This is a genomic window from Noviherbaspirillum malthae (assembly GCF_015352985.1).
GTDB classification, from domain to species: domain Bacteria; phylum Pseudomonadota; class Gammaproteobacteria; order Burkholderiales; family Burkholderiaceae_D; genus Noviherbaspirillum; species Noviherbaspirillum malthae.
In genome coordinates this window covers 168,547-369,467 of the sequence record NZ_JACYXF010000003.1, presented here as the reverse complement: position 1 = coordinate 369,467, position 200,921 = coordinate 168,547, and the positions used below count along the sequence as shown (strand labels likewise).

General features: G+C 61.8%; 167 protein-coding genes, 1 pseudogene and 2 riboswitches (1 of these 170 running past the window's edge). Of the genes and pseudogenes, 91 read left to right on the top strand and 77 right to left on the bottom strand.

All coding sequences use genetic code 11. From position 1 onward, the window contains the following. Positions 1-425: 425 nt before the first annotated feature. On the bottom strand, positions 426-941 hold the full coding sequence (locus IGW03_RS08080; protein ID WP_194722012.1) for a hypothetical protein: 516 nt from the start codon (positions 939-941) through the stop codon (positions 426-428). A 359-nt stretch (positions 942-1,300) separates the two neighbouring features. Between IGW03_RS08080 and IGW03_RS08075 the strand changes: the two genes are divergently transcribed. Further along, positions 1,301-2,233: a formylglycine-generating enzyme family protein gene (locus IGW03_RS08075; RefSeq protein ID WP_228535225.1), complete on the top strand. Its 933-nt coding sequence runs from the start codon at positions 1,301-1,303 to the stop codon at positions 2,231-2,233. Between the two features lie 32 nt (positions 2,234-2,265). Here the strand turns inward: IGW03_RS08075 and IGW03_RS08070 are convergent, their stop codons facing one another. The 6 genes from IGW03_RS08070 to IGW03_RS08045 all read right to left on the bottom strand — a co-directional run bounded on the left by IGW03_RS08070 (position 2,266) and on the right by IGW03_RS08045 (position 10,592). Beyond that, positions 2,266-2,670: a hypothetical protein gene (locus IGW03_RS08070; protein WP_194722011.1), complete on the bottom strand. Its 405-nt coding sequence runs from the start codon at positions 2,668-2,670 to the stop codon at positions 2,266-2,268. A 111-nt stretch (positions 2,671-2,781) separates the two neighbouring features. Next, entirely contained in the window at positions 2,782-4,065 is a 1,284-nt protein-coding gene (locus IGW03_RS08065; protein ID WP_500048340.1) for a DUF6445 family protein, read from the bottom strand. A 121-nt stretch (positions 4,066-4,186) separates the two neighbouring features. Further along, on the bottom strand, positions 4,187-5,311 hold the full coding sequence (locus IGW03_RS08060; RefSeq protein ID WP_194722009.1) for a T3SS effector HopA1 family protein: 1,125 nt from the start codon (positions 5,309-5,311) through the stop codon (positions 4,187-4,189). 365 nt (positions 5,312-5,676) lie between these two features. Then, positions 5,677-6,189 (bottom strand): DUF2062 domain-containing protein, encoded by a 513-nt coding sequence (locus tag IGW03_RS08055; RefSeq protein ID WP_194722008.1) that lies wholly within the window; start codon positions 6,187-6,189, stop codon positions 5,677-5,679. Positions 6,190-6,314: 125 nt separating this feature from the next. Further along, positions 6,315-6,653, bottom strand: coding sequence for an HPF/RaiA family ribosome-associated protein (locus IGW03_RS08050; protein WP_194722007.1), 339 nt, complete (start codon positions 6,651-6,653; stop codon positions 6,315-6,317). A 315-nt stretch (positions 6,654-6,968) separates the two neighbouring features. Then, positions 6,969-10,592, bottom strand: coding sequence for an indolepyruvate ferredoxin oxidoreductase family protein (locus tag IGW03_RS08045; RefSeq protein ID WP_194722006.1), 3,624 nt, complete (start codon positions 10,590-10,592; stop codon positions 6,969-6,971). Between the two features lie 100 nt (positions 10,593-10,692). Between IGW03_RS08045 and IGW03_RS08040 the strand changes: the two genes are divergently transcribed. From IGW03_RS08040 to IGW03_RS08015, 6 genes are all read left to right on the top strand, one after another. Next, on the top strand, positions 10,693-11,598 hold the full coding sequence (locus IGW03_RS08040) for a LysR family transcriptional regulator (RefSeq protein ID WP_194722005.1): 906 nt from the start codon (positions 10,693-10,695) through the stop codon (positions 11,596-11,598). 152 nt (positions 11,599-11,750) lie between these two features. Then, positions 11,751-12,092, top strand: coding sequence for a four-helix bundle copper-binding protein (locus tag IGW03_RS08035; RefSeq protein WP_194722004.1), 342 nt, complete (start codon positions 11,751-11,753; stop codon positions 12,090-12,092). A 172-nt stretch (positions 12,093-12,264) separates the two neighbouring features. After that, positions 12,265-15,060, top strand: a complete 2,796-nt coding sequence (locus IGW03_RS08030; RefSeq protein WP_228535197.1) for a bifunctional diguanylate cyclase/phosphodiesterase — start codon at positions 12,265-12,267, stop codon at positions 15,058-15,060. A 188-nt stretch (positions 15,061-15,248) separates the two neighbouring features. Beyond that, the gene (gor, locus tag IGW03_RS08025; protein WP_194722003.1) at positions 15,249-16,589 is read left to right on the top strand and encodes a glutathione-disulfide reductase; all 1,341 of its coding nucleotides are present in this window, start codon (positions 15,249-15,251) and stop codon (positions 16,587-16,589) included. A gap of 430 nt (positions 16,590-17,019) precedes the next feature. Next, on the top strand, positions 17,020-18,414 hold the full coding sequence (locus tag IGW03_RS08020) for a hypothetical protein (RefSeq protein ID WP_194722002.1): 1,395 nt from the start codon (positions 17,020-17,022) through the stop codon (positions 18,412-18,414). A 203-nt stretch (positions 18,415-18,617) separates the two neighbouring features. Continuing rightward, on the top strand, positions 18,618-19,526 hold the full coding sequence (locus IGW03_RS08015; RefSeq protein ID WP_194722001.1) for a hypothetical protein: 909 nt from the start codon (positions 18,618-18,620) through the stop codon (positions 19,524-19,526). 209 nt (positions 19,527-19,735) lie between these two features. Here IGW03_RS08015 and IGW03_RS08010 read toward each other — a convergent pair whose 3' ends face one another. Beyond that, the gene (locus tag IGW03_RS08010; protein WP_194722000.1) at positions 19,736-20,893 is read right to left on the bottom strand and encodes a D-alanyl-D-alanine carboxypeptidase family protein; all 1,158 of its coding nucleotides are present in this window, start codon (positions 20,891-20,893) and stop codon (positions 19,736-19,738) included. 962 nt (positions 20,894-21,855) lie between these two features. Here IGW03_RS08010 and IGW03_RS08005 point away from each other — a divergent pair. Both IGW03_RS08005 and IGW03_RS08000 read left to right on the top strand, forming a co-directional pair. Further along, the gene (locus IGW03_RS08005; protein ID WP_194721999.1) at positions 21,856-22,833 is read left to right on the top strand and encodes an NAD(P)H-dependent flavin oxidoreductase; all 978 of its coding nucleotides are present in this window, start codon (positions 21,856-21,858) and stop codon (positions 22,831-22,833) included. A gap of 79 nt (positions 22,834-22,912) precedes the next feature. Beyond that, a complete protein-coding gene (locus IGW03_RS08000; RefSeq protein ID WP_194721998.1) occupies positions 22,913-23,800 on the top strand; it encodes a crotonase/enoyl-CoA hydratase family protein in 888 nt (295 codons plus the stop codon). Between the two features lie 347 nt (positions 23,801-24,147). Here IGW03_RS08000 and IGW03_RS07995 read toward each other — a convergent pair whose 3' ends face one another. The 4 genes from IGW03_RS07995 to IGW03_RS07980 are packed head-to-tail and all read right to left on the bottom strand — an operon-like array spanning position 24,148 to position 29,838. Beyond that, entirely contained in the window at positions 24,148-25,236 is a 1,089-nt protein-coding gene (locus IGW03_RS07995) for a hybrid sensor histidine kinase/response regulator (RefSeq protein WP_194722041.1), read from the bottom strand. Beyond that, complete coding sequence (locus tag IGW03_RS07990) at positions 25,233-25,835, bottom strand: chemotaxis protein CheB (protein ID WP_194721997.1); 603 nt, start codon at positions 25,833-25,835, stop codon at positions 25,233-25,235. The genes IGW03_RS07995 and IGW03_RS07990 overlap by 4 nt, the downstream gene beginning before the upstream one ends. 13 nt (positions 25,836-25,848) lie before the next feature. Continuing rightward, positions 25,849-26,673 (bottom strand): CheR family methyltransferase, encoded by an 825-nt coding sequence (locus tag IGW03_RS07985; protein ID WP_194721996.1) that lies wholly within the window; start codon positions 26,671-26,673, stop codon positions 25,849-25,851. 9 nt (positions 26,674-26,682) lie between these two features. After that, complete coding sequence (locus tag IGW03_RS07980) at positions 26,683-29,838, bottom strand: response regulator (protein WP_194721995.1); 3,156 nt, start codon at positions 29,836-29,838, stop codon at positions 26,683-26,685. Between the two features lie 142 nt (positions 29,839-29,980). On the opposite strand from IGW03_RS07980, the gene IGW03_RS07975 reads away from it, so the two are divergent. After that, the gene (locus tag IGW03_RS07975) at positions 29,981-30,256 is read left to right on the top strand and encodes a hypothetical protein (RefSeq protein ID WP_194721994.1); all 276 of its coding nucleotides are present in this window, start codon (positions 29,981-29,983) and stop codon (positions 30,254-30,256) included. Positions 30,257-30,348: 92 nt separating this feature from the next. After that, positions 30,349-31,395 carry an alpha/beta hydrolase family protein gene (locus IGW03_RS07970; RefSeq protein ID WP_194721993.1) on the top strand — a complete coding sequence of 349 codons (1,047 nt, stop codon included), beginning with the start codon at positions 30,349-30,351 and terminating at the stop codon, positions 31,393-31,395. A gap of 156 nt (positions 31,396-31,551) precedes the next feature. On the opposite strand, the gene IGW03_RS07965 is transcribed toward IGW03_RS07970, so the two are convergent. The 4 genes from IGW03_RS07965 to IGW03_RS07950 all read right to left on the bottom strand — a co-directional run bounded on the left by IGW03_RS07965 (position 31,552) and on the right by IGW03_RS07950 (position 34,433). Further along, a complete protein-coding gene (locus IGW03_RS07965) occupies positions 31,552-32,079 on the bottom strand; it encodes a hypothetical protein (RefSeq protein ID WP_194721992.1) in 528 nt (175 codons plus the stop codon). A gap of 149 nt (positions 32,080-32,228) precedes the next feature. After that, complete coding sequence (locus tag IGW03_RS07960) at positions 32,229-32,975, bottom strand: anti-sigma factor (protein WP_194721991.1); 747 nt, start codon at positions 32,973-32,975, stop codon at positions 32,229-32,231. Next, positions 32,972-33,556 carry a sigma-70 family RNA polymerase sigma factor gene (locus IGW03_RS07955; RefSeq protein WP_194721990.1) on the bottom strand — a complete coding sequence of 195 codons (585 nt, stop codon included), beginning with the start codon at positions 33,554-33,556 and terminating at the stop codon, positions 32,972-32,974. The genes IGW03_RS07960 and IGW03_RS07955 overlap by 4 nt, the downstream gene beginning before the upstream one ends. 166 nt (positions 33,557-33,722) lie before the next feature. Beyond that, on the bottom strand, positions 33,723-34,433 hold the full coding sequence (locus tag IGW03_RS07950) for a GntR family transcriptional regulator (protein ID WP_194721989.1): 711 nt from the start codon (positions 34,431-34,433) through the stop codon (positions 33,723-33,725). A 298-nt stretch (positions 34,434-34,731) separates the two neighbouring features. On the opposite strand from IGW03_RS07950, the gene IGW03_RS07945 reads away from it, so the two are divergent. The 7 genes from IGW03_RS07945 to IGW03_RS07915 all read left to right on the top strand — a co-directional run bounded on the left by IGW03_RS07945 (position 34,732) and on the right by IGW03_RS07915 (position 41,062). Beyond that, on the top strand, positions 34,732-35,976 hold the full coding sequence (locus IGW03_RS07945) for an allantoate amidohydrolase (RefSeq protein ID WP_194721988.1): 1,245 nt from the start codon (positions 34,732-34,734) through the stop codon (positions 35,974-35,976). A gap of 60 nt (positions 35,977-36,036) precedes the next feature. Beyond that, the gene (locus IGW03_RS07940) at positions 36,037-37,662 is read left to right on the top strand and encodes an HAL/PAL/TAL family ammonia-lyase (protein ID WP_194721987.1); all 1,626 of its coding nucleotides are present in this window, start codon (positions 36,037-36,039) and stop codon (positions 37,660-37,662) included. A 238-nt stretch (positions 37,663-37,900) separates the two neighbouring features. Continuing rightward, complete coding sequence (locus tag IGW03_RS07935) at positions 37,901-38,623, top strand: Crp/Fnr family transcriptional regulator (RefSeq protein ID WP_194721986.1); 723 nt, start codon at positions 37,901-37,903, stop codon at positions 38,621-38,623. Continuing rightward, complete coding sequence (locus tag IGW03_RS07930; protein WP_228535195.1) at positions 38,556-39,077, top strand: AAA family ATPase; 522 nt, start codon at positions 38,556-38,558, stop codon at positions 39,075-39,077. Before IGW03_RS07935 ends, IGW03_RS07930 begins: the two co-directional genes overlap by 68 nt. Before the next feature lie 108 nt (positions 39,078-39,185). After that, positions 39,186-39,344: a hypothetical protein gene (locus tag IGW03_RS07925; protein WP_194721985.1), complete on the top strand. Its 159-nt coding sequence runs from the start codon at positions 39,186-39,188 to the stop codon at positions 39,342-39,344. 69 nt (positions 39,345-39,413) lie between these two features. Beyond that, complete coding sequence (locus tag IGW03_RS07920; protein ID WP_194721984.1) at positions 39,414-40,301, top strand: alpha/beta fold hydrolase; 888 nt, start codon at positions 39,414-39,416, stop codon at positions 40,299-40,301. Positions 40,302-40,318: 17 nt separating this feature from the next. Beyond that, positions 40,319-41,062 carry a methyltransferase family protein gene (locus tag IGW03_RS07915; RefSeq protein WP_194721983.1) on the top strand — a complete coding sequence of 248 codons (744 nt, stop codon included), beginning with the start codon at positions 40,319-40,321 and terminating at the stop codon, positions 41,060-41,062. Here IGW03_RS07915 and IGW03_RS07910 read toward each other — a convergent pair. The 4 genes from IGW03_RS07910 to IGW03_RS07895 are packed head-to-tail and all read right to left on the bottom strand — an operon-like array spanning position 40,965 to position 45,284. Further along, a complete protein-coding gene (locus IGW03_RS07910; protein ID WP_194721982.1) occupies positions 40,965-41,711 on the bottom strand; it encodes a DUF2894 domain-containing protein in 747 nt (248 codons plus the stop codon). The two genes, IGW03_RS07915 and IGW03_RS07910, sit on opposite strands and share 98 nt — an antisense overlap. Continuing rightward, positions 41,708-42,334 (bottom strand): OmpA family protein, encoded by a 627-nt coding sequence (locus IGW03_RS07905; RefSeq protein WP_194721981.1) that lies wholly within the window; start codon positions 42,332-42,334, stop codon positions 41,708-41,710. Before IGW03_RS07905 ends, IGW03_RS07910 begins: the two co-directional genes overlap by 4 nt. Further along, on the bottom strand, positions 42,334-44,502 hold the full coding sequence (locus tag IGW03_RS07900) for a DUF802 domain-containing protein (protein ID WP_194721980.1): 2,169 nt from the start codon (positions 44,500-44,502) through the stop codon (positions 42,334-42,336). The genes IGW03_RS07905 and IGW03_RS07900 overlap by 1 nt, the downstream gene beginning before the upstream one ends. Next, on the bottom strand, positions 44,499-45,284 hold the full coding sequence (locus IGW03_RS07895) for a DUF3348 domain-containing protein (RefSeq protein ID WP_194721979.1): 786 nt from the start codon (positions 45,282-45,284) through the stop codon (positions 44,499-44,501). The genes IGW03_RS07900 and IGW03_RS07895 overlap by 4 nt, the downstream gene beginning before the upstream one ends. 633 nt (positions 45,285-45,917) lie before the next feature. On the opposite strand from IGW03_RS07895, the gene IGW03_RS07890 reads away from it, so the two are divergent. Next, complete coding sequence (locus IGW03_RS07890; protein WP_194721978.1) at positions 45,918-46,757, top strand: alpha/beta fold hydrolase; 840 nt, start codon at positions 45,918-45,920, stop codon at positions 46,755-46,757. A gap of 31 nt (positions 46,758-46,788) precedes the next feature. On the opposite strand, the gene IGW03_RS07885 is transcribed toward IGW03_RS07890, so the two are convergent. Continuing rightward, positions 46,789-48,354, bottom strand: coding sequence for a methyl-accepting chemotaxis protein (locus IGW03_RS07885; RefSeq protein ID WP_194721977.1), 1,566 nt, complete (start codon positions 48,352-48,354; stop codon positions 46,789-46,791). A gap of 170 nt (positions 48,355-48,524) precedes the next feature. Between IGW03_RS07885 and IGW03_RS07880 the strand changes: the two genes are divergently transcribed. After that, the gene (locus IGW03_RS07880; RefSeq protein ID WP_194721976.1) at positions 48,525-50,006 is read left to right on the top strand and encodes a sensor histidine kinase; all 1,482 of its coding nucleotides are present in this window, start codon (positions 48,525-48,527) and stop codon (positions 50,004-50,006) included. Further along, the gene (locus IGW03_RS07875) at positions 50,003-50,617 is read left to right on the top strand and encodes a response regulator transcription factor (protein ID WP_194721975.1); all 615 of its coding nucleotides are present in this window, start codon (positions 50,003-50,005) and stop codon (positions 50,615-50,617) included. Before IGW03_RS07880 ends, IGW03_RS07875 begins: the two co-directional genes overlap by 4 nt. 16 nt (positions 50,618-50,633) lie before the next feature. Here IGW03_RS07875 and IGW03_RS07870 read toward each other — a convergent pair whose 3' ends face one another. Together IGW03_RS07870 and IGW03_RS38850 are read right to left on the bottom strand one after the other, a co-directional pair. Then, a complete protein-coding gene (locus tag IGW03_RS07870; RefSeq protein ID WP_194721974.1) occupies positions 50,634-51,356 on the bottom strand; it encodes a hypothetical protein in 723 nt (240 codons plus the stop codon). Positions 51,357-51,681: 325 nt separating this feature from the next. After that, complete coding sequence (locus tag IGW03_RS38850; protein ID WP_194721973.1) at positions 51,682-53,409, bottom strand: methyl-accepting chemotaxis protein; 1,728 nt, start codon at positions 53,407-53,409, stop codon at positions 51,682-51,684. Between the two features lie 496 nt (positions 53,410-53,905). Between IGW03_RS38850 and IGW03_RS07860 the strand changes: the two genes are divergently transcribed. Continuing rightward, positions 53,906-54,406 carry a GlcG/HbpS family heme-binding protein gene (locus IGW03_RS07860; protein ID WP_194721972.1) on the top strand — a complete coding sequence of 167 codons (501 nt, stop codon included), beginning with the start codon at positions 53,906-53,908 and terminating at the stop codon, positions 54,404-54,406. A 53-nt stretch (positions 54,407-54,459) separates the two neighbouring features. Here IGW03_RS07860 and IGW03_RS07855 read toward each other — a convergent pair whose 3' ends face one another. The 5 genes from IGW03_RS07855 to IGW03_RS07835 form a co-directional block, all read right to left on the bottom strand. Beyond that, positions 54,460-55,551 (bottom strand): porin, encoded by a 1,092-nt coding sequence (locus IGW03_RS07855; RefSeq protein ID WP_194721971.1) that lies wholly within the window; start codon positions 55,549-55,551, stop codon positions 54,460-54,462. A gap of 127 nt (positions 55,552-55,678) precedes the next feature. Continuing rightward, positions 55,679-56,200 carry a 2-oxo-4-hydroxy-4-carboxy-5-ureidoimidazoline decarboxylase gene (uraD, locus tag IGW03_RS07850; RefSeq protein ID WP_194721970.1) on the bottom strand — a complete coding sequence of 174 codons (522 nt, stop codon included), beginning with the start codon at positions 56,198-56,200 and terminating at the stop codon, positions 55,679-55,681. After that, positions 56,197-57,150 carry an allantoinase PuuE gene (puuE, locus tag IGW03_RS07845; protein WP_194721969.1) on the bottom strand — a complete coding sequence of 318 codons (954 nt, stop codon included), beginning with the start codon at positions 57,148-57,150 and terminating at the stop codon, positions 56,197-56,199. Before puuE ends, uraD begins: the two co-directional genes overlap by 4 nt. Positions 57,151-57,171: 21 nt before the next feature. Beyond that, positions 57,172-58,686: a nucleobase:cation symporter-2 family protein gene (locus IGW03_RS07840; RefSeq protein ID WP_194721968.1), complete on the bottom strand. Its 1,515-nt coding sequence runs from the start codon at positions 58,684-58,686 to the stop codon at positions 57,172-57,174. A gap of 100 nt (positions 58,687-58,786) precedes the next feature. After that, the gene (locus IGW03_RS07835; protein WP_194721967.1) at positions 58,787-59,530 is read right to left on the bottom strand and encodes a GntR family transcriptional regulator; all 744 of its coding nucleotides are present in this window, start codon (positions 59,528-59,530) and stop codon (positions 58,787-58,789) included. A 273-nt stretch (positions 59,531-59,803) separates the two neighbouring features. On the opposite strand from IGW03_RS07835, the gene uraH reads away from it, so the two are divergent. From uraH to IGW03_RS07815, 4 genes are read left to right on the top strand one after another with little or no spacing between them, the layout of a single operon-like run. Continuing rightward, a complete protein-coding gene (uraH, locus tag IGW03_RS07830; protein WP_194721966.1) occupies positions 59,804-60,157 on the top strand; it encodes a hydroxyisourate hydrolase in 354 nt (117 codons plus the stop codon). A 41-nt stretch (positions 60,158-60,198) separates the two neighbouring features. Next, the gene (locus tag IGW03_RS07825; RefSeq protein WP_194721965.1) at positions 60,199-61,422 is read left to right on the top strand and encodes a urate hydroxylase PuuD; all 1,224 of its coding nucleotides are present in this window, start codon (positions 60,199-60,201) and stop codon (positions 61,420-61,422) included. Then, positions 61,403-62,566 carry a phytanoyl-CoA dioxygenase family protein gene (locus IGW03_RS07820; RefSeq protein ID WP_228535193.1) on the top strand — a complete coding sequence of 388 codons (1,164 nt, stop codon included), beginning with the start codon at positions 61,403-61,405 and terminating at the stop codon, positions 62,564-62,566. The genes IGW03_RS07825 and IGW03_RS07820 overlap by 20 nt, the downstream gene beginning before the upstream one ends. Before the next feature lie 43 nt (positions 62,567-62,609). After that, the gene (locus tag IGW03_RS07815; RefSeq protein WP_194721964.1) at positions 62,610-63,176 is read left to right on the top strand and encodes a hypothetical protein; all 567 of its coding nucleotides are present in this window, start codon (positions 62,610-62,612) and stop codon (positions 63,174-63,176) included. Positions 63,177-63,797: 621 nt separating this feature from the next. On the opposite strand, the gene IGW03_RS07810 is transcribed toward IGW03_RS07815, so the two are convergent. Then, positions 63,798-64,304, bottom strand: a complete 507-nt coding sequence (locus tag IGW03_RS07810; RefSeq protein ID WP_194721963.1) for a GNAT family N-acetyltransferase — start codon at positions 64,302-64,304, stop codon at positions 63,798-63,800. Positions 64,305-64,346: 42 nt separating this feature from the next. On the opposite strand from IGW03_RS07810, the gene IGW03_RS07805 reads away from it, so the two are divergent. Beyond that, on the top strand, positions 64,347-64,724 hold the full coding sequence (locus IGW03_RS07805; protein ID WP_438943627.1) for a DUF6916 family protein: 378 nt from the start codon (positions 64,347-64,349) through the stop codon (positions 64,722-64,724). A gap of 87 nt (positions 64,725-64,811) precedes the next feature. Continuing rightward, a complete protein-coding gene (locus IGW03_RS07800) occupies positions 64,812-65,858 on the top strand; it encodes an SAM-dependent methyltransferase (RefSeq protein WP_194721961.1) in 1,047 nt (348 codons plus the stop codon). 81 nt (positions 65,859-65,939) lie between these two features. On the opposite strand, the gene IGW03_RS07795 is transcribed toward IGW03_RS07800, so the two are convergent. Beyond that, positions 65,940-66,635, bottom strand: a complete 696-nt coding sequence (locus IGW03_RS07795; RefSeq protein WP_194721960.1) for a phage tail protein — start codon at positions 66,633-66,635, stop codon at positions 65,940-65,942. A gap of 262 nt (positions 66,636-66,897) precedes the next feature. Between IGW03_RS07795 and IGW03_RS39015 the strand changes: the two are divergent. From IGW03_RS39015 to IGW03_RS07770, 6 genes and pseudogenes are all read left to right on the top strand, one after another. Next, positions 66,898-67,419 (top strand): annotated as a pseudogene (locus IGW03_RS39015) (DUF4347 domain-containing protein); the annotation flags it as partial. Between the two features lie 657 nt (positions 67,420-68,076). Further along, positions 68,077-74,568, top strand: coding sequence for a DUF4214 domain-containing protein (locus IGW03_RS07790; RefSeq protein ID WP_228535189.1), 6,492 nt, complete (start codon positions 68,077-68,079; stop codon positions 74,566-74,568). Positions 74,569-74,670: 102 nt separating this feature from the next. Continuing rightward, a riboswitch (FMN riboswitch) is annotated at positions 74,671-74,836 on the top strand. Positions 74,837-74,986: 150 nt separating this feature from the next. After that, positions 74,987-75,487 carry a 6,7-dimethyl-8-ribityllumazine synthase gene (locus tag IGW03_RS07785; protein WP_194721958.1) on the top strand — a complete coding sequence of 167 codons (501 nt, stop codon included), beginning with the start codon at positions 74,987-74,989 and terminating at the stop codon, positions 75,485-75,487. Between the two features lie 153 nt (positions 75,488-75,640). Then, entirely contained in the window at positions 75,641-76,264 is a 624-nt protein-coding gene (locus IGW03_RS07780; RefSeq protein WP_228535187.1) for a (2Fe-2S)-binding protein, read from the top strand. 11 nt (positions 76,265-76,275) lie between these two features. Continuing rightward, positions 76,276-77,262: an FAD binding domain-containing protein gene (locus IGW03_RS07775; protein ID WP_194721956.1), complete on the top strand. Its 987-nt coding sequence runs from the start codon at positions 76,276-76,278 to the stop codon at positions 77,260-77,262. Continuing rightward, a complete protein-coding gene (locus tag IGW03_RS07770) occupies positions 77,259-79,472 on the top strand; it encodes a xanthine dehydrogenase family protein molybdopterin-binding subunit (RefSeq protein ID WP_194721955.1) in 2,214 nt (737 codons plus the stop codon). The genes IGW03_RS07775 and IGW03_RS07770 overlap by 4 nt, the downstream gene beginning before the upstream one ends. 31 nt (positions 79,473-79,503) lie before the next feature. Here IGW03_RS07770 and IGW03_RS07765 read toward each other — a convergent pair whose 3' ends face one another. Next, positions 79,504-79,752 (bottom strand): DUF3565 domain-containing protein, encoded by a 249-nt coding sequence (locus IGW03_RS07765; protein ID WP_438943625.1) that lies wholly within the window; start codon positions 79,750-79,752, stop codon positions 79,504-79,506. Between the two features lie 107 nt (positions 79,753-79,859). On the opposite strand from IGW03_RS07765, the gene IGW03_RS07760 reads away from it, so the two are divergent. The 3 genes from IGW03_RS07760 (at position 79,860) to IGW03_RS07750 (ending at position 82,572) form a co-directional block, all read left to right on the top strand. Next, positions 79,860-80,669 carry a M48 family metallopeptidase gene (locus tag IGW03_RS07760; protein WP_194721954.1) on the top strand — a complete coding sequence of 270 codons (810 nt, stop codon included), beginning with the start codon at positions 79,860-79,862 and terminating at the stop codon, positions 80,667-80,669. Between the two features lie 141 nt (positions 80,670-80,810). Then, a complete protein-coding gene (locus tag IGW03_RS07755) occupies positions 80,811-81,869 on the top strand; it encodes an AI-2E family transporter (RefSeq protein WP_194721953.1) in 1,059 nt (352 codons plus the stop codon). Between the two features lie 250 nt (positions 81,870-82,119). Next, positions 82,120-82,572: an Hsp20 family protein gene (locus IGW03_RS07750; protein ID WP_194721952.1), complete on the top strand. Its 453-nt coding sequence runs from the start codon at positions 82,120-82,122 to the stop codon at positions 82,570-82,572. A 145-nt stretch (positions 82,573-82,717) separates the two neighbouring features. Here the strand turns inward: IGW03_RS07750 and IGW03_RS07745 are convergent, their stop codons facing one another. The 4 genes from IGW03_RS07745 to IGW03_RS07730 form a co-directional block, all read right to left on the bottom strand. After that, positions 82,718-83,143 (bottom strand): OsmC family protein, encoded by a 426-nt coding sequence (locus tag IGW03_RS07745; RefSeq protein WP_194721951.1) that lies wholly within the window; start codon positions 83,141-83,143, stop codon positions 82,718-82,720. A 117-nt stretch (positions 83,144-83,260) separates the two neighbouring features. Further along, positions 83,261-83,476: a hypothetical protein gene (locus IGW03_RS07740; RefSeq protein ID WP_194721950.1), complete on the bottom strand. Its 216-nt coding sequence runs from the start codon at positions 83,474-83,476 to the stop codon at positions 83,261-83,263. 124 nt (positions 83,477-83,600) lie between these two features. Next, a complete protein-coding gene (locus IGW03_RS07735; RefSeq protein WP_194721949.1) occupies positions 83,601-84,410 on the bottom strand; it encodes an alpha/beta hydrolase family protein in 810 nt (269 codons plus the stop codon). After that, the gene (locus IGW03_RS07730) at positions 84,397-85,542 is read right to left on the bottom strand and encodes a DUF3182 family protein (RefSeq protein ID WP_194721948.1); all 1,146 of its coding nucleotides are present in this window, start codon (positions 85,540-85,542) and stop codon (positions 84,397-84,399) included. The genes IGW03_RS07735 and IGW03_RS07730 overlap by 14 nt, the downstream gene beginning before the upstream one ends. Positions 85,543-85,806: 264 nt before the next feature. On the opposite strand from IGW03_RS07730, the gene IGW03_RS07725 reads away from it, so the two are divergent. The 3 genes from IGW03_RS07725 (at position 85,807) to IGW03_RS07715 (ending at position 89,566) form a co-directional block, all read left to right on the top strand. After that, positions 85,807-86,475: a biliverdin-producing heme oxygenase gene (locus IGW03_RS07725; RefSeq protein ID WP_194721947.1), complete on the top strand. Its 669-nt coding sequence runs from the start codon at positions 85,807-85,809 to the stop codon at positions 86,473-86,475. Between the two features lie 153 nt (positions 86,476-86,628). Beyond that, entirely contained in the window at positions 86,629-88,890 is a 2,262-nt protein-coding gene (locus IGW03_RS07720; protein ID WP_194721946.1) for an ATP-binding protein, read from the top strand. Positions 88,891-89,110: 220 nt separating this feature from the next. Beyond that, the gene (locus IGW03_RS07715) at positions 89,111-89,566 is read left to right on the top strand and encodes a response regulator (RefSeq protein WP_194721945.1); all 456 of its coding nucleotides are present in this window, start codon (positions 89,111-89,113) and stop codon (positions 89,564-89,566) included. Positions 89,567-89,665: 99 nt separating this feature from the next. On the opposite strand, the gene IGW03_RS07710 is transcribed toward IGW03_RS07715, so the two are convergent. From IGW03_RS07710 to baeS, 4 genes are all read right to left on the bottom strand, one after another. Further along, complete coding sequence (locus IGW03_RS07710) at positions 89,666-91,321, bottom strand: response regulator (RefSeq protein ID WP_228535185.1); 1,656 nt, start codon at positions 91,319-91,321, stop codon at positions 89,666-89,668. Between the two features lie 69 nt (positions 91,322-91,390). Then, positions 91,391-91,819 carry a response regulator gene (locus IGW03_RS07705; protein ID WP_194721944.1) on the bottom strand — a complete coding sequence of 143 codons (429 nt, stop codon included), beginning with the start codon at positions 91,817-91,819 and terminating at the stop codon, positions 91,391-91,393. Between the two features lie 203 nt (positions 91,820-92,022). Further along, positions 92,023-92,706, bottom strand: coding sequence for a response regulator (locus IGW03_RS07700; RefSeq protein WP_194721943.1), 684 nt, complete (start codon positions 92,704-92,706; stop codon positions 92,023-92,025). Then, the gene (gene baeS, locus IGW03_RS07695) at positions 92,703-94,172 is read right to left on the bottom strand and encodes a sensor histidine kinase efflux regulator BaeS (protein WP_228535183.1); all 1,470 of its coding nucleotides are present in this window, start codon (positions 94,170-94,172) and stop codon (positions 92,703-92,705) included. The genes IGW03_RS07700 and baeS overlap by 4 nt, the downstream gene beginning before the upstream one ends. Before the next feature lie 120 nt (positions 94,173-94,292). Here baeS and IGW03_RS07690 point away from each other — a divergent pair, with 120 nt between their 5' ends. From IGW03_RS07690 to IGW03_RS07680, 3 genes are read left to right on the top strand one after another with little or no spacing between them, the layout of a single operon-like run. Further along, on the top strand, positions 94,293-95,498 hold the full coding sequence (locus IGW03_RS07690; RefSeq protein WP_194721942.1) for an efflux RND transporter periplasmic adaptor subunit: 1,206 nt from the start codon (positions 94,293-94,295) through the stop codon (positions 95,496-95,498). Beyond that, a complete protein-coding gene (locus IGW03_RS07685) occupies positions 95,495-97,447 on the top strand; it encodes a MacB family efflux pump subunit (protein ID WP_194721941.1) in 1,953 nt (650 codons plus the stop codon). Before IGW03_RS07690 ends, IGW03_RS07685 begins: the two co-directional genes overlap by 4 nt. A 10-nt stretch (positions 97,448-97,457) precedes the next feature. Continuing rightward, positions 97,458-98,879 (top strand): efflux transporter outer membrane subunit, encoded by a 1,422-nt coding sequence (locus tag IGW03_RS07680; protein ID WP_194721940.1) that lies wholly within the window; start codon positions 97,458-97,460, stop codon positions 98,877-98,879. 371 nt (positions 98,880-99,250) lie between these two features. Here IGW03_RS07680 and IGW03_RS07675 read toward each other — a convergent pair whose 3' ends face one another. After that, positions 99,251-101,989, bottom strand: coding sequence for a hybrid sensor histidine kinase/response regulator (locus tag IGW03_RS07675; protein ID WP_194721939.1), 2,739 nt, complete (start codon positions 101,987-101,989; stop codon positions 99,251-99,253). A gap of 244 nt (positions 101,990-102,233) precedes the next feature. Between IGW03_RS07675 and pnuC the strand changes: the two genes are divergently transcribed. Further along, positions 102,234-102,860, top strand: coding sequence for a nicotinamide riboside transporter PnuC (gene pnuC, locus IGW03_RS07670; protein ID WP_194721938.1), 627 nt, complete (start codon positions 102,234-102,236; stop codon positions 102,858-102,860). Further along, the gene (locus tag IGW03_RS07665; RefSeq protein ID WP_194721937.1) at positions 102,850-103,380 is read left to right on the top strand and encodes an AAA family ATPase; all 531 of its coding nucleotides are present in this window, start codon (positions 102,850-102,852) and stop codon (positions 103,378-103,380) included. The genes pnuC and IGW03_RS07665 overlap by 11 nt, the downstream gene beginning before the upstream one ends. 4 nt (positions 103,381-103,384) lie before the next feature. Here the strand turns inward: IGW03_RS07665 and IGW03_RS07660 are convergent, their stop codons facing one another. Then, on the bottom strand, positions 103,385-105,559 hold the full coding sequence (locus tag IGW03_RS07660) for a TonB-dependent siderophore receptor (protein WP_194721936.1): 2,175 nt from the start codon (positions 105,557-105,559) through the stop codon (positions 103,385-103,387). Positions 105,560-105,610: 51 nt separating this feature from the next. Beyond that, positions 105,611-105,715, bottom strand: a riboswitch (TPP riboswitch). Positions 105,716-106,103: 388 nt separating this feature from the next. On the opposite strand from IGW03_RS07660, the gene IGW03_RS07655 reads away from it, so the two are divergent. Beyond that, positions 106,104-106,595, top strand: a complete 492-nt coding sequence (locus IGW03_RS07655) for a hypothetical protein (protein ID WP_194721935.1) — start codon at positions 106,104-106,106, stop codon at positions 106,593-106,595. 3 nt (positions 106,596-106,598) lie between these two features. Here IGW03_RS07655 and IGW03_RS07650 read toward each other — a convergent pair whose 3' ends face one another. After that, positions 106,599-108,002 (bottom strand): replication initiation protein, encoded by a 1,404-nt coding sequence (locus IGW03_RS07650; protein ID WP_194721934.1) that lies wholly within the window; start codon positions 108,000-108,002, stop codon positions 106,599-106,601. Between the two features lie 534 nt (positions 108,003-108,536). On the opposite strand from IGW03_RS07650, the gene IGW03_RS07645 reads away from it, so the two are divergent. From IGW03_RS07645 to IGW03_RS07630, 4 genes are all read left to right on the top strand, one after another. Then, a complete protein-coding gene (locus tag IGW03_RS07645; protein ID WP_194721933.1) occupies positions 108,537-109,718 on the top strand; it encodes an AAA family ATPase in 1,182 nt (393 codons plus the stop codon). A gap of 11 nt (positions 109,719-109,729) precedes the next feature. Next, complete coding sequence (locus IGW03_RS07640) at positions 109,730-110,704, top strand: ParB/RepB/Spo0J family partition protein (protein WP_194721932.1); 975 nt, start codon at positions 109,730-109,732, stop codon at positions 110,702-110,704. 2,514 nt (positions 110,705-113,218) lie between these two features. Beyond that, entirely contained in the window at positions 113,219-115,084 is a 1,866-nt protein-coding gene (locus tag IGW03_RS07635) for a site-specific integrase (RefSeq protein ID WP_194721931.1), read from the top strand. 375 nt (positions 115,085-115,459) lie between these two features. Further along, the gene (locus IGW03_RS07630; RefSeq protein ID WP_194721930.1) at positions 115,460-118,315 is read left to right on the top strand and encodes an insulinase family protein; all 2,856 of its coding nucleotides are present in this window, start codon (positions 115,460-115,462) and stop codon (positions 118,313-118,315) included. Positions 118,316-118,527: 212 nt separating this feature from the next. On the opposite strand, the gene gloA is transcribed toward IGW03_RS07630, so the two are convergent. Beyond that, entirely contained in the window at positions 118,528-119,064 is a 537-nt protein-coding gene (gene gloA, locus IGW03_RS07625) for a lactoylglutathione lyase (RefSeq protein ID WP_194721929.1), read from the bottom strand. A 341-nt stretch (positions 119,065-119,405) separates the two neighbouring features. On the opposite strand from gloA, the gene IGW03_RS07620 reads away from it, so the two are divergent. Further along, positions 119,406-121,256, top strand: coding sequence for a helicase-related protein (locus IGW03_RS07620; RefSeq protein WP_228535213.1), 1,851 nt, complete (start codon positions 119,406-119,408; stop codon positions 121,254-121,256). Positions 121,257-121,304: 48 nt separating this feature from the next. On the opposite strand, the gene IGW03_RS07615 is transcribed toward IGW03_RS07620, so the two are convergent. Then, the gene (locus IGW03_RS07615; protein ID WP_194721928.1) at positions 121,305-121,667 is read right to left on the bottom strand and encodes a hypothetical protein; all 363 of its coding nucleotides are present in this window, start codon (positions 121,665-121,667) and stop codon (positions 121,305-121,307) included. Positions 121,668-121,951: 284 nt separating this feature from the next. Between IGW03_RS07615 and IGW03_RS07610 the strand changes: the two genes are divergently transcribed. Beyond that, entirely contained in the window at positions 121,952-122,815 is an 864-nt protein-coding gene (locus IGW03_RS07610; RefSeq protein ID WP_194721927.1) for a transglutaminase-like domain-containing protein, read from the top strand. Positions 122,816-123,040: 225 nt separating this feature from the next. Here the strand turns inward: IGW03_RS07610 and IGW03_RS07605 are convergent, their stop codons facing one another. Beyond that, complete coding sequence (locus IGW03_RS07605; RefSeq protein ID WP_194721926.1) at positions 123,041-124,105, bottom strand: zinc-binding metallopeptidase family protein; 1,065 nt, start codon at positions 124,103-124,105, stop codon at positions 123,041-123,043. 359 nt (positions 124,106-124,464) lie between these two features. On the opposite strand from IGW03_RS07605, the gene IGW03_RS07600 reads away from it, so the two are divergent. The 5 genes from IGW03_RS07600 to IGW03_RS07580 all read left to right on the top strand — a co-directional run bounded on the left by IGW03_RS07600 (position 124,465) and on the right by IGW03_RS07580 (position 132,599). After that, a complete protein-coding gene (locus tag IGW03_RS07600; RefSeq protein WP_194721925.1) occupies positions 124,465-126,246 on the top strand; it encodes an N-acetylglutaminylglutamine amidotransferase in 1,782 nt (593 codons plus the stop codon). Between the two features lie 53 nt (positions 126,247-126,299). After that, positions 126,300-128,057, top strand: a complete 1,758-nt coding sequence (gene ngg / locus IGW03_RS07595) for an N-acetylglutaminylglutamine synthetase (protein WP_194721924.1) — start codon at positions 126,300-126,302, stop codon at positions 128,055-128,057. Positions 128,058-128,062: 5 nt separating this feature from the next. Next, on the top strand, positions 128,063-129,277 hold the full coding sequence (locus IGW03_RS07590) for an osmoprotectant NAGGN system M42 family peptidase (RefSeq protein ID WP_194721923.1): 1,215 nt from the start codon (positions 128,063-128,065) through the stop codon (positions 129,275-129,277). 136 nt (positions 129,278-129,413) lie between these two features. After that, positions 129,414-129,938 carry a hypothetical protein gene (locus tag IGW03_RS07585; protein WP_194721922.1) on the top strand — a complete coding sequence of 175 codons (525 nt, stop codon included), beginning with the start codon at positions 129,414-129,416 and terminating at the stop codon, positions 129,936-129,938. Between the two features lie 360 nt (positions 129,939-130,298). Further along, a complete protein-coding gene (locus tag IGW03_RS07580; RefSeq protein WP_194721921.1) occupies positions 130,299-132,599 on the top strand; it encodes a hypothetical protein in 2,301 nt (766 codons plus the stop codon). Here IGW03_RS07580 and IGW03_RS07575 read toward each other — a convergent pair. After that, the gene (locus IGW03_RS07575) at positions 132,553-132,873 is read right to left on the bottom strand and encodes a hypothetical protein (protein WP_194721920.1); all 321 of its coding nucleotides are present in this window, start codon (positions 132,871-132,873) and stop codon (positions 132,553-132,555) included. The two genes, IGW03_RS07580 and IGW03_RS07575, sit on opposite strands and share 47 nt — an antisense overlap. A gap of 611 nt (positions 132,874-133,484) precedes the next feature. On the opposite strand from IGW03_RS07575, the gene IGW03_RS07570 reads away from it, so the two are divergent. The 6 genes from IGW03_RS07570 to IGW03_RS07545 all read left to right on the top strand — a co-directional run bounded on the left by IGW03_RS07570 (position 133,485) and on the right by IGW03_RS07545 (position 140,756). Further along, a complete protein-coding gene (locus tag IGW03_RS07570) occupies positions 133,485-135,581 on the top strand; it encodes a hypothetical protein (protein ID WP_194721919.1) in 2,097 nt (698 codons plus the stop codon). Between the two features lie 35 nt (positions 135,582-135,616). Beyond that, a complete protein-coding gene (locus IGW03_RS07565) occupies positions 135,617-136,654 on the top strand; it encodes an IS630 family transposase (protein ID WP_194721918.1) in 1,038 nt (345 codons plus the stop codon). A gap of 301 nt (positions 136,655-136,955) precedes the next feature. Continuing rightward, a complete protein-coding gene (locus IGW03_RS07560) occupies positions 136,956-137,849 on the top strand; it encodes a TauD/TfdA dioxygenase family protein (RefSeq protein WP_194721917.1) in 894 nt (297 codons plus the stop codon). Between the two features lie 75 nt (positions 137,850-137,924). Beyond that, a complete protein-coding gene (locus tag IGW03_RS07555) occupies positions 137,925-138,962 on the top strand; it encodes an ABC transporter substrate-binding protein (protein ID WP_194721916.1) in 1,038 nt (345 codons plus the stop codon). A 24-nt stretch (positions 138,963-138,986) separates the two neighbouring features. Then, complete coding sequence (locus IGW03_RS07550; RefSeq protein ID WP_194721915.1) at positions 138,987-139,874, top strand: ABC transporter ATP-binding protein; 888 nt, start codon at positions 138,987-138,989, stop codon at positions 139,872-139,874. A 3-nt stretch (positions 139,875-139,877) separates the two neighbouring features. After that, entirely contained in the window at positions 139,878-140,756 is an 879-nt protein-coding gene (locus IGW03_RS07545) for an ABC transporter permease (RefSeq protein WP_194721914.1), read from the top strand. 198 nt (positions 140,757-140,954) lie between these two features. On the opposite strand, the gene IGW03_RS07540 is transcribed toward IGW03_RS07545, so the two are convergent. The 8 genes from IGW03_RS07540 to budC all read right to left on the bottom strand — a co-directional run bounded on the left by IGW03_RS07540 (position 140,955) and on the right by budC (position 151,416). After that, entirely contained in the window at positions 140,955-142,562 is a 1,608-nt protein-coding gene (locus IGW03_RS07540) for a class I SAM-dependent methyltransferase (RefSeq protein ID WP_194721913.1), read from the bottom strand. Positions 142,563-142,726: 164 nt separating this feature from the next. After that, positions 142,727-144,271, bottom strand: coding sequence for a class I SAM-dependent methyltransferase (locus IGW03_RS07535; protein ID WP_194721912.1), 1,545 nt, complete (start codon positions 144,269-144,271; stop codon positions 142,727-142,729). A gap of 118 nt (positions 144,272-144,389) precedes the next feature. Further along, on the bottom strand, positions 144,390-145,412 hold the full coding sequence (locus tag IGW03_RS07530; protein WP_194721911.1) for an ABC transporter ATP-binding protein: 1,023 nt from the start codon (positions 145,410-145,412) through the stop codon (positions 144,390-144,392). Beyond that, positions 145,409-146,416, bottom strand: a complete 1,008-nt coding sequence (locus IGW03_RS07525) for an ABC transporter ATP-binding protein (RefSeq protein WP_438943624.1) — start codon at positions 146,414-146,416, stop codon at positions 145,409-145,411. Before IGW03_RS07525 ends, IGW03_RS07530 begins: the two co-directional genes overlap by 4 nt. Next, positions 146,416-147,312 (bottom strand): ABC transporter permease, encoded by an 897-nt coding sequence (locus IGW03_RS07520; RefSeq protein WP_194721910.1) that lies wholly within the window; start codon positions 147,310-147,312, stop codon positions 146,416-146,418. The genes IGW03_RS07525 and IGW03_RS07520 overlap by 1 nt, the downstream gene beginning before the upstream one ends. Continuing rightward, on the bottom strand, positions 147,309-148,286 hold the full coding sequence (locus tag IGW03_RS07515) for an ABC transporter permease (protein WP_194721909.1): 978 nt from the start codon (positions 148,284-148,286) through the stop codon (positions 147,309-147,311). The genes IGW03_RS07520 and IGW03_RS07515 overlap by 4 nt, the downstream gene beginning before the upstream one ends. A 35-nt stretch (positions 148,287-148,321) precedes the next feature. After that, on the bottom strand, positions 148,322-149,899 hold the full coding sequence (locus IGW03_RS07510; protein WP_194721908.1) for an ABC transporter substrate-binding protein: 1,578 nt from the start codon (positions 149,897-149,899) through the stop codon (positions 148,322-148,324). Between the two features lie 752 nt (positions 149,900-150,651). After that, a complete protein-coding gene (gene budC / locus IGW03_RS07505; protein ID WP_194721907.1) occupies positions 150,652-151,416 on the bottom strand; it encodes a meso-2,3-butanediol dehydrogenase in 765 nt (254 codons plus the stop codon). 260 nt (positions 151,417-151,676) lie between these two features. On the opposite strand from budC, the gene IGW03_RS07500 reads away from it, so the two are divergent. Continuing rightward, a complete protein-coding gene (locus tag IGW03_RS07500; RefSeq protein ID WP_194721906.1) occupies positions 151,677-152,168 on the top strand; it encodes an EF-hand domain-containing protein in 492 nt (163 codons plus the stop codon). A 91-nt stretch (positions 152,169-152,259) separates the two neighbouring features. On the opposite strand, the gene IGW03_RS07495 is transcribed toward IGW03_RS07500, so the two are convergent. Both IGW03_RS07495 and IGW03_RS07490 read right to left on the bottom strand, forming a co-directional pair. Next, on the bottom strand, positions 152,260-152,595 hold the full coding sequence (locus IGW03_RS07495) for a hypothetical protein (RefSeq protein ID WP_194721905.1): 336 nt from the start codon (positions 152,593-152,595) through the stop codon (positions 152,260-152,262). A gap of 207 nt (positions 152,596-152,802) precedes the next feature. Beyond that, the gene (locus IGW03_RS07490) at positions 152,803-152,994 is read right to left on the bottom strand and encodes a hypothetical protein (RefSeq protein ID WP_194721904.1); all 192 of its coding nucleotides are present in this window, start codon (positions 152,992-152,994) and stop codon (positions 152,803-152,805) included. Between the two features lie 351 nt (positions 152,995-153,345). On the opposite strand from IGW03_RS07490, the gene IGW03_RS07485 reads away from it, so the two are divergent. From IGW03_RS07485 to IGW03_RS07470, 4 genes are all read left to right on the top strand, one after another. After that, complete coding sequence (locus IGW03_RS07485) at positions 153,346-154,377, top strand: DctP family TRAP transporter solute-binding subunit (protein WP_438943623.1); 1,032 nt, start codon at positions 153,346-153,348, stop codon at positions 154,375-154,377. 129 nt (positions 154,378-154,506) lie between these two features. After that, positions 154,507-155,037: a TRAP transporter small permease gene (locus IGW03_RS07480; protein WP_194721903.1), complete on the top strand. Its 531-nt coding sequence runs from the start codon at positions 154,507-154,509 to the stop codon at positions 155,035-155,037. Continuing rightward, positions 155,034-156,323, top strand: a complete 1,290-nt coding sequence (locus tag IGW03_RS07475; protein ID WP_194721902.1) for a TRAP transporter large permease — start codon at positions 155,034-155,036, stop codon at positions 156,321-156,323. The genes IGW03_RS07480 and IGW03_RS07475 overlap by 4 nt, the downstream gene beginning before the upstream one ends. Before the next feature lie 2 nt (positions 156,324-156,325). Further along, complete coding sequence (locus tag IGW03_RS07470) at positions 156,326-157,738, top strand: amidase (protein WP_194721901.1); 1,413 nt, start codon at positions 156,326-156,328, stop codon at positions 157,736-157,738. A gap of 30 nt (positions 157,739-157,768) precedes the next feature. Here the strand turns inward: IGW03_RS07470 and IGW03_RS07465 are convergent, their stop codons facing one another. Together IGW03_RS07465 and IGW03_RS07460 are read right to left on the bottom strand one after the other, a co-directional pair. Beyond that, a complete protein-coding gene (locus IGW03_RS07465) occupies positions 157,769-158,041 on the bottom strand; it encodes a hypothetical protein (RefSeq protein WP_194721900.1) in 273 nt (90 codons plus the stop codon). Between the two features lie 79 nt (positions 158,042-158,120). Then, positions 158,121-158,438, bottom strand: a complete 318-nt coding sequence (locus IGW03_RS07460) for a hypothetical protein (protein WP_194721899.1) — start codon at positions 158,436-158,438, stop codon at positions 158,121-158,123. Between the two features lie 629 nt (positions 158,439-159,067). On the opposite strand from IGW03_RS07460, the gene IGW03_RS07455 reads away from it, so the two are divergent. From IGW03_RS07455 to IGW03_RS07405, 11 genes are all read left to right on the top strand, one after another. Then, positions 159,068-160,009, top strand: a complete 942-nt coding sequence (locus IGW03_RS07455; protein WP_194721898.1) for an MYG1 family protein — start codon at positions 159,068-159,070, stop codon at positions 160,007-160,009. Positions 160,010-160,280: 271 nt separating this feature from the next. Further along, positions 160,281-161,147, top strand: a complete 867-nt coding sequence (locus IGW03_RS07450; RefSeq protein ID WP_194721897.1) for an STAS domain-containing protein — start codon at positions 160,281-160,283, stop codon at positions 161,145-161,147. A gap of 7 nt (positions 161,148-161,154) precedes the next feature. Beyond that, positions 161,155-161,511, top strand: a complete 357-nt coding sequence (locus IGW03_RS07445; protein WP_194721896.1) for an STAS domain-containing protein — start codon at positions 161,155-161,157, stop codon at positions 161,509-161,511. Positions 161,512-161,538: 27 nt separating this feature from the next. Continuing rightward, positions 161,539-161,976 (top strand): anti-sigma regulatory factor, encoded by a 438-nt coding sequence (locus tag IGW03_RS07440; protein ID WP_194721895.1) that lies wholly within the window; start codon positions 161,539-161,541, stop codon positions 161,974-161,976. Continuing rightward, complete coding sequence (locus IGW03_RS07435) at positions 161,961-162,989, top strand: ATP-binding SpoIIE family protein phosphatase (protein ID WP_194721894.1); 1,029 nt, start codon at positions 161,961-161,963, stop codon at positions 162,987-162,989. Before IGW03_RS07440 ends, IGW03_RS07435 begins: the two co-directional genes overlap by 16 nt. A 7-nt stretch (positions 162,990-162,996) precedes the next feature. Next, complete coding sequence (locus IGW03_RS07430; protein ID WP_194721893.1) at positions 162,997-164,802, top strand: ATP-binding protein; 1,806 nt, start codon at positions 162,997-162,999, stop codon at positions 164,800-164,802. Position 164,803: 1 nt separating this feature from the next. Further along, the gene (locus IGW03_RS07425; protein ID WP_194721892.1) at positions 164,804-166,330 is read left to right on the top strand and encodes an ATP-binding response regulator; all 1,527 of its coding nucleotides are present in this window, start codon (positions 164,804-164,806) and stop codon (positions 166,328-166,330) included. Positions 166,331-166,435: 105 nt separating this feature from the next. Next, complete coding sequence (locus tag IGW03_RS07420; RefSeq protein ID WP_194721891.1) at positions 166,436-167,029, top strand: YigZ family protein; 594 nt, start codon at positions 166,436-166,438, stop codon at positions 167,027-167,029. 279 nt (positions 167,030-167,308) lie between these two features. Then, positions 167,309-167,527, top strand: a complete 219-nt coding sequence (locus IGW03_RS07415; RefSeq protein ID WP_194721890.1) for a DUF1059 domain-containing protein — start codon at positions 167,309-167,311, stop codon at positions 167,525-167,527. Between the two features lie 67 nt (positions 167,528-167,594). Next, positions 167,595-168,980 (top strand): FAD-binding oxidoreductase, encoded by a 1,386-nt coding sequence (locus IGW03_RS07410; RefSeq protein WP_194721889.1) that lies wholly within the window; start codon positions 167,595-167,597, stop codon positions 168,978-168,980. Positions 168,981-169,244: 264 nt separating this feature from the next. Beyond that, entirely contained in the window at positions 169,245-169,748 is a 504-nt protein-coding gene (locus tag IGW03_RS07405) for a hypothetical protein (protein ID WP_194721888.1), read from the top strand. Positions 169,749-169,756: 8 nt separating this feature from the next. Here the strand turns inward: IGW03_RS07405 and IGW03_RS07400 are convergent, their stop codons facing one another. From IGW03_RS07400 to IGW03_RS07390, 3 genes are all read right to left on the bottom strand, one after another. Then, positions 169,757-170,047 (bottom strand): hypothetical protein, encoded by a 291-nt coding sequence (locus tag IGW03_RS07400; protein ID WP_194721887.1) that lies wholly within the window; start codon positions 170,045-170,047, stop codon positions 169,757-169,759. 278 nt (positions 170,048-170,325) lie between these two features. Next, positions 170,326-172,698 (bottom strand): hybrid sensor histidine kinase/response regulator, encoded by a 2,373-nt coding sequence (locus IGW03_RS07395; protein WP_228535179.1) that lies wholly within the window; start codon positions 172,696-172,698, stop codon positions 170,326-170,328. A gap of 464 nt (positions 172,699-173,162) precedes the next feature. Beyond that, entirely contained in the window at positions 173,163-173,618 is a 456-nt protein-coding gene (locus IGW03_RS07390) for a fasciclin domain-containing protein (protein WP_194721886.1), read from the bottom strand. A 184-nt stretch (positions 173,619-173,802) separates the two neighbouring features. Between IGW03_RS07390 and IGW03_RS07385 the strand changes: the two genes are divergently transcribed. Both IGW03_RS07385 and IGW03_RS07380 read left to right on the top strand, forming a co-directional pair. After that, on the top strand, positions 173,803-174,777 hold the full coding sequence (locus IGW03_RS07385; protein ID WP_194721885.1) for a MerR family transcriptional regulator: 975 nt from the start codon (positions 173,803-173,805) through the stop codon (positions 174,775-174,777). 218 nt (positions 174,778-174,995) lie between these two features. After that, entirely contained in the window at positions 174,996-175,544 is a 549-nt protein-coding gene (locus IGW03_RS07380) for a Dps family protein (RefSeq protein WP_194722028.1), read from the top strand. A gap of 94 nt (positions 175,545-175,638) precedes the next feature. On the opposite strand, the gene IGW03_RS07375 is transcribed toward IGW03_RS07380, so the two are convergent. From IGW03_RS07375 to IGW03_RS07310, 14 genes are all read right to left on the bottom strand, one after another. Next, positions 175,639-176,001: a DUF3140 domain-containing protein gene (locus IGW03_RS07375; RefSeq protein ID WP_194721884.1), complete on the bottom strand. Its 363-nt coding sequence runs from the start codon at positions 175,999-176,001 to the stop codon at positions 175,639-175,641. Positions 176,002-176,220: 219 nt separating this feature from the next. Beyond that, positions 176,221-176,664 (bottom strand): DUF3305 domain-containing protein, encoded by a 444-nt coding sequence (locus tag IGW03_RS07370; RefSeq protein ID WP_194721883.1) that lies wholly within the window; start codon positions 176,662-176,664, stop codon positions 176,221-176,223. Positions 176,665-176,725: 61 nt separating this feature from the next. Further along, positions 176,726-177,094 (bottom strand): hypothetical protein, encoded by a 369-nt coding sequence (locus IGW03_RS07365; RefSeq protein ID WP_194721882.1) that lies wholly within the window; start codon positions 177,092-177,094, stop codon positions 176,726-176,728. A 24-nt stretch (positions 177,095-177,118) separates the two neighbouring features. Further along, positions 177,119-177,598: a hypothetical protein gene (locus IGW03_RS07360; RefSeq protein ID WP_194721881.1), complete on the bottom strand. Its 480-nt coding sequence runs from the start codon at positions 177,596-177,598 to the stop codon at positions 177,119-177,121. Between the two features lie 11 nt (positions 177,599-177,609). After that, positions 177,610-178,764, bottom strand: a complete 1,155-nt coding sequence (locus IGW03_RS07355) for a formate dehydrogenase subunit gamma (RefSeq protein WP_228535177.1) — start codon at positions 178,762-178,764, stop codon at positions 177,610-177,612. A gap of 30 nt (positions 178,765-178,794) precedes the next feature. Next, positions 178,795-179,034 carry a hypothetical protein gene (locus tag IGW03_RS07350; protein ID WP_194721880.1) on the bottom strand — a complete coding sequence of 80 codons (240 nt, stop codon included), beginning with the start codon at positions 179,032-179,034 and terminating at the stop codon, positions 178,795-178,797. Beyond that, positions 179,031-179,780: a formate dehydrogenase FDH3 subunit beta gene (gene fdh3B / locus IGW03_RS07345; RefSeq protein WP_194722026.1), complete on the bottom strand. Its 750-nt coding sequence runs from the start codon at positions 179,778-179,780 to the stop codon at positions 179,031-179,033. Before fdh3B ends, IGW03_RS07350 begins: the two co-directional genes overlap by 4 nt. Before the next feature lie 217 nt (positions 179,781-179,997). Beyond that, complete coding sequence (locus IGW03_RS07340; protein WP_194721879.1) at positions 179,998-182,877, bottom strand: formate dehydrogenase subunit alpha; 2,880 nt, start codon at positions 182,875-182,877, stop codon at positions 179,998-180,000. A 297-nt stretch (positions 182,878-183,174) separates the two neighbouring features. Beyond that, on the bottom strand, positions 183,175-183,387 hold the full coding sequence (locus IGW03_RS07335) for a formate dehydrogenase (protein WP_194721878.1): 213 nt from the start codon (positions 183,385-183,387) through the stop codon (positions 183,175-183,177). A gap of 23 nt (positions 183,388-183,410) precedes the next feature. After that, positions 183,411-184,106: a TorD/DmsD family molecular chaperone gene (locus tag IGW03_RS07330; RefSeq protein WP_194721877.1), complete on the bottom strand. Its 696-nt coding sequence runs from the start codon at positions 184,104-184,106 to the stop codon at positions 183,411-183,413. 137 nt (positions 184,107-184,243) lie between these two features. Continuing rightward, positions 184,244-186,358: a 4Fe-4S binding protein gene (locus IGW03_RS07325; RefSeq protein ID WP_194721876.1), complete on the bottom strand. Its 2,115-nt coding sequence runs from the start codon at positions 186,356-186,358 to the stop codon at positions 184,244-184,246. Further along, positions 186,355-187,008: a DUF3306 domain-containing protein gene (locus IGW03_RS07320; protein WP_194721875.1), complete on the bottom strand. Its 654-nt coding sequence runs from the start codon at positions 187,006-187,008 to the stop codon at positions 186,355-186,357. The genes IGW03_RS07325 and IGW03_RS07320 overlap by 4 nt, the downstream gene beginning before the upstream one ends. A 109-nt stretch (positions 187,009-187,117) precedes the next feature. Next, positions 187,118-188,131 carry a cytochrome d ubiquinol oxidase subunit II gene (cydB, locus tag IGW03_RS07315; protein ID WP_194721874.1) on the bottom strand — a complete coding sequence of 338 codons (1,014 nt, stop codon included), beginning with the start codon at positions 188,129-188,131 and terminating at the stop codon, positions 187,118-187,120. Beyond that, complete coding sequence (locus tag IGW03_RS07310; protein WP_194721873.1) at positions 188,128-189,525, bottom strand: cytochrome ubiquinol oxidase subunit I; 1,398 nt, start codon at positions 189,523-189,525, stop codon at positions 188,128-188,130. Before IGW03_RS07310 ends, cydB begins: the two co-directional genes overlap by 4 nt. Positions 189,526-189,694: 169 nt before the next feature. On the opposite strand from IGW03_RS07310, the gene IGW03_RS07305 reads away from it, so the two are divergent. The 9 genes from IGW03_RS07305 to IGW03_RS07265 all read left to right on the top strand — a co-directional run bounded on the left by IGW03_RS07305 (position 189,695) and on the right by IGW03_RS07265 (position 199,189). Beyond that, complete coding sequence (locus IGW03_RS07305) at positions 189,695-190,528, top strand: DUF4142 domain-containing protein (RefSeq protein WP_194721872.1); 834 nt, start codon at positions 189,695-189,697, stop codon at positions 190,526-190,528. Between the two features lie 152 nt (positions 190,529-190,680). Then, positions 190,681-191,139 (top strand): MarR family winged helix-turn-helix transcriptional regulator, encoded by a 459-nt coding sequence (locus IGW03_RS07300; protein ID WP_194721871.1) that lies wholly within the window; start codon positions 190,681-190,683, stop codon positions 191,137-191,139. A gap of 37 nt (positions 191,140-191,176) precedes the next feature. Further along, a complete protein-coding gene (locus IGW03_RS07295; protein WP_194721870.1) occupies positions 191,177-193,243 on the top strand; it encodes an FUSC family protein in 2,067 nt (688 codons plus the stop codon). Further along, the gene (locus tag IGW03_RS07290; protein WP_194721869.1) at positions 193,240-193,449 is read left to right on the top strand and encodes a DUF1656 domain-containing protein; all 210 of its coding nucleotides are present in this window, start codon (positions 193,240-193,242) and stop codon (positions 193,447-193,449) included. Before IGW03_RS07295 ends, IGW03_RS07290 begins: the two co-directional genes overlap by 4 nt. Positions 193,450-193,456: 7 nt before the next feature. After that, positions 193,457-194,362, top strand: a complete 906-nt coding sequence (locus tag IGW03_RS07285; RefSeq protein ID WP_194721868.1) for an efflux RND transporter periplasmic adaptor subunit — start codon at positions 193,457-193,459, stop codon at positions 194,360-194,362. Beyond that, positions 194,359-195,801 (top strand): efflux transporter outer membrane subunit, encoded by a 1,443-nt coding sequence (locus tag IGW03_RS07280; protein ID WP_194721867.1) that lies wholly within the window; start codon positions 194,359-194,361, stop codon positions 195,799-195,801. The genes IGW03_RS07285 and IGW03_RS07280 overlap by 4 nt, the downstream gene beginning before the upstream one ends. A gap of 331 nt (positions 195,802-196,132) precedes the next feature. Beyond that, positions 196,133-197,422 carry an MFS transporter gene (locus tag IGW03_RS07275; RefSeq protein ID WP_194721866.1) on the top strand — a complete coding sequence of 430 codons (1,290 nt, stop codon included), beginning with the start codon at positions 196,133-196,135 and terminating at the stop codon, positions 197,420-197,422. Between the two features lie 136 nt (positions 197,423-197,558). Then, complete coding sequence (locus tag IGW03_RS07270) at positions 197,559-198,263, top strand: glutathione binding-like protein (RefSeq protein ID WP_194721865.1); 705 nt, start codon at positions 197,559-197,561, stop codon at positions 198,261-198,263. A gap of 131 nt (positions 198,264-198,394) precedes the next feature. Then, entirely contained in the window at positions 198,395-199,189 is a 795-nt protein-coding gene (locus IGW03_RS07265) for a hypothetical protein (protein ID WP_194721864.1), read from the top strand. A gap of 6 nt (positions 199,190-199,195) precedes the next feature. Here IGW03_RS07265 and IGW03_RS07260 read toward each other — a convergent pair whose 3' ends face one another. Then, a complete protein-coding gene (locus IGW03_RS07260) occupies positions 199,196-199,603 on the bottom strand; it encodes a hypothetical protein (protein WP_194721863.1) in 408 nt (135 codons plus the stop codon). Between the two features lie 409 nt (positions 199,604-200,012). On the opposite strand from IGW03_RS07260, the gene IGW03_RS07255 reads away from it, so the two are divergent. Further along, positions 200,013-200,576, top strand: a complete 564-nt coding sequence (locus IGW03_RS07255) for a flavin reductase family protein (RefSeq protein WP_194721862.1) — start codon at positions 200,013-200,015, stop codon at positions 200,574-200,576. A gap of 33 nt (positions 200,577-200,609) precedes the next feature. On the opposite strand, the gene IGW03_RS07250 is transcribed toward IGW03_RS07255, so the two are convergent. Then, positions 200,610-200,921, bottom strand: partial view of a GntR family transcriptional regulator gene (locus tag IGW03_RS07250; RefSeq protein WP_194721861.1) — the end only. It continues 315 nt past the right edge of the window; 312 of the gene's 627 nt are visible here — the last part of the coding sequence; the start codon falls outside the window, past its right edge; it ends in the stop codon at positions 200,610-200,612.

The window sequence follows — 200,921 nt, the reverse complement described above, 5'->3', positions numbered from 1 at the left end:
AATCAAACTGTACCGCATAGTCCTCAAGTGGGCCCGGTGCAACTGGACAGGGTCGACGAGCAGTCATGGCAGCAGACCTCCTGCTCCCAGCATAGCCGCTCAATAATCCACTTTCAACAAAGTACCGCTAACGGGCGGGGATGTCTATGTAATTTTTATTGTGCGCCGCAACGAAACACATTAAGCCTTTGATCGTAAAGGAACTGAGCCACATGTTTATTAATACCCAGCGAAATGAAAAGGGCCCGCACATAAGCGCAGGCCCTTTGTGCCTCCCACTGATTGCCGTCGGAAAAGAGTCACAAGCAAAGAATAGGTGACAGGCGGAAAAGCGGTTTGCGAATACGCAAGGCTTTGTTATGCGCCAAGATTGCTTCGGCGGCAGTTCAAGTTGCGAGTCGATGAAAGGACAAAGCCGCAGCGCTTCAGGTCTCGACCTTATGGTCTTCCGCCTTGGCTTGCTGCATTGCCGTCGGTTCCAGGTTTTCCGCGGCGACGTTGCGGCTGACGAACCAGCCCCAGGCAGCCAGCATCACGCCGGCCGCCGCCCCGATCGATGCCGCCTGGGGCAGCAGTTCGGGCGCGGTATGAATCAGCTGGAACACCGCCACCAGGCATTCAATCGACAGCGAGACGATAACGACGACGAGAAAGCGCGAGATGAAGCGGCGCACCCGCGTCGGGGCGCTCATGCTGGCAGAGCGCTGCACCTCTTCCTCGAGAATGGTCTGCCCCAGTTCGAAAGCTGCGACGGCGATCGTCAGCAGGCCGATGCATTCGAGCACCTGAACGAAGCGTTCCCGCATCGGCACGTCGGCCGCCGGATCGACAACGGCCCACATCTCGATGGCGGCGAAGGCCAGGAGTACGAGGCCGCAGACGAGAAAGAACAGCACCGTGACGACGTAGCCGATGGAGAAGAGCTTTTGTACAAGCTTCATTACAGGCCCGCTTTTGTCTGGCTGGTTGGGAATGGTCAGTGCCGGCGGACCGCAGCCGGCAGCTGCCGGATCGCTTGACCGATCCGGTTCTGGAAGAGCCGCCCGCAGCGCCGTTCATCGGTCCGATGCCATAGCTTACCCTGCCGGAGCACCGGTGGATTGATCCGATGCAAGAAAGCCTGTACGGCGCAGTGTTGCCCTGCAAATACGCGGCCATTGCGCTCCCTCTTCGCGCATGCCAGCATAGGCTTGTTGCTTCCTTTGGAAAGCCTGCGCCCATGCATCTCAAGATCATGCTGCCATTGCTGTTCATCTCCTCGGCCTGCCTTGCCGAGCCGTTCAATGCTGCGCCTTCATGGATGCCCGTGGCGCCCAAGCTGACCAACTCCCTCGGCATGGAGTTCATGCTGGTGCCCGCCGGGGAATTCACGATGGGCAGCGATGAATCGCCCGAGGCGCTGGCGCGTGACTATCCGCACTATGAACGCCAGCGCCTGCTCGAACTTGCCGATGAGCATCCGGCCCACAAGGTTCGCATCACCCGCGCCTTTTATCTCGGCAGACATGAAGTCACGGTGGGCCAGTTCCGGCGCTTCCTCGAAGCCTCGGGCCATGTTCCCGAATCGGAAGCCGACGGCACGGGCGGCTATGGTTACAACCCGCGCTACGATCCCGAGAGCAGCGCCCGAGGCGATGCCTTTGAAGGCCGGAACCCCAGGTATTCATGGCGCAACCCAGGCTTTCCGCAGGGAGATGATCATCCGGTGGTGAATGTGACCTGGAACGACGCCGTGGCGTTGTGCGCATGGCTGAGCAGGACGGAAGGAGCCGCTTACCGGCTGCCGACCGAAGCGGAATGGGAGTATGCTGCACGCGCCGGCACAAGGACCCGCTACAGCAGCGGCGACGATCCGCGGACGCTGCTGAAGGTCGCCAACGTCTTCGATCTCGATGCTGCGGTGCATTGGCCGAAATGGAAGCCGCATGCGCTCGATGGACACGACGGCTTTGCCTTCACCGCGCCGGTCGGCAGCTTTCCCCCGAACGCCTTCGGCCTGCATGACATGCATGGCAATGCCTGGGAATGGACCGCCGACTGGTACGGCGAGCGTTACTACGCCGAGTCTCCTGCGGAAGATCCGCCGGGGCCGGCCGACGGATCGGTCAGGGTGCGCCGCGGCGGCTCCTGGCATACCTGGTCCTTCTACGCGCGCTCGTCCTATCGCAACTGGAATTCGACGCGAACGCGCTATACGCTGGTCGGCATGCGCCTGCTGCGCGAGGCGCGCTGAGACAACCCGGTTGGAAAGTGCGCAGGCAGTGCTTAGCCCGCGGTGCGCACGATGGCCGTCACCAGTGCAATGACGGCGACGGCGCCGCTCACGCCGGCTGCCACCGCCAGCGTTACCAAGCGCTTGCGATTGGCTTCGATGCGCTGGATGAGCTGCGCGTTCTGTTCGGCGAGCGCCTTGATCAGTTCGGACGAAGTGCGCATCTGGCCGTGCAGATCCGACACGCCGGCTTCGGCTGCGCTCAGGCGCGCATCGAGTTCTGCGATGATTTCCTGAGGCGAGGCGGCAGGCACGTCCTGCTCCGGATGCACCGTGGACGCAGGCGCTTTTGCTACCGCGCCCCAAAGCTTGCGGGCATTTTCCGCCACGCCCGGCGCATTGCCGATGACTTCCGTCCAGGGCACGTGTTTCAAGACCTTCAACCAATCCATTGCCATTATGTGTATTCCTTCACCGATACCGCCGCCGGCATGACTGCATGCCGGTCACGACAGCCGCATCCATGACCGAAGTATAGGCCAATGCGCCTTGTTGCCTGACGGCCGGATTCACTTTGCTGTTTTTTCAATGATTGATTGACCATCGGTATCGCCGAGGGTTTCGAAGAAAAACAGCTGCACCAGGCGGGCGTCTCCGAGGGTCGTGCCGAAGAGGCCCGTAATCGAATGAAAATAGTCGCCGCGGTAAATGATCAGGCGGTTCTGCCGCATCGGCACCTCGAGCACGGCCTTCCATGTGCCGTTCTGCTCCCGCTGCTCCTTCAGCGCGTCGAAGGGCAGGACGCGGTGATTCGGCAGCCAACGTTTCTGGAAACCTTTGAAGTTCGCATAGCCGGCCGCTTGCAGCTCTTCCTGCGACGGGCGCCGCTCCCATCCGGTCGGCAGGTGTTTCCAGAAGCTGGTTCCACCCTGCCATTGTTCAGGCGGATTCAGATACAGCACGCCTGCATAGAAGCGCCTGCTTTCTTCCGTCTCATTGTCCACATGGATATCGGTACGTGCGGTCGAGTTTGCAAAGCTCAGGCGACAGGCGCCGTTATCCGGAGAGATGGCCTTGATCGGCCTGCCCAGTGCGGCGGCAATCCGGTCCATGACGGGCTGGCAATCCATGCCGTCGGTCTGCAGCCCCGGATAGTTTTGTCCGGCGTACTGGGCCTGTTTGAAATCCGAGGCCAGGGCTTGCGTACGGTAGGCGGCTGCGTCGTCCACGCAATCATCGATCACGTACAGGTCGCGCTCGGCGCAGATCAGCCTGGCCTTGCTGGCCTGCGCAGCAGGCAATGCGTAACCGATGCGGGACTGTCTGGCCAACGCGGGATCGAGCTGCACCGCCTGCCGATGGCTATGCAATGCCTCCGGCAGGCGATCGGCTTGGTAGTGAAGCATTGCAAGCAGATGCAGGCTCCTTGCAGACGCCGGCGCAAGAGTGTGCAGACGTTCAAGCACGGACACCGCCTCGTCAAAGCGAGATTGGGCGCGCAAGGCTTCCGCGCATGACAGGGCGACATCGGGATCGTCCGGCATGCGTGCCGCCAGTTCGCACAGATGCTGCAGGGCCGATTGGGCATCCACGGCCTGCAATGCCTTGACGTAGTTCAGATGCATTCCGGCGTCGTCGGGCAGAGCGGACAGGGATTGCCGCATCATGTGCAGTCCCATCGCCTGCTGCCCGAGCTGATACATGGCCAGGCCGAGATAATGCTGTGCATCGGGCGCGTTCGGTTTTACCTTCAGCGCCTGCTGATAACAGTTCACGGCGCCGATCAAGTCATTCTTCCGGTGCCTGGACAAACCGGAATCCAGCCAGTCTTTCGATTGCTGTTTCTGTTTCACTTTCTGCCCCTTACGCTCTTCGATCAAACCTTTCCAAAGCGGTTTGAATTGTAGCGCTGATGTCCGCTTCGTTGGGTAGCCAGCGATATCCGTTAAGGAATACGGGATCGTGCCGCTTTGTTCATAACCTTTGCAAGAGGTCATTCAACCCCTCTCGCTCAACAAACGCCGGATTTCTTAATGAATAGTGATTTTCCGTTAATGCCTCCTCCAGCGCTGCACCAAGTTCCACCTTATCCACAAGATGCTTGATGACGGCACGAGCCACCAGCCTGGCTCGGCTCATACCGAAACTGCTGGAGGCACCGGGTGCCGATTCAGCGTAGGCAATGCCCGGCAGGAACTGATGCATGCCTATTGGCGAGTAGGTTTCCCACGTCTCCGGTGGAGTGGTCGCTTTCAAATGCGCCGCAAACTGTTTTGCCCGTTCGGGCGATGCCTTGGAAAGATAAATCACGATGTTATCTGGGGTACCGCCATGTTCCCTTGCTGACAGTATCTTGTAGCGTGAGAGTATGTCATCAAACTCGCTGCCGAATTCCGTCGCAAGCTTCCTCGCAATGCTCGAGACATGTTCAGGTTGAATGCTCAGGCTGATTCTTGATTGAATTCGGTTGAGGCGATCATAGAGAGGCCGGCGCTCATCCCTCGCCGAAGCAGGATGAACATAAAAAGCACAACGGAAAACTTCTTCCGGCTTTGAATCCAGTAATTGACTTGGTGTGAATCCAGTCGGCTGCTGTGACGTGAAGAATACCTTGTCATTGTCTTTCTCTATGTGCTGCAATTCATTCAAGAACGCTTCCAGCCCACGCGAGTTCCACCTTACGGGCTTACGTGTGATCTCTCTACTGTAGCTAATGTAAGCAACCGTTACGCAACTTTCATAAATTCTGTTTATTTCGTCGTGTGCCTGTTCATTTTCTTGGTGCGTGTCGGTATATCGATTCAGCCACCGTTCCACTTCGGCAGTGCCTCCTTTCTCTCTAAATTTTTCAAGGACCTTATGCGTAAACAAATTCAAGGCCGCAACTTGTGACAATTCCTTCGTGTTTTCTTGCTCGCCTATGGACTGACGCAGCTTAAGCTCTACTGCCGTCCTGCCCTGCGGTACATTCAGCGAGGATGATCGCCTGTCGGACACAGAAGCAGGCGCCGTTTGAGGATGGTTAAGATTTTGAAGAAATATCGCTTCGGAGGGTGCAGGTCCAGATGAATGGCAGCAGAACAGGGATGGAATTTTCATAGTCGGTCGCTCAGTCAGATCTTTCCACCAGAAGCCGCATCAACTTGAAGACATATGGATAGACGACGCTTCGCCTCCAGTTCTGTCCTGTCTCGATGCTGTTTCTGACAGTGGTTGAACACTCAGTTGAAACAGCATCAGTGGCAACTCAATGCCATGAGTTCCATCGCCTTCCGATTTTATCGGCTGGCGGTCTTCGAACGCCGACTCGGAAAGGATATTGAATCAGTTGCCAGTAAATGCGTGCACGGAATGCAGCCTAGCGGGATCGCCCCATTCCTCATCCTCCACCATCTGCCACGGTTTCAGGAGGCCGAGCTGACTGTTCTCCGATAACGCCGTCGATGCCGGAATGTTACCTAGGTTCAGGACGGTTCCATCCGTCGTTTCCGCCATCGATACAGAACAACGCCTCTCCACCCGGCCACCGTAAGCCCGAATGCCAGCAAGCCTGACAGCACCGCCAGCAAAGGCACGCCCAGCAGCAGCGGCATTCCGGCGTCATGCAGCAGGCCTGACCAGTCCATGTCCGCCGAGAGGACGGCAGTATCCGGCCATGCCAGCGGATGGCCAAGGCAGAATGCACCCAGCATCCATGCCGCGCCCAAGATCGGCAGCATGGTGAACGGATTGCCGATGAACGTCAGAACCACGGCGGTAGGCAGATGGGCGTTGAAGCGAATGGCTGCGAATGCAGCCAGCAAAGCCTGCGCCGGTATGGGAAGCACGCTGATCGCCGCACCGATGGCCGCACCGATCGCCACCGAGCGTCTCCGGGGTATCCATAGCAGCGGCTTTCCACTGCCGAAAAGGCGTCCTATTTGCGGATGGTTTTTCAACAGCTCGGATGCATTCATCCAAGCGCTCTTTTTCTGCATGTCGATTCCTTGTACTTGCGGCCGGACGCAGCGGCGCATGCGGCAAATTCTCTACTACCCGTGTGACGATGACTGCGATCACGGCAGAACTGCCTGCTGTAATTTTCGAGTCAGCAGGATCTCCATCAACATGCCGGCGTGCATGGCATGCCTTCAGGCTCGCGCTTCTTGCGCTTCGTCATTCGCTTCGTTCGATAAGCGGCACGGCGCACCGCATAGTCGATGGCGGTGAACATGTTTTCCTGCACTTCGTGAATCACTACCGTCGGGCGATCGGGCAAGGTGACGCTGACTTCACACAGGTTTTCCCGGCCGCCGCGCTCGGCGCTGATTTCACTCAGTTGCACCGACACCTGCCTGACATGGCCATGCGTGGAAGTGAAGGCGGAACGCACGCTGCGTTCCAGATATTCCTGGAGGAAGGGGGTGAAGCAATATTCCTTGGCAAGTATTTGCACGTCCATCGGCACCTCCATGAATAGTCATTGAATGAATTCGATGGCACAGTGTTGCCGATTATTCCCGCATGAAAAACCTAAGAAAAAAGGAGACAGTCTCCCTTAAATCGGAAATGATCCAGAGAAAGTATATGAGGAGGTGATGATTGCAAGGAAGGAAGTAGAACGAAGACACCCGGGCTTTCGCCTGGCGTCAAAGATAGACGAGATACGGAGGCAGCTACGAGCGTCCACACAGCTGTCTTTGCTCGTCACCCGATAATGATGTCGGCAGGAAGCACAAGCTTGCATGAATCAAGCTCATGCCCCTGCCGCACTACATCACGCCGCGTGCGCGGTCGTCGTTCCTTTTGCCGCCGGCGCGTCGAACTCCTTGAGCAGCGCGGCTTCCTTCTCGCGCGCCGCCTTCAGGTGCCGCTCCTTGACATGCCCGTAGCCGCGGATGGCGTCCGGAATGCTGGCGATCGCGGCGGCGGTTGCCACATTGTCCGCTGTCAGCCTGGGCAGCAATGCCGCCACCGTCTGCCTGTACTGGCCGATCAATGCGCGCTCGGTCTTGCGCTCCTCGGTATAGCCGAACACATCGAGAGCGGTGCCGCGCAGGACCTTCAGCTTGGCGAGCATGCCGAAGGCCTTCATCATCCACGGGCCGAATTCCTTCTTGACCAGATGGCCTTCCGCATCGCGCTTGGCCAGCAGCGGCGGCGCGAGGTGGAACTTGATCTTGTAGTCGCCTTCGAACATGCCTTCGATCTTGGCCTTGAACGCGGTGTCCGCGTGCAGGCGCGCGACTTCATACTCATCCTTGTAGGCCATGAGCTTGTAGAGATAATGCGCGACCGCAGTGGTCAGCTTGTGTGATTTCTCGCCGACGGCATTGCGCTCCGCCGAGCGCACCTGTTCGACGAAGTCGCGGTACTGCTGCGCATAGGCGGCGTTCTGGTACTTGGTCAGGTAATCGACGCGGGTGGCGATGACATCATCCAGCGAAGGCGAGCGCTTGAATTCGATCACCTGCGCCGCCGTATCGTTGACCTTGGCCAAGCGTGCCACCGCAGCCCAGTCGTGCGCCGCATTGCGGCCCCAGACGAAGGCCTGCTTGTTGAATTCCACCGACACGCCGTTGAGTTCGATCGCCCGCATCACGGCGGCTTCCGACAGCGGTACCCAGCCCTTCTGCCAGACATAGCCGAGCATGAACATGTTGGTGGCGATGCTGTCGCCCATCAATGCCGTGGCCACCTTGCCCGCATCGACGAAATCGACGTGGTCGCTGCCGCAGGCGTTGCGGATGTCGTTCTCAACCGCCTGTCCCGGGAATTTCCAGTCGGGGTTCTTGACGAAGGCCGCGGTCGGGCTGCCGGTCGCATTCACCGCCGCATGCGTGCGGCCCTCGCCCATGCGCGACAGCGCATCGCGGCTGCCGGTGACGATGACGTCACAGCCGATGACGAGGTCGGCCGCGCCGGTGCCGACGCGGGTGGAGTGAATCTTGTCCGGGCTGTCGGCCAGGCGCACATGCGACATCACCGGTCCGCCCTTCTGCGCGAGGCCGCTCATGTCGAGCACCGAACAGCCCTTGCCTTCGACGTGCGCCGCCATCGCCAGGATCTGGCCGACGGTCACGACGCCGGTACCGCCGATGCCGGTGACGAGAATGCCGAAGGGTTCGGCCGTCGTGGGCAGGGCCGGCTGCGGCAGGTTGCTGCCGTCGAGGATGGGGAGCTTCTTCGCACCCGCATCCTGGGCGACGGCGGCTTTCTTCGGTTTCTTCAACTGGCCGCCTTCGACGGTGACGAAACTCGGGCAGAAACCCTTGACGCAGGAGAAGTCCTTGTTGCACGACGACTGGTTGATCTGGCGCTTGCGGCCGAATTCGGTTTCCAGCGGTTCCACCGACAGGCAGTTCGACTGCACGCTGCAGTCGCCGCAGCCTTCGCACACGGCTTCGTTGATGACGGCGCGCTTGGCCGGATCGGGATAGCCGGGCTTGCCGTCCTTGCCGATTTTTTTCCGGCGACGGCGTTTTTCCGAGGCGCAGGTCTGGTCGTAGATCATGGCGGAAACGCCCTTGACCTCGCGCAGCTCCTTCTGCACCGCATCGAGCTCGTCGCGGTGGCGGATGGTCACGCCCGGCGCCCAGTTGATGCCGGCCGGGTATTTTTCCGGCTCGTCGGTGACGACGATGATTGGGTTCACGCCTTCGGCCGCGATCTGGCGCGAGATGGTGGCCGGATCGAGCGGACCGTCGAAGGTTTGGCCGCCGGTCATCGCCACCGCGTCATTGAACAGGATCTTGTAGGTCATGTTGACCTTGGCCGATACCGCGGCGCGGATGGCCAGCAGGCCCGAATGGAAGTAAGTGCCGTCGCCGAGGTTGGCGAAGACATGCTTCTCGCTGGTGAACGGAGCATGGCCGACCCAGGTCACGCCTTCGGCGCCCATGTGGGTGAAGGTCGAGGTCTGGCGGTCCATCCACAGCACCATGTAATGGCAGCCGATGCCGGCCAGCGCGCGGCTGCCTTCCGGCACCTTGGTGGAGGTGTTGTGCGGGCAGCCGGAGCAGAAATGCGGAATGCGGTCCTTGTTCGGATCGGGCTTGCCGCTGCCGACCTTGAGCACCGCTTCCTTGGCTTCCAGATAGGCGATGCGTTCCTTGACGCGCTGCTCGATCGGATGGCCTGCGAAATACTTCGAGATGCGGGCGGCGATGGCGCGCGCGATCTGCGCCGGATTGAGTTCATAGGTTGCCGGCAGCAGCCAGTTGCCGTGGCCTTCGCGGTGGTTGCCGCTCCACTCGCTGGTGTCGTCGAACTTGCCGACGACGCGCGGGCGCACGTCGTCGCGCCAGTTGTAGAGTTCTTCCTTGAGCTGGTATTCGAGGATCTGCCGCTTTTCCTCGACCACGATGATTTCTTCCAGGCCCTGCGCGAAGTGGCGTACGCCTTCGGCTTCGAGCGGCCAGGTCATGCCGATCTTGTAGAGGCGGATGCCGATCTCGCGGGCGACGTCTTCATCGATGCCGAGGTCGTCCAGCGCCTGGCGAGTGTCGAGATAGGACTTGCCGGCGGTAATGATGCCGATGCGGGCACGCGGGCTGTCCCAGATGATCTGGTTGAGCTTGTTGGCGCGCACATAGGCCAGCGCCGCATACCACTTGTAGTTGTTCATCCGCGCTTCCTGGTCGAGCACGGCATCGGGATAGCGGATGTTGAGGCCGCCGGGCGGCAGCTCGAAATCTTCGGGGATGATGATGTTGACGCGCTCCGGCGACAGATCGACCGAGGCACCCGACTCGACGACGTCGGTCACGCATTTCATCGACACCCACAGGCCGGTATAACGCGACAGCGCCCAGCCGTGCAGGCCGTAATCGAGATATTCCTGGACTGAAGACGGATACAGCACCGGAATGCCGCAGGCCTTGAGTATGTGCTCGCTCTGGTGCGCGGTGGTGGAGGACTTGGCCGCATGGTCGTCGCCGGCCAGTACCAGCACGCCGCCGTGCTTGTCGGTGCCGGCCATGTTCGCATGCTTGAAGACGTCGCCGCAGCGGTCCACGCCCGGACCCTTGCCGTACCACATCGAGAACACGCCGTCGTACTTGGCGTCGGGGAAAAGATTGACCTGCTGCGTGCCCCAGACTGCGGTGGCTGCCAGGTCTTCGTTCATTCCCGGATGAAACTGGACATGATGCTGCTCAAGATATTTCTTCGCCTTCATGGCGGTCATGTCGACATTGCCCAGCGGCGAGCCGCGGTAGCCGGTGATGTAGCCGGCGGTGTTCAGGCCGGCGGCGACGTCGCGCTGGCGCTGCATCATGGGCAGGCGGATCAGGGCCTGCGTGCCGGTGATGAAGGCGCGTCCGCGCTCCAGCGTGAATTTGTCGTCCAGGGAAATATTGTCGAGCAGCGTGCGCTGATCCGATGTCAGGGGTGCGTTCATCGCGAAGGTCTCCATCCTTTTTGGGGCTGTAGATTGAGTATAGACAGCACCCAAGCTATCGTAAAATCACAAATACTCAACTCTGATATCCGAAAATCGCATGGCTGAAAACGTCACACTCAGGCAGCTCCGCTATTTCGTCGCGGCGGCGCGCACCGGCCAATTCTCGATGGCGGCAAGCAACGAGCACGTCTCGCAGTCGGCCATCACGAATGCCGTCCTGGCACTGGAACAGGAACTCGGCGTGCGCCTGTTCGACCGCCTGCCGCAGGGCGTGGCCCTGACGGCGGAAGGCGAGGACTTCTTTCATCATGCGCGCCATATCCTCGACTCGGTGCGTGATGCAATGCACAAACCGCGCTTCCGGGCCAGCAACCTGCGCGGCACGGTCAGCGTGGCGGCATCGTACACGGTGCTCGGCTATTTTTTGCCCGAGCTGCTGGCGCGCTTTCGCGCAAGCTATCCGGATGTGGAGATCGATCTGCGCGACATGGACAGGCCTGGCATCGAGGACGCCGTGAGCCGGGGCGAAGTGGAACTCGGCGTGGCGATCCTGTCCAACGTGCCCAGGCTCAACCGCTTCGGCCATGCGATCCTGGTGCGTTCACGGCGGCAATTGTGGATGGCGCCCGAGCATCCGCTGGCCCAGCTCGCATCGCCCTCGCTGAAGGACATTGCCCAGCATCCCTATATTCTGGTGACGGCCGACGAGGCTGAAGCCTCTACCTTCGCTTACTGGAAAGCCAAGCGCCTGAAGCCGAACATCGTCTTCCGCACCAGTTCGATCGAGGCGGTGCGCGGACTGGTGGCGCACGGCTTCGGCGTGACCGTCCTGTCGGACATGGTGTTTCGCCCGTGGTCGCTGGAAGGAAAGCGCATCGAGGCGCGGCCTATCCTCGATGTGGTTCCGCACATGGAGGCCGGCGTGCTGTGGCGGCAGGGCGTGACGCTGAGCACGCCGGCCGAAGCGCTGCAGCAGTTCCTGCTGCATGCCTACGGTTCATGAGCGGCTCCGCCATGCAGCCGCAAACCGGCTGAACCTTTTGCGGCAAAAAGTACCTATCGATTTGTCAACTCATTCATGCTCCGGCATTGGCGATTGAACAATGTCGGGCATGAATGCAAAACAGAGATGCGATATCGATAAGGAGAATCAACATGCCGCAAGCAATGAGCCCTGAAATGCAGCAATGCCTGGACAACTGTCTGGCATGTCATCGTCTTTGCACGGAAACCGCAGCCCATGTGCTGCACGGCGGACATGTGCACAGCGAAGCGAAGCATCTGGTCGCCCTGCTCGACTGCGCGCAGATCTGCCTGGTGCATGCCGATTTCATGACGCGGCGTTCGCCGCACCATACGCATCTCGCCAAGGAATGCGCCGAAATCTGCACCGCCTGCGCTGTCCTTTGCGAGGAGCACGCCGACCCCGACGGCGAAATGGCCCGCTGCGCCGAAGCCTGCCGCAAGTGTGCCGCCAGCTGTTCCTCGATGTCATGACCTGATCCGCAACATCTTTCACTGGAGCAATGATGGGTTGGAGATGACGCAACACTTGTTGCGCAACCTCCATGTCATGTCGCGTCGGTGCACCGACATGAGGGTGCAGCCGTTATGATGATAAAAATACAAGCACCGCTTCAGGGAGCATTGCAAGGAAAACGCAGCATTCATGTCGCATCGAAACCGCATGCGCTCGCCGGGCCTGGTCGCAGCAGCCACGTTTGTCCTTGGTCTCATGACAACGATCGCGCTGTTCTTTTTCACCTTCGAGCTGGAAAGCGACAAGGCGAATCTGGATTTCAGAAGGCGAGCGGAAAGTTATATTGCCGACGTGCAGCAAGGAGTCGGCGATGCCATTGCCAGTCTGCAGGCAGTCAATCAACTGTTTGCCGCGGTAGGCGAAGTCACGCGCGACGAATTCCAGACCTTCACGCTGCCTCTGCTGCAGCGTCAGCCGTATATCGAAGCCTTCACCTATCACCGTTTCGTCACTGCTGCGGAGCGCAGGCGTTTTGAATCGGCAATGCGGCGCGTTTACCCGGACTTCCGCATCAGCGAGCCGATGGAACGCGGTTTCGGTCCTGCCGGCCCGCGCGAAATGTACCTGCCCACGATTTATATCGCGCCGCAGGCCAGCAATGAAGCGCGCGTCGGCAACGATGCCCTGTTCAATCCGCAGCGCGCAGACGCCACCTGGCGGGCGGTGGAAAGCGGCAGGCCTTCGGCAACGGGCATCCTGCAGCTTCTCGTCGCCAACACACCGGAGCCCACCTTCTTCGTCATCATGCCGCTGTACCGGCAAGGCATGCCGCTGGGCACGCCGCAGGAGCGGCGGGCCGCGATGTTCGGCGTAACGCAGGCGGTCTTCAACTCGAAAAACCTGGTGAGCAAGATCCTCGGCAAGGAAGCGCTTTCCATGCCCGGCATCGACATCAGCATTTCAACCGCCGTCACACCGGAAGACAAGCATCTCGCCTTCCAGCACCATGCGCCCGAGGAGGATGCTGACGAACCGCAGCCCGGCCTGCTGCGCCGGGTGCTGGAGCCGCCGATGCTGGTGACGGAGTCCTTCGACGTCGGCGGCACCGTCTGGCATGTGCAGGTGGCCGGCAATTCGTCGACCTTCATCTACAGCCATCGCGGTTCGCTGCTGATGCTGGCCTTCGGCCTGCTGGCCACCCTGTTCGCGGCCAACAGCCGCCGTGCGGCGGCCAGCCGGGAAAGAAACATCGAGCAGCTGGTCGAGCAGCGCACCGCCGAACTGCGGCTCGCCAGCGAAGACCTGCAGCTGCGCCAGAGCGCGATCGAGGCCAGCGCCAATGCCATCATCATCGTCTCGGCGCGCCGGCCGCATTTTTCCATCGAGTATGTCAATCCGGCGTTCGAGCGGATCTCCGGTTACAGCTCCGAAGACGTCGTCGGCAAGCCGTTCACGCTGCTGGCGCGCGAGGGCAATGACCAGCCCGGCATGGCCGACCTGCGGGCCGCGCTGCATGCGGGCATCGAAACCCATGCCATCGTGTCGCAGTTCCGGCGCGACGGCTCGCAGTTCTGGAGCGACGTGTATGTCGCCCCGGTGGCCATTCACCAGGGCGAGATCAGCCATTTCGTCATCACGCAGTACGACATCACCGAAATGCGGCAGTATCAGGACGAACTGGAATTCCAGGCCAATTACGACCTGCTGACGGGCATCGCCAACCGCAACCTGCTGCGCGACCGCGTGACGCAGGCGCTGACGATGGCGGCGCGCCACGGCGAGCTGGTGTGCGTGGCCTTCATGGACCTGGACCGCTTCAAGTTCGTCAACGACAGCATGGGCCACCGTGCCGGCGACCTGGTGCTGCAGACCATCGCCACCCGGCTCAAGCGCGCAGTGCGCGATACCGATACCGTGGCGCGCTACGGCGGCGACGAATTCGTGCTGGTGCTGCCCGAATCCGAAGACGTGGCCGAATCGGCCAAGGTGGTGCAGCGGGTAATGCAGGCGCTGGCACGCCCGGTGCCGGTGGATGGCAAGGATTTCTTCCCGACCTGCAGCGTCGGCATCGCGGTCTATCCCACCGACGGTCAGGATTTCGAAACCCTGCTCACGCATGCCGACATCGCGATGTACAGCGCCAAGGAAAAGGGACGCAACAACTTCCAGTTCTATGCGCCGCGCATGCATGAACGCGCCGCCAAGCGCCTGCGTCTGGAAGGCGACCTGCGGCGCGCGCTGGAACGGCAGGAGCTGACGCTGTATTACCAGCCGCAGGTGGATGTGACGACCGGGCGTGTGGTCGGCGCGGAGACGCTGATCCGCTGGCAGCATCCGGAACTCGGCCTGATTCCGCCGTCGGAATTCGTGTCGCTGGCGGAAGAGACCGGGCTCATCGGCGCCATCGGCGAATGGGTCCTGCGCACGGCCTGCACCCAGGCAAGGAAGTGGGAACAGGCCGGGCTGGGCCGGCTGCGCATTGCGATCAACCTCTCGGCGCGGCAGTTCAGCCAGCCCAACCTGGTGCGCACGGTGCAGAGCACATTGGCCGAAAGCGGGCTCGACCCGAGCAACCTGGAACTGGAAATCACCGAAAGCACGGTGATGGTGGATGTGCAGCATGCGATACGCACGCTGCATGAATTGAAGAATATCGACGTCCACCTGTCGATCGACGACTTCGGGACCGGCTTCTCCAGCCTGTCCTACCTGAAACAGTTTCCGATCGACGTGCTCAAGGTCGACCAGTCCTTCGTGCGCGACCTCACCACCGACCCGGACAATGCGATGATCGTGATGTCGGTCATCTCGCTTGCGCACAACCTGCGGCTGCAGGTCATCGCCGAAGGGGTGGAAACCGTGGAGCAGCTCAACTACCTGAAGGAAAACAAGTGCGACCAGGTACAGGGCTATTACTTCAGCAAGCCGCTGCCGGCCGACAAGTTCGAACGCTTCCTCCAGCAGGACTTGCCGGCCGAAGCCTGAAGCGGCGCCTGTTGCGCCGCGCCCGGGAAGCCGCTGCCTCTTGCGGTTCATGAGCAGGCAAAACAGCAGCAAGCGCAAGTGCCGCCTTCAGCACCGTGAAGCTGCGTTGCCCCGCTGCACAGTCAGCCGGCGAAATGAAGAGGGCCAGGGATCGTAGTATTCTGCGAATTATTTCCCTCGAATACACCATGGACTACGACTTTGACCTCTTCGTGATCGGCGCCGGTTCCGGCGGCGTACGCGCCGCACGCATTGCGGCCTCCCATGGCGCATCGGTTGCGGTTGCCGAAGAAAGCAGGGTTGGCGGCACATGCGTGATCCGCGGCTGCGTGCCGAAGAAGCTGCTGATGTATGCATCGCGGTTCAGGCAGCAGTTCGAGGACGCAGCCGCCTACGGATGGGAGGTCGCGGCGGAGAAACATGATTGGGGAACGCTGATCAAGGCGGTCGATGCGGAAGTCTTCCGGCTGGAGTCGATCTATCACAGTCTCCTCTCCAATGCGAAAGTCAAAACCATCATCGGACGGGCCCAGGTGGCCGGGCCGCATACGGTCAGCGTCGACGGCAAGCGCTACAGCGCGAAGGTCATCCTGATTGCCACGGGCGCCTATCCCGTCAAGCCGGACACACCCGGCGCCGAGTTCATGATGACGTCGAACGACGTGTTCACCCTTGCTGCCGCACCCAAGCGCATCGTCATCGCCGGAGGCGGCTATATCGCCTGTGAATTTGCCGGCATCTTCAACGGACTCGGCACCAGGGTAACGCAGATACACCGCAGCGAGCAGATATTGAGAGGGTTTGACGACGATGTCAGAAACCATCTCGCATCCGAAATGCGCAAGTCGGGCATCGACCTGCATGTTTCCACGACGATCACCGAAATAGTCCGGCATGGCGCGGAATACGCCGTTCATTTATCGAGCGGTGAAGTGGTGCATGCCGACGCGGTGCTGGCCGCAACCGGCCGGCGCAGCAATACGGCCGGCCTCGGCCTCGAGGCCGCCGGTGTCGCCGTGGATGACGAGGGAGCGATCATCGTCGATGCCGGTTCCAGGACATCGGTCGACCATATCTATGCGGTCGGCGACGTCACCAACCGCCTGAACCTGACGCCGGTGGCGATCAGCGAAGGACATGCCTTCGCGGACACGGTATTCGGAAATCGGAAACGCAATCCCGACCACAGCAACGTTCCCTCAGCGGTCTTCAGCCAGCCGCCGGTGGCCATGGTGGGCGTCACGGAAGCCGAGGCACGTGCGACGTACCCCGAGATCGATGTGTACGAAGCCAGTTTCCGCCCGATGCATGCGGCGCTGCCGCACCGCGATGAAAAGGTGCTGATCAAGCTGATCGTCGAATCGGCAACGGACAAGGTGGTCGGCGCGCACATGGTGGGCGCGGATGCCGGGGAAATCATTCAGGGTATTGCGATCGCGGTGAAGGCGGGATTGACCAAGGCGGATTTCGATGCAACGGTGGGAATTCATCCAACGATTGCGGAAGAGTTCGTGACGCTGCGCAAGTAATCGAGAACGCACACCGATGAAGGCGGCGCATGGCTGCAGCAGTGCTGGCAAATCATGCCGCATCATGCACCGGCGATCAGCCGAGCACTGACGCACAAGCGCTTGCGATGCCGCAAGCAGCGCAGACATTCTGTCTTTCCATGGCCGGCATCCTGACAAGCTGCCTGCCGAATTCTGCGCCTGCGCCGATTGCGCGCCGACGAGGGTATCCGGAAGATTACCTCGCATTCTCAAAATAGTTCCAGACCGATGGAACTATCGTCAGGCGCTTTCCACTCATGCCTGTCGGCGACCCAAGGCCGATGAGAAGGCTTGTTGCCAAATCAGCGGTCAATACCCCAAGACCGATGGAGGCGCCCAGCCTGATTTCATCATTCTGTCTGAAAGCGCATTCATCATGTACAGCCCATCTTCCAGCGCAGCCCTACGCTTGCAAGACAACAACAAGCCTGCCCAGGCGCCGTTCTTCGGAAACGGCTCCCCCGAGCATGTCGATCCCAAACGCAAATCGCAGCCCTTGCACAATCTCTACCCGCGGCTGCAAGACAAGAAGGAGCTGGCGGCCTCCGAATACCATTCCCGGCAGATGAAGGATTGGATGCAGCATGCAAAGGCCACTCTGGAGAAGGGCACGTCGGCAGCGCAGCGCGAGTGTCTTGTCCAGCTGATGGAGAAGTTCTGCCGCCCGCTGGGCGACAAGGAGATGGTGGGCGACTATGTACAGACGGAAGGCCAGGCTGCCTTGCATGCAGCGCAGAAAACCGCACTGGAGATCATTGCGCGCCGAATAAAACATCTCAAGCCGGAAGACCGGCATCTGCTGCTTCGCACGTTCATCAAGGATCACCTCCGATACATGGGGCACTCGGTGGACGCTGCCCACGATCCGCAGCGCAAGGCCATTGCCATGCTGGGAGAATTGCTGCCGAAAGTGGACAAGGGCCCGAGCCGCCGGGCCGATCTCGCCGCGCACCTGCTCGATGCGCTTTCCAGCTGCGATATCTGCACCAATGCCAGGGTTGGCCGGGTGTTCAACGTGAAGGTGCTGTCGACGAGCGACTTCGCGGTACGTCTGGTGGAAAAGGAATTCCGTTCAGCCAGGCGCATGGCGTCCGATATCGATGAAGCGACGCGCGCGCATCTTCAGCAGGCATACGACCGCGCCGTGGCCGCCTACACGCCCGATCGGCAAGGCCGCACGACGAATCTTCATACGCCGTTCTGGAAAAACACCTTCAATGACTACAAGATGAATCCCTCCGAGTGGTTCCGAAACACATCGCAGGATACAAGGAGCCATGACGTACTGGATTCGAACGCCTGGCGGCTGCGGCATTCGGCCGCCCTCGAAAAGCACAACCAGCTGGAGATGAAAATGTCTGCGCTCGCATCGGTCGGCCTGGCGGAACCTGCCGCCGGCAAGCCGCAGGCAAAGACGCTGAAATCTGCGAGGAGAACATCGCCATCCATCCCGGCCGAGGGCCCCGCTGCCCCGTCGCGGCACGCTGCAGTAGCGGCAGAGCCAGGCTTGCCTCTTCGCCGCGAGCCGTATCTCGAGCCAGCGGCCGACGCTATTCCCGTGACTTCCGCAGAGTCTGCTGACAGTGCGGCATCAACAGCCGGCGATGAAAGTCCATCGTTCACTCCACCGCCGCCTGCGGGTTCCGATGAGCCAATCAAGCCATCGCGAGTGCCGCGCAAGAAATCTTCGGCAGACGCGGACCGAGCCGTATCGGGCGGCAGGCGGGCCGCAACGCGCCCGCGCCGCGAATCGGCACAGGAGGAGCAACCGGCAGCAGCCAGCGCCCCGGTGAAAGCTTCCTGAGGCCGAGGACCGTTCAAGGCCGCCTGCCGCTGTCGTCCATGCCCGCGGCATGGACGAGCCCGTACTTATATAGGGCGAATTTTTCTTCATCTCGATGGAACCATACGTTTTCCGATACCACTCATGCAGTCGCGAAACACCATGGGGCCGGCCTCGGCGGCAAGCCTGAAGCCTTCAGAAGTCACATCGAGTAAAGGAAATGCATGTTTCATCAGATTTTCCCGGACGGACCAGAACCATCTTCTTCACATGGGCATCAACCCGCAAAGCCGGCCCATCCTCATGATGCCGTCACGCCGTGCAATGCAGGCGATACATCGCGCCTGCTTGAGCAAGGCATAGCGGCGCGGCATCTCGAACTGCTCGAAGCACGAAGATCTGATGGATCTGATGGGGTTTCCGCGTTACATATCGCCCTGAGCACAGGCAATGCCGACGCCGTGCGCGCATTTGCCGAGCTGCTTCACGCCGTACCGGCAGAGCAGCGGGCCGGGGTGCTGGCAGCGCCCAGACCCGATGGTGTGCCGGGACTGCAGATAGCGCTGCAGAGGGGCCATGCCGATGCGATCAGAGCGTTCGGCGAGTTGCTTGTCCATCTTCCCGGCGAACAGCACGCCGATATTCTCGCCGGCAGAACTCAGGACCGGCCGATGGGATTGCGCCTGGCCTTGCGCAATCTTCATGCTGATGCCCTACGAGAGTTTGACATGCTGCTGGAACGTTATTGCGTACCCATGCAGCGTTGCGTCGGACAGATCATGGATGCAGCAAACGATATTCATTTCGTCCTGCGCCAGATCGGGCAGGACAGCAACTCGGCGGCATCGGCAGCGATGGAAGCTTATGTCGCGCTGGTCATCAGGGCAGCAACCGCGCTGACTGCCGCCCAACGCGCAAGCTTGCTAATGAAATTCCATCTCACTCAGAAAACAGGCTCACAGGAATGTCCAGGTCCATGCCATGGCTGGAACGCTCGCGATGACTATGAGCAATTGAAGAACATCGGCTCGGAGATTTTCCATCTTTTCAAGCTAATGAATGCAATGCTGTCGCTGGCGGCGCGATTTGGAAGTGTGCATGAGCCAGAAGGCGGATGCATGGCGATGACGTAATCGCTGGCCTAGGGTCTCACCAACAGCGCCGAATGTGCTTATATTGGGCAACTGGGTCCTGCCGCAATTTCCTGTCCGGGTACCGGACTGCCGCACGCCTTTGGAGTCGCCGCCCCGTCATGCAACCTCCGTGTTCATGGAAAGCATTATGCGCCCATGAACACGGAAGCCATGGCTGGCGATAGCGGCGTGCCGGCAACTGCCGCAAGTCAGGCAAACAGCATCATCAGCGAATCCCAAAGCCGCGCGAAGAAGCCGGCTTCCTTGACGTCTTCCAGCGCAACCAGCGGCAGGTCGGCCAACGGCTTGCCGTCGAAGCTCACCTTCACCGTGCCCACCTTCGCGCCCTTGGCGATCGGAGCCACCAGTTTCTCCTGCACGACCATCTCGGTCTTGATCTTGCTGCCCGCGCCCTTGCCGAGGGTTTCGAAGCGATCGACGCCGAAGCCGGCCTTGAAGGATTTCTGGGTGCCCTTCCATACCGTCGGCGTCGCCAGCTGCTGGCCGGCGGCGGCAAGCTTGACGCTCTCGAAGTTGGAGTAGGCCCATCCGAGCAGCTTCATGCTTTCGTCGGCGCGGACCCGCGCCGACGCGGTGCCGGTCACCACGGTAATGATGCGCTGGTCGCCGTTGCGCTTGGCCGATGCAATCAGGTTGTAGCCGGAGCCGTTCACATAGCCGGTCTTCATGCCGTCGACGGTCGGATCGCGGTACAGCAGCAGGTTGCGGTTGCCCTGCTTGATATTGTTGTAAGTGAATTCCTTGATCGAATAGATCTTGTACTCTTCGGGGAAGTCGCGGATCAGGCGCGCTGCCAATATCGCCAGGTCTTCCGCTGTCGAGTAGTGCTCCGGATGGGGCAGGCCGGACGCGTTCATGAAGTGGCTGCCCTTCATGCCGAGTTCCAGCGCCTTCTTGTTCATCATCGCCGCGAAGGTTTCCTCGCTGCCGGCAATCTCCTCGGCCAGCTGAACCGCCGCATCGTTGCCGGACTGGATGATCAGGCCATAGGTGAGGTCCTGGATCGACACCGGCACCTTCGGGTCGATGAACATCTTGGAAGACGATTTGTCAACGCGGTAGGCATTGAGCGAAACATTGACCATCTGCTTCCACTGCAGGCGTTCGTCGCGCACCGCCTCGAACACCAGGTAGGCGGTCATCACCTTGGTCAGGGAGGCGGGAATGATGCGCAGGCCTGCCTCCTGCGACGCCAGGGTCTTGCCGGTATTGGCGTCGAGGACAGTCCAGCTTCTTGCGGCGGCAACCGGTGCCGGAACGGTTTGGGACAAGGCAGGCAGGGCTGCCGCCAGGATGGTGCCGGAAACGACGGCACGGGCAATGAGGGAAACAGTGGGTTTTGGCATGTAGAACAGTCAAAAGAGAACAAAGGGCCGTAAGCTGCGGTAACTCCGGTTTCTGGACGCGGCTACGAAGCTGGGCTGCCGGGTTTATACATTCAAAACGAATTCTTCGTTCAATGCATGCAAGGAAAGACAGAAGCATGCACCTGCGAATGCGTACGCAACGTACAGTGACTTATCAATAAATCATCGCCGCATGAACATAATGATCAGAATCCACGGCCTTTAAACAAAGCATTCAAATGGCAGCCATGTAACTAGGCGCGGCAGCAAAAGTTGTTTGACGCGTGGTGTTTTTCACCCTTCTCCCGTAGGCGGGAGAAGGGTCGGGGATGAGGGGGCGTGCAAGACCGCTCTTCGTCACAACCGCCCTCACCCCAGCCCTCTCCCGCCTGCGGGAGAGGGAGCGAAATACACATGCACCCGGCGCTGCAAAAAAAATCTGCGCACTTGCCTTGCTCAGACCATGTGCGCAAGCGCTCCCTTCCCGCGAAGTGAAACGAACGGAAGGACTCTAACGTGCGCGTGGGAATCACTATATCCAAATCACATTAGGCGAGGCTTAACTGCACTGCCGCATTGCACATGTGTCAAGACGCGGCCTCGCATCGATCGGCCAAGTTCATGCCGCGCGGTGTCATGCCAATCTTCATTGCCTTTGATGGTGGCAGTAAAACGCGGACGATGCTCGAACAAGAATTCAAGGCTATAAGCAGGTGACTCCGACGTTTCAGGTTCCTGGCATGCGCATGCACGCGATATCCGGCATTACCCCAGCATGACAAACAACGAGGACCGAGCGCCGCATCCCTGCCGCGGTTCAGCGAAATCCCCGGCCAAAAGCCGGCCGCCTCGAAACTGGCTATCATTTGTACATTGCCGTGTATTGATGGAAGAGACACAAGGTATCGCCAGGATCAACCTACCCATGCAAACGCATGAACGCAGTTATCTGAAGAGGACCTATGAAGACAAGAATTACAGAACTGTTCGGCATACAGCACCCGATCATCCAGGGCGGCATGCACCATGTCGGCTATGCGCAGCTTGCCGCCGCCGTCTCCAACGCCGGCGGCCTCGGCATCATCACCGCCCTGACGCAGCGCACCCCGGCCGCGCTTGCCGAGGAAATACGCCGATGCAGGGAGATGACGGACAAGCCTTTCGGCGTGAACCTGACGTTTCTCCCGGCTGTTACGCCGCCCGACTATCCCGGCTATATCAAGGCCATCATCGACGGCGGGGTGAAGGTCGTCGAGACCGCGGGAAACAATCCGCAGAAATGGCTGCCGTCGTTGAAGGAAGCCGGCGTCAAGGTCATCCACAAATGCACCGCGGTGCGCCATGCGCTGAAGGCCGAATCGATCGGCTGCGACGCGGTGAGCGTCGACGGCTTCGAATGCGGCGGCCATCCGGGCGAAGACGACGTGCCCAACTTCATTCTCCTGCCGCGCGCCGCCGAAGAACTGTCCATTCCCTTCGTTGCCTCCGGTGGCATGGCGGACGGCCGCTCGCTGGTGGCTGCGCTTGCGCTGGGCGCGGAAGGCATGAACATGGGCACGCGCTTCATCGCCACCAGGGAAGCGCCGGTGCATGAGAACGTCAAGCAGGCGATCGTGGCTGCAAGCGAACTGGACACGCGGCTTGTCATGCGCCCGCTCCGCAATACCGAGCGCGTCCTCGCCAATGCGGCAGTCGACAGGCTGCTGGAGAAGGAGCGTGAACTGGGCGCCGCGCTGAAATTCGAAGATATTGCCAACGAAGTGGCCGGTGTTTACCCGCGCATCATGCAGGAGGGCGACATGGATGCGGGCGCCTGGTCCTGCGGCATGGTGGCGGGCCTCATTCGCGACGTGCCCACGGCCAAGGAACTCATCGACCGCATCATGGCCGAGGCCGATGCCCTGATACGCCAGCGGCTGGCAGGCATGCTCGGGCATTGACGGCAGCGTCCACGCATCTCGGGCCTTGACGGGGCGTGGACGGCAAGTCGGAACACATTTCATAAATGGAGACACCATCATGCCTTTACCGACACTCGAAACCACGCTCTACAGCGTTGACCGGGGCATTGCGACGATCACGCTGAATCGCCCCGACAAGCTCAATGCCTACAACGCAAAAATGCGCGAGGAACTCATCGCGCTGTTCGACGAAACCGATGCCGACGATAATGTGCGCGTCGTGGTCATCACCGGCGCGGGACGCGCTTTCTGCGCCGGCGCCGACCTGTCTTCCGGCGGCGCCACCTTCGACCGCAAGGCCAATCCTGGCGATCTGACCCGCGAATCTCTGAAGGTGGGCGATGTGTACCGCGACGGCGGCGGCACGAACACCCTGCGCATCTTTGAAAGCCTGAAGCCCGTCATCGGCGCCATCAACGGACCCGCCGTCGGCATCGGCGCCACCATGCAGCTGCCGATGGACATGCGGCTTGCATCGACCCAGGCGCGCTTCGGCTTCGTCTTTGCAAGGCGCGGCATTACGCTGGAAGCCGCCTCGTCATGGTTCCTGCCGCGGCTGGTCGGCATGCAGACCGCGCTCGAGTGGTGTACGACCGGACGCGTGTTCGGCGCCGAGGAGGCGCTTGCGCACGGGCTGGTCCGTTCGCTGCATGAGCCCGACGATTTGCTGCCGGCGGCTTATGCGCTGGCAAGGGAGATTGCCGACAATACCGCCCCGGTCTCGGTCGCGCTGACCAGGCAGATGCTGTGGCGCATGTCGGCGGCACAGCACCCGATGGATGCGCATCGCATCGACAGCCGTTCCATACAGTCGCGCGGGCAGTCGGCCGATGCACGCGAAGGCGTGACGGCCTTCCTCGAAAAACGCCCGGCGGTCTTTGCCGACAAGGTCTCCGGCGACATGCCGCCGTTCTTCCCGTGGTGGGAGGAACCGGAGTTCAAGTGATATCCATCCCGACTCAGGACATGGAACAGAAGAGCGGCGGATTTTCAGGCTGGCAAGGTTGAGATTGCATATCGGCAGTCCGTAGAGGGGGCTTTGGATGACAACCGCGACACGCCAAGCTGAGCGTTAAAAGTGGTTTGACGCATCGTTTTGCTCCCTACGCCCACAGGCGGGGAGTAGAGCGAGGGCCGGGAATGAGGGGGCTTGTCAGGGCCGCTCTTCGTCATGCGCCCCCTCACCCCGACCCTCTCCCGCCTGCGGGAGAGGGAGTGAAATGCAGATGCACCGGGTCTTTCAGAAATTCGTTGACTGCTCAAGGCCAGGCAGCCGGCGAACAGGCAGCGAACTCACCTCGGCATTGCGATCCGTATCGCCGTTCCCTCTTCCTGGCTCGAATGCAGTTCCACCTTGCCGCCGTGGGCATCGACGAAGTGCTTGACGATGTAGAGGCCGAGTCCGAGCCCTTCGCTCGGGTGACGCTGCATCACGCCGGCGCGAAACGGCTCGAAGAGGTAAGGGCGTACCGATTCCGGCACCACGCCGCCGTTCCTGACTTCCACGACGATGCTGCGCTGCGCGGAACCGTCGATGCCGACCTGAACCGGCGCACCGGGCTCGCCGTGCTGCAATGCATTGCCGATGAGGTTGGAGAAAATCTGCTCGAGACGATCGCCGTCGACCATGCCTTCGCAATTGCCCCTGGATTCGATATCGATGCGCTTGTCCGGCCGGCCGTGGGCGAGCTCGCCCGCGATCTTGCGGCCGATGTCGACATAGCTTTTCGGTTGCAGGTTCAGGCGTATGCCGTCCGAGCGGATGCGCGTGACATCGAGCAGCTGGCCGATCATCTTCATCATGCGGTCGCCGCTGGAACGAATGCGGTCGGCCGAGGCGGTGATCTGGGGATTGTCCGACACCAGCCGTATCGCTTCGGCGCCCATCATGATCGACGACAGCGGATTGCGCAGGTCATGCCCGAGCACGGCGGCGAACATTTCATTCATGTGCAGCGCCTGGCGCAGCTCTTCAAGCTGGCGCGAGAGCTGCTTTTCCTTCGCATGCAGTTCGACGAAGACATTGACCTTGCTCTTGAGCGCGGCGGGGTCGACGGGCTTGTAGAGGAAATCGACGGCGCCTGCCTCGTAGCCGCGGAAGGTGGTCTTCGCCTCGGTCGCCGCCGCGGTCAGGAAGATCAGCGGCACCGCGCGCGTGCGGGCGCTGCCGCGGATCAGTTCCGCAAGTTCGAAGCCATCCATGAGCGGCATCTGCACGTCGACGAGGGCGAGCGCGACTTCATGGACGAGCAGGATTTCGAGCGCTTCCGGTCCGGAAGACGCCGTTATCACCCGTATGCCGTCGCGTGCGAGCAGTGCCTGCATTGCCACCAAATTCTGGGCAACGTCGTCCACGACGAGGATGTTGATGTCTTGACTCAAGATGAAAGCTGCCTCGGCAAGTCCAGCGCTGTCGGCGAAGACAACAGGCTTGCCATCTGATTGAGAGAAAGTATGCGGTCGGCGCCGGCCTCGCTGATCGCCGCAGCCGGCATGACCGGCATGGCTGCATCCTCGGGGTCCTGCACCCATGCGGTGCCGCCGGATTCGCGCAGGGACTTCAGCCCTGCCGCGCCGTCGGCGCTCGCGCCAGTCAGTATGATACCAAGTACCGCCGCACGATAAGCCAGCGCGGCGGATTCGAACAGCAGATCGATGGAAGGCCGCGAGAAATTCACCGGTTCATCCTGCGACAGCGAGAAGCTTCCGTCGGGTTCCACCAGCATGTGATAGTCGGGCGGAGCGAAATACACGATGTTGGGCAAGACCAGTTCCTTGTCCTCGACTTCCTTGAGGGCAAGCCTGCAGCGCGGCCCGAACAGTTCCGGCAGGCGGCTGTGCCGGTCCGGCGGAATGTGCAGCACGACGGCAACCGCGGCGTTGAGGTCCGCGGGCAAGGCGGGAAGCAGGCGGCCGAGCGCTTCCACGCCGCCTGCCGATACGCCGATGACCACCAGTTCGATTCGGTTCGTTTCGCTCATGGCGTTCCTCGTCCTATCGGCGTTGAAAGATCTTCTCGGCCATGGCGATGCTGGCGAAGGCATCGGCATGCGACGTGAAGCGCAGGCTTTCCTTCATGCCCAGGCCGAGAAATCCGCGGTGGACCAGCGCATCGCGGAACAGGCCGATGGCGCGGTCCTGCAGTTCGCGGTCGAAGTAGATCAGCACGTTGCGGCACGACACCAGATGCACTTCCGAGAACACGCTGTCGGTGGCCAGGCTGTGATCGGCAAACACCATCTGTTTGCGCAGGCGCCGGTCGAACAGCGCGCCGTGATAGGCGGCTGTGTAGTAGTCCGACAGCGAGCGCTCGCCGCCGGCCTGCTGGTAGTTGGTGCTGAAGCCGGCGATGCGGTCCAGCGGAAACACGCCGGCCTCGGCGGCCTTGAGCGCGTCCGGATTGATGTCGGTCGCGTAGATCAGGCAACGTTCCAGCAGGCCGGCCTCGTCCAGCAGGACGGCCAGCGACCACACTTCCTCACCCGAGCTGCAGCCGGCCACCCATATCTTGATCGAGGGATAGGTGGCAAGCAGCGGAAACACCTCCGTCTTGAGCGCGAGGAAATATTGCGGGTCGCGGAACATCTCGCTGACCTGGACGGTGAAGTATTGCAGCATCTGCGCGAAGATCGCCGGGTCGTTCAGGATCAGGCCCTGCAGTTCCGACACCGTGCGGCAGTTGAAGCGCCGCATCGCCTGCACGATACGCCGCCGCAGCGACGCCACCGCATAATGGCGGAAGTCGTGCTGGTAACGCAGGAAGATGCCTTCCAGCAGGAGGCGCAGCTCAATGTCGAACGCGGGATCGAGTCGGGTCATGCCGCTATTCTACTTAGGCATCCATACGCGGCATAGCGATACCAGCTTCTCGATATCGATCGGCTTGGCGATATAGTCGCTGGCGCCGGCATCGATGCAGTTCTTGCGGTCGTCGGCCATGGCCTTTGCCGTGAGCGCAATGATGGGCAGGCGCGACCATTCCTGATGCTTGCGTATTTCGCGGATGGCTTGCAGGCCGTCCATTTCCGGCATCATCAGGTCCATCAGCACCAGGTCGATGCCGTCGTCACGCTCCAGCCGCTCGATCGCTTCGCGGCCGTTGCGGGCAATCTCCAGCTTTGCGCCGAGCGGCTCGAACACGCTGGAGAGCGCAAAGATGTTGCGCACGTCATCTTCGGCCAGCAGGATCTGCCGTCCCTCGAACACGGCGTCGCGCTGGCGGGCCTGCAGCAGCAGTTTCTGCACGTCCGGCGGCATCGAGGCTTCCACGCGGTGCAGGAACAGCGTGACTTCATCGAGCAGACGCTCGGGCGACTTCGCACCCTTGACGATGATGGAGCGCGAATAGCGGCGCAGGCGCTGCTCTTCGTCGCGCGACAGCGTGCGGCCGGTATAGACGATGACCGGCGGGAAGGAATACTTGCCGCCGCCCGCCATTTTCTCGAGCAGGTCATAGCCGCTCGCATCCGGCAGGTTGAGGTCCATGACCATGCAGTCATAGGTATTGGAGGACACCTTCTCCAGTGCTTCCTTGACCGTGCCGACGCTGGTGATTTCGACGTCCTGCGCCTTGAGCAGCAGGCCGATATTCTCGCGCAGCGCCGCGTCGTCCTCGACCACCAGCACCTGGCGGGCGCGCGACTGCAGCTTGTCTTCGAGCCGCGCGATCGCCTCGACGATCTGCTCGCGCGCCACCGGCTTGAGCGCATAGCCGACCGCCCCCAGCTCCAGCGCGGTATGCACATGATCGTCGACCGACATCATGTGCACCGGAATGTGCCGCGTGGCGGGATCGCGCTTGAGGCGCTCGAGCACGCTCAGACCCGACTGGTCGGGCAGGCCGACGTCGAGCAGGATGCCGCTCGGCGACTTGTCCTTGGCGAGGCGAATCGCCTCTTCGCCGCTGGAGGCGGCGATGCAGTCGAAGTCGAGCTCCTGCGCGAGGTCCTTCAGGACCGACGCGAACCGCGGATCATCCTCGATCACCAGGATCAGGCGTTCGTGCTCGCCTTGGGTACGGTCATCGTATTGGAAGGCAATGGGCTGGAAATCATCGCTCGCGGCCAGTGCGGCATCCGGCGCGGACAGAAGCGCGGATTGCGGCACCGCTGCAGGCAGTGCGGCGGCGCCGGCCATTTCCCGGTGCACTCCTGGTTGGAGTCCATAGGAAGCACCGGACGCTGTAGAAAGCCGGGAAGCATCGGGAGCAGCGGCATCCAGCGAGGCTGCGACTTCCAGGGTGAAGGTACTGCCCGCGCCCGCCACGCTTTGCACCCGGATATCGCCGCCGAGCCTGTGGGCGAGTTCCCGCGAGATCGACAGGCCCAACCCGGTACCCCCGTACTTGCGGCTGGTGGTGCCGTCGGCCGGGCGGAAGGCTTCGAAGATCACATCCTGCTGGTGTTCGGGAATGCCGATGCCGGTATCCTTCACCGCGAAGGCAATCCTGTTGCCCGGCGCCCGTGATATATGCAGGACGACCTCGCCGCGCTCGGTGAACTTGAATGCGTTCGACAGCAGGTTTTTCAATACCTGCCGCAGACGCTGGCCGTCGGTCACCAGCGTCGCCGGCACGTCCTGGGCAATGCCGATGGTCAGCGCCACGCCCTTGTCCCTGGCCACCGGTTCGAAGGTCTGGCGCAGCGGCTCGATGATGCCGGCCACCGACACCGGTTCCGGCGCGATGTCGACATGGCCGGATTCGACCTTGGCCAGATCGAGAATGTCGTTGATCAGCGCGAGCAGGTCGTTGTTGGAGTCATGGATGGTGCGGGCATAGCGCACCTGCTCCTCGGTCAGGTTGCCCTGGGGGTTGTTGCCGAGCAGCTTGGACAGGATCAGCGAGCTGTTGAGCGGAGTGCGCAATTCATGCGACATGTTGGCAAGGAACTCGGACTTGTAGCGGCTGGCGCGCGCCAGTTCTTCCGCATTGCGCTGCATGGCCCGCTGCGCGGCCAGGAGATCCTGCTTTTGCCGCTCCAGCCGCTGGGTCTGTTCTTCCAGCTGCACATTGGTCTGCTCCAGTTCGGCCTGCTGGTTCTCCAGCCGGGTTTGCGACTCCAGCAGTACACGGCCCTGCTCTTCCAGTTCTTCGTTGGATACCCGCAGCTCTTCCTGCTGCGCCTGCAATTCCTCGGCCTGGCGCTGGGTTTCCTCGAGCAGCTCCTTCAGGTGCTGGCGGTACATGGCCGAACGCAGCGCCATGCCGACAGATTCGCCGACGAGATGGGTCAGCTCCAGCTGATCCGCCGCATCGATGCGGCCATTGATGAATCCGAGTTCCATCACGCCGATGATGCGCGCTTCGGCCGTGATCGGCGCGATCAGCAGCTGGCGCGGAGAGGCGCCTCCCGTCGCGGAAGCCACCTTGATATAGTCCGCCGGGATGTCGGTCACCCAGCGCGCCTTGCCGTCGGCGGCGCATTCGCCGGCCAGGCCGTGACGCAGCGGCAGTTCGCGCGTTGCGCCGGTGTAGGCATAGCTGCCCGCGAGCTTGAGCATCTGGCCGTCGATGCGGTAGAGCACGCCCAGCTGTGCATCGGCATAGCCGGCCAGCGCCCGCAGCACGTTGTTGCCGACCTCGTGCACCTCCTGCTCGCCGAGCAGGCTCCGCGCAACGCGCGCCTGACCTTCCTGCAGCCACAGCAGCCGCTGCGACCGCAGCCTCTCGCTCACCACACGGTAGGACAGGAATGCGACCACGAAGACCACGATGGTGCCGAATCCCCGGTTGATGATGGCGAGCGTGGGATCGATGCCGTCCGGAGACACCACCAGGCCGACGGCGATCATGATGGCCTGAATGCCGGCCACCGCAAACGGCAGGAAGCGCCTGCCCTGCATCGCACTCAATACCACCGGGATCAGGTAGAACACCCATTCGGCCACGCCGACGCGGGTGAAGAAGTCGAATATGAAGACGGCAATGCTCAGGCCGATGATTGCAATCTGGATGGGGAGCTGGTATTTGTGGTTGGCGTGCATGGAGTCGTGGCTGGCGACGTTGCCTCAAGGCACGCCGATCAACTTGGCGAGCCTTCGTTGCCGAAAGCAAAGCTGCCATTTTAACGTTTTGCAGAGGTAAATCGTGATGAACGGGAATCATGGTTGAATGTTGCATTTGAGAATGAAGAGCATGCGCGAGTACCGTATTCGGAAAGTAATGCGCGACGGCTTGATGTCCTGTGCCGCAGCCTCGCTTGCTGCTCGAGTAAAAGCCAGCCGATTTGCTGAGCAGCATCTGGATCATGTCATCAATTGCCGCAATGAACAGCGCCGTTTCGTCATGATGAACGAAATGCTTTCCCGCATCCGCCACATCGCCATGGTGCAGGCGGATCGGCACTTCCATGCCACATTCGTCGAACCGGCAAGACAAGGGCACCAACTCCCATATTCATGAGGCGCCTCACCCGCGAGAACGGATATACCATCAAGCCCGGATGAGCGGCAGCCAGCCGGCGCGTCCCGCCAACATATCATCCCGAACATGCCATGCGTACATGCACCCTGCTGATCAGTTTCGCCATTGCCCTTCTTTCGACGCTTGCCCAAGCCTCCGTGGGTTTGACGGAGATAGAAAGTGAAACTGGCTCCGGCCCGGTCACGGTGTTCTACCCCAGCAGCAGCGACGCCGGGGGAATCGAACGGGACCGGTTTGCGCTTGATGTCGCGTGGCAGGGTACTCCGGTACGGGGCAATGGACGGCTTGTCGTGATTTCGCATGGTTCGACCGGGTCGCCATGGGTGCATGCCGATCTGGCGCGCAGCCTGGTCGACGCCGGATTCGTCGTCGCGTTTCCGGAACACCAGGCCGACAACTACAAGGATGGCAGCGCCCCCGGCCCTGCAAGCTGGAAGCGGCGTCCGGCGGAGGTGTCGCAGGCCATCGATGCCGTCGCGCATGCCCCGCAATTCGCTTCCCTGCTATCGCTCGACAAGGTCGGCATGTTCGGCATGTCGGCAGGCGGCCATACGGCGCTGACGCTTGCCGGAGGACGATGGTCGCCGGCGCAGTTGAAGCGTCATTGCGACACTTCCATCGCTGAAGATTTCCAGGCCTGCGCCGGGCTGACGACACGGCTCGACGGCGGCATGTTCGATGGATTGAAGATACGCATTACGCAATGGGTCATCGGCGTCAAGCTCAACGATCCGGCCTGGTATAACCATACCGACCCGCGCATCTCTGCCGTCGTTGCAGGAGTTCCGTTTGCGGCGGACTTCGATCCGGCCTCGCTGGCTGCTCCCCGCGTTTCACTGGGAATGGTGACGGCACGCAAGGACGAGTGGCTCGTCCCGCGGTTTCACAGCGAAGTCATATTGCAAGCGTGTTCGACATGCGAACGCATCGCCGATCTGGCCGAAGGCGGCCATGGATCGCTGCTGTCGCCCTTGCCTCCCGGCCGATCCGGCCTGCTCGCCGCGCTCATCGACGATCCGCCGGGGTTCGACCGCGCCCGGGAGGTTCCTGAAGTGAACAGAAAAATTGTCTCGTTCTTCCTGAAGCAGCTGGCTCCACAAGTATTGCCGTCCCGGTAGACGAGCATGGAATAAGCACTCGCTGCGGGCTTGAAGGCGATGACAAGGCATGCGCGACGACAGCATACCCCGGCAGCCCGCAGCTTGCCGAGGCTGGCCCGGCTCGCGATCCGGGCCAGCCTGGAACAATGCCTGTATGGATTCAGCGACCCGGCACTATCCTTTCGTGAGCAAGACATCGCGGGACTTGGGCATGATCGTGGCAAGAAGAACGACCTTCTTCGCCTGCCGCGGCGTTTCCGGACCTTCCCTGTATTTCAGCCGGAATGCGAAGACGATGTTTTCGCCGAAACGATTGAACTTCAGGGTGGCCCGCAGCTGGTTCTGTGCCGCGAGCAAGGCCTTGAACGGAAAGTCGACCTGAAAAAGATTCTGGCTTCGTGACTGCAGCCAGGTGATGTCGTCAATGCTGGCACTGCAGGTACGCGGCGCATCCCCGGGCACGAAGCGGTGATTGGGATTGAGGCCGAAGTTGACTTCGAGGGTTTGTCCGTCGATCACCAGCAATTTGGCGACCTCGCTGATGATGTCGGGCACTGCGGCCAGCATCGTCTTGCTGCGGCAGCTGACGTTCAGCTCCGGATCGTCGGCGTCTTGCGCGTTCAAGGTTTCCGCCGAAAGCCAGCCTGCGGATTCCGCGGCGATGTCCGGCGAGACGAGTGTGTCGGGCGATGAGGTGTTCATGACTTTGCTCCTGAAGAATGAAGTGACTGAAACGCATCGCCGGAACGGGCCGGCCATGCATTGACTTATACGGTGCAAAGCCGATTTCGGATTCACTCCTGCGAAAATTTCGCAGATTTCTTCAGAGGTCTGTTGCCTCCGGCATGCAGTCATGTTCCTGCCCAAGCGCCCTTGAACAGGATAGGACCGCTGGGCGCATTGCGGTTCGGCGAACCGCCCTTGGGTTCCAGGCTGACTGCCAGCGAAGCTGCCTGCAGGGGCGTAACGTCGTCCGGCAGCGGCAGCGTGATCGTGCCGTCAGTCGCCAGCAATCCGAGCGAACGCGGCGCGCCCTGTTGCGGCACGGCCCACAATTCCAGGCTCTTGTCCGCGGCGATGCCGAGACGCGCGAGCACCTTGACCGTCAGCAGGCGCCGGTCGGTGTTGGTGTTGATGCCAGTATTGACGCTGACGAGCAGCGCCGGACTATTCTTCGCATCCAGCAGGACGGCAACATGCGAGGCGGCAGGTACCGGCGGCTCTGCCTGCCTTGCCAGCAGAACGGCGGCAAGAAGGCCGACCAATGCCGTTGAAGCGACGCCCACACCTCGCCAGAAATGCAGACTCTCGATGAGTTTGTGCCGGAACATTCGGCGAGGCGTATTGCGCCTGCCTCGCAGATCGAGCGTCTTTTCAATCCGATCCCATACCTGCGGAGAAGGCTGAACCGCCGCACCGAATTCAGCCAGAGGATAGAGGCGCTCGCGCCACTCGGCGGCCGTCTGCCGCAACAACGGTTCATCGCTCATCCATTCCTCGAGGCGATGCCGCGCCCCGCCGCGCAGGGTTCCCAGCACATATTCCGCGGCCAGCTTTTCGCGCAGGGTCGCATTGTCGCGCAGGCATTGACGGTTCACGCGTGCTCCAGTCCGTTCATGCAGAGGCGAAGCTGTTCGAGCCCTCGCCGGATCCACGTCTTGATCGTGCCGATGGGGATGTTCATTTGCCGAGCGACGTCGGAATAGGAAAGCTCATGATAGAACGCAAGTGCAACCGCCTGCCTGTGCGTCGCTTCCAGACGAGCAAGGCAACGGGCCAGCGCTTTTGCGCTGCTGCTCATCTGCAGCGCTTCGATCGGTGTCGGATCGGGACTCTCGACCGCTGACAATATTTCCGGATCCAAGCTGTCGGCGCCGAGCTGCATCGAGTCATCAACGCGCCGCAGTATGTCGAACGCCTTATTGCGTACGATTGCGGCCATCCAAGTCATTGGCGCGGCGAAGTTGAACTGGTAGGTCACGGCACTGTTCCAGATGCTGATGAAGCTTTCCTGCAATGCTTCCTCCGCCCATTCACGTCTCGTCAGGATGCGCAGGGCGAAGCCGAACAGTTTCGAAGAGGTGGCGCCATATAGGGAGCGGAAGGCATCAGCATCATGCCGCGCGACAGCGGCAAGCCACTCTCTCAACTGCCTTTGTTGCGAGTCGGAAATCGACACTTTCGGTATCCGTTTTCAATCGAATCATAGTCAACAACCCTACTTCAATTTATGACGGATTCGGCAGCCGGCAAGGGAAAAGAAGACATCGTCGCGATCGGCTTCGGCTTTGCGAAGGGCGACCTTTCCCAAAGCGATCAGCCAATGCATGCGTGGTGCAAGGCGCTCAGGCCAGCAGCACCGAGACCAGGTCCTTCCTGCTGTCTTCCAGGCTCTTGTCGAACTGCAGCGCGGACTCGACATGGTTGAGGTGGTCGAGAATGAGCTTCACCGCGCGCTCCACCTTGCCGGCCTTGGCCGCCTCCAGAAATTCCAGATGCTCGTCGGACGAGCAGACCGCATCCATCTCGGACTGGTAGAGCATGGTGATGAGCGAGCTGCGCGCCACCAGTTCCTTGAGGATTTCGGTCAGCACCTGGTTGCCGGCCACTTCGGCCAGCAGCACATGGAAGTCGCCCAGGAGCTGCGACCGGGCCTTCGAATCGTTGCCGCTGACGGCGGCGCGCTCGGCCTTGAGATGCTTTTCCAGCATCCGGTAGTCGGCCGGCTTGGCCTTGGCGATGAATTCCTTGGCCATTGCCGCTTCGAGAACGCGCCGTGTCGCGAAGATTTCGCGGGCTTCCGTTTCTGTCGGCTGGCTGACGAAGGCGCCGCGGTCGGGAATGATGTCGATCAGCTTGTCCTTGGACAAGGTCAGCAGGGCGGCGCGGATCTTGGTGCGGCTGACGGAATACAGGCGGGAAAGGGCTTCTTCGCGCAGCTTGGTGCCAGGCGGCAGCTGGCGCGCAGCGATCGCGGCGGCAATGTCTGCAGCGATCTCGTTGGCGCTTTTCGCTGCAGACGGTTCTTCTTCTGTTTCTGTGCGTGGCTTAACCATAAATGGACGAAAACGAATCAATCGGGCGACGCGAGCTTATCATGAAAGCAACACCGGGCATCGCAAAACCGCCTAAGTGGGCGTCTTGCGTCGCACGCTGCCGTACGCTGTACGCCGCCGCAAGGCAGCGTATTAGAACATTCCGCCCGGAGCCGGCAATATCTGGCGCGCTATAGATAATATAGCAGGCGGCAAGGCTCGCACACCGGTTTTGCTCAAAGTTTTTGTATACAATGTTTGAATACGATATTATACTTTTCAACACCTGGAGACCGTGCATGCCGACCAAGGAGAAACCATGAATCATGCAGGCAGTATCGGAGCAACCATCATGCGCTGGGCGGACGAACTGGCCGGACACAGCGAAGCGGACGGCATGCTCACCCGCACCTACCTGACCGCGGCCCACAGAGGAGCCGCCGAGCAGCTGTCGCAATGGATGCGCGAGGCCGGAATGAGCGTGCGGCGCGACGCCGCCGGCAACGTGATCGGCCGCTACGAGGGCGCCACGCCCGGCGCGCCGGCATTGCTGACCGGTTCGCATTTCGACACGGTGCGCGACGCCGGCAAGTACGACGGCAATCTTGGCATACTCCTGCCGATCGCCTGCATCGCGGAATGGAACAAGGCCGGCAGGCGCTTTCCCTTCGCCATCGAGGTGATCGGCTTCGCCGAGGAAGAAGGCGTGCGCTTCAAGGCGACCCTCCTGGGCAGCCGCGCGATTGCCGGCAGCTTCGATGTCGGCGTGCTCGACAAGCGCGACGCCAACGACCAGACCATGCGCCAGGTGATGCACGCGGCCGGCTTCAATCCCGACGAGCTTGCCGGCGCAGCCTACCGGCCCGAAAGCGTGCTCGGCTTCATGGAAGTGCATATCGAACAGGGCCCGGTGCTGCTCGACGAGAACCTGTCAGTCGGCGTGGTGAGCGCGATTTCCGGCGCCAGCCGTTTCCTGGTGCAAGCGACCGGCCTGGCCGGCCATGCCGGCACCGTGCCGATGAGCCTGCGGCGCGATGCGGCGATGACGGCCGCCGAGATCGGCCTCTACATCGAGAAGCGCTGCTCCGGCATTCCCGGCCTGGTCGGCACCGTCGGCCAGCTGGAAGTGCCCAACGGCGCGGCCAACGTGGTACCGGGCAAGGCGGTCTTCACCATCGACATCCGCGCCGAGACCGACGAGGTGCGGGAAGCGGCGGTGAGCGACGTGGTCAATCAGATGCAGGCCATCGGCGCACGACGCAATGTCAGCCTCGACATCAACCGCACGCATGAAGCGAAGAGCGTGCCCTGTGCCGGCTGGCTGCAGGAACAGCTCGGCGCTGCCATCGAGCGGGAAGGCCTGCCGGTGCGCCACCTGCCTTCCGGCGCCGGCCACGATGCGATGGCAATCGCGTCGCTGACCGATGTGGCGATGCTGTTCGTACGCTGCGGCAACGGCGGCATCAGCCATCATCCGGACGAAATCATGACGGCCGAGGATGCGGAGATTGCAGCGAAGGTGTTCTCCGGCTTCGTCGAAAACTTCAAGGGCCGCACGCATTAATCCGATTCCGGCACAGCGCGCCTCACTTACACAAACCCAACGTTACATACGGTGACCATCATGACAACAATACTTATCGACGGCTTCAATCTCACAGCGGAACAGGTGGTCGCCATCGCACGCGATCCCAAGGTCAAGGTCGACCTCGCCGAATCCTCGCGCGCCGCGCTCAAGGAAAGCCGCGACTACATCGAATCCACCTGGATGCACGATGAAGCGCCGATGATGTACAGCTTCAACACCGGCGTGGGCCTGCTCAAGGATACCCGCATCAAGGTCGAGCACATCGAGCTGTTCCAGACCCAGCTGATCAAGGCGCATGCCGCCGGCATGGGCGAGCCCTTCTCCGAGGAAGTCAGCCGCGCCACCATGCTGCTGCGCGCCAATGCCTTCGCCAGCAACTATTCCGCGCCGCGCGCGGAAGTGGTGGACCGCCTGCTGGCTTTCATCAATGCCGGCATCCATCCGATCATGCCGCAGAAGGGTTCGGTCGGCGCTTCCGGCGACCTCGCGCCGCTGGCCTATCTCGGCGCCGCCATCGCCGGTTTCGAGGAAGCCGAGGTGATGTACAAGGGCAAGCGCATGAGCGCGCCGCAGGCGATCCAGGAATCGGGCGTCGGCCCGGTCAAGTTCGACCTCAAGGCCAAGGATGCATCGGCGCTGATCAACGGCTGCACGGTGTCGCTCGCCGTCGCCGTGCTGGCTGCGCACGATTCGCGCAACCTGCTGTCGGATGCCTGCCTGTCGCTCGGCCTGACGCTGGAAGCGATGCGCGCCGAAATGTCGGCCTTCGACGACCGCATCCACAAGGCGCGTCCGCATGTGGGCCAAATCAAGACCGCGGCCATCATGCGCAACCTGCTCAAGGGTTCCACCCGCACCACGCATGAAGCGCGCGCCGTGCAGTTCCCGGAAGAACTGCGCCGCACCGACATTCCCTACACGCCGCGCATCCAGGATGTGTACTCGCTGCGCTGCGCGCCGCAGGTCTACGGCCCGGTGTTCGACGCGCTCGACTATATCGACACCATCGTCTCCCGCGAGATCAACTCGGCCACCGACAATCCGCTGATCTTCTCCAAGGACGGCGGCGGCTTCGAGATCATTTCCGGCGGCAACTTCCACGGCCAGTACCTGGCGCAGGCGATGGACCTGCTGGCGATGGCCGTCACCGATCTCGGCAGCATCGTCGAGCGCCGCATCAACCGCCTGATCGACCCCACCCTGTCCTGGGGCCTGCCGCGCAACCTGATGACCGGCATCCGCGGCGTCAATACCGGCTATCCGGTGGTGCAGTGCTCGATGAGCGCGCTGGTGATGGAAAACCGCACGCTGTGCATGCCGGGCAGCGTCGACAGCATCCCTGCCAAGGGCAACAGCGAAGACCACATCTCCAATTCGACCTGGTGCGCGCGCAAGGCGGCAACCGTGATCGCCAATACGCAGTACATCGTCGGCGTCGAGATGCTGTTCGCCGCGCAAGGCCTGACCATGACCGAATCGCTGCTGCCCGGCTTCGTGCTCGGCCAGGGCACGCAGGCGGCCTACGACGAGATCCGCCGCCAGCTTCCAGCCTGCCTGGACGGCGACCGCTGGTTCCACAACGACATCCAGGCCGCGCACTCCTTCATCACCACCGGCTCGGTGCGCGCCGCGGTGGAGAAGAAGATCGGCAAGTTCGTGTGATCTGAAAACAGAGAGTACCTGCGTTTGACGGGCGGGCCGCAAGGTTCGCCCTTTTTTATTTTGTCCGCCATTTCACCGCGACATGCCGCGTCATGTTTTCCTCCAGGCGACACGGCATGACAATGCATGCCCGCCGGCAAATGTCACATTCCGGCCGCTCCGGCAAACTTAGCCGCGATTCACTTGTCGTACCGGTTGCAAGCCTGTCAAGTTCCCTTACTTTAGCCTGGAGACTTTCATGACATCCGTCCCGCAGTCGAGGCAGGAGTGCCGGAATCTGCTGCTGGGCATGTTGCCCGATGACGAATACCAGCGGCTCCTCCCGGATCTCGAATACATCGCCACTCCGCTGCATTTCAAGCTGTTCGAACGCGACGGCCCGATCCGGCACGCCTATTTTCCGCTCAGCGGCGAGCACTCCATCCTTGCCATCATGGAGAACGGCGCCACCATCGAGGTCGGCACGGTGGGCTATGAAGGGTTTTCCACCATCGATCTTCTGACGGGCAATGAGATCGGCATCACGACGACGGTCTGCCAGATCCCGGGGGAAGCGCTGCGCATGACTTCGGATCGATTTTTTGCCCTGACGGCAGGCGACACGCCCCTGCGCAAACTGTGTCTCCAATACCTGCAGGCCTATCTGGCGCAAGTCTCGCAATCGGTGGCGTGCAATGCGCTGCATTCGGTCGAACAGCGATTTGCGCGCTGGATACTGATGAGCCATGACCGCATGCACCATGCGTCCTTTCAGCTTACGCATGAGTATCTCGCCTCCATGCTGGGCGTCCACCGCCCCAGCGTCACCCTGGTCGCAGGCAAGATGCAGGAGCAGGGATTGATCGAATACAAGCGCGGCTTCATCACCGTGCTCGACCGGCCCGGACTGGAAAATGCCTGCTGCGAGTGCTACGGCATCGTCCGGCGTCAATTCCTGCGCCTGCTCGGCCAGCCCGGGTGACACCGGCACCGCAGCCGTGGAAATGCTCCTGTTCATCGGCATACAGGCCAGCGGCAAGAGCACGTTCTACCGGCAGCATTTTTTCGATACGCATGTACGCATCAGCCTGGACCTGCTGAAGACCCGGCATCGGGAAAATCTGTTCATGCAAGCCTGCCTGTCCACGCAGCAGCGCTTCGTCGTCGACAACACCAATCCGTCGCGGGAAGACAGGATGCGCTATATCGATGCGGCAAGGAAAGCCCGATTTCGCGTGATCGGCTACTTCTTCGAGCCCGATCCCGCCGCCTCCGCAGCACGCAATGCACAGCGGGAGCCCAGACATGCCGTTCCGCTTGCGGGATTGTTCGGCACGCTCAAGCGCCTGCAGCGGCCGGTGCCGGAAGAAGGCTTCGACGAGCTTTATCTGGTCAGCGCGCTGGAGGGCCGCTTCGAGGTGGAGCGGCAGTCCTGATGCGGAACTCGTTTGCCTTCCGGTTGCCTACTCATAGGATTGACGCCCGGCAGCCGAGTCCGCCGTGAAACGCTGCGCGAGTGCAATGACTATCAGGAGGATGCCGACATGAAAATGAGAAAGCGCAAACGCATGATTTACCTGCGGCTGTTCATCGGGCTGCAGGTCGCCGCCCTGATTGCGGAACTGGAGAACATGGCCGAGGAACTGCGCGGCGCATTGAAGGAAAGCGATCCGCAATATGCCAAGGCGGAAGTCGAGGTATGAGGCGGCGCATGCTCCGCGCTTCCGGTCCTGCCGGAGTTTTTGCGCATCGGTTCCTGAAGGGAAAGCCTCGTGACGCCGACCGCAACCCGCCATGAACGCATACAGGCCGACGGCGTCGTCCTGCATGTGGAAGTGAGCGGAGACGGTCCGCCGATCATTCTCCTGCACGGCTTTCCGGAGAACTGCCATGTCTGGCGGTTCCAGATCGAACCGCTGGCCGCGGCCGGCTTTTCGGTCTGGGCGCCGAACCTGCGCGGCTATCCGCCTTCCGACGTTCCCGCCGCCCGCGAAGCGTACCACCTGCGCCATCTGGTCAGGGATGTGGCTTTCATCGTCAAGGCCACCGGCTATCCGCGCGCCGTGGTGGCGGGCCATGACTGGGGCGGCATCATTGCCTGGACCTTCGCCGGCGCCTATCCCGAACTGCTCGACCGGCTGATCATCCTGAATGCGCCGCACATGCAGGTCTATGCGGAAAAGGCCTGGCGCACGTCGCAGGCGGTGCGCAGCCTGTATGCTGCCTTCTTCCAGCTGCCCTTGCTGCCGGAACGCCTGCTGTCGGCGCGGCGCTTTCTCGCCGTACGGCAGATGTTCAAAAGCGTGCCCTACCGCAAGCCGGCGTTCGACGACGACGAGATCGACGACTTCGTGCAGACGCTGTCGCAGCCTGGTGCCTTGAAAGCGGCACTGGATTATTACCGGATCAATGCACGCCCGGGGGCGATGGCGCTTGCCCGATGTGCGCGGACCGAGGCGCCGGCGCTGGTGATCTGGGGTGAAAAGGATCCGTCGCTGGGCTCCTTCCTGCTGGAAGGCCTGGAGCGCTTCGCGCCGCGCATTCGCATCCAGCTCCTGCGCGATGCCGGCCACTGGGCGCCGAACGAAGCGCCTGCCGAAGTCAACCGGCTGCTGCTCAAATTCCTGAGCGAATCCCGGCGCGGCACCATGCCGGCCTGAACGCGACCGGGCCCAGCATGCGCACTGCCGTCAAAATCAGCCTTGCCACAATCACCTTCGCCGCCGTGCACAGCGCGCTTGCCACGCGCGGCGCAAAGCTGCTTGCCGCACGATGGCTTGGCGAAGAAAGACGCGATGCCGTCTATCGGGTGTTTTTTGTCGTTCAGTCGCTGGCCGGCTTCGGTGCGCTGCTGGCCTATGGAGCCCGCCTGCCGACTACGACGCTGTATCGCATCGAGGGCTTCGGTGCGCTCCTGCTGCGAACCGGCCAGGCCGCTGGCATAGCCTATCTGCTGATCGGCCTGAAGGAAGCCGGCGTTGCGCAGTGGTCGGGCTATGCCAGCCTGCAGGCATGGCGGCGCGGCTTGCCGATGCCTCCAGGTCCTGCTGCGCAGGGACCGGAACTGAAGCCGGATGGCAGGCTGGGTATCGGCGGCCCCTACCTGCACAGCCGGCATCCCCTGAATTTCGCAGGCATTCCCATCTTCTGGCTGACGCCGCACATGACCGCGCGGCGGCTGGCATTCAACGTGGTGGGCTCGCTGTACCTCATTCTCGGCTCGAAGCATGAAGAGATGCGCCTTCGGGATGCCTACGGCGAACTGTATCGGCAATATGTCGACCGGCGCGTTCCGTTCTTCTGGCCGCTTCCGATGGGAAGAACTACTTCTTCGCCGACTTTGCTCCCTGCGTCTTCTTCGGAGCGCCCGGCTTCTCCTTCTCGCTCTGCTCCAGGCATAGCAGCGCATCCGCATAGGTAATGAAGCGGTTGAGATAATCGGGCGAGATATCGCGCATCAAGGCCAGCGAGCGCAGCACCAGCATGTGGGAGTTGATCGGCCCGGCATTTTTCGGCGCCTGCTCGAGCGCCTGCGCGACCTGCTTGTGCACGCTCAGCTTCGACAGGGTCTGTTTGAACGTGCGTATGGTTTTCAGCTCGCGACGTGCGCCGGGACTGCGCATGAGCGGCGAGCCGGACGGTTCCGGCACATGCTGCTCAAGCTGTCGAAGCAGCGCACCGAGAGGAGACAATGTTCGTTGCGCTGACGGGCTCAGGCCGGCGGCAAAGCTGCGCAAGGCCTTGAACTCGCCGGCGCCGTAGAGCCGCTGCAGTTCCCTGGCCGCATACGGAAAATGCTGCGCGCTGCGATCAAGGATTTCCTGGGCGTCGGACTGTGCTGCGAAGAAGCGCTCCTGGAGCGCCGCCACAGCCTGCGCCAGTTTGGCATCGAGCAAGCGCTTGATGCTTCCCTGATGCAGCGACGCGCGCTCGGCCAGCGCATCAATATAGCGAAACTGGACAGGATCGAAGCGGTCCGCACCGGCCGCGCGCAATGCAGCGACAGCAGCACTTACATCAGGGAATGCCTCCGGCGCGGCGGCAGCTTGCCTAGGATCTGGCACCATCATTTGCCGGCATTGGCGGTTTTCGGCACCGGCGCCATTTCCACCCGCCGGTTCTGCGCACGCGCGGCGGCATCGGTATTCGGAACTACCGGCTGCTCGGCGCCGAACGCCGCCGCAAACACCATGGATGACGGCATGCCTTCATCGATCAGGGTACGCGTAACGGTCAGTGCGCGCTGCGCCGACAGTTCCCAGTTGTCGGCAAAGCGGCCGCTGCGGATGGACTTGTCGTCGGTGAATCCGCTGACCATCAGCATCTCGTTGCGCGCGCCCAGATACGCCTTCAGCGGCGTAACCAGGCTGGTCAGCAGCTGCCTGCCTTCGGGCTGCAGCTGGTCGGAATTCACTTCGAACAAGACCTGCCCGCTGATGCCGATGCGGCCGTTGTTCAAGGTAATGCGCCCGGAGGCGAGCGGAATCGCCAGGGCCTTTTCCAGGCTCATGCGGCGCTGTTCTTCGACCTGGCGCTTCTTCACCTCGTCCTGCAGATGCGAGGTCAGTTCCATCTGGACCGCCACCACGCCGACCAGCACCAGCACGAAGGCACCAAGGAGGCTGGCCATCAGGTCGCCGAAAGCGGCCCAGACCGGCGCGCCGTGATCCACGCTTGCGTCGCTCTCCTCCATTACCGGACCTCTTCCGCCGGTGCCGCCTGCCTGCCGGGCAGCTGGCGCAGCTCATCGAAGATGTCTTTCTGCGACGTCATGCTGAGGTCGATGATTTCGCGTGCCTGGGCAACGTAGTAGGCAAGCTGCTCATCGCTTCTCGCCATGGACTTGTCCATCGCGCCTTCGATGCGCTGCAGGCTGGCGATCAGTTTTTCGTTGGCGTCGTTGAAGGAGCTCACGGCAAAGCCGAAGGCTTCGCTCAGGCTCGATACGTCGACCGCGCTGCTGGTGACATGGGCGGAGATATCGGCGAGCTTGGCGGTTTCCGCAGCCACGTTTTCCGAGAAAGAGCCGGCCGCCGCAGTCAGCGTGGCAGTGGACGACGCCACGAGCGCATCGATCACGCCGCGCTGCTCCAGAGACGCATGGTTGATTGACTCGAGCAGTGAATTCAGGGTTTCCATGATGCGGCTGCGCTCTTCGAGCAGTTCGTTGTCGCGGACGACGCCGGCGGAAACCTGCTCGCGCAGCTGGGCGATAACATCCGCTGCGGCACGCGGCGCTTCCGAGGCGGTCTCGATGAGACGCGCGATCGGTGCTTCCAGCGCGGTGCCCAGTGTCGTCAGATGCGTGGCGAGCGCGGCCTGCAGCTGCCCCAGGCGCTCCACCGCCGCATCGGCGCGGGCAGCTTCTTCGTTCCTGAGCGTGCCGAGTTCGGTACGCAGCATGGCGGCCAGATCCTCCATGCGTTCACGGTGCTGATCCATCCATTGCGCCTCGGAAGCGATGCGGGAGCGCACCAGTTCCTCGGCGCCGGTGAGCAGGCGCGTCGTTTCGGCCAGCGTGCCGGTTGCGCTCGCCTGCATCCGGCCGGCGATCTCCTGCGCGGTTTGCGACAGGATGTCGCACACCTTCTGCTGCTGGGCAAGGGTGTCCGCGCCGGTCTGGCGCAGCTCGCCGGCAAGCGCCGCCGCCATGGCTTCCAGCGACTGTGTCCATGCCGCCTGCCGCTGCGCGTCGCGCTGGGCATGATCGCTTTGCAGGCCGGCATAAGCATCGCCGATGGTGGTGACGAGAGCATTCGAACGCTGCTCGAAGTTTTCGCTGAAGGCATGCAAGGTACGCCCCACTTCCGCGACCATCGTGGCGCTCGCCTGCTCCTGACTCTTCGCAGCCGCCGTCCAGGCCGATGCCGCCGTCGCAGTGGTATCGCTGAAGCGTGCCGAAAGGCCGTCGAGCTGTGTCTGCACCGTGCCGGCCATGCGTTCATGCATGGCCTTGGCTTCATCCGCGATGCCGTTCATCGCGGCTTCCACCACGGGCCTGATGCTGTCGCCTGCGATCTGCGCGCTCCGGCTCAGGCCTTCGCGCAGGGATTGATCGACGGAGCGGGCCAGTTCGGTATAGATGGTGCCGACATTGCGGTGAAAGTCTTCCTGGTTGCCGAGCAGGCGCTGGTTCAGCTGCCGGCTCATGTCTTCCATCTGCGTCATCATCGCCTGCAGCTTGTCGGCCACCTGGGGCAATGCCTGCGACTGCAGCTGAAGCGCCTTGAAGGTTTCCTGGCGCTGATGCACGAGCGAGAAACGACGCAGTACCGTGGCGATGCGGGTATCGAGCACTTGCGCCGCCTGCATTCTTTCGCGCCGGCTGAGCGCCGACATCAGGCCCAGCATCGCGGAGGCGGCAACGCCGGCCACCGAGGTACCGAAAGCCAGGCCCAGTCCCGACACCGGCACGGACAGCGCGGAGCGGATTGCCTCCAGGTCGGTGGTTTTCTGAAGCGCGAAGACCGCGCCCTTGAGCGTGACGACCATGCCGAGGAAGGTGCCGAGCATCCCGAGCATGACCAGCAGCCCGACCAGGTAAGGTGTGAGAGCCGGCCCGGGCAGGGCGACGCGCTCGCCCTCGACGCGCAGTCGCACGGCGCCCTGCAGCGAGGAAGGCAGCTTCGCCAGCCAGTCATCGAGGCTGGCGAGCTGGTCGGGAATCGCCGCCAGCGCGGCTGACAAGCCCATGGTCGCCTGACGGAAGCGATGCAGTTCGAGCGCCCCGTACACATAGACCGCGCCGATGACAGCCGTCATCAGCAGCGCCAGAAGACTGGAAGGGAAAAAGCCGATACCGACCCAGATGATTCCAAGCGCGCCCAGCACAAAGGCGGCCGTAAAGAAATGTCTATTCATTGCGTATCTTGTCTGAATGCTTCGATGAGTCCCATCGCCGGCTGCAGGCGCAGCTCCATTTCGGCCAGCAGAAGCATCTGCATGTCGCTGCAGAAGCGTGCCAGCCAGGCGTCCGGCTGGATCCAGCCGGCGGGGTCGTCCGCCTGCCCGTTATCGGCAAGCGTTTGCTGATGTTCCTTGAACAACTGCTCGAAACGGGCCTTGAGAAGCAGCGGCACCTTCGACAGCAGCTTCGTTTCGCGCTCGCGCAATATCTTCTCAAACATTGCGTCGAGTTCGGCAAGTTTCCTGAGCCTGGGTGACGCCTTTGCAACGGCGCTGCGCAGATTGACCCGCAGCGGCTGGATGCTCGACTCCATGTCGCGCTGATGGGCTTCATAGAAGCGCCGGTACGGCGCATAGGCCGCCGCAATGCTCTGCGGCGGCTCGGGCTCCGGCAGAGGCAGGCTGATGTGAGTCTTTTTCGCCGGACTGGCCGGATCGGGTGAGCAGCTCTTCGTGATCGAATTGACCAGGAAGCCTTGTATGCGGTCGAATTCGGCAATGGCCGCGGCGCATGCGGCGCCATGGGCTCCGGAGGATGGCCTTGCCTGACCTGGCGATCCCGCAATGGCCTCGCCGTGCACGGCCGACAGCGTGATCGCATCGGCGAAGTGAATCCACTGGCCGAGCTTTTCCGCGAACGCAGTCCCGTGGTCAGCCGCCTCCGCAAGGCTCAGGTCAGAGAGACAACGAATGAGTTCCGAACTGTGAAAATTCGTACGCGGTGACGTGCGCGTCATAGGCAGGTGCAATCAAAATCGTAAAAGCTGAGCCGGGCCGCATCCGCATGAACACGCGTTCCGGTCCTGCTTCAGCGAAGCCAAGCTGCGTTCGGCGGCCATTCCGCGGCATACAAGAGCCGGCGATTATAGCTTGGAGGGAAGGGGAACTCAAACGAGCAGGAAAGACAAGATTCGGCGGCGGCGCGCTTGTAATGTCTTGTAAAAACGATTGTGCTGTGCGTCCAAGGCCTTCCGGCGGCGAGACAGATGGGGGAACGGAGGATTGCGCAGCCGCTGCGGTGCACAGGCGTGTACGAGGAAAGTGAAACTGTTTTGATTTACCCGCCCAAGGCTCCCTCCACCTCTTGCCATACAAGACGCCTGGTTTGCAGGCGCAACGCATTGACGCACCGCTCAGCCGTAACCGGCGAGCACCGCCAGCCCCTGGACACCGGAACGATAGCCAGCCGGGGCTCCACTGCTTGACACCATTTCCTTATCTAGGCAATGCCTGAGAGCGCCTTCATTACCGGTTGTCTTTCCCGATGCCAATAGAAGACATTTCCGCCGTAGAGAACCTTTGTGTTGCAGCTTTATCTATGTATGGCAGCATACAAAATCTGTCCATGTCAAAACAAGAAAGGACGCAGCATGCAAACCATTGAAGTCGGCCGTTCCGCGAACGGGGAACCGGTTCATCTTGCCTACCAGGATGTAGGAACCGGACGCCCTGTCGTATTGATTCACGGATGGCCTGCGAGCCATGCGATGTGGCAATACCAGAGCGCGGAATTGCCGAAGCACGGCATCCGCGCCATTGCCTACGACAGGCGTGGCTTCGGCCACTCCTCCAAGCCTTGGGAAGGCTATGACTACAACACCCTGGCAGACGACCTGAAGGGATTGCTCGACGGCCTCGATCTGCAGGACGTGACGCTGGTCGGCTTCTCCATGGGCGGTGGCGAAGTCGCCCGCTACATGGCGCGGCATGGCGGTGCCCGCGTCGCCAAGGTCGTGTTCGTGGGCTCGGTCACGCCCTATCTCATGAAGGCCGGCGACAACCCCGAGGGCGTGGATGCTGCGGTCTTTCAGCAGATGCTGGAAGGCCTGAACAAGGATTGGCCCGACTTCCTGGCGACATTCGGCAAGCAGTTCTTCAATGTCGGCATGCTCAAGCACCCGGTATCGCAGGCCACGCTGGACTGGATGCAGCACCTGACGCTGCAGGCTTCACTGAAAGCCACGCTGGACTGCGTGCATGCCTTCGCGGAGACCGACTTCCGCAACGACTTCGCCGGCATTTCCGTGCCCGCGCTGGTCATTCACGGCGATGCCGACCAGGTCGTGCCGCCGGAGGCAAGCGCGAACCGCACCGTCGAACTGCTGCGCTCGGTGCAATACAAGGTCTACGAAGGCGGCTCGCATGGCCTGTTCGTGACGCACAAGGACGAGCTGAACCGCGACCTGGTGCACTTCGTCAGCGGAGCTTGACGCGGAATCCGGAAGTGCCTTCGCGGAAAGCCTAGAGCTTCTGCAGGGCATTTGCCGGCAGCCTGAACTGCGCCACCGCTTCGTTGAGCAGGTGCGCCTGCTCCTCGAGCGACTCCGCAGCCGCGGCGGCCTGCTCCACCAGCGCCGCGTTCTGCTGCGTTACCGTATCCATCTGAGACACCGCGATGCTGACCTGGTCGATGCCGCCGCTTTGCTCGACGGAGGCATGGCTGATCTCGCTCATGATGCTTTCAACGCGTCCGACCGCGCCGACGATTTTTTCCATGGTCTTGCCGGCCTGATCCACCATCGCGGCGCCCTGATTCACCTGCAACGCCGAGTGGTCGATCAGTTCCTTGATCTCCTTGGCTGCTGCTGCGGAACGCTGGGCCAGATTGCGTACCTCGCTCGCCACCACGGCGAATCCGCGCCCTTCCTCGCCTGCGCGCGCCGCCTCCACCGCGGCGTTGAGCGCCAGGATGTTGGTCTGGAAGGCGATGCCCTCGATGACGCCGATGATGTCGACAATGCGCGCGGAAGAGGCGCTGATGCCGTTCATCGTGACCACGACATCATTTACCACCTTGCCGCCCTCCTCGGCAATGCGCAGCGCGTCGCCCGACAGGCTGCTGGCCTGTTTGGCATTGTTGGCATTGCGCTTGACGGTATCGGCCAGGTTTTCCATGCTGCTCGCAGTCTCCTGCAGGGATGCCGCCTGCTCCTCGGTGCGCTGCGACAGGTCGGCATTGCCAGTCGCGATTTCCTGGCTGGCCGTGGCGATGAGTTCGGAACCCGTGCGCATCTTGCCGACCATGGCGGAAAGACCGGACTGCATGCGGATCAGGCCCTCCATCAGGCGGCCGATCTCGTTGCGCCCGCAAGGCTCGATGCGCGCGCTCAAATCGCCGCCGGCAATGCGGTCGAGCTGTACCATCATTTCGCCCAGCGGCTGCACGATGGACCGGCGGATCATCCATGCCACGAAGGCGCCGAGCAGCACGCCGATGACGATCACCGACACCGCAATGCGTTCGAACATCCTGAAATCCTGCTGCCCCTGTTCATACTCGGTCTTGGCGCTGTTGAGCTGCATTTGCGCCAGTTCCGTGCCGCGTGCATTGAGTTCGCGGTCGAGGGCGGGAAGAACTTCCATCACGTTGCGGCCGATTGCGTCGCGGTCGAGTGCCTGCAGCGACTTGATCAGCACCGCCGCGCCATTGTTGAAGAAGGCGTCGCGCTTGGCGGCGACATCGGCGGCAAGCGCTTCTTCCTTTTCATTGCGGGGAAGCGCGACATAGGCATTCCACGCCTGCCGGGATTTCTGCATGAAGGCTTCGGCGCCGGCGATGCGCTTGGCCGCGTCGGGGGAGTCCGGCGCGAAGGCCGCCTGGTCGAGCAGCACCCGCACGAGCATCTGGTTGGAACGCGCGTCGGCCAGATGAATGCTGGCCGCCAGCTGGTTCTCGTACAGATGGCGCGTGGCCTCGTTGCTCTTGTAGAGGGATGCCAGCGCCGCCGCGCCGGAAACGATCAGCAGCAGGCTGTTGAATGCGATCAACCACACAAGACGCATTCCGACGCTGGTGTTACGAAACATGCAAGCTCCTTCGGGCAGAGATCGAACCGGAAAAACACAGTGACGCGGCGCCATCTGTACATGCCGCGGAGCTTAGCCTACTATACAAACTTTGTATACAATACTTGCTCGTTCGGAATGGCCTGCGTTGTTTTGAGGCAATTTTCCGCGGCACCGCCGGAAAGGCCGACATGCCCATGCGTCATTTTTTCAAGAACCGGACCCGCAGCCTCGCCTGGCTGGCCGCATGGCTGGCGTGTACGGCAGGCGGCAGCGGCTGGCTCTGTTATTCGGATTTCCAGGCACAGCGCCAGCTCTTCGAAACCGACAGCCGGATTGCCCACCGATTGCTGACGCAGCGGACCGTGCAGCACGACACCATCCTCGCCACGCTCGCGGCCGTCGGCGCCGAGGATGCGAAATGCGCACCGTCGGCGCGTGCGCAGATCATGCGCATCTATCCCCAGATCACTGCCGTGCTGTGCAGCCGCATGGAGCCGTCCTGGGATGCGACGCTGTTCAAGGCGGAGGCCGCCTCCCGCCGCAGCGGACATGCGGAGGTCGCCGGCGGCGACTTCACGCGCGGCCGATACTGGCTGGTGCAGGCCGGGGAGCGCGACAGCTGGGCCCTGCAGATCGACATGCGCCAAATGGTTCCGCGCACCGAATGGCCGACCGCTCCGCTGCAGGTGCAGCTGCATGATGCCGGCAGCAGCATGCTGCTGCAGCAGGGACCGCTGGCGGCGGCCGCATGGCAGATGGATTTCAGCAAGCATCTTTCCTCCGACAGCCAGCCTTTCGGTCTTCTCATCCGGCGCGGCCTTGCCTGGTCAGACCTGCCGCTGGCGGCAATTGCGATCTGGAGCGTGCTGTCCGCGCTGATCGTGGCCGCAGCCTATGCAGCGCGCCGGCAAGCCGTGGAACGACGGCGGGCGGAAAGCCTGCTGCGCCTGCGCCGCGCCGAGCGGCTCAGTACGCTGGGAGAGCTGTCGGCGGGCGTGGCGCACGAACTGAACCAGCCGCTGACCGCGATACTCGCCAATTGCCAGGCGGCGCGTCGCCTGCTGGACATGGAGAAAAGCGAGGTGCAGGCGGCAACGGCGGCGCTTGGTCATGCGATCGCCCAAGCCAAGCGCGCCAGCGCCGTCATCAACCGCCTGCGAAGCCTGGTGGAACAGCGGCAGCAGGAACAGCCGATCAGTCCTGTCGTACTGGGCGACGCGGTGCGGCGGGCGCTGCACCTGCTGGAGCCGGAGCTGCAGCAGCGGCACACGGCGCCGGTGCATATCGAAGAATCGGCGCCCGTCACCGTGCAGGCCGACCCCGTTGCGCTGGACCAGATCCTGCACAACCTGCTGCTCAATGCCCTGCAGGCGATGGATGGCATGCCGGTCGCCGCGCGCCGTCTGCGCATTCATATTGCATCGGGGAGCGTTGTCGGCGCGGCCGTGCTGCGCATTGCCGACAACGGTCCGGGCATTCCGGCGCAGGCATTGCCGCGACTGTTCGAGCCTTTCTATACGACCAGGGAAAACGGGCTGGGGCTGGGACTGACGCTGTGTGAAACCCTCGCCGGCAACATGGGCTGTGCGATCAGCGCCACCAACGGAACGACAGGCGGCGCGGAATTTTCACTGCGCTTTTCACGAATGGAAGAGGAGATGGCGGCATGAGCTCGGTATTGCCGGTGATATATCTGATCGACGATGACGACGCCGTGCGCCAAGGCCTCGCATTGCTCCTGTCCACCGTCGGCATGCAGGTGCAGTCGCATGCGAATGCCGACTCCTTCCTGCTGCGCTTCGATCCGGAGCAGCCCGGCGCCATCCTGCTCGATGTGCGCATGCCCGGCGGCAGCGGCATGAGCCTGCTCGACCGCCTGATGGCGATGAACGTGACGCAGCCGGTCATCATTCTCACCGGGCACGCCACCGTGGACTTGTGCCGGCGCGCATTCAAGTCCGGCGCCACCGAATTCCTCGAAAAACCGGTGGATGACGAAGTGCTGATCGATACGCTGCAAAAGGCGCTCAAGACCCACCTGCTGCAGAAAAGCCGCAAGGAAGCCGAGCGCACGGCGCAGGAACGCTTCGCCCGCCTGTCCGCGCGGGAGCGCGAGGTGCTGGAATTGCTGGTGGCGGGCCTGACCAACCGCGAGATCGGCCGTGCGCTGGATCTGTCGCCGCGCACGGTGGAAGTGCACCGCGCCAATCTCGCCGAGAAGCTGGAAGCCGAGACGCTGGCGCAGCTGGTGCGGCAGTATGCGCCGCTGGTGGAAGGTTGAGTTTGTGTCTACCCGCTTACAGCGACATCAGTTTCTGCAATTCTTCCTGCGACAGCATTCCGACGCTGTTTCCTTCACCGATCTGAACCTCGCCCCAATTATCCAGAAGTACACTTGCGGCGCGGATGACTTGTGGGTCGTCGATCATTAGAAATTGCTTTCCATCTTTCGTAGGGAGGTACATTCCATGCGCGTTGGCTACGTATTTCAGATCTCGCTCGGCCATGTTCCAACTGCCGCCTAGTCTCTTGGAAACATAGTCATCAAAAATCTTTGCCGCCTCGGCAGGCGGCATCTCGCTATTACGATTTCTCCATTCTCCATTTGGAGAATGGTCTGCCGCTCCATGCAACCTGCCATTCTTGATCGCGGCGTCAATATCCCAGATACCCATTACGAGGTCATGCGTACCGTTGTGGCCTCCATCCAGTCTGCGAAATAGCGTTAGACCGTCATGATTGAATTTCCGAAACGCTGCTTTATCCTGTTCCGTTAACGTATAAGTTTTTCCATCAATTGAAATATCACTTGAACCTTCCTTGGGTAAACGGGCTGCACCCTGGACCGTTTGAAAACCTATCATCCCATTTGGCATGTTGTTGTACATCCAACTGCGCACCGTCAGCGCTGCCTGATAGTCGGTGAGATTATAGTTGCCATCGGCTCCTCGCTTGACTTGCGGAGCGTTGTAGTCATCAGGCCTGAAATTATATTTCAGTGAGGAGTTTACGGCGCCCATGGAAGCCTCGCATCAAAAATAAGATTATAGAAATTGCCAATGCCATCCTGATTGATCGGCTTGTCATTTCTTGTTCGATTCGTCTACTGACTCATCATATGTGGCACAAGGCGGCCTTGAGTTCCTTCCTGCGTGCGCGCATGCAAGCAGCTGCCGCGTACATCAAACAACGATGCGTACAGTTCGACGTGCAGCCGCCTGAAAAGAAAAGGACCCACCACGCGGTGAGTCCTTTCATGCTGCCTGGCTTCGGCATGGACCGGTTTTGCGGGAACGGAAACCGTTCCCTGCATCGGTTACTGGGTGTTTGTTTCAGGCTGAATGTTTAAAATTCTTCCCATTCCCCGCCGGCATGCGCCGCAGGCGCGACCTGCGGGCGGGGCGCAACCGCAACCGCGCGCCTGTTCTGGGGTCTCGACGCCACAATGTGACGATGGCCGGAACGCACATCCTGCGCTGGTGGCGCCGCGACGCCCGCTCCCCTTCCCGCACCTGCGTTCAGCTTGAACACGCTCACCAGCTGCGCCAGCCGCATTGCCTGGTCGCGCATCGCATCCGACGCGGCGGCGGCTTCTTCCACCAGCGCCGCGTTCTGCTGGGTCACTTCATCCATCTGCGTGACGGCCTGATTGATCTGCTCGATGCCCGCCGTCTGCTCCTCGCTGGCCGCACTGATTTCTCCGACGATATCGGTGACGCGGCGCACGCTGCCGACGATCTCCTCCATGGTCGTTCCCGCCTCGCTGACGAGCGTGCTGCCCGTCTCGACCCGCTCCACCGAACGGTCGATCAGCGACTTGATCTCCTTGGCTGCCGCCGCGCTGCGCTGGGCCAGCGTACGCACTTCGGAAGCCACCACCGCAAAACCCCTGCCCTGTTCGCCGGCGCGGGCTGCTTCCACTGCGGCGTTCAGCGCCAGGATGTTCGTCTGGAAGGCGATGCCGTCGATGACGCCGATGATGTCGACGATCTTGCGCGAGGAGTCGGTAATTTCGCCCATCGTCGCGACCACTTGCCCGATGACATCGCCGCCCCGCACCGCGATGCCGGAAGCCGTATTGGCGAGCGTGCTGGCCTGGCGCGCATTGTCGGCGTTCTGCTTGACGGTGGAAGTCATTTCTTCCATCGAGGATGCGGTCTCTTCCAGCGTGCTGGCCTGCTCCTCGGTGCGCGACGACAGATCCTGGCTGCCTGCCGCCACCTGCGACGATGCCGTGGCAATCGTTTCCGTGCCGGTACGCACATCGCTGACGATGGCCGCAAGGCTGTCGCGCATCTGGCGCAGGCCGAACATCATGCTGCTGCTGTCGTCCTTGCGGACAGGAATGTCGACGGTGAGATCGCCCGCCGCGATACGCGCGGCCACCTCGTTGGCCTGTTCCGGTTCGCCGCCCAGCTGCCGGGTCAGCCGGCGCGTGATCAAAATGCCGAGGATGAGGCCGGCGAGCGTGCTGCAGACGGTGAGCGCGATCATGAAGTTGCGGCTGCTCCTGTACACGCCGGCGGCATCTTCGGCCGCGACCTTGGCGCGTGCCTCCTTCTGGTCGGCGAGTTCGCTGAGCAGCTTGTCGAGCGCATTGGCATGCTGGCGGGTTTCGGCAAGCGCCGCCGTCAACTCAGGGCTGCGCTGGGCCAGCGCCTCCTGCTGCGCCAGTTTCAGGGAATTGGCGGTGGACTGCGCATACTGCGCCGCGAGGCGGTCGTACTCGGCAAACAGTTCGCGCGCCTTGTCGGTGACGAACAGCGGCCGGGCCTTGTCGATATGCTCGCGCAGCTCGTCGGCATACTTGCGGATGTTGTCGATGTTGGTGCGGCGCTCCTCATCGGTGGTGGAAAGCAGCACGTTGCCGCGCGCCCGCCCGATATAGATGAGGTTGATGTTGGCTTCCTTGATATTGGAAAGCCCCTGCAGCTCGTTTTCATACATGCGCTCGGCAAGCGTATTGATGCGGCTCATGTTGAATATGCCGATGCCGGCGACGATTGCGCCAAGCACGGCGATGGACAGAAAACCCGCCAGCAGGCGGGTACCAAGTTTTACATGATTGAACATAAGTTCTCCCTTCATTTCGCCCCCGCATGCCGGTCGGCTGACCGAGCGGAAATGGGACGTGCAATGGTGCCGGCCAAGGCTTGGGCCGCACAGATGCGATGGATGGTGGTACTGCAGAAGTCGGGTTGTTAACCGCGGGGTCGGGGCGGGAGATCGGGGTGCTGCAAACAGCATTCACCGATTTTCAGGAAAATGTTACCGGCTGTCAACACAATGAAGCCACTTTGTCTCGCCCAAACCGGTTCTATGCGACATTGGTCAGGCCACCGGGTTACTCATTCCGGCAGTTCATTGTCATTCCGGCATGAATTCATGGGCGTTCGCGGGCTTGCGTCCGGTGCGGTTGTCATCATTGCATCACGCCACCCACAGCTTCAGGCACTACGTAAAGTTACTTAGCGCCGCACGGGGCTTTGCGGATTTTTCGAATGCAGCGCCTTGCTAACCTGCTTGCACGGTCATCCGGACCGACAACCAACAATACCAAGGAGCTCAAATGCATCTCGCCACCAAGACCCTGTCCGCCGCACTGATCGCGCTCGCCATGTCGGCTGCGCCGGCCACCCATGCGCAAGTGCGCACCGAACGCAACATCGGCCTGGAGCTGGCCAGCCAGATCGCCGCCGCCGGCGTCGCGGCCTGCGCCGAGAAGGGTTATGCGGTGTCGGTCACCGTCGTCGACCGCGCCGGCACGGTAAAGGCGGTGCAACGGGCAGACGCGGCCGGCCCGCATACGCTGCCGTCGAGCCAGCAAAAGGCTTATACCTCGGCGTCCGCGAAGGCATCGACATTGATGATGATGGAAAACGCGCAGAAGAATGCCGGCGCGGCAAACCTGGTGTATCTGCCGGGCTTCCTGCTGCTCGGCGGCGGCTTGCCGATCAAGGCGGGCAACGACGTGATCGGCGGCATCGGCATCGGCGGCGCGCCGGGCGGCCATCTGGATGACCAGTGCGCTCAGGCGGCACTGGAGAAGGTCAGGGAACAGCTGAAGTAAATACCCGACTATGCGGCGCAGACATGCAGTCTGCGCCGCAGCCGTTCATTCCGTCAGAAACGGTGGCGCACGCCGACGCCGACACTTCCCTCCCTGCTTGCGCCCGTGATCTTGTCCGCCATGTAGATCGCGTATACGTCGGTGCGCTTGGACAGCAGATAGTCATAGCCGACCGACAGGGTGTCTCGCTTCAGGTCGGCGCCGACCAGGCTGCCGTCGCGCTTGGTCCTCGCATAGCTGGCCAGCACCGAACCCTGCCCTGCCGGCACGCTCGCGCCCAGGCTGACCGTCTTGTCCTTCATGTCCGCGGCGGTCGGCGTGTCATCGTCATTGACCTGATAGGTGGCGAACAGCTTGGCGACATTGAGGTTGTAACTGCCGCCCAGGAAATAAGCCTTCTGCTTGTTGATGGCGCGGTAGTTGACCGGCGCAGCGGTCGCATCGATCAGCGCGGCGCCGCCGTTGGGATTGCTGACCTGAGCGTTGTGGTAGAACGCCGCCAAGCCGAGCGGCCCCTTCGCATACAGCAGATTGACACCGATGTTGTTGGTGCCGCTGCTGCCGGCCACTTCGCCGAACTGGTAATGCACGTTGGCGCGCAAGCCGTTGAAGTCCGGCGTGGAATAGATGATCTGGTTGCTCCAGCCGCTGTCGGCCGCATTCGAGGCGATCCAGGTGCGCGCGCCGAAGGCGCCCGACGGCACGTAGGCATGCACGACCAGCGGCGAGAAGTTGAAGGAATCGCCGAAGGGATTGAACAGCACGGTCGGCAGGAAGCTCGGCGCAAGCCCGCGGCCGAACTGTATCTTGCCGAAGCCGCCGGCGATGCCGATGTTGGCGTCGCGCGAGAAAAGATTGTCTCCGCCGAAACGTCCGGATGTGCCGGTATCGCCCTGGAAGAAGCCGTTGAGCGCGAATTCGGCGCGCAGGCCGCCGCCCAGATCTTCGCTGCCCTTGAATCCGAAATACGAGGTGGTCATGCCGCCGCTGTTGACGACGGAACGGCGGCCGGCGTCGCCGCTGTATTTCAGCGAACCGGCGAACAGGTCGACCGCGCCCTGTACGGCGACGCTGGATTGCGCCTGCGCCGTCGCGGCCTGCAGGCAGGCTGCGGCAACGAGCAGGGATATTGTCCTGATTTTCATGGTGTCTCCTCCGAAGTGTGTTTTTGATGGTGTAGCTGCGTGACGCGGGCGCGAGCATTACCCGCTTTCCTTGCCTGAGGCAGGAAGGCGGGCGGCTCGTTCTGATGTTGTGATATTCAGGCCAGGATCAGGCCTGTACGCTGTCGGCGAGGCGGAAGCCACCGATGCGGATGATCTGCTCGATGCATTCCCTGGCCTCTGCATCGCGCGGATTTTCCAGGCGGCGCGCGAAGTTGTCGAGGATGCTGTGCCGGTCGTGGCCCTTGACGGCGATGACGAAGGGGAAGCCGAACTTGTCGTTGTAGCGCTGGTTCAGGTCCTGCATGCGCGCGAATTCCTCCGGGCTGCACTGGTCCAGCCCCGCGCCCTTCTGCTCGCGGGTCGATTCCTCGGTCAGCTCGCCGCGCACCGCCGCCTTGCCCGCCAGTTCCGGGTGGGCGCGGATGAGCGCCAGGCGCTCGTCCTCGGCGGCATCGCGCACCGCTGCTGCCATCGCATCATGCAGTTGCTGCACGCTGGCAAAAGGCCGCTTTGCCGCCGCGCGTTCGGCCACCCAGGGCGAATGTTCGAAAATCGCGCCGAGCGTGTTGGTGAATTCGGCAACGCTCATCGCGTTCAGCACGGCCAGGGATGTGGTCTTGTTTGTCATTTCGCTTGCTTCGCTTGATAGGGATAGGTGTTGATCCAGTGGTTGGCAATGTCGATGCGGCGGCAGATCCAGACCTTGTCGTGCGACTGCACATAGTCAAGGAAGCGCTGCAGCGCGCGGAAGCGGCCCGGCCGTCCCAGCAGCCGGCAATGCATGCCGATCGACAGCATCTTCGGCCGGTCCTGGCCCTGCGGATCGCCTTCTTCGTAGAGCACGTCGAAGCTGTCCTTCAGGTACTGGAAAAACTGCTCGCCGGTGTTGAAGCCCTGCGCGGTGGCGAAGCGCATGTCGTTGCTGTCGAGCGTGTACGGCACCACCAGGTGCGGCTTGGCTGCGCCGGACGAGGTCTGCACCTCGGTCCAGAACGGCAGGTCGTCGCCGTAATAGTCGGAGTCGTAGGTAAAGCCGCCTTGCTCGACCACCAGCCTGCGGGTGTTGGGCGAGTCGCGGCCGGTGTACCAGCCGAGCGGCGCATTGCCGGTCAGTTCGCGCTGGATGTCGATGGCGATGCGCATGTGCTCCCGCTCGGTCGCCTCGTCCATGTTCTGGTAATGAATCCAGCGCCAGCCGTGGCAGGCGATCTCATGGCCGAGGTCGACGAAGGCCTGCGTGAGGTCGCGATGGCGCTGCAGGGCCATCGCGACGCCGAATACGGTCAGCGGCAGCTTGCGCTGCTCGAACTCGCGCAGAATGCGCCAGACCCCGGCCCGCGAACCGTATTCGTAGATCGATTCCATCGACATGTGACGCGATTCGAACGCGGCCGCGCCGATGATCTCCGACAGGAATTGCTCGGAGGCCTTGTCGCCGTGCAGCACGCAGTTTTCGCCGCCCTCTTCGTAATTGAGCACGAATTGCACGGCGATGCGGGCCTGGTCGGGCCAGCGCGCGTGAGGCAGGTTGCGGCCGTAGCCGATCAGGTCGCGTGGATAACTGTTTGAGTTCTGCATGGCGAGTCGTTGAAGGATGGTTTATTCGCTTCCGTGGGAATTGGCCTTGGCTGCCGCTTCGGCGTCTTCCTGGGAGGCGATGCCGTTGAAGAAAATGTTGAGCAGCACCGCGACGATGGCTGCCAGAAGGATACCGCTGTGCAGCAGGGGCGACAGTGCCTTGGGCATGTGCTGCGCATAGCGCTCGGCCACCAGCGGCAGCATGCCGAAGCCGATCGAGATTGCAACGATGAACAGGTTGTGGCGGTTGGTCTTGTAATCCACCGAGGACAGGATGCGGATGCCGGTCGCGGCCACCATGCCGAACATCACCAGGCCGGCGCCGCCCAGCACGAACTGCGGCACTGCTTCGGCCGCCTGCGCGATCTTGGGAATGACGCCCATGATGATCAGGATGACGCCGGCCGCCACGCACACCCAGCGGCTCTTGACGCCGGTGACGCCGACCAGGCCGACGTTCTGCGAGAACGACGTGTACGGGAAGGTATTGAAGACGCCGCCGATGATGGTGCCCAGACCGTCAACGCGCAGGCCGCGGGTGATGTCTTCCTTGTTGATGCGCTTGCCGGTCAGTTCGCCGAGCGCGAGGAACATGCCGGTCGATTCGATCATCACCACCAGCATCACCAGCGTCATGGTCAGGATGGCGACCACATCGAAGGTCGGCATGCCGAACTGGAAAGGCGTGACGACAGCGAAGGTTTTCGCCGCGGAGACCTTGGCGAAATCGACCTTGCCGAGAAAGTAGGAGAGCGTGGTGCCGGCGACGATGCCGGTGAGCACCGCGATATTGCACAGGAAGCCCTTGCCATATTTGGCGACGAGCAGGATCACCACCAGCACGAACAGCGCAATGCCGAGGTTGTCTAGCGCGGCATAGGCAGGATTGGGGATCATCGGCGCCGGGCCTGCGGGCAGCGCGGTGCCGGCTTCCTTCGCCGCGGCGACCAGTTGCGCGAATGCCGGGTCGGGAATGGTCGCCATGTTCGGCGTGCCGCCCATGGCCCAGTTGACGCCGACGCGCATGAGCGAAATGCCGATCACCGCGATGATGGTGCCGGTGACGACCGGCGGGAACAATGCCAGCACGCGGCCGACAAAGGGCGCGATCAGGAGCGAGATCACACCCGCGCCTATCACCGCGCCGAAGATGCCGGTGACGCCGAGCGTCGGATCGGCTCCCATGGCCAGCATCGGGCTGACCGAGGCGAAGGTCACGCCCATCATGACCGGCAGGCGAATGCCGAACAGCTTGCCGATGCCGAGCGACTGGATCAGCGTCACCACGCCGCAGCAGAAGAGGTCGGCGCTGATCAGCGCCGCCACCTGCTCCGGCGCAAGCTTGAGCGCGCGGCCGATGATGAGCGGCACCGCGATCGCGCCCGCGTACATGACGAGCACGTGCTGCAGGCCGAGCATGGTGAGCTTGCCCGCAGGCAGCCGCTCATCGACGGCGTTGACGGCATTGGCTGCGGGCGGATGGTTGGTATCCGGTGAAGCTGGCGCCGCAGTTGCGGCGGTCGGGGGTGTGTTCATGTCGTCTCCAATTCTGGAATGGGTGTGAAGTGGATTTTTATTATTGGGTGCTGTCTATGCAGCTTCTGTATGCCGTACCTGCGGGTGAACGGTCTTGCTACTACGCGTCGCCCTTGCTGAGGGCGGCGCGCAGGTCAAAGCGCTTTTCCGGGCGCTTGAGCATCCGGCATGCGCATTGTTCGAGGTGGTGCGCCATTTCATGCTGCGCACCTTTTTCGTCCTTGTTCTGAAGGGCATCGATTACCAGCAGGTGTTCGTCGAACGAGCACGGCTGCTGGCCGGTGGTTTCGGTGGTGGAAATGAGCAAAGTGGTGCGCGATACCAGCCGGCGCAGCATGTCGACCAGCAGCATGTTGCCGGTAAGCTTGGCCAGCTCGATATGGAAGTCGGCCGACAGGCGAATCCACAACGGGCGGTTGCCCTGCATGTAGGCATCGCGCTCGCGCTCGATCATCTTGCGCAGCTTGTCGAAGTCGGCCGCCGTGGCTTTCTGCGCCACCTTCTGCATCACCATCTGCTCCAGCGTCTGGCGCAGTTCGAACATGTCGTGCGCTTCCTGCTCGCTGGGGCTGGCGATATAGGCGCCGCGGTTGGGCTCCAGGTCCACCAAGCCGTCTGCGGCGAGCTTGCCCAGCACCTTGCGCACATTGTGGCGCGCGAGGTCGTAGATTTCGCCCAGCGTCTGCTCGGTCAGCTTGGTGCCGGCCGGCAGGCGGTGCTCCATGATGGCGTCATAGATTTCGATGTACATCCGCTCTTCCGGCGGCAGGCGCGGTTCTTGCGATTCCCGCGGTATGTCTTGCCGTACAGCAGCGGCGGTCACCAGTTTGGGGCGTGCGGCCATGGGTCTTTCCAGTTCAATGGGCTGAGAATGGGCTGAGCCGGCCGGATCCGGGTTGCTTTTCGATCCGGCAATCTGTCGTTGCACAATAAATCGTTTCTTCGATTGTTGACGAGGATGCCAACGGCTCCTAGAATTGTCAACAATTTGTTGGTCATTTTGTTTAATCTCTTGAGCAGCTGCAGTCACCCATCGCGGCGGCACCTCATGCTCAGCGCCTCGGCCGTTCCGGCACCAGGCTTTGTTTCCCCTATATATCTGATTTCTGGAGTAATGATGAGTCGTCTGACTACGCATGTCCTGGATACCGCGCATGGCAAGCCGGGCCAGGGAATTGAGGTGGTTCTCTACAAGATTGTCGACAATCAGAGAACACGTTTGCTGTCCAAAACCACCAATGCGGATGGCCGCTGCGATGGCCCGCTGCTCGAAGGCGAAGCCTTCCAGTCCGGCATCTATGAACTGGACTTCCATATCGGCAGCTATTTCACCCGCATGGGCGTGCAGCTGCCGCAACCGGCCTTCCTCGATGTGGTGACCCTGCGTTTCGGCGTGGCCGACGCGTCCCAGCACTATCATGTGCCTCTGGTCGCCAGCCCCTGGAGCTATTCGACGTATCGCGGCAGCTGAGCCGCGCTGCAACACGCAAGCATTAAGAAGGAGACATACACATGGAAGGTTATCTGCTCGACTGGGCCAACCTGCTGCTGCGCTGGCTGCACGTCATCGTCGCGATCGCCTGGATCGGTTCCTCGTTTTATTTCGTCTGGCTCGACAACAGCCTGAAACCGCCGACCGACAAGACCCTGAAGGACCAGGGCGTGGGCGGCGAACTGTGGGCCGTGCACGGCGGCGGCTTCTACAATCCGCAAAAGTACCTCGGTGCGCCGCGCCACCTGCCGGAAGACCTGCACTGGTTCTACTGGGAGTCGTACAGCACCTGGCTGTCGGGTTTCGGCCTGTTCTCGGTGCTTTACCTGTTCAATCCCAAGGTCTTCCTGATCGACCCCAATGTCGCCAACCTCACGCCCACCGTCGCGGTGCTGCTGGCCATCGGCTTCCTGGTGGTCGGCTGGCTGTTCTACGACATCCTGTGCCGCATGCTGCAGAAGAACGAGAAGCTGCTGGCAGTGCTGGTAGTGGCCTTCGTCGTGATCGCGTCCTACGCGGCCTGCCACCTGTTCTCCGGCCGCGCGGCATTCCTGATCATCGGCGCGATGATCGCGACCATCATGAGCGCCAACGTGTTCTTCTGGATCATTCCGGGGCAGCGCAAGGTAGTTGCGGCGATGAAGGCCGGCCAGCCGGTGGACCCGATCCACGGCCAGCGCGGCAAGCAGCGCAGCGTGCACAACACCTACTTCACGCTGCCGGTGCTGTTCGCGATGCTGTCGAACCACTACACGATGACCTACAGCCATCCGCACAACTGGCTGGTGCTGGTGCTGATCATGCTGGCCGGCGTGCTGATCCGCCAGTTCTTCATCCTGCGCCACAAGGGCGTGGTCAACCCGGTGTATCCGATCGTTGCCGTGGCGATGCTGGCCGGCACCGCAGCCTGGATCGCACCGAGCAAGCCGGCGGCTGCGCCTGCTTCCGCGCCGTCCACCGCACCGGCAGGCGGCACTCCCGGCGAAGCCGCGGCTGCGGACATCACCCAGGTGCAGGCGCTGATGCAGAAGCATTGCATCCAGTGCCATTCCGCCGCGCCGACCATGATGCCCACCGCGGCCAAGGGCCTGATGTTCGACCAGCCCGAGAAGACCAAGGCGCATGCGCAGCAGATCTACCAGCAGGTGGTGCTGCAGAAGGCCATGCCGCTCGGGAACATCACGAAGATGACCGATGAGGAGCGTGCGCTCATCGGCAAGTGGTATGAGGGTGGAGCGAAGTAAGCCATCTCTTCCCGTTTCTCAAGCCCCGTATCGCGGCATCAGGCCGATACGGGGCTTTTTACTTTTCCGGCTTCCTGCTTCAGGCAGGGCTATTTGCCTTGCATTCGGCCTGGATCGAAGGACCGATCAATCTGTCAAAGAGCTTCAAAACGATTGCTCAACCATTGCAACTTCCGGGAAGCGACTCTCGATGCCGATACAACGCTTGCAGCATTGGACAGTATTGCAAAGATTCTGGGCGCGGGCTCTCGATCCGGCTTTCAAGTCCGAGCAGCATGGCCATATGAACTTCTGGCGTGAAGAAGTGCAAGCGTTGAACCATCTCGGCATTGCGATGGAAACGGCATTGCAGCATCTTTATTTCCATAGGCCGCATCGCGATGCCTTTGAACAATGGCTGATAGAGAACGGCAAGGAGAATGCTGATGCCCATGCCGACGACGCCGAGCCAATGATGGAAGATGTACTGTCGGCAGACGATCTGGCCTCTTGGGGAAAAAATGGCTTTCTGGTATTGCGGAATGCCGTCCCGGCGGAACAATGTCGTGCAACGCAAAAAGCGATCTGGGAATTTCTTCAGGCAAGTCCGGATGATCCCGCATCATGGTACCGGGACCATGACGAAAAGCGAGGGATGATGGTGAGGTTCTTCGATCATCCCGCCCTGAACGCAAATCGCGAATCGAAGAGGATCCACAAGGCTTTTCAGCAGCTCTATGCGAGCCGGAAAATCTGCAGGACGATCGACAAGGTCAGTTTCAATCCGCCGGAACATGAAGCTTATCGCTTCATGGGCAGCGGACTGCACTGGGATGCCAGTCTGGTACTGCCCATACCGTATCGACTGCAGGGTTTGCTATACCTCACCGATTGCGGAGCGGACGACGGCGCCTTCCATTGCGTGCCAGGCTTTCATCACCATATCGGCACATGGCTGTCCTCCCTGCCGCAAGGCGCACAAGCACGGGAACTGGCGCCGCAACAGTTGAAGCCGGTGTCGGTGCCGGGACAGTGCGGCGATCTCGCGATCTGGCATCAAGCGCTTCCACACTGCGCCACGCCCAATCATGGCGTTTTCCCGCGCATGGTCCAGTACCTGACTTATGTGCCTCGTTCTGCCGATGAGCAGAGTGACTGGATATGAAAGGCGGACTTGCTGTCATTCGCGTTCGATAGCCCATCTCATCATGCGTAATTCCGAATCGCTTCTCGATTTGCTGGAACGGATATCCGCCTTGCGGGTAGCTTATTGCGGCCTTGTACATGAACGGGTTGCGTTCGAAAACGGTATTGCCAAACGGCGTCTGCGGGAGACAGGCATGGAACCGGGTGTCGTTCGGGTCGGACTATGCACCGCAAGGGTTCGAGCCAGCCAGCTGTCTTGCGCGCACACCCTGGCACGGCATAAGTTCGGACGGATCATTGACGATGCTGCCAGAGAAAGAGTGCTTGGTGCTGAAGAAGCAACGGGTCTTGCCGCCGAACTCGAGCGGGTTTCCCATCGCATTCACATGACGGACTGGGCAAAGAGCGAGGCGGAGAAAGCATATGCGGTACTGCTGGAGTCAAGCGTCGACGATATGGACACCGTAATGCAGCGGCGCTTGACCGATGCAAGATTTCAACTCGATGGACTGGTCCGGCAGCATGCCGAGTGTTCCAATGTCTTGGCCGAGATGCATGCGCTACTGCTCGCCCGTGTGAACAAGGCATTGCAAGACATTGGGATGTCTTGTACCAATTCCAAGTCATGACATGCCAAACGAGATTGGCGGATTTTTTCGACAGGCAAGGCCGGACTTGCAGAGCGGGACTCCATGGCGGGGCCATGGATGAGGAGCGCAATGTGGCCAGGCGAAGACAGACGCGATCTCAAGCAGAGTTATGGCTTGGGAGTATCGAGCCGGCCCGAAAAATGGCTCATCTTTCGGGCCGCTGATCTCACTCTCTACCTCTGGGAGATCGCTGCAATAATGTTCGGCACACTGTTTGCCAACGTGAGACCGCTTTTCATTCGCAGCATTTTTAAAGTCACCTGCCTCCTCATTTTCTACGGAGACCTGTCAGCCCCCTCTCCCGCAAGCGGGAGAGGGCTGGGGGTGAGGGGGCTTGCCAAGCCCCTTCTCTGACAAACGGAAGATAAGTCCTGCTTTTCAGCAGTGCAAACAAAGAAGGACCTGGCAAGCCCCCTCATCCCCGGCCCTTCTCCCGCTTGCGGGAGAAGGGAGACTAAAAGATAGTCGCACAGCACAAAGTGTGCCGAACACTATTGTCTGGGAGAGGGTCGGGGCGAGGGGGTCCGGCTCAATTTATTTTCGGGCCGGACCCATAGCACCATTCGAGCCGGTATCCGGCCTTGCTGCGTTCCTGCAGAATCACCATGTCGGAGAAGCCGGTCTTGTCCAAAGCATTTTCTCCGCCATCTCATCGCCAGATTCAACCCGGAATCCCAATGCTGCATAAAGACGTCTGGCACGCACATTGTTGCGATGAACCGAGAGTCGCAGCGGCATTGCTTTTCTTGCAGCGCATTGCTGCAGACTGCGCAATACGGCCGTGCCGAATCCCTTGCCTCGGGAATGCGGCATGAAGGAAATGTCGATCAGTCTGATTTCTTCGGGACCGGTATCGACGATCATGCGACCGACGGCGTCTCCATGATGTTCCAGCAACAGATATTCGGCATCGGGATAGCGACTTCGATAGCTTGCCGCCTGCATGTTCTGCTGCATGGCGATCAAGGAATCGGCAAACGCCGGGTCGGCCGCTATCTGCCGCAGGTCGTCCCTGGTGGATGCATACAGGCGTATCAGAAAATCCTGATCGCCAGCGTTGGCATTGCGTATGGTCAAGTTGTCGAGATCCTGCGCCAGCGCGTGCATATTCTTGTCCTTGTGTTGGTGGCTTCATCGGCACTTGTCATTATGACCGGCACTCATATTCCATCCAATGCTCCGAAAGAAAACATGATGACGCCTGCGCTCGATGTTTTTACTCCACTGGTGGGCAGCACGTTCACGGTCGACACGCTCGCCGGCGCGGTTGAACTGCTGCTGACCGAAGCGAGGGAATATCCTCGCAAAGGATTGCCGGAAAAATTTCCCACACCACTGTCCCTGATTTTTGCCGGCTCGCCAGACCGGCTTCTGCTTCAGGACAATTACTGCATCGAGCATCCTGCATTGGGCCGGCACGTGTGGTGCATTGCTCCAGTCTCTTCACCGGGTGCCCGTCTCTCTGCGGCGGCGCCAGCCTTCTCGCCGCCGGAGATGCAGCAGCGCTACCAGATCCTGTTTGCCTGATGGCGAGATTCCCTTACCGGACAGATGGCCGATCTCGGTGCATCGCAATCATGCCGGGAATTCCAGGTCCTTCCAGGAAAGACATTCATGCAGATACTCAATTCGCGCGATATCGACGATCATGGGTTGCTCCGCAAACTAACGCTCGACATTATTCATCCGGCTCACTCCAAGAGTGCATTGATACGCCAGGTCACGGCGCTCAGGCAATTGATCGAAAGACGCTCAGCGCTGCCCGGGCCCGATGGACTCGATCTTGGCGCCATGCAAACCCGGCTTGATGCAGGGTTGGCAATCTCGCCGATCAAGGCCGCCCTGTGCGCAAGGGAATGCTTTCGTACCATCGCCTTTATCAGAGGACTGGATTCGGCAATCAGCGATGCGCGGCGGCCGGGCCGGCCAGTGCGCGTGCTGTACGCCGGATGCGGCCCTTTCGCGACCCTCGCACTTCCGCTGATGTCGGTGCTGTCTCCGCAGGAAGCCTTGTTCACGCTGATTGACATTCATGAGGAATCGCTTTTCCATGCAAGGCAACTGATCGACGGATTCGGTTTCTCGTCCCATGTTGACGGCTACATCTGCACGGATGCCACCCGATATCGCATACCGGTAGACGAAACCCCGGACGTCATCATTTCCGAAACGATGAATGCGAGCCTGCGCAGCGAACCGCAAGTCGCAATCGCACGCCACCTGATGACGCAGGCGCCCGGCGCGCTGATGGTACCGGCCAAGGTCAGCGTGAACGCTTGCCTGCTGCATCTTGCGAAGGAGTACGCAGCGCCTGTCAGCGATAGTTGCGGCCCGGCGGAACGCGAGCCCGACCGCATCTATCTTGGCACCGTGTTCGAACTCAGTACGCAGCGCATCAGGGACTGGGCAGCCGTGGAAGAAAGCGTCTTGCCCGCGGCACGCATCCGCATTCCTGCCTCGTTTGCGTCGAAGTACCGGCCCATGCTGCTGACAAGGATAGACGTGTATGGCGGCAATCGTCTGCTTGACCATGAAAGCAGCCTGAATCTGCCGCAGCCCTTTCCGGGCAAGCCTGTTTTCCGCGGAGGAGAGACACTGCAGTTTCGATACCGCCTCGGAAGCCGTCCCGGCCTTGAGTTTGAGTACGCACAGCCAGACTGACAACGAAGCGGTATGCCTTGGCCCGCATGCATCCACGCGGGGGCAGTGCCGCCGCTTCGAAAATATCAATTCAACATCGGCTCAGGGACGCGGCGGGAAGTATCCGTTGACGCAGATCGCATAATTCATTGCGACAAAAGGCGGCATGACAGCCGGCATGGATACCGAGATCGGCACGTTGACTGGAGAAGGTTGCACCGAACCGGTCGTTCCAATGCCGACGGAGCCGCCGGTGATGCCGCCGCTGCCGCCGGACGCGGTCGCAGTATCGGAATTGAGCGTCGTCGTGCTGGATGCCGTCGACGCGTACATCGTAGGCTGCGCCGGCGCAGTCGATGCACTTTTTGCGATATAGCCGTTTGCAATCGGCGTTGAAGAAGTTCCAGCATCATTGCTGACCTTGACGGCAATCGTCGGCTGCACCGGCGTACCGCCGCCGGTCGGCGTAAAGGTTGCGGAATGCGAGTGCGCCGGCAACTGATTGACGCTGCTCAGTGTGAAACTGGAGCTGGCATTGATCGTCGTTGCCGTGGTTCCTCCTTTCTGGGCCCACTGATACACCGACAACGGCCCTTGGCCGCATTGGGTAGGAACGCGGCCGCGCAGATCCGGCAGATTGAATGTGGTGTCACCATCGCCACCGTACACGTTGCCGATCAATGCGAACAAGGCCTGGTACTGCGATACGTTTAGCTGTTGCCCCTGGCACAGCAACCAGCCTTCCGGCGCGTAATTGAATGCCAGCAGTCGAATTTCTCCTACATATGCTTCCGCCATCTGCAACCTCCGTGAATGTGGATATGCATCGATAAAAACACTCCATTTGCCCTTCCATTTCTGTTGTCGACTACATGATACGAATGTAGTTTCGATCAGCAATGACAGGCTGAAAAGCGTTTTTATGATTGTCAAATGACGTCATCGTTCACCGCTTTTTTACCTCGCGAACAGAACCGGGAAGGCTGTCTTATTCATCGTCATTGGCGCCTTGCACCACCACTAGAATTTTTGTTCGCTTCTTCCTCACTCAGGTTTCGCCATGACCATGCAACACACTTCCCCGACCCAATCTCTCATCGCAGCAAACACCGACGATGCCTCTGACAACACGGCATCGATGACGCCTGCGTCTTCTCAATCAACGACTAGCGCTGGCGAACAGCGCATTGAAATCGTCTTCATTGAAAACGGCATTGACGGATATCAGCAGCTTGTCGACGGCATCAGCCCCGACGTGGAGGTACACATACTTGATGCCACAAGTGATGGCCTTGCTCAAATGGCTTCGATACTGGCAGGACGAAATGGTATTAACGCGATTCATGTCTTCTCCCACGGCTCGGAAGCTGCACTGGATCTGGGAACGACCACACTCAATCGCGCAAATCTGCAGGAGCATGCTGCCGATCTGGCAGCGATCGGCGCTGCATTGGGGGGCGATGCTGACATTCTGCTTTACGGTTGTGATGTTGCTAAAGGAAGCGAGGGCGTTGAATTTGTTTCTGAGTTGGCTGCAATGACGGGTGCGGATGTCTCGGCATCGGGTGATCTGACAGGGGCAGGCGGGAAGGGCGGAAACTGGATGTTGGAAAAGACATTTGGTACGACGGAGACCGCGACGTTGGCAGTTGCAGGCTTTGATGCTGTGCTGGCCGGCGGCACCGTAACTCTGTCGGCGCCAAACGGCAATAATGGATACGGAAATACGTTCGAAGACGGCGAAGGTGGAACCACCGATATATCAGGTGTGGTTTTCCAGATGTTTTTCTCTGATACGAACCATGTGGTCACGGGGAATGTCGCTGCACACAATAATCTCCTGGGTGCACAAGGTACTGTCCTGATTGCAGAAGGAGGAGCATCCCGCGATGAATTCATCATCAAGAGTCAATCGGGAGATGAATTCAAGCTGACCAGCTTCTTGGTACAAGATTACCAAGGCCATAACCCAGATTACACAGTAAAAGGATTCAGGAACGGTACAGAAGTTGGAACACAAACTTTCATCAAGCCGGTCACTCAATCCGGCAGCTATACTGCAACATTGACATTGAGCTCCGATTTTCAAAACGTTGATGAAGTAAGGGTTACGTCTACGGGGTACTTAAATAACAATGTTCCCGACAATAAGATATGGAGCGGCTTTAACAACTTCGTTTTCGCAGATCCTGTAATACCACCTGCCATCACCAGCGCCACATACGACGCCAGCAGCGGCGTGCTTTCCGTCACAGGCTCAAATATCACCTCGGGCGGCACCATCGACGTCAGCAAGCTGACCTTGACCGGCCAAGGCGGAAGCACCTACACGCTAACAAGCAGCAACGTCAGCGCCGGCAGCGCAACCGCGTTTTCAGTCACGCTGGACGCAGCAGACAAGCTGGCCGTCAATGGCTTGCTAAACAAAAATGGCACCTCTTCCGTTGGCGGCACGACCTTCAATCTGGCAGCCGCGTCCAACTGGGATGTGACTGCCGGCGGCGCGGCAGACACCACCGGCAACGGCATTACAGTCAGCAACGTGACGTCGCCAGCAATCACCTCCGCCACCTATGACTCCAGCACTCACGTCCTCACTGTCACCGGCAACGACCTGGTGAAGACGGTCGGCGCGGCCAATGACATCACCGTATCGAAGCTGGCGCTGACCGGTGAAGGCGGCGCCACATATACATTGACCAGTTCGGATGTCGAGGTCATCAGCTCGTCATCCTTCTCGGTAACCCTGAACGCAACCGATCAGGCACAGGTCGCCGTAATCTTTAACAAGAACGGCACCTCGTCCACAGCCGGCACGACCTACAACCTGTCGGCCGCCGACGACTGGAACAGCGTAATCAACAATGCCGACACTTCAGTCTCGACCAGCAGTGTCACGGTGTCTAACGTGCCGGTACCGGCCATCACTTCCGCGACCTATAACGCCAATGCCGGAACATTAGTCATCACCGGCACGGGCTTGCTGTCGTTGAACGGAAATGCCAATGACATCGTCGCCAACAAGCTGACGCTTACCGGCGAAGGCGGCGCCACCTATACGCTGACCGATTCAGCCAATGTCGAAATTACTTCAGGCACTGCCTTCACCCTGACATTGAGCGCCACCGACAAGGCAGCGATCAACCAGATCTTTAACAAGAACGGCGCCTCCTCCACCAGCGGCACTACCTACAATCTTGCCGCCGCCGAAGACTGGGCAGCTGGTGCGGACGCCGCAATTGTTGTCGTCGACGCCACCGGTAACGGCATCACGGTCAGCAATGTCGCCGTGCCGGCAATCACTTCGGCCACCTACGATGCCGCCACCGGCGCCCTGGTGGTGACCGGCAGTGGCTTCCTCTCCTTGAGCGGGGCAGGCAATGACATTGTCGCCAATAAATTCACGTTTACCGGCGAGGGCGGCACCACTTATACGCTGACGGATACCGCCAATGTCGACGTCACGTCGGGCACATCTTTTACCCTGACGCTGAGCAGCAGCGACAGGGCAGCGATCAATCAGATCGTCAACAAGAACGGCACTTCCTCCACCAGCGGCACAACCTACAACATCGCGGCAGCGGAAGACTGGGCTGCGGGCGCGGACGCCGCGGTGATCGTCGTCGATTCGACCGGCAACGGCAACACTGTCAGCAACGTCGCCGTGCCGGCAATTACATCTGCAGCATATAACGCGAATACAGGAACATTGGTCGTTACCGGCACCGGCTTTCTGCACCTGAGCGGCGCGACAAACGACATCATAGCCAACAAGTTCACCCTGACAGGTGAAGGCGGCGCCACTTACACGCTGACCGATACGGCCAATGCCGACATCACCTCCGCAACATCCTTCACGCTCACGCTCAGCAGCACCGACAAGGCAGGTATCAATCAGCTCGCCAACAAGAACGGCACGTCTTCCACGGGCGGCACGACCTACAATCTTGCCGCTGCCGAGGACTGGGCTGCCGGCGCAGATGCCGCCGTTGTGGTCGCCGATACGACTGGCAACAGCATCACTGTCAGCAACGTTGCCGTGCCGGCAATTACTTCTGCTGCATACAACGCCGGCACCGGCGCATTGATCGTTACGGGAACAGGTTTCCTGCCGCTGAACGGCACCACCAACGATATCGTGGCCAACAAGTTCACGCTCGCTGGTGAAGGGGGCGCTACTTATACGCTGACCGACACCGCTAACGTCGACATCACCTCTGCGACGTCGTTCACGTTAATGCTCAGCGCAACCGACAAGGCCGCACTGGAAAACGTCTTCAACAAGAACGGCGTGTCGTCGACCGACGCGACGACCTACAATCTTGCAGCCGCCGAGGACTGGATTGCCGGCGCCGATGCGACAGTGGTCGTGGCGGATCTGACAGGAAATGGCGTGACTGTCAGCAATACGGCGATGCCGTCGATTACCAGCGTCGCCTATGATGCGTCCACGAATGTATTGACCGTCACCGGCACGCGCTTTCAGGCCAATTCAGGCGCGCTCAACGATGTCGCGGTGTCATTGCTCACGCTGACCGGTGAAGGGGGCAGCTACACACTGACCTCGGGCGATGTTGAAATCACGAGCGCGACTTCTTTTTCCGTAACACTCAATGCCGCCGATCAAATCAACGTCGAAGGTTTGCTGAACAAGAACGGCGCGTCCTCGAGCGGAGGCACGATTTACAATCTGGCCGCGGCGGATAACTGGATGCCCGCGGTCGCATTCAATGCCGATTTGACCGGCAATGCAATCACGGTCGGCAATACGCAAACGCCGACCTTGTCGTCGGCGACTTACAATGCCAATACCGGAACCCTCGTCGTCACCGGGAGCAATCTTGTACGCAAGACCGGCGCTGTCAATGACATCGTGGCCAACAAGTTCACGCTGACCGGCGAAGGCGGCGCTACCCATACGCTGACCGATACCGCCAATGTGGAAATCACGTCAGGTACGTCGTTCACGCTGACACTGAGTAGTATCGACAAGGCTGCGATCAATCAGATCGTCAACAAGAACGGCATGTCTTCCACCAGCGGCACCGCCTACAACATCGCCGCGGCGGAGGACTGGATTGCCGGCGCCGATGCCGATGCCACGGTAACCGATGTGACGGGCAACGGCGTCACGGCAAGCAATGTCGCCGTACCGGCAATTACGTCTGCCGTCTATGACGCCGGCACAGGTGCACTGGTTGTGAATGGAACAGGATTCCTGTCTCTGAATGGCGCCGCCAATGACGTGGTAGCCAACAAGTTCACACTCACCGGTGAAGGCGGCGCCACCTATACGCTGACCGATACGGCCAATGCCGACATCACCTCCGCAACATCCTTCACGCTCGCCTTGAGCAGTACCGACAAGGCCGCAATCAACCAGATCGTCAACAAGAGCGGCACTTCCTCCACCGGCGGCGCGACCTACAATATTGCTGCGGCAGAGGACTGGATCGCCGGCGCGGATGCTGCCGTCGCCGTTGCCGATCTGACCGGCAACGGCATCACTGCGGCTATCCCCGTGCCGGCCATCACTGGCGCCAGCTATGATGTCGCCGGCGGTGTCCTGGCAGTGGCCGGCACCGGCTTTCTCGGTCTGTCCGGAAACGCAAACGATATCGTGGCCAACAAGTTCACATTCACCGGTGAAGGCGGCGCTACTTACACGCTGACCGATACCGCCAATGCGGACATCACCTCCGCGACGTCGTTCACACTGACGCTCAGCGCTAACGACAAGACCGCCTTGAATCTGCTCATGACCAAAAACGGCACGACGGCCGCGAGCGGAACGACCTACAACATCGCTGCCGCCGAAGACTGGGCTGCCGGAGCAGATGCCGCCGTAGTCCTGGCCGACCTTACCGGCAACGGCATCACCGTCAGCAACGTGCCGCCACCGACCATTACCTCGGCCACCTACAATGCCAGCACCGGGGCCCTGGTTGTTACGGGGACCGGCCTGACGGCATTGGCCGGCGCGACGAACGATATCGTCGCCAATAAATTCACCCTGACCGGCGAAGGTGGCGCTGCCTATACCCTGACCGATACGGCAAATGTCGAGGTCACGTCCGCGACGTCCTTTACGCTTACGCTCAGCGCAACGGACAAGGCCGCATTGAACCAGATCTTCAACAAGAACGGTTCAGCCTCGACCAATGCGAGCGTCTACAACCTCGCGGCTGCGGAGGATTGGGCTGCGGGCGCCGACGCCGCCACGGTCATCGCCGATCTCACCGGCAATGGCGTCACCGTCAGCAATGTCGCCGTGCCCTTAATTACCTCCGCAACATACGATGCAGGCACGGGAGCGCTTGTCGTAACCGGTACCGGCTTTCTTTCCTCTGCCGGCGCCGCCAATGACATCGTAGCCAACAAGTTCACCCTGACCGGCGAAGGCGGAGCCACCTATAGCCTGACCGATACCGCCAGCGTCGAGATTACCTCCGGCACGTCGTTCACGCTGATGCTCAGCGCCGCAGACAAGGCAGCGCTTGGTCAGCTCGTCAACAAGAATGGCACTGCTTCGACCGGCGGCACCACCTACAATCTCGCTGCTGCGGAAGACTGGACAGCCGGGGCCGACGCCGCCGTGGTGGTCGCCGATATAGCGGGCAACGTCATGACTGCTTCCCAAGTGCCGGTGCCGGTGATTTCCTCCGCCACCTATGATGTCGGTTCGGGCGCTCTTGTGGTCTCGGGAGCCGGGTTCCTGAAGCTGAGCGGCGCGGGCAATGACATCATCGCCAACAAGTTCACGCTGAGCGGTCAGGGCGGCGCCACCTATACGCTGACAGACACCGCCAATGTGGAGGTCACCTCGGGCACCGCATTCACATTGACCTTGAGCAGCACGGACAGGAGCGGCGTCAACCAGCTCTTGAACAAGAACGGCTCGGGTGCCGCCGACAACACCGTATACAACCTGGCGGCAGCCGAAGACTGGGCCGCGGGAGCGGACTCCGCCGTTGTGCTTGCCGACATGACCGGAAACGGCATTGCCGTGACGGGCATTCCTGCGCCCTCCCCTGCCCCTGCACCCGCTCCGCCTTCTGTCTCTACCATCGACGGCGTGACGGTGAACACGACGACCGCCCAGGATACTGCAACCGGCCTGAGCAATCAGACCGTCACGATTGCGCCGGTTACTTCGGGCCGGGTAGAGGACACGGCCACGGCGCATGCAATCCTTGCCGATATTCCGATGGGCGTATCGAATGCGACGAATACCATTACAGCCAACCTCGTTGTGAGCCTGCCGGTCGGAACGGGAGTGCAGGCCGAAGGGCCGACGACCTTGCTCAGCAACAGCCAGGCGCTGACCGACCTGATCCGGCGCATTGAAAGCAAGACGACGGCGGGCTCGACGGTGCAAACCGACATGAAGGGGGAAGGCAGCAACTTCCTGCAAAGCCTTGACGGCAATGTGGTCCTGCAAACCAAGACGCTGGTGCTGTCTGCGGCCCCCGCCAGTTCGCCGGAAAATGCGATTGTCATCAACGGCGGGGCCGCTGCGCCGGGCAACGCCGGCAACTCCGCCATCGGTTTGGTGATCGACACCCGAAGCCTCTCGCACGATACGGTCCTGAGGCTCGACAACGTCGATTTTGCGGCAATCGTCGGCGCAGCCACTTTACGGGGCGGCGACGGCCGAAACTATGTCGTGGGCGACGATGATGTGCAGTCGATCTTCCTCGGCGCCGACGACGACATACTGTACGGCGGCGGCGGCAACGATGTCGTTGGCAGCGCCGGCGGCAACGATCGGATCTTCGGCGATGCCGGAGATGACCTCGTCTTTGGCGGCGAGGGCAATGATGCGATCGATGGCGGCACAGGCATGGACACCGTGCGCCTGGCCGGCTCCGGCCGCGCCGATTATTCGATGCGTGTCGAAAACGGCAAGCTCACCGTCATCCACCGCAACGGCGGCGTCGACGGCACCGATACCGTAGCCCATGTCGAGAAACTTAACTTCACCGGCGCCGAGCCCGACATGACTGCGCGCGGCATCATCATGCGCCTGTACGATGCAATGTTCGACCGCGCGGCGGAGCAGCAGGGCCTGGCCCACTGGATCAAGCTGAACGATGCCGGCATGACCATGCACGACATCGCTCAGCAGTTCGTCGACTCCCCGGAGACAGGAACGCTCCTGGGCGTGCAAAGCAACGCGCAGTTCGTCGATACCCTGTACCGGCACTCACTCGGCCGCGAAGCGGATGCCGCCGGACGGGCGTTCTGGATCGACCGGCTGGAACAGGGCAAAGCCGATCGTGCCGATGTGCTGCATGCCTTTGCCAACTCGGCCGAGAAGCTGGCTCAGGAAAAAGCCGACGGCTTTACGCTGGACTTCACTCGGACCGATGTGGCGACGCTGGTACGGATGTACGACACGCTGTTCGACCGCAAGGCCGATCAGGCCGGCTTGAATCACTGGATTTCGGCCAGCGAGAACGGCATGGGGATGACCGATATCGCATGGAGCTTCATCCATAGCGCGGAAGCGCAGCCCCTGCTGAACGGCATGAGCAACACTCAGTTTGTCGAGTACTTGTACACGACGAGCCTGGATCGCCAGGGCAGCAGCGGGGAAGTGGCGTCCTGGACAGCGCAGCTTGACAGCGGTGCGATCAGCCGTGCAAACGCGCTGCTGGGCTTTGCCGACTCGGCAGAGAAGATTGCTCTGGTCGGGGTAATCAGCACCAGCATCGACACCTTGCCGTAACCTGCCGATCACGCATTCCGACGCGACGGAGCATGGCCTGCACCGGCATTGCTCCCATGCTATAGTCTGCGCTGACCCTTGGAGCTCCCGCTCCGGTGGTCAACACGTTCTCAGGGCGGGGTGAAAGTCCCCACCGGCGGTAATGGCGCACTGCGCCTAGCCCGCGAGCGCCTGCATCATCGGTCGGGTTTCCGGCCGGTGCGCAGGGTCAGCAGACCCGGTGTGATTCCGGGGCCGACGGTCACAGTCCGGATGAAAGAGGACGGGATAGTTGTCCGTTTCGAAACGGCACTGCGAGCATTGCGCTTGCCGGCATGCGCTGTCATGCCTGCGTTTGCATCGCCGCGCCTGCCGTGTCCGCCGGCGTTAGCCATCCCGTGCGCCCTATTTATTGTTCTTCGTAAATAGGAGCTTCAGAATGTCCACATCCACACATCAATCCACCGGCCGCATCGCCTTCATCCAGGCTTGCTGGCACCGCGACATCGTCGACCGCTGCCGCGACTCGTTCACTTCGGAAATGCAGAAGCTCGGCTTTGCCGCCGACTCCATCGACTTCTTCGAAGTGCCCGGTGCCTACGAGATTCCGCTGCATGCGAAAGTGCTGGCGCAAAGCGGCAAGTATGAAGGCATCGTGGCCGCGGGCCTGGTGGTCGACGGCGGCATCTACCGTCATGAATTCGTCGCCCAGGCCGTCATTTCCGGCCTGATGCAGGTACAGCTGGAAACCCAGGTGCCGGTGTTCTCGGCCGTACTCACGCCGCATCATTTCCATGCCGGCGAGGAACATCAGCAATTCTTCTACAACCACTTCGTGGTCAAGGGCGCGGAGGCGGCACATGCCTGCGCAACGACCGTCGGCAAGCTGCGCGCCTTGCGCGGCGGCGTGTCTGCCCCGGCGCTGGCTGCCGCAGCCTGAACAGCGGTTGAACCGGCTTTCCATGCGGCTTACCGGCAACGCGCAACGACGTTGCCGGAGATGGACACTTCGCCCGGCTTCCGGCACTGCAGACGGCTGGTATCAAAATTGCATTTCGGCTCTCCTTTGTCCTGTCAGCATGGAGAGCCGCTCATGTCACACTCCCCTCCCTCCCGGAACAGCCTGGCCGAACCGGCAGCTGATTCCGCCATCCATTTTTCCGGCACGCAAGCCGCGCCGCGCCCGGTATGCCTGAACATCAACGGCCAGCGCCATGAACTGTCGCTGGAACCGCGCACCACGCTGCTCGACGCGCTGCGCGAAGTCATCGGCCTGACCGGCACCAAGAAGGGATGCGACCGCGGCCAATGCGGCGCCTGCACGGTACTGGTAGACGGCCGCCGCATCAATGCCTGCCTGACCTTGGCGGTCATGCAGGAAGACCGGCTCATTACCACCGTCGAGGGACTGGCGCAGGGCGAGGCGCTCGATCCGCTGCAGCAGGCCTTCGTGGATCACGATGCCTTCCAGTGCGGCTACTGCACGCCGGGCCAGCTCTGTTCGGCGAAGGCGCTGCTCGATGAAATCCGCTGCGGCCATGCCAGCGCCGTTACGCAGGATGCGGGCGCGAAGGATGTTTTGCTGACCGACGACGAGATCCGCGAGCGCATGAGCGGCAACCTGTGCCGCTGCGGTGCGTATCCGAACATCGTCGCCGCCATCCGCGAAGTCGCGGCGGGTGAGAGCCGCGATGGCGTCAATCACGGCAAGCGCTGAGAGGAGGCACGATGCATTCCATTCACTATGAGCGTGCCGGCAGCATCGACGATGCAATACGGCTGGCGCAGCAGCCTGCCACCAAGTTCATCGGCGGCGGCACCAACCTGCTCGACCTGATGAAGGGCGGCGTGGAGCAGCCGCTGCTCCTGGTCGACATCAGCCGCCTGGCGCTGGCCGACATCACCGAGCTGCCCGACGGCGGCGTGCGCATCGGCGCGCTGGCCAGCAATACCGATGCGGCCAATCATGCGCTTATCCGCCAGCGCTATCCGGTGCTGTCGCAGGCCCTGCTGGCAGGCGCTTCGCCGCAGCTGCGCAACATGGCCACCGTCGGCGGCAACCTGCTGCAGCGCACCCGCTGCCATTACTTCTACGACACGGCTTTCGACAGCTGCAACAAGCGCATGCCGGGCTCGGGCTGCGCCGCCAGGGAAGGCATCAACCGCATTCACGCGATACTCGGCGCCAGCGAGCACTGCGTCGCGGTGCATCCGTCCGACATGGCGGTGGCACTGGCGGCGCTGGATGCCGCGGTGCGCGTGCAGGGACCGCAGGGCGAGCGAGTGATCGCCCTCAACGACTTCCATACCCTGCCGGGCGATACGCCGCAGCGCGACACCACGCTCGAACCCGGTGAACTGATCACCGCGATCGACCTGCCGGCATCGCCGTTCGCCGCGCACTCGCATTACCTGAAGATACGCGACCGCGCCAGCTACGCCTTCGCGCTGGTGTCAGTGGCGGCGGCCATCGATCTGGACGGCGGCACGGTGCGCGAGGTACGGCTGGCGCTGGGCGGCGTCGCACACAAGCCATGGCGCGCATTCGAGGCGGAACAGGCGCTGCAGGGCAAGGCGCTCGACAGCGCGGCGCTCGAGAATGCCGCCGCGCTGGCGGTGCGCGATGCGCGCCCCCTGGCGCACAACGGCTTCAAGATAGAACTGGCGCGCCGCGCCGTGATCCGCGCAATCCGCAAGGCAGGAGGCATCGCATGAATTACATCGGACAAGCCGTCAACCGCACCGACGGCATCGACAAGGTGACCGGCCGCGCCCTCTATGCGGCCGAACACCGGCTGCCGGGGCTGGCGCATGCGGTGCTGGTCATGAGCACCATCCCGCACGGGCGCATTGCCCGCATTGATACGAGTGCGGCCGAGCGCATGCCGGGCGTGCGCCTGGTGCTGACGCATCTCAATGCAGAGCGCCTGCCCGAGGACGGCAAGGCGGGCGCCAATTCGCCGCCGGCCGGCCGCATCATGTCGCTGCTGCAGGACGACCAGGTGCATTACAACAACCAGCCCGTCGGCGTGGTGGTGGCCGAGTCGCTGGAGCAGGCCAGGGATGCGGCGCGCCATGTGCGCATCGAGTACGAGCGCTATGAAGCGGTGCTCGATTTCGAGCAGGTCAAGGACGCCTCGTATGCGCCGGAAAAGGTCAAGACCGATCCGCCGGACTCGCTGCGCGGCAACCTCGAGATGGGGTTGCGCGATGCGGCGGCAACGGTGGATGCGCTCTACACGACGCCGACCGAGCATCACAATCCGATGGAGCCGCATGCCACCATCGCTGCCTGGGACGGCGACCGCCTGACGCTCTACGATTCCACCCAGTATGTGACCGGAGTACGCACCACCGTCGCCAAGACGCTCGGCATCGCGCCGGAGCGGGTGCAGGTGATCTGTCCCTATGTCGGCGGCGGCTTCGGCTGCAAGGGCTCGACCTGGTCGCATGTGGTGCTGGCGGCGATGGCCGCGCGCCGCGCGGGCTGCCCGGTCAAGCTGGTGCTCGACCGGCCGCAGATGTTCGGCCCGGTGGGCGCCCGGCCGGAGACGGAGCACCGGATGCTGGCCGCGGCGGACGCCAGCGGGCGCCTGAATGCCCTGCGTCATGACGTCACCGCCGTCACGTCCTTCATCGAAGACTGGATAGAACCATCGGCCCTGATGACCCGCATGCTGTACGACTGCCCCAACCTGGAAACCCGGCATCGCCTGAGCAAGCTGAACATCGGCACGCCGACCTTCATGCGCGCGCCCGGCGAGGCGACCGGCAGCTTCGCGCTGGAGGCGGCGCTGGACGAACTGGCCTATGCGCTCGAGATGGACCCGATCGAACTGCGCCTGCGCAACTACGCGGAAAAAGACCCGGAGAAAGGCACGCCCTGGTCGAGCAAGTCGCTGCGCGAATGCTACCGCCAGGGCGCGGAACGCTTCGGCTGGCAGCGGCGCACGCCGCGCCCCGGCTCGATGCGGGCGGACGGCAAGCTGGTCGGCCTCGGCATGGCGACCGCGACCTATCCGGCAAACCGCAGCCAGGCGGCGGCGATGGCGCGGCTGCTGCCCGACGGCACCGCACTGGTACGCTCGGGCACGCAAGACCTCGGCACCGGCACCTATACCGTCATGACGCAGGTGGCCGCCGACACGCTCGGGCTGCCGCTGGAAAAGGTGCGTTTCGAACTGGGCGACTCGTCCTTCCCCGGCGCGCCGGTCTCGGGCGGCTCGCAGTCGGTGGCCAGCGTGGCGCCTGCGGTGCGCGCGGCGGCCGATGCCTTGCGCAAGAAGCTGATTGAAATGGCCATCGGCGATCCGGCTTCGCCGCTGCACCAGGCCGGCATCGAGGAGATCCGCATCGAGGATGGCTGGCTCTGCCGGCAGTCGGAACCGGCCAGGCGGGAAGAGCTCACGACGCTGCTCGCCCGCCACGGCGGACAGCCGGTCGAGGCGACGATGCAGTCCAAGCCCGGCGACGAAAAGACGGCCTATTCGCATCACTCCTTCGGCGCGGTCTTCGCCGAGGTGCATGTCGATCCTGACCTCGGCGAAATCCGCGTCGCGCGCATCGTCGGCAGCTACGGCGTCGGCCGCCTGCTCAACCGGAAGACCGGGCGCAGCCAGCTGATGGGCGGCATCGTCTGGGGCGTCGGGCTCGCCCTGCTGGAGAAGACCGAGTACGACCTGCGCGACGGCCGTGCCGTCAATGCCAACCTCGCCGAATACCATGTCCCGGTGAATGCGGATATCGGCGAGATCGACGTCATCGTGGTCGACGAGGACGATCCGCGCATCAATCCTCTGGGCGCCAAGGGGATCGGCGAGATCGGCATCACCGGCGTCGGCGCCGCCATTGCGAACGCGGTGTATCACGCCACCGGCAAGCGCATCCGCAACCTGCCGATCACGCTCGACAAGCTGCTCGACTGAGCAGATCGGGTAAGCGAACCAGGTAAGCAGATCAGGTATTAGCGCCGGGCGGGCGCGCGTCGGGCGGTGCGCCCGCATCGCATTTCTTGCAGTCCAGCGTGCGGCCCAGCGCCTCCGCCCTGCCTTCAACCGTCACCACCCAGGGCCGGTTGAACCAGGGCGGATCATGGCGCACATGCTGGTTGTGCCCGCATTCGAGCTGGGCCACCCAGTGGTTTTCCTCGTCCTGATGAAAACCGGTGATGCGGCGCCGGGTCATGTTTCCTCCTGCATGTTGCACGCAAATATTGCAGACGCCGTCTTGCAAAATTTTCCACTGGTCTTGCAGCCGGCCAATATAATTCGAGTCTTCATTATCAAAAAAACAATACTGACGAGGACCGTTTCATGATTTCGCGATCTTTCCTTGCTTCAATTGCCGCGACCCTTCTGCTCGGCGGCTGCGCCACAACGACCAAGCCGGGTGCCGTCGGCGTCACGCGCCAGCAGATGATGCTGGTGTCTTCGGCCACGGTGGAGCGCATGGCGCTGACCAGCTATGCCCAGCAGGCGCAGCAGGCCCGATCCCAAGGCAAGCTGATCACTTCCGGAGCGGAGTACGACCGCCTGCTGAACATTGCCAACCGCCTCAAGGCCCAGGTGGGCGTCTTCCGCGAGGATACCCCGCAATGGAAATGGCAGCTGATCCTGATCGATGCGCCGGTGCTCAATGCCACTTGCGCGCCGGGCGGCAAGGTTACCTTCTATACCGGCATCGTGCGCCAGCTCAAGCTGAACGATGACGAAATCGCCGCCATCATGGGTCATGAATTCGCGCATGCGCTGCGCGAGCATGGCCGCGAGCGCGTGTCGCAGGCCGTTGCCCAGCAGGCCGTCACCGCCGGCGCCTTGGCCGCGACCCAGAACAGCCAGGCGCAGATCGCGCTGGCCAACCAGTTTGCAAAGTATCTGTTCGTCCTGCCCAACTCGCGCCAGAATGAAAGCGAGGCCGACAGCATCGGCCTCGAACTGGCTGCCCGCGCCGGCTACGATCCGCGCGCCGCGATTTCACTGTGGCAGAAGATGGCGGCCGCATCCGAAGGCAAGAGCCCGCCGGAGTTCTTTTCCACGCATCCTGCGAACGCCACCCGCGTCAACGAGATAACGGCCCTGCTGCCTACCGTCATGCCGCTCTACGAAGCCGCAGGGAAACAATAAGCCGGATGCCATAGGCGGAGTGCATGATTCCTGCTTGTGCAATGCATGATGCCGATGCGGGTTTGAGCGCGCTGCGCCAGGCATGCGCGCGGAAATGGCAGAATGGCAGTTTCCGCTCCAACAACAATTTCCGGAAGAACAATGAATAATCCACAGTTGCAACAGAAGACCTTTCTCGTCCTGCTGATCGCCGTATCACTTGCGTTCGTGTGGATCCTGCTACCTTTCTATGGAGCAGTCTTCTGGGCCGCCGTGTTTGCCATCCTCTTTACGCCGTTCTACCGGCGGCTCCTCCTTGCCATGCAGCAGCGCAGGAATCTCGCAGCCCTCGCCACCATGGCGCTGTGCCTGGTGATCGTTTTTCTTCCGCTGACCCTGATCACGGCGTCGCTGATCCGCGAAGGCAGCACGGTGTATGAACGCATCCGCTCCGGCCAGCTGGATTTCGGCGCCTACTTCCAGCAGGCCATCAATGCCATGCCTTCCTGGATGGTCGGCTGGCTCGACCGCTTCGGACTGGGAGACATCGGTTCGCTGTTCGAGCGCCTGTCGACGGCCCTGGCACAGGGAAGCCAGGTCATCGCCACCCAGGCCATCAACATCGGCCAGAACACCTTCGACTTCGTGGTGAGCCTGGGCGTGATGCTGTACCTGCTGTTCTTCCTGCTGCGCGACGGCGCCACGCTGTCGGCGCGCATCAAGCAGGCCATTCCGCTGAGCGCGGAACACAAGCGCAGCCTGCTCGGCAAGTTCACCACCGTGATCCGCGCCACCGTCAAGGGCAACATCGCCGTCGCCGCCACCCAGGGCGCGCTCGGCGGCATCATGTTCTGGTTCCTCGGCATCCAGGGCCCCATCCTGTGGGGCACGCTGATGGCTTTCCTGTCGCTGCTGCCCGCCGTCGGCGCGGCCTTGATCTGGGGGCCGGTGGCCATATTCTTCCTGCTGACCGGCGCGATCTGGCAAGGCGTGACGCTGATGGTGTTCGGGGTGGTGGTGATCGGCCTGGTCGACAACATCCTGCGCCCTCTCCTGGTCGGCAAGGATACGCAGATGCCCGATTACGTGGTGCTGGTGTCCACGCTCGGCGGCATGGGCCTGTTCGGCCTCAACGGTTTCGTGATCGGTCCGGTGATCGCAGCGATGTTCATCGCGGTCTGGGATCTGTTTTCGGCGGCCAAGGAAGAGCACATCAACTAATAATTCGGCCCGAAAAACGGTTTGTTTCTCGGGCCGCTGATCTCACCCTCTCCCTTTGGGAGAGGGTCGGGGTGAGGGAATCCCGCTCAACATATTTTCGGACCGGATTCATAAAGGTACGGAAAAGCGCGACGAAAAATTCGTGAAAAAAATCTCTTGAAACGCATTTGGGCGATCCCTATATCCGAATCAGCGGATGCTCAATGGAGGTCCGCCAACCCAATATCGCTTACTTATGAGGATATCGAAAATGCGTACCTATGATTTCACCCCCCTTTACCGTTCGGCCATCGGTTTTGACCGCCTCGCACAACTGTTCGACGAAGCGGCACGCGCAGATGCACAGCCGAGCTACCCGCCGTACAACATCGAACTCGTCGGCGAAGACAAATACCGCATCACCATGGCTGTCGCAGGCTTCGAGCGCTCCGAACTGGAGATCGAAACCGAGCGCGACCAGCTCAAGATCGTCGGCCGCAAGCAGAAGGATGAAGCCAAGCGCACCTTCCTGCACCGCGGCATCGCTTCGCGCGACTTCGAACACCGCTTCCAGCTGGCAGACCATGTGAAGGTCGTCGGCGCCAAGCTCGACAACGGCCTGCTCAACATCGAACTGGTGCGCGTGATTCCCGAATCGCTGAAGCCGCGCAAGATCGAAATCGGCGGCGACAACGTGCAGCTGCTGCAGGCCGAAGCTGCCTGATCTGCAAGCCGGCATGGCGCACCAAGCGCTCGCAACACGTCAATGAAAACGCCGGAGGCCATGCGGCCTCCGGCGTTTTTTCATGTCGCGATGTCGTCATGCGCAAGCGGCCCTGCCGCGTATCGCGCATGAAGAGAAGCGCGAATCAGGACTCCAGCTTCGCGTTCATCGTGATGGTGGCGTTCAGCACCTTCGACACCGGGCATCCGGCCTTGGCTTTATTGGCAGCTTCTTCGAAAGCCTTCTGGTCCGCGCCGGGAATCTTCGCCACCAGGTCGAGGTGAATGGCGGTGATCGCAAAGCCGCCCTCTACCTTGTCCAGCGTCACGGCTGCGCTCGTGGTCAGGTTTTCGGCCGTCATGCCGGCCTCGCCGAGCTGTGCCGACAGCGCCATCGTGAAGCAGCCGGCATGCGCGGCGGCGATGAGTTCTTCGGGATTGGTGCCGGGTCCGTTCTCGAAGCGGGTGTTGAATCCGTATTGCGTATTCGAGAGGACGCCGCTCTGGGTCGAGATGCTGCCCTTGCCGTCTTTCAGGCCTCCTGACCAGGAAGCCGATGCCGTACGTTTCATTGCCTGTTCTCCTTTGTGTAATTGAGCCCGGCGCGGCGCGCCGGCCCGTTCTGCAAAGGCTGCGGCCTGCATGTCGCATTTTGCATCGCCGCAGCCCGACATCCCCGGTGCGATCGATCAGCTGCGCTTCCTTTTCCTACGCTTGGGCTGGGCAGACGGCGTCATCGACGCCAGCCACAACTCGCCCATCTGCCGCGTTGCTTTCGTAACGGCCGCCGACGCCTGCCGCTTCGCCTGCGCGGAGGCTTGGCCGCGCGCTGTACCAAGTACCGCATTGGCGCCGCTCAGCCACATGCTGAGAAAAGGGTTTTTCTTCGTCCAGGGGTTCTTCATTGCGATGCCCTCCTGCAATGCATGCCGATCGCACAAAGCCTTTGGACTAGTGTGGCGCACAAGGTTGCCCGGCCCTGCCTGAAAACAGGCGGGCGCTTGCGCGGCATCAAATTTCCCGGAGGGATCAGCCCGGCGTGGGCGGTGCTTCCGGCAAGGCGGTTTCCGGCATTGTGGCAGCCTGCCCCACCTCGTCGCCGCCGCGCGCGCCGAATACCATTTCCGTCATCCAGCTCACCAGCAACGCGGTATAGGCGCGCTGCGAACTCTGTTCCGACAATCCATGATCGGCGCCCTTGATCACGCGGTAGGTCATGGAACGCGGTTCCTCGCAGGCTTCGAGATAGCTCGAGATCACGGCATGGGGAATGATGGTGTCGCGTTCGGATTCGACGATCAGCACGTCGCCGCGAAAATCCGCGCAGGCACGCAAGGCACGGTTCTCTTCGGCCGGCACCAGCGTCTGGCGGTAGACGCCGAGATCCTGCCCCTTGTGCAGTTCGCGCTTGGGCATTTCCCAGTTGCTGTCACGATACAGCGCGGGCACGCGCAGCGCCAGCCATTTCACCGGACGCATCGCCGTCAGGATGGCGGCCAGATAGCCGCCGTAGCTGCTGCCGACGACAGCGATCGCATCGGGGTCGACGTCGCGCTGGCTGGCCAGCACATCATAGGCCGCGAGCACGTCATGCAGGCTGTTCTCGCGGGACACCGTGTCCTGCAGGGGCTGGGTGCCGGCATGGCCGCGCAGGTCAAATGTCAGGCAGATGCAGCCCAGGGCTGCGATCTCTCTTGCACGCGCCAGGTACTGTTCCTGGCTGCCTCCCCAGCCATGCACGAACAGCACACCGGGGATCTTGGTGCTCGGCGCCACGATGGTGCCGGCAATGCTTTCGCCGTCGACGGGAATGTGTATCGTATGGTCATGTATGCTCATAGGCCTCCAGTCTTGCGTATTTCGTGATCCTGCCGACGCGCTCGTCCTCGCCCTGGAAGTAGAGGACGGCATCGGCAGGCAGCTGGACGTCGTCTCCGTAGTATTCGAAGGTCGATGCCTTCACCGTCTGCAGCCGGGAATCGGCATGGAACGCTTCCAGCGCCGCGATCTCCGCACCGCTGGCGCCGCCGACCCGCCAGGATTGCTCGAGCACGCCGGAGCGCCACTTGCCTTCGCCGTCGATGCCCTGGGCGATGTCGTAGTTGCTGCGGGAAGCGAAGAGTTTCGGGAAGCAGCTCATGGCGGCCGCATGATAGGTGCAGGCCTGCGACACTGCGGTCCGCACGTCGGGTTCCAGTCCCAGCGCCAGCAACTCTTCGAAGCCCCCGCGCACCACCACCAGGTCGGAGCCTCCGTAGACTTCCTCGCCCCGGTTGTTGCGCGTCAGCCGTTGTTCTCCATAGTACGTGGCCACATGCGGTCCCACCTTGACCTGTCCCACACTCAGGGTCACGACTTCGGACAGATTGATTTCCAGCACCACGCCGTCGCGTTCGATATCCCTAGGCTGCATGGAATGCAGCAGGTCGTCGAGTTCATGAACGGAGCGCACCACCCACTGCCCGAGACCGCCAACGCCGCTGGCCTTCTTGAGCCGCAGCGTGCCGCGCTCGAGCATGCGGGCGCCGGCATCGCGCGCGTCATGCAGATTGAAGGCGGAATATCCGGGCAGCACCACTTCCTGCACCTTGCTGCCGAACACCGGCGACCAGCCCTCCGGCGCCGGAGACAGCGGTCCGGGGAGCATGTGGGTAATGGTCTTGGTGGCAACAAAAGCCTGCGGCACGACGCCGCCGAACAGATCGTGCTCGCAGCGGATGCCGGCATCGCGTATCCGCTCGCAGTCGATCAGCGTGTCACTGGGCAAGAAATACACGGGCGCGCCATAGTGGTAGTCCTTGTCGAACTCGCCGGCGAAGTCGCATCCCTTGAGCGCGGCGACACGCCGCGCGACTTCCGCATGCGTGGCGATTTCATGGCCTGCCGCCTTGCCTTCGGCTTTTTCCGGCAACGTGGCCACCACCTTGTGCACGGCTGCCGTGCTGCCCTGTCCGGTTTGCCTTGTATCCATGTCCGGGTGCAATGTGTTCATATCGTGCCCTTGCTTGCCGGCGCCTGCAACACAGCCGCGCGGCGGGTTGGAAATAGTGGGAACAAGCGGCGTCGAGCTAGCTTGCGGGCATCATCAAGCAAGAAGCCTGCCGCAGCAGGCGGACAAGCCGGAGCGGGGCAGGTGTGACAAGGGCGCGTCGATAGTACAATGTGCATTCGTTGGCGGATGGTTCAGTCCGGCAAGGCAAGGTGCCGCACTGCGTCATCCACAACCGTGAATTGCATGATAAACAAGCCTGTAGCACTTGAAGCATTGCGCGCCGCGACCCGGCACGCGCATCAACGTCTGGAAAGCGAACTGCAAGTCGCTCGTCCGGATGCGAATCGGGAGGATTACCTGCATTACCTGCAGGATCTGCGCGGCTGGATGCTGCCTTTCGATGCCGCCTTGTGGAGCGCGGCATGGCCGGCGGCAATCCAGGCGCATGAGCGTGCCGGCAAGCTTGACTGGATCGACTGCGACTTGCGTGCGGCAGGCATGTCACAGGATGCAATTCATGCCCTGCCGATAGCAGGATTTACACCGGACCTGTCCACGCTGCCTGTCAGGTTCGGCATCGCGTATGTGATCGAAGGCGCCCAGCTGGGCACCAAGGTGCTGGCCAAGGCGCTCGCGCCCAGGCTTGTGCCATGGACGCCTCGCTGGCTGACCGGCTACGGCGAAAGCAACGCGAAGAAGTGGCGAACCTTTGTCGAATGCACGGAAAGCAGCTTGAAAACGGCAGACGCGCAACGGATCGCGGCAATGGCAGCAGCAGATGCCTTTGCATCGCTGGCAGACTGGTTCGCCCAGCGCCGGCAAGCGCGCCTCGACGGCCGCCTGCACGGCGGGCGCGCCGGCGCTGCCGATGCAAGAGCATCCGCCGAATCCCGATCCCAAGCCGTGACGTGACCGATGGAACCAATGATCTTTTTCAGGCCGCAAGGCGCAGCAAGCCCCCATCGTGCTGTGCAGCCATGCGTAGAAGACAGCGGTTTCATCGCATGCAACGCACCGGGACAGGGATTGGTCTCGTGCATAGTTACCGTTTGACCGGCAAAATCCATGGATACAGCAAATACCGATCTGCCCCAGGTTGACCTGTCGATATGCGACCGGGAAGCCATCCGCATTCCAGGAAGCATCCAGCCGCACGGCTTTCTCATCGCGATGGATGACATCGACGGCCGGATCGTGCAGATTGGCGACAACATTTTCGAACTGACCGGCAGGAATCCCGCCGAGATGGTCGGACTCTCGCTCGCCGATGCGCTGGGCCCGGACTGCGAGCGGGAAATCCGCGCCGGACTTCAGGAGCAGCCGCTGCAGCCGCTGTCCACGCAGCCGGCCTATCTCGGCACGATCGAACCCAGGGCCGGCTTTCATGTCGACGTGCTGGCGCATGCCCATGACGGGCTGACCATCCTCGAATTCGAAAAAGTCGACCGCAAGGCGCCGGCCGATTTCCGGATGCTGTATCCGCTGATCAGCAACTTCCTGTCGAAGCTCAGCGATACCGCCTCGGTGCCGGCCATCAGCATGCTGGCCGCGAACGACATCAAGCGCGTCACCGGCTTCGGCCGCGTCCTGGTGTACCGCTTCGACGAAGACGGGCACGGCCATGTGCTGGCCGAAGCGCTGGACCCCGGCTACCGCTCGTACATGAACCAGCGCTTTCCGGCATCCGACGTGCCGCGCCAGGCGCGCGAACTGTATGTAGCCAACCGCATTCGCCTGATTTCCGACGCCGACTACCTGCCGGCGCGGCTGTATCCCGAAACCAATCCGCTCACCGGCCAGCCGACCGACCTGAGCTATGCCGCGCTGCGCAGCGTGTCGCCGGTGCACCTGCAGTACATGCGCAACATGGGCACCATGGCGTCGATGTCCTTTTCCATCGTGGTCAAGGGCCGGCTGTGGGGACTGATCTCCTGCCATCACGCCACGCCCTGCTTCGTGTCGTTCGAAATCCGCGCCGCCTGCGAGCAGCTGGCGCAGATCCTGGCGCTGCGCGTCGAGTCGCGCGAGGACAGCGACGAGTACGATGCGCGGCTGGACCTGCGCCGCCTGGTCGTGTCCATGCTGGGCGGACTGACGCAAGGTCCGGATCTGGTCGACAACATGAATGGCATCGCGCCGCAGCTGCTGCGCTTCGCCAGCGCGACCGGCGCGGCGCTGTCCTTCGAAAACCGTCTGGTCTGCATGGGCGATACGCCGCCGGAAGGCAAGATACGCGAGTTGATCGAATGGCTGAGCGCCAATGCGCACGACGACCTGTATCACACCAATGCGCTGAGCACGGTGTACCCGGGCGGCGCCGACATCAGGCGCAATGCCAGCGGCGTGCTGGCGGTGCCGATTTCGCGCATTCACAACCATTACCTGATCTGGTTCCGGCCCGAGGTCATTCATACCGTGGACTGGGCCGGCAATCCGCATCTCAAGTACGACGGCAGCGGGCCCGCACGGCAGCTGACGCCGCGCATGAGTTTCGACAGCTGGCGCGAGACGGTGCACGGTACCAGCATCGCCTGGCGTTCGAGCGAAATCGAGATCGCGATGGAGTTTCGCACTGCGCTGCTCGGCATCGTTCTGGAGCGCGCCGAACAGATGGCCGAGCTGGCCGAAGAGCTGGGCAGGGCCAACAAGGAACTCGAAGCCTTTTCCTATTCGGTGTCGCACGACCTGCGGGCGCCGCTGCGCCATATCGTCGGCTTCAGCGACCTGCTGCTCGAATTCGAAGGGCCGGACGCGCCCGAACGCCGCATCCGCTTCCTGAAGAACATCAAGGATTCGGCGCGCTTCGCCGGCAAGCTGGTCGATGACCTGCTCAGCTTTTCCCAGATGGGCAGGGCATCGCTACGGCCTTGCGAAATCAACATGAACGACATGTTCAACGCCGCGCGGGAAAAGCTGCAGCTGGAAACCGGCGCGCGGCAGATCGAATGGCGCATCGATGCGCTTCCGGTCGTGGAAGCCGATCCGAACTTTCTGCAGCTTGCCGTGTACAACCTTTTGTCCAATGCGGTAAAGTACACAAGGCCGCGCGAAAAGGCCACGATCCATGTCAGCGCCGAGAGCAACGAAGCCGAGCACGTGTTTCATGTGGAGGACAATGGCGTGGGTTTCAACATGGAATACGTGCACAAGCTGTTCGGCGTATTCCAGCGTCTGCACCGGATGGAGGATTTTCAGGGCACGGGCATCGGCCTGGCGAATGTGCGCCGCATCGTGGAGCGCCACGGCGGCCGCGTCTGGGCCGAAAGCGTGATGGATCGGGGCGCGAAGTTTTCCTTCGCCATTCCCAGAAAAATCGTGCTGGAGTAGCAAGCCCGGAAATTCTGAAAAACCCGGCATAAAGAACACAGAAAGCAGGTGCGCCGGCCTCTCCGGCGCGCCGCGTTTTCATCAGAATGGGCGCAGGACGTCTTCTTGTTCCCATTCTGATGAAAACCCGCAGGAACCAAGTCATGCTGGATCGGTCGCACGGCATTCGCCTGTTCCGGTTCCGTTCGCCATCCTGCCATTGATGAAATGAGTATCCCCTATGTTAAAGCCGATTCTTCTGGTGGAAGACAATCCGAACGATCTGGAACTGACGCTGATCGCGCTCGAGAAGAGCCAGTTGGCCAATGAAGTGATCGTGGTGCGGGATGGCGCCGAAGCATTGGATTATCTGAACTGCCAGGGCAGCTTCCTCAACCGTCCGGCGGGCAATCCAGCGGTCATCCTGCTTGACCTGAAGCTGCCGAAAGTGGATGGACTTGAAGTGCTGCGGCATATCCGGAACACGGCCAGCCTCAAGAGCGCCCCGGTGGTCATGCTGACCTCTTCGCGGGAAGAGCAGGATCTGCTGCGCAGCTACGAGCTGGGCGTCAATGCCTATGTCGTCAAGCCGGTTGATTTCCAGGAATTTGTGCGCGCCATCTCCGACCTGGGCGTTTTCTGGGCGGTACTCAATGAGCCGCCGCCGGGATCGGCCCGGTATATCCGGCGCAGTTGATGCCCCTGGCCCGTGAAGCGGGCCGTTTTTTTGAGTATCGCCGCCGGCTCGGTGGCGTCACTCCATCCTGCCTCATCTCCCGATGGTTTGCATTTCCCGCTACTGCAGCGCCGCCGGCCTGGACTCCTCCCGGCCGCGCAGCAGGGTTCTAATCTTCTGCGCCAGCGCATCCGCCGTATAGGGCTTGCGCAGCAGGCTGACGCTGGGATCGACGCGCCCGCCGTGCGCCAGGATGCCTTCCGAATAACCCGAGGTGAACAATACCTGCAGGTTCGGGAGCAGGTGGCGCGCCTTCTGCGCAAAATCGGCGCTGCGCAGCGGACCCGGCATCACCACATCGGTGAATACGAGATCGACATGGGTGCCGTTTTCAAGGATGCGCAATGCGGCATTCGCATCCTCCGCCTGCAGCGCAAGATAGCCGAGATTGGTCAGCAGCTGCGCCGTGGTTTCCCTGACGTCGGCTTCATCCTCGACCACAAGAATGGTCTCGATGCCGCCGAATACCGGGATGACAGCCGGCTGCTCGTTATCGGCGGCCGTGTCGTCGGTGCAAGGCAGGAAGATTTTCACGGTAGTGCCCTTTCCTACCTCGCTTTCCAGCCGGATGAAGCCGCCGCTCTGCTTGACGAAACCATAAGCCATGCTCAGGCCGAGGCCGGTGCCCTGCCCCGCCGGCTTGGTAGTGAAGAAGGGTTCGAAAACGCGCTCCAGCATTTCCGGCGGCATGCCGGTTCCGGTATCGGTCACTTCAATGAGCACATGGCGGCTGCCGCTGTCGCCTTCCGGGCTTTCGCGGGTATGGCCCCCGGGTCCGGCGTTGCGTGCGGAGATGGTCAGCGTGCCGGAGCCCGACATCGCATCGCGGGCATTGATCGCGAGATTGAGCATGACGTTTTCGAGCTGGCTCGGATCGGCGGTGGTATTCCAGAGACCGTCGGCAATGACGGTTTCCACCGCAGTCAGATCGCCCAGCGAATGCCGCAGCATTTCATCCATGCTGCGCAGGAGTTCGCCAGCATTGATCACCACCGGCTGCAAGGGCTGGCGCCGCGCGAATGCGAGCAGGTGGGATGCGAGCTTGGCGCCGCGGTCGACGCCGACGGCGGCGGCGGCGATGCGGTTCTGCGCCGCCTGGTTGCCCGAGGTCAGCAGCTTGAGCAATTCAAGGTTGCCGTTGATGACCTGCAGCACATTGTTGAAGTCGTGGGCCACGCCTCCGGTCAGCTGGCCGACGGCCTCCATCTTTTGCGCCTGATGCAGCGCTGCCTGACTCTGGGCCAGCTCCTGCGTGCGCTGCAGCAGTTCTTCCTTGCTGCGGTGCAAGGACAGGAAGGCATCGTCAAGCTGCTTGTGTGCGAGATAGGCGCTGGAGTGGTAGCAGACGCGGGCCACGAGCTCCCGCTTGTCCGGCCACTTGACCATGTAGTCATTGGCGCCGGCGGCGAAGGCCTGGGCCTTCACCTCGGCATCGTCCTCCGAGGAAAGCAGCACGACCGGAATGCGCCGCGTCTCGTCATGGCTGCGCAGGCTGCGCGTAACGGCCAGGCCGTCGACCTTCGGCATGCGCAGGTCGACCAGCACCACGGTCGGACGCAGGGCCAGCGCCACCTCCAGAGCCTCTTCGGCCTCGGGCAGGTAGCGCAGGCTGATGTCCGGCCGCTCGTGCAGCATGTGCCGGATCAGATCTTCCGCCATGCTCTGGTCGTCGATCAACAGCACGCTGGGTGCGGTGAGGTCCGCTTTCATCATCATGGAACGATTTCAGTTTTCCATCGGCGGCCTCGCGTCCGCAGCGCATGCGGACGCGAGGCGTAGATCCGCCTAGTCCGGTTTCGTGTTCGCCGCGTCGGCGCCGGGCTGCTCCTGCCGGCGTACGTCTTCGAGCACTGCCTGGATCTGCGCGAATTTCACCGGTTTCGGAAAGATCCGGTCGAAGCCGGCTTCCTTGGCACGCGCATGGGTTTCAGGCGTGTCGTAACCGGTCACGGCGATCAGCCAGGTATTCTTGAGTTTGGGATTGGCACGGACTTCCCGCGCGACATCGAAGCCATTCTTCTCGCCGGGCATGGTCAGGTCGCAGAACACCAGGTCGGGCAGACGTTCGAAGGCCACCTTCAGGCCGGCATTGGCATTCCACTCGATGTTGACCGTGCAGCCAAGCACTTCGAGCAGATCACCGAAAAGCCGTGCCAGATCGGAATTGTCTTCGACAATCAAGGCATGGAGCGGAGGACGAGTATCTTGTGCCATAAGTAGCAGCTGACCGGATTACCCGACGCAGCCGTCGCAAAAGTTTCAAAACGGTGGTGACGTTGGTAAAGGCACCGTATCGGGGACTTTACAGAATTGATCTATATTAAACCTTTTTTAGCCGGCGCTCTTTGCTGTAAATTAAGTCCGGATTTCTCCTGCCGGGATCGACGCTTCCGAGCCCGCCAGGCATTGCCATTCTTTCATCCCTCGAATCGGTAGCCTATGCCATAGATCGAATGAATCAGCTCGCGTTCCGGCGATGCCTGATCAAGCTTGCGGCGCAGATTCTTCACATGCGTATCGACGGTGCGGTCGGTCACCACGCGGTAATCAGAATACACGTGGTTCATCAGCTGGTCACGCGAGAAAATGCGGCCGGGATGCGCGTACAGCGTGTCGAGCAGGCGGAACTCGACCGGGGTCAGGTCCAGCCGCTTTCCGTCCAGCGTCGCTTCATGCCGCTGGGCGTCGATTTCCAGGCCGGCCTTCGCATTCTGTTCCTTCCACTTCCCGGCGCGGCGCAAAATGGCCTGCACCCGCGCGACCACCTCGCGCGGACTGTAGGGCTTGCAGATATAGTCGTCGGCACCGACCTGCAGGCCGAGCAGGCGGTCGATTTCCTCCACGCGCGCGGTGACCATCATGACCGGCACTTCGCTGAAGCCGCGCAGCTCGCGGCAGATGTCGATGCCGTCGCGGCCTGGCAGCATCAGGTCGAGCAGCACCAGGTCGGGATCGAGACGCCTGACGGCATCGATGGCCTGGCTGCCGTCGGCGATATGGTCGGTGGCGAAGCCGGCATTGCGCAGGTAATCGGCCAGGATCGCGGCCAGCGTCGGCTCGTCCTCGACGATCAGGATTTTCGACTGGGGCGCGGCATTCATGGGTAGACGCCTTCCGTGCGCGGCAGGACGACTTCGATGCGCAGCCCGCCCCTGGACGATGCGGCGGCATGGATCTCTCCCTGATGGGCATGGACGATATTGCGGCTGATGGCGAGGCCTAGGCCGGCGCCGCCGGTAGCACGGCTGCGCGATTGCTCGGCGCGGAAGAAGCGCTCGAACAGCTGCGGCAGCATGTGTTCGGGAACGCCGGGCGCGCTGTCCTCGAAGACCAGGCGCACGGCTGCCGCATCGGACTCGAGCATGACGTCGAGCGTGCCCGGCGCATCGGTATAGCGCAGCGAATTCTCCAGCAGGTTGTAGAGCAGCTGGCGCATGCGGTCGGGGTCGGCATCGCAGAACGCCTGTCCGCCGGCGGGCAGTTGCAGATGCATGCGGATTCCTTTCTCGGCGAAGCGGTCGCCGAAGGCGTCGACCGCAAGCTCCAGTATTTCAACCATGTCGGTGCGGACCTTGCGATAGCTCAGCGCGCCGAGGTCCGAGAGCGACAGTTCATACAGATCGTTGACCAGCTTGCCGAGGGTGGCGACCTGCGCCTGCAGCGAGGCGACGGTCGACAGGGCGAGCGGGCGTATGCCGTCTTCCACGGCTTCGAGTTCCGCCTTGAGCGCCGCCAGCGGCGTGCGCAATTCATGGGACACGTCGGCCATGAAGGCGCGGCGCAGCTGCTCGTTGCGCTGCAGGGTGTGCGCAAGCCGGTTGAAATCCTCGGCCAGCCGGCCGAGCTCGTCACCGGAATGCACATCGACGCGGCTGTCGTAGTCGCCGCCGGCCAGACGGTGCGTCGATGCGGCGATGCGCTTGACCGGCGCCAGGAACATGCGCGACAGCAGGTAGGCCACCAGGACCGCCAGCAGCACCGCCAGGCCGGCAATGACCCAGGACGCCTGGCGCTGCTGTTCCTGGAATTGCATCGCCGCGCCGGTGGTGACTTGCTGGAATGGCACCATCGCGATCCAGCCGACCGCGGCGCCGTCGACTTCGACCGGCTTGAGCTGCGCTCCCTGCGAGAGGCGGGGGTTGCCGATCACATGGCGCTTTTCCGCATCGAGCAGCGCCAGGCGCAGGTTGAGGCCGGTGAGTTCCGATTCGGGCAGGCTGCCGCCGGGCGGCGGCGGCGGATTTCCAGCGTCAGGTGGAGGCGGCAGGCCGGGCGGACGTATCAGGGCGAACCAGGTGCGCGGCTTGTCGCGCAGAAAATCCCAGCTGCCGTGTTCCTGGTAGGCCCTGGCCAGCACCGGCCTCAGCGATTCGACGCGCTGCGATTCCTGCTCGTTCAGGTAGCCGAGGAAGCCTTGGCTGAAGCTGTAGCTGCCGGCTGCGGACACGGCCAGCGCCACCACGATGCAGGTGAGCAAAATGGCCAGAAACAGCTTGGAAGTGATGCCGATCTTTAGACGGAAGGGTCGCATGGACGGTGGTCCGGCAGGCAATGTCGATGCGGCCATTATAGGTTCCGCCTATTACGCGTGAACGCCGTCTTCGCAATCTTCAATTTTTCTCCTTATTTGCGGCGCATGATTTCACCATCGCAAGAAAGCAACTCTGAGCAACTCTGGGGAACAACGATGATGAACTCATTGAAATCAGGATTCGCAACCGCGGGCCGCCACCGCCGCAAGCTGCTGGCCGGCGTCGCGCTTGCCGGCCTCCTGGCGGGCGGCGGCGTGGTGGCCGACAATTTTCTCGACAGGAAGGACCATGCGCCGGTCAGCACCGTGGCCGTGGTGCAGGGCGATGTGGAAAAAACCGTCACCTCGCTCGGCAAGCTCAAGCCCAAGGATTACGTGGATGTCGGCACCCAGGTGTCGGGCCAGCTGAAAAAGGTGCATGTAAAGATCGGCGACCGCGTCAGCAAGGGCGACCTGATCGCCGAGATCGATCCCACCGTCTATGAAACCCGGGTGCGCACCGACCGCGCCAATCTCGACAACCTGCGCGCGCAGCTGGTGCAGCAGCAGGCCGAACTGACGCTGGCGCGCCAGCAGGCCGGCCGCAGCCAGGAACTGCTGCAGGAAAACGCAGCCAGCCGCGAGAGCGTCGAGCAGAACCAGTCGGCGCTGAAGGTGGCGGCGGCCAAGGTCGAGGCCACGCAGGCGCAGATCAAGGCGCTGCAGGCGACGCTCGACGGGGACATCGCCAGCCTCGGCTATACCAAGATCTATGCGCCGATGTCGGGCACGGTGGTGTCCCAGACTTCGCTGCAGGGCCAGACGGTCAATGCCAACCAGGCCGCGCCGGTGATCGTGCGCGTCGCCGACCTCGAAACCATGACGGTCTGGGCGCAGGTGGCCGAAGCCGACGTGGTCAAGGTGAAGGCGGGCGCGCCCGCCTACTTCGCCACGCTCGGCGCGCCGGAACACCGCTGGCGCGGCACCGTGCGGCAGGTGATGCCGACGCCGGAAACCATCAATGATGTGGTGCTCTACAACGTGCTGGTCGACGTCGACAACCGCGAGCAGGCTTTGATGACCGACATGACGGTGCAGATCTTCTTCGTGCTGGCCGAGGCGCACGGCGTGCCGGTGGTGCCGCTGACCGCGCTGCAGCCGACAGGCGGGCCTGATGCCAGCGCCTACCTCGCCCGCGTGCAGACGCCCGACGGCGTGATGCCGCGCGAGGTGAAGGTCGGCGTGACCAGCCGCACCTCGGCCGCCGTCATTTCCGGCCTCGCCGTCGGCGACAAGGTCGTGCTGCCGACGCCGGCTGCCGACAAGACAGCGGCCGCGCCGGCCGGCCGCAGCAACGGACCAAGGATGGGACCGCGTCTATGAAGCAGCCAACCGCAATCAACGAGCCGCTGCTCGACATCAGCCACGTGTCGAAGACCTACACCAGCGGCGACAGCACCGTGCATGCGCTCGACGATGTCAGCCTGCAGGTGTTTCCCGGCGAGTTCGTCGCCATCATGGGCCAGTCTGGCTCCGGCAAGTCGACGCTGATGAACATCATCGGCTGCCTCGACCGTCCGAGCGAAGGCAGCTACCGCATCGGTGGCCAGGATGTCACGACGCTGTCCAAGGATGAGCTGGCCTCGCTGCGGCGCGATACCTTCGGCTTCGTGTTCCAGCGCTACAACCTGCTGACGTCGGTGACGGCGGCGGAGAACGTCGAGTTGCCCGCCATCTATGCCGGCACCTCCAGGCGCGAACGCAGCGAGCGGGCGCAGGCGCTGCTCGCTCGCCTCGGCCTCGGCGAGCGCGGCGGCCACCGGCCCAACCAGCTGTCGGGCGGCCAGCAGCAGCGGGTATCGATCGCGCGCGCTCTGATGAACGGCGCCGAGATCATCCTGGCCGACGAGCCGACCGGCGCGCTCGACAGCAAGAGCGGCGAGGAAGTGCTGCAGCTGCTCAAGCAGCTGCATGCGGAGGGCCATACCATCGTGCTGATCACCCATGACCGCAGCGTCGCCGACCATGCGCAGCGCGTGGTGCGCATCGCCGACGGCCGCGTCGTCGACGACAGCCGCACCCGGGAACATGCGGATGCCAGGCCGCGCCTGCCGGCTCCTGCACATGGCGGCGCGCGCTGGCTGCCGGATCTGGCCGAGGCGGTGAAGATGGCAATGCGCTCTCTGCGCAACAACATTTTCCGCAGCGCCTTGACCTTGCTCGGCGTGATCATCGGCGTGGCCGCCGTGGTGGCGATGCTCGCCATCGGCAACGGCAGCAAGCAGCAGGTCCTGCAGCGCATCGAATCGATGGGCAGCAACCTGCTGCTGGTCTTCCCCGGCGCACCGGGCACGCGGCCCAGCGGCGATATCGCGACGCTGGTGCCGGCCGATGCGCAGGCGCTCAAGGAGCTGCCGAACATCACGGTGGTATCGCCCGAGCGCAGCACCCGCGCCACGGTACGCTACGGCAGCCTCGACTACCAGACCAACATCACCGGCATCTGGCCCGGCTATGCAGGCACGCAGGACTGGAAAATGGCGCGCGGCAGCTTCATCACCGACGCCGACGTGCAGGGCTATGCGCCGGTGATCGTGCTCGGGCAGACGGTGGCGAAGAACCTGTTCCCCAACGGCGAAGATCCGATCGGCCGCTACCTGCTGGTGAAAAGCGTGCCCTTCGAGATCGTCGGCGTGCTGGCCGGCAAGGGCGCCAACGCCTTCGGCTCCGACATGGACAATATCGCGCTGGTGCCGCTGTCGACCGGCTACATGCGGCTGTTCGGCAAGCAGTACCTGAACACCATCAACATCAAGGTCGCCGATGCGCAGCAGATCGCATCGACCCAGACGGCAATCGAAAACCTGCTGCGGCAGCGCCACGGCACCGAGGACTTCCAGATCCGCAGCACCTCGTCGCTGCTGGAAACGGCGGCGGAAACGCAGAACACGCTGACCGTCCTGCTCGGCTCGGTGGCCGCAATCTCGCTGCTGGTGGGCGGCATCGGCGTGATGAACATCATGCTCGTCACCGTGACCGAGCGCACCCGCGAAATCGGCGTGCGCATGGCAACCGGCGCGCGCACCGCCAACATCCTGCTGCAGTTCAATACCGAAGCGCTGGTGGTGTGCGGCATCGGCGGCCTGCTCGGCGTCGCCGTCGGCATCGGCGCCGGCCTGGCGGCGCAGGCCTTCGGCATGAACGTGGCATTCACGGCGGCGCCGGCGCTGCTGGCATTTTTCTCGGCGTTTGCCACCGGCCTGCTGTTCGGCTACCTGCCGGCGCGCAAGGCTGCGCATCTGGACCCGGTCGTGGCCCTGGCATCGGAATAAAGGACGCATCATGAAACCTCTGTTGAAAACCCTGACTGCGGCTGTCGCCAGCGTCTTCATCCTTGGCGCCTGCGCCACCGGCACGCCATACCAGCGGCCCGACGCCGCCATGGCCACGATGCCGGGGCAGTGGAACACTGCCGGCGGTGAAGACGCCGCGCTGCGCACCGTGTCCAGGGTCAGCGCCGTCAGCATCGACTGGTGGAAACAGTTCGGCAGCGCCGAACTCGACCGCATGATGACGCAGGCGCTGGCCGCCAATCACGACATTGCAGCGGCCGTCAGCCGCATCGCGCAGGCCCGGGGCGCGGCAGGCATCGTCGACGCCAGCCGCGCCCCGACAGTCGATCTCGCCGGCAGCGCCGCCAGGACGCGCTCGAACCAGTCCGGCATCGGCGGCACGTCGACCGGCGCGCAGTCGAGCCAGCTCTCGGCCACCGTCACCTATGAGCTCGACCTGTGGGGCGGCAAGGCGGCCGCATCGGATGCGGCTCGCGCCCGCGTCGACTACAGCGTTTATGACCGAGAGGCGGTCGCCCTGCTGACGCAGGCGGAGGTTGCGGCAAATTATTTCGAAGCGCTGGCGGCAAAGGACAGGCTGGCGATCGCGCGCCAGAACCTGGAGGCCGCGCGCAATGTGCTGTCGCTGGTGGAAGTCCGTCATGACAAAGGGGCCGACAGCGGCCTGGAGCTGTCGCAGCAGCGCACATCGGTGCTCAACATCGAGGCGCAGATCCCGCAGCTGGAACAGCAGCTGCGGGCGGCGCAGACCGCGCTGGCCGTGCTGCTCGGCAGGGCTCCTCAGGATTTCGCCATCGAGGGCGAATCGCTGGCATCGCTGCAGCTGCCGGCGCTGGCGGCTTACCAGCCGGCCGCGCTGCTCGAGCGCCGGCCCGATATCCGCAAGGCGGAAGCCTCGCTGGAAGCGGCTCATGCGGATATCGGCGCGGCGCGGGCTGCCTTGTATCCGAGCATCCGCCTGTCCGCCACGGCGGTCGCCGGCGGCGTGCTGACCTCGGGTTCCAGCTTCGCCAGTTCATTGGCCGCTTCGCTGGCGCAAACCCTCTTCGACGGCGGCAGGCTGCGCGGTCAGGTGACGCAGTCGGAAGCGCGCAAGACCGAACTGGTTGAACAGTACTTGCAAAGCGTGCTGACCGGCTTGAAGGAGGTACAGGACAGTCTGGATGCGGCCAGCTTCAGCGAGACGCGCCGCAGCTTGCTGGCCCGTGCGGCTGCCGAGTCCCAGGAGGCTTATCGTATTGCAAATGTACGGTACAAGTCCGGCTCGCAGGATTTGCTGACCTTGCTGGATAGCCAACGCACCCGTCTGCAGGCCGAAGACAGCCGCGTGCAAGCCGATCTGGCGCGTTTCTCGGCGGCGGTGAATCTCTACAAGGCGCTGGGCGGCGGATGGGCAGGCAATGCGGGATGATCTTCCTGCATGGTCGCATGCAGACGTGCGCACGTGAGGATGCAGCTAGAGCGCTTTCGGTTTGACTTGACTGACGATCCCGGCTGCTTTGCCCGCAGCACTGCGTTGTGTCTCCTTGCCATGGCCCCGCCATGTCGCGTCGCCACGCCTTGTTCTGCAGGCAAATCACCTCGGCCTCGCCGAGCCCAGTCAAGCCGAAAGCGCTCTAGTGGTGCGAGTTATAAATTTGTTGGTCAAATGATGGACGAGAATCGTGCCGATACGGCGTCAACCATGCGCGCAAGGCCTCGGCCTTGCTGTGCTTGTTTCCTTGTCTCGACCCGATTTCGTCATATTTGCCTTCAACAAATTTCCAACTCACCCCACTAGTGTCAGCGCCCGGCGAGGCTTTCGACCGCGGAAATGACGGTACTCAGCGTGAGCGGCTTTGCAAGATGCACCTGGAAGCCGGAATCGAGCGCGCGGCGCACGTCTTCCGGCCTTGCGAAGGCGGTCAGGGCGGCGGCGGGAAGCGGCGGCAAGCCCTGCGCCCTTTCCATCGCCCGCAAGCGGGTAATGAATGCATAGCCGTCTTCTCCCGGCATGCCGATATCGCTGAGCACCACATGCGGCCGTGCAGCGGCAATCTGTTCGAACGCGATCGACACCGAGGAGGCTGCGCGAACCGTCGCGCCTGCATCGCAGAGCACATTGCCGAGCAGTTCGCGCGTGTCGGCCTCGTCATCGATGACCAGGATGTCGAGGCCGATGAGTGTTGCGCGGACCTCGCCCGCCGTTTGCCGATCGCCCGCCGTAGCAATGAGCTTTCCCGCGGCCAGCGCGCCGGCCGGCACGACAGGAAGCGCTATCGTGAATCTGGCGCCGCAGCCGATGCCGTCGCTGGCCGCTTCCACGGTTCCGCCATGCAGTTCGATCAGGCTCTTGACGATCGCCAGGCCCAGTCCCAATCCTCCGAACTGGCGCGATATCGAACCGTCGGCCTGGCGGAAGCGCTCGAATACGAAAGGCAGGAAGGCCGGATCGATGCCCCGGCCCTGATCGGCGACCACGATGCGCACATGCGTTGCCGTGCATTCCAGCTCGGCGCGCACGGCGCCCCCTTTCAGCGAGAATTTGATGGCATTGGTCAGCAGGTTGGACAAGGCCTGCTGCAGGCGCGCGGCGTCGCCGTGCACGATTGCGCTGCCGCCGATGAAGACATCGATGCGTATTTGCCTGGCATCGGCTTCGACACGCAGGCTCTCGACCGTCTCCGCCAGCAGCTGGGCGGTTTCGACGGGCTGCCTGTCGAGCAGCAGATTGCCGCTGGTGATGCGGCTGATGTCGAGCAGATCGTCGATGATGCGCGCCTGCGCACGTGCGTTACGGTCGATGACCGTCAATGCCTTTTCCAGATCGGCATCACCGGCGCGCTGCATGCGCAGCAGTTCCGACCAGCCGGCGATGGCGTTGAGAGGCGTGCGCAGTTCATGCGACAGCACCGACAGGAATTCTTCCTTCAGCCGGCTTTCGCGCTCGGCATTGGCCCTGGCTTCGCGCTCGGCCTTGAGCAGCTTCTGCGTTTGCTGGTAGAGCCGGGAATTGATGATGCCGATGGCTGCCTGCACCGAGACGCCGTGCAGCAGCGTTTCGTGCGCGGCGGTGAAGCGCCCGGTCTGGCGATGCCCGAGAAAGATGCCGCCGAAAACCTGGCCGTCGCGGCTTTTCACCGGCGCGGCAAGATAGCTCCTGACCGGCAGGTGCCCCGCCGGCATGCCCTTGTACGGCGCATTCCTCGCATAATCCGGATCGCGGGTGATGTCGTCGCTGCGCCGAATGCCCACGCCTTCAAACGTCGGTCCGAACACCGCCGTATTGCGCGGCATGGGAAACTTGGAAAACGCTTCGCGCGGTACGCCCGAAATCGTATAGAGCATGTAGGATTCGCCCTGCTCGTCCACGACGTTGTGAAAGAAGGCGCCGAATTCCGCGCCGGTGATCTTGACCGCGGCATCCGTCACCTTTTGCAGCAGGGGCTCCAGAAGCAGTTCGGAGTGCACGGATTCGCTGACCCGGTTGAGCTGCTCAAGCGCGCTGACGCTTTCCTGCAGCGCCGCTTCCGCCCTTGCCTGTTCGACGATATGCCAGCCGATGGCGGCGGCTTCCTTGACCAGGTCGATCTCGTGCGCCATCCATGCGCGCGGCCGGCCATGCTCGATGAACAGCAGGGCGAGCAAATTGCCATTACGAACGATCGGCGCAATCATGAATGACTGCATGGATCCCGACCAGCGCTGAACCAGCCGCGCCCGAACTTCGGGACCGATCCAGGCATTTCCGCCTCCGTGCTGCAGATCATCGATGACCAGCACGCCGCCGTTGCGCAGCAAGACCAGCATTTCCTCGCCCAGGTCCGCGGCCGACCGGACACCCATGTTGCCGATGCCGCCATCGTCGCTGCCTCGGCTTTCATGCCGGCGTATGGTGCGGCCGGTTTCATCGAATTCCCCGAACACGACCGCATCGGCGCCTAGCTGCCGCGCCAGCAGGCGGCTGGTTTCCTGCATGATGAGATCCGGGTTGGACAAGCCGCGCAGGCGCTCCGCGATTTCGAGCTGAAACGTCTGCCGCAGTTCGACGCGCGCCTGACGGGTCGTTTCCATGCAGGTGCACAGCACGCCGTGGATGACGCCGTGCTCATCGGCCAGCGGGGAGTAGGAGAATGTGAACCAGGCCTGATCGGGATAGCCGATCCTGTCGAGCAGCACCGGCATGTTTTCATGGAAGACCGATTCGCCTGCCATCGCGCGCGCGATGATCGGGGCAATGACGTCTTCCACTTCCGGCCAGATCTCGAAGAACGACTTGGCGAATGACTCGGGATGCAGGCCGCCGAGAATGGCGACATAGGCATCGTTATAAAGACATTGCAGCCGGTCGCCCCACAGCACGAACATCGGAAAGGCCGATTGCAGCATCACATTGACGGTATGGCGCAATACGGAAGGCCAGGCGAGAGGGTCGCCCATGGAAGAGCTTGCCCAATCATGCCCCCGGTAGTGGCGCGCGATGTCTCCACGCGAAGAAAACATGGTCGTCGAACCGGCCAGCGGCGCGTTAACTGAGCTCATCGGTATGCAGGTGGAAACATCACTAGGCATCAAGGGAAGGAGGCAAGAACGACATCCTACACAATTCCCTCCCGTGAAGGATAGGCAGGGACGATTTGTTTCCTTTGATAATGCGTTCCTTGCATGGAATTCTCTCGAAATGCAGCTGGCGGCCAGCGGAGGCCGGAATCACCGAGTGGCCCTGCGGAAAATGCTCTAATATACGGGCCGCCTGTCGTCTTCTCGATTACCTCATACTGCACCGATGAATGAGCCGTTTCTCCTGTTCGGGCTGACCACCACACCGCTCGAGCTGATTTCCTTTGTCCTTTCCGTGGCAACCGTGGCGCTCGACATCCGGCAGGTGCACTGGGCATGGCTTTTTGCCATCGTTTCCTCCGCCACCTATGCCGTCGTGTTCTTCCATTCCCGCCTTTATGGCGACATGGGGCTGCAGTTTGTCTTCATCGGCACGTCGCTATGGGGCTGGTATCAATGGCTGCGCGGCGGCAGGGCGCATCAGGGCTTGAGCGTTTCCACGCTCACGTCTTCGGGCCGCGTCTGGTGCGTCGTCGCCTGGCTTGCCGGTTTCCTGCTGCTGTCCGTCTTTCTGCGCACTTACACTGACACCGACGTGCCGTATATCGATGCCTTTCTGACAGCAGGCAGCCTGGTCGGCCAGGTACTGCTGGCGCGGAAGAAAATCGAGAACTGGCATGTCTGGATCGTGGTGGACGCGCTATACGTGGGACTGTACGTGTACAAGCATCTGACGCTGACTGCGATTCTGTACGCACTGTTCATCCTGCTGGCATGGATGGGATTGCGTACCTGGCAGCGGGCGCTTCAGACCAGTATCGCTGACAACGCGAGAATGGATCATGCCGCCTGATTCCAGGCCGAGCCGCATCGCCATCCTGGGCGCCGAATCCAGCGGAAAATCGACGCTGGCCGCCGCACTGGCCGCGCGCTACGGCACGCTGTGGGTACCGGAATACCTGCGCGAATTCGTCGAAACCCATGGCCGAACGCCGCACGAGCAGGATCAGATCGATATCGCCCTCATGCAGATACAGCGAGAAGAGGCGGCTGCGCAGCAGGCCGTGCGCTTTCTCTTCTGCGACACGACGCCGGTCATGACCGCGCTGTACAGCCGGTTTTACTGGCAGCGCGTCGACCGCCGGCTCGCTGCGCTGGCGCAGGCGCGCCGTTATGACATGACGCTGGTGACCATGCCCGACATGCCCTGGACCGCGGACGGCATGCAGCGCGAGTCCGACGAAGTGAGGCACACCATCCACGCGATGCTTTTGCAGGTGTTGGAGCAGCAGGGCATCGGCTACGAACTCATCGGCGGCGATGAGTCGCGGCGGCTGGGGACAGCCGCCGCCCTGCTGGAACGGCTTTCCTGAGCGACTAGAAATCGAACTGCGCCGAGACCCGGAAGGTGCGCGGTGCGCCCGGGAAAAGATAGCCGCCGAGCGACTGCGTGACATCCCGCCAGTAGAACTTGTCGGCCACATTGTCGATGCCTGCACGCAGCGTGGTGGCAACGCCGCCGACGCGCGTGGAGTAACGTGCGCCGATATTGAACAGATGATAGCCGGGCACGGTCACGCTGTTGTCCGGGCTGAATGCCTTGTTGCCCGCATACTGCCAGCTGCCGTTCAGCACCAGACCGTTCAGCTCCGGTACGGTGTAATCGAGCTGCACGACGGACTTGAACTTCGGGACATTGGTCGTGCGCTTGCCGTCGAAGCTTTCCACGCCGGTATTCTCCTGCCGCGTATGCAGCGCCGCGAGGCTAATGCCGATCGCCAGGTTGCGCGTGGCGCGCCCCTGGGCCGACAATTCCAGACCGCGGTGTTCGGCGTCGCCATTGCGCACATAGGCGAAATCCGCATCGGTGTATTCGAGCGGCTTGCGGATCTGGAAGAGAGCAGCGGCGACCTGCCATTCCTCGGCGAGCGCCATCTTGACGCCGAGTTCGACTTGCTTCGACTTGCTCGGACCAAGCGCCTGGTTGGCATTGCTTGCGAACAAGGGCGCGACGCCTCCATGCTCGAGTCCTTGAGCATAGGAAACGTAAGCGGTCCAGTCCTTGCGCGGCGAATAGGCCAGCGCCGCATTCGGCAGGAAGTAGCCCTTGTTCAGTTCGCTCACGCGCAGGCCGGCCGCATCATACTGATCGCGGTCGATACGGGTATAGCGCACGCCGGCATGCAGTTTCAAGGCCTCGGACAGGCCGACGATGTCGTTGACATACAGAGACTGCTCATCGCCGCTGCGGCGCAGGAGCACCGGCCCGGTTGTGATCGTGGAGGCCGGAACCGCCACCGGATTGTAGAGATTGCTGGTGCCGTTCGCCGCCGAGCCCAGGCAATCGACCGCCCCGTAGACACAGTCGCCGAATTTGTCGCGCCGGCGCAGCGTCGACGCACCGAAGGTGGCCGTATGCGTCAGCGCGCCGGTGGCGAAGCGGCCCTGCAGCATTGCCTGCGTGGCCAGCAGCGACTTGGATTCGTCTTCGCTCTGGTAATCGTAGACGTCATAATCGCCGTTGGCGCAAAAGCCGAAGAACAGTCCGCCGGCTGCGCAGCCGAAGGGAAAGGCGGCGAAATCGTCCCGGCGGAAAGCATGCCGGTTGACCGCGACCGAACCGTTCCAGTCGGGATTGAACTGGTAATCCAGGCGCAGGCCGACATTGGCGCTGTCGGTTTTCACCGGGCGGCTCCATGGCTGGTTGTTGAGCATGGTGCGCGCCGAGATGCCGGCAGGAAGATCGGTGCCGTTGATGAGCTGGAAGCCCGGCGCCGAAAGCTGCGACTTGTGCTGGTAATCGAGATCGAGCTGCAGCAGCGCCTGGGGCGTCAGCCGCCAGTCGAAGGCGCCGGAGACGAATTGCCGTTCGCCATCCGCGCCCCGCACATAGGAGCGCAGTTTCTCTGCGGCGGCATTGATCCGGTATCCGAAACGCCTGTCTTCGAAGCGCCCGCCGAGATCGACCGCGCCGTACAGCGTGCCGCGCTCGCGCGCCTCGAACGTGACGGTGCGCAGCGTTTCGGCTGTCGGCCGCTTGGTGACATAGTTGACGAGGCCGCCCGGCGTGGCGATGCCGGCCTGCAAGCCCGACAGGCCTTTCAGCACCTCGATGCGTTCCTTGTTTTCCAGTGGAACGGAAGCATCGGCGGCGATCTCCATGCCATCCTTGCGATAGCTCGATGCATTGTCGAGATTGAAGCCGCGGATCGAAAACTGCTCCGCATAGCCGATGGCGTTGTACGCTTCGTTGAGGCTGGCATCGAGCCTCAGGACATCGGTGGTCTGACGGATGCCGCGCTCCTGCATCTGCTGACGGGTAATGACGCTGACGGCCGACGGCGTTTCCTGCAGAGGAACTTGGCCGAAACTGCCGACGCCGGCGGTATCGGCCTGATCGCCGGAGAGTCTCGGTGCGGAAACGGAGACGGAGGGCAGCACGGTCTCGGCATTGCCGGCTTGCTGAACCTGCGCATGTGCAGGAGTTGCGATGGCTTGCAGCACGGTCAGCAGAGTGACGAGAGGCGCAGGACGTAGAGGCGATGTGTTCATTGTTTGCTCGGTGAAGATGATGGCCGATCCGGCGGCGCGGGAGCAAACAAGAGCATCGGCTTTGCGCTTCCCTGCGCTGGCATTATCCAGATCAGGTACGAAGGGTTTATCTCACCCGAAGAATTTCAACTATCTTCAGGACCCCCAGCGTGGGCTGAATGCTATCACGTGTCTATCACGTGTGCGAAGCTTCAGGCTGCCTTTGCAGCAATACGCGGTGACCGACTTTTACTAAGAACACATATGAGCCATGATCCGGCGGTATGCATCGAGCATGCCGATCAATCTTGGGCTGCGCGATTTCAATACGGTACGGCATGCGGAATCGGGCACTCGATCCTTTCTTTTAATAAATAGCAAAATTAGTTAAGACATGCTTTCCGTTTTAAAGTACCTTATTAAAAATTTTGTTAAAGTTAATATGTCGGCCTGAACACTGTCGCTGACCATGCCGGAGCGCAGTCAGGACGTCCTGCGAAATTCCCGATGCCCGGCATGGCAGCGCGTGCGATGACGGCAATGAACATCCTAGGAGGAGTAAAACATGTCAAATCTGAAGTCTGCCGAACAGGCGATACAAGCCGAACTCGATCATGCCAGGCAAGGCCTTGCCTATTATCAGTCCAAGGTCGAAGCGCTTGAAGAGGCACTTGCCAAGGTGCACAGCGTGCAAACGGTACTGAGCGAGGAGGGGCCCGTTTCCCGCACAGCGAAGACCAAGGCATCTGCCACGCCGAAGAGCCAGGGCAAGCGTCGTGCCCAGGCAGCGGGAACGGCCGGCAGCAATGACAAGCTGCCGTCCACAGGCAAGGATTTCTGGCCCAGCCTGCTGACCGATGACCCGCAGTCTCCGGCGGAAATTCTCTCGGCGGCCATCAAGTCCCTTGGCATTTCCCCGTCTGCGGATCAGACCAAGAAGCTTTCGCAGCGCCAGGCCAATGCATTAAGCGTAATGGCCAAGAGCGGCGATATTAATACTGTCGGCGATGGCCGGTCCCGCCGTTATTTCAGGAAAGAAGGCGCCCGCCCGGCCTGACGCCTATTTAAGAACGCCAAGCTCGACCCTGCCCTTGCTGCTGAAACGCTGATCGGTCAGGGACTGCTGTTCATTCTTCATGCGAATGGCAAGGTCGGTCAGTTCATAATCCGACGGCTTTTCCCAGCCGTCCTCCCAAACGGCATTGCCGAGAAACTTCAGAAACACCGGCCTGACGATCTGGCTGGCAATGCCCTTGGTCTGGAATGCCTTGCGGATTGCACCGCTGGCCGGAAGGCTCTCCTGCTCGAAGCGGGAAATCCACTCGGCCTGATCCGCCTCGGGCATTTCCTGGAACATCTCGTTGAGCTGCGCGCGCTTCATCGCCATGAACTGCTCAATCAGTTTCAGGCGCTCCGCCTTGGTGTCGTAGACCTTGCGGGCGGGAGGAGCGGCCGGCTTCTCTCCGCCGAACTGCCCTGACTGAAGAATCGCGGTCAGATACTTTTCAGGTGTACGGACAGGTTCCATGTCGGAACGGCGATGGCGTCCGTTCATGACCTCGATGGCTTCATCGATAGGCTTTGCACCGTAACGGAGCAGAAGTTTTTCAGCCCGGTCTTGCGGAATCCCCGCCCGTATCATGCCGCCGATGGTCTTCAAGTCCACAGGTTCGATCGCACGTTCCGCCGGCGCAAGCTGCGGCTGCTTGCGCTTGACCCGAAATTGCAGATCCTGGACCGAGCGGCCGCTCTTATGTTCGATGAGTTCAATCTCGAGGTCGGTCACTTCATTGACCTTCTTCACCGCCTTTTTCACCACGTCGCGGTTGAATATCTTGTACTCCTGGTAAGCGCTGGCAGGGCTGTCCGGCGTACCGGTAAGAACCGGCCGCCACCAGGACCATGCCTGACGCGCGGTCAAGCCGCCCGGATTGTCGGCATAGCGGCAGCAAATTTCATAAAGCACCAGCGAAGCCATGGTATTGAGCGCCGCCAGCACCTGAAGCGACATCTTTGCGAACCGCTGGGGGTCCAGCAATTCCTGCTTGATGTTCGGCGCGTAACTCCATTCCAGCGTCAACTCGTTGCCGCGCTGTATGAGGTCGGCATGGGCAATCAGCGCCGAAATGCTCCAGCGCGCGCCCTCGCCGGTGGTCGGCGACTGCCATTCCACGCCGGTGGTGGCCATCTGCCGGAAATACTGCTTGATGACTTCCGTATTGTTCGAGTTGAAGTCGATCCCGATCGCGATCTCGGACAGGCGCGCCCGGTAGCGTTCCTTTTCGACGCCCTGCCGCTGCGCATATTGCAGCATCACGTTATAGATCTTGCGTGCGGTGACCGTAATCTTTTCAGATTTGGGAACGATGGCGAGGGTATTGACCGGTTTGCGCAGCAGGTAGTCATGCTCGCCGGCCTTCTTGCCGCTGCGTGTGCGCCGGGTTGTCGTTGCGTTAGCAGCCATCGCTGTAAGGGAAGTGGAATCTTTGCAAGAGTCTATAGTGAGGCTAACGGAAAAGCAATCTCACCTTTCTGCGACATATTAAAAAGCCTGCATAAGCCAGGTGAGAGCGATTTTCCAATCAACTCCCAAAAATTCTCACCTTTGACGCGCCATCCCGAATCAGTGCTTTTGCTTCTCGCGTCCCTGGTTTCTTCCTATATCCACTCACCGTCGTACCCAAAGGTTCTCACCTTGCTTCCCATTACTTTTCACCATAATTCCCAAAAGCTCTCACGATTAGTCCCAAAAGCTCTCACCGAAAAGTGTGTAAGCTATTGATATATATAGCATTTCCTCTTCCTATAGATGTTAAAGAGATGTTAGGTTTTTTTATTATTTTTAGCTCTTAAAACGAGGATAGCCTTGGAATTTCATACAGGATGCTTCGTTTTTACAGAATTCTGTGATTTTCCGAAGAAACGCATAATTCTTTGTTAGTGAAAAATAGGCCTTTACCGTAAAATATGATTCTCTTATTGAACCGACAGGAATCCTATGATTTCACCGAACGTAAACAGTCCGCAGAAAATACATATCAGTGACATTGTTGAGCAGGCAGAACGCGCTGCTCAGATGGTGAATCAGATCCGGTCGCGCATGCTGGCTCCGAACACAATCAAGAATCCGCCGGTGTTTTCGCTTACGCAGTTGGCGAGCTTATGCGGCATTGACAAAGGGCAGGTCGCCTATCGTATCAGCAAAGGTGACCTACCGGCCGGCCAGCTTAACGACAAGGGATCGCGCCGGGAATTCTCATTGCAGGAAGCCCGTATCTGGGTGCAGCAATATCGCAGCACCTACCTTCGTCCGGAAGGAGCTCGTGCCATCACCTTGGCCATCGGCAATTTCAAAGGGGGCGTCAGCAAGACGACTACTGCGATGGTCATGGCACAGGGTCTGAGCCTGCGCGGTCATAAGGTGCTTGTCGTGGATGCCGACCCGCAGGGATCGCTGACAACCCTCTTCGGCATCATGCCTGATACCGAAGTCAATGAAAATCAAACGATTGCACCCTTGGTATACGGCGATACCACCTCGATCCGTCCTTCTATCCAATCGACTTATTGGGACGGCATTGACCTGGTTGCCGCTTCCTCAAGCCTGTTTTCGGCGGAATTCGTCTTGCCTTCACGGCAAATGAAGGACCCGGAGTTCCAATTCTGGGATGTGCTGAATCTGGGCCTCGAGGACGTGCGTGACGAATACGATGTGATTATCATCGATACGCCGCCGTCTTTGTCCTACGTCACCATCAATGCCTTCATGGCGGCGGATGGACTCATGGTTCCTCTTCCTCCCAACGCCTTGGATTTTGCAAGCTCCGCCCAGTTCTGGAGCCTCTTTAGCGATCTCGCTTCCAACTTGGTTGAAAGCGCGGGCATCAGTAAAACTTTCGACTTTATTCATGTGCTCCTGGCGCGTGTCGATTCAGCTGACGTAGCCAGTGACGTTGTCCGTTCCTGGATATCGGCGACGTATGCAGAAAAGGTTCTGCCCGTTGAAATTCCGAAGACGGCCGTAACTTCATCAAGTTCTGCAGAATTCGGCACGGTATATGACATCAGTCGATATGACGGAAGCATGAAGACGTACAGTAGGGCGCGTGATGCCTATGACCGTGTGAATGATCTGGTGGAAGTTTCGATCAGGAATTCCTGGATGGCACAGCTGGATTAAGGAGAAAAAGAATGTCTATCAAGGATCGACTCGCAAAGAAAACTGAAGGGCTGCTCGTTCCCAACAAAAACGAGAGCGGGGCCGGAACTGCGCCGCTCCGAACAGGACCTGGCCAGATGCTGATGGTTAACTCCCTGATGAAAGAGAGCAATGAGAAGCTGGCGGTTCTTGAAGCGAGACTGAAGGAATACGAAGGTACGCTGCCGGTCAAGCTGATCGATGCTGACAAGATTCAGCCTTCACGCTGGGCAAATCGAGATGTGCGTAGCTATGACCATGCAGACTTTACGGCTTTGAAAGAAGAAATTCGAAGTGCCGGCGGCAATATTCAGCCCATCAAGGTAAGGCCACTCGCATCTTCGCCTGAGCGATACGAAATCGTCTTTGGTCATCGCCGCCATCAGGCTTGTCTTGAGCTTGGATTGCCTGTACTCGCATTCGTTGAGGCCGTCAGCGATCAGGAATTGTTCAAGGAGATGGATCGCGAAAACCGCACTCGTGCGGATCTCTCGCCGTGGGAGCAGGGCGTGATGTACCGTCGCGCTCTCAATGAACAGCTGTTTTCCTCGCAAGAGCAACTGGCACGTGAAATCGGTGTGGATCCGGGGAACCTGAGCAAGGCGCTGCGTCTTGCTGACTTGCCGGAAATAATAGTTCAAGCGTTTTCTTCGCCACTCGATTTGCAATTCCGTTGGGCGAAATCTCTTAACGATGCGCTGCAGCGTGATCCGGAGGGAGTGCTGGAACGTGCGACCGAGCTTGCAGCAAACCGGTCCGTTGCTCAGTCCCCAAAAGAGGTTTACGAAGTTTTATGCGGGCAATTCTCGGAATTGCCCAAGGAAGATTCAGTGCAGGTCGGCGGGCGTGTTGTAGCCAAGATCGTGGCGCATCGCGGACAAGTTTCACTTCAGTTTGGCAAAGGCGTTTTAAATGCAGATCAACTAAAACGTCTTGGGGAATTAGTCAGAGGGCTGTTTGATGAGTAAGTAACTGACTGCAATTAGTTAGCAAAAAAGGGGTTGTACCGTACAACCCCTTTTCTTTTGTATGGGGTCCCACACATGTCCTTGTACCGTACAACCTTATTGTGTTTGGCGGGGCATAGAGAGTAACTCGAAGTCTTTGGCGCTGGAAACCAAGCTCGGCACAATGCGGTTGTCCAAAACCGATTGACCCTCCTTAAGTAAATATCAGAAACAACTGCGTTCTCTACCTAGAAGTCACAAGACTCGCTATGGGGCAGGCTATTGTTAGGTGCCTTTATTGGTTACGCTTATCAAGCTCACCGCAAACCGTCGGGACAAAGGTGAGCTCACCGAAGCAACAAATCTTAACTGGTTACACAGGTTGTCCTTGACGCTACATTACCCAGCTAAGATTTCTCTGGTTTATCCGGCGCGAATTCTGACGACCGCAACCTTCAAGTGCACGTGAAGCCAGTCCGTTCGCTCCAAGATTGACATAAAAGTCAGAAGATAAGTCGCGCCAAAAGCGCAATGGCAAGCCCCGGTTGCGCTCTCTTACCTATGTCAAAATATCCCGCAAGAGAAAATGCTGATACTAGATTTGTTACATGGACCTAGAACAGGCTGCGCTTCACATACTTATGCTTCCGCCGTAGAACGCCCCCGTAGACATACCTAACAGTGGCAAAGACTTTGGTAAAAGCACTAGGCAACTGCAAAACCTTCGTTTGGACTGTGCCAGCGGAAGTGAACCTTGTCGTGGCTTCATTCCATATCGCAACACAACTTATCTTGGTATGCGTCGCCAAAAAATGCACATAGACCAAGCAAATTAGAGTGGCCTTTATAGTCGTCCCGCTTGTCAAGTTGGATGGCTGCACTGCGTGCAGACGACTACTCGCTCTTCAAAAAAGCCTGGTAAGAAAGCAGGAGTAGGGACGCAATTTACTAGTTTAGTCGCCTGTATCGCGCAACTTTCCGGTTGCATCACAGTATCCAAAATACTGAGGCCGGGGACAAACTTTTGCATTTGCGGAAAAAGGATTCCGTCCAAGTGATTGGCTTCCAAATCTAAGCATTTCAAATAAAGCTCAAGCCAAGCCCGGCAAATTATTGATCATCAGTATGTTGGAGATGCAGTTCCTTTATGGGATGTCTGCAGCACGGTGAAAATCTGCTTTGCAAAGCATCTAACAATACCAGGAGATAAATGCGCTCCCAAATTTTCTCACCTTTGAAAGTGGAGACGGAATTTCCTTTGAGTCACAAATCATCCAAGGGTTGGAAGCAGGAAGTCGAACCAGCGAGAGGAAGCGTGCAGGACAGCGAGGCATAGTAGTAGCCGGAGCATAACTGATATCTTGCTTACGATAATCACTTCCATACAGCAGAAGCTTGATAACGAGCCTCGGTCGCCTCAAGTCCATTGAGAACATTACTTGTCATGAGTAGCTTTGACTATTGAAGTCTTGGAGGCGCCATGTTGGCAGCACCGCACGAGCTAAGTTGCTTAAGCTATTCGAAGAGTTTCCCGTTGCATGAGCGAACGCTATTCTTCCGAACAAGACCCTGAACCTGAGCAAGATTGACTTGCTCGGCCGCCTCCCAAAAGTTCTCACCCATAGACCGACGCTTGACTGGCATGAGAAATTTCGTTCCGCAGTTGCCCTTCTAGAGGAAAGCATCAACATCACGGTTTGTTCTATTCAAAGGCGCTAAATTAGGCAGAGGGTAAAGCTTTCTGTTCCATTTTAGGGAGCCCACAACTAATTGGAACGCAGGGGCATCAGCTCGTTTGTACCGTACAAGTACGGTGCGGATGACAATGGACATATATCTCCCAGTTCCAACCAAATCTCCTCCCAAATCTTCTCACCTCAAGCCGTAGATTTGCCGACTCGAATAGCGATTGACGCAAACCTATCAAAGGCCAACCGCTAATAGTGGAGAGTTCAAGTGGTATTGAACGGAATCGAGAGTAAAGTGCGAGGTGAATAGGTGAGGAACGGTGCCGTAGCAAGATATAGCATCCTCCGATAGAGGAGCCTGTACCGCGGCAGCAGCATCGTTAGGGTGCGTTTGCTTGTAGTGATGCCAAGTCATTGCGAAGCACGGGATTGCGGTCTCCGGTCTGGCCGTGCTGCGCACGCCATTGGCGGTCCTGTTAAGGAGCTTCGCTCGACTACCTGATCCCACCAAGCGAAAAGATCATTCTTCTTCCTTGGCGCGTTATGTCGCGGATGTGGCAGGACCATGCATAAATAAGCAGATGAAAGAATTGAAGCACGAGTACCAAGGTTCAGCTTTCACTGATTCTTGTTACGGAACGCTGCTATAAAAGCATTACTCAGTCGACCAGCCAGCTCGGAGATATGCAAAGGCATCTGCTTGCAGTAAGGGCTGAAATACTAGCGCTAAGCGCTTGAATTCAAAGGAAAAAGCAAAGAGCTGCCAAGAAAAGCTGTCTGGTTGCAACAATTTTTGCGATCAATGATAATAGACGGCGGCGACCAATTCCTTTCGTTCACATCTTCCATGACCAATCAGGCGGCTAATTCCACAGCGATTTTGAAGAAGCCGGCCCATTCGCTTGCGATGCTGATCCAAGGCACGACTGCGCGCCGGTTGCATATCGGGCATTTCGCGTTCATGCGTGCCGTCGTACAGGGATTGGACACCCGGGAAAGCTGGAACCGGTATCTGCGCGTGGAGGGCGAACATGATGATGTTCGCAATGTGAACCGCACGATCCAATGGATCAGGGATGAATTCGCGGCGGCTGCGCGGCGAAGCGAACGGCATGGATTGGCCCGGCTGATCCGCATTGACCCCAATCGCATTGAAGACAAGAGTGAAAGGCTTCCCAGTCTCGAGGAATATGCGCTCGCCCACGGCCTGGAAGATTTCTCCCAGGCCGAGCAGATTGAACATTACCAAAGCCGCTACGGCAGCCAGCGAGCGACCCAATCCCGGCGTCGGCGCCTCATCAGCAAACAGCTGGAGGCGCTGCACTGGCTCGAGGCGCTCGCCGTGCAACCGCCGCTTGCCGATGATCCAGTATCGGCATGGTTCAATCCCGACCTTGCACAGCGCCTGGAGGCCGCAGGCCTGACGACCTTGCGCTCGCTGTTCGAGCGGATCAACGGTATCGGCTTCCGCTGGTGGGTCGGCGTGAAAGCGATCGGGAAAGGAAAGGCCGAGCGCATCGTCGCATGGCTGCAGGCGCATGAGCACACCATCGGGATGACGATCGGTCAGCATGTCAATGCTCCGCGTACGGCGCTGGGCGCCAGTCAACTTGCCGAAGTCGTTCCGGCTGCAACTGCCGTAGTGCCTATCGAGAAGCTGATCGTTCCGCATCATCTTGACGGATCCTCCGGCACCCATCGTCTTCCTCAGCAGCAATGCGCCATTCCGGCATCGAACGATGTCGAGGCCATCTTCAGCTGGATACAAGCCAAGGGCGGCTCCGCGCCGCCGGCCGGAAGTCATTCCGAAAAACTGACGCACACACAACGCTCCTATTTGCGCGAGGCAGAACGCTTTCTCCTCTGGGCAGTCGTGCAGCGCCGGATTCCTCTGTCCTCCGTCGAGCTGACCGACTGCCAGGCTTACCTGGAATTCCTGTCCAATCCCGCTCCGGCTGAACAATGGTGCGGCAAGCGCGGCAGGGAGAAATGGAGCCCGTTGTGGAGGCCATTCGAAGGCCCGCTCTCGACGGCTGCGCGCCGCCATGCATGCACCGTCCTCAAAAGTCTTTATGCCTATCTGGTGGAGCAGCACTACCTCGACGCCAATCCATGGGCAGGGGCCTCGGTAGCGAAACATGACACCGCTGCGGCATCGGCCAAACCGCAGGAAAAGTGCCTGACGCCGGAACAGTGGCGCCACCTTTGGCAGCAGGCGGCGAGCCTGCCGGATAATTCCGTGCACAGACGCCTCAAGCTTGCGCTGAAGCTGTTCGAAACAACAGGCCTGCGGCTTGCGGATATCGTGTCCTGCCGCGTCGATGCCTTGCATCGGGATGCCGACGCCGGCTGGAGCCTGATTATCGACGGAAGCGGAAGCAGAGGCCGGCAGACTTTCCAACTAGACGATGCCTTCGTCCGCGACGTTTCAGCCTATCTGGAATCCAGAAGTTTGCATTCAGATCCAACTCATCCCTCGAATCATGGGGTATTCCTGCTCGGGCGAGCTGCGGATATCGCCGAACGCGCGCCATGGAGTCCGGCGCGTTTGCGAGACGCCGATCCGAAGGCGGGTATCACGTCGGGCACCCTGTATGGTCAGCTGAAATCTTTTTTCGATCGGTGTGCCGTACACCATGCAGAGGAGGGAATGAATGTGTTTTCGGCGGCAAGTACCGAATGGCTCAGACAGGTAAAAGAGAGTGGAGATTGAACCAGCGGCCATGCCGGGCCACGTCAAACGCAGTGCGTTTCTTTTATGGCATGCTTCGATGGGAAATCAGCGGTTAGTTCGTTTGATTGCAATTCGGCTCAATGCACGCGCTTGCGGTCAGTGTTGCAACCAGCCCCGTGCGTTACAAGAAAGTATCGCGTCGAGAATGACCGCTATTGCCGCAACCGTACTGCGCAATGACAGTCCAATCAACCCGGCAGCCGCTTCCGTATCAAGGTACAGTTGAACTTTCCAGACTTGTCTGCACATGAAAGCATACTGGCCAGTGCGCTAACCGGCGACCGGAACCGCACCGTACTGCCGGCAACATACCTTTAACGATTCTGCATCTATCCAACTCAAGCTGCACTCACGATGACATTCCAAAAACTCCGCACCCGTCACATTCCTGCCATGCAAGCCGAGGTTCAGGAATACGAAGACAGCAATACCGGCGCAAGACATATTCACCTCGCCACCGACGATGCGGAAATGGTCTTCCTGGTAGGTTTTCCCACCGTCCCCGACGTCAGCGACGGGCGAGCGCACATTCTTGAACATCTCGCTCTGTGCGGCAGCGACCGCTATCCGGTGCGCGACCCCTTCTTTGCCATGTCGCGCCGCTCGATCGCGCATTTCATGAATGCGATGACCTATCCGGACAAGACGGTCTATCCCTTCGCCAGCACCGACAAGACCGACTTCTTCAACCTGCTCGACGTCTACCTGGATGCTGCTTTCTTCCCGCGGCTCGACTACCTGGACTTCCTGCAGGAGGGGTGGCGCCTGTCCCTGGACGGCGACAAGCTGTCCTACCAGGGCATCGTGTTCAATGAAATGAAAGGCGCCTTCGGCGACCCGGTGCGAGCGCTCGACAGCGGCATCGCCGCGCAGCTGATGCGCAATACCACCTATGCCGTCGAGTCGGGCGGCGATCCGCTCGTCATTCCCGAGCTGACCCATGCGGCGCTCAAGGAATTCCACGCCTCGCACTACCATCCGTCCCAGGCCGTCTTCATGACCGCGGGAAGCGTCGATCCAAAGGAAGTGCAGGCCATGATCGAGGAGCGCGTACTGTCCCGCCTGTCGGGCCGCAGCCCTCGCCTGCTGCCCGAGCGCGCAACCGCATGGAGCGCGCCGGAGCAGGCGCGCATCGAAGTGCCGACCCGCGAACACGGCGTGCAGATCGCATGGCTGCTCGGCGACGCGGTGGATCCGCAAAGCTACTACCGCGCCGAACTGCTGGAAGCCGGGCTGCTGGGCAATGCCGCCGCTCCGCTGATGCGGGCGATGGAGTCCGCCGGTTACGGCCGGCCGTCCGCATTGAACGGCACCGACGCCGGCGGGCGGCAGATGGTCTTCCATCTCGGCATGGAAGGATTGACCGCGGCTCAGGTCGGCAAGGCGCGTGACCGCATCTGGAGCGCCCTCGAAGAAGCCGCACGCGAGGGCGTGCCGCAGGAAATACTGGCCGCCACCTTGCGCGACATCCGTTTCCGCCAGCGGGAAATCACCGGCGGTTCGACGCCGCATCTGCTGCGTCAGCTGCTGCGCGCGATGCCGCATGAAATGTACGGCGGCGACATCATGAATGCCTTCGACAGCGAAGACGTGCTGGTCCGGCTTCAGGAGGAAATTGCAGATCCCGCCTACTTCAAGAGCCTGGTGCGCGAACTCATCGGCAATCAGACACGGCTCGACGCGCAGGTCGTGCCCGACCCGGAATACTTCCAGAAGCGCAAGCGCATCGAGGACGAGCGCCTCGATGCGCTGCAGGCCGGCCTGTCCGAGGCGGAGAAGGAGCGCATACGCACGGAGTCCGCAGCCCTGCTGGAACGCCAGCGCCAGCCGGTCAACAACGATCTGCTCCCCCGCATCAGGCCGGAGGACGTCAATCCCCAGCCGCATCCGATGCCGGTCCTGCCGGCCGCGGAGGCGGGCATCGTGGTGACGCCGATCGCTTCCAACGGCATCGCCTATGCGCGCGTGCTGGCCGACGTGTCGGGCATGCCCGAGGAAACCTGGCCGTGGCTGCAGCTGTACATCGAAGTGGTGCCGGAACTCGGCGTGGGCGCCATGTCCTACGAGGAGGCGGACGCATGGCGCCATGCGCGCGTACCCTTCTTCGACATCAATCTGCATGTGACCCAGTCGCAGCGGCCCGACCGCAGCCTGAACATGCATGTCGACTACTATGCGAAGGGGCTGGCCGAGGAGCAGCGGGCGATCGCGGAAATCATTTCCGAATCCCTTCGGGCACCGCGCTTCGACGAGCTCGACCGCATTGCCTTCCTCATCGACAGCAAGGTGCAGAACATGCGCGACAGCCTCGCCGACGAAGGCGATGACTATGCGCGGTATGCATCGTCGGCACCGCTGTCCCCGCTGCGCCGCTTCGAAGACACGGCCAAGGGCGTCGCCTCGCTGTCCTTCTTCCGGCAACTGCATGCGCAGCTGGAGTCCGAGCAGGGATTGAAGGAAATTGCCGCACGCCTTGAGGACCTGCACCGGCAAATCCTCGGCTCGCCCTTGACCATCATGGCTGCCGGTGCGGCAAACCAAAGCACCGAACTGGCACGCCAGATCCGCCTGCCCGAAGCGGCCGCGCCTCGCTTCCCGGCTGCAGAGGCGCCGCAAGCGGCGTCCGGCACCAGCAACGCCGCACTGCACGCGGATGCGCAGGTCAACCACTGTTTTGCAGTCTGGCGCGCGCCTACGCTGGCCGACTCCGATGCGGCCGCACTCGCCGTGCTCGGCGAATTGCTGACCAATGTCGTGCTGCATCAGGCCTTGCGGGAAGAGGGCGGCGCCTATGGCGGCAACGCCTACTATTCGCCGTCCACCGGCACCTTCGCCATGACGTCCTACCGCGATCCGCGGCTGGCCGCGACGTATCAGGATTTCGAAAAGGCCATCGCCTGGGTGATCGAAGCTGAGCTGAATCAGGAAAACATCGAGGAAGCGATCATTTGCGTCATTCAAGGTCTCGACCGCCCCCGTTCACCTTATGGCGCGGTGATGTGGGCTTGGGAACAATCGCAGCAGCATATCGATGAAGAGATGCGGCAGCGTTACCGCCAAGGCGTGCTGCAGTGCAGCGCAGAAAAGCTGAAGCAGGCCGCTGCGACATGGCTGCATGGCAAATCCTACAGCCGTGCGGCCTTCATCGGCAACAAGGCACAGGACCTCGCAGGCCTTGAACTGACTGAGCTGGCAGCCCTTGCGGAGTAAGAGACACAGGATGGAGGAGAGCTAGATATAGATATCTGGAATAACAGATATCACCAACGGAAAGCAGACATTTTTTGTGCGGTGCACTAATCTTGCAACTGTCTCCTCCAACTCTCCTTGAATTGGATTCACCCGCAAACCGCAAGGTCTGCGGGTTTTTTTTCGCCTGATGCTTCCTCGAGCGCAGGGAAGCACCCAAGTGGCTTGAAAGATCAGCGGCCCAGTCCGGACAGCAAGGAAGGCTGCACGATCTCGATCCAGTAACCGTCGGGGTCCTTGATGAAAGCGACGTCCTTCATCTTGCCCTGATCGGGGCGTTTGACGAATGCCACCTTGTTCTCATCGAACCAGCTTACCGCTGCCGCCAGGTCGGGCACGGAAAAGCAGATGTGTCCGAAACCTTGCGGCTGCGCATTGCCGTCGTGATAGTGAAAGTCAGGGTCCTGTTCCGTGCCCCAGTTGTGCGTCAGCTCGAGGATGCCGCGCTGGCTGAAGGTCCAGCTGGTACGCGCGCCTTCGTCTTCCGGTATCGCTGCGCCCTCTTCGGGACGGGCAAGAAAATACAGCGAAAACTTCATCTCGGGAAAGTCCAGCTTGCGCAGCAGGCGCATGCCCAGCACGCGCGAATAGAAGTCCAGCGATACGGCCGGATCCTTCACGCGCAGCATGCTATGGTTGAAGACGAAGCCGCGCGTGGCGGCGGGAACGTCGGCGGCAACGCCGGGGTGCATTTCGGTATGGAAGCTCATGATCGTAGATAAGAAAAAAGGAAAAAGTCCAGCGGCATCACGCAGTCCGCCCAATGCGCATTGACAGTGCATGGCGGCGCACGAGTTGCATTGAACCCGCATGCAAGCCAGGCATCCTAGCAAAAACACATGAAACGCGAATGATGGCAAACAATTCCGGCAACAGCAGCAACGAGCGCAGCGACGACATCCAGACACCTCAGGTCGAGCAATCAACCGACAGGCAGGCAAGCCCTGACGGCGGCGACGGCAGTCCGCCGCCGCAAGGTATTCATCCGCAGGCTGCAGAGCAGCATGTGCGCTCGCTGGGCGCAGAACTCGTGAAGCTGGAAGGGCGCGTGATGGTGCGCTACGCCGGCACTGCGGACGCCGCGGGACTGCATGTTCCCTACGACCTCGTCCCCGGCGACGGGGTTCTCGCCAAGACCGGCAAATGGCGCAACATGGGACCGGAAAAACAATTGCAGCTGGTGCAGGAACGCGTGACGCCGACGGCCATCGAGAAGCTGCACCGCACGGTAGCCCAGTTCGTGTCCCGGCTGGCGGAAGTGGCGCTCGACTACAGCTTCGATCCCATGACCTTCCTGCAGGCGCTGGCGGTGAAGGAATCCTCGGTGCCGTTCGACCAGGTCTTCGGCCGCATCGAACAGCGGCTCGAACATGCGATCGAGCGGCAGCAGGAACAGATCCATGCCGAGCGCACGCGCGAAAGCATCAATCTGGCGGAATATCCTGCCTCCTTCGAACTGGCACGCCGCCTGCCGCGCCGTTTCATCGCCGTGCTGGGGCCGACCAACAGCGGCAAGACGCATGAAGCCATGGAAGCGCTGGCCAAGGCCAGGACCGGCGTCTACCTGGCGCCGCTGCGCCTTCTGGCGCTGGAGAATTACGAACGTCTCGCCGCCACCGAACGCAACGGCGAGCCGATCAAGGTCAGTCTCGTCACTGGCGAGGAGAGGCGCATCGTTGAAGGCGCCACCCACGTGGCCAGCACCGTGGAAATGCTCGACACCACCACGCGCGTCGATGTCGCCGTGATCGATGAAATCCAGATGCTCGGCGACCGTGACCGAGGGGCGGCCTGGACTGCGGCGGTGTGCGGAGCGCCCGCCACCACCGTCTATCTCGTCGGTGCTCCGGAAGCGCGCAAGGCCATTGAAGCGCTGGCGCGCCGCCTCGACTGCCCGCTGGAGATCCGCTTGCTCAAGCGCAAGGCGCCGTTGACCATGGAAGCCACTGCGGTGCGCAAATTGCGCAACCTGCGGCGCGGCGATGCGGTGATTGCCTTCTCGCGGCGCGACGTGCTGATGTGGCGCGACATGATCACCGAAATCGGGCTCTCGGTTGCCACCGTCTACGGCAACCTGTCGCCGGAAGTGCGCCGCGCCCAGGCGGCGCGGTTCCGCGAAGGCTCGGCGGATGTGGTGGTCGGCACCGACGCGATCGCCATGGGCCTGAACCTGCCGATACAGCGCGTGGTCATGACCACGTCCAGCAAGTACAACGGCTATGAAGAGGAAGAACTGAGCGCCGCGCTGGCAAAGCAGATCGCCGGCAGGGCCGGGCGCTTCGGCGTGCATGAGGAAGGGTTCGTCGCCGGCTATGACGAGCAGACGCATTATGTGATGCGTTCATTGCTGCAGGAAAAGGTGCCTCCCGTGCCTGCGCTGGGTTTTTCGGTCGCGCCGACGCTGGAGCACCTCAACCGCATCGCCTCGGTGACCAACGAGCAGGCCTTGTCCAAGCTGCTCAGGCGCTTCGAGCACAACATCGACGTGCCCGACGGCTTCTTCACGCCGCGCATCACCGAGGAACAGTCGGAGCGGGCGCTGTGGCTGGATACGCTGCCGATGCCGCTGGCGGACAAGTTCACCTTGTCGCTGGTGCCGATCTCCTCGCGCATTCCCGTCCTGCACGAGGCATGGCAGCAATGGGCCCGCGCCGTTGCGCGCGGCAAGCCCAGCACGCTGCCGCCGCAGCAGATGACCGATCACCGGCGCAATCTGCAGGAAGTCGAGGACGACTGCAAGCTGTATTCGGCCTATGCCTGGCTGAGCTACCGCAATCCGGAACTGTTTCCGCACGGCGAGGAAGCGCAGCAGCGCGCCCGCGACGCCTCCGAGACCATCGACCGCATCCTGCAGTCCCAGAATGCCGCCATGCGCAGGCGCACGCGCAGCCGGGCGGCATGACCGCCGCGCAAATGCCTGTGCTTCAGGATCTTCGGGCGTTCCGAAGCTTCAGGCCCACTGCACGCTGTTCGGCAGGCCGGCGTCGTCGGCATCCATCGATCGCCCATGCCTGGCTGTTGCATGAACAGACTCCCGAGCCGGCACGAAATCGCCCATGCGGTATTCGCTGCGCCGGTCTCCCATCAGCCTGCGCAGTTCGCGCACATTGATGCCCGACAGTTCATTGATGCGGATGAGCAGGGAAGGCGGAACCGGCGACTGGCCGCTGCGAATGCGCGCGATGACAAACGGAGCCACATGCAGCTCGGCGCAAAGCGCCTCGTCATTGGCCATCTCCAGCCGGCGCAGCAAGGTATCGAACATGTGGTTGGGGTCGAAACGGGAAGCGGAGTGATGCGCGGTTGTTTTCATGTCTGATGCAAGGGTATGGTGCAAATGGATGTGGGTCAGTCAGATACTGACCATCATGGCGCATGAAAATTCCTGATCCTGCACCATGAAGCCGCAGCCTTGCACAATGATGGACATGGCTTTGCGCGGGCGCAGGACAGTCGCTAAACCATTTCGGAAAGCGCCTGTCATACAACGGCCAGACCGCTTATTCCGAGCGGCTTTCCGACCTTCCCCGAACAGCGATGCATGCTTCAGATCTTCCCCAGCCGCCGCCCGGCATGATGACCTTGCGTGCCGGATGTATGCTCTCATACACGGCGCGCGTCGAGGTGCCGCTGCTGCTGCTCGTGCGGCCGCGCCTCGAAGCGCAGCAGATCCTGCTGCAGGAAGTGTCGAACCATTCGCCCGCGCAGCCCGCCGAGCAATTCGTCGATGCGCACGGCAATACCTTCATCAGAACCGTGCTGACGCCCGGCATCAACGTGATAAGACACGACATGCTGCTGCTGGTGCCGAACCGCGATGAGAACCAGGATCTGCCGACGGATCTGGTATCGCCGGCAGCGTTGCCGCCCGATGTCCTGCGTTATACCTTCGCAAGCCGCTACTGCGAATCCGACCGCCTGGCCCAGTTCGCGCACGAGCGCTTCAATCATTTGCGGGGCGACCCGGCGCGGCTGATCGAAGCCATCTGCGGCTGGACGCATGCGAATATCGAATACCGCTACGGCACCGGCAGCTCCCTGCTGTCGGCCTGCGATATCCTCGCCCGCGGCTACGGCGTCTGCCGCGACTATGCGCATGTGATGGTGGCGCTTTGCCGCGCGATGGATATTCCGGCGCGTTACGCGGCAGGTTATCTGCCTTATCTTGATCCGCACACCGCCGAAGGCGACATGGGGGTCGATTTTCATGCGTACTGCGAGGTTTTCTTGGGCGGGCACTGGCATATCTACGATCCGCGCTACAACCGCACGCACAAGGGGCGGATCAAGATCGCGCATGGCATGGATGCGGTGGACTGCGCGTTTGCTACCTTCTATGGCGAAGTGGTGCTCGATGGCTTTCAGGTGTGGGCCTATGACATCGGCGGTCGCGACGAGCATGCGGGCGGGCCGGTGGCGATGGTGAGGGGAGAGGATGGGAGCGCGGTGCTGGCGGGGTAAAGATTGCTCCTCCCCCCTCAAGGGGGAGGTTGGGTGGGGGATGGGTGTAGCGGCGTGCATCTGAACCCATCCCCACCCCAACCCTCCACCTCGCCGCTTGCAAGCGGCTCCGACTCCGCAGGCGCAACGCAGTGCGTTGCGAAACCCCTGCTACGTCCCCTTGAAGGGGAGGGAGTCGAGAGATTGCCGAGCATGTCTACCTGCTACGCTCTGCATTGCCTCACCTCACCCCCTCCGCTGCCGATCCAGCACCACCTCATGCACAAAGCGCAGCTTGTTGATCACCGGCGTCGACAGCGTAAACGGATACGGATCAGGCATGCCCACGCTGCGGTTCAGACTGTTGAGCACATAGCTCAGCGCAAACCACTCCTTGATCACGTCGTCAAAGGCCGTACTGCGCGCCGGCCTTTCCTCGATTTTCAATTCCGGCTCGCCCGCCTTCTTCGGCTGCAGCGTCATGCCGCAGGCATACGCCGTATCGAGCGTATCCACCATGTGCAAATAATGCGCCCAGGTTTCCGCCCAATCCTCCCAGGGATGCGAACTCGCATAGCTGCTGATGAAGCGCGTTTCCCAATCGGGCGGCGGGCCTTCCTTGTAATGCCGCTGCAGGCATTCGCCGTAGTCCTGCCGTTCGTCGCCGAACAGTTCGCGGTAAGGCTCGATCCATTTTGTATCGACGATCAGGCGGTCGAAATAGTAATGGCCGCTCTCATGCCGGAAGTGGCCGAGCAGCGTGCGGTAGGGCTCGCCCATCTGTTCGCGCGTCTTTTCACGGTGCGCGGGATCGGCCTCGGCGATGTTGAGCGTGATCAGGCCGTTCGCATGCCCGGTCATCACCCGTTTTTCGGGTGTGTCTTCCAGGAACTCGAAGGCCAGGCCGGCATCGGGGTCGTTGATCTTCGGCGTCGGCTGCAGGCGCAGGTCCCACAGCGAATACAGCAGACGGCGCTTGGCGGCTTCGAGCCGCTTCCAGTACAGGCGGTTCTTTTCCGATGACAGCGCCGGAATGATATGCGTCAGCTGGCAGGAGGCGCAGAGTTCGCTCGGCGCATCGGCCGGCAGCATCCAGTTGCAGACGTCTTCCCTTGAATAGTTGATGCACTGCTTGTACAGCAGCCCTTCATTGGCCGGATTGAGGCTGCGCCACACGTTCTCGCCGGCCGGTTCGAAGCTGCTGATCGCATGGTGCTCAGGCTGATAGCCGAGCATGCTGCCGCAGTTCTCGCAGCGCACGTTTTCGAAAAACACCTGTTGTCCGCACTTGTCGCAGTGAAACGTCTTCATGCCTGAATACCTGCCCGGGAGAAATTGAGAAATGGAGCGAAGGAAAGCAAAACCGCTGCCAATCGAGCTTTTCCGCATTCAATCGTTCCCGCTTTTCGCCTGCATCAATAGGGCATTCTGGCTTGCCGCAATCCCGGCGCTGCAATGCGGCGAAAACAGTGCGCATTGACAAATTGTCAGGAACAAACGGGCGCTTTATGTCTCTACATACCCAGACGAGGTGCGGGTTCAACCGGTTCCAACCTTGAGGCACCTCAGGGCTACGCAATATTGCGTTCGGAAAAGTAACGCTGCCTTTCCGTGCCGGGCTACGAATCTCGCGCCGCCATCCAACTTCCCCCCAAGAGGAGTGTGATCCCATGTGCGGTATCGCCGGAGAAATACGTTTCGATCAACATTTTGCCGATGTGCGCACGGTCGTGGACATGACCGAAGCGCAGTCGCGCCGCGGGCCCGACGGCGAAGGCATCTTCAGCCTAGGCCCTCGCTGCTTCGGCCATCGCCGCCTGAGCATCATGGACCTGAGCCATCGCGCTCACCAGCCTTTCGTCGACAATCAGCTCGGCATGGGCATCGTGTTCAACGGCGCCATCTACAACCACCACGAGCTGCGCGAAGAGCTCAAGGGCGCGGGCTACCAGTTCGCCTCCACCGGCGACACCGAAGTCATCATCAAGGCCTGGCATGCCTGGGGCCCGAAGGCGCTCGACCGCTTCTACGGCATGTTCGCCTTTGCGCTGTGGGAACGCGACAGCGGCGTCACCTATTTCGCGCGCGACCGCCTGGGCATCAAGCCGCTCTACTATTCGCTCGACACGCGCCGCCTGCGCTTCGCATCCTCGCTGCCAGCCCTGCTAGTGGGCGGCGACATCGATACCTCTCTCGACCTCGAAGCGCTGCATCATTACATGAGCTTCCATGCGGTCGTGCCCGCGCCGCACACCATCCTGCGCGGCGTGCGCAAGCTGCCGGCCGGCAGCTACATGAAGATCACGCCCGACGGCGAGTGCAGCATCAAGGAATGGTGGAAACTCGAATTCAATCGCAGCGAGGATGACGAGAAGCGCAGCTTCGAAGACTGGAAATCCGAAGTGCTCGGCGCCTTGCGTGTATCGGTCAAGCGCCGGCTTGTCTCCGACGTGCCGGTCGGCGTGCTGCTGTCGGGCGGCCTCGATTCCAGCCTCATCACAGGCCTGCTGGCCGAGGCCGGCACCAGGGACCTGCGCACCTATTCCATCGGCTTCGAAGCGGTGGATGCCGAAGCCGGCGACGAATACTACTACTCCGACCTGATCGCCAAGCACTACGGCACCGTGCATGAAAAGCTGCATATTCCCGCCGATGATCTGCTGCGCTCGCTGCCGGATGCCATCGCCGCCATGTCCGAACCCATGGTCAGCCACGACTGCGTCGCGTTCTACCTGCTGTCGCAGGCAGTCTCGCGCCACAGCCGCGTGGTGCAGAGCGGACAGGGCGCCGATGAAGTGTTCGGCGGCTACCACTGGTATCCGCCGCTTACCGACATCAATGATCCAGCCAAGGGCCTGGATGCCTACCGCCGCGTGTTCTTCGACCGCAGCCACCAGGAACTGATGGGCCTGCTCAGCCCGGACATCCGGCTCGACGATGCCAGCAGCCATTTCGTCGAGCGGCATTTCGCCAGGCCCGGCGCCGACAGCGTAATCGACCGCGCCCTGCGGCTCGACACTACCGTGATGCTGGTCGACGACCCCGTCAAGCGCGTCGACAACATGACCATGGCCTTCGGCCTCGAAGCCCGCGTTCCCTTCCTCGACCATGAACTGGTGGAACTGGCCGCGCGCATTCCCGCCCGCCACAAGGTGGCTGAAGGCGGCAAGTATGTGCTCAAGGAAGCCGCGCGCGCCGTGATTCCCGCCGCGGTCATCGACCGTCCCAAGGGCTACTTCCCGGTTCCGGCGCTCAAGTACCTACGCGGCGATTTCCTGACCTTCGTGCGCGACACGCTCGATTCGAAGGCTGCCCGAGAGCGCGGACTGTTCCGGCGCGACGTGGTCGAGTCCATGCTGGAAGCGCCCGACAGCCACATCACGCCGCTGCGCGGTTCCAAGGTATGGCAGATCGCCCTGCTGGAATCCTGGCTGCAGACGCGCGGCCTGTGACGCATGCATGCGGGCACTCACCGAATTCATCCCTATCAGACAGGAAGCATGACATGACTGCTCTTCATCACGATCCTTCCATCCAAGGCAAACGCAATTCCAATCCGCCCTTCTTTGCCGAAGGCAGCGACATCAACAGCAACGAAGCGGAGAACGCCGAAGCTGCCCGCCCGAATGCAACGCTGGAATGCGGCTGGGGCCGGCTGCTGTACGGGCCTTCCTTCGAGTCGCCGCAGGCGCTGGCACGCGCGCTGCAGGAAGAGCAGCCGGGCAAGCGCGACATCGCCCTGCATGTGGAATCGCCGCAGCTGGTGCTGGCCGAAGCGCCCTCGGCCCTGTTTCTCGATCCCTCGCTCATCTTCCGCAAGCAGCTCGACGGCTCCCCGGCCGAGCCGCCGCCGCCGGGCATCGTGATCCGTCCCCTCACCACGCGTGCCGACATCGCCGCCATCAACCGCCTCTACACCATGCGCAACATGGTGCCGGTCGATCCGCGCCTGGTCTGGCGGCAGCGCCACTCGGATGCGGTGGTCTTCCTGGTCGCTGAGGATGAGCGCACCGGCGACATCATCGGCTCCGCGATGGGCGTCGATCATTACGAAGCCTTCGGCGACGAAGGCCAGGGCTGCAGCCTCTGGTGCCTCGCAGTCGACCCGCAGACCGGTCTCGTGGGAGCAGGCCGGGGATTGGTCAACTTCCTGATCGCCCACTACGCGACCCGCGGCCGCAAGTATCTCGAACTCTCGGTCCTGCACGGCAACGAGCCGGCCATCGCGCTGTACCAGAAGCTCGGCTTCGAGCAGGTGCAGGGCTTCGTCGTCAAGAACAAGAACGCCATCAATGAAAAGCTGTTCGTCGAAACCACCGACTTCGGCGGCCTCAATCCCTATGCCCGCCTGATCGTCGATGAAGCGCGCCGGCGCGGCATCAGCGTCGAAGTGATCGATGCGGCCGCCGGCATCTTCAAGCTGCGCCATGCCGGCCATGAAATGCTGTGCCGCGAATCGCTCACCGAGCTCACCGGCGGCGTCGCCATGACCTGGTGCCAGGACAAGGTGCTGACTTCGCGCCGTCTGGCTTCCATCGGCCTGCGCGTGCCGCGCCAGATCACCGCCGGCGATCCGGAAGCCAATGCCGCCTTCCTCAAGGAATGCGGCTCGGTGGTGGTGAAGCCCGCGCTCGGCGAGCAGGGCAAGGGCATCAGCGTGGACGTGCGCGGCGAAGACCACATGGTCGAAGCCATCGAACGCGCCGCCGCCCAGGGCGGCCATGTGATCCTCGAGGAATTCTGCAGCGGCCAGGACCTGCGCATCGTGGTGATCGGCTACAAGGTGGTGGCTGCCGCCATCCGCCGCCCGGCCGAGATCGTCGGCGACGGCGAGTCCACCGTGCTGCAGCTGATCGAGCGCCAGAGCGCGCGCCGCGCCGCTGCCACCGGCGGCGAAAGCAAGATACCGGTCGACGGCGAAACCGAACGCTGCCTCGCCGGGCAGGGCCTGAGCTACGACTCGGTCATCGAGGCCGGCCAGGCGATCAAGGTGCGCAAGACCGCCAACCTGCACACCGGCGGCACCATCCATGACGTGACGGCCGAACTGCATCCGATGCTGCGCGACGTGGCCGAGACCGCCGCGCGGGCGCTGCGCATTCCCGTGGTCGGGCTCGATTTCCTGGTGCCGGAACCGTCGTCCGACGAGTACGTGATCATCGAGGCCAACGAGCGCCCCGGCCTGGCCAACCATGAACCGCAGCCCACTGCGCAGCGCTTCATCGATCTGCTTTTCCCGTTCACCATGACAGGAAACACGTGACAGCCATGCAAAAGCTTCCTATCGATAACGCCTTCCTGAAGACCACGCTGCTCGAACTGCTGCACATACCGAGCCCGGCGGGCCTGACCGATGAAATCGTGCATTACACCGGCGCCAAGCTCGATGCGATCGGCGTGGCCTATGAACTGACACGGCGCGGCACCATCCGTGCCGTGCTGCGCCGTAACATGCCCGAGCGCCGCCGCTCCAGCCCGGCCTGCGCCATCGTGGCCCACCTCGACACGCTGGGCGCGATGGTGCGCGAGGTCAAGCCCAACGGCCGCCTGTCGCTGTCGCCCATCGGTACCTGGTCGAGCCGCTGGGCCGAAGGCGGGCGCGTGACGCTGTTTACCGAGACCGGCCGCCACCGCGGCTCGGTGCTGCCGCTGCTGGCGTCCGGCCATGTCTACAACGAAGCCGTCGACACCCAGCCCGTCAGCTGGGACCAGCTCGAGCTGCGGCTCGATGAAGACGTGGAAACCGACGGCGACGTGCGGGCGCTGCGCATCCAGATCGGCGACTTCGTGGCTTTCGATGCCAATCCCGAGCTGCTGGAAAACGGCTACATCGTCTCGCGCCATCTCGACGACAAGGCCGGCGTTGCCGCGGTGCTGGCCGCCGTCAAGGCCATCGTCGATTCCGGCGTGCCCATCCCCATGGACTGCCATGTCGTCTTCACCCTTACCGAAGAAGTCGGCTCCGGCGCGCGCGCCGTGATCCAGAGCGACGTGAGCGAAGTCATCGGCATCGACATCGGTCCGGTGGCAGCCGGGCAGGGCGCGAAGGAACGCGGCGTCACCATTCCGCTGATGGATTCCGCCGGCCCGCACGACTACCACCTGACGCGCCGCCTGCTCACGCTGTGCGACGAGCATGGCATCCACAGCAATCGAGACGTCTTCCGTTTCTACCACTCCGACGCCGGCGCAGCCGTGAATGCCGGCCACGACGTGCGCACCGCACTGCTGTGCTTCGGCGCCGATGCCTCGCACGGCTACGAGCGCACGCACATCTCGGTGCTGAGCGACCTCGCGCAGCTGATGACGCTGTATATCCAGAGCGGCCCCACCTTGCCCGAAGACAGGCACCACCGGCTCGATTCCGTCGATTCCTTCTCGCATCAGCTCGATGCCGGGCAACTGGCGCCGGTGGAGAACAGCCAGCCGCAGCCCGACGTCACCGAACTGGTGCGCCTGAGCGAACCGCGCGAACCCGAGTAGCACCTTGCCGCATGATGGCTTCCTGACTTGCGGTCGATTAGACGCGTGTCAGCTAGCCGTCCGAGCCAAACGGCTTCACCATCGGCCTTACACGTCGGTATCCGCACTCGCGGATGCCGACTTGAAAGGAGAAACGATGAGCCGAGCAAACGATGTCACTGCGCTGCTGCAGCAATATGCGGCCGAGACCGGCGTACGTTCCATGCAGAAGGTCGAACAGGACTTCATCGACATTACGCATCAGATGCCTTCCGAGGCTGTGACCAATGGACTTGCGGAAGCCCTCCATTCCGAACACACCCCGCCCTTCGAAGAGGTCGTAGGCGTCTCCTTGGAGCGCGGCGATGCGAGCCAGCGCGCCGGAATGCTCAAGCCGCTGCTCGACGCCGCCGGCCCGGTCGCGGCAAAGCCCCTGATCGACCAGAAATGGGCTGCGCATGCCGCTGCCGCCGCGCATGACACGTCCTCGCCGGTTGAATCCCGCCTTGCTGGCTATCTGTCCACGGAAGCGGTGGAGCGGCTGGCATGCCATGCGGCGCAGGTCGATCCGGCCGTGGTGCGCAGGATGAGCAGGCTGTATGCGGGAGACCCGGAATTGGATAAAACCCTGGGCGGCGCGACGCTCAGCGTGGCGCTGGGCAAGCTGGCCGGCATGCGGTGATGGCAGACGCGCGTATCCGGCGACCCGCAGCCTGTTCGGCGCCCTGGCTGCAGTTACGGTAGGGACTGCCGGATCGGGGCGTGACAGTGGCAGGGAAGTCAGGCGCTGCATGCGCATGATGAAAATTCGGCCGATTCCGGCCTCATGCGCCGGAACCGCAGGCATCGGCCCCGATGGAAACGGTATGTCCGGTCATGCCCTTCCGGCACGCAGGATCGCACCATGCGGTTTTCTTCTCGTGCCTGCCCGATCAAATGGCGGAAGCGCAATGTTCCGCGTTAATAAACAACGCATCGCGTGGAACTCTCGATCCCGGCTTGCCACACAATCTCACTGAAGTTCGAACGAAGCCGAGACTGCATGTTGCCCTTGGCTCCGCCGCATGTCACCTGCCATATTGATGCCGCCATGAAAATAACAATTCCTTTCACCCAGAATATTTTGAATATCACTGGAAATCCTGCTAACTGGTCTCTCGTAAAAGGAGCGCGGAAGGATCGGAGTGCTATTCCACGGTCACCGGAACCGGCATCCACGCCCCATGGAGACGTTTTCAGGAGGCGGCATCCGACAGCATTGCAAACGAAGCTGACCAGGAAACTGCAAAAGCCCAAGCCCAAGCCCAAGCCTCAAAGACAGGCTTCTAACGAGGCAAGGAAGATCGGCCAAATGCTTCGGCAAGTGCAAGTACCGGAGAATACCGAACAGCTACACAGTCGAGTCAATAAGTGGTTGCGACAAATGGATACTGCCAATCTGGCAGATTCGCAGAGCCGGTCGGCGGGACCGCAGCGGGCTACGTTGCCGGAAACTGGATCACGGTTGCCCAGGCCGTTACCCAAGCCTCCGTCCGCAGCAACGGCAACATCACCGGTGAGACCGAACGCATACGATGAGTTGGCAATCGTGGAAGCCGGGCTGAAAAGCTGGGTCCAAAATGGAGGCGCGCATGGCGGCCGCCGCGAAGAAGCAGTGAACAGGATCAGGGACTGGAGCGGCAATCTAGACGGCCGTAACCTCTTTCTTCCGCTTGATCTTTCGGGCCTGGATCTCAACGAGCTGCCGCCGCATCTCCCCGGAGCCCTGAAACATCTGCAGCTGCGAAACAATCGCCTTGCAACATTGCCGCCGCGCGAGCTGTTGCCCGCAGGTTTGCTCTCGCTCGATGCACGCGGAAATCCCGTCACCGCGCTGCCGGACGATGGCCGGAGCGATCGGCGCTTCACGCTCCATATCAAGGTCGATGTCGACCATCTGAGCGTCGATTCTATCGCTGCTCGACTGGAACGGAAGACCGGCCCTGTGTACAGTTTCTCATATGCTTCCCAGCCTTCAGATCCAGCCGGATCTTCATCGGTGAATTCCGCCCTTGGGAACGAGCGGCTGAAGACTTCAGTGCTTAGGCCGGTCCCGGTCCCGGTCCCGACACCGGCGCAGCGCTCGCCGAGTCCAACTACGGCGGGAGCGCCGGTTTTGAATGGCAGGGAATTACCTCATATCGGAAGTCATCGACCGGTCTCGCTTGAGAGGAAGCTGAAGGATTGGATTGCCCAGGCATCGATATTGAAAGATGCGAACGTGACTTCGAACGAATACGACTCGACGGTTTTGGCTTGGCAAGAAGCCGAGTTGGCATCGCGACGACATGCGGCGGGCATCATACGGGAATGGGAAAGGCAATCGCGTTCCAGCCCGGATTCCGAAATGCCGCCGCTGGATCTGTCGGCGCGTGAGGGCATGGCATTTTCCTCGATGCCGCCGCTGCCGGGGAGCAGCCGTCTTCGCGAAGTCAAATTGAAGAATCAAGGAATAGGCAGCATTGAAATCGGCAGCTTGCCCAAGGGATTGAAGCAACTTGACCTGAGCGGTTGCGACTTGTTCGATGTTGACATTGAAAATGTACCGGAGTCGATGGCATCTCTCAGCGTGACCCTCGGGGAAACCCGTTTGCCAGCGCGCGTATTGCGCAAGCTCGCAGACTGCCAGCGGACCCATTTCAACTTCACCAGATCAAGCACCGTCACCGGAGACCGGGAATATTCGGATGATTGGAAGGGAATGCACGAAGCCCTGCAGAACTGGGTTGACGATGCCGGCGCGGATGTGGATGGTCGCAAAACGGCGGTCAGGAGGCTTGAGGAATGGATGCACCACGATCATGGAGAAAATCATGAAACGCCGCTGGATCTCGGCAATCTGCGCTTGACTGAATTGTTTCCGGTGTGGCCAAAAAACCTGACTTATGTGGACGCGAAAGGAAACAGATTATCGGAAATCCCGCTATACAAGCTTCCCGAAAGCCTGGCAACGCTGGACTTGAGGAACAACCGGATCGACTCCATGCCCATGGAACTGACGCTCGAACAATTGCAGCTTAGAGGAAGAAAATTCCGCGACCGAGGAACGCCGCCGGATGTGCTCGCCAAGGAAATGAGTGCGCACGGCGCTTCATTGAGCGATCCTCGCATCGTCGATCCGCGCGAGCGAGGCGGCATGGTCATCATATTGAACGGCAATCCGCTTGATGGGAAGACGATGGAAGATTATGAACTCCGCGAATCTGGACCCGAATACATTTTCAGCCCGATGGCGCTGGCGACATACGCACAGGAAGCTAAGAGAGAAGCCCTGCCTGATGCAAGTTTCTTTCAATCGGCTTGACTGAAAATAGTCTGCCAGACTGAAACTTTTCGATGCGGGCAGCCGCTGACCGCAAGTTGATTCGAAACGATTCCAGCTTCAATGCCGTCGCGCGTGGACGCATGTCGATACACGCCCATGACGGGCATGTGAGCGCCGCAGCAGGAGCAGGCATGTCAAGCGCGAATTCGATTTCTTCAACCGCCGGCAGGTATTCCGTCGCTGTTTCGCAGGCGGTACAAGATCCCTTGGCCAGCGATGCCGCTTCCAGATCCTCCGGATCGTCATCGCCCACGCCGTCTCTGCTGCTTGCGGTGGTTTGTTGAAATAGGAAAAGCAGAAGAACTTGGAACAAGCTGGAAGGATTTTTCTACCCTTGCAATCATGCTTCCCTAGGCAAGCATGGCAATCCTGATGCGTCTGTTCATCGCTTTGCTGCCTTTTCTTCCAAGTTCTACAAACCACCGCTAATCGACCACCGCAGCCTTGCGGCCGATACCGGCAGGCGACCGCGGCAGCCTCCACCCCTCCACCGGAAAATGCCGGGACGGAGACACATGGCACGCTGGCGTCGATCATGGCAGGAACACGGCGAACGCCGGGAGGCGGATCTGCACGCTTTCAAAGCGGGACCTGCTCAGGACTGCGAGAGGAACCGATATGGAACCAATTCATATGAAGCTGCCACTCATCCGGGTCGAATTTTCGTATCGGCATCACTTGCAATACGGTCTCTGCATTGAACTGGTCAGAGTTTGCTTGAGGGTGCTTGCCCGTGAGCCCCGGCCATCCACTCATGGGAATCAACGATTTCGACATGGAGCCCGCAAGGGCATCCCTTAAACCTTTTACACAAGCCGTGGTTGACTGACCATCGCTTGGTATATGACCTATTTGAATTCAATCATGAGTTTTATTAAATTCTCCCTTCCATCATCCACCTATAGCGTTTCATTCAGGAAGCCTGATAATCATTTGGATGAAGCCGAGCGTCAGGCCAGGCGACAAAGAGAGCAAGCGTTGCCCGCCGGTGCGTCTGTAAAAACGATTTTGAAGGGTACGATTAAATTCAAGAAAACTCCCCGGCAGCGCGAGCTGGAAGCGGCGGGAAGAGCTGTGAATCAGCGTCGTGATTCGGCAAATGAAGTAGACGCGGCCGCAGCAGGCGCCAATCGAGATAACGGTTCAAGCAGCAGTGAAGCGAGTGTCAATTTCAATAATTTGTTGGGACGATGGACTTATCAAGACGGCATTGGCGACCAAGAAACTGTAGGCAGGGTGGCTACCGCAACAGCATTGCTCAATGGGACTGCGGAATTTGCACCTTCTGCTGATGGACGAAATGCAATACGCGTGACTGTAGGCAGTGACGTCTTCGTCCCTGAGGACCATAGAATTGCTCTTGCCAACCTCGGTATTGTTATTGTCCGAGCATCTGCGGAAAGCGGCTCCAATGTCCCAGCCGGACTTTCGGCGCCTAAGACTCAGAGCGTGCCGAATCCAACAAATCCTGATCCAGACAATGCTCGCGTAGGAAACGTAGAAGTTCGTCCAAACATCAATTTTAATCGCGGCGATCCAAGCCGAACGACAAGCAAGCCATTTCTTCATATACAGAAATGGATGGCAGAGGAAAGAATCACCAACGAGGAAACAAGTCATAGGCAAATGCTGGTTGATCGGTATACTCAAGGCCTCTTAAGCGGGGAACGATTCGATCTTGACGTGAGCGATTTGCGGCGGCTGACTTCACTCCCCGCCTTGAGAAAAACAGTGAAAAGCATAACGGTGACAAGAGGGCAGTTTGCACAGGACATAATTAAAGCGCTCAGAAGAACAGGAATACTGATTACTGAACGTGAACCGGGAAGCGTGTGGGGACCAACCTTCGCAGGGACTCAGCTTGTACCGGCATCTCAAAGCGGAGTTGGCGCTGCTGACACTGATGCTGCTACAGCCGCTGCTACAGCCGCAGTGCCAGGATCCAATAGAGACCTACTGCGTGCCGTATTGGATTCATGGGTCTACGCCGAGGATGACGGTGAAGCTCAGTACCGGTTCAATGCTGCGCAAGACCTGATGCAACAAGTAGCGGACGCCGACCTATCACAGGGAGAGGGAAATACACTGCGTCTAAGGATTGCCGCTGACGTTGGTCTTCCCCAAGACCTGGAAATCGCTTTTAACGTAAGAGGCATCACCGTTGACCGCCTTCCCGCAGCAGGCGGTTCGGGTACCGCAGGAGTTGCACGAAGTGAGCGGCTCCCGGACTCGGTTCAACCTCAAGTTGGTTCGGAATCCATCGGAATAAATGCAGGCCGTGTGAGCCCAAAGCCCGAAGACAATCCGGGTGTCCGTAGAACGGTTGTACTGCGCGGACTTCCAAGACAATATCGTAGTTTATTGAGTGCCTGGTTCGAGGAAGCGGGAGTGCCGGCAGAGGAAGTTGCAAGACGACGGCAATCTGGTGATGAAATAGTGGGTCTCATCAGACAAACATCACGTGAAGCACGGGAAAATTCAGGAAACACCAATCTTGATCTGCGAAACCTCGGGGATTTTTCATCACCTCCGCCGATCCCGACAAATGCTAAGGTTGTAACAGTCAGGCCCGAACAGTTTCCGGAACGACATCTGCAGGCTTTGAGAAATTTGGGTGTCACAATCGAGGTTCGCGAAGCTTCCGCTTTGACTGCAACCGAACGAGACAACTGGTTTGCGCATTTACAGAGTTGGGCAAGCCTTGGCAGTGAACGTGAATCCGTTGACAGAACCAGGGCTGGAACACGAATACTTGCATTTTTGGAACAGGGGAATTTAAATCAGACCCTGGACTTAAGCGGACTCAACATTTCGGATCTGCCAGGCAATTTGTTCCCTAACGAAGATACGTCCAGGTACGTTCGATCTGTCAATTTGCATAGTACAGGCGTGCATGCAGCAATATTGGATTTTCTTCAGGCAAATGGAATTGCTTTGTCTATAGATTCGGCCCGCAAATAGGTTGAATTTTTAAGCTTAAGTGTTGTCTGAATTACATGGATAAAGACGATGCGAGAAAGCTCAGTCCGGCTGAGCAACATGAGCGGCGACGCCAGGTTATTCGTGCCCATCAGCGCGGCCGGTCGAAGACAGAAATCGCCTTGGAGATCGGGTTGAGCCATACCGCGGTCACGCGCATCATCGCGCGCTACGAGGCCGAAGGCATGGCGGCGTTAGCGCCGCGCAAGCGTGGTCGCCGTGATGGAGAAGATCGGGCGCTCACGGCAGAGCAGGAAGCCGAGATTGGCCGCATCATTTGCGACAAGCGCCCGGAACAGTTGAAGATGGACTTTGCGCTGTGGAGTCGGTCGGCCGTCATGCAGCTCATTGCCGACAAGTTTGACATTCATTTGCATGTACGCTCGGTGGGCAAGTACCTCAGGCGCTGGGGCTTCACGCCGCAAAAGCCGATTCGCCGCGCCTACGAGCAGTCGCCGCAGGCGGTGGGCAAGTGGCTGGAGCAAACCTACCCGGAGATCGCGCGGCGCGCCAGGAAAGAGGATGCCGAGATTCACTGGGGCGACGAGACAGCGCTGGTGAACACGGATGTGCGCGGACGCAGTTTTGCACCCAGGGGCAAAACGCCGGTGACGCTGGCCGTAGGTGGCACACGGGAAAAGCTGTCGATGATTGCCACGGTGACGAACCAGGGCAAGGCACGCTGGATGATCATTGACGGCGCGTTCAACCATGAACGGCTCATCGAGTTCTTCGAGGCGCTGGTCAAAGATACGCAACGCAAAGTCTTCCTCATACTCGACAACTTGCCGGTGCATCACTGCAAGCCGGTCAAGGCATGGCTGGCGGAGCATGGGGAGCAGATCGAGGTGTTTCATTTGCCTAGTTACAGCCCTGAGCTCAATCCGGAGGAGCGCCTCAATGCGGATCTGAAGCACGTCGTGCGCACTGCAGCGCCAGCCCGGACCAAGGCCAAACTCAGATCAGCGGCTGAAGCGCATATGACGACGATATGCGAAGAGCCCGAACGTGTGAAATGCTACTTCCAGGACCCTCATGTTAAATACGCCGCTTAAACATATTTGTGGGCCGGATCAATAGGTAACGCTTTTATTTAAGCGCCCTATTGGTAGCGACTTACTCGCAGCCTCATTGCCATACGGATGGCAATGAGGCTGGCCGAGCTTTAGTAGTAATTGCTATGTACCCAACTCAAAATCGCGCCTGCGCAATCATTTTTGATTTCGTTGATCAGCAATGAAGTTAAATGACACCTTGCATATGCAAAAAACCTTCTTGCATAGCCAATAAACTTCGTTTGCATGCATTACAGCCCGCCCTAGAATTTCTTGTCAAATTCTTTCACGGGTTGTACTCATGTCCGTTGTTGCTCCTGCAGCCGAAGCTGTCCATACCAACACCAATCTCGTCATTCGTTCGCTGTCGGCATCGCTCGGCGCGGAAGTGATCGGCCTTGATCTGTCGCAGCCCTTGAGCGCCGAAGATTTTTCCCGGGTGTATCGTGCGCATCTCGATCATCATGTGCTGGTATTCCGCGATTTGCGCATCACGCCGCAGCAGCAGATCGATTTCAGCCGCCGCTTCGGCCGGCTGCAGATTCATGTGCTGCATCAGTTCCAGCTGCCCGGCCATCCCGAGATCCTGATCGTGTCCAACATCAAGGAAAACGGCCAGCCTATCGGTCTGGGCGATGCGGGGCATTACTGGCATTCCGACCTGTCCTACAAGGAACTCCCCAGCCTCGGTTCGATGCTGCATGCGCAGGAGCTGCCGGCCGAAGGCGGCGACACCCTGTTTGCCAACATGCACCTGGCATACGAAACCCTGCCCGAACATCTGAAGCGCAAGGTGGAAGGCCTGAAGGCCGAGCACAGCTACCTGACCAAGTATGCGGAACTGCAGCAGCGCAGCCCGTGGCGGCCGAACCTGACCGAGGAGCAGATCGCGCAGGTCAAGCCGGTGGTGCACCCCGTGGTGCGCACGCATCCCGAGACCGGCCGCAAGGCGCTGTTCGTGAGCGAACACTTCACGCCGCGCGTCGTCGGCCTGCCCGAGGACGAAAGCCGCGACCTGCTCGACCAGCTGTTCGCCCACAGCGTGAAGCCCGAGCATGTCTATCGCCACCGCTGGCAGCCGCACGATATGGTGTTTTGGGATAACCGCTCACTCATGCATCTCGCCGCCGGCTGTCCGGACGACCAGCGCCGCAAGCTGTACCGCACTACCATCGAGGGCGACGCGCCTTTCTGAGCATCCGACGCCATCGGATCCAGCCGGGCGCTTTTTGCGCCGGCCGCACAACGAATAACAACAGGGAGTTTTACCATGTCCGCACTGATTCACCGTTTCAGCGGCGCGCGCCGCCGCGTCCTCGCACTGGCCGCAGGCCTCGGCCTGGTCTGCAGCACGCTGGCGCTGCCCGCCCATGCCGAGGGCCGTATCCGCATCGCCGAGCAGTTCGGCGTGGTCTATCTGCTGCTCAATGTGGCGCAGGACCAGAAACTGATTGAAAAGCACGGCAAGCAGAAGGGCGTCGATATCCAGGTGGAATGGACCAAGCTGTCCGGCGGCGCGTCGACCAATGATGCGCTGCTGTCCGGTTCCATCGATATCGCCGCGGCCGGCGTTGGCCCCCTGCTCACGCTCTGGGACCGCACCCACGGCAAGCAGAACGTGAAGGGCGTGGCGTCGCTCGGCAATTTCCCGTATTACCTGGTCAGCACCAATCCCAACGTGAAGACCATCGCCGACTTCACCGACAAGGACAGGATTGCGCTGCCGGCGGTGACCGTCTCGGTGCAGGCGCGCATCCTGCAGATGGCCGCGGCCAAGCAGTGGGGCGACAAGGAATTCGCGCGCCTCGACAAGCTGACCCAGGCCTTGCCGCACCCCGATGCGGCGGCCGCCCTGATCGCGGGCAAGACCGAGATCAATGCGCACTTCGGCAATCCGCCTTTCCAGGACCAGGAGCTGGCGCAGAATCCGAACGCGCATATCGTCCTCAATTCCTATGACGTGCTGGGCGGACCGGGTTCGGCGACGGTGCTGTACGCGACCGAGAAATTCCGCAACGAGAATCCGAAAACCTACAGCGCCTTCGTCGCCGCGCTGACCGAAGCCGCGCAGTTCATCACCAGCAATCCGGAAGCGGCAGTCGATGCTTACCTGCGCGTCAACAAGACCAATACCGACCGCAAGCTGCTGCTCAGCATCATCACGAACCCGCAGGTGCAGTTCAAGGTGGCGCCGCAGAACACCTTTACCTTCGCCCAGTTCCTGCATCGCATCGGCGCGATCAAGAACCAGCCGAAAAGCTGGCGCGATTATTTCTTCGACGACCCGGCCACCGCACAGGGTAGCTGAGTCATCACACCACAGGAGATTGGCATGAGCGTGCATCCGCTTCCGATTACCCCCCCGACTGGAGGCCGTCCCGGCCTTGCAGCCGACAAGCCCTTGCTGCAGGCGGAAGGGGTCACGCTGGAATACCGCACCGCCGCCCATACCGTGCGCGCCACGCACCGCGTGAGCTTCGACGTGCACCGCGGCGACCGCTTCGTGCTGCTGGGTCCCTCGGGCTGCGGCAAGTCCACGCTGCTCAAGGCCGTCGGCGGCTTCATTGCGCCGCGCGAGGGCAGCATCCGTCTCGACGGCCGCGTCGTGGCAGGGCCGGGACCGGACCGCGTGGTGGTGTTCCAGGAGTTCGACCAGTTGCCGCCCTGGAAGACGGTCAAGGAAAACGTGATGTTCCCGCTCCTGGCGAGCAAGCGCGCCGGACGCCGCGAAGCCGAGGCGCGTGCCCTGCACTGGCTGCACAAGGTCGGGCTCGACCGCTTCGCCGATGCCTTTCCGCATACGCTGTCGGGCGGCATGAAGCAGCGCGTGGCGATTGCCCGGGCGCTCGCGATGCAGCCGGAAGTGCTGCTGATGGACGAACCCTTCGCCGCGCTCGATGCGCTGACGCGCCGCAAGATGCAGGAGGAACTGCAGGCGCTGTGGGAAGAGGAGCGCTTCACCCTGCTGTTCGTGACGCACTCGATCGAGGAAGCTTTGGTCGTAGGCAACCGCATCCTGCTGCTGTCGCCGCATCCGGGCCGGGTGCGCGCCGAGATCAACAGCCATCAGTTCGGCCTGCACAGCATGGGCGGCAGCGAGTTCCAGTCCACCGCCAGGCGCATCCACGGCCTGCTGTTCGATGAGCCGGCGCAGGCCGGTGGTGCCCATGCTACCGATGCCGGCAATCTTTCGCGCTCCTCGCGTGCTCAGGAGGCCTGATTCATGAATGTTACGAATACACTGGTCCCTCCGGTACGCCCGGAGTATGAACGCGCGCCCGAACCCCTGGGCGATATCGCCGCCGAGCGCGTGCTGCCGCTGAGCGGCCGGCTCTGGCAATTCGGCGCGCTGCGCAAGGCCCTGATTCTCGGCGTGCTTGCCGTGATCTGGGAAATCTTTGCGCGCTGGCAAAACAATGATCTGCTGCTGCCGACCTTTACCGCCACCGCACGTGCCCTGGTCGAGGGGCTCGCCAGCGGAGAGCTGGTCAGCAACATCGCCGTGTCGCTAAGCGTGCTGCTGCAGGGCTATGCCCTCGGCGTGGCTGCCGCATTCGCACTGACGGCGCTGGCGGTGTCGACCCGTGTCGGACGCGACCTGCTGGAAACGCTGACCTCGATGTTCAACCCCCTGCCGGCGATTGCGCTGCTGCCACTGGCGCTGCTGTGGTTCGGCCTGGGGCGCGGCAGCCTGATCTTCGTGCTGCTGCACTCGGTGCTGTGGCCGCTGGCGCTCAATACCTATGCAGGCTTCCAGAGCGTGCCGGAAACCCTGCGCATGGCGGGCCGCAACTACGGGCTGCGCGGATTGCGGCTGGTGGTGCAGATCCTGGTGCCGGCGGCGCTGCCGTCCATCGTATCCGGGCTGAAGATCGCCTGGGCGTTCGCCTGGCGCACGCTGATCGCAGCCGAACTCGTATTCGGGGCGACATCGGGCAAGGGTGGATTGGGCTGGTACATTTTCCAGAACCGGAACGAGCTCTATACTGACAAGGTGTTCGCCGGCCTTGCGGCGGTCATCCTGATCGGCTTGCTGGTGGAAAACATCGTGTTCCATTCGCTGGAGCGTGTGACCGTGCGGCGCTGGGGCATGCAGCGGTAGCGATTGAAGATAGGCGCAGTGCCTTTCGGCCGGCATCATGCCGGCCTGTCACGCAGCATCAACAATGCGGGGGACGATCATGGATTGGCTTGATTATGCGACTGCCGTACTTGCGGTGATTGCCGCCGTTGCTTCGCTGGCGTTTCCCCTGCGGCGCGACAAGCCTGCCGATGGGGAAAACACCCGGCGGTAGGTTTTTCATTCCATCACGCAGAGTTCCGCATTCTGCGGATGGGCTCCGGCAGTTTTGCCGCACACCATCGGTTTGCAGCCGCCGACCGTGCCATGCTGCACCCAGATCGGCAGGCGATGCGCGAGAATCGCCTGTACCGTAGACAGGATTTCCTCATGCCGGTACGTAGCACCTTCATTGGCTTGGCTGTTGCGCACTGATGAAGCTCGCTGCGCTGCCACGACGTCGGCGATATGCCGTGAAATCAGCTCGGCGTCCACATCCTTTCCCTGCTTCGCCACGAAGGCGTACACCAGGCGCTGAAACAAACCTGCCACCGTGGCGCCGCCCAATAACGGCGAAGCCAGGACCTGATATTCGTCGCTTGTTTCGGAGCGCCTCGCCAGTTCCATGTTGAGCCGGTGCGCCGGCGCCGGATCGGTCGCCGCCGCCTGTACGAAATAGGGTGCGGCTGCGCCGCTTGAGATCAGCTTTGCCGCCGCTTTCAGCAGGACCGCGGTCGGCTGCCCGGCAAAGGGCGGAAGCGAGGCCAGATCCGACAGACGATGCGGCCGTTTCGTGAGCGCTTCAAGTACCGGGGCATGCAGCTTGTCGAAACCTTCTGCGGCCTGGAGCGTCATGTCTCCGGGAAGATATGGACAAGCGAGCGCCAAACCGACTTTGCTCATCCACATGGCCAGGCGCGTGGCCGACACACTGCGCGCGCCGCGCACGAAAATATCCTGGCGCAGCGAAGCATTCAGGATGCAGTCTCGCGCGGTTTCGCGCAGCGGCCCGTGGGCAATCGTTTCCAGAAACCGCTGCTGCTCCGGTGTCAGGTGCAGCTCGGGGACATTGCAGATCATCTGGGCGGACGCGGCATAATCGAGCTTCGCACCCGCCATATCGCGCGCCACGTCGGCATGATAGAGCGCGCTCCAGCCGCGGTTCAGGTATTCATGCGCCAGGTAGTTCTTGCTGCTTTCGCTGAACGAGTCCATGAAACGGGACAGGCCGGCGGTGGTGGAAAAGAAACGCGGGCCGACATCGTGCAGCTGCTGAACGAATGCGCGCATCTGGTCGATCTGTGCGGCACTGCCTTCGGGATGAAGCTCCACATGCTGCCAGCTCAGGCGCTGCAGCACAGAGGCCGCGCTCCAGCCCGGCATGGCGTTGTAGTTGGCATACACGATGCCGCCCGGCTTCAGGTAGCGCTTGATGAAGTCGGCGATATGCCGGCGGTTATCGGCATCGACCCAGGAATAGACACCATACATGGTGATGAAGTCGAACTGCGGCAGATCGTCGACCTTGCCGGCTGCAAGCTGCTCGAAGCTCTCTTCGAGAAACACGATGTTGTCCAGATTCGCCGCTTCGGCCAGTTCGCGGGCGCTGGCGACATGGGCAGGATTGAAATCGCAGGCGAAAAAGCGGGCATGCGGATGGGTGGCCGCCAGCACATTGGAGGTCAGGCCCTGTCCGCAGCCCAGCTCCATGTAGGTGAAGGGCTTGTCGAGCGCAACCGGCTCGCAGCCGCCGAGCAAACAGGCAAAGCCGAGGTGCGCCGGGGTTTGTTCTTCAAAGAACGTCACCTGATAAGTGATGTCGGAAACATAAGCATTGGTTCTTGTCATATCGGGTTTCCTGCCAGGCGTTCATTCATCACTCAGGGTTCCATAGGGCAGCAGCAGCTTTCATCACTGCCGTCACTGCCATCACTTCGCTGCTGTGTCCTGTTCCATGGAACACACCGGCGGCACAAGTCCGCCGGCGCGGAAAACACCAGTCATGAAGCTGCTCACAGCGCGTCGTGCTGTTCCCACAGCGGCACGCGCAGCTCCAGAATGGCGCGCACGGTCTTGAGAATTTCCTGATGCCGTATCTCGGGGCTTTCGACGACCGCGCCATGGCACCTGAATGGAATGTTCTGCGCATCGAATACGCTGGCGATATGCCGTGCAATCAGCTCCGCATCCGCTTCCTTGCCCATCTGCGCCACGAACGGATAGGTCAGATACTGCATCAGTCCCGTAGTGGTGCCGCTGCCCAGCAGCGGCGAAGCGAGCACTTCATGTTCGCTCCCGGTTTCCGCCTGCCGAGCCAGTTCCATGTTGAGCCGGTGCGCCGGCGCCGGATCGATGGCTGCGTTCTGTACGAAATAAGGTGCCGCCCAGCCGAACTGGATCAGCAAGGCGGCAACCTTCAGCAGGGCCGATGCCGGTTGCGCTGCAAAGGCGGGAAGCGCCGCCAGTTCCGACAGACGATGAGGCCGTTTCGCAAGTGCCTCAAGCGCGGCCGCGTACAGCTCGCTCAGGAGCCCGCCATCGTCGTTCATGACTTCAAGCCTGACCGTGCCGGACAGCATTGGGCGGACAAGGGCGAGTCCGGTCCGGCTGAGCCATGCGTTCAACCGGGCGGACGACAGGGAACGCAGACCGCGCACGAACATATCCTCGCGCATCGACGGATTCAGGATGCAATCACGGGCTGTTTCGCGAAGCGGTCCGTGGGCGATCGTCCCAAGGAGCCGCTGCTGCTCCGGCGTCAGGTGCAATTCGGGGAAGTTCAGGATAGCCTTGGCTGCTCCGGCGTATTCGAGCTTCGCGTCCGCAAGTTCACCGGCCACGTCTGCATGGTAGAGCGCGCCGGTTTCATGGTTCAGGAATTCATGGGCTCTGTAGCTTGTGTCGCTGTCGGCCAGCTGGTTCAGGAAAGGGTCGAGGCTGGTGTTCACCGCGAAGAAGCGTGCGCCGGTATGGCGCAGCCGCTGAATGAAATCGCGCGCCTGCTCGATCTGCACTGCGCTGCCGTCGGGATGGAAGTCCGCATGCAGCCTGGTCACTCGCTTGAGGACGGAAGCCGCGCTCCAGCCCGGCATGGCGTTGTAGTTGGCATACACGATGCCGCCCGGCTTGAGATAGCGCTTGATGAAGTCGACGATATGCCGGCGGTTTTTCGCGCTGATCCAGGAATAGACGCCATGCATGGTGATGAAGTCGAGCTGCGGCAGATCGTCCACTTTGCCGGCTGCAAGCTGCTCGAAGCTCTCTTCGAGAAACACGATGTTGTCCAGATTCGCCGCTTCGGCCAGTTCGCGGGCGCTGGCGACATGGGCGGGATTGAAGTCGCAGGCGAAGAAGCGGGCATGCGGATGGGTGGCCGCCAGCACATTGGAGGTCAGGCCCTGGCCGCAGCCCAGCTCCATGTAGGTGAAGGGCTTGTCGAGCGCAACTGGCTCGCAGCCGCCGAGCAGGCAGGCAAAACCGAGATGCGCCGGGCTTTGCTGGGGATTGAATGTGGTCGGATAGATCACGTCCGATACATAGCCGTCGTTCCACGTCACTTGGGTTTCTCCTTTTTTGTTCGCGATGGCGGCGTGTTCGCAAGCCATATTCGTAAGTGACGCGAGTGGAACCGGGGGTTCCATGCCGCCGGGTCGGCAGGCACGTACGGCATGGAGATCAGGCCGGCATGTGATTCAAATGGCAGGCCGAGAAATGCAAGGGCGCAATTTCTGCAAGCGGCGGCGCCTGTTCCCGGCACACCGGCATCGCATGCGGACAGCGCGGATGAAAATGGCAGCCCGCCGGCGGATCGAGCGGTGACGGCAGCTCGCCCCGGATGGCGATGAAGCGCTTCTTCCCCGCCTCCAGGGACGGCACTTCGGCCAGCAGGGCGCGGGTGTAGGGATGGTTGGCATCACCGAACAGGCGGTCCGAGGCGATTGATTCGACCACGCGCCCGAGGTACATCACCACGATGCGGTCGCTGACATGATGAACGACGTTGAGGTCGTGGCTGATGAACAGGTAAGTCAGGTTCAGTTCGTCGCGCAGGCGCATGAACAGGTTGAGCACCTGCGCCTGTATCGACACGTCCAGCGCGGCCACGGCCTCGTCGCAGACCAGGAATTCCGGCTTGACCGCCAGCGCCCGCGCGATGCCGACGCGGGCCCGCTGTCCGCCCGAGAACTGGTAGGGAAAATGCCGGATCACCGCCGGGTCCAGTCCCACCCGCTCAAGCAGAGCCTGCACGTATTCCGCCTGCTGCGCGCGCGGCACGATGCCGTGGGCGACCGGCGCCTCGCCGATGATGTCCTGCACGCGCAGGCGCGGGTTGAGCGAAGCCTGCGGATCCTGGAAGATCATTTGCATGCCCAGCCCCTGCTGCCTGACCGCCGGTGCGGCGGTGCTGTCGACAGGCTCGCCCTTCCAGCGCCTTTCGCCGGCCGACAGGCTGTGCAGGCCGACGGCCATTCTTCCCAGCGTCGACTTGCCGCAGCCCGATTCGCCGACCAGGCCGACGACTTCGCCGGGTGCAATGGACAGGCTGACATTGTCGACCGCGTGGACGGTGGACTGCGCGGACTTCGGCAGCGGCAAGCCTGCAGCCTTGCGCAGGCGAGCCAGAACGCCGGGCGCCTTGCGGAAGTGCTTGGACACCTGGCGCAGTTCCAGCAGCGGCATGATGGGCGATGGTTTCATGGGTCGACCGGGTGAAAGCAGCGCAGCTCGCGGCCGTCTTCCGTCACGGTGACGGGCGGCTCCTGCAGGCATGCCTGGGTGGCGCGCGGGCAGCGCTCGCGAAAGGCGCAGCCCGAAGGACGGTTGAAGGACGATTGCGGGCTGCCGGGAATCTGGCGCAGCGGCTGCCCGCGCACGCCGCGCGTGGGAATCGAATCCATCAGCGCACGGGTATAGGGATGCCGCGCTGCCTCGATGATCTGCCGCGTGCTGCCTTGCTCCACCACGCGCCCGGCATACATGACGGCAATGCGGTCGGCGAGGCCGGCGACCACGGCGAGATCATGCGTGATCCAGATCAGGCCGGTGCCGGATTCGCGGCACAGCGTCTGCATTTCGTACAGGATCTGCGCCTGTATCGTCACATCGAGCGCCGTCGTCGGCTCATCCGCAATGATCAGGTCGGGCCGGTTGAGCAGCGCGATGGCGATCGCCACGCGCTGGCGCATGCCGCCCGAGAACTGGTGCGGATAGGCCAGCAGCCGCTCGTCCGGCGAGGGAATGCCGACGCGCGCCAGCGCATCACGGGCGCGCTCGCGCGCGGCGGACTTGCCGATGCGCTCGTGGGCGAGGACGGCTTCGATCATCTGCGTATCGATGCGCAGGACCGGGTTGAGCGTCATCATCGGATCCTGGAAGATCATTGCGATGCGGTTGCCGCGCAGGCGCCGCAGTTGCTCGCCGCTGAAGGATCGCAGGTCCTGTCCCTTGAAGAGAATGCGGCCGCCGACCACTTCTCCCGGCTTGTCGATCAGGCCCATGATCGATGCGCCGGTGACCGATTTTCCTGAACCGGATTCGCCGACCAGCCCCAAAATTTCGCCTGCATTGACATGCAGGCTGACGCCGTCGACCGCCTTCGCTGTCGCCGAGCGCCCGATGAAATGGGTGCGCAGGTCGTCCACCAGCAGCATGGGAAGATCCTGGCTGGCGGACGGCATGGGCGCATGAGTCGGAGCCGTCATCACTGCACCTGCAGGCGGGGATTGATCACGTCGCGCAGGCGGTCGGCAACCAGGTTGATGGCGACCAGGGTCAGCAGCAGGGCCGCGCCCGGAAAGAAGCTGATCCAGTATTTTCCGGTCAGCAGATACTGGAAGCCGTTGGCGATGAGCAGTCCCAGCGAGGGCTCGGTGACGGGAAGCCCGACGCCGAGAAACGACAGCGTGGCTTCCAGCGCGATCGCCGCCGCGATCTGCAGCGTCGCCACCACGATCAGCGGCGGCAGGCAGTTCGGCAGCAGGTGCCGGAACAGGATGCGCGCGGTCGACAGGCCAAGCAGGACCGCGGCATCGATGTATTCCTTCTGACGCTCGACGATGGCGACGCCCCGGGTGGTGCGGGCGTAATACGCCCATTGCACCGCCACCAGCGCGGTGATGATCTTGCCGGTGCCCTTGCCGAGTATGGCCAGCAGTACCAGCGCAATCAGGATGGCCGGAAAGGAAAGCTGCAGGTCGGCCACGCGCATGATGAGCGCATCGGCCTTGCCGCCGAAGTAGCCGGCGATCAGGCCGAGCGTCATGCCGATGGCCAGGGCGATCAGCGTGGCGGCGACGCCGACGAAAAGGCTGACCCGCAGGCCATAGAGAATGGCCGACAGCATGTCGCGTCCCTGCTCGTCGGTGCCCAGCAGGTAATGGCGCTCGCCGTCGATCGAGGGTGATCCGGGCGCGCGGCGCGCGTCCGAGATGTCGAGCTGGGCAAGGTCGTAAGGGTCCTGTATTGCGATGACAGGCGCCAGCACCGCCGCGCACAGCACCGCCAGCAGCAGCACCAGACCGAACAGCGCGAGCCGGCTTTCGAAGTACGCCGACAGGAACCGGCGCAGCGGGGTGCGGGTTTGCAGGGCGGGCGTCATTGCGCTGCTCCGGCAAGGCGCACGCGCGGATCGAGCAGGGCGTACACGATATCCACGGTGAGGTTGATCAGCGCATACAGCAGCACCGTCATCAGCAGATACGCCACGATGACGGGCCGGTCGAGCTGGTTGATGGAATCCAGCAGCAGCTTGCCCATGCCGGGCCAGGAAAAGATGGATTCGGTGACGACGGCGAAGGCGATCAGCGAACCGAATTCCAGCCCGATGACGGTGACGATCGGAATCAGGATGGTCTTGAGCACATGCACGCCGATCACGCGCCTCTCGCGCAGGCCCTTGGCGCGGGCGAAGCGCACGTAATCCTGCAGCAGCGCTTCCCGCGTTCCGGCGCGGGTAAGGCGGATGATGAGCGAGAGCTTGAACAGCGCAAGATTGATCGCCGGCATCAGGATGTGCTTCCAGCCTTCCGTGCTGAAGAGCGACACGGGAATGCCGCCGACGTCCGTCGTCGGTCCGCGCCCGCTCGACGGCAGCCATCCGAGCTGCACCGAAAACAGCATGATCATCATCAGCCCGACCCAGAAGGTCGGCAGGGAAAAACCGAGGATGGAGCCGGCCATGATGGCCCGGCCGGAAAAGGCATCCGGCCGCAGGCCCGCCCAGAGCCCGAGCGGCACGCCGAGCAGGACCGCGATGCCCATCGCGACGAAGGACAGCTCCAGCGTCGCGGGCATGCGCTCCAGGATCAGCGTGATGGCCGAGGTGTCGTGGATGAAGGACTTGCCCAGGTCGCCGGCAAGCGCGGCCTGCAGGAAGCGGGCGTACTGCTTCCACAGCGGCTGGTCGAGCCCGAGCGCCGCCGTGGCGCGCGCGATGTCGGCCTGGTCCGCCTGGGGATTGATCAGGATGTCGACCGGATTGCCGATCGCATACACCCCGAGGAATACCAGCAGCGACATGAGGAGCAGGACGCCCGCGGTTTGCGCGAGGCGCCGGGAGATGAATGCGAACATGCGTTCCAGAGTCGGAATGGTCCGGATTGCCGGGCTTATTCCGGAACGAACTGATGCGCGAAGGTGAATTCATCCGTGCGCGCAATGTACTTCACGCCCTTGCGCACCGCCCAGGTCGCATACTGATGGTGCAGCGGAATCACCGCATAGTCCTTCAGCGCGGTGACGGCGCCTTCCTTGGCGGCCGCCTCGCGCTTTTGCGTGTCCACCGAGGACAGCGCGGTGCGCACCGCCTGGTCGACCTTGGGATTGCTGTACTTGCCCCAGTTCCAGGTGCCCCAGCCGGAATCCGGATCGGGCGTGCCCAGCAGCGAGCGCAGCGTGAAGTCGCCCGCGAGCGAGCCCCATCCCAGCAGCGACATGCTGAATTCCCCGGCGCGCGCCTTGCCGAAGTACGACGACAGCGGCATGGTTTCCACCTTGGCCTGAATGCCGATGCGGCTCAGGAACTGCGCCGTCGTCTGCACGATCTGGTCGTCGTTGACATAGCGGTTGTTGGGGCCGTGCAGCGTTACCGCGAAACCGTCGGGATAGCCGGCCTCGGCCAGCAGCTTCTTGGCGCCGGCCACGTCATAGGCTTCCACCTTGAGCGTTTCCGCATGGCCGAAGATGCCGGGCGACACCACGTTCGACGCCGGAACGGCCAGGCCTTCCATGGTCTGCTCCACCAGCACCTGGCGGTTGATCGCCTTGGAAATCGCCTGGCGCACCCGCACGTCCTTGAGCGGATTCTTGTCCAGCGGCTTGCCGGACTTGTCGAACACGAAGGGCGACTTGTCGCGCGACTGGTCCAGGTGCCAGAAGATCGTGCGCCACGACACCTTCTGCTCGATGCGGAACTTCGGATTGGTGCGCACCTTGCCGATGTCCACCGTCGGCACCGATTCGATCGCATCGACTTCGCCGGCCAGCAATGCGGTCAGGCGCGGCGTGTCGGAGGCGATGATGCGGAAGGTCACCTTGTCCCATGCCGGCTTGGTGCCCCAGTAGGCATCGTTGCGCACCAGTTCGATGCGGTCGCCGCGCTTGTAGCTGCCGAACTTGAAGGGGCCGCTGCCGACGGCGGCCTTGCCGCTGTTGAAGTCTTCGGTGCCGGCCTGCTGCGCCGCCTTTTTCGAGACGATGAAGATGGAGCTGACATCGAGCGGCAGCGGGCCGTAGGGCGTGGACGTCTTCAGGCGTATGGTCTGGGCGTCGACGATTTCCTTGCCGACGATCTGCTTGGTATAGCTGGTGAAAGGGCCGGGGCTGTTGGTGAGCGAAGCAGGCCGATCGAGGGAGAAGGCGACGTCTTCCGCCGTCAGGTCCGAGCCGTCATGGAACTTGACGTTGGGCCGCAGCTTGAATTCCCAGGTGGTGGGGTTGACCGCCTTCCAGGAAACCGCCAGTCCGGGAATCAGCTGGCCGTTGGGATCGACATGCACCAGCGCGTCGAACATGTGCTGGGAAAGCGCGATGTTGGGCGCGATGTTGACGAAGTGCGGATCGAGCGAGGACACGTCCGCCGCCAGGGCGATCTTCAGGTCGGCCGCGTATGCCGGAGCGGCAATGAACATGGCCGAGGCGCTTGCCGCCAGCAGGGCACAGATCAATTTCTTGCGAGTTGGGGACATGGGGTTTCCTGATGGGTTTGGATGGTGGAATGTGGTGCCGGTCAGTGGATATCCTACTGCAGCCGGGGAGCTTGGATGCGGGGCGCGCCGCGGACGGCTGCGCACGCATGGGCGCAAGAGAGTTCCCTGGATGTCATGCCTGCTCCTCTTTGCAAGGTTTGGATGCTGGCAATTTTAACAATAAGGGGGGATGGAGGAGAAGGAATATGTCCGGCGGTGCTCATGCGGAATCTGCATGAGGGGGTGTGGAGGGAGGCAGGAGAAATATAGAACAGCTCTCTCGCTTCAAGAGTGGATGCAGCGCATGCATTGTGCCTGCGGAGTCCCAGCGGCTAGCAAGAGGCAGGGATGGACGTCAGAGCAGTAACGAACACTCCTCCCCCTTCAAGGTCGGCCGCGAGGTGAGAGGTTGGGAGGGGGATGGGTTCAAAGACGTGGCTAAAATCTATATCTCCAAAACCCATCCCCACCCCAACCCTCCCCTTGAGGGAGGGAGCAGGGGTTTCGCGATGTATGCATCGCGCCTGCGGACTCGGAGCGCCTTGCAAGGCGTGAGGTGGACGGCAAAACTACAAAGAATACTCCTCCCCTTTCAAGGGGGAGGTTGGGAGGGGGATGGGTTTAGATAACTCGGCTGGAACCCATCCCCACCCTACGCCGGGCGCCCTTGAAGGGGAAGGAGCAGGGACTTCCCAAGGTCTTGCAAGGCGTGATGCAGGGCAAGCGGGGCTCCGTCTTCAAGCAACCCGAGATCACCCCATCGGCGGCTGCCCGTTCGACGCCGTCAATCCCCCATCCACAGGCAAATTGACCCCATTGACGAAACGCGCATCGTCGCTCGCAAGAAACGCGATCACACCCGCAACCTCCTCGGGCTCGGCGCCGCGCCCCAGCGGAATCCTTTCCTTGAACTTGGCCATGATCTTCGGATCGGCGTACATGTCCTCCGTCAGGTTGCTGCGCGTGAGGCTGGGACAGACCGCATTGATGCGGATGCCGTCCGGACCGTGGTCCATCGCCAGCGCGCGGGTGAAGTTGGTGACCGCGCCCTTGGCGGCGTTGTAGAAGCTCAGGCTCCAGTCGCCGCCAAGTCCCGAGACCGACGATACGTTGATGATCGAACCGCGGGTCTTGATCAGTTCCGGAATGGCGACGCGGCAGCCGTAGAACACGCCGTCAAGATCGATGGACATCACTTCCCGCCAGTCTTCGACGCTGGCCTCGGTGATCTTCCCTTCGGGCGCGACGCCGGCATTGTTGACCAGCACGTCGAGACGGCCGAAGCGCTGCAGCGTGTCCTTCACCAGGCCTTCCACATCCTCGAGGCGCGACACGTCGGTGACGCGCACCAGATGCTTCCCTTGCGGCAAATCCGCCGCCACCTTGTCGAGTTTCTCGCGCGTGCGTCCGGCCAGCACGACCAGCGCACCCTCGTCGGCGAAGCGCTTTGCGGTGGCCTCGCCGATGCCCGATCCGGCGCCGGTGACGATGACGACCTTTTCAACGAACCTGTTCATTCTTTTCTCCATTTTCTGTGCCATTGATATCGTAGCTTTCCGCCAGATGGATGCATGCATGTCATGCAAGTTCCGCCGGCCAGTCCATGCCGGCATTGGATGCATGCCGACAGGAAAGGCAACGATGTACGTGCATGTATCGAAGGACGCCGCATTGAAAGAAGAGGTAAAGATGAACCTTGGGCCGGGAGATGCTTTCTATACTGCTGTACAGGAAGTCCCCCGACTTTCAGGAATCAGAATCAGAAGGAAAGGTAACCATGAAAAAATCGCTTCTCTTTGCAAGCCTGTTTGCCGCAGTCCTCTCCGCTCATGCGCAAAGCCCTTCAGCCGGCGGTGCCGGAACCCCGGGTGCTCCCGCAGCCACGCCGCCCGGTCCGGCACCGGAGGGCGGTCCTCGCGGCCCGCGCGGCCCCGGCGACAAGCCGCATCATGGCCGCCACGGCCAGATGGATGCGCAGAAGATGGTCGACCAGCACATTGCCAGCTTCGATACCGACAAGGACGGCAAGGTCTCGCGCGCGGAATTCCTGGCACGCCAGTCGGAAGCCTTTTCAAAGGCCGACAGCAATTCGGATGGCTTCGTGACGAAGGAGGAACTGGCGGCCCAGCATGAGAAGCATCATGCGGAAATGGCCGCAGTGCGCGACGCAAGGCGCGCGGCACGCAGCGGCGGTCCCGCCGGAGCACCTGGTGCGCCCGCTGGCCCCGCCGGCTCCGCACCGCCGGCCACCTCCGGCGCCGCCAAATAAGGCTTGACGGCAGACTGCATGACATGCGCAGCTGCCATGATCCTTGAATAGCAGGCAGCAGCCAAAAGCAGTGGAGCCTCGGTCCTTGGCTTCACTGCTGCTGCAGACGGATCTTGACCAACTGTTCGAGCGCAGGCGACGTCGCTGTCGCCGTGCATCCGACAGCACCCGCACCGCCCTGGGCTCCCAGCACGCTGACCGGGATCGCACAGGCATTGGACGCCACCTCGAGCGGCGCCTGCACGGTCAAGGGAATGCGGGTAGCCTCCACATTCAGATTCTTCGCCACCTGAGCCGCCACCGGCTTGATATCCACGATCAGCAAGACTTCATCCTGCAGCGCTCCCGGCTTCGAGGCGGGCTGCCCATGCGCTGCCGCGCCGATGCCGCCCAGCAGGACGGCCAGCGCAAGAACCAACTTCTTCATGGCGTTCTCCATAGGGAGTGGTTATCCATTCAATATCGTTGCTTCTTCGCGCCGGTACAGCAGCTTTTACCTCACGTTACAAGCTTGCGTCATCGCAAGCAGTCATGCCTGGCGACATGCGGCCACGTCATCCATTTGTACGCATGCCAGGCAATTTTTGCGCATTACCTGCCTCACCGGAAAGCCACTGCGCATGCCAGTCATCGGTTATCGCGCCCTCCTGCTCGACATCGTGTCGTAGACGGTGTCGAAGTCGCGCTGCATTTCAATCAGTTGTTCTTGCTGGGCAGTCCTGACCAGGCGTTTCAATGCATCCCTGAACAGGTAGGCATCATGTTCGGAAGTGCTTGACGCCAGCGAAGACACCAGCAATTCGATCATTTCATCGGATTGGTTCATGCTCTGGTACCTGTAAATTGTCCTGTGATCCATAAAGCAATGCGCATGCCAATCAATCTTTCTGTATTCCGCCACGCTCAGGAAGAGAGATACGCAATCTGCAGTACCGTACTGCCTGGCTCTCTGAAGCAGAACCGGCAAAATCGCGCATGCTTCAAGAAAGCATAGGAGCCGGTTCCGCCAAGCAAGACAAAACGAAGCCAAATTTGGTAAAGTGTTCAAGCCTTTTACGCATCTGCAGCAACCCGGATGTACAACTGGTCGGATGCCTGCATCCATCCTCACGCTTTTCAGAATAAGCAATAACCCGCGGCAACGTATTGCCGCTGGCTTGATACCAAAGGAGACATCTTGCGCAAGCCCTTCTTCGCACTGACCGCGCTGGCCATCGGTGCCGCTATCGCCGTTGCCGGTCCCGTATATGCACAACAGAAATACCAGCCCGAATATCGCCTCTCCACCGTGCTCGGTACTGCCTTCCCCTGGGGCAAGGGTGGCGAGCGCTGGGCCGAGCTGGTCAAGGAAAAGACCCAGGGACGCATCAACATCAAGATGTATCCGGGCACCTCGCTGGTCGCAGGCGACCAGACGCGCGAATTCACCGCGATCCGCCAGGGCGTGATCGATCTCGCGGTCGGTTCTTCCATCAACTGGTCGCCGCAGGTCAAGGAACTCAACCTGTTCTCGCTGCCTTTCCTGCAGCCCGACTACCGTTCGGCCGATGCGCTGATGAACGGCGAAACCGGCAAGATGATCTTCAAGGCCATCGAGAAGAACGGCGTGGTGCCGCTGGCCTGGGGCGAGAATGGCTTCCGCGAGATCAGCAATTCCAAGCGCGAGATCAAGACGCCGGCCGACATGAAAGGCATGAAGTTCCGCGTGGTCGGCTCCCCGCTCTTCAACGATACCTTCACCGCGCTCGGCGCCAACCCGACGCAGATGAGCTGGGCCGATGCCCAGCCGGCGCTGGCTTCCGGCGCGGTCGACGGCCAGGAAAACCCGATCTCGGTCTTCCTCGGCGCCAAGATCAGCGCGGTGGGCCAGAAATACCTGACCCAGTGGGGCTACATGAACGACCCGCTGATCTTCGTCGTCAACCGCAAGGTCTGGGAAAGCTGGAGCAAGGAAGACCAGGAAGCGGTGCGCGCCGCCGCCATCCAGGCTGGCAAGGAAGAAATCGCGCTCGCACGCAAGGGCCTGAGCGGTTCCGACAACGCATTGTGGAAGGAAGTCGAAGGCCAGGGCGTGAAGGTAACGCGCCCCAGCGCCGCCGAACTGGAAGAGTTCAAGAAGCTCACCCGTCCGGTCTTTGACAAGTGGTCCAAGACCATCGGCGTCGATCTCGTGAAAAAGGCCGAAGCCGAGATCGCGGCGCGCAAGTAAGGCAGACAAGACGGCAACGCCTGCAGGAGTCCGGCGTTGCCGTCTTCATGCCGTGATCACTTCCAGACCAAAGCCGCTCGCACGGGCGGCTTTTCATTACCCATCAAAAACGCATCATAAGAGCCTTTCATGAGTGACCTGCCCGACAGCGCGGAATCGCGCGGAGAAGCGCCGCCGCGCGTACCGGTAAAAATCGAGGAAGCCTGCGCCGCCCTGGCCATGGCATTAATTTGCTGCATCACCTTTGCCAACGTGCTGGTGCGCTATTTCACCGATGCCTCGTTCGCCTTTACCGAGGAATTTTCCATCTTCCTGATGGTGGTGCTGACGCTGTTCGGCGCTTCGGCCGCCTTCGTGCGCGACCAGCACATCCGCATGACCTTCGTCACCGAACGCCTGTCGCCCGGTGCGGCGCGCAAGGTTGAATATTTCGTGATGCTGCTCAGCGCCGTCATGTTCGCCGTCATCGCCTGGTACGGCAGCTTCCTGTTCTGGGACGACTGGCAGTACGACACCACTTCGCCCGGCATCGGCATTCCGCAATGGATCTACACCATCTGGCTGCCGCTGCTCTCGGCCTTGATCTGCCTGCGCATCATCGGCCGCCTGATCCGCCTGACGCGCCAGCCTGTTCATGCCGCGGACGGAGGTGAAGCATGATCGCCGAAGGCAGCATCATCCTCTTCCTCGGCTTCGCCGTGCTGCTGGCGCTCGGCGCACCGCTCGCAGTCGCACTCGGCATCTCCGGCACCGCCGTCATCCTCACCGAGGGCCTCGGCATCATGTCGGTGCCGACCAATGCCTACAACGGCATTGCCAAGTATCCGCTGCTGGCGCTGCCGGTGTTCGTGCTCGCCGGCATGATGTTCGAACGCGCCGGCGTGGCGGTGCGCATCGTGCGCTTCGCTTCGGCGGTGGTCGGCAAGCGGCGCGGCGCGCAGGGCATCGTCGCGATCCTGGTCTGCATGTTCCTCGGCGGCATTTCCGGGTCCGGCCCGGCCGACGCGGCGGCGGTGGCCATGGTCATGATTCCAAGCATGCTCAAGCAGGGCTATCCCAAGGAATTCTCGGCCACGCTGATCGCGGCGGCCGGTTCCACCGCCATCCTGATCCCGCCGTCGGTGGCGCTGATCGTCTACAGCGTGCTGGTGCCGTCGGCCTCGGTGCCGGCGCTCTTCGCGGGCGGCGTCATTCCCGGCATCATGGCCGGGCTGGCATTGATCCTGCCGACGCTGTACTTCTCCTGGAAGAACGGCTGGGGCCTCGACGACGGCGAGGAAACGCCGAGCTTCTGGGAAAGCTTCAAGGAAGCGATCTGGGGGCTGCTGGCGCCGGTCATCATTCTCGGCGGCCTGCGCACCGGCATCTTCACGCCGACCGAGGCGGCGGTGGTCGCGGCTTTCTACTGCTTCTTCGTCGGCGTCTTCGTCTACCGCACGCTGGATCTGCGCAAGGTCTATGAGGTTCTGGTGGAATCGGCGGAAATTTCCGCGGTCGTCATGCTGATCATCTCGCTGGCCGGCGTATTCGCCCACGCCGGCTCCACGCTCGGCGCCTTCGATGCGTTTGCCAAGCTGCTGCTCGGCTTCACCAGCAATGAAGCGCTGCTGCTGACCATGATCACCATCATGCTGCTGATTGCCGGCATGCTGCTCGATGCGGTGTCGATCTACCTGGTCTTCCTGCCCATTCTTTTGCCCATCATGGCCGTCTACAAGTGGGACCCGGTCTGGTTCGGCATCATCATGACGATGAACATGGCGATCGGGCAATTCACGCCGCCGATGGCGGTCAACCTGATGGTGACCACGCGCATCGCCGGCATCACGATGGAATCGACGGTGCGCTGGGCGCTGTGGATGGTGGCGGCAATGATGCTGTCGCTGATCCTCGTGACCGCATTCCCGCAACTCGCATTGTGGCTTCCGCAAAGCCTGGGATACTGAACATGACACAAGACATCTTCACCATGAGCGCCACGGCAATGGCGCAAGCCATCCGCGAAGGCCGACTCTCCGCGCGCGAAGTCATGCAGGTGCATCTCGAGCGCATCGAACAGGTCAACCCGAAGGTGAATGCCATCGTCACGCTGCATGCGGAAGAGGCGATGCAGGCCGCCGCGGCTGCAGACGAAGCGCAGGCGCAAGGCAGGCCGCTCGGTCCGCTGCACGGCCTGCCGGTGGCGCACAAGGATCTGCTGCCCACGCAGGGCATGCGCACCACCTACGGCTCGAAGGTGCATGAGCATTTCGTGCCGAAATACAGCGCGCTCATCGTCGAGCGCCAGCAGCAGGCCGGCGCCATCAGCATCGGCAAGACCAACACGCCGGAATTCGGCGCCGGCTCGCAGACCTTCAATGCCGTCTTCGGTGCCACACGCAACCCTTACGACCTGAGCAAGACATGCGGCGGCTCCAGCGGCGGCTCCGCGGTCGCATTGGCCACCGGCATGGTCGCGCTGGCCGACGGCACCGACATGGGCGGCTCTCTGCGCTGCCCGGCCAACTTCTGCAACGTCGTCGGCCTGCGCCCTTCGGTCGGCCGGGTGCCCCAGGTGCCGGCGCTCGACGGCTGGGACACGCTGTCGGTCAGCGGCCCGATGGCGCGGTCGGTCGAGGACCTGGCGCTGTACCTGTCGGTCATCGCCGGGCCGGATGCGCGAGACCCGCTGGCGATCGCCGAGGACGGCGCGCGCTTCCGCGCACCGTTGCAGCAGGACATGAGAGGCAAGCGCGTTGCCTTCGCGCCGACCATGGGCGGCCTGCCGGTGGACAGGCGCGTGGCCGCCGCCATCGAAGCGCAGCGCAAGGTATTCGAAGACCTGGGCTGCGTGGTCGAGGAGGCCTGGCCCGACATGCGCGACGCGCACGAGATTTTCATGACCCTGCGCGCCTACGCCTTCGAATCGCGCCTGGGCGCGGTGATGGACCAGTATCCCGGCGTGCTCAAGGATACGGTCGTCTGGAACATCGAGGAAGGCCGCAAGCTGTCAGGATCGAAGATTGCGCGTGCCGTCAAACTGCGCACCGCGCTGTTCAAGCGCATGCATGAATTCATGCAACGCTACGACTTCCTGGTATTGCCCGTGAACCAGGTGCCGCCGTTTTCCATCGATCAGCCGTATGTGACGGAAATCGACGGCGTGAAGATGGAGAGCTACATCGACTGGATGCGCTCCTGCTATCTGATCACCGCGGCGGGGAATCCGGCATTGTCGGTGCCTTGTGCGTTTACGGATGAGGGGTTGCCGGTCGGGATGCAGATCGTGGGACGGCATCAGGGGGAGATGGAGTTGCTAAGGATGGGGTATGCGTTCGAGCAGGTGACGGGAGTCGGGCAGCGACGGCCGGCGGGGTTATAGTAAATGACAGCGCGCCGCTGCGGCGCGCTGTCATTTGCGTCTCTTTCCCGTAAGCTTCTGACCCGGTAGGAGATGTACGTTGTTAGACTGCTTGGAAACGGTATTGTCTGCTTCAATGGATAATCGGTAGATCACATCAATCAACTCTTTCGGATCCACACAATCCCAATCCTGGGCCTTGACTCCAAGCGCTTCCTCAACTTGACGAATAGTCGGCTTCATAGCTTTTAAAGCGGGACGCAACTTTAATCCGAAATGCAACATGATGAGCCAGGGCAAAACGGAAAATGCGGTCGCGTTCAAACTGCAATATTACCAAGTCGGAGGCCCGCAACATGCGATCACACTTCAATCCCAAGTAGAACAATAGCAGGTTTCCCTGTTAATTGAAGAAGTCGAAAATGATCATGGCACTATCATGGCCATCAATCGAAACGACAAGATAATAAGCAGGCCGCTGCGGAGAAGCGGAGCCTACATTGCAACCGGGCGCCGCCATGAACCCCTGGCGCTCTGTCGAATTCAGGCGAAGATGGTTCGAGAGCTGGAACAGGTTTATGGTTTCCCGGAGAACCGAAAGATCGACAGTCAAGACGCTGAGGTTGCCCGAATGTGCTGCGATTGAGAACATGGCGCCCTGGCGACCAGATCTTGGCAATGTGTGGACTGAAAAGTAGAGAAAAGTCGTCAGTCGAGCCAAGTCGAATCATTAATTGAAAGAGTTGGCCGAGCCGAGATTACAGCAAACCAAGAGAAGCATTCCATGTGAGGATGTTCGGGAATCTTCAGCATCCCCATCGTTCTATCCAGCGTGCCATATGCGTGCTTGGTCATGGATAATTGTGTACTTTGTACGGAAAACTTAAAACCTTTATGCAAAGCGCCATGCTTGTCGCAGATTCATTTTGCTTACTGCTTTCCGGCAGGCCAATGTCAAGAAAATATTAAATTCAAGCCGTCTCTTTATTGCGGAAATTTAGAATCAAAGAAACTAGTTAATTAAATTGATAAGGCGAAGCTCCAGGCGACTGTAGAAATGTCCGAAAAGGAAGCCTGCTCACTGGATTTTTTCATCCAGAAGTTCCGGACTAAAGACTGTTGAAGTCAGAAACATTGTTTGACTATCATGTTTCATGTGTGAATTACACTTGGCGGCCGCTAGAGGATTTTCAAGCTGGCTGAACTAGGCGAAGCGTTCGGGATCGACAGTAAAATCAACCCGAAAGCGCTCTCGAGTGTCAGTGACAAGAGCATGTCTTATTCCATGTCGCTCCGGCAGTTCAACGTTCTCTTCTATAGAATGACGGCTCCTGCTTTCAACTACCCGCCATGCTCATCGCCACCCACTCCGGAAAATTTCACGCCGACGACGTCTGGGCTGTCGCCGTCCTCGATCTCGTCTTCCCCGGCTGCGACCTGGTTCGCACGCGCAACATGGACATCATCGCCGGTGCCGACTTCGCCGTCGATGTCGGCGGCATCTGGGATCCCAAAGCAGGGCGCTTCGACCATCACCAGAAGGGCTTTGCCGGCGCGCGCGAATCCGGCGTCGTGTATGCCAGCGCCGGTCTGGTATGGAAAGAGCATGGACCGCGCTGCGTTGCGCAGATCGCCCGGAGCCATGCGTCATACTCGTTGTCGGAGGAAAGCGCACGCCAGATCGCGTATGCGATCGACGGTGACCTGGTGCAATACCTGGACATGGCCGATACCGGCGCGGCGAAAAATGCGCCCGGCAGCTACGGCTTGTCGGCAGTGATCTCGGGCTTCAATCCCAACTGGCTCGACGAGCAGGCCGCCGCCACTCCCGCCGCGGCCGACGAATTGCGGCTGGCTCAGTTCCGCAGGGCCATGGAATTCATGAAGGACATTCTGGTCAATGCGGTCAAGTACCGGGTGAGCGGCTTGCTCGCGCTGGAGCAGGTGCGCAGCTCGGAGCGACTGGAACAGGGCCGGCTGCTGTTTATCCGGAACAGCGCTCTGCCGTGGGCGACGGTGGTGCGCAATGAAATGCCGCAGGTCCTGTTCGTCATCAGCCATAACATCGCGGAGCAGCGCTACATGCTGCATACCGTGCCGGCGGCGCCCGAGACCTTCGAGGCGCGCAAGGATCTGCCGGCCTCCTGGGCCGGCCTGCAGGGCGCGGAACTCGCCGCCGTTACCGGCGTGCCGGATGCCGGCTTCTGCCACAACAATCTCTTCATCGCGGCGGCGCGCAGCTACGAAGGCGTTCTGCGCATGGCCCAGCTGGCGCTGAACGAACCCGGCTGAGTTTCTGCCGCGCTGCATCATGATCAAGGCACGCCGACAGCCCGGCTTGCCTCGATATTTCTCAATATCCACTTTTCAATCGGATATTGAATCCACCGCTACCTGATAGAATAGCCGGTCGCTCAGGCGCGAGGTTTCCTACGATGAAAGCCTCGCGGGAGAAACTCAATCAAGTCATGCATTAGGGAAATGCGGCGTGCGAAAGGTTTGCCGGCATGCTGATTGTGATGCTAATAAAAGCCGTCGTCCGGCCAATTACTTCGGAGAATTAATGAGTTCAATCACAACGGGACACCTGGCCAAGGTACTTTCCAATAATAGCGAACAACTTCTGAGCGGCTGGATTAATGGCATGCTCTCGCGCATGGTCAGGCGCGACAAGGCAGCGGAAAGCGAAATGTCGCAGCAGGCATCCCGTTTCATCGCCCTGCTTGCCACCGCTGTCGCCGAAGGACGGAACTACGACATCAATACGCCGGCATGGGGCGACGTCAAGGCGCTGCTGTCCGACATTTCACTGACCCGCGTGCGCCAGGGATTCTCGCCGATCGAAACTGCGACCTTCGTGTTTTCCCTCAAGGAGCCGCTGTTTACGCTGCTGCGCACCGAACTGGCTGGCCAGCCAGACGTCCTGGTCGAGGAAACGGCGCAGACCGGCACGCTGTTCGACCAGCTCGGCCTGTATACCATCTCCGAGTACCAGAAGGGCCGCGAGCAGGTCATCATGCGCCAGCAGCAGGAACTGCTGGAACTGTCGACCCCGGTGGTGCAGCTGTGGAAGAACGTGCTGGCGCTGCCCCTGATCGGCACCCTCGACAGCGCCCGTACCCAGGTGGTGATGGAAAGCCTGCTGCAGAAGATCGTCGAAACCGGCGCCTCGATCGCGATCATCGACATCACCGGCGTTCCGACCGTCGATACCCTGGTGGCCCAGCACCTGCTCAAGACCGTTGCCGCCGCCCGCCTGATGGGCGCGGATTGCATCATCAGCGGCATCCGCCCGCAGATCGCCCAGACCATCGTGCACCTCGGTGTCAACCTGGAAGACGTGCTGACCAAGGCCACTCTCGCTGATGCCTTCGTCGTGGCGCTCAAGCGTACCGGCGCCATCATCACGCACGCCGACGCCAAGGAGTAAAGCCTCGATGGATCGTATTCCGATACTAAGGATGGGCCGGCTGCTGCTGGTTACCATCCAGGTCGACATGCACGACCGCCTGGCGATGACGCTCCAGGACGACCTGACGGCCAGGATCGTCAAGGATCGCGCCAACGGGGTGCTGATCGACATTTCCGCTCTCGACATCGTCGATTCCTTCATCGGCAGGATGATCAGCAACACCGCGGCGATGGCCAAGATTCTGGATGCCCGCACCGTGGTGGTCGGCATGCAGCCCGCGGTTGCCATCACTCTGGTCGAACTCGGCCTGACGCTCGAGGGCGTGAGTACGGCACTCAATGTCGAGCAGGGTATCCAATTGCTTCAGCGTTCCGAGGATTGACGTGGAGCTGGCTCCCGAAATCGGGACATGCTTGGAAAGGCAGATGTGTTAAGTACAAATGATGCTGAGGCAGTCATCGTTCCGCTGCGTTCGGATGAGGATGTCGTGCGCCTGCGCCAGACGGTGCGCGAGGCCCTGATTTCCATCGGCTTCAGCCTGGTCGACCAGACCAAGATGGTGACTGCGGCAAGCGAGCTGGCAAGGAATACGCTGCGCTACGGCGGCGGCGGCGAGTCGCATATCGTCAGAGTTACCAACGGCACGAAGCGTGGACTTTCCCTGGCCTTCATCGATTCCGGCCCCGGCATTGCCGATGTGGAACTGGCGCTGAAGGACGGTTATACCACCGGCGGCGGGCTGGGACTGGGGCTGAGCGGCGCCAAGCGGCTTTCCGATGAATTCGACCTGCAAACCGCTCCCGGTCAGGGCACGACCGTGAGAATCACCAAATGGAAACCCTTCTAAGCACCGGCGGACGGCAACAGGCTTTCGCAATCGACGAGGCCAGCCAGATCGCAGTGGTGCGCCGCAGCGGGTCGGATATCGCGCGCAAGCAGGGACTGGACGAAACCGTGGCCGGCAAGGTGTCCCTTGCCATCACCGAAGCGGCCACCAACATTCTCAAGCATGCGGGGCACGGCGAAATCCTGCTGCGCCCGCTGGCCAGCGGCAACGCCGCCGGCGTCGAGATCATTGCCCTGGACAAGGGGCCGGGCATCGTCAATCTCGGCCTCAACATGCAGGATGGCGTCTCGAGTTCCGGCACCTATGGCGTCGGGCTTGGCGCGATGCGCAGGATGGCCGACGAATTCGACATCTTTACCGGAAGCGGACTCGGCACGGCGATCTACATGGCGCTGTGGGACAAGCCGGAAAACGCGCAGGCCGGCACCTGGCAGTCCGGCGCGGTCTGTCTGCCTATCGCCGGCGAAGACATCTGCGGCGATGCCTGGGCGATCGCATCCGACCCGACCACGGCAACGGTGATGGTCGCGGACGGGCTGGGCCATGGCATTCAGGCGGCCGAGGCTTCGGAAGCCGCCATCGCCTATGTCGCCTCCTTTCCCGACGCCATGCCGGAAACCGCGCTGTGGGAAAGCCACGCCGCCCTGCGCGCCACGCGCGGTGCGGCGGTCGCCGTGACCAGAATCGACACCCTGGCCGAAGAAATGCGCTTCTGCGGCATCGGCAATATTGCTGCAGTCGTCCAGAGCGGCGGCACCCGACGCCAGCTGGTGTCGCACAGCGGCATCGTCGGCAGCAACATGCGCAAGCTGCAGGAATTCTCCTTGGAGTGGCAGACGGGCGCGAGCCTGATCATGCACTCGGACGGCCTCGGCACCCGCTGGCATCTGGAGCAGTATCCCGGCCTGGTGCTGGCCCATCCCGGCCTGATCGCGGCCGTGCTGTACCGTGACTTTGCGCGCGGGCGCGATGATGTTACGGTACTGGTATTGCGCGAACGAACCCAGCATTGAACATGCCATGCGAATCCTGACCACAGCCATTCACAGTGAACTCGACGTCGTGATGTCCCGCCAGCGGGCGCGCCAGGTGGCTGCGCTCTGCGGTTTCACGGTGCAGGACCAGGTCCGCATCGCCACCGCGGTCTCCGAGCTGGCGCGCAACGTGTACAACTATGCGCAGCGCGGGCGGGTCGAGTTTTCCATCGAGGGCAAGACCGCGCCCCAGGTTCTGGTCGTGCTGGTGGAAGACCAGGGGCCGGGCATTCCCAATCTCGATCTGATCCTGTCCGGCCGCTACCAGTCGGAGACGGGCATGGGCCTCGGCCTGATCGGCGCCCGCCGCCTGATGGACCAGTTCGACGTCTCCAGCAAAAAGGGCGAAGGCACGTCCATCACGATGAAGAAGCTGCTGCCGCCGGCCGCGCCCATCCTGACCGCGGCTTCGATCGGCGAGATGGGCATGCAGCTGGCCGCCGCGACACCGGATATCACACTGAGCGAAGTGCAGCAGCAGAACCGCGAACTGCTGACCACGCTGGCCGAGCTGCGCGCCCGGCAGGAAGAACTGGTGCGCCTGACGCGCGAGCTGGAAGACACCAACCGCGGCGTCGTGGCGCTGTATGCGGAACTCGACGAAAAGGCGGACCACCTGCGCCGCGCCGACGAAATGAAGTCGCGCTTCCTGTCCAACATGAGCCACGAATTCCGTACACCGCTGAGTTCCATCCGCGGGTTGTCCAAGCTTCTGCTGGACCGGATCGACGGCGACCTCACCGAAGAGCAGGAAAAGCAGGTCAACTTCATTCTCAAGGGAGCCGAATCCCTGACCGAACTGGTCAACGATCTGCTCGACCTGGCAAAGATCGAAGCCGGGAAGGTCGAGGTGAGGCCAAAGAAGTTCGAAGCCGCGGAACTGTTCAGCGCCCTGCGCGGCATGCTGCGCCCCTTGCTGGTCACCGAGACCGTCAAGCTGATTTTCGACGAGCCGGCCGACCCCATGATGCTGTACAGCGACGAGGCGAAGGTATCGCAGATTCTGCGCAACTTCATTTCCAACGCCATCAAGTTCACGGAAGCCGGCGAAATCAGGATAAGCGCGGTGCGCCTGCCTGATGCGGATGCAATCAGGTTTTCGGTGGCCGATACCGGCCTCGGCATTGCACCCGAACACCAGCAGATCATTTTCGAGGAGTTCGGCCAGGTGGAGAACCGGCTGCAGCACCGGGTGAAGGGAACCGGCCTTGGCCTTCCGCTGTGCCGCAAGCTGGCCGACCTGCTCGGCGGACGGGTGGAACTGGAAAGCGAACTAGGCAAGGGTTCGGTGTTCTCGGCCGTCATACCGGTCACGCTCCGGCAGGAAGATGCGGCATCCGACGCCGTCGCAGTCGCTTTACCGGAACCGGTCGCCGACGAACGATTGCCGGTGCTGGTGATCGAGGACAATCAGCAGACCAGGATGCTCTACGAGAAATATCTGCGCGGCACGAATTTCCGCCCCATCCCGGTACGCAGCCTGTGGGAGGCGGAAGAAATCTGGGCGACGCTTCCGCCCGCCGCCATCGTCCTCGATCTCAACCTCAATGGCGAGGATACCTGGCGCTGGCTCATGGAAACCAAGAGCAACGAGCTGCGAAAGGCAATCCCCGTCATCGTGGCGACCGAAATCGACGATCGTGCGAAGGGGTTCGCATTGGGTGCCGACGCGTATTTCGTCAAGCCGGTGCTGCGCGACGAGCTGCTCGTCGAACTCACGCGGCTCACCATGCATGCCGCGGCGCCAACGTCCGGCAGGATCAGCAGCGGAACGCATTCTTATGGAACCTGACATGACGTCCATCGATCAAGATCAGCTCATCCTCAATGTCGACGACACCGACGCGTCGCGCTATGCGAAGAGCCGCATCCTGACGCGGGCCGGCTTCCGCGTCATCGAAGCGGCCACCGGCGCGGAAGCGATCAGCAAGGCCAGAGGCGAAAAGCCGGCGCTGATGCTGCTCGACGTCAAGCTGCCCGACATCAATGGCTTCGAAGTCTGCCGGCAGCTCAAGGACAATACCGATACCAAGACCATCCTCGTGCTGCAGACGTCGGCGTCCTACATCGGCACCTCCGACAAGATCCGCGCGCTCGAAGGCGGTGCCGACAACTACCTGTTCGAACCGATCGAGCCCGAGGAACTGGTGGCCAACGTGCGCGCCCTGCTGCGCCTCGGACATGTGGAACGCGAACTGCGGGAAGTCGACCGTCGCAAGGACGAGTTCCTCGCCGTGCTCGCACATGAGCTGCGCAATCCGCTCGGGCCGATCCGCAATGCGGTGGAACTGATGCGCAGCCTCGATCCCAACGACCGGGCCGCGCATGATCAGGCCCACCAGACCATCCTGCGCCAGACCGAACACATGGTGCGCCTGGTCGACGACCTGCTCGACGTGGCCCGCATCTCCCAGGGCAAGCTGCTGCTGCAGCGGCACCCGGTCGAACTGCGCGGCATCATCGATGCCGCCATCGAAACCGCCCGGCCCATGATAGAAGCCCGCCAGCACAAGCTCGCGGCGCAGCTTCCAGAGGAAGAAGTCTGGATCGACGGCGACGGCGTCCGGTTGTCGCAGACCATCTGCAACGTGCTCAACAATGCCGCCAAGTTCACCCGCCAGGGCGGCGAAATCGAACTGAGCGCCGAGAGGCGGGGCGATACCGTCTGCATCCAGGTAAGGGACAACGGCATCGGCATCCCTCCCGAGCATCTCGACCGCATCTTCTCGATGTTCGCCCAGGCCGGCCATTCGACCGACCGTGTCAAGGACGGGCTCGGCATCGGTTTGTCGCTGTCCAAGACACTGATCGAGCTCCATGACGGCACCATTACCGCCTACAGCGAAGGCGTCGACCGCGGCAGCCGTTTCGAAATATGCCTGCCGCTGCTTGCAAGGGCGCCGGCAGAGAATCAAACCTCGGCGCCCGAGAGTGCCGCCGGGAAGCAGGCTTACCGCATCCTCGTCGTCGACGATAACTACGACGCGGCGGAAATCATCTCCGAACTGCTCAGGCTGAGCGGCCATGAAGTCATGACCGTCCATACCGGCAATGATGCGCTGGCACAGGCGGCCGGCTTCCGTCCGGACATCGCCATCCTCGATCTCGGCCTGCCCGACATGGACGGCACCATGGTTGCCGCGAAGCTGCGGCAGACGCCGGAAGCGGCGAATGCATCGCTGATCGCGCTGACCGGTTACGGCAAGCAGGCGGATATTGAACGCACGCGGGCGGCCGGTTTCGACGATCATCTGGTCAAGCCGGTCAAGTTCGACCACCTGATCGACACGATCTCGCGCCTGAGACGCGCCGGCGCCTGAACACCCGGCCCCCAGCCACCGATCCTGCCGCAGGCTTCGCAGCGGCAGGGCGATTCGCAGGTATCGCGCGCTTTCCGTCCGCTTCCATCTTCACACCGATTTCCCGTGCCCGTCTATTCCCTGTCCGCTGCCGTCCAGGCTGAACTCGACATCAAGAAAAGCCGTTTCATCGCCGTCGTTGCGCCGGTGCCGGACCGTGATGCGGCAATGCGTCTCATCGCAGGGCTGCGTGAACAGCATCGCGCAGCAACCCATGTCTGCTGGGCACTGATGGCCGGCGGGCAGTCCGGCATGTCCGACGACGGCGAACCCTCGGGTACCGCAGGCAGGCCCATGCTGGAGGTACTGCGCCATCATGAGCTCGACGGCGTGCTTGCCGCCGTGGTGCGTTACTACGGCGGGATCAAGCTCGGCGCCGGCGGCCTGGTGCGCGCCTATACCGATGCCGTGGCGGCGGCGCTCAAGCAGGCGCAGCTCGTGGAGCATGTCGCCATGTCGCTGATTTCCATGCGGCTGGCCTATGCCGACGAGGCGCGCGTGCGGCGCTGGATCGAGCAGCAGGGCTATGCGCTGCTGAATGCGGACCATGAAAACGGCGTGCACATGACGGTGCAGTTGCCGGCAGCCGATGCCGAGCGTGCAAGCGGCCTGCTGCGGGATCTCACGCAGGGCCGGGCCCGGATCGACGCCGGCACTTGATTGCCGGGCCGCATCCGGGCCGATATCCCCGGAAGTACCGTGCTGCATGACCCGGCCGGTTCGAGCGCATGGCCGCATGCACAGGGCTTGCGCAATCTCATGAATGACCGCAGATGGCAATGCCCCCCGCCGGCCGCGCCCTATATTGAGGTTGAGTGCGCAGCGCAAGGGCATGTTGCGTTCCGCTTCTGCGCGCTTGCCGGATCCCTGCGAGCTATTCCGGCATGGAATGCCCGCTCCTATCCGTGCTCCGTTTCCACTTCAAGACGGGGGCTCATCATGTCACGCAAATACATCGACTGCCGCGAATTTCCCAGCGACACGCATTGCTCGGTTGCGATCGCGGCCGACTCCGAAGAGGAACTGCTCGAGGCTGCGGTACAGCATGCGGTAGCCGTGCACCGGCATCAGGACAGTCCCGAACTGCGGCAGCAGATCCGGCAGCTGTTCAAGGAAGGCACTCCGCCGGTAGAGCGGCCGGCCGTTGCAGCTGTCTGAAACCTGTCATGGACCGCCGCAGGCGCTCCAGCGACGGCCCATGGCACCAACAATGCGCGGAGGAACCATGACCAGCATGAATATTGGCGTCATCAACGATTTCAAGACGAAGCTGCGGGGAACCCTGCTGCAGCCGAGCGACACGGGTTATGACGAGGCCAGGCAAATCTGGAACGCCATGATCGACCGCAGGCCCGGCCTGATCGTGCGCTGCAGGGGAACATCCGATGTCAGGGTTGCGGTCAGGTTCGCGCGCGAGCATGACATCCCGGTCGCAGTGCGGGGCGGCGGGCACAACATCGCCGGCAACGCCCTGTGCGATGACGGCATGGTTATCGATTTGTCCGGCATGCGCGCCGTTCATGTCGACCGCGAGGGAAAAAAAGCCTTTGTGCAGGGCGGCGCGACGCTGGGCGATTTCGACCATGAGGCGCAGAGCCATGGTCTTGCCACGCCTCTGGGCATCAACTCCACCACCGGCGTCGGCGGCCTGACGCTGGGAGGCGGCTTCGGCTGGCTCAGCCGCAAGTACGGGCTTACCGTCGACAACCTGCTGTCGGCCGATATCGTCACTGCCGACGGCGACTTGCTGCGCGCCCGTGCCGAACAGTGCAGCGACCTGTTCTGGGCCATTCGCGGCGGCGGCGGCAACTTCGGCGTCGCCACCATGTTCGAATTCCGCCTGCATGAAGTCGGCCCGGAAGTGACGACGGGCCTGATCGTCTTTCCGTTCAGCCAGGCCAAACAGGTGCTGACCCGCTATCGGGATCTCGTGAACGGCCTGTCGGACGACGTCAGCCTCTGGGCAGTGCTGCGCCAGGCGCCTCCGCTGCCTTTCCTGCCGCCCGAGGTGCATGGCAAGGAAGTTGTGGTGATCGCGTTCTTCTCGCTGCTGCCGCTCGATGCGGTCAACACCGAGCTGGATGCGGTGCGGGGCTTCGGCCAGGCCTGCGGCGAACATGTCGGTGCGACCCCCTATGTCGCCTGGCAGCAAGCCTTCGATCCCCTGCTGGCGCCGGGCTCCCGCAATTACTGGAAGTCGCATAACCTCGACCGGCTTGCCGACGAAGCCATCGATGCGCTCATCCGCTTCGTCGGCGAACTCCCGACGCCCGAGTGCGAAATCTTTCTCGGCCACATCGGGGGCCAGGCCAACCGTCTTCCGCCGGAGGCGACCGCCTATCCCCATCGCAACGTGATCTATGCGATGAACGTGCATACCCGCTGGACCGATCCGGCCGACGACGACAAGTGCATCAGCTGGGCGCGCGCCTTCTTTGCCGCCACCGCGCCGTATGCCGCCGGCAGCGTCTACATCAACTTCCTGACACAGGAGGAGGGCGACCGCATCGCCGAGGCGTATGGCGGCAATTATGAAAGGCTCAGGCAGATCAAGGCGAAATACGATCCGCGCAACCTGTTCCGGCAGAACCAGAACATCATGCCGGCCTGATGCCTTGATGCAAAGCTTGAGAGCAATCGTCGCGCTGCACATCCGCACCGGCCTCCGCGTTGCAGCCGGGGCAGGGCGGATGCGCCGAAGGACGCGTAAAACGCGCCGGAAATCCGGTTTGCATGCCGCGCCAAGCTGCATATACTGAAATCAATCCTTTGCAGGGAGAAAGTCATGCGCCGCCGTCCCTGCCGCCTGTACCAGGGTACCGACAGCGCGGCCCGCGCATGACGGCAACCTGCTCAATCGCTACAGGAGGTCATCATGGACTTGCATCTGAACATGCATCGCATGCACATGCGCATGCCGCACTGGCCCGCTGCCATCGTCGCGGGCATTGTCGCCGGCGCGGTGCTGATGGTGCTGGAGCTGCTGTATTCGACCACCACGCTAGGCCATTCGCCGTGGCAGATATCGCACAAGATCGCTGCAATCACCATGGGCAGCAGCGTAGCCAACGGTGCCGACTTCAGCGTCCTGGTAGTTGGCGTCGCCCTGATCACGCATTATGTGCTGGGCGCACTGTTTGCCGCAGTGCTGGCCCTGATCCTCGAATCGGCGCACGTCACCGCCAACCCGGGCGCTTCCCTGTTTGCCGGCGCGCTGTTCGGCCTGCTGCTTTATCTATTCAACTTCTACGTGCTGTCAGGGCTGTTCCCCTGGGTTGCGGAATTGCGGAGCTGGGCAGCCGTCATGGGACACCTGCTGTTCGGCATGATTGCCGCGGGCATGTATCTGCGCCTCGACTGGACCGAACCGCTGGCTTGATCGCGGGCTCAAGCCCGGGTTTCCGTCAGCCGGCATTTCAGGCGAATCATGGCGACGATGAAGAACCCCGCCGCCATGACGCTTGCGCAAATGACAAAGCTGATCAGGAGTTGCAGTTCGGCGATGTCATCCGGGTCGACGGAAGGGGCGACTGAACTGAGCAGCCCGTCGGTCCAGCTTCCCAGGGGCAGCGTCACATGCGGCCACAGTTCGGGAAATGACATCCACAGCAGCGCGCAGGACATGGAGAGAACGATCCAGAGCGTCGAGAGGTAAATCGCCTTGGTAAATCTCATCATCGGACAATGACCTTATCAAGGAACATACGGAAACAGACAGAGGAACAGGCAGACAGGTAGACAGGCAGGAGGGCAAAAACAAAAACGCAAGGGGGCGCTGCCGTCCGACGATTGTAGGCGAGGAAAGGATGAATATTTCCAGGAGACGCCGGCCAATTTGTTAATGTTTGTTACTGCAAGGCAGTGCCCGGCGCATGACAGGCAGGGTCGTCCATCTCCTGCCATCCGTACTCTCCCTGCCGACGAAATGACCTGGGACGAGCGTCATCTCGCCCGCTTCACGACTGGTCGAGAAGCGCCCTGACCCGCTGAGCCAGATCCGCCATGGCAAACGGCTTGTCCATGACGTGTACGTTCTGCTCCGGCTCTTCATTGGCAAGCAACACATTCCCCACGTAGCCCGTGATGAACAGCACCTTGAGGTTTGGATGCCGTTGCAAGGCTTCATCGGCAAGCTCGCGGCCGTTCATCTCGGGCATCAGCACGTCTGTCACCAGAAGCTGAATATCGGGATGCGCGTCGAGTATCCGCAGGGCTGCGGCCCCTCCTTCGGCGGCATGTACGCGGTAGCCCAAATGGGTCAGCATGTCCGCCAGAAGTATGCGTACGTCCTCTTCGTCGTCGGTTACGAGAATTGTCTCGCTCGCATCTCCCCGTTTGACGGCGGCGGCCTTTGGCTTGTTTTCCTTTTCAGGCTTGTCCGCATGATGCGGAAGGTAGAGGTTGACCACTGTTCCCCTGCCCGGCTCGGAATCGATTCTTACCTGCCCGCCCGACTGCCTGATGAAGCCATACACCTGGCTCAGTCCCAGACCGGTGCCGCGGCCCGGTTCTTTCGTTGTAAAGAATGGATCGAAAGCCTTGGACAGGACTTCTTTCGACATGCCCGTGCCGGTGTCGCGGATCGATATCATCACATAGGGGCCCGGAACGAGGTCTTCCTCCGCAAGAGCGAAGCGCTCGTCCAGCACGCAATTGCTTGTCTCGATCGTCAGGCGGCCGCCTCTTTCCATGGCATCGCGCGCATTGACGGCGAGATTGAGAATGATGTTCTCGAGCTGGCCAGGATCGACATAGGTAGGCCATACATCGGCGGCAAGCACGGTATCGAAAACGATGCCGCCACCGAGCGAATGCCCGAGCAGTTCCGACATGCCGGTCACGAGCTCGTTCACCAATACCGGTCTTGGATGAAGAGGCTGCTGGCGCGAAAACGCGAGGAGCCGCTGGGTCAGCTGCGATGCGCGCGAAACGCCGCTCTTTGCCAACCCGAGATAACCGAGCGTGCGGTCGTCGCCGGCGGCAAAGCGCCGGCCCATGAGCTCAAGCGCATTCGAAATGACGGCGAGCATGTTGTTGAAGTCATGGGCGATGCCTCCCGTGAGCTGCCCGACGGCTTCCATCTTGCGCGCCTGGTGCAGCGCATCCTCGATCCGCGTGCGCTTGTCGACTTCAGCCGTCACTCTCTGCTCCAGGGCATCGTTCAGTTCGCGCAAGGCGACTTCCGCGCGATGTCGCGTGGTGATGTCCTGGAACAGGACGGCGACCTGCCGGCGTTCCGCCGGTTCGATGCGCAGCGCCGCCAGTTCCAGGTGGCGGCCGGTATGCTCGAGTTCGCGTTCGAAGCGTATCGGTTCGCCGGTGACCAGTACCCGCCTGTAGATCTGCACCCAGCCTTCCGCTTCCAGCGGCACCATGTCGCGCACGCGCTGGCCGACCACGTTTTCGATCCCGGCATTCAGGGCATAAGCCGGATTGGCCATCACATGCACGTAATCGCTCAGGGGACCGTGCGGACCGTCGATGAACTCGATCACGCAGAAGCCTTCGTCGATGGATTCGAACAGCGTGCGGAACAGGCGTTCGCTTTCGCGCAGGGCCCGTTCCGCAGCCTTGCGTTCGGTGAGGTCGATCATGGCGCCGATCATGCGTACCGGCGCGCCGCCGGCATCGCGCAGCACCGCGCCGCGGTCAAAGATTTCGGCATAGCTGCCATCGGCGCGCAGGAATCGGTATTCGCCGGACCAGTTGACGCCATCTCCTTTGATGACCTGATGAATGCTTTCATCGATCGCGGCGCGATCGTCCGGATGGATATGCTCGATCCACCAGTCGGCCGACGTCTGCTCCAGGTCGTAGCCGAAGAGTGTGGCGAGCGCCTGATTCCAGATCACGTGCCCGTCGCCGAGCCGCCAGTCCCAGATGGCATCGTTGGCGGCCAGACGCGCCAGACGGTAGCGTTCGGCGGCTTCCCTTACCTGCGCATCGCGCCGGGCCACCTCGGCTTCATGCTCGGCCAGCCATTGACGGGAGCGCGCGTTGTCGCTCGTTTCCCAGGCAGTGCAGATGGTTCCGCGCACCGCGCCCTTTTCGTCCCGAAGCGGCGTGCCGGAAACGGTGAACCAGGCAATCTGCCGGTCTTCAGGCTGGCCGATGGCCAGAGGCCGGTCCTTGCGGCACAGGCCCTTTCCCCGCATGGTCTCCAGGACCAGGGAACGAACCTCGGGCCAGTCGCCGATGACATCGTCGAGCGGCGCACCCAGGAGGTGCGGCTGCCCTTTGCGAAACAGCCTGCAGCATGCTTCGTTGTAGATCGTCGCGCAGCTGTCGCCCCAGGTCAGCCACATGGGCAAGGGGGAATCGACAAGCAAGTGCGCTGCAAGGCGCAGCGCTTGCGGCCATTGTCCGGGGGCGCCCAACGGAGAGCCAGTCCAGATGTGATGGCCCAGGCCGGATCGCATCTCCTCTGTGAACCCGACATGTTCTGCTGCACGCCTGGGTTCGATCAGACGGCCCTCGCTATCAATGCTCTGCATACATCTAACTGGTGATCCGGCACGCCGTTAAAGTGACGCATTGTACTCCTGGAAGGGATGGTCTTGGATCTTGGTTATGGACATGCATGGCGCATTGCATGCATGCATCCTTCCAGGGGAATCATGCGGTTTCTGTTCCGGTTCAATGCGAAACGCTGCATCGATGGCGCACGAAATTGAAAGCGGTCTCTTGGTATCGGCAGCGTCAATGGTGTGCAGCGATCGGTTACCGGTTCGCCAAAAGCGGTGCGGGTCCGCTGTCGACAGCGGACCCGCGATGCACGCACCTTGACCTGACTTTACTTGGGCATCACAACACTGTCGATGACATGAATGACGCCGTTGTCGGCAACAATATCGGTCTTCACGACATTGGCATCATTCACCTCAACCTTGCCGCCTTTCGCGCTGATGGAAAGCGGGCTTCCCTCCACCGACTTGACCGATCCCGGCTTGACGTTTGCCGCCATCACCTTGCCGGGGACGACATGATAGGTCAGCACCTTGGTCAGCGCGGCCTTGTCCTTGAGCAGCGCATCGAGCTTGTCCTTCGGGATCTTCGCAAACGCTTCGTCGGTCGGCGCGAAGACGGTGAACGGGCCCGGGCCTTTCAGCGTGTCCACCAGACCCGCAGCCTGTACGGCGGTGACAAGGGTATTGAACGAGCCTGCCGACTTGGCGGTGTCCACGATGTCGGCGGCCTGTGCGGCACCGAAGGCAAGTGTCATCGAGACGCCGATCATTAACTTTTTCATTGCTATCTCCTGTGAAATGTAAGGTCGCGGCCATCGCAAGTGCAGAGGCCGTAAAGCCACTAAACAGAACAAAACCCTGAATTTGTGAACCGGGTGTGTCGTAAATTTATGCCATCAAATATCAATTGTCTATTGAATGAACCGCTATAATCGAGAAATCATCGGTTCAAATACGGGTCATTCCATGAAGAAATCATCCGAAATCGAGCAGGAAACATCGCCGGCAGACGACAGCCGCGTCAGCTACCGCAGCGGCGTGGCAGCGCGGCTGGCCGGTCTTTCGGCGGAAACCTTGCGTGTGTGGGAGCGCCGGTACGACTTGTCGGGCACGAAGCGTTCGACGAGCGGACAGCGCCTGTACTCGGCGGAGCAGGTGCGGCGGCTTGCGCTGGTCAAGCAGCTGGTCGACCAGGGGCATGCGATCGGCATGCTGGCAAGGCTGCCGGTCGAGCAGCTGCAGGAAATGGCTGCGCCGCGTTCCGGCGCGCAGCAGGCAGCCGGCCCGTTGAGAGCGGCTGTCATCGGCGAAGGCCTTGCCCGGCGCATCGCGGCAGCGGGGCGGGAGAGTGCGGAACTTGCGGTGCAATGGAGCCGCTCCCGGCTTGAAGACGCCGCATCGCCGCCGCAGGGTGCAGACGTGGAGGTACTGCTGATCGAACTGTCGGAGCTCGACGAAAGCGTCCTGCCGATGATCGTATCGATGCGCCAGGCCTGCTCGGCCGCGGCCGTCGTGGTGCTTTACCGGTTCTGTTCAAGCGCAACCATTCGCGCCTTGCGCGCACATGGCTGCCTGATTGCGCGCGTACCGGCAGAACCCGGCGAACTGGTGCTGCTCTGCCGATCAGCCTTGACGGGCGAGAGACTTCCCCCGCCGGAGCGGCCGGACGTGCCCGAAGTGCGTTTCGACGAGGAGTATCTTTCCACGATCACGGTCACCGGCAACCAGCTTGCCTGCGAATGCCCGCGCCATCTCGCCGACCTTCTGCTGATGGTCGGGAGCTTCGAGCGTTACAGCGCCCAGTGCGCATCACGCAATGAGGACGATGCGCAATTGCATCGGGAACTGCAGCTCGCTTCCGGCCGCGCACGCGCCATCCTGGAGAATGCAATGGAGCGCCTTGCGCGAGCGGAAGGGCTTCCGCTGCCGACACGATCGTAGGACATATGCAAAGGATGGTTGATTCGAGGATGCGCTTGCATGCGCCTGCCCTGTTCATGGCGCTCGGAAAGTCCCGGCCGCTGCAACGATGACTCGCGTCAAACCCCTTGCAAATAAAAGCGAACGCCGCGGAACGCCGCTTGCAAAGCAACATCGGATGTCCACCGGCCGGAATCAATAAAGATCCGCCGCGAACTCGAGACCAAAGGGACCCAACCATGGAAGCTTCACAACCTATGCAATCCGGCAAGAGCGGAAATGACGCCAATCCCGCGCTGCGTACACCGACGGACCTGAATGCGAATGCCACCAAAGATATTGCGGAAGCCCTCAATGCCGTGCTTGCCGATGTTTTTGCGCTCTACATGAAAACCAAGAATTTCCACTGGCACATGAGCGGGCCGCACTTCCGGGACTACCATCTCCTGCTCGACGACCAGGCGGATGAAATCTTCGCGATGACCGATCCGCTTGCCGAGAGAATCCGCAAGCTCGGCGGAAGAACGCTCCGGTCCATCGGCCACGTTTCTCGCCTGCAGCGCATCACCGATAATGACGAGGATTTCGTCGAGCCCTCCAGCATGCTCAAGGAATTGTGCGATGACAATCGCACGCTGGTTGCAAGCCTGCGCGAAGCCCACGAGATCTGCGACGACAATCGCGACATCGCGACTGCCAGCCTGATCGAAAACTGGATCGATGAAACTGAAGAAAGGACATGGTTTCTTTTTGAAGCAGACCGCAATCCGGACCGCACCGGTCATTAAGCGCATGTCCTGAGGCTCGGAACCCGCAGACCCTCGACCGCTGCAAGCACAGTCTAAAGCTGCGGTCCTTAGGGAAGGTCTCTTGCTCTTGGGACTACGATTTCTCCGGGTCGTGGCCCCAGTTCATCAGCGAGTAGCGCCAGTCGCTGTTTGCCGGGTTCTGCTTCGTCGGCCCTTGGGCAAGATGGCGGTGGATATAGCCGACGACCTTGCGCATGTGCGCGACATCGTCGTCGCTCAAGTCGCCCGCATGCCGGTGCAGCAGCTCGACGATGCGCCGGCCGGATTGATGTCCGACCGATTCGCCGTTGCCGTCCTTCTGGCCGACGCGCTGCGAATCTTCGGTCGCCAGCCATTTCTCAAGCTGCGACGGCGTCATGTTGACTGCCTGCTTGAAGTCCTTGATGGTCTGGCGGCGTTCGTCGTCGTGCTTGGTATCGCTGGATTGTCTGGTCATGGTCATCGCCGTTATTGGTAGGTCTGGCATTCACCGCACTTGGACGGCATGCAAGTCAACTCATTCATTTCACGGCTCTTCAGGCTGAAGCAAAACGCCAGGTTCCGGAAGCGGGGTTGCGGTGGCTGCTGCAGTGGCTGCCCTTGCCGCGACTGAACAGGCACATGCCGACGGCGACGCGTGTTCGTCATCAAAAGCTGATTCAAGGCAGTTTCAAGCTCACCCATGCTCCCGCCCGCGCCGCGGCTTGGGCTGGTAGTGCGCCTGCAGGTAAGCCGTCAGCCATGCGTGGATATCCGGCGGCATGTCCACGCCATCCGCGCAGTCGCCGGAATCGAGCATGCGCGTGCCTTCGCCGTAGCTGACCGAGACGCTGATCGGCACCGCCCGTTCTTCCTTCATCTGCCAGGTCACGAAAATGCGCGGCTGCGGCGCAGCCCAGTTTTCGAAGTAGCCGTCGTCCTCGTCGCGATGCAGTTCGAGCTGCAATCCCGGATGCAGGAAGGACTCCTGGTCGTCCGACCATTGCAGGGCCTGCACGCCGCTCAGTCCCGGCGGACAGGCAACCACGCCGGCGACCGACCAGCTGATCGTGGAAGCCCAGCGGTGTTCCACGAACCGGCGCTGCATGATGACCGCGACAGGCATGCTGGCCATCAGCATGATGCGCTTCCCCGCTGTCCGGGAATGAAAGCCGATAGATGAATGAACGGGATGCGCATCTTCATTTTCCTTTCTTTTCCGGATCCTTGACGTCGGTGCTCGGGGGTGCAGTGCCTGCCTTTTCGCTGCGTATCGGCGGCGCAGCCGTGGCAGCGCCGGCACCGCCCGGCGCTTGTCCGGTGGCGGAAACCTGGGGATGCGTTTCCCAGCCGTTGGCGGCAGCGCGTTCGCGCCAGCGGGAAGCGATTTTTTCCATGGAGTCCGTCAGTTCCTTCTTCTCCTTTTCGGTCTGGGCGGCCGCCTGCTCTTTTTTTGCAGCGGCGGCCTGCTGCTGTTCGGGCGTGGGCGCGGGCAGCTTGGCGGCGGCAGGGGCAGCAATCAGGGCAGCCAGAGCAGCGGCGGCCAGCGGTTTCGATACGGAAGATGGCATGCAATGCTCCTGGTCTCTCAACGGTTACTTGGCGCTTCCCTGGCCGGGCACGGCAGGCGGTGCGCCGCCCGGTGCCGGTGCGTTCTGCGTGGCGGCTGCTCCGCTCGTGGTGCCGCCCATCTCGGCGCCGCTGGGCGTGCCGCCCGAGCCTTCCGGGATGCCGGGCGTCCCCGCCACGCCGGTGCCGCCCGGCGCCTGTCCGCGCACGCCTTCCTGGCCGGCGTTGGCGCCGGTTGCGCCGACGTTGCCCATGGCCGCGCCGCCGGTATTGCCGCCGGCGCCCTGCGGTATGCCCGGCGTGCCGCTCGGTGCGCCGGCCTTGCTGCTGTTCGAGGCTTGCGCCATGACCTCGCCGCTGGTGCCGCCGCCTGCAGACAGCTGGCCGGGAAACTTGGTTTGCCTGATGCCGTTGTCAGCGGCTGTCTGGCTGTCCTTGTTGCAGCCGGCCAGCGTCAGCGCCAGCACCACGGCGACCAGGGGAAGTGCGGTAATACGTGTTCTCATGTCGTGCCTGCTCAGATCCTTGGGTGGGTCGGTGCGCCGGGCGGCAGCGGCTGGTGAGGAGGTGCACCGGCATGGCCGTCGCGCAGCTCGTTGTACCAGAGCTCGTGATGCGCCTGTGCCCATTCCTCATTGACGGTCCCGTGCCGCATTGCGTGATAGGCGCCGGGCGTGCCCCAGGTGCCGATGTAGATGTGGCCCATCGCTGCGGCGATATAGAGGGTGGCGCCGATGATGTGCAGGTAGTCGGCCACCTGCAGCAAGTAACGCGTGAGGCCGATGTTTTCGCCGATGTTCTTGAAATACGGGAAATTGAGCATCAGCCCGGTAATCGACATCAGCAGCCCGAGGAGGGTGACGCCGCCCCAGAACCAGATCTTTTCACCGGCGTTGAAGAAGCCGGCCGGAATGTGCTCATGTCTGATCAGGCCGCCGCCGCGCTTGATCCATTGCCAGTCCCAGCGGCGGAAGACATTGCGGCTCAGGAAGGTGAAGAACATCAGCAGCGAGCAGACGATGAACAGCGGGCCGACGAAATTGTGCAGGTACTTGGAGATCAGCGCGACCCAGTAATACGCGCTGTGCCCCAGCCAAGGCAATATCACCTTCTTGCCGAACATGACGATCAGGCCCGAGACGCCGAGAATGATGAAGGTGATCGCCGTGGCCCAATGCACGGTCCGGTCCCAGCTGGTGAAGCGCTGGATCTCCCTTCCTCCGCCGCGCGATTCCGCCGCCGGCCCCACCGCGCGGTAGAAGCCGAAGATCAGCAGCGGCACGACGAGAAGAATGGTCCCGGCAATTGCTGCCATCGGGCCGTTGCGCAGATGGCGCCAGGTATTGCCGCCGCGCTGCAGGATCACATCCTGCTCGGGCATGTAGCCGGGCGGGATGATGAAGTGGCGGTCGAAATGATTGCGGCCGGATTTCGCGGAGCCGAAGCCGGGTTCCGGCACATCCTTTTCCGACTGCAGGATGGTCTGCTCTTCGGCATAGGCGGGCTTGGCGCTTTCGTGGGGCACGGCGGCCTGGGCGATGGAGCCGAGGGCCAGCGCCAGCAGCATCAGCAGGATGGACAGCAGCGGCATGGGCGCCAGTGTGTGCTGCATTTGCTGCATGTGCTGTCTCTGCAGCCACAGGCGCTGACGGAAATGGTGGGAAGGCATCATCGGGCTCCGGTCGGCTTGGGGATCTGATAATCAGGGCTGCGTCCGTTCATACTCGTTCTGCAGATGATTGCGGTTGGTGATCGCCGCGTTCCACGACAGCCGGTCGTTGTGGTAATAGACCCGCTGGGGCAGATCGTCGGGCTTGCCGTTGTACTCCCCGTTTCGCCACGGCGGATGCTGCTCGACCTCGAGACAGCCGGCGAGCAGCAGCGGCAGCAGGGCAAGGCCGAGCCATCTGGCGCGGCGCAGTCGGTTGGCAACGTGCTTCATGTCGGCAGCCTCCTCGGATTGTTCTGGAAGTTGTCCGGCAGCTGGTTGGTGCGGGGACCTTCGGGGCCGCCGGTGTCGTGGCTGCGGTTGACACCATTGGCGCCATTGCTGCCATTGCCGTTTTCAAGACCGTTGGAACCGCTGCCAATCCCGTTCGGACCGGCATTGCGCCGCTTTTCGTAGGCAATGTCCCAGCCCCACAGCTCGGGCCCGTAGCCTCGGGTATCGACACGCTGCTTGTAGATGCCGGCGATGATATTGGCATCGCCGCCGAGCAGGGCCTTGGTGCCGCACTGTTCCGCGCACTGCGGCAGTTTGCCTTCGCTGATGCGGTTGCGGCCGTATTTCTTGAACTCGACTTCCGTGTTGTCGGGCTCGGGGCCGCCTGCGCAGAAGGTGCACTTGTCCATCTTACCGCGATGGTTGAAGGCGCCGGTGTCGGGGAATTGAGGCGCACCGAATGGGCAGGCGAGGGAGCAGTAGCCGCAGCCGATGCACTTGTCCTTGTCATGCAGCACGATGCCGTCGACGGTGTGGTAGAAGCAGTCGGTCGGACAGACCGCCATGCAGGGCGCGTCGGTGCAGTGCATGCAGGCCACCGACATGTAGTGCTCTCCCGGCGTGCCGTCATTGATGGTGACCACGCGCCGCCGGTTCACCCCCCAAGGCGTTTCATGCTCGTTCTTGCAGGCCGTGACGCAGCCGTTGCAGTCGATGCAGCGCTCGGTGTCACAGATGAATTTCATTCTTGCTGCCATTGCTGCTCCTTGATGTCCGCCTCATCGAGCCCCCTCCCTTTCAAGGGGAGGGCTGGGGTGGGGATGGGTTTGAAAAGGCTTGAAGAAATTTTTGATGCACCGAACTAACCCATCCCCACCCTAACCCTCCCCTTGAAGGGGAGGGAACAACTCATCGGAAGCCTGTTGCTTTTGCTGCTTCCAACCGGCCGCTTGCAAATACCTTCTACACCCGCACCACCCTGCACAGCGAAACCTTGGTTTCCTGCATCATCGTCACTGCGTCATAGCCGTAGGTCCAGCCGGTATTGGCAGCCTCGCCCAGCACGATAGGCGAGGCGCCCTCCGGATAATTCTTGCGCAGGTCTTCGCCCATCCACCAGCCGCCGAAGTGATACGGCATCCAGACCGTGCCCTGGGACACGCGCGGCGTGACCATCGCATGCACCTTCAACCGCGCGCCGCTCGGCGTCTCGACCCAGACGAAATCCCTGGTCTGCACGCGGATCTGCATCGCATCCTGCGGGCTGATCTCGACGAACATCGCCTGCTGCAGTTCCGCCAGCCAGGGGTTCGAGCGCGTCTCGTCGCCGCCGCCCTCGTATTCGACCAGGCGGCCCGAGGTCATGATGAGCGGATAGTCCTTCGAGAAATCCTTGGCCTGCACCGACTTGTAAAGCGTCGGCAGGCGCCAGAACGCGGCCTTGTCGTCGTAGGTCGGATACTGCTTGACCAGGTCGCGGCGCGGGCTCATCAGCGGCTCGCGATGCACCGGCACCGGGTCGGGGAAATTCCAGACATGGCAGCGGGCGCGCGCATTGCCGTAGGGCGCGCAGCCGTGCTTGATGGCCACGCGGATGATGCCGCCCGACAGGTCGGTCTTCCAGTTCTTGCCCTCGGCCGCTGCCTGCTCCTCAGGCGTGAGTTCGGCCCACCAGCCGAGGCGCTTGAGGAAGATGTGATCGAATTCCGGATAGCCGGTATCGATCTCGCTGTCCATGTTGGTCGAGCCGTCGGCGGCCAGCAGGCTTTCGCCTTTGTATTCCACGCCCCAGTTGGCGCGGAAGGGCAGGCCGCCTTCGGCGATCGGCTTGGACAGGTCGTACAGGATGGGCGTGCCGGGATGCTTCATTTCCGGCGTGCCCCAGCACGGCCACGGCAGGCCGTAGTAATCACCCTTGCAGGGGCCGTCCTCGGCGCGCAGCGTGGTCGGGTTGAAGGTGTGCTTGTTGTGCATGTGCAGCTTGAGCCGCTCCGGCGAGCAGCCGGTGTAGCCGATGGTCCAGCAGGAGCGGTTGATCTCGCGGAGAATGTCTTCGATCACCGGCTCGTTGTTGACCACCTTGATGTTGGTGCACAGCTCGTTCGCGAAACCGAATTTCTTCGCAAACAGGTACATGATTTCATGGTCGGTCTTGCATTCGAACAGCGGCTGGATGACGCGCTCGCGCCACTGGATGCTGCGGTTGGAGGCGGTACAGGAACCTTGTGTCTCGAACTGGGTGGTGGCCGGCAGCAGGTACACGCCGTCCTTGCGGCCGTGCATGGCGGCAGTCATGGTCGGGTAGGGATCGATCACCACCAGCATGTCGAGTTTCTGCATCGCCGCCTTCATGTCGGGCAGGCGGGTCTGGCTGTTGGGCGCATGGCCCCAGTAGACCACCGCGCGCAGGTTGCTCGGCTGGTCGACGAAATCGTTTTTTTCCAGCACGCCGTCGAACCACCGGCTCACCGTGGTGCCCGGCTTTTCCATCAGCTCCTTGGAGCCGAAGCGCGACAGCAGCCAGTCGTATTCCACGCCCCAGACCTTGGCGAAATGCTTCCACGCGCCCTCGGCCAGGCCGTAGTAACCGGGCAGCGAATCGGGATTGGGGCCGACGTCGGTTGCGCCCTGCACGTTGTCGTGGCCGCGATAGATGTTGGCGCCGCCGCCGGCGATGCCGATATTGCCCAGCGCCAGCTGCAGGATGGAAAGCGAGCGCACGTTGGCCGTGCCTACATGGTGCTGGGTGATGCCCATGCACCAGACCACGGAAGAGGGCCTGTTCTTGGCGAGCATCTCCGCCGCCTGGCGCACCGCCGCTTCCGGCACGCCGGTCACGTCGGAGACTTTCTGCGGCGTCCATTTCGCCACTTCGCGCCGCACCTCTTCCATGCCGTAGGTGCGGGCGGCGATGTATTCCTTGTCTTCCCAGCCGTTCTCGAAGATGTGCCACAGCAAGCCCCAGACGAAGGCGATATCGGTGCCGGGACGGATGCGCACATAGTGATGCGCGAAGCGGGCGGTGCGGGTGAAGCGCGGATCGACCACGATCATCTTCGCGCCCAGTTCCTTCGCATGCAGGAAATGCAGCATCGAGATCGGATGCGCTTCCGACGGATTGGAGCCGATGAACAGCACCGCCTTCGAATGACTGAGGTCATTGAAGGAGTTGGTCATCGCGCCATAGCCGTAGGTCTGCGCGACGCCGGCCACGGTGGTGGAATGGCAGATGCGCGCCTGGTGGTCGGTATTGTTGCTGCCCCACATCGAGACGAACTTGCGAAGCAGATACGACTGCTCGTTGTTGTGCTTGGAGGAGCCGATCCAGAAGATGGAGTCCGGTCCCGCCTGCTGGCGCAGCTGCAGCAGCTTGTCGCCGACCTCGTTGAGCGCCTGGTCCCAGCTGATGCGCTGGTACTTGCCGTTGACCAGCTTCATCGGATAGCGGAGCCGGTGTTCGCCGTGGCCGTGCTCGCGCACCGATGCGCCCTTGGCGCAGTGCGCGCCCATGTTGATGGGCGAATCGAAGGCGGTTTCCTGGCGCACCCAGACGCCGTTGTGCACGATGGCGTCGACCGAGCAGCCGACCGAGCAGTGGCTGCAGACGGTGTGCTTGAGTTCGGTGTTTGCGGGGCCCACCGTGTTGACGGGTTCGGCGGCCGCCGCCGGCTCGATCACGTTGAACGGCAGGTGGCGCGCCAGCAGACCCGCGCCCGCGGTGACACCGGCGTGGATCAGGAAGCCGCGCCGGTTGATGGTGGCAGTGGCAATGCGGTTCAGGCCCTTGCGCAGCGAGCCGCCTTGCACATTGTTTGCACTGCTCGACTTCTTTACCAGCGTCATGAAGCGCTCCGTGGGGTGCTTAAGCAAATAAAAATGCTGTTAACTATTTACCGATATGGGGTTGGCTCCCTTCTCCCGCAGGCGGGAGAAGGGTTGGGGATGAGGGGGATTGCAAGAGTACCTAAGATCTTGGCAATCGCCCTCACCCCTGCCCCCGCTCCGCGCCCCACGGTTCGGCTTGCAAGCCGAACCGGCTACGGCAGCGCAAACCGATGGTTTGCGAAACCCTGCCTTCGCCCCGCTTGCGGGAGAGGGGTTCCTTTCTTCTATTTCGAATCGAGAACTATGTCTCTCGAACTAAAAATACGCCGCCGACCGGTAATACTTCCGAATATGCTCCGTCTCGTGATAACCGACGCTGCCCGCCGTCTTGTCCGCTGACACCTCCGGCAGCAGCACTTCCGGCGCGCTTTGCGTGCGGGTGATCAGTGCCGCCACCGCGACCACGGGTGCGCATGCCGCCGCGCTGAGAAAGATGCGGCGTTTCGCATCATGACTGGCCATCTTCATGTTCTCTTTCCTTGTTCACTGCATTACTGCAATTCGATCGATGCATCGGCATCGGCCTGCTCTTCATCGTCTTCCATTTCGAACGCCTGGAACTCCACCTCGAAAAACGCCGCCGCGAATGCGGCGACATGCCGGTAGAAATTCGCGCATTCCGCCCGCCCGATGTCGTCCAGGCAGCGCGCCTGCCATGGCGAAATATGCCGGATGAAAAAGGCCTTTTGCGTTTGCAGCGGGCGCCTCGGCATTCCCGACGACCCCGGCGTTCCCGCGATGAGTACGCGCATGACTTCACACAGCGCACCGAGATGATCTTCCGGTTCACCGACGCCGCGCGATCGCGCCAGGCCGAGCGCGCGCAGTTCGTCGCGCAGTGCAGCCAGGGGCTTTTCATGCATGAAGCCGGCCAGGTAGTGCGAGGCGTAGGGATTGACCAGCGGCGTGCCGACGCTGATGAACAATCCGTCGAACTCTTCCTTCACTGCATCGGCATCGATCAGTCCTGCGGCCAGCACCAGCTTTTCCCATGCCTGGTCGAGCGGCTGCCCTTCCTGCTGCGCGCGCAGCGAATCGGCGCCGGCGAGCGCGGCCAGCAGCGCGGCATCGGGCGCTTTCAGCAGCAGGCTGCCGCACAATGCATAGAGGTCGGCACGAGCCTGGTCTTCTTGCGTCAGGGGAAGGGAAATGCTTGCGGCGCCGGTCACCGCGTCCGAAGGGGGCATGCTGAATGTGCGTTTTCATTGACGATATAGTCATTGAAACGGCACGCGGGCAGATGTTCCATCACCAGGCCAGGTTTCGACATGACGGCGACGTGGGTTTGTTCTATATCAAAGCGACCCTTATGCCCTGTTGTCTGTTATCTCGGACGTGCAAGGTCAACGATCGCATCCGGCTTCTTCGACGTCATCATGTCGACCACGCGGCAGTCGCCGCACATCTTGATGCGGTCAAGCCTGCCTTCGAACGCGGCATGCCCGGCAAGACGCCCGAGCAGGTTTTCGATGGCCTTGAGCGTGCCGATCGCCTTGCCGCAGCGTATGCAGTGGAAGGGTTCCGCTTCATTGAGAACAGCCGTCGCCTTTGCCTTCTCCGGCGGAACCAGCCGCGGAACCAGTTCGATCGCGTGTTCCGGGCAGCTCTTCGCGCACAAGCCGCATTGCACGCAATTCTTTTCGATGAAACGCAATTGCGGGCGATCGGCCGTGGTCAGCAGCGCCGATGACGGACAGCTGCCGGTGCAGGCCATGCATAGCGTGCAGGCATCCTTGTTGATCGACAAGGTGCCGAAGGGCGCGCCGGCCGGCAGCGCAATGCTTTCCATCCTTGAAGGCGCATGGTTGTACAGGTGATCGAATATGAAGTCCAGCGAATTGCGCTTCTCCGCGAAGAGATGGAAGCCCGCCGCCCGGGCGGGCGCTTCGGCCGATGCCATGCCTTGCAGCGCCGCATCGAGTTCCTGCGGCGCGCTGGCCTCGATCAGGGTGAAATGCGTGCCGCCGTAGCCCAGGCCGGACAGGATGGCCTGGGCAATCTCCATCTGTTTTCCCAACGCGGCAACATACTCCGGCGCCTCGCGCCCGGTGACCAGCACAGAGACTTGCGTTGCGCCGTAACAGACCGCCGCCAGCCACAAGTCGATGCCGGCCGACGCCGGATGATGCAGTTCGAACGGGATCACGCGCGCCGGCAAGCCCTTCACGGATTTTCCTGCCCTGGCCAGCCGGCCGAGCTGCGTGATGAGCGCGCCGCCGTGTTCCTGTCCGTAGAAAAGCAGACAGGCCTGCTCGCCGCCGGCGCTGGCAAAGGTATCGAGCAGCGTCTTGATCCGCCTGGCGTTATAGGGCACGTCGGCATTGGCATAGGCCAGCGCGCCGGAAGGGCAGACCGTGGCGCAGGCGCCGCAGCCGGCGCACAGGTGCGCCTCGACGCGGATGCGGTCACCGTCGGCGCGGATTGCCTGCGCCGAGCAGATGTCGATGCAGGCATTGCAGCCGGTAATCTTGTTGCGGCCGTGCGCGCACAGGCGCTCCCTGTACTGGAAATATTTCGGCTTCTCGAATTCGCCGGTCATCTGGGCCAGGCGGCCTGCTGCCGCCATCTGCGCGCGCAGGTCGCCGCCCGGCGCGAAATAGCCGTGCGGAGGCTGATGCATTTTTAGCAGCGGCGTATCCGACAGGTCGAAGATCAGGTCGTAGTCGCCGCTCCTGAGATCATCATTGCGGGTGAAGCTGATGGCCTCGACGGGGCCGCATGCCTGCACGCAATCGCCGTGGCGACGGCATTTGTCTTCATCGATCTGGTACAGCAGGCTGATTGCGCCCTCCGGGCAGGCGTCCACGCAGGCATTGCAGCGTACGCACAGGTCGAGGTCGATGGGATTGCTTTGACGCCAAGTGACCTGGAATGCGCCCAGCCATCCCTGCACTTCGATGCCGCCGCCGCTGAATACCGGATAGGCGCGCTCGGTCGGCAATGCCGTGACGCGCTCCGCGTCGGTGCCGCCGGTGATGAGCACCGCCACGCTGAGAGTGTCCTGCAACTGCTCGGCCCAGCCGAGCGCAGTCTGGGCGCCGCCGACGATCAGCACCCGGCCCTGCGACGCATAGCTGACGGTGGGCAGGGCCTGCGGCAGAGAACGTGCCGCATCGGCCAGCAGCGCCGCCATCTTGGGCAGCGCCGCATAGGACTGTGCGCCCCAGCCTCCGGTCTCGCGGATATTGACGAAGCGCAGCGGCGCCACCGACCCGCCTTCGTCGGCGAGCTCCCGGAACAGCGCACGTTCCTGGGTGCAGGCGACGACGACGTCATCGACGCCCTTGATCGATTCGAGATAGGCGCCGGCATCGCGGCCGCAAAGCTGGCTGGCAACCGGCAGCGGCCCGCAGCCGAGCGCGTCACCGATGCGCTGGCCGGACACGGCATTGAGCGGCATGGTGCGGTTGCAGTTGCAGACATGGAACTTGGTGGTCATGGGGAAGGGGATTCCTTAGGTGTGACAGGCGCTTCCTGCATCGGTATCAGTTCGGAAGGAAGCGGATCTTCGTCTGCATGGTGCGCACGCGTTTCGTTAGCGGTATCGGCATCGGCTTGCACGGGCGCATCATCTTCGATCGCTTCGCCGCCGTCGCCGTGGTCTTCTCCATCATTCGGATGGCCGTTCTCGATGCCGCCGTCTTGCCCTGCAAGCCGCCGTTCCTCATCTTCCTCTTCCTGCGTCTTGTAGAGCGGCTTCGGGTCCAGCGTGCTCTTCGCATGCTGCAGAGCCGCCAGCATGCCGGGGGGCAAGGGAGAGGGCTTGGTGTAATCGTCGATATATATATCGAGACCATCCATTACATTGAAGTGCGGGTCGGAAAACAGCTTCTTCATTGCAGCACGATGCACGGCCTTGTCCACGCCTCTGGCAAGAAAGGCCGAATAGTCAGCGTCGGGCGCAAGCGATGCGACATCTTTCATCGACGGCAGCGAGGGCTTGCCTGCAGCCGATGCCGCAGTGCCGGCTTGAGGCGCATTCTCCGCGGAGGATTCGGAAAGAGGGAGCCGATCATTGGCCGCGCTGTCCTCGTCCTGCGCCTGCTCGGCCTTGCGGCGCGACCAGCGCCGGAAAAAACTTTCAGACATGAAATGATGCCGGTTTCATAGGGTATCCATAAACTTGCCTTGAGCGTAAACAATCAGCCATGGAATCGTTTGAGCGATGACAAGCCTGCGCCCATGACATGCACCCATATCAGTGATAGCCCTCTCCCGGCCTGATCTTTCCGCGAAACAGCCAGAACACCAGCACCGTATAGATCAGGATCATCGGCAGCAGGATCGACGCTCCGATCAGGTAGAAGATCTGCGATGCCGGATGCGACGCGCTCTCCCAGATCGTCATCGACGGCGGCACGAGATAGGGCGCATTGGAAATCACCAGCCCGAGATAGGCCAGCAGGAACAGGCCGACCGCCGAGGCGAACGGCATGATGGGCCGCTTGCTGCGGATGCCGTACCAGCACAGCCAGGCGGTCAGCGCGGTGGCCACCGGAATCTGGATCATGAACAGGATGTTGGGCATGCTGAACCATCGCTCGGCGATGCGCCCGATCTGCAGCGGCGTCCAAACGCTGACGATGCCGATGAAGGCCAAGAGGCCCAGCAGCAGCGGCGTGCCGAGATGGCGAGCGCGCGCTTCCACGTCGCCGACCGCCTTCATCATCAGCCATGCCGCGCCCAGCAGCGCATAGCCGACCACCACCGCGAAGCCGCACATGAGGCTGAACGGCGTCAGCCAGTCGAGCGGGCCGCCGGCGAACTGGTAATCCTTGACGGTGATTTCCTGCAGCAGGCCGCCGAGAATCACGCCTTGCGCGAAGGATGCAAGGATGGAGCCGGCGGCGAAGGAAAGGTCCCACAGGCGATGATGCGGCTTGGCCACCCAGCGGAACTCGAAGGCGACGCCGCGGAAGATCAGCGCCAGCAGCAGGATGATGACCGGCATGTACAGCGCCGGCAGGATGACCGCGAAGGCTTTCGGAAAGCCGGCCCACAGGCTCACGCCGCCGAGCACCAGCCAGGTTTCGTTGCCGTCCCAGAAAGGCGCGACGGAATTCATGATCTGGTCGCGCTCCTCTTCCTTCTTGAAAAAAGGAAAGAGAATGCCGATGCCGAGGTCGAAACCGTCCAGCACCACATACATCGCCACCGCAAAGCCGGTCAGCAGCGCCAGGATGATCGGCAGGGTATCCGACACTTCGCTCATGTCGAAGCCTCCTTGGCGGTTTCCTGCGCCGCCGACAGCGGACGGTTCGGCAGGGCTTCCGGATCGGCCGGCACATGCTGCGGCCCTTTCAGGATCATGCGGCTGATGTACCAGATGCCGATGGAAAACACCACGCAGTACACCAGCACGAACAGCGCGAGCGACACCAGCACCGAGGCCGCCGTCACCGGCGACACCGCGTCGGCGGTGCGCAGCACGCCGTAGGCGACCCAGGGCTGGCGCCCGATCTCGGTCACCATCCAGCCGGCCAGCAGCGCAATGAAGCCGAGCGGCCAGGCGTGGCCGAGCGGGCGCAGGAACCAGCGCGCCTCGTACAGCCGCTTGCGCCACCACAGGAAGACGCCGAGGAAGCCGATGCCGATGAACAGGAAGCCCAGTCCCACCATCAGCCGGAACATGAAGAACACCGGCTTCACCGGCGGACGGTCTTCCGGCTTGAATTGCAGCAGGCCGGGGAAGCGCCCTTCCCATTCATGGGTGATGATCAGGCTGCCGAGGTTGGGAATGCCGACCTCGTACAGGTTGCGCTCGTTCCTTTCGTCCGGCCAGGCAAACAGGATCAGGTCGGCCGGCTTGGAGCCGTCCCAGTGCGCCTCGATCGCCGCAATCTTCGCCGGCTGGTGCTTCTGCGTGTTCAGGCCGTGCAGGTCGCCGACCAGCGCCTGCAGCGGCGCGAGGATGGCCAGCATGCCCAGGCCCATGTGCACCATGGTCTTCGCTTCTGTGAGGAATTCCCTGCGCAGCAGATAGCGCGCGCCGGTCGCCAGCACCACCAGCGAGGTGGTGATGTAGGTGGCGATCATCATGTGCGTGAAGCGGTAGGGAAAGCTGGGGTTGAAGATGATGTCCGACCAGTCGACCGGATAAGTGATGCCGTCCTGCATCGCGAAGCCGGCCGGCGTATGCATCCAGCTGTTGGCCGACAGGATCCAGAAGCCGGACAGGGCGGTGCCGAAGGCAACGATGATGGACGCCATGGTATGCAGCCATGGCGGGAACCGGTTCCAGCCGAACAGCATGATGCCGAGAAAGCTCGCTTCGAGGAAGAATGCGGTCAGCACCTCATAGCTGAACAGCGGGCCGAGCGTGTTGCCGATGATCTGCGCGAACTTGCTCCAGTTGGTGCCGATCTGGTACTCCATCACGATGCCCGACACCACGCCCATTGCAAACGACACCGCGAAGATCTTGGTCCAGAAGCGCGCGAGCGTATGGAAGTGCTGCTTGCCGCTGTAGAGCCAGCGCACCTCCAGCGTCGCGATGAAGGCTGACAGCCCGATCGTGAACGAAGGAAAGATGATGTGGAAGGAGATCGTAAAGGCGAACTGAATGCGTGACAGCAGCGTGGCGTCGATGCCTGCAATGGTTTCCATCCAGCGCTCCATGGGGGATGAATCGGCGGCGTGGATATGCCGTGCATCCATGTCAGGCAGGACTGCCCGATCCGGCGCGTTATCCGTTCATGTTTTTCATATGGCCTAATCGGCAACTGAAAGTTCCGGCGCCTGTCAATGCTTGAGTGGATTCGAGCAGGAGAACGGCATGACACGTCTTTACCTTCATCACACGCTTTCATTCCGGCTGCGCGCCTGCGCGCTGGTGCTCCCCCTTGCACTCGCAGCATATGCACATGCGCAGACGCCGCAAGACAAGGGCACGTCCAGCGCGCAGACCGCGCCTTCGGCAGGCGGCACGCTGTCTAGCGGCGGGCGCACCAATGCGCTGGGCGACCCGAAAGGCAACCAGCACGGCACTATGTCCGGTACCGGACAAATGCAGAAGCTCCAGGTCGGCAAAGCCGACAGCAAGCTGATGCGGCAGATGGCCCAAGCGCATCTGGCCGAGATCAAGACGGCGGCGCTCGCCACCGCGATATCGGACGACAAGGCCTTGCGCGGCTACGCGGAAAAGATGCTCGAGGAACACGGCAAGGCGCTCGACGAACTGCGCCTGCTGGCGCGCCGCGCCGACGTGATCCTGCCGGGCGGCGTCGAGACCGAGCAGGCGTCGCTGCTGCACAAGCTGGCGCTCGCCACCGGCAAGCAGTTCAACCAGATGTACCACGCCGAAGCCGGCCTTGCCCTGCATCAGCAGTCGCAGGCGCTGTTCAAGGAAGCGGCGTCGCGTGCAGAAGCGCCCGAACTGAAAGCCTATGCGAACAATGTGCTGCCCATTGTCGGCAAGCATCTGCAGCTGGCCCAGCAGATGGCCGACGATCCCGCTTCGGCGGCTGCGGCCGTGCAGTCGTCGGTGACGGCCGGGCAATCGACCAGCGTGCAGGCGCCCCCGGGATCGGCCAGCCAGCAGACCGACAACAACAGCGGCAACAAGGGCAACGCGGACATTTCCAGTACTGCCGGCGGGCAGAAGAAATAGGGCAGACAAGGCATAACACCAGGCACACTAGGCCGCCGCAGTTGCCAGGGCGGCAAGCATCGTGATTACTGCTGCCGGCGCGACAAGGACTCTGCGAGAGCAAATTGGTTTTGTATGCTAATATTTCGCATGCAAACTAATTTGTGCATGTAATGGAAAAACTGGATCTGCAGCTGATGTCGCTGACCATGGCGATCAATCAGGTGGCGCGTGAATACAAGTCCGCTGCCGACCGCATGGCATCCGACTTCGGTCTTTCCCAGGCCACCGCCTGGCCGGTGATCATGATCGGCCGCCTCGGCGACGGCGTGCGTCCCGGCGCGGTTGCCGAGGCGCTCGGGCTGGAACCGTCCTCGCTGGTGCGGGTGGTGGACCAGCTGATCGATGCCGGCCTGGTGGAGCGCAACGAAGACGCGAACGACCGCCGCGCCCGCACGCTGCACCTGACCGCGGAAGGCCGCAAGCGCGCGGCGAAGATGGAAAAGGCGCTGATACCTTTCCGGCGCGCGCTGTTTCAGGGCGTGCCGCGCGAGGATGTCGACGCCTGCCTGCGCGTGCTGTCCGGATTGAGCGCTTCGATCGCTGCCTACAAGGAAGCTGACGCGGGCTGAGCCACCGAGTCTCGCGTGCTGCGCCAATAAGAACAACATGAAATCCCCCACCGTTCCGGAACTGCTGTTTTCGTTCAAGAGCTTTTTTGCGGCGATGCTTGCGCTGTATATCGCGATGAGCATCGGCCTGCCGCGTCCGTTCTGGGCCATGCTGACCGCCTACGTGGTGGCCAATCCGCTATCGGGTGCGGTGCGCTCCAAGGCCTTGTACCGCTTCGGCGGAACGCTGCTCGGCTCGACGGCGACGGTGCTGCTGGTGCCGCGAATGGCCAATGCGCCGGAACTGCTGTCGCTGGCGCTCGCGGTGTGGGTCGGCATCTGCCTCTACATTTCGCTGCTCGACCGCACGCCGCGTTCATATGTTTTCATGCTGGCCGGCTATACCGCCGCGCTGATCGGCTTTCCGGTGGTCGGCGAGCCGGCCACCGTGTTCGACGTGGCGGTGGCGCGGGTGGAGGAAATCATGCTCGGCATCGCCTGCGGCACCGTGGTTCACAGCCTGCTGTTTCCGCAGAGCCTGGGGCCGGTGCTGCTGGCGCGGCTCGATCACGCGCTCGCCGACGCGCGCCAGTGGACGCTCGACCTTCTGGCGCCGGCCACCTCCACACAAGGCACGCTCGACCGGCGCAAGCTTGCGGCCGACATCACCGAACTGCGCCTGATGGCCACCCATCTGCCCTTCGATACCTCGCACCTGCGCTGGACCGCGGATGCGGTAGGCGCGCTGCAGGACAGGCTGGCCGAAATGATTCCTTTCCTCTCCGGCATCCAGGATCGCATTGGGGTGCTGAATGCGCTGAGCGCGCTGAGTGAAACGGAGCCCGGCCGCTCCGAAACGAGAGCGTGGCGCGCGTTGCTTGAAGACATCGCGAAGTGGATCAGGCAGGACATCGGCGATGCCGCCGAAGAAGAGAAGACCGCCGCACGCCTGCGCCGCCGCATCGAGGAAGCCGCGCCCGCCGTGCATGCGGATGCGAGCTGGAGCACGGTGGTGCAGGTCAATCTGTTTTCACGTCTGAATTCGCTGGTCGGCCTCTGGCAGGAATGCCGGCGCCTGCGGCGCACCGTGGATACCGGATTGCGCGATGCCGGCGTGCGCGCCGACACCGGACGCACGCGGTTGTCGCCGCGCATCCTGCACCGCGACTACGGACTGGCGCTGCTGTCGTCGGCGGCCGCGGTGATCGCCATCGTATCCTGCTGCGCATTCTGGATTGTCACTGCCTGGCCGGCAGGTTCGGCGGCGGCCATGATGGCGGCCGTGTTCTGCTGCTTCTTCGCCACCCAGGACGATCCGGTGCCGGGCATCATGCTGTTCCTCAAGTTCACCATCTACTCCATCCCGGTGTCGGCGTTCTATCTGCTGGCGGTGCTGCCCGCGATTCACAGCTTCGAAATGCTGGTGCTGGTCACCGCGCCGCTGTTCCTGCTGCTCGGCGTCTTCATCGCACGGCCGGCAACCACCGGCAAGGCCATGGCCTTCCTGTTCGGCGTGGCCGGCACGCTCAGCATGCACGATACCGGCACTGCCGACATGGTGTCCTTCATCAACAGCATGCTGGGCCAGATCATCGGCATCGGCGCCGCGGTGATTTTCACGAGGCTGCTGCGCAGCGTCAGCGCCGGCTGGACCGCGCGCCGCCTGCTGCATGCGGGATGGAAGGAGCTTGCGGCCATGGGACAGGAAGGCCGCAAGCCTTCGGTGTCCGAGGTCACGGCCCGCATGGTGGACCGCATCGGCCTGCTCACGCCGCGCCTGGCAATGGCCGGCACGCGCGATGATGCGGCCGACCTCGCGGCTGTCGATGCGCTCGGCGATCTGCGCATCGGCCTGAACCTGAGCCAGCTGCTTGCCGTGCACACCCGCACGGAAACCGGCGCGCTGGCGATGCAGTCGCTGATCGACGGCCTGTCTGAGCATTTTCGTCAGCGTCCCGAGCAGCCCGCGGCGGCTGAACCGGGCCTGCTGTCGCGCCTGGACGAGACCTTGCGTGCGGCCTGCGCTTCGGCGCAGCGCGAGGCGGTCGCCGCGCTGGTCGGCATCCGGCGCGACATGTTTCCCGCCGCGCCTCCTTATTCATCCCAGCAGGGAGCAGGCGCATGATCGGGGAACTCAGTGTCGTCGGCATCTACGTGCCCTGGCTGCTGGTGCTGTGCCTGCTGTCGCTGATCGCGACGAAGGCATTGTCCTGGATGCTGGCGCGCTTCGGTTTCTACCGCCTGGTCTGGCATCCCGCGCTGTTCGATGCCGCGCTGTTCATGATCGTGCTGGCGCTTGCCAGCCATTTAACCTCGCCCGGTTTCTATTGAGTTCGCCATGAAGATATCCATGCCGGCCATCGGCCGCATCAGCATCACGCTTCTCGCCGTCGCCGCCGCCCTGTTCGCCGCAGTGCAGCTGTGGAAGCACTACGAACTTGAACCCTGGACGCGCGACGGCCGCGTCAAGACCAATGTGGTGCAGGTTGCGCCCGACATCACCGGGCTGGTGACAAATGTGCATGTGCGCGACAACCAGGCGGTCAAGGCCGGCGACGTGCTGTTCGACGTCGACCGCGCCCGCTTCGAACTGGCGCTGCGGCAGGCGCAGGCAGCGGTGCAGGCGCAGCAGACCGCGCTCGCCCAGGCCGAGAAGGAAGCCCGGCGCAACGTCCAGCTGCGCGACCTGGTGGCGCAGGAAGCGCGGGAGCAAAGCCTGGCCAAGGTCGACCAGATCCGCGCCGCGCTGGAGCAGGCCGTCGTCAGCCGCGATGTCGCCAGGCTCAATCTCGACCGCACCCGGGTCGTGTCGCCGGTCAGCGGCTATGTGACCAATCTCGATCTGCAGGCCGGCGCGTACGTGAGCGCCGGCCGTGCGGTGCTGGCGGTGGTGGACCGAAACGGCTTTTATGTCGAAGGCTATTTCGAGGAAACCAAGCTCGGCGGCATCCATGTCGGCGACCGCGCCCGCGTGGTGCTGATGGGGCACCGGGAAGCGCTCGCAGGCCGCGTCGAAAGCATTGCCGAAGGCATCTTCGACCGCGACCGCAGCACCGGCAGCAATCTGCTGCCCAACATCAATCCCACCTTCAACTGGGTGCGGCTGGCGCAGCGCATCCCGGTGCGCATCGCGCTCGACGGCGTGCCCGCCGGCGTGCGGCTGATAGCGGGCCAGACCGCGACGGTGGCGGTGCTGCCTTCCGATCGCGCGCAGGCTGACAAGACGGCGTCGGCGAAACCATGATGAAGCGTTATCTGCTGCCAGCCCTCCTTGCATTCCTGGTGCTGCTGGGCGGCTGCGCCATGGTCGGTCCCGATTACGAGGTGCCGCAGCAAGCCGCGGCGCGCCGCGACGACGTCGGGCAGGACTTCGCCAATGCGGGAAACCCTGCGTTCACCAGCGCGCCGCTGCCGCCGCGCTGGTGGCACCTGTACCATGACGCCACGCTGGACGGCCTAGTCGAGCAGGCGCTGCAGGCCAATACCGACCTGCGGGCCGCTGCGGCCAATCTTGCACGCGCCCGCGCGTTGCGCGAGGAAGCGGAAGCCGCAGGCCATCCGGCGGCCGGCGTCAGTGCTGCACCGGCTTACGGCCGTCCTTCCGCCGCTGCCAAGGGCTTGCCCGGCCCGCTGTCCTCATCCGGTTCCTATGACGCCGGCATCAGCGTGTCCTATCAGCTCGACCTGTTCGGCAAGATTGCCCGTGCCGTGGAAGCCGCCGGCGCAGATGCCGACGCTGCCGCGGCCGCCTACGACCTGGCAAGGGTCACAGTCGCCGCCGATACCGCGCGCGCCTTCGCCGATGCCTGCTCGGCGCGGCGCCAGATCGCAGTGGCGGAAAAATCGCTGTCGCTGCAAGGGGACGTGGTGCGCCTCACCGGCGAGCGTACGCAGGCCGGACGCGGCACCGCGCTCGATGTCAGCCGCGCCCGCAGCCAGCTGGAACAGCTTCGGGCCGCCGTTCCGCCGCTGCAGACCCAGCAGCGCAGTGCCCTTTACCGCCTCGCGGTGCTGACCGGCAGGCCGCCGGCTGCTTTGCCGGCATCGATCGCCGCATGCGATGCCGCGCCGCACCTGACCACGCCCATTCCGGTCGGCGACGGCGCCGCGCTGCTGCGCCGCCGTCCCGACATCCGCCAGGCCGAACGCGCGCTGGCGGGCACGGTGGCGCGCATCGGCGTCGCCACCGCCGACCTCTATCCCTCGATCAGCCTCGGGCTGTCGGCGGGCAGCAGCGGCGCGCTCGGCCAGTTCGGCAGCGCCGCGACCTACCGCTGGAGCCTGGGTCCCCTGATTTCATGGAGCCTGCCGACGCGCGGCGTCCGCAGCCGCATCGCGCAGGCGCGCGCCGGCAGCGACGCCGCGCTCGCCCGCTTCGATGCGGCCGTGCTCAACGCCCTGCGCGAAACCGAGACCGCCCTGACCGCCTATGCGCAGGAGCTGGACCGCAACGCCGCCCTCAGGCAGGCGCGTGACCAGAGCGAACTTGCCGCGCAGCAGGCGCGCACGCTGTATCGCTACGGCCGAACCGAATTCCTGACCACACTCGACGCCGACCGCACGCTGGCAAGCAGCGAAAGTGCGCTGGCGGCCTCGGATGCGCAACTGGCCACGAACCAGATTGCGTTGTTCCTGGCGTTGGGCGGAGGTTGGGAAGGAGAGGACGGCGCTTCGGCGCAGTGATTTTTTGCTGTGCCTTGCCGGTGGATTGGGTAGTGGCGGTTGTCTGTTCTTTATCCTCACCCCTCCGGTAGACGTTAAGGATGCCCCGCACTTCGTCAAGACCTTGACGTTCCCTCCCCTTCAAGGGCGGCCGGCGAGGTGGAGGGTTAGGGTGGGGATGGGGTACAAAGCAAAGCACGCAGCTGTACCCCATCCCCATCCCAACCTTCCCCTTGAAGGGGAAGGAGCTACATGGCACGTGCGGACTCAGGCGGGAATTTATCCCGCTTGGACAGAGCCGAGCCGTCCCAATCCAGCCATTCAACACGCAACATCAGAAACGGAACACACAATGCATACCCCCACAACAGCCGTCCGGAAGAATTCGCCGGGCACCGTGCTGTTTGCCAGCCTCATCGGCACCACCATCGAATTCTTCGACTTCTACATCTATGCCACCGCCGCCGTGCTGGTCTTCCCCAAGCTGTTCTTTCCTTCCGGGGACGCCACCGCCGCCACGCTGCAGTCGCTGGCCACATTCGCGATCGCCTTCTTCGCCCGTCCGGTAGGCTCGGCGGTGTTCGGCCACTACGGCGACCGCATCGGCCGCAAGGCGACGCTGGTGGCAGCGTTGCTGACGATGGGCATTTCCACCGTCGTGATCGGCCTGCTGCCGACCTACGCCACCATCGGCACGCTGGCGCCGCTGCTGCTGGCGCTGTGCCGCTTCGGCCAGGGCCTCGGCCTTGGCGGCGAGTGGGGCGGCGCGGTGCTGCTGGCGACCGAGAACGCACCGCCGGGCAAGCGTGCCTGGTACGGCATGTTCCCGCAGCTCGGCGCGCCGATCGGCTTCTTCCTGTCGGGCGGCATCTTCCTGCTGCTGGGCGAGATCATGAGCGACGAGCAGTTCTTTGCCTTCGGCTGGCGCATTCCCTTCCTCGCCAGCGCGCTGCTGGTGCTGGTCGGCCTGTACGTGCGCCTGAAAATCACCGAGACGCCGGAATTCCAGAAGGTGCTCGACAAGCACGAGCGGGTCAAGGTGCCGGTGCTGGAAGTGCTGCGCGAACACGGCCGCACGCTGGTGCTCGGCACGCTGATGGCGCTTGCCACTTTCGTCCTGTTCTACCTGATGACGGTGTTCGCATTGAGCTGGGGCACCACCGCGCTCGGCTACTCGCGCCGTGAATTCCTGCTGCTGCAGCTGTTCTCGGTGGTCTTCTTCGGCCTCACCATTCCGGTGTCGGCCGTGGTTGCCGACCGCCATGGGCGCCGTGCGACGATGATCGTCGTGACGGCCGCGATCGCCGCCTTCGGCCTGCTGATGGCGCCGATGTTCGGCTCCGGCAGCCTGACCATGGTGGCGCTGTTCATGGCGCTCGGTCTCGGCCTGATGGGGCTGACCTATGGTCCGCTCGGCACGCTGCTGTCGGAACTGTTTCCGCCGCAGGTGCGCTATACCGGCGCGTCGCTGACCTTCAACTTGGGCGGCATTCTCGGCGCTTCGCTGGCGCCTTATGCCGCTACCTGGCTGGCCAGCAATTACGGGCTGGCGCATGTCGGCTATTACCTGGCGATTTCGGCCCTGCTGACGCTGGCTGCGCTGCTCATGACCAGCAAGGCCGCCACGCTGCGGTATAGCTGAGACGGGCCGGCCCGCACGGCGGTGCGGGCCGGCGCAGAAAACGCCGGAAGTGGTTATATTGTTCGTTCGTCACGCCGCAGGCGCAAGGAAGCGCGTCTGCGGTCCATTTCCAACCAAGACTCGAACAAGGAATGCAATGAGCGATCTCTCCGCCTTTCCCATCACCCGCAAATGGCCTGCCCAGCATCCGGACCGCATCCAGCTGTATTCGCTGCCTACCCCAAACGGCGTGAAGGCATCGATCATGCTCGAGGAAACCGGCCTGCCGTACGAAGTGCATCTGGTGCGCTTCGAAAATAACGACCAGACCTCGCCGGAATTTATCTCGCTCAATCCCAACAACAAGATTCCTGCGCTCATCGATCCGAATGGTCCGGACGGAAAGCCGCTGCCGCTGTTCGAATCCGGCGCCATCCTCCTCTATCTTGCCGACAAGACCGGCCGCTTCATTCCCCAGGACGGCGCGGGACGCTACGAAACCATACAGTGGCTGATGTTCCAGATGGGCGGCATCGGTCCGATGTTCGGCCAGCTCGGCTTCTTCCACAAATTCGCAGGACGCGAATACGAAGACAAGCGGCCGCGCGACCGTTATGTTGCCGAATCGAAGCGCCTGCTCGGCGTGCTCGAGCGCCGGCTCGAAAACCGCCAGTGGCTGATGGGCGATGACTACACCATCGCCGATATCGCCACCTTCCCATGGGTGCGCAATCTCGTCGGTTTCTATGAGGCAGGAGAGATCGTCGGCTTCAATGACTTTCCCAACGTAAAGCGCGTACTTGCCGCGTTCGTCGCGCGTCCCGCCGTGGCAAGGGGCCTGGAGATACCCAAGCGCGCCTGAGCGTATGATAGGGATGCACCAGGACGGGGCTGCCATTGATGCATGTTAAAGCCGGGAAAACTTCCGGCCTTCCATGAAGTCTGATAGGGCTCTCAGCGCCGTCCCCATCTCCCCACCCCGCCAGGAATGTCATGCACCGGAATGCAAACAGGCAGTACAGCACAAGGCTTCACCTGAACCTGCCTGACCTCGCCCAGGAGCTTACCGAACAAGCCGCCGTCGGGGACTACCACGGCGGGGCGGAAGTGCGCATTGCCGCCACCCGCGAAGAGCTGGAAGCGGTGGCGCGCTTCCGCTACGAGGCGCATGTCGAGCGCGGCCGGAAATCGCCGCCCGGCGCCGACCACACGCAGCGCATGCTGTGGCCGACCCAACGCGGATCGCCGCAGACCTTCTATGCCGTCGATGGCCCGGGCAGGATCGCCGGCTGCGCCAGCCTGTGGCTCGACGTGCCGAGCCAGGACAGCGCCGACAGACTGGGCCTGGGCAGGGTGATACAGCGCCTGCGCATGCCGGTCGCCTATCTCGATGCCCTGACGCTGGCTCCGGACGCTCACTGGTCGCGGCGCGTGGTGCGCATGCTGTGCCGCATGTACTGCTTCACGCGCGAACAGGATCGCGTGGTGGGCATCACGCATTGCAATCCCATTCTTGCCTCGCATTACGAACGCCTGGGCCTGTATCGCTGCGGCCGGCCTTTCGTCAGCGACGATTCCGGCCTGCAGATACCCATGGTGCTGTTCCTGGAAGATGTCGGCCACTTCGAGAAGATCGGCTCGCTGCTGCTGTCCTATGCAAGGCGCTATGAAAACGATGCCCTGAGGGTGGCGCGCCTGAAGAGCGAATTCGACATACCCACACCTTTCTTTGAACGCACGCGCAAGCCGCTGCCGCCGGGCACGCGGGCCGAGCCTGCCGACGAGTAGGAGGTGTCAGCCCGAGCCCAGCAGATCGTGTTCGTTGAGAATCGCGAACACGATCTCGGGATGCTCTTCCAGGCACCTGCGCACCGCGGCGGGAATCGATTGCCGGATCTTGCGGCACAAGCCGCGCTGTTCGGCGAGCTGGATGCTGAGTCCGCGCACGGTGCGCACCTCGCGCGCGCCCGGCGCGATCTGCAGCACGATGCCCAGCTGCTCGGCCATGCGCTTTTCGATATGCCGCAGATCGGCATAGCTGGAAATGTTTTCGATGCGTGCTACAAGGCGCTTTTCCTCTTCCCTGGTCAGGCGCAGCACGCGCAGATCGGCGGCGGGATCGCTCAGCAGGAGGTCGCGCTCGCAGTTGCATGCGCCGGGTGGGCATTCGGTGCGGATGGGGAAGGGAAGTGTAGGTAACATGGGTGCATATTAGCCAAGCTGACATTCTTGCTGAGATTTTCCATGCACAGTTGGGAACCCCTCTCCCGCAAGCGGGGCGAAGGCAGGGTTTCGCAAACCATGGTTTGCGCTGCCGTAGCCGGTTCGGCTTGCAAGCCGAACCGTGGGGCGCGGAGCGGGGACAGGGGTGAGGGCGGCTGCCAAAACCGTATGAGGTATTGGCCATCCCCCTCATCCCCAACCCTTCTCCCGCCTGCGGGAGAAGGGGGCTATCCCGTAGCGGCAATTGGTGGAAGTCTTGTGCACCTTGACTCAACATGAAAACGCAAATCTTATCCTTTACAGATACAAGATTTCCAACCCCGGCCAACCCCTCTTCACTTGTTCATAATACCGTTCCCCCACACCCTCATCAAGGACCCGCCGCATCATGACCACACGCCTTCCCGTCGACCTCGCCAAATCCTACCGCCTGCTCAATCACGGTCCCACCGTGCTGGTCAGCAGCCAGCATGAAGGCCGGCGCAACGTGATGGCGGCGGCATGGTCGATGCCGCTCGACTATGCGCCGCCCAAGGTCGCGGTAGTGATCGACCGCAACACGCTGACGCGCGAACTGGTCGAAGGCTCGGGCGAATTCGTGCTCAACGTTCCATCGCGAGAATTGGCCGGCATTACGCTGGCCGTGGGATCGGTCTCGGGCCGCGAGGCGGACAAGTTCGATGCCCAGCGCATTGCTGCCTTTGCGGGAGACAAGGTGAAAGCGCCGCTGCTGGAAGGATGCCTGGGCTGGCTGGAATGCCGCGTGATCCCGGAGCCGCACATCCAGCAGACCTACGATCTCTTCCTGGCCGAAGTCGTTGCTGCCTGGGCCGATGCGCGCGCATTCAAGGACGCGCACTGGATCTTCGACGAGGGCAGTCCGCGCAGTATCCACTACGTGGCGGGAGGAAATTTCTTCGAAACAGGCGAGTCATTCGTGGCGGAGAAGTGACCTGCCGCTCCAGCATTGCCTTCGCAGGCGGGATCAGTCCGACCTCTTGCGCGAAGCAAGCAGCGCCTGCTGCGTCTGCGTGATGTGATCTTCGAGCAGGCGCACAGCAAGGTCCACGTCGCCGATGCGCGCCGCATGCAGGATCGCGTAATGGTCATGCTGCGGCCGGTCGCGGCCCAGCATGTCGGAGATATGAATGCGGGTATAGCGCTGCGTGCCGAGCGCCAAGTCTTCGATCATCCTCAAGAGGCGCGGCCGGTTGGCGGGACGGTAGAGCGTGAGATGGAACTTGAGGTTCAGGTAGGCCCACGAACTCGGACTGTTCGCCTCGTCGTAGGTGGCGAG

Excerpts from the sequence above, each read along its gene's own strand:
- IGW03_RS08080 (WP_194722012.1), bottom strand. The coding sequence starts at position 941 with ATGAAGCTTGTACAAAAGCTCTTCTCCATCGGCTACGTCGTCACGGTG.
- IGW03_RS08075 (WP_228535225.1), top strand. The coding sequence starts at position 1,301 with ATGCCCGTGGCGCCCAAGCTGACCAACTCCCTCGGCATGGAGTTCATG.
- IGW03_RS08070 (WP_194722011.1), bottom strand. The coding sequence starts at position 2,670 with ATGGCAATGGATTGGTTGAAGGTCTTGAAACACGTGCCCTGGACGGAA.
- IGW03_RS08060 (WP_194722009.1), bottom strand. The coding sequence starts at position 5,311 with ATGAAAATTCCATCCCTGTTCTGCTGCCATTCATCTGGACCTGCACCC.
- IGW03_RS08055 (WP_194722008.1), bottom strand. The coding sequence starts at position 6,189 with ATGCAGAAAAAGAGCGCTTGGATGAATGCATCCGAGCTGTTGAAAAAC.
- IGW03_RS08050 (WP_194722007.1), bottom strand. The coding sequence starts at position 6,653 with ATGGACGTGCAAATACTTGCCAAGGAATATTGCTTCACCCCCTTCCTC.
- IGW03_RS08045 (WP_194722006.1), bottom strand. The coding sequence starts at position 10,592 with ATGAACGCACCCCTGACATCGGATCAGCGCACGCTGCTCGACAATATT.
- IGW03_RS08040 (WP_194722005.1), top strand. The coding sequence starts at position 10,693 with ATGGCTGAAAACGTCACACTCAGGCAGCTCCGCTATTTCGTCGCGGCG.
- IGW03_RS08035 (WP_194722004.1), top strand. The coding sequence starts at position 11,751 with ATGCCGCAAGCAATGAGCCCTGAAATGCAGCAATGCCTGGACAACTGT.
- IGW03_RS08030 (WP_228535197.1), top strand. The coding sequence starts at position 12,265 with ATGTCGCATCGAAACCGCATGCGCTCGCCGGGCCTGGTCGCAGCAGCC.
- gor (WP_194722003.1), top strand. The coding sequence starts at position 15,249 with ATGGACTACGACTTTGACCTCTTCGTGATCGGCGCCGGTTCCGGCGGC.
- IGW03_RS08015 (WP_194722001.1), top strand. The coding sequence starts at position 18,618 with ATGTTTCATCAGATTTTCCCGGACGGACCAGAACCATCTTCTTCACAT.
- IGW03_RS08010 (WP_194722000.1), bottom strand. The coding sequence starts at position 20,893 with ATGCCAAAACCCACTGTTTCCCTCATTGCCCGTGCCGTCGTTTCCGGC.
- IGW03_RS08005 (WP_194721999.1), top strand. The coding sequence starts at position 21,856 with ATGAAGACAAGAATTACAGAACTGTTCGGCATACAGCACCCGATCATC.
- IGW03_RS08000 (WP_194721998.1), top strand. The coding sequence starts at position 22,913 with ATGCCTTTACCGACACTCGAAACCACGCTCTACAGCGTTGACCGGGGC.
- IGW03_RS07990 (WP_194721997.1), bottom strand. The coding sequence starts at position 25,835 with ATGAGCGAAACGAACCGAATCGAACTGGTGGTCATCGGCGTATCGGCA.
- IGW03_RS07985 (WP_194721996.1), bottom strand. The coding sequence starts at position 26,673 with ATGACCCGACTCGATCCCGCGTTCGACATTGAGCTGCGCCTCCTGCTG.
- IGW03_RS07980 (WP_194721995.1), bottom strand. The coding sequence starts at position 29,838 with ATGCACGCCAACCACAAATACCAGCTCCCCATCCAGATTGCAATCATC.
- IGW03_RS07975 (WP_194721994.1), top strand. The coding sequence starts at position 29,981 with ATGAAGAGCATGCGCGAGTACCGTATTCGGAAAGTAATGCGCGACGGC.
- IGW03_RS07970 (WP_194721993.1), top strand. The coding sequence starts at position 30,349 with ATGCGTACATGCACCCTGCTGATCAGTTTCGCCATTGCCCTTCTTTCG.
- IGW03_RS07965 (WP_194721992.1), bottom strand. The coding sequence starts at position 32,079 with ATGAACACCTCATCGCCCGACACACTCGTCTCGCCGGACATCGCCGCG.
- IGW03_RS07950 (WP_194721989.1), bottom strand. The coding sequence starts at position 34,433 with ATGGTTAAGCCACGCACAGAAACAGAAGAAGAACCGTCTGCAGCGAAA.
- IGW03_RS07945 (WP_194721988.1), top strand. The coding sequence starts at position 34,732 with ATGAATCATGCAGGCAGTATCGGAGCAACCATCATGCGCTGGGCGGAC.
- IGW03_RS07940 (WP_194721987.1), top strand. The coding sequence starts at position 36,037 with ATGACAACAATACTTATCGACGGCTTCAATCTCACAGCGGAACAGGTG.
- IGW03_RS07935 (WP_194721986.1), top strand. The coding sequence starts at position 37,901 with ATGACATCCGTCCCGCAGTCGAGGCAGGAGTGCCGGAATCTGCTGCTG.
- IGW03_RS07930 (WP_228535195.1), top strand. The coding sequence starts at position 38,556 with ATGCCTGCTGCGAGTGCTACGGCATCGTCCGGCGTCAATTCCTGCGCC.
- IGW03_RS07925 (WP_194721985.1), top strand. The coding sequence starts at position 39,186 with ATGAAAATGAGAAAGCGCAAACGCATGATTTACCTGCGGCTGTTCATC.
- IGW03_RS07915 (WP_194721983.1), top strand. The coding sequence starts at position 40,319 with ATGCGCACTGCCGTCAAAATCAGCCTTGCCACAATCACCTTCGCCGCC.
- IGW03_RS07910 (WP_194721982.1), bottom strand. The coding sequence starts at position 41,711 with ATGATGGTGCCAGATCCTAGGCAAGCTGCCGCCGCGCCGGAGGCATTC.
- IGW03_RS07905 (WP_194721981.1), bottom strand. The coding sequence starts at position 42,334 with ATGGAGGAGAGCGACGCAAGCGTGGATCACGGCGCGCCGGTCTGGGCC.
- IGW03_RS07900 (WP_194721980.1), bottom strand. The coding sequence starts at position 44,502 with ATGAATAGACATTTCTTTACGGCCGCCTTTGTGCTGGGCGCGCTTGGA.
- IGW03_RS07895 (WP_194721979.1), bottom strand. The coding sequence starts at position 45,284 with ATGACGCGCACGTCACCGCGTACGAATTTTCACAGTTCGGAACTCATT.
- IGW03_RS07890 (WP_194721978.1), top strand. The coding sequence starts at position 45,918 with ATGCAAACCATTGAAGTCGGCCGTTCCGCGAACGGGGAACCGGTTCAT.
- IGW03_RS07885 (WP_194721977.1), bottom strand. The coding sequence starts at position 48,354 with ATGTTTCGTAACACCAGCGTCGGAATGCGTCTTGTGTGGTTGATCGCA.
- IGW03_RS07880 (WP_194721976.1), top strand. The coding sequence starts at position 48,525 with ATGCCCATGCGTCATTTTTTCAAGAACCGGACCCGCAGCCTCGCCTGG.
- IGW03_RS07875 (WP_194721975.1), top strand. The coding sequence starts at position 50,003 with ATGAGCTCGGTATTGCCGGTGATATATCTGATCGACGATGACGACGCC.
- IGW03_RS07870 (WP_194721974.1), bottom strand. The coding sequence starts at position 51,356 with ATGGGCGCCGTAAACTCCTCACTGAAATATAATTTCAGGCCTGATGAC.
- IGW03_RS38850 (WP_194721973.1), bottom strand. The coding sequence starts at position 53,409 with ATGTTCAATCATGTAAAACTTGGTACCCGCCTGCTGGCGGGTTTTCTG.
- IGW03_RS07860 (WP_194721972.1), top strand. The coding sequence starts at position 53,906 with ATGCATCTCGCCACCAAGACCCTGTCCGCCGCACTGATCGCGCTCGCC.
- IGW03_RS07855 (WP_194721971.1), bottom strand. The coding sequence starts at position 55,551 with ATGAAAATCAGGACAATATCCCTGCTCGTTGCCGCAGCCTGCCTGCAG.
- uraD (WP_194721970.1), bottom strand. The coding sequence starts at position 56,200 with ATGACAAACAAGACCACATCCCTGGCCGTGCTGAACGCGATGAGCGTT.
- puuE (WP_194721969.1), bottom strand. The coding sequence starts at position 57,150 with ATGCAGAACTCAAACAGTTATCCACGCGACCTGATCGGCTACGGCCGC.
- IGW03_RS07840 (WP_194721968.1), bottom strand. The coding sequence starts at position 58,686 with ATGAACACACCCCCGACCGCCGCAACTGCGGCGCCAGCTTCACCGGAT.
- IGW03_RS07835 (WP_194721967.1), bottom strand. The coding sequence starts at position 59,530 with ATGGCCGCACGCCCCAAACTGGTGACCGCCGCTGCTGTACGGCAAGAC.
- uraH (WP_194721966.1), top strand. The coding sequence starts at position 59,804 with ATGAGTCGTCTGACTACGCATGTCCTGGATACCGCGCATGGCAAGCCG.
- IGW03_RS07825 (WP_194721965.1), top strand. The coding sequence starts at position 60,199 with ATGGAAGGTTATCTGCTCGACTGGGCCAACCTGCTGCTGCGCTGGCTG.
- IGW03_RS07820 (WP_228535193.1), top strand. The coding sequence starts at position 61,403 with ATGAGGGTGGAGCGAAGTAAGCCATCTCTTCCCGTTTCTCAAGCCCCG.
- IGW03_RS07815 (WP_194721964.1), top strand. The coding sequence starts at position 62,610 with ATGCGTAATTCCGAATCGCTTCTCGATTTGCTGGAACGGATATCCGCC.
- IGW03_RS07810 (WP_194721963.1), bottom strand. The coding sequence starts at position 64,304 with ATGCACGCGCTGGCGCAGGATCTCGACAACTTGACCATACGCAATGCC.
- IGW03_RS07805 (WP_438943627.1), top strand. The coding sequence starts at position 64,347 with ATGACCGGCACTCATATTCCATCCAATGCTCCGAAAGAAAACATGATG.
- IGW03_RS07800 (WP_194721961.1), top strand. The coding sequence starts at position 64,812 with ATGCAGATACTCAATTCGCGCGATATCGACGATCATGGGTTGCTCCGC.
- IGW03_RS07795 (WP_194721960.1), bottom strand. The coding sequence starts at position 66,635 with ATGGCGGAAGCATATGTAGGAGAAATTCGACTGCTGGCATTCAATTAC.
- IGW03_RS07785 (WP_194721958.1), top strand. The coding sequence starts at position 74,987 with ATGTCCACATCCACACATCAATCCACCGGCCGCATCGCCTTCATCCAG.
- IGW03_RS07780 (WP_228535187.1), top strand. The coding sequence starts at position 75,641 with ATGTCACACTCCCCTCCCTCCCGGAACAGCCTGGCCGAACCGGCAGCT.
- IGW03_RS07775 (WP_194721956.1), top strand. The coding sequence starts at position 76,276 with ATGCATTCCATTCACTATGAGCGTGCCGGCAGCATCGACGATGCAATA.
- IGW03_RS07770 (WP_194721955.1), top strand. The coding sequence starts at position 77,259 with ATGAATTACATCGGACAAGCCGTCAACCGCACCGACGGCATCGACAAG.
- IGW03_RS07760 (WP_194721954.1), top strand. The coding sequence starts at position 79,860 with ATGATTTCGCGATCTTTCCTTGCTTCAATTGCCGCGACCCTTCTGCTC.
- IGW03_RS07755 (WP_194721953.1), top strand. The coding sequence starts at position 80,811 with ATGAATAATCCACAGTTGCAACAGAAGACCTTTCTCGTCCTGCTGATC.
- IGW03_RS07750 (WP_194721952.1), top strand. The coding sequence starts at position 82,120 with ATGCGTACCTATGATTTCACCCCCCTTTACCGTTCGGCCATCGGTTTT.
- IGW03_RS07745 (WP_194721951.1), bottom strand. The coding sequence starts at position 83,143 with ATGAAACGTACGGCATCGGCTTCCTGGTCAGGAGGCCTGAAAGACGGC.
- IGW03_RS07740 (WP_194721950.1), bottom strand. The coding sequence starts at position 83,476 with ATGAAGAACCCCTGGACGAAGAAAAACCCTTTTCTCAGCATGTGGCTG.
- IGW03_RS07735 (WP_194721949.1), bottom strand. The coding sequence starts at position 84,410 with ATGAGCATACATGACCATACGATACACATTCCCGTCGACGGCGAAAGC.
- IGW03_RS07730 (WP_194721948.1), bottom strand. The coding sequence starts at position 85,542 with ATGGATACAAGGCAAACCGGACAGGGCAGCACGGCAGCCGTGCACAAG.
- IGW03_RS07725 (WP_194721947.1), top strand. The coding sequence starts at position 85,807 with ATGATAAACAAGCCTGTAGCACTTGAAGCATTGCGCGCCGCGACCCGG.
- IGW03_RS07720 (WP_194721946.1), top strand. The coding sequence starts at position 86,629 with ATGGATACAGCAAATACCGATCTGCCCCAGGTTGACCTGTCGATATGC.
- IGW03_RS07715 (WP_194721945.1), top strand. The coding sequence starts at position 89,111 with ATGTTAAAGCCGATTCTTCTGGTGGAAGACAATCCGAACGATCTGGAA.
- IGW03_RS07710 (WP_228535185.1), bottom strand. The coding sequence starts at position 91,321 with ATGATGATGAAAGCGGACCTCACCGCACCCAGCGTGCTGTTGATCGAC.
- IGW03_RS07705 (WP_194721944.1), bottom strand. The coding sequence starts at position 91,819 with ATGGCACAAGATACTCGTCCTCCGCTCCATGCCTTGATTGTCGAAGAC.
- IGW03_RS07700 (WP_194721943.1), bottom strand. The coding sequence starts at position 92,706 with ATGAATGCCGCGCCCCAGTCGAAAATCCTGATCGTCGAGGACGAGCCG.
- baeS (WP_228535183.1), bottom strand. The coding sequence starts at position 94,172 with ATGGCCGCATCGACATTGCCTGCCGGACCACCGTCCATGCGACCCTTC.
- IGW03_RS07690 (WP_194721942.1), top strand. The coding sequence starts at position 94,293 with ATGATGAACTCATTGAAATCAGGATTCGCAACCGCGGGCCGCCACCGC.
- IGW03_RS07685 (WP_194721941.1), top strand. The coding sequence starts at position 95,495 with ATGAAGCAGCCAACCGCAATCAACGAGCCGCTGCTCGACATCAGCCAC.
- IGW03_RS07680 (WP_194721940.1), top strand. The coding sequence starts at position 97,458 with ATGAAACCTCTGTTGAAAACCCTGACTGCGGCTGTCGCCAGCGTCTTC.
- IGW03_RS07675 (WP_194721939.1), bottom strand. The coding sequence starts at position 101,989 with ATGAGCTCAGTTAACGCGCCGCTGGCCGGTTCGACGACCATGTTTTCT.
- pnuC (WP_194721938.1), top strand. The coding sequence starts at position 102,234 with ATGAATGAGCCGTTTCTCCTGTTCGGGCTGACCACCACACCGCTCGAG.
- IGW03_RS07665 (WP_194721937.1), top strand. The coding sequence starts at position 102,850 with ATGCCGCCTGATTCCAGGCCGAGCCGCATCGCCATCCTGGGCGCCGAA.
- IGW03_RS07660 (WP_194721936.1), bottom strand. The coding sequence starts at position 105,559 with ATGAACACATCGCCTCTACGTCCTGCGCCTCTCGTCACTCTGCTGACC.
- IGW03_RS07655 (WP_194721935.1), top strand. The coding sequence starts at position 106,104 with ATGTCAAATCTGAAGTCTGCCGAACAGGCGATACAAGCCGAACTCGAT.
- IGW03_RS07650 (WP_194721934.1), bottom strand. The coding sequence starts at position 108,002 with ATGGCTGCTAACGCAACGACAACCCGGCGCACACGCAGCGGCAAGAAG.
- IGW03_RS07645 (WP_194721933.1), top strand. The coding sequence starts at position 108,537 with ATGATTTCACCGAACGTAAACAGTCCGCAGAAAATACATATCAGTGAC.
- IGW03_RS07640 (WP_194721932.1), top strand. The coding sequence starts at position 109,730 with ATGTCTATCAAGGATCGACTCGCAAAGAAAACTGAAGGGCTGCTCGTT.
- IGW03_RS07635 (WP_194721931.1), top strand. The coding sequence starts at position 113,219 with ATGACCAATCAGGCGGCTAATTCCACAGCGATTTTGAAGAAGCCGGCC.
- IGW03_RS07630 (WP_194721930.1), top strand. The coding sequence starts at position 115,460 with ATGACATTCCAAAAACTCCGCACCCGTCACATTCCTGCCATGCAAGCC.
- gloA (WP_194721929.1), bottom strand. The coding sequence starts at position 119,064 with ATGAGCTTCCATACCGAAATGCACCCCGGCGTTGCCGCCGACGTTCCC.
- IGW03_RS07620 (WP_228535213.1), top strand. The coding sequence starts at position 119,406 with ATGGTGCGCTACGCCGGCACTGCGGACGCCGCGGGACTGCATGTTCCC.
- IGW03_RS07615 (WP_194721928.1), bottom strand. The coding sequence starts at position 121,667 with ATGAAAACAACCGCGCATCACTCCGCTTCCCGTTTCGACCCCAACCAC.
- IGW03_RS07610 (WP_194721927.1), top strand. The coding sequence starts at position 121,952 with ATGCTCTCATACACGGCGCGCGTCGAGGTGCCGCTGCTGCTGCTCGTG.
- IGW03_RS07605 (WP_194721926.1), bottom strand. The coding sequence starts at position 124,105 with ATGAAGACGTTTCACTGCGACAAGTGCGGACAACAGGTGTTTTTCGAA.
- IGW03_RS07600 (WP_194721925.1), top strand. The coding sequence starts at position 124,465 with ATGTGCGGTATCGCCGGAGAAATACGTTTCGATCAACATTTTGCCGAT.
- ngg (WP_194721924.1), top strand. The coding sequence starts at position 126,300 with ATGACTGCTCTTCATCACGATCCTTCCATCCAAGGCAAACGCAATTCC.
- IGW03_RS07590 (WP_194721923.1), top strand. The coding sequence starts at position 128,063 with ATGCAAAAGCTTCCTATCGATAACGCCTTCCTGAAGACCACGCTGCTC.
- IGW03_RS07585 (WP_194721922.1), top strand. The coding sequence starts at position 129,414 with ATGAGCCGAGCAAACGATGTCACTGCGCTGCTGCAGCAATATGCGGCC.
- IGW03_RS07580 (WP_194721921.1), top strand. The coding sequence starts at position 130,299 with ATGTTGCCCTTGGCTCCGCCGCATGTCACCTGCCATATTGATGCCGCC.
- IGW03_RS07570 (WP_194721919.1), top strand. The coding sequence starts at position 133,485 with ATGAGTTTTATTAAATTCTCCCTTCCATCATCCACCTATAGCGTTTCA.
- IGW03_RS07565 (WP_194721918.1), top strand. The coding sequence starts at position 135,617 with ATGGATAAAGACGATGCGAGAAAGCTCAGTCCGGCTGAGCAACATGAG.
- IGW03_RS07560 (WP_194721917.1), top strand. The coding sequence starts at position 136,956 with ATGTCCGTTGTTGCTCCTGCAGCCGAAGCTGTCCATACCAACACCAAT.
- IGW03_RS07555 (WP_194721916.1), top strand. The coding sequence starts at position 137,925 with ATGTCCGCACTGATTCACCGTTTCAGCGGCGCGCGCCGCCGCGTCCTC.
- IGW03_RS07550 (WP_194721915.1), top strand. The coding sequence starts at position 138,987 with ATGAGCGTGCATCCGCTTCCGATTACCCCCCCGACTGGAGGCCGTCCC.
- IGW03_RS07545 (WP_194721914.1), top strand. The coding sequence starts at position 139,878 with ATGAATGTTACGAATACACTGGTCCCTCCGGTACGCCCGGAGTATGAA.
- IGW03_RS07540 (WP_194721913.1), bottom strand. The coding sequence starts at position 142,562 with ATGACAAGAACCAATGCTTATGTTTCCGACATCACTTATCAGGTGACG.
- IGW03_RS07530 (WP_194721911.1), bottom strand. The coding sequence starts at position 145,412 with ATGAAACCATCGCCCATCATGCCGCTGCTGGAACTGCGCCAGGTGTCC.
- IGW03_RS07525 (WP_438943624.1), bottom strand. The coding sequence starts at position 146,416 with ATGACGGCTCCGACTCATGCGCCCATGCCGTCCGCCAGCCAGGATCTT.
- IGW03_RS07520 (WP_194721910.1), bottom strand. The coding sequence starts at position 147,312 with ATGACGCCCGCCCTGCAAACCCGCACCCCGCTGCGCCGGTTCCTGTCG.
- IGW03_RS07515 (WP_194721909.1), bottom strand. The coding sequence starts at position 148,286 with ATGTTCGCATTCATCTCCCGGCGCCTCGCGCAAACCGCGGGCGTCCTG.
- IGW03_RS07510 (WP_194721908.1), bottom strand. The coding sequence starts at position 149,899 with ATGTCCCCAACTCGCAAGAAATTGATCTGTGCCCTGCTGGCGGCAAGC.
- budC (WP_194721907.1), bottom strand. The coding sequence starts at position 151,416 with ATGAACAGGTTCGTTGAAAAGGTCGTCATCGTCACCGGCGCCGGATCG.
- IGW03_RS07500 (WP_194721906.1), top strand. The coding sequence starts at position 151,677 with ATGAAAAAATCGCTTCTCTTTGCAAGCCTGTTTGCCGCAGTCCTCTCC.
- IGW03_RS07495 (WP_194721905.1), bottom strand. The coding sequence starts at position 152,595 with ATGAAGAAGTTGGTTCTTGCGCTGGCCGTCCTGCTGGGCGGCATCGGC.
- IGW03_RS07490 (WP_194721904.1), bottom strand. The coding sequence starts at position 152,994 with ATGAACCAATCCGATGAAATGATCGAATTGCTGGTGTCTTCGCTGGCG.
- IGW03_RS07480 (WP_194721903.1), top strand. The coding sequence starts at position 154,507 with ATGAGTGACCTGCCCGACAGCGCGGAATCGCGCGGAGAAGCGCCGCCG.
- IGW03_RS07475 (WP_194721902.1), top strand. The coding sequence starts at position 155,034 with ATGATCGCCGAAGGCAGCATCATCCTCTTCCTCGGCTTCGCCGTGCTG.
- IGW03_RS07470 (WP_194721901.1), top strand. The coding sequence starts at position 156,326 with ATGACACAAGACATCTTCACCATGAGCGCCACGGCAATGGCGCAAGCC.
- IGW03_RS07455 (WP_194721898.1), top strand. The coding sequence starts at position 159,068 with ATGCTCATCGCCACCCACTCCGGAAAATTTCACGCCGACGACGTCTGG.
- IGW03_RS07450 (WP_194721897.1), top strand. The coding sequence starts at position 160,281 with ATGAGTTCAATCACAACGGGACACCTGGCCAAGGTACTTTCCAATAAT.
- IGW03_RS07445 (WP_194721896.1), top strand. The coding sequence starts at position 161,155 with ATGGATCGTATTCCGATACTAAGGATGGGCCGGCTGCTGCTGGTTACC.
- IGW03_RS07440 (WP_194721895.1), top strand. The coding sequence starts at position 161,539 with ATGCTTGGAAAGGCAGATGTGTTAAGTACAAATGATGCTGAGGCAGTC.
- IGW03_RS07435 (WP_194721894.1), top strand. The coding sequence starts at position 161,961 with ATGGAAACCCTTCTAAGCACCGGCGGACGGCAACAGGCTTTCGCAATC.
- IGW03_RS07430 (WP_194721893.1), top strand. The coding sequence starts at position 162,997 with ATGCGAATCCTGACCACAGCCATTCACAGTGAACTCGACGTCGTGATG.
- IGW03_RS07425 (WP_194721892.1), top strand. The coding sequence starts at position 164,804 with ATGACGTCCATCGATCAAGATCAGCTCATCCTCAATGTCGACGACACC.
- IGW03_RS07415 (WP_194721890.1), top strand. The coding sequence starts at position 167,309 with ATGTCACGCAAATACATCGACTGCCGCGAATTTCCCAGCGACACGCAT.
- IGW03_RS07410 (WP_194721889.1), top strand. The coding sequence starts at position 167,595 with ATGACCAGCATGAATATTGGCGTCATCAACGATTTCAAGACGAAGCTG.
- IGW03_RS07405 (WP_194721888.1), top strand. The coding sequence starts at position 169,245 with ATGGACTTGCATCTGAACATGCATCGCATGCACATGCGCATGCCGCAC.
- IGW03_RS07400 (WP_194721887.1), bottom strand. The coding sequence starts at position 170,047 with ATGATGAGATTTACCAAGGCGATTTACCTCTCGACGCTCTGGATCGTT.
- IGW03_RS07390 (WP_194721886.1), bottom strand. The coding sequence starts at position 173,618 with ATGAAAAAGTTAATGATCGGCGTCTCGATGACACTTGCCTTCGGTGCC.
- IGW03_RS07385 (WP_194721885.1), top strand. The coding sequence starts at position 173,803 with ATGAAGAAATCATCCGAAATCGAGCAGGAAACATCGCCGGCAGACGAC.
- IGW03_RS07380 (WP_194722028.1), top strand. The coding sequence starts at position 174,996 with ATGGAAGCTTCACAACCTATGCAATCCGGCAAGAGCGGAAATGACGCC.
- IGW03_RS07375 (WP_194721884.1), bottom strand. The coding sequence starts at position 176,001 with ATGACCAGACAATCCAGCGATACCAAGCACGACGACGAACGCCGCCAG.
- IGW03_RS07370 (WP_194721883.1), bottom strand. The coding sequence starts at position 176,664 with ATGCTGATGGCCAGCATGCCTGTCGCGGTCATCATGCAGCGCCGGTTC.
- IGW03_RS07365 (WP_194721882.1), bottom strand. The coding sequence starts at position 177,094 with ATGCCATCTTCCGTATCGAAACCGCTGGCCGCCGCTGCTCTGGCTGCC.
- IGW03_RS07360 (WP_194721881.1), bottom strand. The coding sequence starts at position 177,598 with ATGAGAACACGTATTACCGCACTTCCCCTGGTCGCCGTGGTGCTGGCG.
- IGW03_RS07355 (WP_228535177.1), bottom strand. The coding sequence starts at position 178,764 with ATGATGCCTTCCCACCATTTCCGTCAGCGCCTGTGGCTGCAGAGACAG.
- IGW03_RS07350 (WP_194721880.1), bottom strand. The coding sequence starts at position 179,034 with ATGAAGCACGTTGCCAACCGACTGCGCCGCGCCAGATGGCTCGGCCTT.
- fdh3B (WP_194722026.1), bottom strand. The coding sequence starts at position 179,780 with ATGAAATTCATCTGTGACACCGAGCGCTGCATCGACTGCAACGGCTGC.
- IGW03_RS07340 (WP_194721879.1), bottom strand. The coding sequence starts at position 182,877 with ATGACGCTGGTAAAGAAGTCGAGCAGTGCAAACAATGTGCAAGGCGGC.
- IGW03_RS07335 (WP_194721878.1), bottom strand. The coding sequence starts at position 183,387 with ATGAAGATGGCCAGTCATGATGCGAAACGCCGCATCTTTCTCAGCGCG.
- IGW03_RS07330 (WP_194721877.1), bottom strand. The coding sequence starts at position 184,106 with ATGCCCCCTTCGGACGCGGTGACCGGCGCCGCAAGCATTTCCCTTCCC.
- IGW03_RS07325 (WP_194721876.1), bottom strand. The coding sequence starts at position 186,358 with ATGACCACCAAGTTCCATGTCTGCAACTGCAACCGCACCATGCCGCTC.
- IGW03_RS07320 (WP_194721875.1), bottom strand. The coding sequence starts at position 187,008 with ATGTCTGAAAGTTTTTTCCGGCGCTGGTCGCGCCGCAAGGCCGAGCAG.
- cydB (WP_194721874.1), bottom strand. The coding sequence starts at position 188,131 with ATGAGCGAAGTGTCGGATACCCTGCCGATCATCCTGGCGCTGCTGACC.
- IGW03_RS07310 (WP_194721873.1), bottom strand. The coding sequence starts at position 189,525 with ATGGAAACCATTGCAGGCATCGACGCCACGCTGCTGTCACGCATTCAG.
- IGW03_RS07305 (WP_194721872.1), top strand. The coding sequence starts at position 189,695 with ATGACACGTCTTTACCTTCATCACACGCTTTCATTCCGGCTGCGCGCC.
- IGW03_RS07300 (WP_194721871.1), top strand. The coding sequence starts at position 190,681 with ATGGAAAAACTGGATCTGCAGCTGATGTCGCTGACCATGGCGATCAAT.
- IGW03_RS07295 (WP_194721870.1), top strand. The coding sequence starts at position 191,177 with ATGAAATCCCCCACCGTTCCGGAACTGCTGTTTTCGTTCAAGAGCTTT.
- IGW03_RS07290 (WP_194721869.1), top strand. The coding sequence starts at position 193,240 with ATGATCGGGGAACTCAGTGTCGTCGGCATCTACGTGCCCTGGCTGCTG.
- IGW03_RS07285 (WP_194721868.1), top strand. The coding sequence starts at position 193,457 with ATGAAGATATCCATGCCGGCCATCGGCCGCATCAGCATCACGCTTCTC.
- IGW03_RS07280 (WP_194721867.1), top strand. The coding sequence starts at position 194,359 with ATGATGAAGCGTTATCTGCTGCCAGCCCTCCTTGCATTCCTGGTGCTG.
- IGW03_RS07275 (WP_194721866.1), top strand. The coding sequence starts at position 196,133 with ATGCATACCCCCACAACAGCCGTCCGGAAGAATTCGCCGGGCACCGTG.
- IGW03_RS07270 (WP_194721865.1), top strand. The coding sequence starts at position 197,559 with ATGAGCGATCTCTCCGCCTTTCCCATCACCCGCAAATGGCCTGCCCAG.
- IGW03_RS07265 (WP_194721864.1), top strand. The coding sequence starts at position 198,395 with ATGCACCGGAATGCAAACAGGCAGTACAGCACAAGGCTTCACCTGAAC.
- IGW03_RS07260 (WP_194721863.1), bottom strand. The coding sequence starts at position 199,603 with ATGTTACCTACACTTCCCTTCCCCATCCGCACCGAATGCCCACCCGGC.
- IGW03_RS07255 (WP_194721862.1), top strand. The coding sequence starts at position 200,013 with ATGACCACACGCCTTCCCGTCGACCTCGCCAAATCCTACCGCCTGCTC.